The organism is Streptomyces sp. NPDC002825, from assembly GCF_040295385.1.
In the GTDB taxonomy this organism is placed as follows: Bacteria; Actinomycetota; Actinomycetes; order Streptomycetales; family Streptomycetaceae; genus Streptomyces.
Window position 1 is genome coordinate 1 of sequence record NZ_JBEOVH010000009.1, and the last position, 228,389, is coordinate 228,389.

A 228,389-nucleotide genomic window follows, 5' to 3' on the forward strand; every position below is an offset into this window, starting at 1 on the left:
TCGCGGAGCGGGTGCTGCGGGACAGCGGGGTGCCGCTCGTCGTGGTCAGGCCGCCGGTGTACCTGGACAACCTGTTCTCGCCGTGGAACGGTCCCACCCTGGTCGAGGAGGGGGTCCTCGCCTACCCGCTGCCGGAGTCGGCGCGCACGGCGTGGCTGTCGCACCGGGGTCTGGCGGAGGCGGCGCTCGCGGCGCTCACCCGGGAGGGCCTGGAGGGCCGGACCTTCGACATCGGCGGCGAGCGCGCCCTGACGGGCCGTGAGCTCGCGGCGGCCTTCGGCCGGGGGCTCGGCCGGTCGGTGCGGTACGAGGAGCTGGATCCGGCCGTGTTCGAGCGGGGCCTGGCGGAGCTGCTCGGCCCGGAGACGGCGGCCGGAGTGGCGGGGATCTACCACTACATGGCGAGCGGCGCGGATCCGCTCCTGATGACGGACGACGACGGGGTGTCGTCGGAGGTCCTCGGCCTGGACCCGGCCCCCGTGGAGGAGTGGGTGTCCCGTCAGCCCTGGCAGGTGTGGTCCTCGGACACGGAGACCCCGGACACCTCGCCGCGCCTCTGACGCCGGACCGCAGATCGAGCCCCGCCCCACAAAGGCGGGGCTTCTTTCTTGTCCGGGCGGAGCGCTTGCCGGGTCGGCTACGCCCTAGTAGTTAACAAAGCGCCGGATTGCCCACCCGAGAACCGTGGGAAGGCTCCACCGGTACACCCCCGAACCCGTCTCCCCGAGCCCTTCGTTCGTTCCTGTTCATCCCTCTGGACCCGCCATTCGAGTGAACGCGGACAGGAGCCGTCATGCCCGCAACCCGCCGGCCGTCGACGGAGCTAGAAAGAGCGCACCACCACCCGCACCCCCGTAACCCGTCAGGTGATGCTGTGAATCCGCTCATGGGACGCATTCCCGTACTGGACGTCCGCCCGCTGGTCGACTGCGGCCGGCGCCCCGCGAAGGCGGTGGCCGGAGAGACCTTCGAGGTGACGGCCACCGTCTTCCGCGAGGGCCACGACGCGGTCGCCGCCAATGTCGTGCTGCGCGGCCCGTCGGGCCGCCCCGGCCCCTGGACGCCGATGCGCGAACTGGCCCCGGGCACCGACCGTTGGGGTGCCGAGGTCACCCCGGACACCGAGGGCCTCTGGACGTACACCGTGGAGGCCTGGAGCGACCCGGTGGCCACCTGGCGCCACACGGCGAGGATCAAGATCCCGGCCGGCATCGACTCCGAACTGGTCCTCACCGAGGGCGCCGAGCTGCACGAGCGGGCCGCGAAGGGCGTCCCGAAGAAGGGCGGCGGCCGGGAGGCCGTGCTCGCCGCGGCGGACGCGCTGCGCGACGGCTCGCGCCCGGCGGCCGTGCGGCTCGCGGCGGCGCTCGCCCCGCGGGTCGTCGAGGCCCTGGACCGCCATCCGCTGCGCGAACTGCTCTCCTCCTCCCCCGCGTTGCCGCTGCAGGTGGAGCGGGAGCGGGCCCTGTTCGGCTCCTGGTACGAGTTCTTCCCGCGCTCGGAGGGCGTGCGGAAGGTGAAGGGGCGTACGGTCCCGGGGAACTTCCGCACCGCGGCCGAACGGCTCCCGGCGGTGGCCGCGATGGGCTTCGACGTCGTGTACCTGCCGCCGGTGCACCCGATCGGCGAGACCCACCGCAAGGGACCGAACAACTCCCTGTCGGCGTCGCCGAGCGACGTGGGCGTGCCGTGGGCGATCGGTTCGCCGGAGGGCGGGCACGACGCGCTCCACCCGGACCTGGGGACCTTCGAGGACTTCGACGCGTTCGTGGCGCGGGCGAAGGAGCTGCGGATCGAGATCGCGCTCGACTTCGCGCTGCAGTGCTCCCCGGACCATCCGTGGGTGGAGAAGCACCCGGAGTGGTTCCACCACCGGCCGGACGGTTCGATCGCGTACGCGGAGAACCCGCCGAAGAAGTACCAGGACATCTATCCGATCGCGTTCGACAAGGACATGGACGGCATCGTCGCGGAGACCGTGCGGATCCTGCGGTTCTGGATGGGCCACGGCATCCGGATCTTCCGCGTGGACAACCCGCACACGAAGCCGGTGGTGTTCTGGGAGCGGGTGATCGGCGAGATCAACCGGGCCGACCCGGACGTGATCTTCCTGGCGGAGGCGTTCACCCGGCCGGCGATGATGCGGACGCTCGGCGCGATCGGCTTCCAGCAGTCGTACACGTACTTCACCTGGCGCAACACCAAGGAGGAGCTGACGGAGTACCTCACCGAGCTGTCCGGGGAGACGGCGGCGCAGATGCGGCCGAACCTCTTCGTGAACACCCCCGACATCCTGCACGCCTACCTCCAGGAGGGCGGCCGCCCCGCGTTCGAGGCGCGGGCGGTGCTCGCGGCGACGCTCTCCCCCTCCTGGGGCATGTACGCCGGCTACGAGCTGTGCGAGAACACCCCGCTGCGGGACGGCAGCGAGGAGTACCTGAACTCCGAGAAGTACGAACTCAGGCCGCGCGACTGGGAGTCGGCGGAGCGGGCGGGGGCGACGATCACCCCGCTGATCACCGCACTGAACCGGATCAGGCGCCGCCACCCGGCCCTGCGCCGGCTGCGGAACCTGACCTTCCACGACACCGACAACCCGCAGGTGATCGCGTACTCGAAGCGCTCGGGTTCGAACATCGTTCTGGTGGTCGTCAACCTCGACCCGCACCACACCCAGGAGGCTTCACTCTCGTTGAACATGCCGGAACTCGGCCTCGACTGGCACGAGACCGTGCCGGTGCGCGACGAGCTCACCGGCGAGACCTATCACTGGGGCAGGGCCGCATACGTGCGCTTGGAACCGGGCGTCACGCCCGCGCACGTACTCGCCCTGCGACCGTCCCCGCAGACCGGAGGGTCACCCACATCATGACTGTCAACGAGCCCGTCCCCGACACCTTCGAGGACACGCCCGCCAAGGACCGCGATCCCGACTGGTTCAAGCGGGCGGTGTTCTACGAGGTCCTCGTCCGCTCCTTCCAGGACAGCAACGGCGACGGCGTCGGCGACCTGAAGGGCATCACGTCCAAGCTGGACTACCTCCAGTGGCTGGGCGTCGACTGCCTCTGGCTGCCGCCGTTCTTCAAGTCCCCGCTGCGGGACGGCGGGTACGACGTCGCCGACTACACCTCGGTGCTCCCCGAGTTCGGCGACCTCGCCGACTTCGTGGAGTTCGTCGACGCGGCCCACCAGCGCGGGATGCGCGTGGTCATCGACTTCGTCATGAACCACACCAGCGACCAGCACCCCTGGTTCCAGGAGTCGCGGCGCGACCCGGACGGCCCCTACGGCGACTACTACGTCTGGGCGGACGACGACAAGCAGTACGCGGACGCCCGGATCATCTTCGTCGACACCGAGTCCTCCAACTGGACCTTCGACCCGGTCCGCAAGCAGTACTACTGGCACCGCTTCTTCTCGCACCAGCCGGACCTCAACTACGAGAACCCGGCCGTGCAGGAGGAGATCCTCTCCGCGCTGAAGTTCTGGCTCGACCTGGGGATCGACGGCTTCCGGCTCGACGCGGTGCCGTACCTGTACCAGCAGGAGGGCACCAACTGCGAGAACCTCCCCGCCACCCACGCCTTCCTCAAGCGGGTCCGCAAGGAGATCGACGACCACTACCCGGACACGGTGCTGCTCGCCGAGGCCAACCAGTGGCCGGAGGACGTCGTCGACTACTTCGGCGACTTCCGCTCGGGCGGCGACGAGTGCCACATGGCCTTCCACTTCCCGGTCATGCCGCGCATCTTCATGGCCGTGCGGCGCGAGTCGCGCTACCCGGTCTCCGAGATCCTGGCGAAGACCCCGGAGATCCCCTCCGGCTGCCAGTGGGGCATCTTCCTGCGCAACCACGACGAGCTCACGCTCGAGATGGTCACGGACGAAGAGCGCGACTACATGTACGCCGAGTACGCCAAGGACCCGCGCATGCGGGCCAACATCGGCATCCGGCGGCGGCTCGCCCCGCTCCTCGACAACGACCGCAAGCAGATGGAGCTGTTCACCGCGCTGCTCTTCTCGCTGCCCGGCTCGCCGGTGCTGTACTACGGCGACGAGATCGGCATGGGCGACAACATCTGGCTCGGCGACCGGGACGGGGTGCGGACCCCGATGCAGTGGACCCCCGACCGGAACGCGGGCTTCTCCTCCTGCGACCCGGGACGGCTCTACCTGCCGGCCATCATGGACCCGGTCCACGGCTACCAGGTGACGAACGTCGAGGCGGGCATGGCCTCGCCGTCCTCGCTCCTCCACTGGACGAAGCGGATGATCGAGATCCGTAAGCAGAACCGGGCCTTCGGCACGGGGACGTACACGGAACTCCCGGCGTCCAACCCGGCGGTGCTCGCCTTCCTGAGGGAGGACGGCGACGATCTGGTCCTGTGCGTGAACAACTTCTCGCGGTTCGCGCAGCCGACCGAGCTGGACCTGCGGCGCTTCGCGGGGAAGCGGCCGGTGGAACTGATCGGCGGGGTGAAGTTCCCGCCGATCGGCGAACTGCCGTACCTCCTGACCCTTGCGGGTCACGGCTTCTACTGGTTCCGTCTCAAGAAGGCCTGAGCGGGAGCCAGTTCCCGTTCGTCCGGGGTGGGGCGGTTTCCCCCGTCCCACTCTGGGCACTGTGAACGACACACGATCCACGCCACGATTCAGGTCCATCCGGGCCTTCTTGCCGGGCCCATACGGATCTTCCCTTTCCGACACGTCCCGCACATCCGGACAGTCACAGCCGCCATCCGGGACACTCTGCGCATTTGAACGCATACGAAAGCCACTTGCGCGCCCCGGGGAAAGGACGCGATGCCATGCCGGAGACCGCATCCACCACCCGGGCCCCGGACGCCCTCCTTCCGTCCCTCGCCCCCCTGCTCCACGAATGGCTGCCACGGCAGCGCTGGTTCGCGGGCAAGGGCCGCCGGGTCACCGGATTCACGCTGGACGCGGCCACCGAGCTGCTGCCCCTGGACGGCGCGGGACCCGGTCTCCTCCATCTGCTCGTACGGGTCGAACAGCCGGGACGCCCGGCCGGGACACCCGCCGACTGCTACCAACTCCTCCTGGGCGTACGGACCCAGCTGCCGCCCCGCCTCGCCCCCGCCCTGATCGGACGGATCCGGCAGGGCCCGCTCGCCGGGCGGGCGGTGTACGAGGGCCTGCGCGACCCGCGCCTGGCGGGGCTCCTGTACGAGCGGCTGCGCACCCCGGGCCGCACGGGCCCGCTGCGCTTCCACGCCACGACGGCCCTGCCGCCGGCCCTGGCCCCCCGGATGCTGGACGCGGAGCAGTCCAACTCCTCCATCGTCTACGGAGATTCGTTCATCCTGAAGATCTTCCGGCGGGTGAGTCCCGGGGCGAACCCGGACCTGGAGCTGCCGCTGGCCCTGGCCGGGGCCGGCTGTGCACGCGTCCCCGCCCCGGTCGCCTGGTTCGAATCGGGAGCCTCCACCCTCGGCGTCCTGCAGCCCTATCTGCGGGACTCCCGGGACGGCTGGCGGCTCGCCCTCGACGCGCTCGCGGACGGCCGGGAGTTCACGAGGGAAGCGCGGGCCCTCGGCCGGGCGACGGCCGAGGTGCACCTGGCGCTGGCCTCCGCCCTGCCGACCCGGCGGCTCGCCCGCGCGGAGACCGAGCAGCTGGCCGCCGCGATGGACCGGCGGCTGCACGCGGCGGCGCAGGCGGTCCCCGCGCTGCTGCCGCACGTACCGGCGCTGCGGGCCGTCTTCGCCGCGGCGAGCGGCGGGGCCGCCGTGCAGCGCATCCACGGGGACCTGCACCTCGGGCAGACCCTGCGCGGCTCCGACGGCGGCTGGGCCGTCATCGACTTCGAGGGCGAACCGGCGAAGCCGCTGGACGAGCGGCGCAGCCCGCAGCCGACGGTCCGCGACGTCGCCGGCATGCTCCGCTCCTTCGACTACGCGGCCCGCACGCACCGGCCGTGGAACGCGGAGTGGGCGTCGCGGTGCCGGGCGGCGTACTGCACGGGGTACGCGGAGGCGGCGGGGGTCGACCCGCGGGCCGACCCCGCGCTGCTCCGGGCCTACGAGACGGACAAGGCGGTGTACGAGGTCCTGTACGAGGCCCGCCACCGCCCGGACTGGCTCCCGGTCCCGATGTCCGCCATCGAACGCCTGGCCGCCCCGTGACCGCCCGCCTCGCCGTTGTGGGCAATCGTTCCGCTGGGGCGGAACGGGTGGGCACAACGGAACGGCGCCCTCACCGGCGCCGGAGGCTCCCGAGCCTGAACCCGCACCCGCGTGCACCGTCACCGCTGGTGCGGGTCCAGGCGCAGGACGCGGAGGCGCCGCTGGGCGCGCCGTCCCGTGTGCCCACCCGTCCCGCCCTGCGGGACGCCTGCCCACACGGCGCGGGGCCTCGCCCACAACGGCGCCCGTTCGGCCGAGTTTCCCCGCGGCCCGCAACACCGTTGCGCATCCGTACCCCCCGTACCAAACAGGAGGCACCCCCGTGACCGCCCGATCCGCAGGCAAGACGGCCGGCAAGTCGCCCCGTAAGGCGCCCCCGCTCGACCCCGGCGACCGGGCCCGGCTGCTCGCCGGGGAGCATCACGACCCCCACGGGGTGCTGGGTGCGCATCCGGTGAAGGGCGGGGTCGTCATCAGGGCGCTGCGCCCCTGGGCCAAGGAGGTCGCCGTCCTCACCAAGGGCAAGCGCCTCGCGATGGACGACGACGGCGACGGACTGTTCTCGGTGTTCGTCCCGCTGCTCCGGAAGGTGCCCGCGTACGAGCTCAGGGTGCGGTACGACGGGGACGAGATGCCCGTCCACGACCCGTACCGCTTCCTCCCCTCCCTCGGCGAGCTGGACCTGCACCTCATCGGGGAGGGCCGGCACGAGGAGCTGTGGACGGCGCTCGGCGCGCACCCGATGACCCACGAGGGCGTCGCCGGCACCCGCTTCGCCGTGTGGGCGCCGAACGCGCGCGGCGTCCGCGTCACGGGTGACTTCACGCACTGGGACGGCACGGCGCTGCCGATGCGTTCGCTGGGCTCCACGGGCGTGTGGGAGCTGTTCGTGCCGGGCCTCGGCGAGGGCGCCGTCTACAAGTACGACATCACGCGGCCCGACGGCTCGCACACGGTCCGCGCGGACCCGATGGCGCGCCGCACGGAGTGCCCGCCGAACACCGCCTCGATCGTCACCGCCTCGCACTACACCTGGGACGACGCGGAGTGGATGGAGCGGCGCGGGTCCCGCCCGCCGCACGAGGCGCCGATCTCGGTGTACGAGGTGCATCTGCCGTCGTGGCGGCCGGGGCTCGGCTACCGCCAGCTGGCCGAGCAGCTGCCCGCGTACGTCCGTGACCTCGGGTTCACGCACGTGGAGTTCATGCCGGTCACCGAGCATCCCTTCGGCGGCTCGTGGGGCTACCAGGTCACCGGGTTCTACGCGCCGACGGCCCGCATGGGCACTCCCGACGACTTCAGGTTCCTGGTCGACGCGCTGCACCGGGCCGGGATCGGCGTGCTGATGGACTGGGTGCCGGCGCACTTCCCGAAGGACGACTGGGCGCTCGCGGAGTTCGACGGGCGTCCGCTGTACGAGCACGAGGACCCGCGCCGTTCGCACCACCCCGACTGGGGGACGCTGGAGTTCGACTACGGCCGCAAGGAGGTGCGGAACTTCCTGGTGGCCAACGCCGTGTACTGGTGCCAGGAGTTCCACATCGACGGGCTGCGGGTGGACGCGGTGGCGTCGATGCTCTACCTGGACTACTCGCGGGAGCACGGCGAGTGGGTGCCGAACGAGTTCGGCGGCCGGGAGAACCTGGACGCGGTGCGTTTCCTCCAGGAGATGAACGCCACCGTGTACCGCCGCTGCCCCGGCGTCGTCACCTTCGCCGAGGAGTCGACCGCCTGGGACGGGGTGACGCGGGCGACGGACCAGGTGGGTCCTGGCGGCTTCGGCGGCCTGGGGTTCGGCATGAAGTGGAACATGGGCTGGATGCACGACTCGCTCGAGTACGTGCAGAAGGAGCCGGTGCACCGCAAGTACCACCACCACGAGATGACGTTCTCGATGGTGTACGCGTACAGCGAGAACTACATCCTGCCGATCTCGCACGACGAGGTGGTGCACGGCAAGCGGTCGCTGGTGTCGAAGATGCCGGGCGACTGGTGGCAGCAGCGGGCCAACCACCGCGCCTATCTGGGCTTCATGTGGGCGCACCCGGGCAAGCAGCTGCTGTACATGGGACAGGAGTTCGCGCAGGGTGCGGAGTGGTCGGCGGACCACGGCCCGGACTGGTGGCTGCTCGATCCGGCGTACGGGGCGGAGGCGGACCACCGGGGGGTGCGGGATCTCGTCCGGGACCTGAACACGGTGTACGCGGCGACGCCCTCGCTCTGGGAGCGGGACACCGTTCCGGAGGGCTTCCAGTGGGTGGTGGGGGACGCGGCCGACGACAACGTCTTCGCGTTCCTGCGGTACGACGGCTGCGGTTCGCCGCTGCTCGCCGTCTGCAACTTCTCGCCGGTGGTGCGCCACGACTACCGGCTGGGGGTGCCGGACACGTGCGCGGCCTGGGCGGAGGTCCTCAACACGGACGCGGCGCGGTACGGCGGCTCGGACGTGGTCGGCACCGACCCGGTGAAGACCGAGTCGGTGCCGTGGCACGGCCGGGACGCGAGCGTGCGGATGACGCTGCCGCCGCTCGCGACGGTCTGGCTCAGGCCGGCGTGACGGCCGGCCTGATGACGCCCATCCGCTGAGTGGCCCTGGTGAGCGCCACGTACAGGTCGTTGATCCCGTGCGTGGCGCCCGCCCGGATGCCGTCGGGGTCGACGACGAGGACGGTGTCGAATTCGAGGCCCTTCGCCTGCCGGGGGTCGAGGAGGACGACCGGGCGGGTGAGGTCGGGCGTGGGGCCGTACGAGGCCTCGGGGAGCGCCGCGATCAGGCCGCGGTGGAACGCGGACGGGGCGATGACGGCGATCCGGCCCTCCTCGCGGAGTTCGGCGGCGACCGCGTCGGCGGCCTCCTTCACCGGGTCGTCGACGGTCCGGTCCCAGGGCTCGACGCCGGTGGAGCGCACCGAGCGGGGCGGTTCGAAGCCGGGTTCGGCGGCCCGGCGGGTCTCGGCGGCGACGGCCATGATCTCGGCGGGCGTGCGGTAGTTGACGCCGAGGCGGACGTGCTGCCAGCGGTCCTCGACGTACGGGCCGAGGATGCTCTTCCAGGCGCCGACGCCGGCCGGGTCCCCGGTCTGGGCGGGGTCGCCGACCAGGGTCATGGAGCGGCTGGGGCTGCGGCGCATGAGGAGCCGCCAGGCCATGGCGGAGAGCTCCTGGGCCTCGTCGACGATGATGTGGCCGAAGGCCCAGGTGCGGTCGGCGGCGGCCCGCTCGGCCGCCGTGCGGTGGTCGGCCTCCTCGTGGCGTTCGGCGAAGCGTTCGGCGTCGATGATGTCGTGGGCGGAGAGGACCTCGGAGGCGTCCTTGTCGAGCTCCTCCTTGTCCTCGAACTCGTAGGTGCGGGAGGCGAAGGAGACGTCGAGGACGCCCTGTGCGTACTGGATCTGCTTCTGCCGTTCGGCCTCCTCGGCGGCGCGGAGCGCGGAGTCGTCCTCGCCGAGGAGTTCGGCGGCCTCGTCGAGCAGGGGTACGTCGGCGGGGGTCCAGGGTCCGCCGTCGCGGCGGATCGCGGCGGCGTCGTCGTCCGTGAGGTGGGTGGGTTCGGCGAGGTAGTCCGCGAGGAAGGCCTGCGGGGTGAGGGGCGGCCAGAGGGTGTCGATGGCGGCGTGGACGTCGGGGTTGGCGGCGATGCCCTTGGCGAGCAGGGCGATGTCGTCGGGGCCGAGGAAGTTGGGGCCGCCGTAGGGGTCGGCGCCGATGCGGTCGGCGAGCTGTTCGGCGAGCGCGTCGAGGATCCGGAAGACGAAGTAGGGGCGGGCGAGGTTGTGCGGGAGGACGGTCTCGCGGGCCTTGTGGCGGGCTTCGAGGGCCATGTCCCAGTCGATGACCAGGTCGCCGTCCTCGTGGGGGACGATCAGCGGCTCGCCGCGCTCGGGGACCTGCTGGCGGTCCCGTACGGCCGCGGCGAGGGCGTCGGCCATGGTGGCGGCGCCCTTCACGGCGGCGGCGCGCGGGGTGTCGGTGCCGGTGGCGCGGACGCCGGGGAAGAGCTCGGCGGGGGTGGCGAGGAGGACGCCGGTCTCGCCGAGGGAGGGCAGGACGTTGCCGATGTAGCCCAGGAAGGCGGGGTTGGGGCCGACGATGAGGACGGCCCGCTTGGCGAGCTGCTCGCGGTGTGCGTACAGGAGGTAGGCCGCCCGGTGCAGGGCCACGGCGGTCTTGCCGGTGCCGGGGCCGCCCTCGACGACGAGGACCCCGCGGTGCGGGGAGCGGATGATGGCGTCCTGCTCGGCCTGGATGGTCTGCACGATGTCGTGCATGCGGCCGGTGCGGGCGGCGTCGAGCGCGGCGAGCAGCACCTCGTCGGCGTTGCGGCTCTCGTGGCCGGTGCGGGTGGCGTCGGCGAGGTCGAGGACCTCGTCGTGGAGGGAGACGACCTCGCGGCCCAGGGTGGTGATGTGGCGGCGGCGGGAGAGGCCCATCGGCTCGTAGCCGGTGGCGAGGTAGAAGGGGCGGGCGATCTCGGCGCGCCAGTCGACGACGAGCGGCGTGCGGTTCGGGTCGTCCTCGCGGATGCCGAGCCGGCCGATGTGGTGGTCGCGGCCGTCCTTGAAGACGAGCCGGCCGAAGCAGAGTCCGCTCTCCCCGGCGTTGAGCGCGGCGAGCAGCCCCGACTGCTCGGCGACCATCACGTCCCGTTCGAGGCGGCCCTGGCTGCTGCCGACCCCGGGGGTGCGCAGCGCCTGCTCGACGGCGGCTTCGGCCTGGTCCCTGAGGTCGTCGAGTCGTGCGTAGAGATCGGTGATGAATTGCTGCTCATTCCGAAATTCCTCGGTTGACAATTCGACTCCCGGCGCGATACAGTGCGTTTATTGAACTTCTCCGCGTCTCCGGTACGCCCGGACACGGAATCCATCAATATACGCGAGGCAATACCCCGACTGTCAATTCTAGTCGGGGTATTTCTGTATGCCTCGGCGGCGGCGGTACCGGCCCGGCTCTGGGCCAGTACGTCCTCCAGGTCCGACAGGAGGCGGCGCTTCGGGCGGGCGCCGACGATCGACTTCACCGGCTCGCCTCCCCGGAAGACCGTGAGGGTCGGGGTGGCGAGGACCCCGTACCGCCGGGCGGTCTCCGGGTTGCGGTCCACGTCGATCTCCACGATCCGCAGCCGCGCCGCCTCCTCCGCGGCGATCGCGCCCAGCACCGGCTTCAGCTGCCGGCACGGCCCGCACCACTCCGCGGTGAACTTCACCAGGACCGGCAGGCCGGCCCAGCACCTCCGTGCCGCAGTCGGTACCCCTGCTCCGTACGCCGGGCGGTCAGCAGACCGCGGGACTCGTAGTACCGCAGGGTCCGCGTGGTCGTCCCGGCCCGCTCGGCCAGCCCTCCGATGCGCATGTCCCCGACGGTAGGCCTTGACGCCGACGTCGAGGCAAGGAGTCAGCGTCCCGTGGCGGGGAGGAGGGGTTTGCGGACCACCGGGGAGGACAGCACGATCGAGGTCGTGGTCCGGCCGAGGGCCGAGGTCTGCTCCAGGATCTCTTCCAGGTGGATGGTGTCGGTGACGGCGACCTTCAGGATCCAGCAGTCCTCGCCGACCACGTGGTGGACCTCCAGGACCTCGGGGCGCGAGGTCAGCTCCAGGGTGCGGGGGTGCTTCAGGTTGTAGCCGCCGTGCGGGTTCACGCGGATGAAGGCCTGGATGCCGTAGCCGAGGACGGGCGGCGCGACGTGCGCGCCGTAACCGGTGATCGCCCCGGCCGCCTCGAGCCGGCGGACGCGTTCGGTGACGGCCGCGGGGCTGAGCCGGACGCGGCGGCCGAGCTCGCTCAGTTTGATGCGGCCGTCGGTCTGCAGGAGGTCCAGGATCTGCCGGTCGATGGGGTCGAAAGCGGCCGCCGAGGTTTCGTCGGTGGCGGCACGCGAATGCCGTGGTTCCTTCGGCGGGACGGCCTGCACTCCCATGTTTCCCCCTTCAATCGGCGAGCGCACAACGTAACACTTGTCCTCGAAAGCAAGGGAGTTGGGGGAGTTGAGTTCCATGGACATTCTGGTCATCGGCGGGAACCGCTATTTCGGAAAGCGGCTCATCGCGCTGCTCCGGGAATCCGGGCACCGCATCACGGTGCTCAACCGGGGTTCTTCCGCCGCGCCGGAGGGAATCGAGCAGCTGGTCGCCGACCGTGATGACGAGAAGGCGCTGGAATCCGTTCTCGCGGGCCGCTCCTTCGACGTCGTCGTGGACCAGGTCTGCTACACGCCGCGCCAGGCGGAGATCGCCCGGAGGGTGTTCGCGACGCGCACCCGGCGCTATGTCATGACGTCGACCGTCGAGGTCTACGAGTACGAGGACTCGGCCCTGCCGGTCGCCGAGTCCGCCCTCGACCTGGCCACCGTGACCGTGGACACGGGCCTGCCCTGGGGGGACCCCGAGTTCCTCGGCGCGCACTACGGGGAGGGCAAGCGGCAGGCCGAGGCGGTCTTCGCGGCGGGCACGCCCTTCGCCTGGGCCTCGGTCCGGGTGGCGCACGTGCTCGGCGGCGCGGACGACTTCACGGGCCGCCTGGACCACTACGCGCGGCGGATCCGGGCGGGCGAGCCGATAGCCGTACCGGTGGTCAACCACCCGGCGACGTACATCTACGTGGAGGAGATCGCCGCGTTCCTCGCCTGGGCGGTCGGGGCGGAATTCACCGGCCCGGTGAACGCGCACTCCCACGGCCCGCTCACCACGGCCGACATCTGCGCGGAGATCGAGAAGCTGGTGGGCGGCCGGACGGTGTTCCAGGGGGTGGAGGTCGGCGAGGTCTCGCCGTTCTCCTTCGCCCGCTCGTACGGGATGGACAACTCCCGGGCGGTTTCCCTGGGTTATTCCTTCGGCCATTCCGGCGACTGGCTGGCGAAGGCGGTAGTCGAGACGATCGGAGCGGAGAACTGATGCGGTACCGGATGCTGGGGGACGTACGGGTCGGGGCGATCGGCTTCGGCACGATGCCGCTCTCCATCGAGGGCCGGCCGGACGAGACGCGGGCGGTCGCCACCGTGCACGCGGCGCTGGACTCCGGGGTGACGCTGCTCGACACCGCCGACTCCTACCACCCGCCGGGCGGCACGCCGGGCGAGGGCGAACTCCTCGTGGCCCGGGCCCTCGCCTCGTACGGCGGCGGCACGGACGACGTGCTCGTGGCGACCAAGGGCGGCCGGGGGCGCACCGCCGACGGCGACTGGAGCGTGAACGGCCGGCCCGAGCACCTGAGGCGGGCGGCGGAGGGCTCGGCGCGGCGGCTCGGTGGCGGGGCGATCGGGCTCTACCAGCTGCACAAGCCGGACCCGGCGGTCCCGTACGCCGAATCGCTCGGAGCGGTGCGGGAGTTGCTGGACGCGGGCACGATCCGGCTCGCGGGCATCTCGAACGTCGACGTCCCGCAGATCCTGCTCGCCCGCGAGATCCTCGGCGACCGGCTGGTCTCCGTACAGAACCGCTACTCCCCCGCGGTGCGGGACAGCGAGGCGGAGCTGCGGCTCTGCGCGGAGCTCGGGCTCGCCTTCCTGCCCTGGAGCCCGCTCGGCGGGATCTCGCGCAGTTCCCTGGACGGGGCGTCGGCGCTGGAGGAGGACCCGGAGTTCGGCGCCTTCCACCGGGTGGCGCGGGCGCGGGGGGTCAGCCCGCAGCGCGTGGCCCTGGCGTGGCTGCTCGGCCGCTCGTCGACGGTCCTGCCGATCCCGGGGGCGAGCCGACCGTCGACGGTGCGGGACTCGGCCGGGGCGGTTTCGCTGGAGCTGTCGCCGGAGGAGCTGGCGGCGCTGAACGCCGCCTGACGCGAGAAGGACGACCCCCTGGGCAGGGGGCCGTCCTCCTCCCGAGCCCCGGATCCGGCTCAAGACCCGGGACCCGGGGTCTCACCGGGCGCCGTTGTGGGCATGCGTTCCGCGGGGGCGGTGCCCACCCCCGTTGTGGGCATGCGTTCCGCGGGGGCGGTGCCCACCCCCGTTGTGGGCAGGCGTTCCGCCGGCGCGGTGCCCACCCGCCGTTGTGGGCAGGCGTTCCGCAAGGGGCGGAACGGGTGGGCACAACGGAACGGCGCCCTTGCCGGCGCCAGAGGCTCCCGCGCCCTGACCCGCACCACCAGTGCCGTCCAGCAGGTGCGGGTCCAGGCTCGGAACGCGGAGGCGCCGCTGGAGGGCGCCGTCCCGTGTGCCCACCCGTCCCGCCCTGCGGGACGATTGCCCACACGGGCGCGGGGGGGTGGGGGCACCGCCCGACCGGGCGCGGGCCCCGCGGCGGCGAGGCCCGGCGTGGGGGGTCAGACGCCCGCTCGGGCCTTTTCCTCGCCCTCCGTGCGCTGGTCCGGCACCGCCGCCGGCCCGTGGTCGTCCACGAGCGTCGTCTCGTCGAACGGCACCCGCCCCGCCAGCACCTCCGTGACCCGCGCCTTGTCGATCTCCTTCGTCCACGTGCCGACGAGCACCGTCGCCACCGCGTTCCCCGCGAAGTTCGTCAGCGCCCGCGCCTCGCTCATGAAGCGGTCGATGCCGACGATCAGGCCCACCCCGTCGACCAGCTCGGGCCGGTGCGACTGGAGGCCGCCCGCGAGGGTGGCGAGGCCCGCGCCGGTGACGCCCGCCGCGCCCTTCGAGGCGATGATCATGAAGACGAGGAGCGAGATCTGCTCGCCGATGGAGAGCGGGTTCCCCATCGCCTCGGCGGTGAACAGCGAGGCCATCGTCAGGTAGATCGCGGTGCCGTCGAGGTTGAAGGAGTAGCCGGTCGGCACGGTGATGCCGACGACCGGCTTGCTGACGCCCAGGTGCTCCATCTTCGCGATGAGCCGCGGCAGCGCGGACTCGGACGAGGAGGTGGAGAGGATCAGCAGGAACTCCCGGCCCAGGTACTTGAGCAGGGACCAGATGTTGATCCCGGCGATCAGGCGGAGCAGCGCGCCGAGGACCACGAAGACGAAGAGGCCGCACGTCACGTAGAAGCCGATCATGATGACGGCCAGGGACTTCAGCGCCGCGGTGCCCGTCGCGCCCACGACCGCCGCGATCGCCCCGAACGCACCGACCGGCGCGGCCCACATGATCATGCCGAGGATGCGGAAGACGAGCTTCTGGATGTGCCCGATCCCGCGGAGGACCGGCTCTCCGGCCGCGCCCATCGCCTGGAGCGCGAAGCCCGCGAGCAGCGCGACGAGGAGGGTCTGGAGGACCTCGCCCTCGGTGAAGGCCGAGACGAGGGTCTTCGGGATGATCCCGAGCAGGAAGTCCGAGGTCGACTCGCTCGCGCCCTCGGCCTGCTTCGCGCCCGCCTCGGCGATCTCCTTGGTGAGGTGGAGCCCGGAGCCCGGCTCCAGGAGGTTGCCGACGAGCAGACCGATCGCGAGTGCGACGGTCGACATCACGAGGAAGTAGCCGAGGGCGAGGCCGCCGACGGCGCCGACCTTCGCGGCCTTCCGGACGGATCCGACGCCAAGCACGATCGTGCAGAAGATGATCGGCGAGATCATCATCTTGATCAGGCTGACGAAGCCGGTGCCGATCGGCTTGAGCTCGACGGCGACGTCCGGTGCCAGGAAGCCGACCGTGATGCCGAGCAGTACGGCGCCGATGACGGCCAGGTACAGATAGTGGGTGCGGTCCCGTCGTGCGGCCACGGGGTCCTCCTCGTGCTGATGGATGTCCACGTCCCGGTGGACCTCCGCGACTATCCATCAGCCTGTGACCCGGGTCACGGTTGCGTACGTTTCGTTCACGACCGAAACGAGGGACCGGCGCCGCGCCCTCGCCGGAAGGGCACGATTCGGGAACGGCATGCCGCTCCCGCAGGTTCCCACGTGCACACTTACCGGCATGCGTTACCCCCTCCCCCGCCCCCGCAGCCTCGCCGGCCAGCTCTTCGCGATGCAGGTCGTGCTCGTGGCCGTCGTCGTGGCGGGGTGCGCGGTGTTCGCGTACCTCACGGACCGGGCGCAGGCCGAGGAGACCGCCCGGCGCCAGGCGACGGCGACCGCCGCCGCCGTCGCCGACTCCCCGTCCGTGGTCGCCGCCGCCCGCTCCGCCGACCCGACGGCCGCCCTCCAGCCGTACGCGGAGTCGCTGCGGCGCCACGCGGGCGTGGCCTTCGTGGTGATCATGGCCCCGGACGGCACCCGCTGGACGCACCCGGAGCCGGCGCAGATCGGCCGTACGTACCTCGGTCACATAGAGGAGGCCCGGCAGGGCCGGCTCTACTCGGAGACCCACATGGGCGTCCTCGGTCCCTCCGTGCGGACGGTGGCGCCCGTCCTCGACGGCGGCCGGGTCGTCGCCCTGGTCAGCGCGGGCATCACCATCGACAAGATCAGCGAGCAGGTACGGGAGCAGGTGACCGCCCTGCTCGGGATGGCGGGCGCGGCGCTCGCGCTCGGCGGGGCGGGGACGTACGTCGTGAACGCGCGTCTGCGCCGCCACACGCACGGCATGAACGCCACCGAGCTGAGCCGGATGCACGACTACCACGAGGCCGCTCTGCACGCCGTGCGGGAGGGCCTCGTGATGCTCGACGGACGGCGGCGGATCGCCCTCATCAACGACGGCGCGCGGGAGCTCCTCGCCCTGGACGAGGGTGTCGTCGGCCGTCCGGCGGCCGAGCTCGGCCTGCCGGTCTCGCTGACCGGCGCGCTGCTCTCCTCCGAGCCGCGGGTCGACGAGACGCACCTGACGGCCGAACGGGTCCTGGTCGTGAACACCCGGCCGGTGGTCGGCGGGGAGCGGCGCGGCACGGTCGTCACGCTCCGGGACCGCACCGAACTCCAGGCGCTCTCCGGCGAGCTGGACTCCGAGCGCGGCTTCACGGAGGCGCTCCGCTCGCAGGCCCACGAGGCGGCGAACCGGCTGCACACGGTCGTGTCGCTGATCGAACTGGGCCGCGTGGACGAGGCCGTGGAGTTCGCGACGGCGGAGCTGGAGCTCGCCCAGGCGCTGACGGACCGGGTGGTCGACGCCGTCGGCGAGCCGGTGCTCGCGGCGCTGCTCCTGGGGAAGGCGGCGCAGGCCAACGAGCGGGGCGTGGAGCTGGTCCTCACCGAGGACAGCCGCATCGACGACGGCCGGGTGCCGGCGGCCCTGCCGTCCCGGGACCTGGTGACGATCCTCGGCAACCTCATCGACAACGCGGTGGAGGCGGCCGGCGGGACCCCGCACGCGCGCGTGACGGTCACGGTCGCGGCCCGCGCGGGCGACGGGGAGCTGCTGCTGCGGGTCGGCGACAGCGGCCCGGGCGTCCGCCCCGCCGACCGGGAGGCGGTCCTCGGCCGCGGCTGGTCCACCCGGGGCCCCGGCCGGGGCCTGGGTCTCGCCCTGGTGGTGCAGGCGGTCGGCCGCGCGTCGGGCACGCTGCACCTGACGGACGCGGAGGAGGGCGGCGCGGAATTCACGGTCCGCCTGCCGCTGCCGGTACCTCTGCCCCAGCAGAACCACCCGGCCGCCGCCGCGCACGGCCCCGCCGACGGCCTCGGCGACCACGCGTCGGACCCCGCCGACCGCCCGGGCCTCCCGGAGCAGGGGCGCCCCGGCGACCACGCGTCGGACCCCGCCGACGGCCCGGGCCTCCCCGAGCAGGGGCGCCCCGGCGGCCACGCGTCGGAGGTGCGCCCATGAGCGCCGCTCCCCTCCGCGTCCTCGTCGTCGAGGACGACCCCGTCGCCGCCGACGCCCACGCGCTCTACGCCGGGCGCGTCGAGGGCTTCCAGGTCGTCGGGGTCGCGCATTCGCGGGCCGCCGCCGTGCGGATCCTCGACCGGACGCCGGTCGACCTGATCCTGCTCGACCTCTACCTGCCCGACGGCCACGGCCTCCAGCTCCTCCGTGCCCTGCGGGCCGCCGGTCACTCCGCCGACGTCATCGCCGTGACCTCCGCCCGCGACCTGGCGATCGTCCGCGAGGGCGTGTCCCTCGGCGTCGTCCAGTACGTCCTGAAGCCCTTCGCCTTCGCGACCCTCCGCGACCGGCTCGTCCGGTACGCCGAGTTCCGCGCGGCCGCCGGCGAGGCCTCCGGGCAGGACGAGGTGGACCGGGCCCTCGCCGCGCTCCGCGCCCCGCAGCCCGCCACGCTCCCCAAGGGCCTGAGCGCGCCGACGCTCGAAGCGGTCACCCGTACCCTCCGCGCCGCCCCCGCGGGGCTCACCGCCGCCGAGGCCGGCGCGGCCGTCGGGATCTCCCGGATCACCGCGCGCCGCTATCTGGAGCACCTGGTCACCGAGGGCCGGGCCGTGCGCGCCCCGCAGTACGGTCAGATCGGGCGGCCGGAGCTCCAGTACCGCTGGCTCGACGGCCGGACGCGCTGAGCGACCCCGCGGTTACCGGCCGGTTCACCCGTTCCTACGACGACGCACGTTGGGGGAACGCACCGTAGCCATCCGTCACTTTTGGTATCTACCGTGACCGGGTGCACCAACCCTCCCCTCCCTTCGACGCCCGTGCCGCACGCCGTCTCCGCGAAGCCCTCGGCATGGCCCCCGGCCATGTCGCCTACGGCCTGCGGGTGCAGTACGGCCTCCTCGTCGACCCCGAGACCGTGGCCGGCTGGGAGCGCGGCCTCACCGTCCCGGACGAGCAGGAGCTCACCGCCCTCGCGGGCGTCCTGTGGTGCTCCCCCGCGGAGCTGATCGCCGCCCCCGGCACCCTGCGCGAGCACCGGGTCGCGCTCGGGCTGTCCGTCGAGGAGCTCGCCCGGCGGACGGGCGTGTCGCCCTCCGCGTACCAGCGGATGGAGGAGGAGGGCCGCTGGCGCGGCAACCAACGCCAGACGCTCGCCCTCGCCGAGGCGCTCCGTCTCGGCCCGCGCGCCCTGGTCACCGCGACCGGCGGCGACGAGCCCCTCGCCGAGCTGCTGCGCGACGCGGCGACGACCCGCTGGCAGGCGTACGTGAAGCCGGTGGCGAAGCTGGTGCCGCTGCCGAAGCCGATCGTGGAGTCCGCGCTCCGGGAGCTGCACACGGAGTACCACGCGCGGATGGTCGCGATCAGCAGCTGGGGCCGCGCCTCCGAGGCGACCGGCGACGAGGGGCGCGCCTATCTGGACGGGATCACCGGGCACTTCTGGGCGGCCGTCGGCCCGTAGGACCGTAGATTGGCGGCCGTGAGACGACACATATCCTTCGACCGCCTCCACAACTTCCGTGACCTGGGCGGCTATCGGACCGCCGACGGCGGCACGGTGCGGTGGGAGACCCTGTACCGCTCCGACTCCCTCGGCAAGCTCGCGAACGCAGGCCCCGCCGATCTGGAGCGCTTCCGCGCGCTGGGCGTGGGCACGGTGATCGACCTGCGCTACCCGTGGGAGATCGCCGGCAAGGGCCGTCTGCCGGAGGCCGAGGAGGTCTCCTGGCACAACCTCTCCATCGAGCACCGCCCCTACGACCAGGAGGCGATCGACCCCGCCCTCGACCCCTGGCGCTACCTCGCCGACCGCTTCGCCGAGGTCGCCGAGGACGGGGCGGCGGAACTCCGCACCGCCCTGGAGCTGATCGCCACCGTCGAGGGGCCGCTCGTCTTCCACTGCGCGTCGGGGAAGGACCGTACGGGTCTGCTCGCCGCCCTCGTCCTCGGTCTCCTGGAGGTCCCCGACGAGGAGATCCTCGCGGACTTCGCGCTCACCGAACTGGCCACGGAGCGGCTGATCGAGGACTGGAAGGCCGCGCACCCGGGCCGGGAACCGCGCTGGCCGGGCTACGGTCGCGCGCCCGCCGACGTCATCCGGCTGTTCCTCGCGGACCTGCGCGAGCGGTACGGCTCGGTGTACGGGTACGTCACCGGCCACGTCGGCCTCGACCCGGCCGTGGTGACGGCGCTCAGGGCCCGTCTGGTGGAGGTCGCCTGACCGCATCGCGTTCGCCGGGGCCGCGCTCGCCGAACCGCGCTGACGGCCGGCCTCCGTCAGTCGTCCCGGTCGAAGTCGAAGAGCTGGCCCGCCGCGTCCGGCGCGCAGGGCGCCTGGGCCAACCGGGCCCAGGCCGCCGTGCGGTCGCCGACGACGGTGACGCAGCTGCCGGGGGTCGCGGAGTCCACGGGGACGATCCGGTAGCCCTCGACGGGGGTGCCGTACGCCTCCAGGGCGAACGACTCGACGCGGGTCGGGTCGCCGCACTCCGAGTCCTCGTACGCGGCGTCGGGTATCCGGCCGCCGGAGGGTATCCCGGAGCAGCCGGGGCCGAAGTCGGGGTGGTCCGAAACGATCCTCCAGCGGCCGCCGTCCAGCTCCGCGAGCGAGTAGCGCGGGACGCCCGCTGCGGCGCACGGCAGTTGGTGGATCTGGCCGGTGCGGGTGCCGCGCCGTTCGCCGAGGCAGAACTCGGTGCCGGTCACCCGGATGCGGACGTCGCCGGCGGCGGGGGCGGTGGGGGTACGGGGCGGGTGCCCGGCGTGGCCGTTCTTCAGGAAGGCGACGACGCTGGCGCCGGCGAGCACGAGCCCGCCGAGCGCGACGGCCGCGACGAGGCCGCGCCGTATCCGGGGCCCGGGGCGGTCGCGGCCCGCCTTGCCGTCGGGGTTCTCGGCGCCGGGCCAGGCGGGCGTGGCGGGTGTCTCCTCGGCTTCGGGGTCCGGCTCGTACGTCCCGCGGGCCGCGAGTTCCTTCCGTACCGTCAGCCAGTCCTCCCCCTCGGCCGGTGCGAGCCCGCAGGCGCGGACGAAGACGGCGAGGAGCTCCTCGCGGGGCAGTGTCGGGCGGGACAGCATGTTCGCCACCGTGGAGCGGGGCAGGACGTCGCCGTTCGCCTCCGCGCGCGCCGACAGCTCGCGGTAGGTCAGGCCGGACCGGTCCTTGAGGGCCTGGAGGCGTACGAGGAACTCGGCGGGGCTCCGTGCCTCCCGTGGGTCAGGAGCGTGCTCCCCGGGCGTCATCCGCGTCTCCCCCCTCGGCCGGACAGCGTTGGGACATGTCCGGGACAGGCCTCAAGCCTTGTTGATCTCGCGCCGGGGCTCAAGGGTGGAATCCGGCATTTCCGGGGGTGGTGCCGGACACGCCGGAGTGGCCCCGACCGTCCACGGGGGGACGGTCGGGGCCACTCGGGTGGTGCGGGGTCCCGGACGGAATCCGGGAAAGGCCGGGGCGAAGGTCCCGACGGAGAGGATGGAGGACCGAGCCGTCCGGCGCCGGATCCAGGCGCCGGAGGACCGGGCCGTCCGGCGCCGGATCCAGGCCCGTCGGGCCGGGACCGCGGCCAGGCGGTCCCGCTCCGTGCAGGGGCCGGGTCCCGCCCCCTACCGGCCCCCTAGAACACCGACTCCGCCTCCCGCATCCGGTCCTCCGGGACCGTCTTCAGCTGGGTCACGGCGTCCGCCAGCGGCACCATCTCGACGTTCGTGCCGCGCAGCGCCGTCATCCGGCCGAAGTCACCGCGGTGCACGGCCTCCACCGCGTGCCAGCCGAAGCGGGTGGCGAGCACCCGGTCGTACGCGGTCGGTGTGCCACCGCGCTGGACGTGGCCGAGGATGACGGGGCGGGCCTCCTTGCCGAGGCGGCGCTCCAGTTCGTACGCGAGGGCCGTGCCGATGCCCTGGAAGCGCTCGTGGCCGAACTGGTCGATCTCGCCCTTGTTGTAGTCCATCGTGCCGTCGGCGGGGTGGGCGCCCTCGGCGACGCAGATGACGGCGAACTTCTTGCCGCGGGAGAAGCGCTCCTCGACCATCTTGACCAGGTCGGCCGGGTCGAAGGGCCGCTCGGGAAGGCAGATGCCGTGCGCGCCGCCGGCCATGCCGGACTCCAGGGCGATCCACCCGGCGTGCCGGCCCATCACCTCGACGACCATCACGCGCTGGTGGGACTCGGCGGTGGTCTTGAGCCGGTCCATGGCCTCGGTGGCGACGCCGACGGCGGTGTCGAAGCCGAAGGTGCGGTCGGTGGAGGAGATGTCGTTGTCGATGGTCTTGGGCACGCCGACGACCGGCACGCCCGCCTCGTGGAGCATCCGGGCGGCGGTGAGGGTGCCCTCGCCGCCGATCGGGACGAGCGCGTCGAAGCCGCTCTTCTCGATGAGCTCCTTGGCGTTGTCGCAGGCCGCGCGGAAGCGGTCGCGCTCCAGGCGGGAGGAGCCGAGGATGGTGCCGCCGCGGGCGAGGATGCCGCTGACGGCGTTGAGGTCGAGGGGACGGTAGCGCCCGTCGAGGAGGCCCGCGTAGCCGTCCTCGAAGCCGATGACCTCGTCGCCGTAGTGAGTGACGGCCCGGTGCACGACCGACCGGATCACTGCGTTCAGGCCGGGGCAGTCGCCGCCTGCGGTGAGAACTCCGATGCGCATCGTGCTGTGTCTCCTGCTCGGTCGCGGTCCGTTATGAGCCACCGCAATTCTCACACGCTCAGCCTGGCGGGCGCGCTCGTCGCCCGTCCGCGCGTCCCTGCCGGGACGCCCCGGGGAGGGCTTTCGTCCCGCTCCGGAGGCCCTTCGTCCGGCGGGCGACCTAACCACTGGCGGGGGTATTGTCAAGGGGGTAATGCCGCCCTATCGGGGCTTTCTGAGCACTGTCGATTGACACACGGGCCGCGCAAAGGTGCCGCGAGGGCACCGCTCGGCCCCTTCCGCAGGACTGGACAGGAGACGACGGCGTGACGCGCAGCGTGTACGTGACCGGGATCGACCGCGGAGACGGCCGCCAGGTCGTCGAGCTGGGAGTCATGGAGCTCCTCACCCGCCAAGTGGACCGGGTGGGTGTCTTCCGGCCACTGGTCCACGACGGCCCGGACCGGCTCTTCGATCTGCTGCGCGCCCGCTACCGGCTCTCGCAGGACGCCGCCACGGTCTACGGCATGGACTACCACGAGGCCTCCGCGCTCCAGGCCGAGCGGGGCACCGACGAGCTGGTGTCCCGGCTCGTCGACCGCTTCCACGCCGTCGCCCGCGACTACGAGGTCGTCCTCGTCCTCGGCACCGACTTCGCCGCCACCCAGCTCCCCGACGAGCTCGCGCTCAACGCCCGCCTCGCCAACGAGTTCGGCGCCTCCGTCATCCCGGTCGTCGGCGGCAAGGGCCAGCCGGCCGAGTCCGTACGGGCCGAGGCGCGCAACGCCTTCCGGGCGTACGACGGGCTCGGCTGCGACGTGCTCGCGATGGTCGTCAACCGGGTGGCCGGCGAGGACCGCGAGGCCATCGCCGAGCGGCTCGCGGCCCGGCTCCCCGTGCCCTGCTACGTCCTGCCCGACGAGCCGGCGCTCGCCGCGCCGACCGTCGCCCAGATCACCCACGCGCTCGGCGCCTCCGTCGTCCTCGGCGACGACGCGGGCCTCGCCCGGGACGCGCTGGACTTCGTCTTCGGCGGCGCGATGCTGCCGAACTTCCTCAACGCGCTGACCCCGGGCTGTCTGGTCGTCACCCCCGGGGACCGGGCCGACCTGGTCGTCGGCGCGCTCGCCGCGCACTCGGCCGGCACCCCGCCGATCGCGGGCGTGCTGCTCACCCTGAACGAGCGGCCCAGCGAGGAGATCCTGACCCTCGCGGCCCGTCTCGCGCCCGGCACCCCGGTCATCTCCGTGCCCGGCAACAGCTTCCCGACCGCCGCCGAGCTGTTCGCGCTCGAAGGCAAGCTGAACGCCGCCACCCCGCGCAAGGCCGAGACCGCCCTCGGTCTCTTCGAGCGGCACGTGGACACCGCCGACCTCCTCAAGCGGATCTCGGTCGCGCGCAGCGGCCGGGTCACCCCGATGATGTTCGAGCACGAGCTGCTCGAACAGGCGCGGGCCGACCGGCGCCGGGTGGTGCTCCCGGAGGGCACCGAGGAGCGGGTGCTGCGCGCCGCCGACGTGCTGATCCGTCGTGACGTCTGCGATCTGACGCTGCTCGGCGACGTCGAGACGATCCGCAAGAAGGCCGCCGACCTGAGCGTGAACCTCGGCGACACGCAGCTGATCGACCCGCAGACCTCGGAGCTGCGCGACACGTTCGCCGAGCAGTACGCGGCGCTGCGGGCCCACAAGGGCGTCACGGTCGAGCTCGCGTACGACGTGGTCTCGGACGTGAACTACTTCGGCACCCTGATGGTCCAGGAGGGTCTGGCCGACGGGATGGTGTCGGGGTCCGTGCACTCCACTGCGGCGACCATCCGGCCCGCGTTCGAGATCATCAAGACGAAGCCGGACGCGTCGATCGTCTCCTCGGTGTTCTTCATGTGCCTCGCCGACAAGGTCCTCGTGTACGGCGACTGCGCGGTCAACCCGGACCCGAACGCCGAGCAGCTGGCCGACATCGCCGCCCAGTCGGCGGCGACCGCGGCCCGCTTCGGCGTGGAGCCGCGGATCGCGATGCTGTCGTACTCCACGGGCACCTCGGGCTCGGGCGTCGACGTCGACAAGGTGCGGGAGGCGACGAAGCTGGTCCGCGAGGCGCATCCGGAGCTGCGGATCGAGGGCCCGATCCAGTACGACGCGGCCGTCGAGCCCTCCGTGGCGGCGACGAAGCTGCCGGGTTCGGAGGTGGCCGGTCAGGCGACCGTGCTGATCTTCCCGGACCTCAACACCGGCAACAACACCTACAAGGCCGTGCAGCGTTCGGCCGGCGCCGTGGCCGTCGGCCCGGTGCTGCAGGGTCTGCGCAAGCCCGTGAACGACCTCTCGCGCGGCGCGCTCGTCAGCGACATCGTCAACACGGTCGCCATCACGGCGATCCAGTCCCAGGTCCAGGAGCTCCCGGCATGACGACCCCCACCCGTGTACTGGTCCTCAACTCCGGTTCCTCGTCGGTGAAGTACCAGCTGCTCGACATGAAGGACGACAGCCGGCTCGCCCAGGGCCTGGTCGAACGGATCGGCGAGGAGACCTCCCGTATCGTCCACACCCCGCTGCAGGGCGTGGGGGTCCCCCCGGCGAAGCGAGGGGGAGGTGAGAAGCGCGAGAAGAACGGGGCGATCCCCGACCACGCGGCCGCGCTGAAGGCGGTCGCCGAGGAGCTGGCGGCGGACGGGCTTGGCCTGGACTCCCCCGAACTCGCGGCGATCGGCCACCGGGTGGTGCACGGCGGGCTCCGGTTCACCCAGCCGACGGTCATCGACGAGGAGGTGCTCGCGGAGATCGAGCGGCTCGTGCCGGTGGCTCCGCTGCACAACCCGGCGAACCTCGTCGGCATCCGTACGGCGATGACGCTGCGCCCCGACCTGCCGCAGGTGGCGGTCTTCGACACCGCGTTCCACACCACGATGCCGGAGTCGGCGGCGCGGTACGCGATCGACGTGGAGACCGCCGACGCGCACCGCATCCGCCGGTACGGCTTCCACGGCACCTCGCACGCGTACGTCTCGCGGGAGACGGCGCGGCTGCTCGGCAAGGAGCCGGAGGAGGTGAACGTGATCGTGCTGCACCTGGGGAACGGAGCCTCGGCCTCGGCGGTGCGGGGCGGCCGGTGCGTGGACACCTCGATGGGCCTGACGCCCCTGGAGGGCCTGGTCATGGGCACCCGCTCGGGCGACATCGACCCGGCGGTCACCTTCCACCTCAAGCGGGTGGCGGGCATGTCGACGGACGAGATCGACGTACTGCTCAACAAGAAGTCCGGTCTGGTGGGCCTCTGCGGCGACAACGACATGCGGGAGATCCGCCGGCGGATCGACGAGGGCGACGAGCGGGCGGCGCTCGCCTTCGACATCTACGTGCACCGCCTGAAGAAGTACATCGGCGCGTACTACGCGGTGCTCGGCCGGGTGGACGCGGTGGCGTTCACGGCGGGGGTCGGTGAGAACGCGGCGCCGGTGCGGGAGGCTGCGATCGCGGGCCTCGAGGAGCTGGGGCTCGCGGTGGACGCGGACCTGAACGCGGTGCGTTCCGACGAGGCACGGATCATCTCGCCGGTGTACGCGCGGGTGGCGGTCGCCGTGGTGCCCACGGACGAGGAGCTGGAGATCGCCCGGCAGAGCTACGAACTGGTGGGCGGAGAAGTGAACGCCTGAGCGGGCCCGCGCCCATTTGTACTTTCCGCCAGACGGAATATTCCGCAGTGAAACAAACCGATAGGATCCGCCTCATGCGCCGTTCCAAAATCGTCTGCACGCTGGGCCCCGCCGTCGACTCGTATGAGCAGCTGAAGGCTCTCATCGAGGCCGGTATGAACGTGGCCCGATTCAACTTCAGCCACGGGTCCCAGGCAGAGCACCAGGAGCGGTACGACCGCGTCCGGCAGGTCTCGGCGGACACCGGGCGCGCCGTCGGCGTCCTCGCCGACCTCCAGGGCCCGAAGATCCGTCTGGAGACCTTCGCCGAAGGACCGGTCGAGCTGGTGCGCGGTGACGAGTTCACCATCACCACCGAGGACGTCCCGGGCGACAAGTCGATCTGCGGCACCACGTACAAGGGTCTGCCGGGCGACGTCTCCAAGGGCGACCAGGTCCTCATCAACGACGGCAACGTCGAGCTGCGGGTCGTCGAGGTCGACGGTCCCCGCGTCAAGACGATCGTCGTCGAGGGCGGTGTCATCTCCGACCACAAGGGCATCAACCTGCCCGGCGCGGCCGTGAACGTCCCGGCCCTGTCGGAGAAGGACGTCGACGACCTCCGCTTCGCCCTGCGGATGGGCTGCGACATGGTCGCCCTGTCCTTCGTCCGTGACGCCAACGACGTCAAGGACGTCCACAAGGTGATGGACGAGGAGGGCCGCCGGGTCCCCGTCATCGCCAAGGTCGAGAAGCCGCAGGCCGTGGAGAACATGGCCGATGTCGTCGCCGCCTTCGACGCGGTCATGGTGGCCCGTGGCGACCTCGCCGTGGAGTACCCGCTCGAGAAGGTCCCGATGGTGCAGAAGCGCCTCGTGGAGATGTGCCGCCGCAACGCGAAGCCGGTCATCGTCGCCACCCAGATGATGGAGTCGATGATCACCAACTCGCGGCCGACCCGCGCCGAGGCGAGCGACGTCGCCAACGCGATCCTGGACGGTGCGGACGCGGTCATGCTGTCGGCCGAGTCCTCGGTCGGCGCCTACCCGATCGAGACCGTGAAGACGATGTCGAAGATCGTCGCCGCGGCCGAGGAGGAGCTGCTCTCCAAGGGCCTCCAGCCGCTGGTCCCGGGCAAGAAGCCGCGTACCCAGGGCGGCTCGGTCGCCCGCGCCGCCTGCGAGATCGCGGACTTCCTGGACGGCAAGGCGCTCATCGCCTTCACCCAGTCCGGCGACACGGCCCGCCGTCTCTCCCGCTACCGCACGCAGCAGCCGATCCTCGCCTTCACGACGGACGAGGGCACCCGCAACCAGCTCACCCTGAGCTGGGGCGTGGAGTCCTTCCTGGTCCCGTTCGTGGACAACACGGACGCCATGGTCGACCTCGTGGACGCCGAGCTGCTCAAGCTCCAGCGCTACAACGCGGGCGACACGATGGTCATCACCGCCGGCTCGCCCCCCGGTGTCCCCGGCACGACCAACATGGTCCGTGTCCACCACCTCGGCGGCGGCGAGCACGCCTGACGCCCATGACGAGGGCCCCCGTCCGGATCGGACGGGGGCCCTCGTCGTCGTGCGGCTCCCGGAGTGGTACGGGGGTCAGCTGGGCTCGATCGTGTTGCGCAGGCCCGGGACCTTGAGGGTGCCGCCGAACTGGCCCGCCTGCTTGAGCTTCACGCTGGTGAAGAAGGCGAACGGGACGTCCAGCGGGGGCGGGGACTCGGGGCCGAAGGTAATCGGGATGAGGCCGAAGAGGTTGCCCTTCAGCTCCTCCGTGTACATCGTCACCGTGCCGTTGCGGATGGTCGAGGTCGAGCCCCTGTCGGAGCGGACGTGGGCGGTGCGGCCCTCGGAGTGGTCCGTCAGCTGGTGCAGGTCCTTGATGTCCACCGAGGACGCGGTGAACTTCAGCACCTTCTTGATCTTGCCGCTGCCGGTCTTGACCTCGACGATGCCGTGGTACTTCAGGCCGTTCAGGGTGAGCAGCGAGCTCTCCAGGCGCCACGGCTCGTCCGGCAGCAGCGGGATGCCGGGCTCCAGCTCGGCGTCCGCGAGAGCCTGCGCGTCGTACTCGGGGCACGGGAAGCGGGGCTTGGCCCCGTCGGGTATGTCCGTGTCCTTCTTGGCGTCGAGGCCCTTGGCGCTCTCGGGGAGCTCCTCGGTCTCGGCACCGGCCTGCGCGGCGGCCTTCTCGATCGCCGTCCTGGTCCGGTCCGCGGCCGGGTCCGCCGCCGTCTTCGTCTTCGGGGTGGCGGTCGGGGCCGGGGTGCCGGTGGGCTGCGTCCCGGTGGGGGCCTCGGTCTGCTGCGGCGCGGGCGTCGTCGGAGCCGCCGTGGTGGGCGTGGCCGTCGGCTCGTTCGGGCCGTCGAAGAGGTCCTTCAGGGCGTCGCCCAGGCCCAGCGGGTCGAGCGGGTTCTTGGACGCCGTCGGCGTCGGGCTGGCCGTGGGCGCGGGGGCGCTCTTCGCCTCCGTCTGCGTCTGCGTCTGTGGCGCGGCCGTCTGTCCCGTCGCCGTGGGCGTCGGGGTGGCGGACGGCGTCGCGGTGGCGGACGGCGTGGCGGTGGCCGAGGGGGTGTCCGTCGGCCGGACCGTGGCGGTGGCGGTGGGCTTGGTGCTCTCGCCGGTCTTCGGCGTCTCGGTGGCCTCCTCCGCCGGCTCGTCGGAGCGCGTCACGCAGGGGCCGGGGGCGAAGGGGATCTCCTTGTCGTCGGCGAGGGCGAGTCTGGGCGTCAGGCCCATGCCCACGAAGACCGCGGTCGGCATGGCCGCGAGCGCCATCGCCTTCCCGGCGGGGCCCTGGATCCTGTTCAGCAGCGACTTGCGCGGGGCCGCGTGCCGCGGGCCCTCCTTCGCGAGCGCCGACTGAGTCTCGTCACCCCGCACTGTTCCTCCCGCCGTTGGCGTCGATCGTCGTTTCGGTCGCCTGGTGCTCCGCCTCGCGCTGCTCCGGGACCGCGGCCGTGGGCACGACCTCCGTCGCGGGCTCGGTCGCGGGCTCGGTCGCGGACTCCGCGCCGGCCTCGTCCGAGGCCTCCGTCCAACCGTCGTGCTCTGCGTCCTTGGTCTCCTCGACGGGGGGCGCGGGGGCCCAGGCGGCGGACATGCCGCCCCCGACGAGGGCGAACAGGAATCCGATGACGAGGCCGCCGAAGTTCGACACCGGGATGGAGACGAGTGCCAGGACGATCGACGCGATGCCCGCGAAGACGCGGACGACGGGCTGGAACCACATCGTCAGTCCGAGCGTGATCAGCAGGACGCCGATGATCAGCGCTCCGGCTCCGGCGGTCGTCTGCATGGCGAGCGTGACGTTGCCGAGCCGCATGTCCCCGTACGGGAGGTAGGCGATCGGTACGCCGCCGATCATGGTGAGCAGTCCCGCCCAGAAGGGCCGGGTCTGCCGCCAGACCTTGAACCGGTTCTCCTTTTTGGGGACTTCGCGGGAGGCGGGGTACTCGGCGCTCATGGAACAGCTCCCTGGAAGCGGTGTTGCTGAGAAAGATGAAGAGAAGGAACCTGGCGGGTGGGACCGCAGGCGACGGCCCCACCCCTCCGGACGGATCGGTCCTCAGGGACCGGCCGGTCCTAGTAGCACTCGGCGTCCGTGCCGCGGTGCAGCGACAGGTGCAGGTCGGGGAGCTTGAAGGTGCCGGCCGTGGTGGCCCAGGCCTTCTGCTGCACGTTGTTCAGCGTGGCCTGCTCGGCACGCTGGCCGAAGCCGTACGGGTTGGCCTTGGTGTTGGGCTGGATGCCCGGCTTGCCCGGCGACTTCGGGAGGGCACCGGCCGCGACGCCGATGTCGATGTTGGTGAACTCGGCGTCGGCCTTGAGCTCGGAGACATCGAGGTAGATGCCCTTCGCGTAGACCTTGTCCTCGTCCTTGCCGGTCTTGGCGGCCTCGGTGCCGGCCTCCAGGCGGAGGGTGACGTCACCGATGAACGGCACCTTCGGCGTGACGACCGACTGGCACATGTTGGTGATCCAGGCCTCGGAGAAGCCGGACACGGCCACCGGGGCGGCGAAGTCCTTGCCCTCGAGGTCCTTGCCCGCGTCCACGCTGCCGTACTGGACGAAGTCCGTACCGACGAGGCTGTTGGCCTTGACCTTGAATTCCTGGCCGGAAATGCTGAAGGACGCGGCGAGCGCGCCCTGGGCCAGGCCGACACCGATCGCGGCCGTCGCGGCCACACTCGGGACCATGACGACGGCGAACCGCTTCCATCTGGTCCCGCCACGAACCTGGGACTTCATGAGAATTCCTCCTTCTCGGACGTACATCTCCGGAGGGCCCCGGGGGGCCACCCTGGGATGGGAGAAGAGCTACGTCCTCGGGAAGGAGAGCGCCGAGGCATCAGGCGGCGCGACGCGCGTCCGAATCACCGGCGATCACCCCCGAGCGACAACCATGAGCCGCGCCTCAAGGCACGGCCCGGGTCGGACAGGCCCCGTTCGGTGAGAGCGGGAACCCCCCTGTCCGCGACCGGTGCCGGAACACCGGTCCACTCGGTGGGGACCCTCGCCGCGTTCCCGGTTGGTCTCCGGGGGCTGCGGTTCGGACCGAGCGTCGCCGATCGTGGTCCATTCCGGGCCCCCGCACAAGGGGGTTCGTTACTGGCTAGTAACGGGTGGATAACCACGCCATGGCGGCACGGGACCGAACGGGCACTCTGGGTGCGTTCGAGCGACCGGGAATGTCAGGAGATCATCGGATGAATGCGGACAGAACGCCGGGTTCGATTTACTGCAAGTAACAGCGGCCGCGATTACCAAGTTTTGGTAAAGCGCGGCCGCGATTTGTCACCCTGCTGCCAAATCGTTTGACGATCCGGCACCGCCGGGGAGCTAGAACAGCACCCGGGCGAGGGCCTGCCGGGCCGCCGTCACGCGCGGGTCCTCGGCTCCGATCACCTCGAACAGCTCCAGGAGACGCAGCCGCGCCGCGTTCCGGTCCTCGCCCGCCGTGCGGCGCACGGTCTCCACGAGACGCCCGAAGGCGTCCTGCACGTGACCGCCCACCAGATCGAGGTCGGCGGCGGCGATCTGCGCATCCACGTCGGCCGGGTTGTCCGCCGCGTTCTTCCGGACGACGCCGGGGTCCAGGTCCCGCACCCGGGTGAGCAGTTCGGCCTGCGCGAGGCCGAGCTTCGCCTCCGGGTGGGCCGGGTCGTCGGCGAGCACGTTCTTGTACGCCTGGACGGCGCCGGCCAGGTCGCCCGCGTCGAGGGCGGACATGGCCGCTTCGAGGAGGGCGTCGTACGGACCGGCCTGCCGCGCGGCGGGGGCCGAGCCGTCGGCGTCCGCGTCCACGGTGATGCCGGTGAGGCCGAAGCGCTCCTCGCCGATGCGGATCAGCTCGTCGAGGGTCTCCCGGATCTGGCCCTCGGGCACCGCACCCTGGAACAGCGGCAGCGCCTGACCGGCGACCACCGCGAAAACGGCCGGAATTCCCTGGATGCCGAACTGCTGCATCAGCATCTGGTTGGCGTCGACGTCGATCTTCGCGAGCAGGAAGCGGCCGTTGTACTCGACGGCCAGACGCTCCAGGAGGGGGCCGAGCTGCTTGCACGGCTCGCACCACTCGGCCCAGAAGTCGAGGACGACCGGGACCTCGGCCGAGCGCTGGAGCACCTCACGCTCGAAGCCGGCCTCGTCGACGTCGATCACCAGGGCCGACGGGGGCACGGCGGCGGAACCGCCCTGCCGGGCGGCTTCGGCGCGCACCTGCTCCGCCTTCGCCTTGGCCTCTCCGGCCGCCTTCACCGCGGCGAGGTCGACGACGCCGCTCATGGACATGTTTCGGGGCTGCATGGATACATCCTCCCCCTTCCGCGCGCGTAACCGGTAAGCCATGGCTGAACCGTGCCGTCCGCGCATCTCCCGCCGGTGTGCGAGACGCGTGGACGACACGGTTCTTCGTCTTCGTGGCGCCGGATCCCCATCCGGTGCCGTCTTTCGCGCCGGGTCCCCACCCGGCACTGTGTTGGTTGTCGCTCAGGCCGCTCAATGCCTTTCGCTACAGGTCGTAGCGTAACTCCGGGGAAGGATCCGACGGGAGGGCGCGAGCCCGATCCGCACGGTGAACTGCCTCACATCACCGACCCCTGGCGGTATACCTACCGGCGGGTATGGTCCCTTTCCATGTGTAAGCGCACGAACCCCCGCAACGGCCGTACCGGGCGCCCCCGCTCCATCGAGGCCGACACGGCCATCCTGGAGGCCACTCGGGCGGCCCTGGTCGACCTGGGCTGGTCCAAGCTCACGATGGGGGACGTGGCCGGCCGCGCCGGGGTTGCGAAGACGACGCTCTACCGCCGCTGGGCCAACAAGAACGAGCTCGTCGTGGACGCCGTCGCCGTCCTCTTCGACGAACTCGAACTGCCCGACCTGGGTTCCCTCCAGGCCGACATCGAGCATGTGGTGCTGCAGTTCGCGGCGCTCCTCGAACGGCCCGAGACGAAGACGGCCCTGATGGCGGTGGTCGCGGAGTCGACCCGGGACGAGCCGCTGCGCGAGCGCATCCGAACCTCCATAGTCGACCGGCAGAAGCGGCTGGTCCTGGCGGGCCGCGAGCGGGCGCAGCAGCGCGGCGAACTGCCGCACCACCTCGACCCCGTGGCCGTGGACGCCACCGACGACCTGATCTTCGACGTCGTCGCTGGCGCGGTCGTGCACCGGGCGCTGGTCAGCGCCGAGCCGGTCGACGGCCCCTGGGCGGGCCGCCTCGCGGCGCTCCTGATGGGCGGCCTGGGCGCCGCGGCGGCAGCGGGCTGAAAAGGGCGGGCGCGGTCCACCTGCCGCCCCCTACCGTGGCGTCCGTGACGAATCACCTGTCGGACTCCGTCCGCGCGCTGCTCGACGACGTCAACCCGGCCGTGCTGGCCACGATCCAGCCCGACGGCTCCCCGCAGACCTCGGTCGTGTGGGTCGGCCGCGAGGGCGACGACCTCCTGATCTCCAGCCAGGACGGCCGCCGCAAGATCAAGAACATCCGGGCAGACGCCCGTGTCAGCCTCACCGTCCACGACCGCCACGACCCCCTGCGCTACGCGGAGATACGGGGCACGGCGACGGTCACCGAGGACGCCGGCCGGGCGCTGGCCGTGGCGCTCGCCGAGCAGTACGAGGGCGAGGGCGCCGGGCAGGAGTACCGGGAGCTGCCGCCGGAGGAGGTGCGGGTGGTCGTCCGGATCACCCCGACGAAGGTCCTCGGCACGGCCGCGAAGTGAGTCACCTCGTGCGGCAGGGGCGGTACGGGAGTTCCCGTACCGCCCCTGCCGTCTGCGGGGTCTAGAAGCCCGGGGGCTCCGTGTAGACGCCCCACTCGTCGCGCAGGGCGTCGCAGATCTCGCCGAGGGTGGCCTCGGCTCGGACGGCCTCCAGCATCGGGGCGATCATGTTCGAGCCGTCGCGGGCGGCGGCCAGCATCGCGTCGATGGAGGCGCGGACCTTGGCGTCGTCACGGCGTCCCTTGCGCTCGCCGAGGACGCGGACCTGCTCCCACTCGACCTCGTGGCTGACGCGCAGGATCTCCAGGTCGCCGGTGACGGAGCCGTGGTGGACGTTGACGCCGACGACCCGCTTGTCGCCCTTCTCCAGGGACCGCTGGTACTGGAAGGCGGACTCGGCGATCTCGCCGGTGAACCAGCCGTCCTCGATGCCGCGCAGGATGCCGGAGGTGATCGGGCCGATGGGGTGCTGCCCGTCCGGGTGGGCGCGGCGGCCGCGCTCCTTGATCTGGTCGAAGATCTTCTCGGCGTCGGCCTCGATGCGGTCGGTGAGCTGCTCGACGTACCAGGAACCGCCCAGCGGGTCGGCGACGTTGGCGACGCCGGTCTCCTCCATCAGCACCTGCTGGGTGCGCAGCGCGATCTCGGCGGCCTGCTCGCTGGGGAGCGCGAGGGTCTCGTCGAGCGCGTTGGTGTGGAGGGAGTTGGTGCCGCCGAGGACGGCGGAGAGGGCCTCGACCGCGGTGCGCACGACGTTGTTGTACGGCTGCTGGGCGGTGAGGGAGACACCGGCGGTCTGGGTGTGGAAGCGGAGCCACTGGGCCTTGTCGGTCTTGGCGCCGTAGACCTCCTTCATCCAGCGGGCCCAGATCCGGCGGGCGGCGCGGAACTTGGCGATCTCCTCGAAGAAGTCGAGGTGCGCGTCGAAGAAGAAGGAGAGGCCGGGGGCGAAGACGTCGACGTCGAGGCCGCGGGAGAGGCCGAGCTCCACGTAGCCGAAGCCGTCGGCGAGGGTGTACGCGAGCTCCTGCGCGGCCGTCGCGCCGGCCTCGCGGATGTGGTAGCCGGAGACCGACAGCGGCTTGTACGCGGGGATGTTCGCCGCGCAGTGCTCCATCAGGTCGCCGATGAGGCGCAGATGGGGCTCGGGCTCGAAGAGCCACTCCTTCTGCGCGATGTACTCCTTGAAGATGTCGGTCTGGAGCGTGCCGTTGAGGACGCCCGGGTCGACGCCCTGGCGCTCGGCGGCGACGAGGTACATGCAGAAGACCGGGACGGCGGGACCGGAGATCGTCATGGACGTCGTGACGTCGCCGAGCGGGATGTCCTTGAAGAGGACCTCCATGTCGGCGGCGGAGTCGATGGCGACACCGCAGTGGCCGACCTCGCCGAGGGAGCGGGGGTCGTCGGAGTCGCGGCCCATGAGGGTCGGCATGTCGAAGGCGACGGAGAGGCCGCCGCCGCCGGCGGCCAGGATCATCTTGTAGCGCTCGTTCGTCTGCTCGGCGTTGCCGAAGCCGGCGAACTGGCGGATGGTCCAGGTCCGGCCCCGGTAGCCGGTCGGGTGGAGTCCCCGGGTGAAGGGGTACTCACCGGGCCAGCCGATGCGCTCGAACCCCTCGTAGGTGTCGCCGGGCCGGGGCCCGTAGACCGGCTCGACGGCGTCGCCGGAGAGCGTGGTGAAGTCGGCGTCCCGCTTGCGGGCCTTGTCGTAACGGGCCTGCCAGCGACGGCGGCCTTCCTCGATGGCGTCAGCGTCCATGCTTCGAATTTACTAGGACGTCCTAGTAAATGTCGATGGCAAACCCCCGCACATCAGTGCGGGGGTGACTGCTCAGGCGTTGGCCGGGGCCGTCTGCGCGCCGCTGACCAGCGGAAGCGTCTCGGCGACGACCTTGCGCTCGACGAAGAACGCGGCGGTCGGGATGGTGCCGGAGACCAGCACCCACAGGAGCTTGCCGAACGGCCACTTGGCCTTGGAGCCCAGGTCGAAGGCGAAGATCAGGTAGATGATGTAGAGGACGCCGTGGAGCTGGGAGACCGCGAAGGTCAGGTCCTCGCCGACGCCGAAGCCGTACTTGGCGACCATGCACGCGCACAGGATGAGGAGCATGACCGCGGTCACGTACGCCATGACGCGGTAGCGGGTCAGCACGCTGGATTTCATGCCGTCGAGCGTAACGGCACGTTCCGGGCGATCTTCGCGGGGGGTCAGCCCTCGTCGAAGTCGTGCGCGGCGACCCGGAGGGGGCGCAGGAGGGCGAAGATCTCGGCGCACTCCTCGGCGTCGTACGCGCCGAGCCCGAAGTCCATCTCCATCAGGTCGCGGGTCGCTGCCTCGACGACCTCACGGCCCTTCGCGGTGATGGAGGCGAGGGTCCCGCGCCCGTCGTTGGGGTTGGGGCGCTTGTCGACGAGACCGGACTTCACCAGCCGGTCCACCGTGTTCGTCACGGACGTGGGGTGGACCATCAACCGCTCGCCGATCTTCGACATCGGCAGCTCGCCGGCCTTGGAGAAGGTGAGCAGGACCAGCGCCTCGTACCGCGCGAAGGTCAGCCCGTACGGCTTGACCACGGCGTCGACCTCCGCGAGGAGGATCTGGTGGGCGCGCATGATCGAGGTGATCGCGGCCATCGAGGGGACCGGGCCCCAGCGCTTCTGCCAGAGTTCGTCGGCTCGGGCGATGGGGTCGAAGGGGAGACTGAGCGGCTTCGGCACCCGTCGACCATACCGACTGGTCATATGCCGGTCAGCCCCGTCTCGCCTTTCGGTCGCCGGCCCGGTCGCCGCGCGGACCGCCGCCTCCGGTCGCCCGCAGCTCCACGGCGGCGGCGAGCAGGCAGAGGGTGCCGACGACGCCGGTACCGGCCACGACCGTGTGGACGGGGGCGAACTCGGCGGCGACACCGGCCCCCGCCATGCCGACGCCCTGGACGGTCATCATGCCCGCCGACATCAGGGTCATGGCCCTTCCCCGCTGCTCCTCGGGCACCGCTTCGACGAACCAGGCGTCGAGGCCGAGGGTGTACGCGCCGGTGGCGCCGGCCAGGAAGAGGGCGACGGCCGCGAGGGCGACGCCGGGCCGGGGGCCGTAGAGGAGGTACGGCAGGACGCCGGCGACGGCGAGCGGCAGCACGATCCGGGAGCGGGTCGCGGCGGAGAGGAACGATCCGGCGAAGAGCTCCCCCGCGATCGTCCCGACGGGCAGCGCGCACATGAGGAGGCCGAGGGCGGCCGTGGAGACGCCGATCTCGTCGGCGTAGGGGGCGGCGAGGGCCTCGGGGACGACGGCGAAGAGCGGCGGCACCCAGAACATCAGCATCAGGGCCCGCACCCGCCGGTTCCGCAGCACGGCCCGGGTCCCGGAGAGCCCGCCCGTCCCGCCGCCCGCCCTGGCCGGCCGGCGGGCCGTGCCGATCCGCAGCAGGAGCGCGGAGACGAGGAAGGTGGCGGTGGTCACGGCGAGGGCGCCGCGGGGCGGGACGACGGTGAGGAGGAGGCCGCCCGCGGCGAAGCCGGTGAGCAGGGCGCTCTGCGACACGATCCGCAGCAGCGAGCGCCCGAGCACGAAGAGGTCGCCCTCGCCGAGGATGTCGGCGAGGGTCGCCATGCGGGTGCCCTGGAAGACGGGCGAGACGACGGCGATGGCGCAGCGCAGCGCGAGCAGCGCGGCGACGGGGGTGGCGGGCGCGGTCATGAGCGCGACGCAGCCGGCGCAGACGAGGTCGCAGACGACGAGGATCCGGCGGGGCGGAAGCCGGTCGGCGAGCCCGGCGAGGAGGGTGCCGCCGAGGAGGTACGGCAGGAACCCGAGCGCGAAGGTGAGCGAGGAGAGCAGCGGCGAGCGGGTCATGTCGTACACGAGCACGGTGAGCGCGAGCTCGCTGACGACGATCCCGAGCAACGAGAACAGATGCGCCACGAACACGAACCGGAACTCGCGAACGGCGAAGACGGCCCGGTAGCCGGAGGACGCGAGCGCGGGCGCGGAGCCGGCGGGGCCTGAGGCGCCCTGGCCGACCGGGCCCGAATCGCGGGCGGGAGCTGCGGCTGCGGCTGGAGCCGAGTCGCCGACCGGGGGCGGGGCGACGGCCGGGGGCGCGGGTCGGTCGGTGGGCGGGGCGGGGGCTGCGGCTGCGGCTGCGGCTGCGGCTGCGGCTGGAGCCGAGTCGCCGACCGGGGGCGGGGCGACGGCCGGGGGCGCGGGTCGGTCGGTGGGCGGGGCGGGGGCGGTGGCGGGGAAGGCGCGGGCAGGGCGGTGCGCGGCCGCCGGTGTCGGCGTCCGAAGGTCGTTCTCGGGCATGGGCGCAGCCTGCCGCGCCGGGGGCCCCGGCCCTAGACTTTCGGCTCCAGACGAATGTTCTGCCGCGTCCCCCGGAGGCCCCGTGCCGTACCACCTGCGCTTCGGCGAGGCCGACCCGCTGCGGATCCGGTTCGCGATCTCGCCGCTCTGGGAGACGCACTCCGCCGTGCGGGTCCTCGCGCGGCCCGCGAAGCAGGGCTACCACCTGCCCTGGATGCGGCGCATCGCGGGCGCCGCCCGCGGGGTCGACCTCGCGCCGCTCCAGCTCCTGATGCCGCTGCGCGGGCACAGCCCGGACTTCCTCTATCCGCCGCCGCTCCGCCCCGCCGCCTCCGTCGAGGAGGAGATCGCGGCCGTACGGGAGACCGACCCGGCGCTCGCCCTGGACGACTTCCGGCGGGCGCTCGCCGAGACGCCGGGCGCGGCGGACACGGCGGAGGGGCGCCGGATGCTCGCCGATCCCGCCGGGGCGGTGGACCGGCTCGCCGATCTGCTGCAGGCCGCCTGGGAGGCGCTGGTCGCGCCCGAGTGGCCCCGGCTGCGCGCACTCCTGGAGGCGGACGTGGCGTACCACTCGCGGCGGCTCGCGGAGGGCGGGCTCGAACGGCTCCTGGGCGAGCTGCATCCGGCCTTCGACTGGGCGGCGGAGACGGCCACGCTCCGGGTGGACTACCCCGGGGAGCACGACCGGCCGCTGGACGGGCAGGGCCTGGTCCTGATGCCCTCGGTGTTCACCTGGCCGGACGTGGTGAGCGGCTTCGATCCGCCGTGGCAGCCGACGGTGGTCTATCCGGTCCGCGGGATCGGCGGCCTGTGGACGGAGGCCGGGAACCGCACCCCGGAGGCGCTGGCCCGGCTGCTCGGCCCGGTGCGGGCGAACGTGCTGTGCGCCCTGGCGGAGCCGATGGGGACGACGGCGCTGGCGCATCTCCTCGGCCGGGCGCCCTCGTCGGTCTCCTCGCATCTGACGGTGCTGCGGGACGCGGGGCTGCTGACCTCGCGCCGGTACGGCCACCAGGTGCTGTACGAGCGGACGCCGCTGGGCATCGCGCTGTCGCAGCCCGACCCGGGCTGAGCCTCAGGGCTCGAGCCGGCGCCGCAGCGTGTACGTGACGGCCTTCCGCGCCACCGGGTTCAGCTCCTCGACCGCGGTCATCAGGGCGCCGAGCTGCTCCAGGGCCGTGAGCGCGGCCTCCGCGCCCGCGGGGTCGACCCCTTCGTAGAGTTCCAGGCCGACGAAGGAGGCGGCGACCGCGCGGGCGAGGCCGGCGGGGTCGGTGAACTCGGCGAGCGGGGTCCCGGCGAGGACGCGGACGAGGACCTGCTCGATCTCGGCGATCCACAGGTCGAGCCCGGCGGCCGTGGCCGGGGCGAGCCGGGGGTGGGTCTGGGCGCCGGCGAGCAGCTGCCCGAGGACGGCGACATGGCCGGCGTCCCGCTCCTCGGTGTGCATCTCGCGCCCGAAGGCGAGCAGCTCGGAGAGGCTGGAGACGGAGCGCAGCCGCTCCCGGTGGCGGGCCACCCGCTGCTCGGCGCCGTGCCGGCAGGCGGCGGAGAGCAGCTCGTCGACGGAGCCGAAGTGGTAGAAGACGAGGGCCTGGTTGACCCCGGCGGTGGTCGCGATCGCGCGCGCGGAGGCCTTGGCGATGCCCTGCTCGACGAGGGTGCGCAGGGCGCCGTCGAGCAGCTTCTCGCGGGTCTCCTGGCTCCGCGCGTCCTGCGCCGCGGCCTTGGGGACCTTGGCGCCCTCCGCGGTCCGCCCGCTCATGCCCGTACCTCCTCGCGCACCGGGCGCAGCCCGGCGCGCACCCCCCGGGAGCCTACGTCGGCGTAGTCGGCGGTGAAGGACCCCCGGTAGCCGAAGAGCGGCCCGAAGTGGCGGTTGACCACCCGGACGTCGATGCGGAAGCGGCCGGTGCGCTCGTCGAAGGACTCGCGGACCTCGGCCCGGCCGCCCACGAGTTCGGGGACGCGGACGTCGAGCGCGCCCTCGCGGAAGCGGTGCTCGCCGGAGGTGATGAGGAGCGAGCCGTCGGGCTGTGCGGTCGGGTGCAGATCGCTGGCGAGGTGCTGGTGGGTGCCGAGGTAGTCGAGGACGCAGTTCCGCTCGGGGCTGTGGACCATGGTGGCGTCGAAGCGTCGGGGGCCGCCGGGCAGGGCGAAGGTGCGGACGAAGGTGACGGTCTCCCGCCCGTACGAGTCGGTGTAGGGGACGTTCTCGATGGTGAAGGGGACGTCGCGGCCGGTGCGGGGCAGCAGGATGTTCCGCAGCCCGCCGAGCGCGAGGAAGGGCTTCACGAAGGCCCGGCCGTGCCAGATGCGGTCCATGACGCCCCGGCCGACGCACATCTCGCCGCTCGCGAGGCCGACGGAGAAGCGCCGCTGGAGCTCGGGGTGGAGCCGCTCGAACTCGGCGTCCCCCATGGCGGTGCGGAAGATCGAGGTCACGGCTGCTCCAGGGTGGCGAGGAGCCGGGGCTCCCGGTGGCGGGCGGGCGGGGTGCGCAGACAGCGCCGGGCGGCGGGGGTGCGCGGCGAGGGCGGGACGAGGACGGCGACGGCGAGCCCGAGGACGGTGAGCGGGAGGGCGGCGAGCGACACGAGTCCCAGCGGCAGGGCGGCGGCGGTCCACGGCACGGCCACGAGCAGGATCCGGGCGGCGAGTTCGAGGAGCCAGCGGTCGCGGGAGCGCTCGGGGGTGATCCCGTACTCGCACCAGAGCCGCAGCCGGTCGAAGGACCAGGCGGTGGCCCAGCCCATGAGGGGCCGGAGCACGAGCCGGTCGGCGATCCGGCCGGGACGGCCCCAGCGGGGCCGGTAGTCGTAGCCGGTCAGGAAGCGGATGCCGTCCGGGGCGGGCACGTACCGCCAGTACCCGCTGCCCTCGGCGAGGAGCGAGAGCGGGTGCGGCGAGGCGAACCGGAGGGCGGAGACCCGGTCGCCGCCGGCCCGGTGGCGCTCCCCCGCGGAGACACCGGTGCCGGCGACGGCCAGGAAGGGCAGGACGCGGGTCGCGTAGCGGAAGTGCTGGGGCTCGCCCTCGGCGCGCGGGAGGTAGGAGATCTCCGTGAACCGCAGGTCCCACCGCTGGTGGCGGTCGGGTTCCTGCGTGCGTTCCCAGAGCGTCTCCAGATCCGCGCGCACGCGTGTCTCGATGTAGAGGCCCATGGCTGTTCCCCCAGCTCATCCGGCATTTTGAGCGACTGCTCAAAACTGCCTCGGGAGGGAAGGTAGCCGATTTTGAGCAGTCGCTCAACCGGAGGCACGAAGAAGCCCCCGGCCCTACGGAAGGGGCCAGGGGCTACGGGGATGCCAGGTCAGGCGCCGAGGTGGCGCTCCACCGTCTCGACCTTGGCGGTCAGGCCGTCCGTCACACCAGGACGGATGTCCGCCTTCAGGACGACCGAGACACGAGGCGCGCGCGCCTCGACGGCGGCGACCGCACGCTTCACGACGTCCATCACCTCGTCCCACTCGCCCTCGATCGACGTGAACATGGCATCGGTCCGGTTCGGGAGTCCGGACTCACGGACCACTCGGACCGCGTCGGCGACGTACTCGCCGACCTCCTCCCCCACACCGAGGGGGGTCACGGAGAACGCGACGATCACGCCTTCACCGCCTGCTCCGCGCGGGCGCGGGAGGCGATGACCGCGTCCTCGGCCTCGCGCTTCAGCTTCCGCTCGGCATAGAAGCCGCCGAAGGGCAGCACCGAGAGGACGAAGTAGAGGGCGGCCGTTCCGAAGCTCCACTTGGTGCGGTTCCAGGCGTCCAGCCAGAAGAGGACGTACAGGATGAAGAGGATGCCGTGGATCGCGCCCATGACCGGCACCGCGTTGAAGTCCGTCGTCCGCTTGAGCACCGAGCAGACCAGCAGGAGCAGGAACGACACGGCCTCCGGCGCGGAGACGAGCCGGAGCCGGTGGAGGGAGGAAGCGGTCTTGATGTCCACGGAGGGGGTCACCTTCGTTCGATCTTGTGAACGGATGCACAAGGGCCCGTCCATTGTGCACGCCGACTTTGCTGTCTCTTTAGCCGGGGGCCCAGTACCTTCCTCGGGTGGCAACGTTCCGACTCCAAGGCAGCAAAGTGCTCGCCGTCTCCATGTCCGGCGACGCCGTCAAGGCGAAGAACGGCTCGATGGTCGCCTACGACGGCCAGATGGCGTTCAAGAAGATGAGCGGTGGCGGTGAGGGCCTGCGCGGCATGGTGACCCGCCGGCTCACGGGTGAGCAGATGGAGGTGATGGAGGTCCGCGGCCAGGGGACCTGCTGGTTCGCCGACCGCGCCTCCGAGATCAACCTCGTGTCCCTGCACGGCGACAAGCTCTGGGTGGAGGCGAGCAATCTCCTCTGCACCGACGCGGGCCTGCGCACGGGCACCACCTTCACGGGCCTGCGCGGCGGCGCCACCGGCAACGGCCTCTTCACGACGACCGTCGAGGGCACCGGCCAGGCGGCGATCATGTCGGACGGTCCGGCGGTGGTGCTGCGGGTGACCCCGCAGTACCCGCTGCAGGTCGACCCCGGCGCGTACATCGCCCACCAGGGCAACCTCCAGCAGCACTTCCAGTCCGGGGTGACCTTCCGCACCCTCATGGGCGAGGGCGGCGGCGAGGCCTTCCAGATCCGCTTCGAGGGCGACGGGCTCGTGTACGTCCAGCCGAGCGAGCGGAACACGATCGGGGGCGATGTCTGATGCCGTTCCGCGAGATCAACTCGAAGATGGTCGAGGCGACCGTCGTCCCCGGGCAGCGGATGTTCAGCCAGCGCGGCGCGATGCTCGCGTACCGCGGCGACGTCAGTTTCACGCCGAACATGGCGGGCGGCCAGGGCGGCCTGATGTCGATGATCGGCCGCCGGGTGGCGGGCGAGGCGACGCCGCTGATGACGGTCGAGGGCAACGGCACGGTGATGTTCGGGCACGGCGGGCACCACATCCAGGTGATCACGCTGACGGGCGACACGCTGTACGTGGAGGCCGACCGGCTGCTCGCCTTCGACGGGACCCTGGAGCAGGGCACCATGTTCATGGGCTCGCAGGGCGGGGTCATGGGCATGGTCCGCGGCCAGGTGACCGGCCAGGGCCTGTTCACCACGACCCTCAAGGGCCACGGCTCGGTGGCCGTCATGGCGCACGGCGGTGTCATCCAGCTGCCGATCACGCCGGGCGGTCCGGTGCACGTCGACCCGCAGGCGTACGTGGCGCACTCCGGCGACGTGCGGAACAAGCTGTCCACGGCGCTCGGCTGGCGCGACATGGTGGGGCGCGGCTCGGGCGAGGCGTTCCAGCTGGAGCTGAGCGGCAACGGTGTGGTGTACGTGCAGGCCTCGGAGGAAAAGCTGTGACCGGTCCCGTGATCCACGATCCGATGACCCTGCCGTCGGACGACAACGTCAATCCGTACACCTTCTGCGTGGAGCTCAAGGGCTCCCAGTGGTTCCTGCAGAAGGGGAAGATGATCGCCTACTACGGGCGGATCGAGTTCAACGGCATCGGGCACGGCCGGTTCGACCGGCTGGTGCGGACGTCCTTCCACTCGCCGCTGCACGCGAGCGACTGGGTGGTCGCGGAGGGCAGCGGGAAGATGCTGCTCGCGGACCGGGCCTTCGACGTCAACTCGTACGACCTGGACGAGGGCAATCTGACGATCCGCTCGGGGAACCTGCTGGCCTACCAGCCGTCCCTGGCGCTGAAGCAGTCGATCGTGCCGGGCTTCGTGACGCTGATCGGCACGGGCAAGTTCGTGGCCGCGTCGAACGGGCCGGTGGTGTTCATGGAGCCGCCCATGCGGGTGGACCCGCAGGCGCTCGTCGGCTGGGCGGACTGCCCCTCGCCCTGTCACCATTACGACCACGGGTACATGACGGGCGTGATGGGCGGCGTCCGCGCGCTGACGGGGATCGGCGGCACCTCGGGCGAGGAGCACCAGTTCGAGTTCGTCGGCGCGGGTACGGTACTGCTCCAGTCGACGGAGCTGCTGATGCCCGAGCGGGCGATCGGCGCGCCGCCGGCGCAGGCGGGCGTGCCGGGCGGTCACGGGGTGCCGGGTTCCGGCCAGGGGCCGCTGGGTTCGGTACCGCGCCTTCCCGGCCAGCTCGGTGACCTCCAGCGTCGCTTCGGCCTGTAGCCGGTAGTCTGCGGAGTGTGACGTCCTCGAACGTCTGCGCCGGTGCCGAGGCCCGGATGCCCGACGCGGTGCCCGGCGTCACACCCCCCGACTTCGTCAAGTATTCAACTTCTTAGGTAGAATCCATATATGGAGACCGAGACGGCCACCCCCTGGCTCACCGACGGCGAGCAGTGCGCCTGGCGCACGTTCCTGGACGTCCAGAGAATGCTGACGTACCAGCTGGAGCGGGACCTCCAGCCCTTCGGCCTGACGATGAACGACTACGAGATCCTGGTGAACCTCTCGGAGTCGGCGGATCGGCGGCTGCGCATGAGCGACCTCGCCGCGGCCACCCTCCAGTCGAAGAGCCGGCTCTCGCACCAGATCACCCGCATGGAGAACGCCGGTCTCGTACGCCGCGAGAACTGCGAGTCCGACCGGCGCGGGCTCTACGCCGTCCTCACCGACGACGGCATGGAGACCATGCGCAAGGTCGCCCCGCACCACGTCGAGTCGGTGCGCAGGCACTTCATCGACCAGCTCAGCGGCGAGGCCCTCGACGACCTCCACGAGTCCCTGAAGCCGATCGCCGAGCAGCTCCGCGGCCGACGCGGCAAACCGTGACCTGACACAGATGCCAAGGGCCCCTCCGGTGACCGGAGGGGCCCTTGGCGTCCGTACCGGGGATCAGTTTCCGGTCAGGCTCGCCACCAGCTCGTCGGCGGCCGCGTACGGGTCGAGGGCGCCCGCCACGATCCGCTCGGCGAGGGCGTCGAGACGCCGGTCGCCGTGCAGGTCGCCGATGCGCTCGCGCAGGGCGGTGACCGCGATGGTCTCCACCTCGCGCGCGGCCCGGGCCCGGCGACGCTCCGCCAGGACCCCGTGCTCCTCCATCCAGGCGCGGTGCTTCTCCAGCGCCTCCACGACCTCGTCGATGCCCTCGGCGCGCGCCGCGACCGTCTTGACGATCGGCGGCCGCCAGTCGCCCGCGGCCCGCGCCTCGCCGAGGCCCAGCATGTGGTTGAGCTCCCGGGCGGTGGCGTCCGCGCCGTCCCGGTCGGCCTTGTTCACCACGTACACGTCGCCGATCTCCAGGATGCCCGCCTTGGCGGCCTGGATCCCGTCACCCATGCCCGGGGCGAGGAGCACCACCGAGGTGTCGGCCTGGGAGGCGATCTCCACCTCCGACTGCCCGACGCCGACGGTCTCCACGAGGATCACCTCGCAGCCGGCCGCGTCCAGCACGCGGATGGCCTGCGGGGCGGACCAGGCGAGGCCGCCCAGGTGGCCGCGGGTGGCCATGGAGCGGATGTAGACGCCCGGGTCGGAGGCGTGCTCCGACATCCGGACCCGGTCGCCCAGGAGCGCACCCCCGCTGAACGGCGAGGAGGGGTCGACCGCCAGGACGCCGACCCGCTTGCCCGCCCTGCGGTACGCGGAGACCAGCGCGGACGTCGACGTGGACTTGCCCACGCCCGGCGAGCCGGTCAGGCCCACCACGTACGCGCCGCCGGTGAGCGGCGCGAGCGCCGCCATCACCTCGCGCAGCTGCGGGGACGCCCCCTCCACGAGCGAGATCAGCCGGGCCACGGCCCGCGGCCTGCCCTCCCGAGCCTGGGCGACGAGTTCGGGGACGTCCACCATGTGCGCTGCTCCTTGACCGAAGGACTACTTGCCGGGGACCTTGACGATGAGCGCGTCGCCCTGGCCGCCGCCGCCGCACAGGGCCGCCGCGCCGACGCCGCCGCCGCGCCGCTTGAGCTCCAGGGCCAGGTGCAGCACCAGACGGGCGCCGGACATGCCGATCGGGTGGCCGAGCGCGATGGCGCCGCCGTTGACGTTCACCTTTTCGGGGGTGACGCCGAGGTCCTTCATGGACTGGTGCGAGACGGCGGCGAAGGCCTCGTTGATCTCGATCAGGTCGAGGTCGGCGACGTCCAGGCCCTCCTTCTTGAGGGCGTGCAGGATCGCGTTGGACGGCTGCGACTGGAGGGAGTTGTCCGGACCGGCCACGTTGCCGTGGGCGCCGATCTCGGCGATCCACTCCAGGCCCAGCTCCTGCGCCTTGGCCTTGCTCATCACGACCACGGCGGCGGCGCCGTCGGAGATCTGCGAGGCGGTGCCGGCGGTGATGGTGCCGTCCTTGGCGAAGGCCGGGCGGAGCTTGCCGAGGGACTCGACGGTGGTCTCCGCGCGGATGCCCTCGTCCTTGGAGAAGACGACCGGCTCGCCCTTGCGCTGCGGGATCTCGACCGGGGTGATCTCGGCCTCGAAGATGCCGTTCTTCTGGGCGGCGGCGGCGCGCTGGTGCGAGAGGGCGGCGAGCTCGTCCTGCACCTCGCGGCCGATGCCGAGGCGGGTGTTGTGCTTCTCCGTGGACTCGCCCATGGCGATGCCCTCGAAGGAGTCGGTGAGACCGTCGTACGCCATGGCGTCGAGCATCTCGATGGCGCCGTACTTGAAGCCCTCGCGGGACTTCGGCAGCAGGTGCGGGGCGTTCGTCATGGACTCCTGGCCACCGGCGACGACGATGTCGAACTCACCGGCGCGGATCAGCTGGTCGGCGAGCGCGATGGCGTCGAGACCCGACAGACACACCTTGTTGACGGTGAGCGCGGGGACGTTCATCGGGATGCCGGCCTTGACGGCGGCCTGGCGGGCGGGGATCTGCCCGGCGCCCGCCTGGAGCACCTGGCCCATGATCACGTACTGCACCTGGTCGCCGCCGATGCCGGCCCGGTCCAGGGCGGCCTTGATGGCGAAGCCGCCGAGGTCGGCGCCCGAGAAGGACTTGAGCGAGCCGAGCAGGCGACCCATGGGCGTGCGGGCGCCCGCGACGATCACTGAGGTGGTACCGGTCGTTCCAGACATGAGGCACGGCCCCTTGGGATGAGGAGTGAACGAGGGTTTACCGCCAATGTACTGAGCGGTGCGGCGCCGGGTCACCGGGCCGATGGTGTGATCGCGCGCACGTTGCGTAACCACCTTTCCGGCGGTGCACTGGATCCATGCTGACGCGTATCGACCACATCGGGATCGCCTGTTTCGACCTGGACAAGACCGTCGAGTTCTACCGTGCCACGTACGGTTTCGAGGTCTTCCACTCCGAGGTCAACGAGGAGCAGGGCGTCCGCGAGGCCATGCTCAAGATCAACGCCACGGACGACGGCGGGGCCTCCTACCTCCAGCTCCTGGAGCCGACCAGGGAGGACTCGGCGGTGGGCAAGTGGCTCGCCAAGAACGGCGAGGGCGTGCACCACATCGCCTTCGGCACGGCGGACGTCGACGGTGACGCCGCCGCCATCCGCGAGAAGGGCGTCCGGGTCCTCTACGACCAGCCGCGGATCGGTTCCATGGGCTCCCGCATCACCTTCCTCCACCCCAAGGACTGCCACGGCGTCCTCACGGAACTGGTCACCTCGGCCAAGCCGTCCGCTGACCACTCCTCAGCGGAGCACTGACCTCCGGATTCCTGGCCCGGTAGAGTGGGCGGCTCCGGGCCGGGGCAGGTCGGGGCCGCCTCCGTGCGGCGCCGAAGTCGGGATGTCGGGGTCGTCCGATCTGCCACGATTCCCCGGGGGTCCGTCCTCTGCCGTGAGGGCGTGCTCGTAGGAGTTGCGACCAGGGTTGGGGTCTCCCCTGCTCGAAGAGCTTCGGGGAAGGATGGGACCGCGCAGTGCGGGGCTACGAACGCCAGGAGAGCCACCGAGCTGAAGACGACCATCTCGCCAGGTTCGAAGCCGAGATGGACCGGCTGAAGACCGAACGCGAGAAGGCCGTCCAGCATGCCGAGGACCTGGGCTACCAGGTCGAGGTCTTGCGCGCCAAGCTCCACGAGGCGCGCCGCACCATCGCGTCCCGGCCCGCGTACGACAGCGCCGACATCGGCTACCAGGCCGAGCAGTTGCTGCGGAACGCGCAGGCGCAGGCCGAGCAGCTCCGCCAGGACGCCGAGCGCGAGCTGCGCGAGGCCCGCGCCCAGACCCAGCGCATCCTCCAGGAGCACGCCGAGCACCAGGCCAGGCTCCAGGCCGAGCTGCACAACGAGGCCGTCCAGCGCCGCCAGCAGCTCGACCAGGAGCTCAACGAGCGCCGCCAGACCGTCGAGGCGCACGTCAACGAGAACGTCGCCTGGGCCGAACAGCTGCGCGCCCGCACGGAGTCCCAGGCCCGCCGCCTGATGGAGGAGTCCCGCGCGGAGGCCGAGCAGGCGCTCGCCACCGCCCGCGCCGAGGCCACCCGGCTCGCCGAGGAGACCAGCCGCCGCGTCGGCGCCGAGGCCGAGTCCGCCCGTGCCGAGGCCGAAGCGATACTGCTGCGCGCCCGCAAGGACGCCGAGCGCCTCCTGACCGCCGCCTCCAGCCAGGCGCAGGAGGCCACCAGCCACGCCGAGCAGCTCCGCTCGACCACCGCCGCCGAGACCGACCAGGCCCGCCGCCAGGCCACCGAGCTCTCCCGCGCCGCCGAACAGCGCCTGCAGGAGGCCGAGGAGAAGCTCCGGCTCGCCCGCGCCGAGGCCGAGAAGGCCCTCACCGAGGCCAAGGAGACCGCCGCCAAGCAGCTGGCCTCCGCCGAGTCGGTCAACGAGCAGCGCACCCGCACCGCCAAGACGGAGATCGCCCGCCTCGTCGGCGAGGCCACCAAGGAGGCCGAGGCGCTCAAGGCCGAGGCCGAGGAGAAGCTCCGCGAGGCGACCGCCCAGGCGGAGAAGCTCGTCACCGAGGCCTCCGAGAAGGCCGTCACGGCCGCCGCCGAGGACTCCGCCGCCGCCCTCGCCAAGGCCGCCCGCAGCGCCGAGGAGATCCTCACCAAGGCCTCCGAGGACGCCCGCGAGACCACGCGCAAGGCCGCCGAGGAGGCCGAGCGGGTCCGCCGCGAGGCCGAGACCGAGGCGGACCGGCTGCGGGCCGAGGCCGGCGAGCAGGCCGACGAACTGCTCGGCTCGGCGAAGGACGACACCAAGGAGTACCGCGCCAAGACGGTCGAGCTCCAGGAGGAGGCCCGCCGGCTGCGCGGCGAGGCCGAGCAGCTGCGCGCCGAGGCCATCGACGAGGGCGAGCGGATCCGCTCCGAGGCCCGCCGCGAGGCCCTCCAGCAGATCGAGGAGGCGGCCAGGACCGCCGAGGAGCTCCTCACCAAGGCCCGTACGGACGCCGAGGAGCAGCGCACCAAGGCCGGCGCCGAGAGCGAGCGGGTCAAGTCGGAGGCGATGGAGCGCGCCCAGACGCTCCGCACCCAGGCCGAGGAGACCCTGGAGCGGACCCGCGCCGAGGCCGAGCGGCTGCGCGCCGAGGCCGAGGAGCAGGCCGACGCGGTGAAGGCCGCGGCCGAGGAGGCCGCCGCCGGGCTGCGCGCGGACGCCGAGCGCGCCGCGGAGGCGCGCCGCGCGGAGGCCGCCGAGGAGCTGACCCGGCTGCACACCGACGCCGAGGCGAAGGTCGCGGCCGCCGGGGAGGAGCTCAGCGACGCGCGGGCCGAGGGCGAGCGGATCCGGCGCGAGGCCGCCGAGGAGACCGAGCGGCTGCGGACGGAGGCCGCCGAGCGGATCCGTACGCTCCAGGAACAGGCCGAGCAGGAGGCCGAGCGGCTGCGCGCCGAGGCCTCGGCGGACGCGTCCACGACCCGTAGCGAGGCCGAGTCCGCGGCGGTACGGCTGCGCACGGAGGCGTCCGAGGAGGCCGAGCGGCTGAAGTCGGAGGCCCAGGAGGCCGCCGACCGGATGCGGGCCGAGGCCGGCGCCGCCGCCGAGCGGGTCGCCGCCGAGGCCGCCGAGGCGCTCGCCGCCGCGCAGGAGGAGGCCGTCCGGCGCCGCCGGGAGGCCGAGGAGACTTTGGAGTCGGCCCGTTCCGAGGCCGGCCGGGAGCGCGAGCACGCCCGGGAGCAGTCCGAGGAGCTCCTCGCCGCCGCCCGCAAGCGCGTCGAGGACGCGCAGGCCGAGGCGCAGCGCCTGGTCGAGGAGGCGGACGCGCGGGCGACCGAGATGGTCACCGCCGCCGAACAGACCGCGCAGGAGGTGCGGGACTCGGTGGCCGGTCTGCGCGAGCAGGCCGAGGAGGAGATCGCCGGGCTGCGCTCCGCCGCGGAGCACGCGGCCGAGCGGACCCGGACCGAGGCGCAGGAGGAGGCGGACCGGGTCCGCGCCGACGCGTACGAGGAGCGGGAGCGGGCGTCCGAGGACGCCGTCCGCACGCGGGCGCGTGCCCAGGAGGAGTCGGAGGCCGCGAAGGCGCTGGCGGAGCGGACGGTCACGGACGCGCTCGCCGAGGCGGAGAAGCTGCGGGCGGACACCGCCGAGTACGCGCAGCGGGTACGGACCGAGGCGACGGACTCGCTGGCCGCGGCCGAGCAGGACGCGGCGCGCACCCGGGCGGACGCCCGGGAGGACGCGAACCGGATCCGTTCGGAGGCCGCCGAGCGCGCCGAGGCGACGGTCGGCGAGGCGCGTGCAGAGGCCGAGCGTATCGGCGCCGAGGCGGAGCAGGTCCTGGACGAGGCCCGGCAGGCCGCGGACAAGCGGCGTGCGGACGCGGCCGAGCAGGCCGACACCCTCATCGGCGAGGCGACGGCGGAGGCCGAGCGACTCACCACCGAGGCCGCCGCGCTGCGCGCCGAGGCGGAGCGGATCAAGGCGGACGGCGAGGCGCAGGCCGAGGCGCTGCGGGCGGAGGCCCGCGCCGAGGGCGAGCACGTCCTCGACGAGGCCCGCAAGGCCGCCGACAAGCGCCGCACGGACGCCGCCGAGCAGGCCGACACCCTCATCGGCGAGGCGACCGCCGAGGCCGAGCGGCTCACCGCCGAGGCGGTCGAGCTCATGGAGACGGCCGAGCAGGACGCCGCGCGTCTGCGGGCCGAGGCCGAACAGGTCAAGGCCGAGGGCGAGGCGCAGGCCGAGGCGCTGCGGGCGGAGGCCCGCGCCGAGGGCGAGCTGGTCCTCGACGAGGCCCGCAAGGCCGCCGACAAGCGCCGCACGGACGCCGCCGAGCAGGCCGACACCCTCATCGGCGAGGCGACCGCCGAGGCCGAGCGGATCGCGGCCGAGGCAGCCGAGCTGCGCGAGACGACCGAGCAGGACTCCCAGCGGCTGCGCGCGGAGGCCGAGCAGGTCAAGGCCGACGGCGAGGCGCACGCGCAGGCCCTGCGCAATGCCGCGCTGGCCGACGCCGACCAGATCCTGGACGAGGCCCGCAAGGCCGCCGACAAGCGCCGCACGGACGCCGCCGAGCAGGCCGACACCCTCGTCGGCGAGGCGACCGCCGAGGCCGAGCGGATCGTGAACGAGGCGTCCGAGCTGGCCGATTCGGTCGGCGCCGACGCCCGCGCCGAGGCCGGCCGTACGGTCGCCGCGGCCGCGGAGGAGGCCGAGCGGCTGCGGGCCGAGGGCGCCGAGGCGATCGCCGAGGCCCTGCGGGACGCCGAGCGGATCCGTACCGAGTCGGAGCGGGTGAAGGCCGACGCGGCGGCCGCGGGCGAGCAGATGCGCGCGGAGGCCCGCGAGGAGGCCGACCGGACCCTCGACGAGGCCCGCGAGGCCGGGGCGCGGAAGCGTTCGGACGCGGCCGAGCAGGCCGACCAGCTCGTCGCCAAGGCCCAGGAGGAGGCGCTGCGCGCCACCACGGAGGCCGAGTCGCAGGCGGACACGATGGTCGGCGCGGCCCGCAAGGAGGCCGAGCGGATCGTGGCCGAGGCGACCGTCGAGGGCAACTCGCTGGTGGAGAAGGCCCGCACGGACGCGGACGAGCTCCTGGTCGGGGCGCGCAGCGACGCGACGGCCATAAGGGAGCGGGCCGAGGAGCTGCGGGGCCGGATCGAGGGCGAGATCGAGGAGCTGCACGAGCGGGCGCGGCGCGAGACGGCCGAGCAGATGAAGACGGCCGGCGAGCGCGTCGACAAGCTGGTGAAGGCGGCCGAGGAGCAGCGCGCCGAGGCGGAGGAGAAGGCGAAGGAGCTGGTCTCCGAGGCGAGTTCGGAGGCGAGCAAGGTCCGCATCGCGGCGGTCCGCAAGGCGGACACGCTCCTGAAGGAGGCCGAGCAGAAGAAGGCCTCGCTGATCGCGGAGGCCGAGGCCATCAAGGCGGAGGCGGAGCGGATCCGCGCGGAGGCCGCGGCCGAGGCCGAGAAGACCGTCGCGGAGGGTCAGCGCGAGCTGGAGCTGCTGACACGGCGTCGCAAGGACATCAATGCGGAGATCTCCCGTGTCCAGGACGTCCTGGAGGCGTTGGAGTCTTTCGAGACGCCGTCCTCCGGAAAGGACGGGGTCAAGGCGGGTGCGTCGGCGGGGTCCACTCGTACGGGTGGCAAGTCCCAGGACGGCTAGCCACTCAAAAGGCTGGACATTCTCCAGATCAAACGGGCATACGCTCGATGACACGCCGCTTCGGCCCCTAGGATTCCCTCTAACACCTCACCGGTCTCATTCGACAGGAACCCCATGAGCGACACTTCCTCCCCCTTCGGCTTCGAGCTCGTGCGGCGCGGTTACGACCGCGGTCAGGTGGACGACCGCATTACCAAGCTCGTGGCCGACCGCGACAGCGCCCTGTCCCGCATCACCTCCCTGGAGAAGCGCATCGAGGAGCTCCACCTCGAGACGCAGAACGCCCAGGCGCAGGTCACCGACGCCGAGCCGTCGTACGCGGGACTCGGCGCCCGGGTCGAGAAGATCCTCCGGCTCGCCGAGGAGGAGGCGAAGGACCTGCGTGAGGAGGCCCGTCGCGCCGCCGAGCAGCACCGCGAGCTCGCCGAGTCGGCCGCCCAGCAGGTGCGCAACGACGCGGAGTCCTTCGCGGCCGAGCGCAAGGCGAAGGCCGAGGACGAGGGCGTCCGGATCGTCGAGAAGGCGCAGGGCGAGGCCAACTCGCTGCGTGCCGAGGCGCAGAAGGACGCGCAGTCGAAGCGCGAGGAGGCGGACGCCCTCTTCGAGGAGACCCGCGCCAAGGCCGCCCAGGCCGCCGCGGACTTCGAGACGAACCTGGCGAAGCGCCGCGAGCAGTCGGAGCGGGACCTGGCCTCGCGTCAGGCCAAGGCCGAGAAGCGCCTCGCGGAGATCGAGCACCGCGCCGAGCAGCTCCGCCTGGAGGCCGAGAAGCTGCGCACGGACGCGGAGCGCCGGGCCCGTCAGACGGTGGAGACCGCGCAGCGCCAGGCCGAGGACATCGTGGCCGACGCGAACGCCAAGGCCGACCGGATCCGTTCGGAATCGGAGCGCGAGCTCGCGGCGCTGACGAACCGCCGCGACTCCATCAACGCGCAGCTGACCAACGTCCGCGAGATGCTGGCGACGCTGACCGGTGCCGCGGTGGCCGCGGCCGGCTCGCCGATCGACGACGAGCGCACGGCCGGCGTCCCGGCCCAGCAGTCCCGGTAACGAGTACGACGCTCCCCCCCGTCATTCCGGTGGCGGGGGGTTTTGCGTGCCCGTAGGTTGGTGCGCATGATCGAGCTTGAGGGCCTGACGAAGAGGTACGGGACGAAGACCGCGGTCGACCATCTCTCCTTCCAGGTCCGCCCCGGCGTGGTCACCGGCTTCCTCGGGCCGAACGGGGCGGGCAAGTCGACGACGATGCGGATGATGCTGGACCTGGACAACCCGACGAGCGGGACGGTCCGGATCGACGGCAAGCACTACCGGGACCTGGCCGAGCCGCTGAAGTACATCGGGGCGCTGCTCGACGCCAAGGCGATGCACGGCGGCCGCTCCGCGTACAACAACCTGCTGTGTCTGGCGCAGTCGAACCGCATCCCGGCGAGCCGGGTGGGCGAGGTGCTCGACCTGGTGGGTCTGACGCCGGTCGCGAAGAAGAAGTCGAAGGGTTTCTCCCTCGGCATGGGCCAGCGGCTCGGCATCGCGTCCGCGCTCCTCGGTGATCCCGAGATCCTGATGTTCGACGAACCCGTCAATGGTCTGGACCCCGAGGGAATTCACTGGATCCGCAATCTGATGAAGGCGTTGGCGGCCGAGGGCCGGACGATCTTCGTTTCCAGTCATCTGATGAGCGAAATGGCGCTGACCGCCGATCACTTGATCGTGATCGGGCAGGGAAAACTGCTGGCCGACACGTCGATGGCGGATTTCATCCAGCAGAATTCCAGGAGTTATGTGCGGATGCGCTCCCCGCAGCAGGAACGACTGCGGGACGTGCTCCACGCCAACGGTCTTGTCGTGATCGAGGCGGGCAACGGGACGCTCGAGGTGGACGGGGCGACCACCGAGAAGCTGGGCGAGCTGGCGGCGGAGAACGGGCTGGTGCTGCACGAGCTGAGCTCCCAGCGCGCCTCCCTGGAAGAAGCGTTCATGCAGATGACGGCCGGCGCGGTGGAGTACCACGCGCACGGCACCGACGTACACAGCGGCGCCGCGGCGCCCGGCCCCCAGTGGGGCACGACCTCCGAGGGAGCCTGAACGATGGCAGCGGCAACCGCGGTCCTGCAGTCCGAGTGGACCAAGATCCGGACGGTGTCGTCGACCGTCTGGACGCTCGCGAGCGCCCTCCTCGTCACGGTGGCGATGAGCGCGGCGCTGTGCGCCCTCTTCAAGTCGACGTTCGACGATCTCAGCGAGGTGGAGCGGGCCACCTTCGACCCGACGTTCGCCAGCTTCTCCGGGATGATCCTCGGCCAGCTGGCGATGGTGGTCTTCGGCGTCCTGGTGGTGGGGACCGAGTACTCCTCGGGCATGATCCGCACCTCGCTGGCCGCCGTGCCGCAGCGCGCGACCTTCCTCTTCTCGAAGATCGCGGTGGCCGGGGGGCTCGCCCTGGTCGTGGGCCTGGCGACCAGCTTCCTCTCCTTCTTCCTCGGCCAGGCGCTGCTCGGCGAGCACCGCACCACCCTCGGCGCGGACAACGTGCTGCGCGCGGTGGTCGGCGGCGGTCTCTACATGGGCCTGATCGCGATCTTCTCGATGGGCGTGGCGACGATGCTCCGCTCCTCGATGCTGTCGCTCGGCATCCTGGTGCCGTTCTTCTTCCTGATCTCGCAGATCCTGTCGGCGGTCCCGAAGGCCAAGGAGGTCGCCCAGTACTTCCCCGACCAGGCCGGCTCCAAGATCATGCAGGTGGTGCCGGACGCGATGGGCCAGGAGAAGGCGCCGTACGGGCCCTGGGGCGGGCTCGGGATCATGCTGCTCTGGGTGGTGGCCTCGCTGCTCGGCGGATACCTGGTGCTGAAGGAGCGGGACGCCTGATCCCGCGGTCCGTACGGGAGGATCACGGTTCCGCTTCGGCGGAACCGTCAACGGCTGGATAAGCTCCTAGCTCATACGGGGGGCTCCGGCCGACGGCCGCCACGCCCCGACATGGATGCCACCGACCTGTCGATGGGGCTGGAGAATGATCGAGGCAGTCGGCCTGACGAAGCGCTACGGCGCCAAGACGGCCGTGTACAACCTTTCCTTCCAGGTGAGGCCCGGCGTCGTCACCGGGTTCCTGGGGCCCAACGGCTCCGGCAAGTCGACGACGATGCGCATGATCCTGGGTCTCGACCGGCCCACCTCGGGTCATGTCACGATCGGCGGCCACCCGTTCCGGCAGCTGCCGAACGCGCCGCGCCAGGTCGGCGCGCTCCTCGACGCCAAGGCCGTGCACGGCGGCCGGAGCGCGCGGAGCCATCTGCTGTCGCTCGCCCAGCTCGCCGGCATCCCGGCGCAGCGCGTCGACGAGGTCCTCGGCGTGGTCGGCCTCCAGGACGTCGCCAAGCGGCGCTCGAAGGGCTTCTCGCTCGGCATGGGCCAGCGGCTCGGCATCGCGGCGGCCCTCCTCGGCGACCCGCAGGTGCTGCTCTTCGACGAGCCGGTCAACGGTCTGGACCCCGAGGGCATCCTCTGGGTGCGGAACCTGATGAAGAAGCTGGCCGCCGAGGGCCGCACGGTCTTCGTCTCCAGCCACCTCATGAGCGAGATGGCGCTGACCGCCGACCACCTGATCGTGATCGGCCGGGGGCAGCTGCTCGCGGACATGAGCGTCACGGACTTCATCTCGGCGAACTCCGCCGACTTCGCCCGGGTGCGGACCCCGGCCACCGAGCCGGCCCAGCGGGAGAAGCTGAGCTCGGTGCTCATGGAGGCCGGCGGCCAGGTGCTGTCCGAGCCGGACGGCGCGCTGCGCGTCACCGGCCTGCCGCTGCCGCGGATCAGCGACCTCGCGCACGGGGCGGACGTACGGCTCTGGGAGCTGTCCCCGCACCAGGCCTCCCTGGAGGAGGCGTACATGCGGCTGACGCAGGGCGCCGTGGACTACCGCTCCACCGACGACCGGCTCGCCCACCTCCAGCCGCCGCTCCAGCCGGGGCAGCCGGGGTACGGCATGCCGCCGCAGCAGCCGGTCCCGGACGTGCCGCAGCAGGGCTGGTACGCCCCGCCGCCGCCCGGACAGAACCCGTACGGCGGGGCTCCGCAGGGCGCCGCGCCGGGCCCGTACGCCGCCCCGCCGGCCGCCGCCCCCGGGCCGTACGCCGCACCCGCCGCCCCGCAGGCCCCCGCCCCCGGTCCGTACGCCGCTCCGGCCGCTCCGCAGCCGGGCCTCCCGCAGCCGAGCGACACCCCGAAGGACGCCCGATGACCGCCCCCGCCCCGCACCACGCCCCGGCGCCGCACGCCTACGTCTCCCCCATCCCGGTCCGCGCCGCGCACCTCGGTGACGCGCTCGCCTCCGAGTGGACGAAGATCCGCTCGGTGCGTTCGACGATGTGGACGCTGGGGGTGATGATCCTGCTGATGGTCGGCATCGGGCTCGGTGTCGCCGCCATCGCCGCCGCCTCCGAGGCCCCGATGGGCGAGGAGTCGGCGCTCAGCTTCGGCTTCTTCGGGATGCTGCCGGCCTCGATCTGCGTGATCACGCTCGGCGTCCTGACGATCGCCTCCGAGTACGGCACGGGCATGATCCGTACGACCCTGACGGCCTGCCCGAGCCGGGCCCGGGTGCTGACGGCGAAGGCGATCGTCTTCTTCCTGCTGGTCTTCTCGATCGCCGTGGTGGTCACGGGGCTCGTCGCAGCGGCCCAGGTCGGCATGGTGGACGCGGCCGAGCCCACGACCGGGGAATGGCTGCGGTCGACGGTGGGAGCGGCCGCCTACCTGGCGACGCTCGGGCTGCTCTCGATGGCGATCGGCACGCTCATCCGGCACTCGGCGGGCGCGATCACGGTGATGATCGGTCTGCTGCTGCTCCCGCTCGTCGCCGCCATGTTCATGTTCTCGGAGGCGCTCACGTCGGTGCGGGAGTTCCTGCTGACGTACGCGATCCCCTCGCAGATGATCGTGCTCTACAGCACCCACCCGCCGTTCGGCGAGGACGGTCCCTCGGGCTGGGAGCCGCTGTTCATCCTGCTCGGCGTCACGGCCGCCGCGTTCGCCGGCGCCTTCGGAGTGCTGAACAGCCGCGACGTGTGAGCCAGGACCTGTGAGCTAGTACCTCGGCGCGTTACGGGACCGCTGCACCCTGCTGGTGCGGCGGTCCTTCGCGTTCCAGCAGGCCTTGTGCCAGTGCCGGCGGTCGTCGACGCCGCCCCACTCCGGCCAGGCCACCACGTGCGGGGCGCCGGACGGGATCTCCTGGTCGCAGCCCGGGCAGCGGTAGCGCTTGCCGGGGGCGCTCGCTCCGGCGACGAGCCGGACGTACCACTCCTCGCCCTGCCAGGTCTCGGTGCGCTGCGCGCCGCCGTACCGGTCGCCGTGGTCGCCCTGCTGCGCGGGCTTCTCGCCGCCTCGGGAACGGTTGTGACGCGGGGACACGGGCACACCTCACGGGGTCTGGGAACACGGACCGTTCCCTCCAGCCTACGGGCCGCCACCCGGTGCCCCGGGCCCCGTCCGGGACGGCTTAGCCGAAAATCGCAAGAACTTCATGAACGGCCGTTGCCTTTGGCACGTGTCAGACGTTGGTGCCAGTGCGAGGGGAGATACGCGTCGGCCGCAAGGAGGCAGAAGGCGATGCGCGTGGGTACGTTCGTTCTGGCAGCCCAGTTCCCGGGCCAGGGCCAGGGAGAGGCGCTGCACCGTGCGGTGCGGACCGCCGAGGTCGCCGAGGAGGCGGGGCTCGACTCCGTCTGGCTCGCCGAGCACCACTTCGTGCCGTACGGGGTGTGCCCCTCGGCCGTGACGCTGGCTGCGCTGCTCCTCGGCCGCACCCGGCGGCTCCGGGTCGGCACGGCGGTGAGCGTGCTGCCGACCGTCCACCCGGTCGCCCTCGGCGAGCAGGCGGCGCTGCTGCACCTCACCTCGGGCGGCAGGTTCACCCTCGGGGTGGGCCGGGGCGGGCCCTGGGTCGACCTGGAGGTGTTCGGCGCGGGGCTGGAGGCGTACGAGAAGGGGTTCCCCGCATCGCTCGACCTGCTGCTGCGCTGGCTCACCGAGCCGCGCGTCGGCGCCGAGGGGGAACGATTCGCTTTCCGTGAGGTGCCGGTGGTGCCCCGCCCCGGCGAGCTGATCGGCGGCGCCGCCTCCCCCGAGGTGGTGGTGGCCTGCACCTCGCCGAAGAGCGTGAAGCTCGCGGCGGAGCGCGGACTGCCGATGCTGCTCGGCATGCACTGCGGCGACGAGGACAAGGCGGAGATGGTCGCGGCCTGGGCGCGGTGCGCGCGGGAGGCCGGGCGGGACCCCGACGAGATCGCGCGGATCGGCGCCGGCCACGTCTCGGCGGGCGTCGCCCAGCTCGCGGACCGGGAGGCGGACGCGGCGGAGGCGCTGGTGAAGGCGATGCCGGGCTGGCTGAGGCAGGGGCTCGACGCGCATGTGACGGTGGACGGCCGGCACCGGGCGATGCGCGACCCCGTGGCGTACACGGAGCTGCTGTGCGGGCTGCACCCGGTGGGCACGCCCCGGCGCGCGGCGGACCGGCTCGCGGCGACCGCGGAGCGTACGGGCATCACGCGCTTCGCCCTGCTCGCGGAGGGCTCGGGCGACCTCGCGGCGACCGAGGAGAACGTCCGGCGGCTGGGCGCGGAGGTCCTGCCGCTCCTGGTGTGAGGGGGAACACGTCCGGGACTGTGCTGCCGCTCCTGCACCTTTCGGCGGCGACGCGCGTCGGCGCGCATCGTTCGCCTTCTCCCGCGATGCGGAGCGGCAGCACCATGTCTCAGCAGTCGCGCAGTTCCGGCGACTGGTTCAGCAGCTGTCCCCGTACGGACGTGAAGCGGGCGAGCCGCTCGTCCACCGCCGGGTCCAGCGGGAAGACCGCCACGCGGTGGCAGTTCTGGAAGGCGAGACGCACCCCGAAATGCCGCTGCAGCGCACCACGAATGGCATCGCTCGCGAGCGCGCGCAGCAGCTGACCACGTGCCTGCTCATTCGGCGGCGGCGTCTGGTTGTCGGCGAACTCTCCGCCGTCGACCTTCAGCTGTGCCACCAGAGAACTGATCATCTCCCATGCGTAGGGCAGGGAGGTCCGGACGCAGTCGACGAAGTCGGCTTCGTCGACCTCGCCTCGCTCGGCCTGTTCCAACAGTGCCGGTGAGACGTCGAGCGACATGGGTTCTCCTCTCGCGACCCCGCGGACGGGGTCTTGCGGGCAGGGGCGAAGGCCGGGCCGTGCGCCACGCAGCGTGCACGGACGACGACCTCCAGCTTCCACGGTAAGCGCGCGGTCCGGGCGACACCAGAAGAATGGGCACACAACCGGCTGATAACCGACGGGTGTTCGGCCAACGACCACCCCCACGGGGTGCGCGGCCGATGCCCGAATCGCGCGGAAGAGCGCCCGTCTTGTAGCGTTGGCGACCATGCGTCTCGTCATTGCCCGTTGCTCCGTGGACTACGCGGGTCGACTCACGGCCCACCTGCCCTCCGCGCCCCGTCTGATCCTGGTCAAGGCAGACGGCAGCGTCTCCATCCACGCGGACGACCGGGCGTACAAACCGCTCAACTGGATGTCGCCGCCGTGCACGCTGAAGGAAGGCGTCGATGGTGAGGCGGGCATCTGGACCGTGATCAACAAAGCGGGCGAGAAACTGATCATCACGATGGAGGAGATCCTCCACGACTCCTCGCACGAGCTGGGTGTGGACCCCGGTCTCATCAAGGACGGCGTCGAGGCGCACCTCCAGGAGCTGCTCGCCGACCGGATCGAGACCCTCGGCGAGGGCTACACGCTGATCCGCCGCGAGTACCCGACCGCGATCGGCCCCGTGGACATCCTGTGCCGGGACGCCGACGGGGCGACGGTGGCGGTGGAGATCAAGCGGCGCGGTGAGATCGACGGCGTCGAGCAGCTGACCCGCTACCTGGAGCTGCTCAACCGCGACCCGCACCTGGCGCCGGTGAAGGGCGTCTTCGCGGCCCAGGAGATCAAGCCGCAGGCGCGGGTCCTCGCGACGGACCGCGGGATCGGCTGCGTGGTCCTGGACTACGACGCGCTGCGCGGCATCGAGGACGACAAGCTGCGGCTGTTCTGATCCTCGTACGGCAACGACGACGGCCCCCGGCGCGGTGAGCGCGCCGGGGGCCGTCGTCGTTGCCGTACGGGGTCAGGCCGGGGAGTCCGTGGCGGTGGTGGTGTCGGAGGAGGGCGCGCCGAGGGTCGTGGTCTCGCCGGTCGCCGGAGGGGCGGTCGTCGTCGGCGGGGCCGTGGTCGGCGCGGTCGTGGTCGGCGGGGCGGGGGTGGTCGTCGGCGGCTTCGGCGTCGTGGTCGTCGGCCGCGGCGGCGCGGTGGTCGTGGCCGGCGGCCGGGTCGTCGTGGCGCCTCCGGTCGGCGGGGCCGTGGTGGCCGTCGGCGCTCCGGTCGTCGCCGAGGGGCTGTCCGAGGAGGAGGCGGAGCCGGACGCGGACGGGTCCGTGGAGGCGGACGGCGAGGCGCTGCCGGAGCCGGAGGGGCTCGGGGAGTCCGAGCGCGTGGCCTCGCCGGTCTCGTCCGGGCCGGCCTCGCCGTCGGCGGGCGGCTCCTCGCCGTCGAGGCCGTCGGAGCTGCCGCTCTCGTTCGCGGTGCTGTCGGAGGTGACGCGGTCGTCGGCGGGGTTGTCGCCGTTGCCGGAGGTGGCGCCGAGGGTGACGACGGTGCCGAGGACGGCGACGAGGAGCGCGCCCGCGCCGACGGCGACGAGGTTGCGGCGGGCGCCGCCGAGGATGCTGCCCTTGAGGCCGGAGCGGCGGTCCTTCTCGGCGGTGTCGGTGGTCGGGCCGGTGACGAGCGTCGGGCCTTCGGCGGCGAAATCGGGGAACGCGGGGATCGGGGCCGACGCCGGGGTCCTGGCGGGTCCACCGAGCAGCGGGGCGGTGACGGTCTCCGGCCTCGGGAGGGCGGGGCGGGCGGCCGGGCCGCGCAGGGCGGGGGTGCCGCGCGGCGGGGAGACGGGCTCGGGTGCGGCGGTGTGCTCTCCGGAGAGGTCGGCGACGAGGGCGAGGGCCCGGCGGCCGGCGACGGTGCCGCGCTTGTCGGCGAGGACGCCGCGCATGCCGATGGAGGCCTCCAGCTCGGCGCGGGCACGCTCCAGGTGGCCGGAGCAGATCGCGAGGACGCCGAGCTCGTGGTGGAAGTAGGCCTCGTCGGCGACCTCGCCGGCGAGCCGGGCGGCCTCCTGTCCGGCGCGCAGGGCGCGTTCCCAGGCGCCCCACTGCAGTCCGGCGGCGAAGGCGGGGGCGGCGGCGCGGGCGAGGAGGACGGCGGTGGACCGGTGCTCGGCGGCGCTCTCGCCGGTGCCGGGGATCAGCGCGGTGAGGGCGGCGAGCAGGGCGTCGGCCTCGACGGCGGCGCGTTCGGGGGTGACGGAGGGATGGGCGGCCCACCAGGCGTAGTGCTGGGCGACGGTGTGGGCGCGGTCGGCGGCCTCGTGCTCGAAGCCGTGGGCGAGGAGCTGGGTGAGGACTCCGGTGGCGAGGCGGTAGCGGGGGCCGACCGGGGTGAGCAGTCCGCAGGCCATGAGTTCGCCGAGGGCGGCGTCGGCGTGGGTGTCGCCGACGAGGGCCGGGAGGTGGGACGGGTGCGGGACCTCGCCGCCGAGGGCGACGGCGAAGCGCAGGGCGGCCTGGGCGGAGCGGCTGAGCCGTGAGGCGAGGAGGGCGGCGGGTGCGGCGCCTTCGCCGAGGCTGGGCAGCGGTATGTCGCGCAGTTCGACGTCGGGGTCGTCGATGCCGTCGAAGGCGGCGGCCGCGACGGTGGCCGCCGCCGCGGGTGCGGCGGGGCCGAAGGCCTCTTCGAGGGCGCCGAAGGCGTCGAACTCGGCGGGGGTGACGCGCAGTCGGTCGCGCTGGCGGAGCAGGGCGCCGGCCTGGACGAAGCGGAGCGGGAGCCCTTCGGACTCGAACCACAGGTCGCCGGCCCAGTTGGCCTCCTCCTCGGTGAGGGTGCGGCCGACGGCGCTCTCCAGGAGCTTCAGGGCGGCGGCCCGGCCGAGGCCGGCGAGGAGGACCTCCTCGACGGGGGCGTCGGCGGGGGGGGCGGGGGTGTCGGGTCCCGCGGCGAGGAGGAAGGCGCACTCGGGGGCGGCGGCAAGGAGTTCGTCGAGGGCGGCGCCGCCGAATTCCAGGTCGTCGACGACGACCACGGCGCCGATGTCGCGGAGCCGGTCGAGGAGGCCGGCCCGGTCGGGGCGCTGTCCGGGGGCGTACCGGACGGCGGTGAACAGCTCGTGGAGGAGCTCGGTGGGGGTGCGGTGGTGCCCGGAGAGGCGGACCACACCGTCGGGGGCGAGTTCGGCGCAGTCGGCGGCGACCGCGTCGAGGAGGGCGGTGCGGCCGGATCCGGGGGCGCCGACGACGCGGGCGCAGCGGCCCTGGGTGAGGATGCCGGTGAGCCGCTCGCGCTCCTCGTGGCGTTCGAGGAGGGGCAGCTCGGGTGCGGCGGGGCCCGCCGGGAGGGGCGGGGCGACGGCGCGGGCGGCCTCGGCGCGCTCCTCGGGGGTGCGGGGGCGGGGGGCCTCCGGTTCCTGCCCGGGCGGGCAGGGTTCGATCTCGCTGCCGTCGACGGGGTTGACGGTGAGGAGCAGTTCGCCGGAGACGAGCCGGACGACGCGGGCACGCGCGGGCGTCGGCGCGGGCACGCCACGGCCCTGGCGGGCCTCCTCGCCCTCGGTGTCGTGACCGTACTCCTCCGACCCAGGGTTGATCGGGTCCATGGTCCAAGCTCCCAAGAAGCGGTGTGCGGTACCCGCCGGTGGGTCCGTCCCGTGTGGGGCGGGTCCGTCATTGTGCGGGCGACCGAACCCTAGACCGTGTTCAGACGGTCGGGAACAGGCGGGGTGCCCCCGAGACCAAGACGTCACGGTCTTGTGAGGATTGGGTGTGACGCCTGTTTCTCACAGCTGCTTCACACATGGCGGGCACCCCCCGGGGGTCATACGCGGGGCAGGGACTCCAGGGCGAGGCCGCCCTCGATGGCGAGGATGCGGTGCAGCCGGGTGGCGACGAGGAGCCGCTGCATCTGGGGCGGCACCCCGCGCAGGACGAGGCGCCGGCCGCAGCGGCCGGCCCTGCGGTGGGCGCCCATGATGACGCCGAGTCCGGTCGCGTCCCAGGAGTCGAGTCCGGTCAGGTCGAGCACCAGGTCGCCGACTCCGTCGTCGACGGCCGAGTGCAGGACCGTACGGGCGTCCGCCGCGCTGCGGACGTCGAGGCGGCCCCCGACGACCAGCTCGACGTGGTCGCCCCTGATGTGCATATGCGCTCCCCGAGAGTGCTCCGTCTTCGCAACAACTGACTGCCGCACCGGCAGATACGTTGCGCCTTGTCAGCGAACCGATACCTGAATTCACCCCACGGAGTGAGGCGGGGTGGCGGGTACGGCTCAGTACTTGTAGAAGCCCTGCCCGCTCTTGCGGCCGATGTCACCCGCGTCCACCATCCGGCGCATCAGCTCCGGCGGCGCGAACTTCTCGTCCTGGGACTCGGTGTAGATGTTGTTGGCGGCGTTCACCAGGATGTCGATGCCGGTGAGGTCGGCCGTGGCGAGCGGGCCCATGGCGTGGCCGAAGCCGAGCTTGCAGGCGATGTCGATGTCCTCGGCGGTGGCGACGCCCGACTCGTGGAGCTTGGCGGCCTCGACGACGAGGGCCGAGATGAGGCGGGTGGTGACGAAGCCGGCGACGTCGCGGTTGACGACGATGCAGGTCTTGCCGACGGACTCGGCGAACGCGCGGGCGGTGGCGAGGGTCTCGTCGCTCGTCTTGTAGCCGCGGACCAGCTCGACGAGCTGCATCATCGGGACGGGCGAGAAGAAGTGGACGCCGACGACGGCCTCGGGGCGCTCGGTCACCGCAGCGATCTTGGTGATCGGGATCGCGGAGGTGTTGGAGGCGAGGACGGCGCCGTCCTTGGCGATCTTGTCGAGCGAGCGGAAGATGTCGTGCTTGACGTCGAGGTTCTCGAAGACGGCCTCGACGACGACGTCCGCGTCGGCGACGGCGTCGAGCTCGGTGGTGGCGGTGATCCGGCCGAGCGCGGCCTCGGCGTCCTCGGCGGCGAGCTTGCCCTTGGCGACGAACTTCTCGTACGAGGCCTTGATGCCGTCGGTGCCGCGGGTCAGGGCGGCGTCGGTGACGTCACGCAGGACGACGTCCCAGCCCGCCTGCGCCGAGACCTGTGCGATGCCGGATCCCATGAGTCCGGCCCCGATGACGGCAAGCTTCTTGGCCACGATCTTCCACCCCTCAACACCTGTTCACTTCTGCTCTCCCGGCGGAGATTAGCGGTCGGGGGGCGCTATGTGACCGTGAAGTAATGCGCGTCACGCCCTCTTTGACGGACGTCACACTCACGACACCTCCCGACGGCCTCCTCGTCGTGGCGGGCCGGGAGTTCGGCGGGCCGCCGCCGGCTCAGCCCTCGCGCACCGCGTACGTCAGGACCTTCTCGCCCAGGAGTTCCTCGATCTCGTCGAGGAGGACGAGGGCCTCGCGGGAGACGGTCGTCGCCTTGCGTCCTGCGGTCATCTCGCCGGTGATGTAGCCGACGACGGACTCCTCGATCCAGGCGAGCTGCCCGCCGACGAGCAGCGGCAGCGGGTCGTCGGCGGCCGCGCCGGTCTCCTCGCGCAGGGTGGTCACGACGGCCTCGTGGACCTGGCCCCGCAGCTGGAAGAGCCGGGCCTTGAGGGTGGGCGCGTGCTCGATGACGTTCATGAAGGCGTCGAAGCCGTCCATGAGTCCGTACGCCGGGGAGACGGCCCCGATGTCCTGGCGCAGCTCGCGCAGGACCGCCTGGGCGGCGGACTCGCCCCGGTCGCGGCCGCGGATCATCCGGGCGAGCCGCTGGGTGACGCCGTCCATCCGGTCGAGGAAGAGGTCCTCCTTGGCCGGGAAGTAGTTGTACACGGTGTTGACGGAGACGTCCGCCGCCTCGGCGACGTCCGCGACGGTCACGGTGACGAAGCCGTGCTCCAGAAAGAGCCCGGTCGCGATGTCCGAGATCCGCTGCTTCGTCTCGCGCTTCTTGCGTTCCCTGAGTCCCTCGGCCATGGACCCATCGTAGGCAATCCTAGGCTCCCTGAAATTTCGGCGCCTCTTAATTTTTGGTGACGTTGCAAAATTTCAGTGACTCTGTTTTTGTGGTCGCCATGCCCATCATCAGCACGTCCGGCCTCGCCCGGACCTTCACGACCAGGAACGGCCCCGTGGAGGCCGTCCGGGGAATCGACCTCACCGTCCGGCCCGGCGAGATCCTCGGACTCCTCGGCCCCAACGGCGCCGGCAAGACCACCACCCTGCGGATGCTCACGACGCTGCTCCCGCCCACCGGCGGCGCCGCCACCGTCGCCGGCCACGACCTCGTCGGCGACCCCGCCGCCGTGCGCCGGCGCATCGGGTACGTCGCCCAGTCCGGCGGACTCGACCCCCAGGAGACCGTCCGCTCCGAGCTCGTCACCCAGGGCAGGCTCTACGGCCTGGACCGGACGACCGCGGCGGCCCGCGCCGAGGAGCTCGCCGAGGACCTCGGCCTCACCGAGCTCCTCGACCGGAAGACCCCGGCGCTCTCCGGCGGCCAGCGCCGCCGGGTCGACCTCGCGATGGGGCTCACCCACCGCCCGGAGCTCCTCTTCCTCGACGAGCCGACGACCGGCCTCGACCCCGGCAGCCGCGCCGACCTGTGGGCCCTGGTGCGGCGGCTGCGCGACGAGCACGGCACGACCGTCGTCCTCACCACGCACTACCTCGACGAGGCCGACGCGCTCGCCGACCGGCTCGTGATCGTGGACAAGGGCACGGTCGTCGCCGAGGACAGCCCCGCCGGACTCAAGGCCGCGCACGGCGTGACCACCCTCCAGGAGGCCTTCCTCGCCGTCACCGGCCGCGGCCCGGCGCCCGCCGACACCACCCCCGTAGCGGTCTAGGAGACCCGTGATGCTCTTCCGCGACACCGCGCTGCTCTTCGGGCGCTACGCCCGCCAGACCCTGCGCTCCCCGTTCCAGATCTTCTTCGGCGCCCTGATGCCGCTGCTCTACCTGCTCTTCTTCGGACCGCTGCTCACCGGGCTCCCGCTCGGCCGCGAGGGCGACTCCTGGCAGGTCCTCGTCCCCGGCCTGCTGCTCCAGCTCGGCCTCTTCGGCGCCTCGTTCGCCGGCTTCTCGATCATCATGGAGAAGAACTGGGGCGTCTTCGACCGGATGCGGGTCGCCCCGATCAGCCGGCTCGCCCTGCTGCTCGGCCGGGTCCTGCGGGACGCCGCGCTCTTCGTCTTCCAGGCGGTCCTGCTCGTCCTGGTGGCGATCCCCATGGGCCTGCGGGCGCCGGTCGCCGGGATCCTCCTCGGCTTCGGCTTCGTCGCCCTGCTCTCCGCCGCGCTCGCCTCCCTCTCGTACGCGCTCGCCCTGAAGCTGCGCACCCCGCAGGAGTTCGGCCCCGCGATCAACACGCTCGCGATGCCGGCGATGCTGCTCTCGGGCCTGATGCTGCCGATGGCCCTCGCCCCCGGCTGGCTCGACGCGGTCTCGCACTTCATGCCGTTCCGCTATCTGGTGGACGCGGTCCGGGAGGCGTACATCGGCCACTACACGACGCCGACCATGCTGTACGGGGTGCTCGTCGCCCTCGGACTGACGGCGCTCGCCGTGACGGTCGGCACACGCACGTTCCGGAGCGCCGGGGCGTAACTACGCTGGACCCATGGTCAATCTGACGCGCATCTACACCCGTACCGGCGACAAGGGCACCACGGCGCTCGGCGACATGAGCCGGACCGCCAAGACGGATCTGCGGATCTCGGCCTACGCCGACGCCAACGAGGCCAACGCCGCCATCGGGACGGCCATCGCCCTCGGGCAGCTCGACGAGGAGCTCGTGAAGGTCCTCGTCCGGATCCAGAACGACCTCTTCGACGTGGGCGCCGACCTCTGCACGCCGGTGGTGGAGAACCCCGAGTATCCGCCGCTGCGCGTCGAGCAGTCCTACGTCGACAAGCTGGAGGCCGACTGCGACCGCTTCCTGGAGCAGTTGGACAAGCTGCGCTCCTTCATCCTGCCGGGCGGCACGCCCGGTGCGGCCCTGCTGCACCAGGCGTGCACGGTGGTCCGGCGGGCGGAGCGCTCCACGTGGGCGGCCCTGGAGGTGCACGGCGAGACGATGAACGCCCTGACCGCCACGTACCTCAACCGGCTGTCAGACCTTCTGTTCATCCTGGCCAGGACGGCCAACAAGGAGGTCGGGGACGTCCTCTGGGTCCCGGGCGGGGACCGCTGAGCCGGAGCCCGGGTCCTTCTTCTGCCAGATCAGGTAGCTGAGGGCGATCAGGCCGTGGATGCCGACCGCCCGCCACGCGGCGAACATCCAGCTCCACAGGCTCTCGGTGTTCCCGTCCCCGCCGACGTACCGGACGGCGAGGAGCAGCAGGACGGTGGCGACGGCGCCGCCGACCAGCGAGCCCAGCCAGACCCTGCCCTCGTGGCGGGCGCGCGCCATGCCGTACCGGGGCGGCTTCGGGGGGCGCGGCCCGCCGCCGAGGCGGTGGGCGGCATGCCCGTCGAGCCACTTCACCGTGCGGTGGCCGTGGCCGACGGTGTAGCCGATGTACAGCGCGGCGAGGCCGTGCTCCCAGCTCGGCTCGGCACCGTTCTTGAGGTCGATCGCGGTGACGACGAGGAGCACGACCTCAAGGACCGGCTCGCACAGCAGCAGCGCCATGCCCGCGCGGGGCATCTTCAGGAGGTAGCGGGTGGCGAGGCCGGCGGCCAGCAGGACCCAGAAGCCGACCTCGCAGAGCACGATCAGCGTGACGATCACGACGGTTCCCCTTTCGGTACCCCTTCAGCGTCCCGTGGGTCAGGGCCCGGTTCGTCGTCGCCGGTGAGGAACCGCGTCTACATCCTTCGACGGAGGGACGGATCGGCCCGGGCGAGGAGGTCCGGGCGCGGTGCGGCATGTTGGATGAGTACGTGACACTCCCCCGCCCGCACCGCGTCGATCTGCTCATCGCCGCCACCGGCCTCGTCGGCGGCCTGATCCTGTGGTGGTTCGGGCTGTACGTGACGGAGGACCACGTCTTCGGGCAGCGCTGGGCGACCCTGATCCCGCTGACCGTGATGGCCGGAGCGGAGACCGTGCGCCGCACCGCCCCACGGACCGCCCTGATCGTCGGCACCCTGGCGATCGTCGCCGACCAGTTCACCAACGGGAACCTGGCGACGGTCCTGATGTTCACGGACGTGGTCTACGCGGCCGTCGTGTACGGCCCACCGGCCTCCGCGCGCCGCATCCCCTACACGACCGGCCTGATCACGGTCGCGGTGACCGCCGGCTTCCTCGTCTGGTGGCAGAACGCCTACGCGCTGCTCGTCGGCGTGCTCACCGGCATGATCTCCTTCCTCCCGGCGATCACCGGTGCGATCGTCCGCAACCACCGCGAGGCGGCGGACGCCGCCCGGCTGAGGGCCGAACAGACCGCGCTGCTGGCCGAGATGGACCGGGCGCAGGCGGTGGTGGCCGAGCGGGCGCGGATGGCGCGGGAGCTGCACGACATGGTGGCGAACCACCTCTCGGCGATCGCGATCCACTCCACGGCCGCGCTCTCCCTCGACGAACCGGCCACCACCCGTCAGGCGCTGACGGTCATCCGCGAGAACAGCGTGGCGGGCCTCACGGAGATGCGGCGGCTGATCGGGCTGCTCCGGGACAGCGGCGGGGACGCGGAACCGGGGGCGGTGCCGAGCCTCGACGCGCTGGACGGACTGCTCGCCCGGGCCCGCAGGAACGGCTCCTCCGGCGGTCTGCGGTTCGTCCTGGAGGACACCCGGCCCTCGGACGGCGCCGCCCTGCCGGCGCCGGTGGAGCTGGCCGCGTACAGGATCGTGCAGGAGTCGCTGACGAACGCGGTGAAGCACGCCTCCCCCGGTACGGTCACCGTGCGGGTCGGCCGGGGCGACGGGGTCCTGACCGTGGCCGTCGACTCGCCGTACGGGAAGCGGCCGGGACCGTCGGCGCCCGGCACCGGTTCGGGTCTGGTGGGGATGCGGGAGCGCGCGGAGCTGCTGGGCGGGGAGTTCCGGGCGGCGGCCGCGGGGGCGGTCTGGCAGGTGCGGGCCGTGCTGCCCGCGGACGAGAAGGCGGGGAACGCATGACGATCCGGGTGGTCGTGGCAGAGGACCAGTCGGCGGTACGGGCGGGGCTCGTGCTGATCCTGGGCAGCGCGCCGGACATCGAGGTGGTCGGCGAGGCCGCGGACGGCGAGCGTGCGGTGGAGCTGGCGCGCGAACTGCGCCCGGACCTGGTCCTGATGGACGTGCAGATGCCCCGGATGGACGGGGTGACGGCGACCCGTCTGGTGGTGTCGGAGGGGCTCGCCGATGTGCTCGTCCTGACGACCTTCGACCTCGACGCGTACGTCTTCGGGGCGCTGCGGGCCGGGGCCTCGGGCTTCCTGCTGAAGGACACGGACGCGAAGGACCTGATCACGGCGGTGCGGACGGTGGGGCGCGGCGAGGGCCTGATCGCCCCGGCGGTGACGCGCCGGCTGATCGCGGAGTTCGCGGCACCGAGCCGTCCGGTGGCGGACACGGCCGTACTGGACGTGCTGACGCCCCGGGAGCGGGAGGTGCTTTCGGCGCTCGGCCTGGGTCTGTCGAACGCCGAGATCGCGGTACGGCTGGACATGGCGGAGGCGACGGTGAAGACCCATGTCAGCAAGGTGCTCGGCAAGCTGGAGCTGCGCAGTCGGGTCCAAGCGGCCGTTCTGGCACAGGAGTTGGGGGTTTAGAAGAACTTTGCCGACGCTGGTCTGGACCTCTTGACGATTGGTCCAGACCTTCCTACGCTCGCGGGGCGCGCGCATCTTCACGGACCACCCCCACCTTGTCCGTCCGCAACTTGAGGAGCACCGTTGAGCACTCAAGCACCGACGCGCAGATCAGGGTTCAGACACCGGGCAGCCGCCGGACTGACCGCCCTGATCCTGCCGCTGGCCGCCATGGTCGGCCTCGCCTCCCCCGCCGAAGCCGCCGCCTCGGCCACCGCGACCTACACCAAGACCCAGGACTGGGGCACCGGCTTCGAGGGCAAGTGGACGGTGAAGAACACCGGCACCACGAGCCTCTCCTCCTGGACCGTCGAGTGGGACTACCCCTCCGGCACCACCGTCACCTCCGCCTGGGACGCCACCGTCACCAGCTCCGGCACCCACTGGACCGCCAAGAACGTCGGCTGGAACGGCACCCTCGCCCCCGGCGCCTCCGTCTCCTTCGGCTACAACGGCGCCGGCCCCGGCGCGCCCAGCGGCTGTAAGATCAACGGCGCTCCCTGCGACGGCACCACCCAGCCGGGCGACAACCCGCCCTCGGCCCCCGGCACCCCGGTCGCCTCGAACATCACCGACACGTCGGCGAAGCTCACCTGGACCGCGGCCACGGACGACAAGGGCGTCAAGAACTACGACGTCCTGCGCGACGGCACCAAGGTGACCACCACCACCGGCCTCACCTTCACGGACACCGGCCTCACCGCCGGCACCGACTACTCGTACACCGTCGTCGCCCGCGACACCATCGACCAGACCGGCCCCGCCGCCGGCCCGGTCGCCGTCCACACCACCGGCGGGGGCGGCGGCACCCCGCCCCCGAACGTCGTGAAGATGGGCTACTTCACCAACTGGGGCGTCTACGGCCGCAACTACCACGTGAAGAACATCGTGACCTCGGGCTCCGCGTCCAAGATCACCCACATCAACTACGCCTTCGGCAACGTCACCGGCGGCAAGTGCACCATCGGCGACTCCTACGCCGACTACGACAAGGCCTACACCGCCGACCAGTCCGTCGACGGCGTCGCCGACACCTGGGACCAGCCGCTGCGCGGCAACTTCAACCAGCTCCGCAAACTGAAGAAGGCCTACCCGAACATCAAGGTCATCTGGTCCTTCGGCGGCTGGACCTGGTCCGGCGGCTTCGGCCAGGCCGTGCAGAACCCGGCCGCCTTCGCACAGTCCTGCTACGACCTGGTCGAGGACCCGCGCTGGGCCGATGTCTTCGACGGCATCGACCTGGACTGGGAGTACCCCAACGCCTGCGGTCTGTCCTGCGACACCAGCGGCGCGGCCTCCTTCAAGAACATGATGCAGGCCATGCGCGCCAAGTTCGGCCCCAGTGCCCTGGTCACCGCGGCCGTCACGGCCGACGCCTCCACCGGAGGCAAGATCGACGCCGCCGACTACGCGGGCGCCGCGCAGTACATGAACTGGTTCAACGTCATGACGTACGACTTCTTCGGCGCCTGGGCGGCGCAGGGCCCGACGGCCCCGCACTCCCCGCTCACCTCGTACGCCGGCATCCCGCAGCAGGGCTTCAACTCCGCCGAGGCGATCGCCAAGTACAAGGCCAAGGGCGTCCCGGCCAGCAAGCTGCTGCTCGGCATCGGCTTCTACGGCCGCGGCTGGACCGGTGTCACCCAGTCCGCCCCCGGCGGCACGGCGACCGGCCCGGCGCAGGGCACGTACGAGCAGGGCATCGAGGACTACAAGGTCCTCAAGAACTCCTGCCCCGCCAACGGCACCGTCGCCGGCACCGCGTACGCCCACTGCGGCACCAACTGGTGGAGCTACGACACCCCCGCCACCGTCAACTCCAAGATGAGCTGGGCCAAGAACCAGGGCCTCGGCGGAGCGTTCTTCTGGGAGTTCAGCGGTGACACCAGCAACGGCGAGCTGGTCGGCGCCATCAACACCGGCCTGAGCTAGGCACGAAAAGGAGCGGGGACGGCGCAGCACGCCGTCCCCGCTCCTTCATGCCTCAAGCGACATTCACCCTCCCCCAGACTTCGTCCGGGGGGACCCCCATTCAACGGGCAAGAAATCTAAGCGACATTTACCCGTTGCCCAGGAGGCGCCGCCTCCAGCCAGGCCATGAAACCCGTCCGGGCGTCCTCGCTCATCGCGAGCTCCAGGCGGACGCCCTCGTACATACAGGGCTGGATCACGGCGTCGGAGAGCAGCGCGAGCTCCTCCTCGCCCTCCGGCATCCGGCGCTCGAGCGCCACGATGGACGAGCGCTCCAGGATCCGGCGCGGGCGGGGCGCGTACGAGAAGACACGGAACCAGGCGATCTCGTCACCGCTGTAACGGGCGACGCCGTACACCCAGCCCTTGCCGGTCGGATCCGGCTCGTCGGGGATGTCCCAGCGCAGCGAGCAGTCGAAGGTGCCGCCCGCGCGCTGGATGAGTCTGCGGCGCAAGCCGAAGACGAAGAGCCCGATCACCACCAGTGCGACGACCAGGCCGCACACGAGCAGAGCGAGGAACATCTTCACCGACCTCCTCGCTGCGTCCCGTAGCCGGCACCGCCGGCACAACCGAATACAACCTGCATCTGCATCGCCTCAGCCGCGACACGGTCCGGAAAATTCCGGATCGTGCCGCGGCTGAGGGCACTCCTACTCGGCGCGGACCGCTAGCGGACCGCTACCGCGCGCAGCCGGACCTCGGCGCGCCGCTCGGCGGCGGCGTCCGACTCCGTCTTCGCACGCTCCAGCGCGCGCTCGGCGCGCTGGGCGTCGATCTCGTCCGCCAGCTCGCAGATCTCCGCGAGCAGAGACAGCTTGTCGTCGGCGAACGAGATGAATCCGCCGTGGACGGCGGCGACGACGGTCCCGCCCTCGCTCGTACGGATGGTCACCGGGCCCGACTCCAGCACACCGAGCAGCGGCTGGTGGCCGGGCATGACGCCGATGTCGCCGGAGGTGGTACGCGCGATGACCAGGGTGGCCTCGCCGGACCAGACACTCCGGTCCGCGGCGACCAGCTCGACGTGCAGCTCAGCAGCCAAGGGTGGCTCCTCGGGTCACCACCCGGCGGTCGTGCCGGGTGTTGGGGTCAATTCTAGGGGGCGTGGAGAGGGGGACGGGACGGATCCCGTCCCCCTCGGGCGAGCACGGGGCTCAGGAGACGCCGAGCTCCTTGGCGTTGTTCTTGAGGTCCTCAAGGCCACCGCACATGAAGAACGCCTGCTCCGGGAAGTGGTCGAACTCACCGTCGCAGATCGCGTTGAACGCGGCGATCGACTCGTCGAGCGGAACGTCCGAACCGTCCACGCCGGTGAACTGCTTCGCCGCGTGGGTGTTCTGGGACAGGAAGCGCTCGACACGGCGGGCGCGGTGGACAGTGAGCTTGTCCTCCTCGCTCAGCTCGTCGATACCGAGGATCGCGATGATGTCCTGGAGGTCCTTGTACTTCTGCAGGATTCCCTTGACGCGCGTGGCGGCGTCGTAGTGGTCCTGCGCGATGTAGCGCGGGTCCAGGATCCGGGACGTGGAGTCCAGCGGGTCCACGGCCGGGTAGATGCCCTTCTCGGAGATCGGACGGGAGAGAACCGTCGTCGCGTCGAGGTGGGCGAAGGTGGTCGCCGGCGCCGGGTCGGTGAGGTCGTCGGCGGGGACGTAGATCGCCTGCATCGAGGTGATCGAGTGACCACGGGTCGAGGTGATGCGCTCCTGGAGGAGACCCATCTCGTCGGCCAGGTTCGGCTGGTAACCCACCGCGGAGGGCATACGGCCGAGCAGGGTCGAGACCTCGGAACCGGCCTGCGTGAAGCGGAAGATGTTGTCGATGAAGAACAGCACGTCCTGCTTCTGCACATCGCGGAAGTACTCCGCCATGGTCAGACCGGCGAGGGCCACACGGAGACGGGTGCCCGGGGGCTCGTCCATCTGGCCGAAGACAAGGGCGGTCTTGTCGAGGACGCCCGAGTCCTCCATCTCCGCGATGAGGTCGTTGCCCTCACGCGTACGCTCACCGACACCGGCGAACACGGAAACACCCTCGTGCAGCTTCGCCACACGCATGATCATTTCCTGGATCAGAACGGTCTTGCCGACACCGGCACCACCGAACAGACCGATCTTTCCACCCTTGACGTACGGGGTGAGAAGGTCGACGACCTTGAGGCCGGTCTCGAACATCTCGGTCTTCGACTCGAGGTCCGCGAACGCCGGGGCCTTGCGGTGGATGGACCAGCGCTCGCCGACCTCGGACTCGGCCTCGGGCTCGTTCAGGATCTGACCCAGCGTGTTGAACACGCGGCCCTTGGTGACGTCGCCGACGGGCACGGTGATGCCGTCGCCGGTGTCGACCACGGGGGCCTGGCGGACCAGACCGTCGGTGGGCTGCATCGAGATGGTGCGGACGATGCCGTCACCGAGGTGCTGCGCGACCTCGAGGGTCAGCGTCTTGAGCGCGCCGTCCTCGGCCGGGTCGGCGACCTGCACGTGCAGGGCGTTGTAGATCTCCGGCATCGCGTCGACGGGGAACTCCACGTCGACGACCGGGCCGATGACCCGGGCGACGCGGCCCGTGGCGGCGGCCGTCTCAACAGTGGTCGTCATTACTTGTCACTCCCCGCGGTCGCGTCGGCCAGGGCTGCGGTGCCACCGACGATCTCGCTGATTTCCTGGGTGATTTCGGCCTGGCGGGCCGCGTTGGCAAGTCGGGAGAGGTTGTTGATCAAGTCTCCCGCGTTGTCGGTCGCCGACTTCATCGCGCGACGCGTGGCGGCGTGCTTGGAGGCAGCCGACTGCAGCAGCGCGTTGTAGATCCGGCTCTCGACGTAGCGCGGCAGAAGGGCGTCGAGGACGTCCTCCGCCGACGGCTCGAAGTCGTACAGCGGACGGAGGGTGTCCGGCTCGCCGGCCTCCTTCGCCACCTCGTCGAGGCTGAGAGGCAGCAGCCGGGCCTCGACCGCCGTCTGGGTCATCATCGAGACGAACTCGGTGTAGATGATGTGGAGCTCGTCCACACCGCCCTCGGCCGTGTCCTTCTCGATCGCCTCGATCAGCGGTGCCGCGACCTTCTTGGCGTCCGCGTACGTGGGCTCGTCCGTGAAGCCGGTCCACGTGTCGCTCAGCTTCCGCTCACGGAAGTTGAAGTGCGCGACACCACGGCGACCGACGACGTAGACGTCGACCGCGCGGCCCTCACCCTCCAGCTTCTTGATGAGCTGCTCCGCCGCCTTGATGGCGTTGGAGTTGAAGGCACCGGCCAGACCGCGGTCGCTCGAGAGGAGCAGGACCGCGGCACGGCTCGGGTTCTCCGCCTCGGTGGTCAGCGGGTGCTTGTCGTTCGCACCCGTGGCCACCGCCGTGACCGCGCGCGTGAGCTCGGTCGCGTACGGAGTCGACGCCTGCACCTTGCGCTGCGCCTTGACGACACGCGAGGCGGCGATCATCTCCATCGCCTTGGTGATCTTCTTCGTCGCGGTGACGGATTTGATGCGACGCTTGTAGACCCGGAGCTGCGCTCCCATGAGTCAGGTCCCTTCCGTCGTCACTTCGAGACGTTGACGGCGGGAGCGTCCGCGCCGAGCAGCTTGCCGTCAGAGGTCTCGAACTGCTGCTTGAACTCCGCGATGGCGTCGGCGACGGCGGTCAGCGTGTCGTCCGACATCTTCTTGCCCTCACGGATGGAGGTCATGAGGCCCGAGTGGTTCTGGCGGAGGTACGCCAGGAGCTCGGCCTCGAAGCGACGGATGTCGGCGACCGGGACGTCGTCCATCTTGCCGGTGGTGCCGGCCCAGACCGAGACGACCTGGTTCTCCGTGGGCATCGGCTGGTACTGAGCCTGCTTGAGCAGCTCGACCATGCGCTGACCACGCTCCAGCTGCGCCTTCGAGGCCGAGTCCAGGTCGGAACCGAAGGCCGCGAAGGCCTCGAGCTCACGGAACTGGGCCAGGTCCACGCGGAGGCGGCCGGCGATCTGCTTCATGGCCGGGTGCTGGGCGGAGCCACCGACTCGGGAGACCGAGATACCGACGTTCAGGGCCGGGCGCTGGCCGGCGTTGAACAGGTCGGACTCCAGGAAGCACTGGCCGTCGGTGATGGAGATGACGTTGGTCGGGATGAACGCCGAGACGTCGTTGGCCTTCGTCTCGACGACCGGCAGACCGGTCATCGAGCCCGCGCCGAGCTCGTCCGAGAGCTTCGCGCAGCGCTCGAGGAGACGGGAGTGCAGGTAGAAGACGTCACCCGGGTAGGCCTCACGGCCCGGCGGGCGGCGCAGCAGCAGCGACACGGCGCGGTAGGCGTCGGCCTGCTTCGACAGGTCGTCGAAGACGATCAGGACGTGCTTGCCCTGGTACATCCAGTGCTGACCGATGGCGGAACCGGTGTACGGCGCCAGGTACTTGAAGCCGGCCGGGTCGGACGCCGGGGCGGCGACGATCGTCGTGTACTCGAGCGCGCCGGCCTCTTCCAGGGCGCCGCGAACGGACGCGATGGTCGAGCCCTTCTGGCCGATGGCGACGTAGATGCAGCGGACCTGCTTGTTCACGTCACCCGAGCGCCAGTTGTCGCGCTGGTTGATGATGGTGTCGACACAGAGCGCGGTCTTGCCGGTCTGACGGTCACCGATGATCAGCTGACGCTGACCACGGCCGACCGGCGTCATGGCGTCGACGGCCTTGTAGCCGGTCTCCATCGGCTCGTGCACCGACTTACGGGCCATAACGCCCGGGGCCTGCAGCTCGAGGGCGCGGCGGCCCTCGGTCGCGATCTCGCCGAGGCCGTCGATCGGGTTACCGAGCGGGTCGACGACGCGACCCAGGTAGCCCTCACCGACACCTACGGAGAGGACCTCGCCGGTGCGCTGCACCGACTGACCCTCCTCGATGCCGCTGAACTCGCCGAGGACGATCGCACCGATCTCGCGCTCTTCGAGGTTCAGCGCGAGACCGAGGGTCCCGTCCTCGAACTTCAGCAGCTCGTTCGCCATGGCCGAGGGAAGACCCTCGACCTTCGCGATACCGTCACCGGCCAGGCTGACCGTGCCGACCTCCTCGCGCGAGGCCGCGTCCGGCTGGTACGACTGGACGAAGTTCTCCAGTGCGTCCCGGATCTCCTCCGGCCGGATCGTGAGCTCCGCCATCTGGGTTCCCTGCTCTCCTTGTTGGGCCCGAAGTTTCTTAAGGGGTCTGGGGGCCGACCCCCAGGAATCTTCTGCAATCTCTGCACGGCCCAACCGGGCCGCTGGTGATGCTGTGTTGCTGTGCTGCTGGTGCTGCTGTGGTCGCTGCCGTCAGCCGGCCAGTCGACGGGTCGCCTCGCCGAGGCGCTCCGCGATGGAACCGTCGATGACCTCGTCGCCGACGCGCACCGTGATCCCGCCGAGGACCGCGGGGTCCACGTCCAGGTTCAGGTGCATCTCGCGGCCGTACAGCTTCGCCAGTACGGCACCGAGGCGCTGCTTCTGCCGGTCCGACAGCGGCACCGCCGAGGTGACGACGGCGACCATCCGGTCCCGGCGCGCCGCGGCGAGCTTGGACAGGGACTCGAGTCCCGCTTCCAGGCTACGTCCCCGGGGCTGGGTCACCAGACGGACGACCAGACGCTCGGTGGTCGCGTGGGCCTTGCCGCCGAGCAGGCTGCGGAGCAGCGTGCCCTTCGCGGTGGCCGTGGCGGCCTTGTCCGTCAGCGCCGAGCGCAGCTCGTTGCTGGAGGACACGATCCGGCCGAACCGGAACAGCTCGTCCTCGACGTCGTCCAGAGCGCCCGCCTTCTGCGCCGCGGTGAGGTCGGCGGTGTTCGCCAGTTCCTCGGTCGCGTCGACCAGGTCGCGCGAACGCGACCAGCGGGAGCGGACCATGCCGGAGACCAGGTCGACGGTCTCGCCGCCCACCTGTCCACGCAGGAGTCGCTGCGCGAGCTCGGCCTTGGCCTCACCCGCCTGCGCGGGGTCGGTCAGGACCCGGCGCAGCGACACCTCGCGGTCGAGCAGCACGGTGACTGCGGCCAGCTCGTCCGCGAGCTTCGTCGCGTCGACCGGCGTGTTGTCGGTCAGCGCGTCGAGGGACTCACGGGCGGCGGACAGTGCCTCGCGGCTCGCTCCGTTCATCGGACAGCCTCGGCCTTCTCCTCGAGCTCTTCGAGGAAGCGGTCGATGGTGCGGCTCTGGAGGGCGGCGTCCTCGAGGGACTCGCCGACCAGCTTGCCGGCCAGGTCGGTGGCGAGCTTGCCCACGTCCTGACGCAGCGACGCGGACGCGGCCTTGCGGTCGGCCTCGATCTGCGCGTGGCCGGCCGCGATGATCTCCTCGCGCTGGCGCTGGCCTTCCGCCTTCATCTCCTGGATGATCGCGGTGCCCTGCTCCGTCGCCTCCTGGCGAAGACGCGCGGCCTCGTGGCGGGCCTCGGCGAGCTGGGCCTTGTACTGCTCCAGCACACTCTGAGCCTCGATCTGGGCCGACTCGGCCTTCTCGATGCCACCCTCGATGGCCTCGCGGCGCTCGTCCAGAACCTTGTTGATGTTCGGGAGGAGCTTCTTGGCGAGGAAGCCGAAGACGATGACGAAGGCGATCAGGCCGATGACGAGCTCGTCGAGATGCGGGATCAGAGGAGGCTGGGCCTCCGCCGCTTCCGCAAGAAGCAGAGCGTTCACATCAGTGCCTTCCGTAAAAAGAATCGGGCAGTCGGTCCGGCTTACTGGTAGACGAAGCCCATGACGATGCCGATGAGGGCGAGCGCCTCACAGAAGGCGAAGCCCATGATCTGGTTGGTACGGATGAGACCGGCGGCCTCGGGCTGGCGGGCGAGCGCCTGCGTACCGTTACCGAAGATGATGCCGACGCCGACGCCGGGGCCGATCGCGGCGAGGCCGTAACCGATCGACGCGACGTTGCCGACGACGTTGGTCTTGGCGCTGCCACCTTCGGCGGCAAGGTTGATCATGTCGAGAGCAGCGGACATGCCGTTACTTCCTTCTCTGTTCAATGACCCGATGGGGGTTGGCCACCGGACGACTGATGGTTTCGGGGGTGGAGCTACGGGGCCGGGTGGCTCAGTGGTGCTCGGAGAGCGCGCCCTGGACGTAGCTGCAGGCCAGGAGGACGAAGACGTACGCCTGGACGGCCTGGATGAAGAGCTCGAAGGCGGTCATCACGAGGACCATCACGAAGGAGGCGCCGGCGTAGACGAAGCCGATGCCGTTCATGAGGTACCAGGTGGCCAGCGAGAACATCACGATCAGCAGGTGACCGGCGAACATGTTCGCGAAGAGTCGCACCGCGTGCGTGAAGGGCCGGATGATCAGGTTCGAGAAGAACTCGAGGACGACGACCATCGGGAGGATGGCACCGAGGGACTTGTCGTAGCCGACGATGTTCTTCCAGCCGCCCACGAAGCCGTGCTTCTTGAAGGTGAGCGAGATCCACATGAAGTACACGATCAGCGCGAGACCGGCCGGGAAGGCGATCAGCGAGGTGACCGGGAACTGGGCGAGCGGAATGATCGACCAGAGGTTCATGATCCAGACGAAGAAGAACAGCGACACCATGAAGGGGACGTACTTCTCGCCGTCCTTCTTGCCGATGATCTCGTAGACGATGCCGCGGCGCACGAAGTCGTAACCGGCCTCGCCGACCATCTGCATCTTGCCGGGGATCAGCTTGGGCTTGTTGAAGGCGGCCCAGAAGAACCCGACGACCACGATGGAGCCGAGGACGGCGAGCAGCATCGGCTTGGTGATCTCGATGCCGGCCACCGTGGCGATGGGCTCGTACATGAACGTGTGCAGGCCCGGCGCCGGGAAGCCACATCCAGAGAAGATGTGGCAATCCGGGTCGAAGGCAAGCGTCTGGTCAGCACTCACCGCGGGCTCCTTCAGCGTGGCGCATAGGTACGGCAACCTCGTTGTGTCGGCGCGGCGCGCAGCCGCGGGTCGGCACTGGACTGGTCTTACGGATAAGGGGGCGGCGGTTCGGCATCGAGCCTCTCGCTGGGACAGGCGCCGTTTCGGATGCCCGCGTCCGCAGTGCCGCAGTTGGCACCGGACGATAGCAGGAAGCCGAACGCGGCTTTATCCCGGCCCTACCCTTCACGACTTGGACCCCGTGTTTCCGGGGTCGATGTACGTGATCTTGGCCTTCATGTAGGCCCGGGCCTGTGCGGCGACCCACACCACGGTCGTCGCGAGCAGCGTGAAGGCGAAGGCCTTGAAGTCGAACACGGTCGTGTTCTTCAGCAAGGCCAGGAAGATGAAGAGCACCAGCAGCTGGGCCGTGTAGAGCATGAGCCCCATGGCCTGGAAGAGGTGCGGAAGCGACTTCGCCGTCCGTTGGAGAACCAGCTGCCCGATCCCCATGAAGAGAAGGACCACCAGGGTGCCGACGACGGCACCGAGCGCGCCCTTGCCACCGGCGACCACCCCGCTGATGACCGTGGCGACGGCGCCGACGGCTGCGGTGGGTACGGCGGTGTGCAGAAGGATGCGTGCGTCGTTCGACGGCATGGCGGTGTCTCCGCTTGCTCTGGAGGGGGCGATGGTGTCGTCATGGACGAGCGTAAGCCCGGTCCGAGGTGGGTCTCGGGGCCAACAGACCGTCGCACTACGGTCTTTCGGCACTGTCGCCGGGTCTCGTGAACCGTATCACAAACTATTTGAATAGGTCTTTACCCATACGGTGTGCCAACGGTCACACATGAGAGTTACCCCGCGCGTGTGTGCGCGACAGCGAGGCACCTTGTCTGCTATTGGCCCCGGATGGGGCTTTCGTCAACCGCGCGCCCCGGCCTTACTCCTGTCGGTGAAGCGCGAACGGTGACCGATGGCGGTCGCCCCGTTGACCCCGGCGGGCACGGGCTCCCGCTCCTCCTCCTCGGCCTCCTCCGTCCCGGCGGCCGCGGCGGCCCCGGCCGGCACGGCGGCCGGCTTGCGACGGCGGTAGCGCGGCGGGACGACGGACTGGGCCCAGCGCGGAGCGCGCGGCGTGAAGCGCGGCAGCAGGAGCAGCACCAGACCGATGGCGCTCAGCGCGACGACGCCGAGGACGATCCACATCGACGTCGAGTGCACCGAGTAGGCCAGCGTGCCGAAGGCGATGAGCGCCGACCAGAAGTACATGATCAGCACCGCGCGGCTGTGCGAGTGCCCGATCTCCAGGAGCCGGTGGTGCAGGTGGCCGCGGTCGGCCGCGAACGGCGACTGGCCCTTCCAGGTGCGGCGCACGATGGCGAGGATCAGGTCGGCCATCGGGATCGCGATGATCGTCAGCGGCAGCACGAGCGGGATGAAGACGGGCAGGGCCGCGTGCGTGGCCTGCCGGGTCGAGCCCTCGAAGATCTTCAGCGCGTCCGGGTCGACCTGGCCGGTGATCGAGATGGCGGAGGCCGCGAGGATCAGGCCGATCAGCATCGAGCCGGAGTCGCCCATGAAGATCCGCGCCGGGTGCATGTTGTGCGGCAGGAAGCCCAGGCACATGCCCATGAGGATGGCCGCGAACAGGGTCGCGGGGGCGGCCGCCTCGATCGTGTAGCCGTACCAGAGGCGGTACGCGTACAGGAAGAAGGCCGCGGCGGCGATGCAGACCATGCCGGCGGCGAGACCGTCGAGGCCGTCGACGAAGTTCACGGCGTTGATCGTGAGGACCACCAGGGCGACCGTCAGGAGCGTGCCCTGCCAGGGGGTGAGGGCGACCGTGCCGACACCGGGGATCGGCAGCCACAGGATCGTCAGACCCTGCGCGACCATCACGCCCGCCGAGATCATCTGCGCGCCCAGCTTGATCAGCGCGTCCAGCTCGAACTTGTCGTCGAGGACGCCGATCAGCCAGATCAGCGCGGCGCCGGAGAGCAGCGCGCGGGGCTCGTTGGACTGCTCGAAGACGCTGTTCAGGTTCTGCAGGTGGTCGGCGACGAGGAGTCCCGCGCACAGCCCGAAGAACATGGCGATGCCACCGAGCCGCGGAGTCGGTTCTCGGTGCACGTCGCGGGCGCGGATCTCCGGCATCGCGCCGGTCGCGATGGCGAACTTCCGCACCGGACCGGTGAGCAGATAGGTCACCGCGGCCGTGACACAGAGCGTCAGCAGGTAATCACGCACGGGCTGCCCCACAGGAATCGCTGGCCATCTCAGCCCCACACCCTAGCCGTGCCGTCCATGTGCTTGGAGACACGTGTGCCCGCCGAACGGTTGCGCTCGGTCTTCCGTCAGGGCCCATACGGGGGAAATCGGGACGTCAACTCCCGTACTTCCGCGCGTACCCGGGCCGTTTCCCCGGGGTCGTCGCGCAACGCGAGGGTGAACAGTGCGGCAATTCTCGCCATCTCCGGGGCGCCCATGCCCTGGGTGGTGACGGCGGCGGTGCCGAGCCGGATCCCGCGCCCCTCCCCGTACGGGAGGGCGCAGGTGTCGAGCACCATGCCGGCGGCGGCCAGCCGGGCCCGGGCCGTGCGGCCGTCGACGCCGAGCGGGGCGGGGTCGGCGGTGATGAGATGCGTGTCCGTGCCGCCGGTGGTCAGCGCGAAGCCCTCGGCGGCGAGCGCGGCGGCGAGGACCCTGGCGTGTTCGACCACCTGATGGGCGTACGCGGTGAACGCCGGGGTGGACGCCTCGCCGAAGGCCACCGCCTTCGCCGCGATCGTGTGCATCTGGGCGCCGCCCTGGGTGAACGGGAACACCGCCCGGTCGATCCGGTCCGCGAGCTCCTCGCCGCACAGGACCATGCCGCCGCGCGGGCCGCGCAGCACCTTGTGCGTCGTCGCGCAGACGACGTCGGCGTACGGGACGGGGCTGGGGGCCGCTCCCCCGGCGACCAGGCCGATGGGATGGGCGGCGTCGGCGATCAGATACGCCCCGACCTCGTCGGCGATCTCGCGGAAGAGCGCGTAGTCGAGGTGGCGTGGATAGGAGATCGAGCCGCAGACGATCGCCTTCGGGCGGTGGTGGCGGGCGAGGGCGGCGACCTGCTCGTAGTCGACGAGCCCGGTGTCCGCGTCGACGCCGTACGGGACGAAGTCGAACCACCGCCCGGAGAAGTTCGCCGGCGAACCGTGCGTGAGGTGCCCGCCGTGCCCGAGCCCCATGGCCAGAACCGTGTCACCGGGCCTGAGAAGGGCCGCGTACGCCGCCAGGACGGCCGAGGAGCCCGAGTGGGCCTGGACGTTCGCGTGGTCGGCTCCGAAGAGCGCGGTGGCCCGCGCGACGGCGATCCGCTCGGCGGCGTCGGCGTACTCGCAGCCGCCGTGGTGCCGGGCGCCGGGATACCCCTCGGCGTACTTGTTGGCCAGCGGCGAGCCGAGCGCGGCGAGCACCGCGGGCGAGGTGAAGTTCTCGGCCGCGATCAGCTGCAGACTGTCGGCCTGCCGGCGCGCCTCACCGAGCAGCACATCGGCGATCTCGGGGTCCTGCCGGCGCAGGACGTCGAGTACCTCATCGGGGGGCGCGGTGACCGGCATGCCACCAATGTAGGCGCGCCCCCACGCCCCCGCCCGTTCAGCGCCTGGCGCTCACACCCGTCAGGGCGGTCACCACCGGATCCAGCGCCTCGTTGATCTCCTCGCCGATCGAGCGGAAGAACGTGATCGGCGCCCCGTAGGGGACCCGATCCCCGACGCGCCCCTCGCACCGCTCGGCCCAAGGGGGCCTCCCGGGCTTCGGCACGCTGCGGCGGCCTCCGACCGCCGGGCGGGGAGGAGGCCCGGGTCGTCAGCGGCGGGCCGAGACACCCGTCAGGGCGGTCACCACCGGATCCAGCGCCTCGTTGATCTCCTCGCCGATCGAGCGGAAGAACGTGATCGGCGCCCCGTAGGGGTCGTTGACCTCGTCGGCGTCCACCGAGGGGGCCAGGAGCCACCCGCGTAGAGCCGCTGCCGCGCGGACCAGGGCACGGGCGCGTTCCACCATGCCCTCGCCGCGCGGGTCCGGCAGGGTCGCCGGGTCGATCGCGCGGACCAGGCGGGTGAACTCCTTCAGGGTGAAGGTGCGCAGACCCGCCGAGTGGCCCATCGAGATGACCTGCGCCCGGTGGTCACGGGTCGCCGTCAGGACGAGGTCGGCGCGGATGACGTGCTCGTCGAGGAGCTCACGGCCCACGAAGCCGCTGTAGTCCGCGCCGAAGTCGGCGAGGACCAGTTCGGCGTTGGTCTCCATGGGGGCGCCCTCGTGCCCCCAGGTGCCCGCGCTCTCCACGATCAGGCCGCCGCCGAGGGGGTCGCCGAGGCGGTCGCTCAGGGCATGGCGGGTCAGCCGCTCGGTGATCGGCGAGCGGCAGACGTTGCCGGTGCTGACGTGGAGGATGCGGAAGGTGTCGCTTTCTTCGTGCCCCGCTATGCCACGCCCCTCAGGGGCGGTCAACTGGCCACCTCGAGGTCGGGTACGACCTTCCGGAGCTCCTCCGGGGAGAGTGAGCCCTCGCGCAGCAGCACCGGCACCTTGCCCGTGACGTCGACGATGGACGAGGGGACGATGCCGGGCGTCGGGCCGCCGTCGAGGTAGACGGAGACGGAGTCGCCGAGCATGCCCTGCGCCGCGTCGCAGTCCTCCGGCGCCGGGTGGCCGCCGAGGTTGGCCGAGGAGACGGCCATCGGGCCGACCTCGGTGAGCAGTTCGATCGCGACCGGGTGCAGCGGCATCCGGATGGCGACGGTGCCCCGGCTGTCGCCGAGGTCCCACTGCAGGGACGGCTGGTGCTTGGCGACGAGGGTGAGCGCGCCGGGCCAGAAGGCGTCGACGAGCTCCCAGGCCTGCTCGGAGAAGTCGGTGACCAGGCCGTGGAGGGTGTTCGGGGAGCCGATGAGCACGGGCGTGGGCATGTTGCGGCCGCGGCCCTTGGCGGCGAGCAGGTCGCCGACGGCCTCGCTGCTGAAGGCGTCCGCCCCGATCCCGTACACGGTGTCGGTGGGCAGCACGACCAGCTCGCCCCGGCGGACGGCGGACGCGGCCTCGCGCAGACCGGTCACGCGGTCGGTCGCCTCGTTGCAGTCGTATCGCCGTGCCATCAGTTCCCGTCCTCCTCGTACACGTGGTTCGTCATGGCAGTCACGGCATCGCCTTGCGGGCGGTCGCGAACCGCGGCCGGTTGTTCAGGTCGGGGTGGTCGGCGGCGTCGACCCAGCCGGCCTCCTCGTTGAAGATCCACGGCACCTGGCCGCCCTGCGTGTCGGCGTGCTCGACGACGACGAGTCCGCCGGGCCGGAGGAGACGGTGCGCCGTGCGCTCCAGGCCGCGGATGAAGTCGAGACCGTCCTCGCCGGAGAAGAGCGCCATCTCCGGGTCGTGGTCGCGGGCCTCGGGCGCCACGTACTCCCACTCGGTGAGCGGGATGTACGGCGGGTTGGAGACGACCAGGTCGACCTGGCCGTCGAGCTCCGGCAGCGAGGTCAGCGCGTCGCCCTCGTGCAGCGTGACGCGGGAACCCTCGACGTTCTTCCGGGTCCACGCCAGCGCGTCCTCGGACAGCTCCACGGCGTGCACGCGCGAGCGCGGCACCTCCTGGGCGAGCGCCAGCGCGATCGCCCCGGAGCCGGTGCACAGGTCGACGATGAGTGGTTCGACGACGTCCATGGCGCGTACGGCGTCTATGGCCCACCCGACGACCGACTCGGTCTCCGGGCGGGGCACGAAGACGCCGGGCCCCACCTGGAGCTCCAGGTAGCGGAAGAACGCCCGGCCGGTGATGTGCTGGAGCGGCTCACGGGCCTCTCGGCGGGCGACGGCCTCCCAGTAGCGGGCGTCGAAGTCCGCGTCCTTGACGCTGTGCAGCTCCCCCCGCTTGACGCCGTGCACGAACGCGGCGAGCTCCTCGGCGTCGAAACGCGGTGAGGGAACGCCGGCGTCGGCCAGCCGCTGGGTGGCCTGGGCCACCTCGGCAAGCAGCAGGTTCACGCTGGTCCTCCGTGGTGCGGGGTGGGGCTTGAGGGGGGCCTTACGCTGCGGCGGGCTTCGCCCGTCCTACGCTGCGGCGAGCTTCGCCGCCGAGTCGGCGTCGACGCAGGCCTGGATCATGGCGTCCAGATCGCCGTCGAGCACCTGGTCCAGGTTGTACGCCTTGAATCCGACGCGGTGGTCCGAGATCCGGTTCTCCGGGAAGTTGTACGTACGGATCTTCTCGGACCGGTCGACGGTGCGGACCTGGCTGCGGCGGGCGTCGGCGGCCTCGGCCTCGGCCTTCTCCTGGGCGGCGGCGAGGAGCCGGGAGCGCAGGATGCGCATGGCCTGCTCCTTGTTCTGGAGCTGGCTCTTCTCGTTCTGGCAGGAGGCCACGATGCCGGTCGGCAGGTGCGTGATGCGGACGGCGGAGTCGGTGGTGTTGACCGACTGGCCGCCGGGGCCGGACGAGCGGTAGACGTCGATGCGCAGGTCGTTGGCGTGGATCTCGACGTCGACCTCCTCGGCCTCGGGCGTGACGAGCACGCCGGCGGCGGAGGTGTGGATGCGGCCGGCGGACTCGGTGGCGGGCACGCGCTGGACGCGGTGCACCCCGCCCTCGTACTTGAGCCGGGCCCAGACGCCCTGGCCGGGCTCGGTGGCGCCGTTGCCGCCCTTGGTCTTCACGGCGACCTGGACGTCCTTGTAGCCGCCGAGCTCGGACTCGGTGGCGTCGATGATCTCGGTCTTCCAGCCGACGCGCTCGGCGTACCGCAGGTACATCCGCAGGAGGTCGCCGGCGAAGAGGGCGGACTCGTCGCCGCCGGCGCCCGCCTTGATCTCCAGGATGACGTCCTTGTCGTCGCTCGGGTCGCGCGGGACGAGGAGCAGGCGGAGCTTGTCGGTGAGCTCCTCGCGCTGCTTCTCGAGCTCCTTGACCTCGGCGGCGAAGTCGGGGTCGTCGTGCATCAGCTCGCGCGCCGTCTCGATGTCGTCACCGGTCTGCTTCCAGGAGCGGTAGGTGGCGACGATCGGGGTCAGCTCGGCGTAGCGCTTGTTGAGCTTGCGCGCGTTCGCCTGATCGGCGTGGACCGAAGGGTCCGCGAGCTTCGTCTCGAGATCGGCGTGCTCGCCGACCAGTTCCTCGACCGCCTCGAACATCGGGGGCTCCTGGGGTTTTCGTCAGTTGCTACGGGACGGCAAAGCGCCGGTCCCGGCCACCCGCGCGGGGCGACCGAGGACCGGCGCAGGGGCTCGCTACTTGGCGGAGCCGGCCTTGCCGAAGCGGGCCTCGAAGCGGGCCACGCGGCCACCGGTGTCGAGGATCTTCTGCTTGCCCGTGTAGAACGGGTGGCACTCGGAGCAGACCTCGGCACGGATGGTGCCCTCGGTCAGGGTGCTACGGGTGGTGAACGACGCGCCGCAGGTGCAGCTGACCTGGGTCTCGACGTACTCGGGGTGAATCTCGCGCTTCAAGGTGTCTCCTAGTTTCGGGAGGGCGCCGGGTCGCCGCCGCGGGTTGCGGACAGCGTGAACCGGGGCCGACGTACCAGTCTGCCAGGGACCGGCCGCATCTCCCAAAACGGGGGTTGGTCCCGAGCTATTCCCCCGCTCCGGCGCCGGCTACTTCACGACGCCGTCGGCCTTGCCGGTGGCGGTGTCCTTCGTGGCCGAGGCGGGGATCGGCAGGTCGTTCCCGAGCGCCTTCCAGACCTGTGCGGACTGGGCTTCGAGGGGGACGACGCGGTTGGGGTCCCGGGGGTCGTACTCCACGGGCAGGGTGACCATGTGGACGTTCTGCGCGCCGATGCCGGACAGGCCCTTGGCGAAGCCCATCAGCTCCTGGACCGAGTCGAGCTCCGAGTCGGGCGTGATGGCCTTGGTGGCCGCGTCGGCGAGTCCGTACAGCTTGGTCGGGTTGGTGAACACGCCGACCTGCTTGACCTGGTCCATGAAGGCCTTCATGAAGGCCTGCTGGAGCTGGATGCGGCCGAGGTCGCTGCCGTCGCCGACGCTCTTGCGCGTGCGGACGAGGCCGAGGGACTGCTCGCCGTCCAGGGTGTGCGTGCCCGGGGCGAGGTGGAGGTGGCTCTTGTCGTCCTTAATGGCCTGCGTGGTGGTGATCTCGACGCCGCCGAGCTCGTCGATGAGCTTCTTGAAGCCGGTGAAGTCGACCTCGATGTAGTGGTCCATGCGGATGCCGGACATCGACTCGACGGTCTTGACGGCGCAGGCGGGGCCGCCGACCTCGTACGCGGTGTTGAACATGGCCCGCTTCTCGCCGCGGACGGCGGTGCCCTTCGCGTCGGTGCACGACGGGCGGTCTATGAGGGTGTCGCGGGGTATGGAGACCACGCTCGCCTTCTTGTGGCCCTCGTAGACGTGCACGACCATCGCGGTGTCGGAGCGGGCGCCGCCCTCGTCCTTGCCGTAGGCGCCGTTGTCGCCGGAGCGGGAGTCGGAGCCGAGGACGAGGATGTCGACGGAGCCGTTGTCGACGTTCCGGGGGCGCTCGGCACCGAGCTGGGCGTTGATGTCGACGCCCTTGAGGTTGCCGTCGAGCTTGACGTAGACGTAGCCGAGTCCGGCGCCGCCGAGGACGAGGACCGCGACGGCCCCCGATATCAGGATCGGCGCCTTGCGCCGCTTGGCGGGCTGTTTGCGGCGTCGGCCGCTGCCCGCGCCGCGTGCGCGGCCGGTCTTGCTCTGCTCGGTCATCGTCTTCCCTCGGCCCTCGAATGCACCTTCTGCGCCGTCCTCGGATTCACCTTCTGTGACGACGAAGCACCCGAAAGGGTTGCATACGGGCCTGTGAGGTTTGGGTGAGCTCTGCCCGGAAACGGCACTGCGCCCACCGTGCGGGCACGGTGGGCGCAGTGGTTCACGCAGGTCACGACGGGGTTACGGGATCGGGGCCCGGCTCTCGTCGTGTGACGCAGCTCTCGCGTCAGTCGTTGTTGCCGCCCGGCGTCGTCTTCTGGATCTGGAGCAGGAACTCGCCGTTCGACTTCGTCTGCTTGAGCTTGTCGAGCAGCAGCTCGATCGCCTGCTGCTGGTCGAGCGCGTGGAGCACGCGGCGCAGCTTCCAGGTGATGGCGAGCTCGTCGCTGCCGAGGAGGATCTCCTCCTTGCGCGTGCCCGAGGCGTCGACGTCGACGGCCGGGAAGATGCGCTTGTCGGCGAGCTTCCGGTCGAGCTTGAGCTCCATGTTGCCGGTGCCCTTGAACTCCTCGAAGATCACCTCGTCCATCCGCGAGCCGGTGTCGACCAGCGCGGTGGCCAGGATGGTCAGCGAGCCGCCGTCCTCGATGTTGCGCGCGGCACCGAAGAAGCGCTTCGGCGGGTAGAGCGCGGTCGAGTCGACACCACCGGACAGGATGCGGCCGGAGGCGGGCGCCGCGAGGTTGTACGCGCGGCCCAGGCGGGTGATGGAGTCGAGCAGGACGACCACGTCGTGACCCAGCTCCACGAGGCGCTTGGCGCGCTCGATGGCCAGCTCGGCGACGGTGGTGTGGTCCTCGGCCGGACGGTCGAAGGTCGAGGAGATGACCTCGCCCTTGACCGACCGCTGCATGTCGGTGACCTCTTCCGGACGCTCGTCGACCAGGACGACCATCAGGTGGCACTCGGGGTTGTTGTGCGTGATCGCGTTGGCGATCGCCTGCATGATCATGGTCTTGCCGGTCTTCGGCGGGGCCACGATCAGACCGCGCTGGCCCTTACCGATCGGCGACACGAGGTCGATGATGCGGGTGGTCAGCACGCCCGGGTCGGTCTCCAGGCGGAGCCGGTCCTGGGGGTAGAGCGGGGTCAGCTTGTTGAACTCCGGGCGGCCGCGGCCGGAGTCGGCGGCCATGCCGTTCGCGGAGTCCAGGCGGACCAGCGCGTTGAACTTCTCGCGGCGCTCGCCCTCCTTCGGCTGACGCACGGCGCCGGTGACGTGGTCACCCTTGCGCAGGCCGTTCTTGCGGACCTGGGCGAGGGAGACGTACACGTCGTTCGGGCCGGGCAGGTAGCCGGAGGTCCGGATGAACGCGTAGTTGTCGAGGATGTCGAGGATGCCCGCGACGGGGATCAGGACGTCGTCGTCGGCGACCTGCGGCTCGCCGGCCTGGAAGTCGTCACGCCCGCGACGGCCACGGCGGTCGCGGTAGCGCCCGCGACGGCCGCGACGGCCGCCCGCCTCGTCGTCGTAGTCGTCCTGCGGACCGGCCTGCTGGCCACCCTGCTGGCCGCCCTGCTGGCCCTGACCCTGGCCGCCCTGGCGCTGACGCTGGCCGCCCTGGCCACCGCCCTGCTGCTCGTCGCCCTTGCGGTCGCGCTGACGGTCGCGGCGGTCACGGCGGTCGCCGCGCTCCCCGCGCTCGCCGCGGTCGCGGCGGCCGCGGCCCTCGGCGGTGTCGACGGCGGTCTCGGCCTTGGCGTCGGCCTGCGGCTCGGCCTTGACCTCGCGGGTCTCGGTCTTGACGACCTGGGCGGCCTCGGCCTTCGCCTCGCCCTCCGGGGAACCGGCGGGGGCGGTGGCGCGACGACGACGGCGCTCACCGGCCGGGGCGTCGTCGGCGGCGGGCTGGCCCGGGATGTCGATCTGCTGCTGGGCGACGGCCTTCTCGGCCTTCTCCGCCTTGGGCGCGGCGGCCTCGGCGGCCTCACCCGTGCGGGCCTTGGTGGTGGCGCGGCGCTTCGGCTTGGTCTCGGCGGCGTCGGCGGCCTTGGCGGGAGCGGCAGACCCTCCGGCCTGCGCCTCCTTGATGACCTCGATCAGCTGGCTCTTGCGCATCCGCGCGGTGCCCCTGATGCCGAGGCCGGACGCGACCTGCTGCAGCTCGGCCAGGACCATGCCCTCGAGGCCGGTGCCGGAGCGGCGGCGCCGTGCGGTGCCGGTGGCACCTGCGGCGGGCGCGGCGGTGTCGACACTGTTGTCGGCAGTCACGCCCATCAGATCGGTGGTGTCGCTCACGAAGGGTCCTTCCCTGGAGCGGACGTCGGCCATCTGGCTCGGCGACCGGTTGTGCTGTCCGGCAGGGTCCTGGTTCGTGGACCGTGTCCGGGGCGGTGGTCCCGCCGGGTACGGCGGAGAGAGAAAACGTGCTGTGGGTCCGGCCCGAGCGCCCCCTGCTCGGCCCTCGGCTCGAAAGAAGAGCGAGGGGTGTCGTGCCGGTTCCGGAGCGTGCTCGAAACTGCTCAGGCAGGCTGCTCAGGCAGTTGGGGAGGCTCCCGGAAGAATGGGTGGTCCCTGATGGGGACACTCCGCACCGCTCCACAAAGAGGTCGGGTGCAGACTTGAGGTTAACACTACCGGCTCCAACAAACATTCCCCCTCTCACTCACCGGCAATCTCCTGCCCGAGGCGCTGCCCGGCGCCCCGGCCGCCACACGCCTAGGGCGCCAGCGGCAGGACACTCGCTCCGGACGCGTCGAGGTCGAGCCGGTTCGCGGCCCAGCCCTCGCCCGCGAGGCGGGCGACCTTGTCGGCCGTCCCGTGTTCGGCCAGCGCGAGGACCGTGGGGCCCGCGCCGGAGATGACCGCGGGGACGCCGTCCGCGCGCAGTCGGTTCACCAGGGCGATGCTCTCGGGCATCGCAGGAGCCCGGTACTCCTGGTGCAGCCGGTCCTCGGTGGCCGCGAGCAGCAGCTCGGGGCGGCGGGTCAGGGCCTCGACGAGGAGGGCGGCGCGGCCGGCGTTGGCGGCGGCGTCCACGTGCGGGACGGTGCGCGGCAGGAGTCCGCGGGCGGTCTCGGTCAGTACGGGCTTTCCGGGGACGAAAACCACCGGAACGATGGAATCCGAGGGATCCATCCTGATCGCCCGCGCGGCGCCGGACTCGGTCCAGGCGAGCGTGAATCCGCCGAGCAGACAGGCGGCGACGTTGTCGGGGTGGCCCTCGATCTCGGTGGCCAGCTCCAGGAGGGCGGCCTCGTCGAGCCTGGCGTCCCCGCCTATGGTCACGGCGCGGGCGGCGACGATGCCGGCGCAGATGGCGGCCGAGGAGGAGCCGAGGCCGCGGCCGTGCGGGATGCGGTTGGCGCAGACGACCTCGAGCCCGCGCGGCTGTCCGCCGAGCAGGTCGAAGGCCGTGCGCAGGGAGCGTACGAGCAGGTGGCTCTCGTCGCGCGGGAGCGTCTCGGCGCCCTCACCGGCGATGTCGACGTGCAGCCCGGAGTCGGCGACCCGGACGACGACGTCGTCGTAGAGCCCCAGCGACAGGCCGAAGGCATCGAAGCCCGGGCCGAGGTTGGCGCTGGTGGCGGGGACGCGCACCCGTACGGCGGCGGCGCGGAACGCTGGACCGGCCATCGCTCGTTGACTCTCCTTGATTGCGACAACGGTGTTTCAGACAGCGGGTGGTGCAAGGGAAGTACTCGGGGACCCGGGCCCGGGGGCCGTTTCGGCCGCGGAGGCGACAACGGCAACGACACCGCGCATATGCGTCGGGGCGGGTTCGGTACAGCCTATCGAAGGAAGGTTCTGCGGCGACATAGGGCGCACAGGAGGCGCACGATGCGTGTCGCGAGCCATCCTGTGCGCCTATGTAGGTTCCTGATCGGGTTTCACCCGATCAGGAACCGGCGCGGCTTGCGTGCTTTCAGGCCAGGACCCGTTTCAGGCCAGGTTCTGTCCTCAGGCTGGTTCTGCCGTCAGGCCAGGTTCTGCCTTCAGGCCAGCCGTGTTCGGTCTTCAGGCCAGCCAGGTTCTGCCTTCAGGCCAGCCATGTTCGGTCTTCAGGCCAGGCCGAGGCGCTCGGCGGCGGCCGCCGCGTCGACCGGGACGGTGACCGGCTGCGGCGCGCCGGCCACGGCCCAGTCGGGGTCCTTGAGGCCGTTGCCGGTGACGGTGCAGACGATCGTCTGGCCGGGGTCGACCTTGCCCTGCGCGGCGGCCTTCAGCAGACCGGCGACCGAGGCGGCCGATGCGGGCTCGACGAAGACGCCCTCCTGAGCGGCCAACAGGCGGTAGGCCTGCAGGATCTCACGGTCCGTCACCTCGTCGATGAAACCGCCCGACTCGTCGCGCGCGGCGATCGCGTAGTCCCACGAGGCCGGGTTGCCGATGCGGATCGCGGTGGCGATCGTCGACGGGTCCTTGACGACCTCGCCGCGCACGAGCGGGGCGGAGCCGGAGGCCTGGAAGCCCCACATGCGCGGGCGGTGGGTGGCGAGACCGTCGGCGGCGTACTCGCGGTACCCCTTCCAGTACGCCGTGATGTTGCCGGCGTTGCCGACGGGCAGCACGTGGATGTCGGGGGCGTCGCCGAGCATGTCCACGATCTCGAAAGCGGCGGTCTTCTGGCCCTCGATGCGGACCGGGTTGACCGAGTTGACCAGCGCCACCGGGTAGTTCTCGGAGAGGCTGCGGGCCAGGGTCAGGCAGTCGTCGAAGTTGCCGTCGACCTGGAGGATCTTCGCGCCGTGCACGAGGGCCTGGCCCATCTTGCCGAGCGCGATCTTGCCCTGCGGCACGAGGACGGCGGAGACCATCCCGGCGCGCACGGCGTAGGCGGCGGCGGACGCCGAGGTGTTGCCGGTGGACGCGCAGATGACGGCCTGCGCACCCTCCTCCTTGGCCTTGGTGATGGCCATGGTCATGCCCCGGTCCTTGAAGGAACCGGTGGGGTTGGCGCCCTCGACCTTGAGGTGCACCTCGCAGCCCGTGCGCTCGGAGAGGACCTGAGCGGGGACGAGCGGCGTGCCGCCCTCACGGAGCGTGACGACCGGCGTCGTGTCCGTGACCGGAAGGCGGTCCCGGTACTCCTCGATGATGCCGCGCCACTGGTGGGTGCCCTTGTGGGTCATGGGTCCTTACTCCCCTTCAACACGCATGATGCTGGCGACACCGCGCACGGTGTCGAGCTTGCGCAGCGCCTCGACGGTCCCGGAGAGGGCGGCGTCGGGCGCGCGGTGGGTGACGACGACGAGGGAGGCCTCGCCGTCCTTGCCCTGCTGGCGCACCGTATCGATGGATACGCCGTGCTCGGCGAAGACCGTCGCGACCTGGGCGAGGACGCCCGGCTTGTCGGCCACGTCGAGGCTGATGTGGTACCGCGTGACGACCTCGCCCATGGAGCTCACGGGCAGCTGGGTGTACGCGGACTCGCCGGGGCCCGTCGCCTCGTTGAGACGGTTGCGGCAGACGGCGACGACGTCGCCGAGCACGGCCGAGGCGGTCGGCGAACCGCCCGCCCCGGGGCCGTAGAACATGAGCTGCCCGGCGGCCTCCGCCTCGACGAAGACCGCGTTGTACGCCTCGCGGACGGAGGCGAGCGGGTGGCTGAGCGGGATCATCGCGGGGTGCACGCGCGCGGTGACGGACTCGCCGTCGGCGGCCCGCTCGCAGATCGCGAGCAGCTTGATGGTGCAGCCCATCTCCTTGGCGGAGGCGAAGTCGGCGGCGGTGACCTCGGTCATGCCCTCGCGGTAGACGTCGTCGAGACGCACGCGCGTGTGGAAGGCGATCCCGGCGAGGATGGCGGCCTTGGCGGCGGCGTCGAAGCCCTCGACGTCGGCGGTCGGGTCCGCCTCGGCGTACCCGAGGGCGGTGGCCTCGTCCAGGGCCTCCTGGTAGCCGGCGCCGGTGGAGTCCATCTTGTCGAGGATGAAGTTCGTCGTGCCGTTGACGATGCCCATCACACGGTTGATCTTGTCGCCGACGAGGGACTCGCGGAGCGGCCGGATCAGCGGGATGGCGCCCGCGACGGCGGCCTCGTAGTAGAGGTCCTGCCCGTGCTGCTCGGCGGCGGCGTAGAGGCTCGCGCCGTCCTGGGCGAGCAGGGCCTTGTTCGCGGAGACGACGGAGGCGCCGTGCTCGAAGGCGGTGGTGATGAGGGTGCGGGCCGGCTCGATTCCGCCGATGACCTCGACGACGACGTCGATGTCCCCGCGTTTGACGAGGGCGGTCGCGTCCGTGGTGATCAGTTCGGCGGGGACTCCCCCGCGGACCTTGTCGGGCCGGCGGACGGCGACGCCGGCGAGCTCCACCGGCGCGCCGATGCGCGCCGCGAGGTCGTCGGCGTGCGTCGTCATGATGCGCGCCACCTCTGAGCCGACCACTCCACAGCCCAGCAGCGCCACCTTCAGCGGACGCGTACGCATCATCCGACCTCGTTTCTCGTACTACTTCGTCTTCGTATTTCTACGGTGGAACCAGTCTCACTCACCGGACGGGGGTTTCAGCCCCTCGTCCGGATCCTGAGACATCGATTTCGTCACTCGGCTAATTCGTCACTCGACTATTTCATCAGCCGACGTCGAGACGCAGGAGATCTTCCTCCGTCTCGCGCCTGACGATGACCCGCGCCTCGCCGTCGCGGACGGCGACGACGGGCGGCCGGAGGGCGTGGTTGTAGTTGCTGGCCATGGAGCGGCAGTACGCACCCGTGGCCGGGACGGCGATGAGGTCGCCGGGCGCCAGGTCCGCGGGCAGGAAGGCGTCCCGTACGACGATGTCGCCGCTCTCGCAGTGCTTGCCGACGACGCGGGAGAGCATCGGCTCGGCCTCGCTGGTCCGCGAGACGAGACTGACGCTGTACTCGGCGTCGTACAGGGCGGTGCGGATGTTGTCCGACATGCCGCCGTCGACGCTCACGTACGTCCGCAGCCCTTCGAGGGGCTTGACGGTGCCGACGCGGTAGAGGGTGAAGGCGGTGGGGCCGACGATGGCCCGCCCGGGCTCCACGGAGATACGGGGGGTCCGCAGCCCGGCGGCCTCGCACTCCCGCGTCACGATCTCGCTCAGCGCCTTGGCGATCTCGTGCGGCTCGCGCGGGTCGTCCTCGGAGGTGTACGCGATGCCCAGCCCGCCGCCGAGGTCGATCTCCGGCAGCTCGACGCCGTGCTCGTCGCGCACCTCGGCGAGCAGCTGGACGACGCGCCGCGCGGACACCTCGAAGCCGGCCATGTCGAAGATCTGCGAGCCGATGTGGGAGTGGATGCCGATGAGCTCGAGCCCGTCGAGCCTGAGGGCCCGCCGCACGGCCTCGGCGGCCTGCCCGCCGGCGAGGGCGATGCCGAACTTCTGGTCCTCGTGGGCGGTGGCGATGAACTCGTGGGTGTGCGCCTCGACGCCGACGGTCACCCGGATCTGCACGCGCTGGCGCTTGCCGAGGGACTGGGCGATGTGGGCGACGCGGACGATCTCCTGGAAGGAGTCGAGCACGATCCGCCCGACGCCCGCCTCGACGGCCCGGCGGATCTCGTCCTCGCTCTTGTTGTTCCCGTGGAAGGCGATGCGCTCGGCAGGCATCCCCGCGGAGAGAGCGGTGCTCAGCTCACCCCCGGAACAGACATCGAGATTGAGCCCCTCCTCCTTGAGCCACCGCACGACGGCGCGGGAGAGGAAGGCCTTGCCGGCGTAGAAGACGTCGGCGTCCTTGCCGAAGGCCTCCGCCCAGGCGCGGCAGCGGGCGCGGAAGTCGGTCTCGTCGAGGAAGTAGGCGGGGGTGCCGAACTCCTCGGCGAGGGCGTCGACGGCGATCCCGCCGACGGTCGCGACGCCGCGCTCGTCCCGCGTGACGGTCCGGGACCAGACCTTGGGGTCGAGCCGGTTGAGGTCGGCGGGCGGGGCGGAGTAGTGCCCCTCGGGCAGGACGTCGGCGTGGCGGGGCCCGGCGGGGTGGGCGGAACGGCTCATGGTCTGCGTCTTTCAGATCTGGTCGGGTGCGCTGATGCCGAGCAGGGAGAGGCCACCGGCGAGCACCGTCCCGGCGGCTTCGGCGAGCGCGAGCCGGGAACGGTGGGCGGCCGAGGGTTTCTCGTCGCCGAGCGGCAGAACGGTGTGCTGGAACGCGAGCAGCGCGTCGGCGGTCGCTTCGAGGTGCCGGGCGACCCGGTCGGGGGCGCGGTGGCGGGCGGCGGCGAGGAGGACGACGGGGTGGTCGCCGAGGACGCCGAGAAGCTCGGGAACGTGGATGTCGGTGTCGTACGAGGGGGTGAAGCCGAGCTGCGTCGCGTTGACGAGCAGCCGCCGGACCCGCGCGTGGGCGTACCGGACACGGAAGAGGGAGTTGCGCTCGTGCTGGACGAGGAGGGGAGGCCCGTCGAGGGCGCGGTCGGAGGGCGCGGCGCGCAGGAGGGACCAGCGGGCGGCATCGACACCGAGCTCTTGGGGCAGGTACGAGGCGGGCCGCACATGGATGCGCTCGCTTCCCCCGAGCCGCGCATCGGCGCCCTGACTGCGCAGCAGCCGAAGGACGACCTCGGTGACGATCTGCGCCCGGGACTCTGTCGCGTCGGCGAACCGCACGGAGGTCCCGGCGAGGGCGTCGCCATGCCCGTACGCGGATCCGGCTCCGCAGACGGCTCGTACGAGATCGGCGCCCGCGTCACTCCGGAGGGTGAAGTTCAGGAACCCGGGCCCGGTGATGTCGACGGCGAGGATTCCGGGGGCTCCCTGGAGCCGCTCCTTCAGAACCCCGGCGACATCGAGCGCGCTGCGCCCGGCGGGCCGGGCGAGGCTGAGCGCCACGCTGCTGGCGTACTCACCGGTACCCCCGGGCCTGGCCCGCTCGACCTTGACGCGCGGGGGGACGTCGACCCGCAGCGCACCGTCGTCGACCGCACGGCGCACGGCGTGCTGCACGGTGAGGGAGAGGTCCGCGGGGGTCACGGGACAAGCCTAGGGGAGGAGGGGGGTCGAAAGGCGAACCGGTTTCGACATACGGGCACCGCACGGGGCGAACCCCTCAGAGCACCCCACGAGCACTGCCGGCACGCCGGGGGCTGTGGGGCGGGCGGGAGTCCTGAGACAGGGGGAGTCCGGGCAGCGGGGATTTCTACGACATGAGGGAGTCCGGGCAGCGCGGGGATTCCTCCATACGTACGTCCTGGGTCCGCGGGTCCTGGGCCCGGGAGTCGTGCATGCGTACGTCCTGGAGGCGGGGGCCTTGCATCCGAACGTCCTGAGCCCGGGAGTCCTACATCCGAATGTCCTGGGTCCGGGAGTCCTGCATCCGAATGTCCTGGGTCCGGGAGTCCTGCATCCGAATGTCCTGGGTCCGGGAGTCCTGCCTCAGAGGCTCCCGATCCCGCCCCTCCGCTCCACCGACTGCGGCCGGCTCCTCTCCCCCGTCGAGCCCGTCGGACCCGGGGGCGTCGGGACGTTCCCGCCGCTCGCGGTGCATCAACTGCCGCACCACGCGCACGAGCTCCGAGGGCTCGAAGGGCTTGGCGAGGAAGGCGTCGACACCGGAGGAGACCCCGCCGACCTCGTGCTCGCCGCAGGCGCTGATGATCGCGACCGGCAGATGACTGGTCCGGGGATCGGACCGCAGCCGCTCGGCGGTCTTGATCCCGTCCAAGCGGGGCATGACGACGTCCAGGGTGACGACATCAGGACAGACCTGATGTACGACATCCAGACACTCGGCACCATCGGCCGCGGTCACCACCTCGAACCCCTCGAGTTCGAGATTGACCCTGATCAACTGCCGGATCACCTTGTTGTCGTCCACAACGAGCACCCGACCGGACACGCCTGACACACGAACGAGAGTAGGACGCCCCGAACGGCTGCGTCCGGGTTTTACCCACTTCTGACCCGTGCGGGGGACCCGACCCCTGGTGACGCCCCGGAAATACCTGTTCACAGGCACACCCGGAGAGCTGGTAGGGTTCTACCCGTCGCCGAGAAACACGGCGAACGCCCCCGTAGCTCAGGGGATAGAGCAACGGCCTCCGGAGCCGTGTGCGCAGGTTCGAATCCTGCCGGGGGCACTCCAGCTCGGACAGCGTGATCAAGCCGCTGACCTGCTGAAGTGCCAAACACAGAGACCCGGACTCAGTCCCACTGAGTCCGGGTCTCTGTCGTTGTGTGTCACTGATCGCGAGTGAGGGGCGAGTGAGAGCTGACTTGCGGCGAGGCCCAGGAGACGAGTCTGCTGACGCCGCTGGGATCAAACGGATCTCTCGCCGTTCGTCGGCGCCATCGCCGAGGCTCCGCCTAGTGTCGTCTCCATGGACGCGGGACTTGCTGGCCTCATCGGCGCCCTTGGAGGCGGCGTGATCGGCGCCGCCGGCGCTTCCTTCGCCGCACTGATCGCCTTCCGCGGCGCCCGCTACCAAGCAGATCGGCAAAGCACCGCCACGCACGAGCAGTGGCTCCGCCAGATCCGACGCGACTTGTACATCCGGTTCATTGCCGCAGGCCGGACCTGCGCCGAACACATGCGAGCCACAGTCAACGAGCGCGGGGAGATCGACCGCAACGAGCTCCGCCTCTGGAGTGAGTCGGCCAAAGCCGTGACCGATGCTTTTCTAGCGCTGGAGCTCGAAGCGCCCGGTCCGCTCGTACGACTTGCCGAGATGATCAGCCATGTGAGCGGACCGGGCTGGCGCGCCGAGTACTTCGCCAATAGCGGTCGAGTCCTGACCCCCCACGAGAACCGTGTCGAGCTTGGGAAGTTGAACGACTACCAAGAGCTTTTGAATCAGTTCATCGGAGCCTGCCGCCAGTCACTACAAGGAACGGACCCATCTGGTTCATTCACCCTTGAAGGGCTTTCGCCTCAGAGTTGAACTGAACCGCGCTCGACGCGTCGCGCCGTATCGGTCTACACGCCCCACCCCATCGCTTTTTCGATCTCCCCGCCCCCGCCACCTTCGCGTGCTGAATGTTTGGCGCCCCGTTGGTGGCGATGCCGATGGTCCAGCCATGTGCCTTCATCGACCTGAGGCCTTCGTGCACGCCCTCGCGGCAGTGGGCTCGCTGGGCCATGCCAGCCACGTAGGTATCCCACAGAGACTCGACGGAGTCCCTGAGCCCGAGCGTGACCCTGAGGCCCGCGAAGTCATTGGGGCGCGCTCGCTCGTCCAGGGCGTCCACAACGACGTCGGCCGCACTCGCGGGTAGGCCACGAGCCGCCGTAAAGTCGCGACCCCAGCTGCGGAGACTGTCCCGTCGGCTGACCAATGTGTCATCCAGGTCGAACAGAGCCAGTAGCTGCACGCACAGCACTGTACGCGGCGACCACAACAAGGTGTCCCGCATGTCCGGCTGAGGCCCTGAACAGCACAAACAGCCCGGACATCCCGAGGGGAGGTGTCCGGGCTGTCCGGTTAGAGCGGCGCAGGGCTGGCTGAGCAGCCGGACGGCGTCTACAACTATGGCGCACCCACCGAAGCGGTCGACCCCCGAACCGTTGCCCGTGGCGTGTGGGGCGACTCACGGAGCGGGCTTGGGGTGGAAAGCTCTCCTTGAATCCACCGGGTAGCGCCGGTCTGTCTGGAGTAGTGAGGTTTGCTGACGCCCATGCAGCGGGATGCGATAAGCGGGTGGCTGGGAAATTGAGTGTCGACGCGCTCCGTCGCATCGCTCGTCGGCGTCAGGGCCGTCGGCGTCGGAGCCATGGCCGATCGGCGGTGTCCAGGGCTGAGACTCACGACCGGATGCAGTGGGTGACACTTGTTGCAGTCAGCCTGCCGGGGCTCGCCGCTCTGGGCGCTCTGCTGTTCACCTGGATGCAGGTAGGACAGGCCAGCAAGGAACTGCGGATCTCAGAACGCGGACAGATCACCAGCCGTTTCAATGCGGCAGTCGGCAATCTGGCATCGCCGTCGCTGGACGTCCGCCTGGGCGGCATCTATGCCCTTCAACAGATCATGCAAGACTCCGCCCGCGACCACCCCACGGTCGTCTCCGTACTGGCTGCCTTCGCACAGCAGCACGCCGGGTCAAGCGCAGAGAGCCTGAAAGAACCGCAGGGGGGAACCTTCGATCACTCGCCCCGGCCAGACGTCCAGGCAGCGGTCACCGCGCTCGCCAGACGCCGCCCCGAAAGCGACGCCGGGGCGGTCATCGACCTGCGCAAAACCGATCTCCGCGGCCTTGACTTCCCTGGCCCTGCCGCCGTCAAGCTTCCCGGGGTGCACTTGTCCGACGCAGACCTCCGCTACGCCTTCCTCAACGGCGCGGACCTCCGCAACGCGGATCTGTTGAACGCGAACCTGGACGGCGCTGACCTAGATGGAGCCAACCTCAGCGCAGCGAGTCTGGCGGGGGCGAGCCTCGGCGCCGCGACTCTGACGAACGCCAACCTTCGCCGAACAGACATGACCTGCGGAGCATTCCTGCTGGATGAAACCACCGGCGAGGTGATCGAGCAAACAGATTGCGTGAATCTGCAGTACGCCTTGCTGGACGGCGCAGACCTCCGAAACGCCAAGATGAGCGACGCGGACCTTCGTCATGCGACCTTGAAAGGTGCCGACCTTCGTGGCGCGGACCTCACCCGCTCGAACCTGACCAACGCGGACTTCCGTGGCGCCAAGCTCGCCGGCGTGAAACTGAAGGGTGCGAAGCGGACCGGCGCGCTTGGGCTGCCGCAAGAGTACTAACCCAGGTGATGCCCGACCCCAAGAATTCTTCAGGTGAGCGACTAACTGCGTGCCAACGAGGACGAACATGCACGGACGCCCACGGACTTCCATCGCAGGTCAGCCGCACATCGTGACCGGATCCACTGACGACCGCATTGCTTATGCCGCTTACCTCCCGGGCATAGCTGACCCGCCGCGTTGGCCACAGATACTCCCAGACGTAACGCTGCCGTCTCTGTGATCGCTGAACATCTCCCCGGCACGATTTAGGCATCGTGACGGCTAAGCAGGTTCCGATCAGTAGAAAACACAGTTCGAACCGGCCCCTGGCCGCTCGGAGCAGCCTCGACCCGGCGCCCAGCGAGGAACGGTACACACGGCCGCACACCCGCCCCCTGCATGGGAGCGCCACTGTGCTCGCCGGCGATCTCACCTCCGCCCTCGCTCTCGCCGTCATCGTCACCTGGCAGTCGCCCCCCTCCCCTCGCGACCACGCATGCAGTCCCGCGCTGACCGCGCTGGAGAGAGCCCTGCCCGACAGTCATGCGAGTGAGTGGCGAGTGAACTACGAACGAGCACAATCTAGGGCGGGGGTCTTCGCAGGTCAGGTGGCCCCTGCAGCACCATCGAGCAACGGCCTCCGGAGCCGTGTGCGCAGGTTCGAATCCTGCCGGGGGCACTTCGCAGGAAGTGCCACACAGACCCCGTGATCAGCGGAAACGCTGAGTGCGGGGTCTTGTTGTATGTGCAGGCGTGTGCGGGGGCGAGCTGCACCCTCGCAGCTAAACGCCACAGAGCCCTGGTCAGTCCAGGGGGCCGTGGATCAGGGCCGCCTGCTCCGAGACAGTCGAGGCGAGATCCTCCAGCCCACGTCTAGGTTTGGCCATGTGAACCACAACCGTTCCCATGCCTGGACGCCCTACGACGCTGACTTGCCGCCCTACCAGGTGGTCCTGGCGGAGACTGATTGGGGTTCGCTCCAGACAGCTTTCGGGAACGGTGAGGACCTTCCCAGGGTCCTGGTGCGGCTGTTGGAGCCCGATGCCAAGGTTCAGGTCGCCGCTTTGTCGGAGCTGGGCGAGCTGGTCGGCCACCAGAACACCATCTACGAAGCCACCGCCCCCGTAGCCATGTATGTCGCCGGCATCCTCACCCACCCGGCTGCCATGACCCTACGGCCCTACCGCAACGTCCCCATCCGCGCGACGTTGCTGAGCTGGCTGGCTTACACGGCCTATGACGCCTCCGACGAGACTGTCGACCGCATCGAGCAGTACTTCCCTGGCTTCCTCACCCCCGGCACCACCGTGGCGGCCTTCCGGGACCTGCGCCCGATACTTTTTCGGGCCGTCGCGCCCTTCCTGCAGGACAGCCACGAGGACGTGCGCGAAGCCGCCGTCATCGCCGCGCTCATCCTCGCCGAACACCCCGCGCTCGCCGAACACCGCGATCACCTCGCCGTGCACGCGCGCCGCATCCTGGACACCAGCAGCGACGAGCCCAACCGGCGCGTTGCCCGGAAGGCGCTCGAAGCATGGGGCCGCGACCTCCCCGGCCCTGATCCCTTCCGGGAGGAGCCGTGGGAGTGGGGGCCGCACAGCGACGGTCGGGGCGATCTCGAATCTCCCTTCTGACCGGGCGGTGCGCGGTCGGCGCTGGCAGGTGCTCTCCTGGCCATCGACGAAGCCCGACCGTCGGTTGGGTCCCGGACGAGTCTCCGGGCCGCCCCCAGACAGGCCGGGGATGCAACCATTCCCTTCAGAGCTGGAACCCCCGGAAGCCGACCGCGCGCTTGAGACCATAGAGGCCGGCACTGACATTGATGCTGATACTCGGGTTTCGGTGGCCGTGGCTCGGGCACTGACTGACGTCCTGCTGGGCTGTCCTCAAGTTGTTCTGCCCGGCCGGACCCGTTCTCACGGCTCCGGCCGGGCGGAACATGACCTGATAGGAGCTTGGCCAGAAGCGCCCTCAATGTCCTGTCTGCGCCACCCGGCCGGTGCCTACCTCCGGTTGGGAAGACATCATCAGCATGACAGCAGAGGTCGCAGCGGACACTGCGGACTTGACTGTGTTCGGCGGGGTCGACTCCCACGCCGACACCATCCACGTCGCGGTCATCAGCGACAACGGCGGCCACCTCGCAGACGCGGAGTTCACCACCACTTCCGCCGGATATGCCGCGGCCCTGGCCTTCCTAGGACTTGTTCGGCCGATCATGTGACTACTTCCTGCCCGAGTCGTTCCTGTGGGCATGGGGCGGGGCGATCTGAGTGATGCCGAGTGGGAACGGCTGCGTCCGTTCCTGCCGGTCAGTAACGGGCGTTGTGGCAGGTGGCGGGACCACCGGCAGGTGATCGACGGGATTCTGCACCGGGTGCGGACCGGCGTGCAGTGGCGGGATCTGCCCGAGCGATTCGGACCATGGAAGACCGTCTATGAACGCCATCGCCTGTGGTCGGCCGACGGCACCTGGGAACGTCTGCTTCAGCAGGTTCAGGCCGCGGCCGATGCCGCAGGCGAGATCGACTGGGACCTCTCGGTCGACTCCACGATCGTCCGCGCGCATCAGCATGCTGCCGGCGCCCGCACCGCCCCACCTCCGACCCCGAGATCAAAGGGGGCCGCAGGGATGGAACACCAGGCCGAGACGCCGTGGCAGAGTCTCGTTGCCCGCCTGGCGGAGGTGGTGCTGGAGGTGAGGGCCTGGGCCGCTCGCGCGGCGGTTTCACCAGCAAGCTCCACCTGAGCGCGGACGCCCGCTGCCGACCGCTGTCCCTGCTCATCACGCCAGGACAGCGGGCGGACTGCACCCAGTTCACGCCGGTTCTGGAGAAGATCCGGGTGCCCAGACTTGGCCTGGGCAGGCCGCGCAAGAAGCCAGACAGCATCGCGGCCGACAAGGCTTACAGCAACGGACCCATCCGCGGGTATTTGCGACGGCGGGGCATCCGCCACACCATCCCGGAGAAGACCGACAGCCAGGCGGCCCGCCGGCGCAAGGGCGCCCGCGGTGGACGGCCGCCCGGCTTCGATGAGGACCGCTACAAGAAGCGCAACACCGTCGAGCGGGCGATCAACCGCCTGAAGCAGTCTCGGGCGGTCGCCACTCGCTACGACAAACGCGGCTACATCTTCCTCGGCACCGCCACCGCCGCGGCCCTCATCATCTGGCTTCGCACATGATCGGCTGGGGTCGAACGGCCCCTCGCTTGGTGTCTGTTCAGAGCGAGGGGAGGCCGTGCTCGTAGCCCTCGACCTCGTAGTGCTTGAGCATGCGCGATACCCGGTCCCGGACCGGCCCTCGCAGGTAGGGGATGGCGTTATCCAGATACGGCCTGGCCTCAAGGAGGCACTCCAGGATCTGGAAATAGACGGCACCTCGCCGATGCTCCCCGGCATCGTTGTAGATGTCGTCCACGAAGCCGAAGCATCGCCGTAGCAGGTCGCTGTTCGGTTTCGCCTGTTCCAAGGCCGGCTGGAGAACCGACCTCGTCAGAATGTCGAGGAGGTTCTCGTACAGATCCAGTCCTGTATCGGCTTTAGGCGGCGCCTCATCCTGCCCAAGCCCGTACTTCTCCTCGACCAGATGCCTGGTCTCGGGGACGCGCTCGACCAGGAGAGTCAGGACATCATCGTCATCGACCACAGCACTGCCCATCCCCGTCATGCGACGACGATAGGGCATCGTCCAGCCATCCAGTGCCTGAGTGAATCGGGGCACGCCCGGCCGATCCGCCTCCACGCATGATCGGCCGGACAGTTCCTAGATGCCCACGGCCACGTGGGTCACGATTGGCGTGGAAGGCACCTCCTCATACGGCGCCGGCTTCACCCGCGCCGCCCGATCGCACGGCCACCCGGTCGTCGAGGTCAACCGGCCCGACCGGGCAGAACGACGCCGTATCGGCAAGTCCGATCCCATCGACGCCTACGCCGCCGCCCGCTCCGCCCTGTCCGGACGGGCTTCCAGCACGCCCAAGGACGACACCATCGCCGGCATACGCGCCCTGCACAACGCCGCCCGCTCCGCCGTCAAGGCACGCACCGCAGCCCTGAACCAGATCACCCACATCCTCGTCGCCGCACCCGAGAGCATCCGAGCCAAGTACGGGCAGCTCAAGGGGACGGAGCGCATCGACGCCTTGGCCCGGCTGCGGCCAGCCGGGGACTCGGTCCACGTCGCCGTCCTTGCCGCACTCAAGATCCTCGCCCGACGCGTCAAAGAGCTCACCGCCGAGCACACGGCCCTGACCAAAGCCCTGGACAGCGACGTCACCGTCCACAATCCCGGCCTGCGGGCCACCTACGGGGTCGGCCCCGACACCGCGGCCCAGCTGCTGATCACGGCGGGAGGCAACCCCGAACGCATGCGGACCGAGGCCTCCTTCGCCGCCCTTTGCGGAGCCGCACCGGTCCCCGCCTCCAGCGGCAAAACCAACCGGCACCGCCTCTCACGAGGCGGCGACCGGGCAGCCAGCGCTGCCCTCTACCGCATCGCACTGGTCCGCATGGCCGGAGACTCCCGCACCCGCGAATACGTTGCCCGGCAAACCGCCGCCGGCCGCACGAAGAAGGAGATCATCCGGCTCCTGAAGCGAGCCATCGCCCGGGAGATGTTCCGCTGCCTGACCACCACGGTCGCCGTCCCCGCCATCGCCGACCTGAGACCCTCTGAGGCAGTCCAAGAACATCGCCCTCACCACCGCAGCACGCCACTTCGGCGTCTGGCCGGCCACCGTCTCCGCCCTCGAACGGGGAATGCGCCGAGACGACGACCTCGCTCACGCTTACCGGGACTGGCTCCGGACCGCCTGATCACCCACCAGGGCTCACAGATCGTCTGGCACGGCAGACCACCGACGACTGTCAGAGGAAGCGCCCGACGGCCGTCCCGCACGAACGAAGTCGCCGTACTCATCCTGGACGACGTTCTCGTTGACCCATCGACCGCGCTCGGCTCCAGTGCGCTGTTCGGCAACGATCAGCGCGGTCAACGGGTCCTCAGCCATGCCCAGGAGCCGACCGAACTCGTCGGCCTCGTCACCGGGATCCAACGACGGAAACTCGCCCAGGTCCACGAAGGTCTCATTGCCAGCGTCCTCGACCGAATGGAGATAGACCTCATAGGACGTCTTCGTCGGGCGAACCTCGACATAGCGCACACCCGGGCGCTCCGCCGAGCCGCACGGCCCAAGGAATTGCTCGACCGGACGGCCCCGCCGCAAGGACCCGAGAATGAACGACTCTGCCAAGTGCCGCACCCAGCCACCCTACGGCTCACAGCCCGCCTCTACGGCTGACGACCGATAGGAGCATCAACGGCCCCTGCCCCGTCGTCCTCGTCGGTCGGGACGCGGAAGACCCCGCTCCCAGTGCCAGGACTGGGAGCGGGGTCTTCCGGGTTTGTGTGGTGCCCGCGGTGTTACTTGACGTTGATCGCGTTCCACGCGGCCGCGACCGCGTTGTACTGGGTGCTGCCCGAGCCGTAGAGGTCCGCGGCGGCCGAGAGGGTGGCCGTGCGGGCGCCCGCGTAGCTGGTGGAGGAGGTCATGTAGGTGGACAGGGCCTTGTACCAGATCTTGTACGCGGCCTGGCGGCCGATGCCCGTGACCGTCGAGCCGTCGTACGTCGGCGAGTTGTAGCTGACGCCGTTGATCGTCTTCGAGCCGCTGCCCTCGGAGAGCAGGTAGAAGAAGTGGTTCGCCGGGCCCGAGGAGTAGTGGACGTTCAGGCGGCCGACCGACTTCGACCAGTAGTCGGCGGACTTGCCGTCCTTGCTGGGCTTGTCCATGTAACGGAGCGGCGTGCCGTTGCCGTTGATGTCGATCTTCTCGCCGATGAGGTAGTCGCCCGCGTCGGTGGAGTTGCCCGCGTACCACTCGACCGAGGTGCCGAAGATGTCGGAGGTCGCCTCGTTCAGGCCGCCGGACTCGCCGCTGTAGCGGAGGTTGGCGGTGGAGGAGGTCAGGCCGTGGGACATCTCGTGGCCGGCCACGTCGAGGGACGTCAGCGGGTGGGTGTTGTTGATGCCGTCGCCGTACGTCATGCAGAAGCAGGAGTCGTCCCAGAAGGCGTTCACGTACGCGTTGCCGTAGTGGACGCGGGAGTACGCGCCGACACCGTCGCCGCGGATGCCGTTGCGGCCGAGCTCGTTCTTGTAGAAGTCCCAGGTGACAGCGGCGCCGTAGTGGGCGTCGGCGGCGGCCGTCTCGCGGTTGCTCGCGAGGCCGTTGCCCCAGGTGTCCGTGGAGTTGGTGAAGAGCGTGCCCTGGCCGGACGTGCCGCCGTTCAGGTCGTACGTCTTGTGGCCGCCGCGCGTGGCGTCGGTGAGGGTGTACGAGCCCGAGGTGCCGAGGGTGACCTGGCCGGCGTACATCGTGTTGCCGACGCCGGTCTCGATCGTCTCGTAGGAGAAGAGCTCCTTGCCCGTGGTGGCGTCGGTGACGACCTGGCGGCGGCTCGGCGTGCCGTCCTGCTGGACGCCGGTGACGTAGGTCTCCCAGGCGAGGACCGGCTTGCCGGTGGCCGCCCAGATCACCTTGCGGGCGGAGGAGACGGCCTCGTCCGCGTTGGCGGCGGAGGCGAGGGCGGACTTGCCCGCGGCGGCGGACGAGACGGCCGGCGTGGTGCTCGCCACGGATATGCGGGCCGAGGTGCCCTTGGTGGTGGAGCGGGCGCCCGACTTCTTCTCGTGGACGATCAGGTCGCCACCGAGGACCGGAAGGCCCTCGTAGGTGCGCTCGTAGCGCGTGTGGACGGTGCCGTCCGCGTCCTTGATGACGTCCCGGACGACCAGCTTCTCCTGCGCCTGCAGGCCGATGGCCTTGGCCGTGGCCGACGCCTCGCCCTGGGCCTCCTGGATGGCGGCGGCACGCTCGGGGGCGGTCAGCTTGATCGCCGTGGCACCGGCCACGCGCTGGGCGTCGGCGTTGGCGGATCCGGTCTGGACTCCGACGACGACCATGGCGGCCGAGGCGATCAGCGCGGCGGCTCGGGCGGTGGTACGGCGGGACGAAGACTGCTGGCGGGTCACGCGTGCTCCTTCGCTGGAAAGCGTGGGGGATGAGGTGGGGGTGTGCTGCGTGGTGTTGCGGGGTGAGCGTGCCAGCGAAAGTCCCTGTTTGACAGGTATGCAACAAGGATTTGACCATCTGTTGTCCGAAGGACGGCCAAGAGCGTCCGCTATGCGACGAGTTGAACAATCTTCAACCCCTGTTCACTTATCGGACACCTCGGTTGAGGGGAGAGTGTGGGCGTAGCGATGGGGGATTTGTCCGTTACCTCAACAGGACGCGCTCGCCTAGGTGTTGCCGGTCAGGTCGGCGGAATGCCCTGCGTGCTCGACAGGTGGAGCCTTCTCTTCACGGGGCTCCTCCGCGTGCGACGGTTCGCGCGCGGACGCGTGCACGACGACGGCGCCGGGGAGTGATTCCCCGGCGCCGTCCGCCTTCGTCCGCCGTCCGCCCCCGTCTGCCGTCCGCCCCCTCTGCCCCCCTCTGCCTTCAGGCCGTGCGCTTGCGCGGTGTCGTCTTCTTCGGCGTCGTCTTCTTCGCCGCAGTGGTCTTCTTCGCCGTCGTCTTCTTCGCTGCGGTGGTCTTCGCAGCGGCGGTGGTCTTCTTGGCCGTCGTCTTCTTCGCCGCCGTCCTCTTCTTCGGGCGCAGCTCCGTGACCTCCGCCGGCTCCCCGCGCGCCTCCTTCGCCGCCCGGACGCTGCTCTCCAGGGCCGCCATCAGGTCGATGACCCTGCCTCCGCCCGCCTCCTCCCCCGGCGTCGGCGGCGCCACGCCCTCGCCGCCCGCCGCCTTCGCCGCGATCAGCTCCTCCACCGCCGTCCGGTAGTCGTCGTGCAGGGTGCTGATGTCGACCTCGCCCAGCGTGGCCATCAGCGCGTCCGCCAGGTCCAGTTCGGCCTCACGCACCGTGACCGGGGTCTCGGGCGCGACGCCCTCGGGGGCGCGGATCTCGTCCGGCCACAGCAGGCCGTGCATCGCGATCACGTCGTCCACGACCCGGAGCATGCCGAGCCGTTCCCGTCCCCGCAGGGCGTACTTCGCGACGGCCACCCTGTCGCTGCGCTTGAGGGCCTCCCGGAGCAGGGTGTACGGCTTCGCGGCCGGCACGCCGTTCGCGGAGAGGTAGTACGCGGCGTCCATCTGGAGCGGATCGATCTCACCGGCCGGCACGAAGGCGACGATCTCGATCGTCTTCGCGGTCGGCAGCGGCAGCGCGGCCAGGTCCTCGTCGGTGATCGGGATCATGGTCCCGTCGGCGTCCTCGTACGCCTTGCCGATCTCCGCCTGCGACACCTCCTCCCCGTCGAGCTCGCACACCTTCTTGTAGCGGACCCGGCCGCCGTCCTCGGTGTGGATCTGACGGAAGGAGACGGACCGGCTCTCGGTGGCGTTCACCAGCTTGATCGGGATGCTGACGAGCCCGAAGGATATGGCGCCGTTCCAGATGGATCGCACGATTCTTGCCTTTCAGGCTGATATGTCCTGAAACGTGGGATTCTCATCGTATGACGCCCATCACAGAGGTGGAGGGGCGGCGCCTGCCGCTCAGCAACCTGGACAAGGTCCTCCACCCGCTCACCGGCACCACCAAGGGCGAGCTCCTCCACTACTACGCGACCGTCGGGCCCGTGTTCCTGCCGCATCTGCGCGACCGGCCGGTGTCCTTCCTGCGCTACCCGGACGGTCCCGACGGGCAGCTCTTCTTCACCAAGAATCCGCCGCCCGGCACGCCCTCCTGGGTGAGGACCACCCCCATGCCCCGCTCCGAGGACGCCGGCGCCCGGCAGGTGGTGATCGAGGACCTGGCCTCGCTCATATGGGCCGCGAACCTCGTCGTGGAGTTCCACACGCACCAGTGGCGCGCCTCCTCCCCCGCCGTCGCCGACCGGCTCGTGTTCGACCTCGACCCCGGGCCGCCCGCAGGCATCGCGGAGTGCTGCCTGGTCGCCCTGCACCTGCGCGAGCGGCTCGCCGCCGACGGCCTCGAGGCCTTCGCCAAGACCTCGGGCTCCAAGGGACTGCATCTGCTCGTGCCCGTCGTGCCCACGCCGTCCGCGGACGTCTCGGCGTACGCGAAGCGGCTCGCCGTCGAGGCGGAGGCGGAGCTGCCGGGGCTCGTCACGCACCGGATGGCGAAGGCCCTGCGGGCCGGGAAGGTCTTCGTCGACCACAGCCAGAACGCCGCCGCCAAGACCACCGCCACCCCCTACACCCTGCGGGCCCGTGCCCGGCCCACCGTCTCGGCGCCCGTCACATGGGAGGAGGTCGAGGAGTGCGCCTCCCCTATCGGAAACCCCGAGGGGCTTGCCCTCCTCATGGGCGACATCGCGCCACGTCTGGAGCGGTACGGGGACCTCATGGAGCCCCTCTTCGCACCCGAGCGGGCGGGAGCCCTGCCGTGAGCAGGGCCGTGCGCCGGGCGGCTGGTTCTGCCGTGAGCAGGGCCGTGCGCCGGCCCATGAACCGGGCCGCCACCCGTGCCGCCACCCGTGCCGTGAACAGGGCCATGAGCAGGGCCGCGAGCCGTGCCACGCGCCCGCCGACCCCCGCCCCCCGGCGGGCGGGAGCCCTGCCGTGACCCCCGTCCCCGCCCCACCGACCGGTCCCGTCGTGCTGTTGCCGCCCGTCGACGTCATGCGGCCCCGCTCCGCCGACGAGATCCCCGCGCAGGCCGAGCCGCCCCGGGAACTCCAGTACTCCCTCAAGCTCGACGGGTTCCGCGCGCTCGCCTTCGTCCTCGACGGCGGGAAGGTCGTCCTCCAGTCCCGTTCCCGCCGCGACCTCGCCCCCGAGTTCCCCGACATCGCCGCGCACCTGCGCGAGCAGCTGCCGCCGGGGATCGTCCTGGACGGCGAGCTGTGCGCCTACCGGGACGGCCGGCTGAGCTTCACCGACCTGCTCCGTACGCACGCCGACCGGGTACGGGCCGGGGTGCCCGTCTCGTACGTCGCCTTCGACCTGCTCGCCGTGCCGGGCCGCGACGTGCGGGCTCTGCCGCTCCGCGACCGGTGGGAGCTGCTCGGCGCCGCCCTGCGGGAGGCCGAGCCGCCGCTCCAGCGGGTCCTGGCCACATCGGACGAGGAGACCGCGCGGGCCTGGTTCCGTGACCTGCGGGCGGCGGGCGTCGAGGGCGTCGTCGCGAAGCGGCTCGGCTCGGCCTACCGCGCGGGCTCCACCTGGGAGTGGCGCAAGATCCGGCACGCCGACACGAGCGACGCCCTGCTGCTCGCCCTCGTCGGTCCGCCGGACCGGCCCCGCGCCCTGGTCGTACGGCTCCCCGACGGCCGCACCCTGACCACCTCGCCCAAGCTGACCCCCGCGCAGTCGCGCCAGGTCGGCGAGCTCGCGGGCGAGCGCGCGGGGCCCCTCGCGGAGGACCCGGAGCACGGGCCGGTGCGCTGGATCGACCCGCCGCTCCCGGTCGAGCTGCGCCAGGTCGCGGGGCGGCACGAGACGGCGGCGTTCGTCCGCGTGCGGTCGGAGGGGTAGGGGCCGCCCGCACGGGCGGGCGCTCGGCGCGCCCCCCGTTCGGGCACCGAGCGCAACTGCCTTGCTCCGCACCGTACATGGCGCAAACAGACCGCAACCGGCGCTCCGGGCGCGGCAGGTGTCGCCGGTTCGGCCTTGTTGTCCGTCCTGTGGTGCACACTTGCTGCCTGGCACAGCGCTCACGGGGAAGGCGGCCTGGCAATGCTGACGGGGATCGAGGAGGTCGACTGGGCCTCGCTGGGGCACGCGTACGGCCCCGCGGACGACGTGCCGGAGCTCCTCCGCGGACTCGCCTCCGCCGATCCCGCGGAGCGGGAGACCGCGCTCGACGGCATGTACGGCGCGGTGCACCACCAGGGCGACGTCTACGACTCCACGCTCGCCTGCATCCCCTTCCTGCTGGAACTCGTCGCCGATCCCGCCGTCCAGGACCGGGGCTGCATCGTCGAGCTGCTCACCAGCATCGGCGGGATCGAGCTGGATGACGACGACGAGGAACTGGACGCGCTCGACTCCGACGACGAGGAGTTCATCCCCGCCGCCAACTACGCGATGGCCGCCGCCGCCATCGCCGCAGGTGCCGACGTCTTCCTCGGGCTCGTCTCCGATCCCGACCCCGAGGTGCGGCTCGCCGCGCCCTGCGCGCTCGCCTCGCTGCACCCCGAGCCCGCCCGGGTGCTGACCCTGCTGCGGGAGCGGCTCACCGTCGAGCGGGACACCGAGGTGCGGCTCGCCCTGGTGGCCGCCGTCGGGCGGATCGCGCTGCGGCACGCCTCGCTGCGCACCGAGACCGTCGACTGGCTCGGCTGGCTCGCCCGCGCCGCCCACGACCCGGGGCTGCGGCTCGCGGCGCTCGCCCAGCGGGCGCGCTGCGCGCCCGCCGACATCCCGGACGACGTGGTGCCGTGGGTGACGGGACTCCTGGAGGAGATCAGGACCTCGGCGAACCGCCAGCCCGCCCCCGGCACTGAGCGGGCCGCGACGCCCACGCTCATCGGACAGGTCCGCGAGCTCCTGGAGGAGCACGCCGCCGGCCGGCCCGCCCCCTGGACGGAGGAGCTGCTGCGGACCCTGCACGCCGCGCTCGACGACCGGGTCGACGACCGGATCGCGCTGATCCTGGCGCAGCTGCGCAGCCCGGACTGGGGGCAGCGGTCGGACGCGATCTGGTTGTGCGGCGGTTTGATACGGGTCTGGCGCGGGCGGTACGAAGAGGTCGTCCGGCTCGTCGGCGCGCAGCTCCAGGACCCCGAGCCCAGGCTCCGCGAGGCGGCCACGTCCCTCCTGGAGCGGCTCTTCGAGCTGGGCGCGCCCGCCGCCGACGCGCTCGCGGCGCGCCTCGCCACCGGGCCGGTCGCCATCCCCTCGGGCCAGGGGCTCGTCGGGCGGTCCGGGCGGGACGGGGCGCTGCTCGCGCTGGCGCGCGCGGGGGACAGCCGCGCGGTGCCGCTGCTCGCCCGTGCCCTGGAGGAGCCGGAGGTGCGGCGCGAGCTGCTGTACGCCATGGACGGGCTCGGTCCCTCGGCGGCGATGCTCGCCCCGCTGCTGCGGCGCAGGCTCGCCGAGGTCGAGCTGGACGAGCGGCTGTACGACCGGGCGGCGCCGCTGCTGTACGCCCTGGGGGCCGTGCGGGGCGGACAGGCCGTGCCGGAGGTGCTGCGGGTGCTGCGCGGGGCACCGGCGAACCGGCGGGACTGGGTGCGGGAGGCCGCCCTGCGGACCCTGGCCGCCTTCGGGCCCGCCGCCGGGGAGGCCGTGCCGGACATGCGGGAGCTCCTGGGCGCCGAGTCGGCCGCGGTGGCCACGGCGGCGGCCCGGGCGCTGTGGGCGGCCGAGGGGGACCGGGGGGACGTGCTCCCTGCCCTGGAGCGGTGGCTGCGTCCGGGCACGCCGGTCGGGGACTGGTGCGCCGCCGCGCAGGCCCTCGGCGAGATCGGCCCGGCGGCGGCCGGGGCGGTCCCCGTCCTGCGGCCGGGGCTGCTCTCGCGGGACCTGTGGGTGCGGGTCCGCACCGCCGCGGCGCTGTGGCGGGTGTCCGGCGACGCGTCGGACTCGCTCCCGGTGCTGCTGGCGGCCTGGGAGGAGAACCGGCACGCGCGCGTGGACATCGCGGAGTGCCTCGCGGAGATGGGTCCTGCGGCCTCGGGTGCGCAGCTGGTGGTCCTCACGGAGCTCACGCGCAGGCGCCGCCACAACGCCCGCGAGGACGGCTCCGGCTCCCACGACATCCACCTCGACGAGAAGCTGCTCACCCTGTGCCGGGCGGCGCTGGCCCGGATGGAGCGGGGGGCGTTCTAGGCGCGGCGGGGTTGTCCAGGCCCGGCGGGGGTTGTTCCAGGGCCGCCGGCGGTTGTTCCAGGCCCGGCGGGGGTTGTTCCAGGGTCGTCGGCGGTTGTTCCAGGCCCGGCGGGGTCGTTGCAGGCCCGTCGCGGCGGTGTTCCAGCCTGCCGGAGGCTCTGACATCCGATGATGAGACAAAAAGGACTTCACTCCGCATAAGGTCTACAGGGAGTCCACCCCCCGACCGACCGAGGAGCCCCGTGAGACCGCGCGGAGTGCGCAGCGCCGCCGCCGTCGCCCTGTGCGCCGTCGGTCTCACCCTCGTGCTCGCCGGCTGCGACGGCCGCGAGGGCGAGCTCAAGAGCGCAGGTCCCACGCCCGCCGCCGAGGGTCCCGTCCGGCTCTGGCCCGATCTGCCGCCCGCCACGAACCCCCCGATCGACTACGGCGAGTCCGACACCCAGCGCGTCCCCGGCATCAAGGTCACCGACAACGACGTCCACTCCCTCGACGCGGTGGCGGTCGTCCAGGCCGAGGTGCGCGCCCACCCCCACACGTACACCGGCGCGGACGGCATGTACGAGCAGACCGCCCGCGCGATCGAGGCCTGCGGAACGGCACCGGCCGCCTGTCCCGTCCTGCAGCCGTACTACCGCGACCTCACCGGCAACGGCCGGGACGAGCTCATCGTCGGGATCCGGATGCCGGACCAGCAGGTGGGGGTGCGGGTCTACCTCGCCGAGAACGGGAACCTGACCCGCGTCATGTCCACCGTCGACCAGGTCATCAGCGTGGAGCTGGCGGGCCGGGACCTGATCCTCCGGGTCGGTTCGGCCGGCATCCCCGGGTACGAGTACCGGACCGCCTGGACCTGGGACGAGCAGCAGCGCAGCATGCTGCCCACCCGGGACGAGATCGTCCGGGTGAAGCCGCCCGGCACCGGCCCCTCGACGGTGCCCGCGCCGCACCTGGTGAGCCCGACGCCGACACCGACCGACACCCCCGCGCCCGTATCCCCGGAGGTCACGCCGTGAGGCCCGTACCCCTCTCCCCGGAGGCCACGCCGTGAGACCCGCACCCCTCTCCCCCGGAGGCCACGCCGTGAGGCCCCCGGAGGCCACGCCGTGAGGGCGCCCCGGCTCCCCGCCTGGACCGCGACCCTCACCTGGAAGGCAGCTGTCTTCATCGCGGTGATGTGCTGCGCCCTCGCCGCGCTGCTCGGCATCCTCGTGCACGTCTCGGTGACCGGACAGACCGTGAGCGACTCCCGCGACAAGGCCCTGACGCGGCTCGGCGAGGTCAGCGGGCTCTACGAGGCGGGCGAGCCGCTCCCCCGGTTCGCCGGGGTGGATCCGCCCGGCCTCCCGGCCTCGCTGCGGGCGCTCGCCGTGAGCGGGGAGCGCGGCACGGTGGTCGCGGTGTACAAGGGCCGTCCGACGATGTGGGCGGCGGGACCGGCGGACGGCCGGGCCCTCGCCGTACGCCTCGACTACACCCAGAGCGCCGAGACGATCGACGCGCTCGACCGCTCGATCCTCGGCTCCTCCGTCCTGGCGATCGGCGCGACCCTGCTCGTCGGCGCCTTCGCCGTCACCCGGGTCACCCGCCGGCTGCATCTGACGGCACAGGTGGCCCGCCGGATCAGCGCCGGCGACCTCGACGCGCGCGTGGACGATCCCCGTACGAAGGACCCCTCGCGCCCGCAGGACGAGGTGGCCACGGTGTCCGGGGCGCTCGACACGATGGCCTCGTCGCTGCAGCGGAAGCTGCAGACCGAGCAGCGGTTCACCGCCGACGTGGCGCACGAGCTGCGGACCCCCCTGACGGGTCTCTCGGCGGCGGCCGAGCTGCTGCCGGAGGGGCGGCCGTCGGAGCTCGTACGGGACAGGGTGCGGGCGATGCGCGGGCTCACCGAGGACCTCCTGGAGATCTCGCGGCTCGACGCCCGCACCGAGACCGTGGACCTGGCGGTGCACGAGCTCGGGCCGCTCGCCGAGCGGGTGGTGCGCGCCTCGGGCACGGACACGGAGGTGCGGATCGTCCGGGACGCCACGGTGGAGACGGACCGGCGGCGGGTGGAGCGGGTGCTCGGCAATCTGGTGGCCAACGCGCACAGGCACGGGGCGCCGCCGGTGGTGGTGACGGTGGACGGGCCGGTGGTGTCGGTGCGGGACCACGGGCCGGGCTATCCGGCGTACCTCCTGGAGTCGGGGCCGCAGCGGTTCCGTACCGAGAGCGGGGGCAAGGGGCACGGTCTCGGACTGACCATCGCGGTGGGGCAGGCGGGGGTGATCGGCGCCGAACTGGTCTTCGCCGCCGCCCCGGACGGGGGCGCCGAGGCCCGGCTGCGGCTGCCGGAGTACGTACGGCTCGCCGACCCGGAATCCGAGCAGTGACGGCACACCGTCACACAAAAGGGACATAGGGCATACCGCTTGCTACGTTGCGGCCATGACCGCACCCGCACCACGGCCCCGGAGCCCGGACGCACCCCCGCCCGGCATCCGTGTCCCGAAGCGGCGCGGCGTGGAGCTGTCGCTCCTGATCGGCGCGGTCCTGATCTCCGTCCTCGGCTACGCGGAGGTCGGCCTCGCCCGCAGCGGCGCCGTGCCGCCCGACGCCGCCCGCTACGGGGCCGGGCTCGGGCTGCTCGCGCTCGTCGCCCATCTCGCGGTCCGCTTCCGCGCGCCGTACGCCGATCCGCTGCTGCTGCCGATCGCTGTGCTCCTCAACGGCCTCGGCCTGGTGCTGATCTACCGCCTCGACCTGGAGACGCCGAAGGACCAGGCGGCGGCGACGCAGCTGGTCTGGTCGACGCTCGGGGTGGCGCTCTTCATCGTGGTCGTGCTGCTCCTGCGCGACCACCGGGCGCTCCAGGGGTACGCGTACGTGTCGGTGGCCGCCGCGCTCGGACTGATGATCCTGCCGATCTTCTTCCCGGCGGTGAACGGCGCCAAGATCTGGATCCGGATCGGCGGTCTCTCCTTCCAGCCGGGCGAGTTCGCCAAGATCCTGCTCGCGGTGTTCTTCGCCGCGTACCTCGCCGCCAACCGCAACGCGCTCGCGTACACCGGCCGTCGGATCTGGAAGTTCCAGTTCCCGACGGGCCGGGTCCTCGGGCCGATCGTGGCGATCTGGCTGCTGAGCGTCGGCGTCCTCGTCCTGGAACGGGACCTGGGCACCTCGCTGCTCTTCTTCGGCCTCTTCGTGATCATGCTGTACGTGGCGACCGGCCGGACGGGCTGGATCGCGGTCGGACTCCTCCTGGCCTCCGCCGGGGCCTTCCTCGTCGGCTCGCTCGAACCCCACGTCCACAGCCGGGTGCAGGACTGGCTCGACCCCTTCGCCTCGATCCGCGCGGGCGAGGGCCCCGGGCAACTCGCCCAGTCGCTCTTCGCCTTCGCCGCCGGCGGCATGCTCGGTACGGGGCTCGGCCTCGGCCATTCCGTCCTCATCGGCTTCGCCACCAAGTCCGACTTCATCCTGGCGACGGCCGGCGAGGAGCTGGGGCTCGTCGGCCTCACCGCGCTCTTCCTGCTGTACGCGCTGCTCGTCGCCCGCGGCTACCGCGCCGGCCTCTCGCTGCGCGACCCCTTCGGGCGGCTGCTCGCGATCGGCCTCGCCTCGATCGTGGCGCTCCAGGTCTTCGTGATCGCGGGCGGGGTGATGGGGCTGATCCCGCTGACCGGCATGGCGATGCCGTTCCTGGCGCAGGGAGGCTCTTCCGTGGTGACCAACTGGGTGATCGTCGCGCTCCTCATCCGGGTCAGCGACTCGGCCCGCGCGCCCCAGCCGGACGGCGCCGACACCGGCGAGCTCGCGAAGGTCGGGGGGCCGCGGTGACGGGGTCCGCCGGCAGGACGGGAGACACCTCGTGATCCGGTACATCCGCAGGGCCGCCGCCCTCTGTCTGATCCTGCTCGTCGCGCTGCTCGTCAACGCCGCGCGCGTGATGGTCTTCGAGGCCGAGTCCCTCGACGACAACCCGGCCAACCGGCGGATCGCGATCGACCGGTACGCGCAGCCGCGCGGCGAGATCGTCGTCGACGGGAAGCCGGTGACCGGCTCGCGGGACAGCGGACAGCAGCTGCGCTGGGAACGGACGTACAAGCAGGGGCCGTTGTACGCGCCGGTGACCGGCTACGCCTCCCAGACGTACGGCACGACGCTCGTCGAGCACGCCGAGGACGAGATCCTCGCGGGCACCGACCCGATGCTGGCGCCGCTGCCCCTGTGGAACGACCTCACCCGGGGCCGGCAGCCCGGCGGCGACGTGGTGACCACGATCCGCGCCCCGATGCAGGAGGCGGCCTTCCGGGGGCTGGACGGGAAGCGGGGCGCGGTCGTGGCGGTCGAGCCGTCGAGCGGCCGGATCCTGGCGCTCGTCAGCTCGCCCTCGTACGACCCGGGCGTCCTCTCCGGGACGGGCCGGAAGGTCAAGGACGCCTGGCGGCGCCTGAACACCTCGCCGAACCAGCCGATGCTGAACCGGGCGCTGCGGCAGACGTATCCGCCCGGCTCCACCTTCAAGATCGTGACGGCTGCGGCGGCTCTGGACGCGGGGGTGGTGCGGGACGTGGAGGCGCCGACGGACACCCCGGACCCCTTCGTGCTGCCCGGCACCCGGCAGGTGTTGCCGAACGAGGCCACGGGCTGCGGCGACGCCTCCCTCGCGACCGCGATCCAGTGGTCCTGCAACACGGTGATGGCCGGGCTCGGGGTGGAGGTGGGACTGCCGGGGATGGTCGAGGCGGTGGAGCGGTTCGGCTTCAACGACACGGGGCTGCGGGTGCCGTCCTGGGTGGCCAAGTCCAACTTCGACCGGGAGATGAGCCCGGACCAGCTGGCGCTGTCGTCGATCGGGCAGTTCGACACGACGGCGACCCCGCTCCAGATGGCGATGGTGGCGGCGGCCGTCGCCAACAACGGGGAGATCGCCCACCCGTACCTCGTCGACCGCACCACGACCTCCGGCGGCACGAGCGTGGACCGCACGGGCCGCCGCAGCTACCGGCAGGCGATGACCCCCTCGACTGCCATGCAGCTCCAGCGGCTGATGGTGCGGGCCGTGGAGGAGGGCACGGGGACGAACGCGGCGATCCCCGGGGCCCGGGTCGGCGGCAAGACGGGCACCGCCCAGCACGGCTTCGGCAACACGGGCACCCCGTACGCCTGGTTCATCGCCTGGGCCCAGGCGGACGACGCGGCCCAGCCGGCGGTCGCGGTGGCGGTCGTCGTCGAGGACGCTGAGGCCTCCCGTACGGACATCAGCGGGGGCGGCAGCGCGGCGCCGATCGCGAAGGCGGTGATGGAGGAGGCGCTGAGGCTGGAGGCGGAGGCCCGGGCGGCACCGGGCGAGGCGTCGCGCCCGTGGGCCGTCCGGCCGGACGAGGATCAGAGCGCGCGGCCGCGTGAGGAGCGGGGCGCGCGGCCGGACGGGGAGCCGGGGGACGAACGGGGCACGCGGCCGGACGAGGCGGCGGGCGACGAACGGGGCGCGCGACCGGACACGGAGCCCGGTGGGCGGCCGGGTCCGGCGCCGGCGCGGCCGGGCACCCCGCTCCCGACCCCGGCGGCCCGGCCGGTGGGGCCGCCGGGCGGCCCGAGGGGGTGACGCCGCGACCGGCCGCGTGAGAGCCTGCCCGGCGTGATCACCCGAGTGAGCGAGGCACGCGTCCGTCCCGAACGCTTCGAGGAGTTCCGGGAGTTGATCGTCTCGGCGGTCGCCGGGTTCCCCGCGCTGCACCCGGGCCTCCTGGGCCACGAGGTGCTGGTCGCGCCGCCGCACTCGCTGCTCTACGTGAGCCGCTGGCGGTCCGAGGAGGACCTGGTGGCGTACGCGGGCGAGGGCTGGCGCGACGAGCCGGTGACGCTGCCGGGCGAGGAGGAGTACCTCCTCGCGCCGCTGGAGGTACGCCACTTCACCGCCGCGCCACTGCACTGAGGCCACCGCGGGCCGGGGCCGCCGCTGCTCCTTCCCGCCCGGGGGCCACTGCTCCTCCGCGGCCCGGACTACTGCTCTCGCCCCCCGGGGGCCGCCGCTCCTCCGCGGCCCGGGGCCGCTGCTCCGTGCCGCTCCCTCGCCCCGCGGGCCGCTACTCCTCCGCCCCCGCCGTGATCGCCCGCTCCACCTCCGCGACCCGCTCGGCCTCCTCCGTCGCGAAGCGCTCGCGGTCCAGCGCCTCCGCGATCTCCTCGTCCTGGGTCATCAGCAGGTCCAGGTTGGAGTCGCCGAGGTCGAAGACGCCCATGTCCAGGTAGGCCTTCTGGAGGCGTTCGCCCCAGAGGCCGATGTCCTTGACGCAGGGGACGATCCGGCTGAAGAGGAGCTTGCGGAAGAGGTGCAGGAACTCGCTCTGCTCGCTGAGCTCCTCCGCCTCCTTCCTCGGGATGCCGAAGTTCTCCAGGACCTCGACCCCGCGCAGCCGGTCGCGCATCAGATGGCAGCCCTCGATGACGAACTCCTCGCGCTCGCGGAGCTCGGCGTCCGTGAGCTGCTTGTAGTAGTCGCGCAGCGCCATCCGGCCGAAGGCGACGTGCCGGGCCTCGTCCTGCATCACGTACGCGAGGATCTGCTTGGGCAGCGGCTTGTCGGTGGTGTCGCGGATCATGCCGAAGGCGGCGAGGGCGAGGCCTTCGATGAGGACCTGCATGCCGAGGTAGGGCATGTCCCAGCGGGAGTCGCGCAGGGTGTCGTCGAGGAGGCCCTTGAGGTTGTCGTTGATCGGGTAGAGCATCCCGATCTTCTCGTGGAGGAAACGGCCGTAGATCTCGGCGTGCCGGGCCTCGTCCATGGTCTGGGTGGCCGAGTAGAACTTGGCGTCCAGGTCGGGGACGGACTCGACGATCCGGGCGGCGCAGATCATGGCGCCCTGCTCGCCGTGGAGGAACTGGCTGAACTGCCAGGAGGAGTAGTGCCGGCGCAGGTCGCCCTTGTCCTTCTCGGTCATCTTCGCCCAGTGGCGGGTGCCGTGGAGGGTGAGGACCTCGTCGGGGGTGCCGAGCGGGTCGTACGGGTCGACCTCGATGTCCCAGTCGATCCGGGTGGCGCCGTCCCACTGCTTGTCCTTGCCCTTCTGGTAGAGGGCGAGGAGGCGCTCGCGGCCGACGTTCTCCACATCGTATTCCCAGAGAAAGCGGGCGGCGCCGGCGGCGGGGACCTCCCAGACGGGTCCTGCGGGGGCGTTCACGTAAAGGTCGCGCGTCGACACTGACGACTCCTTCCGTCCGTTTCCAGCAGGCTCACACGGTGGTAGACGGATCGTCAACAAGTCGGACGCGAGGGATTGACGGCATTGCTGACGAGCAGTCTGATAACAGTCATGACGCCGTCGAGGTCCTCCACCGAGCCCGACTTCAGCCTCCTCCGGGACGCCCTGGGGCCGCTGCGCGACCGTGAGCAGGTCGCCGAGCGTCTCCTGGAGTCCTCCCGCAGACACTCGTACGACCCGGACACCGAGCTCGACTGGTCCGCGCCCTTCGAGGACGGCAAGTGGTTCTGGCCGCCCGAGCTGGTCTCGCTCTACGGCACGCCGCTGTGGCGCCGGATGTCCGAGGAGCAGCGGATCGAGCTCTCCCGGCACGAGGCGGCCTCGCTCGCCTCCCTCGGCGTCTGGTTCGAGATCATCCTCATGCAGCTGCTCGTCCGGCACATCTACGACAAGCCCCTGACCAGCCGACACGTCCGCTACGCGCTCACCGAGATCGCGGACGAGTGCCGGCACTCGATGATGTTCGCCCGGCTGATCCGGCGCGGCGGCACCCCCGCCTATCCGGTGCCGAGGATCTACCACAACCTCGCGCGGATCCTGAAGACCGTCTCCACCACGCCCGGCTCCTTCGCCTCCACCCTGCTCGGCGAGGAGATCCTCGACTGGATGCAGCGCCTGACCTTCCCGGACGAGCGGGTGCAGAGCCTCGTCCGCGGGGTGACCCGCATCCATGTCGTCGAGGAGGCCCGGCACGTCCGGTACGCGCGCGAGGAGCTGCGCCGCCAGATGGCGACGGCCCCGCGCTGGGAGCAGGAGTTCACCCGGCTGAGCTGTGGCGAGGCCGCGCGGGTCTTCTCCACCTGCTTCGTCAACCCCGGGGTGTACGAGGCGGTGGGCCTGGACCGGCGGGAGGCCGTCGCCCAGGTGAAGGCGAGCGGGCACCGGCGCGAGGTCATGCGGTCCGGCGCGCGGCGGCTCACGGACTTCCTCGACGACGTGGGCGTCCTGCGCGGGGCGGGCCGCCGGCTCTGGAAGTCCTCGGGACTGCTGGCCTGAGGGGCCCGGTCCGCGGATACGCTGCCGTTCATGACGAGCGCCGCCACCCCCGCGTACCGCAGGCTCAGCGTCGAGGAGCGGCGCGGGCAGCTCCTGGAGACCGCCCAGGAGCTCTTCGCCCACCGGCCGCCCGAGGAGGTCTCGCTCGACGACGTCGCCGAGGCGGCGGGCGTCTCGCGGCCCCTCGTCTACCGGTACTTCCCCGGCGGCAAGCAGCAGTTGTACGAGGCGGCCCTGCGCTCCTCGGCCGACGCCCTGAACCGGTGCTTCACCGAGCCGCCGCTCGGGCCGCCCACCGAGCGGCTCCGCCGGGTGCTCGACCGCTACCTGGCCTTCGTCGACGAGCACGACGCCGGGTTCAGCGCGCTGCTGCGGGGCGGCAGCGTCGCCGAGACCTCCCGGACCTCCGCGATCGTGGACGAGGTGCGGCGGGCCGCCGCCGAGCAGATCCTCGTCCACCTCGGGGTGGAGCGGCCGGGCCCGCGGCTCGGCATGCTCGTCCGGACGTGGATCGCCGCCGTCGAGGCCGCCTCGCTCATCTGGCTCGACGAGGAGAAGCAGCCGCCGGCGCGGGAGCTGCGGGACTGGCTCGTCGACCATCTCGTCGCCCTGCTCGCGGCGACCACGGCGAGCGACGAGGAGACGACGGAGGTCGTGAAGCGGCTGCTCGCGCAGGAGACCCGCGAGGGGCCGGTGGCGACGCTGGCCCGACGGGTGATCCCGGTGGTGGGCGAGGCGGCCCACCTGCTGTGAGGCGGTGAGCCGGGAGAGACTGTGGGGGTGAGAAGCGAGAACACCCCCTTCCGCGGCGGCCCCCTCGACGGCCGGGCCCTGCCGATCCTGGTCGGCCCGACCGGCCACCCCCCGAAGTGGTACGAGATCCCGGTCCCGGCGCACGACGGGCACCCGCCGACCCTGCACACGTACCGCCGCGAGCCGGCGGGCTACACGAAGCGGCTCGGGCTCCAGCGCGGCTGGGTGTACGTGTACGCGCCCGAGGGGCGGGAGCGGCGGGAGCTGAAGTGGCCGTGGTCCAAGCCGACGCCCAGGCCGGCACAGGATCCGAAGCAGAAGCCGACGCGGGAGCCGAGCCAGGAGCAGGCCCAGGAGCCGACGCGGGAGCCGAGCCAGGAGCAGGCCCAGGAGGCTGCCCCGGGGCCGACGCGGAAGCCTTCGGCGGGGCCGAACGAGTGACGCGGGTCGGCGCGCCCCGATTCGTACGGTAATCGGATGAAGTGACCCGTCATCATCCCCGTGGAGGTGGTGACGTGTCGCGAAGGCTGCTGCGCACGGTCTGCACGGGGGCGCTCGCCGCGACGACGGCGCTCACGGGGGTGCTCCCGGCGGCGGGCGCCGCCCCGGACCCGCCCGCCGACCCACCCGTGGAGGCCCCGGTCGCCCGGGCGGAGCCGGAGGCCACTCCCCCGGCCGAGGACGACGCCTCCGCGCTCCCGCCCCCGGGCGGGGACTCCGTCGGTGCCCTGCTCACCCGGCTGCGGACGCTCTTCCAGCAGACCGAGGAGGCGACCGAGCGCTACAACGCCGCCGAGGAGAAGCTGAAGCTGCAGGCCGCCGACACCAAGAAGGTCACCGCCCGGCTCACCGCCGCCCGGACCGCCCTCGCGCAGGGCCGTGCCGCGGCCGGCCGGATCGCCCGGGACCAGTACCAGGGCAGGTCCGGGCTCACGTCGTTCTCGTCGTTCTCCTCCCTGCGGCTGCTCTTCGCCACGGACCCCCGGTCGGCGCTGGACGAGGGTCATCTGATGGACCGCGCGGCCCGCGACCGGGCGACCGCCGTCACCCGGCTCGCGAGCGCCGAGCGGCAGGCGGGCAGTCTCGCGAGCGCCTCCCGCAAGGCCCTGGACCGGCAGCAGGGGCTCGCCGCCGCGCAGCGCAAGCGGCGCGACGAGGTGCGGGCCAAGCTCGCCGAGGTGGAGAAGCTGCTCGCCGCCCTGTCGCCGGACCAGCTGGCCCGGCTGACCGCGCTCGAACGCGTCCAGACCGCCGGCGCCCAGCGCGAGCTGCTCGACTCCGGCGTCCTGGACCTCGCGCGCACCCCGTCCCGGGCGGGCGCGGAGGCGCTGCGCTTCGCGGTGGACCAGATCGGCAAGCCGTACGAGTGGGGGGCGGAGGGCCCGGAGACGTACGACTGCTCGGGGCTGACGCAGCAGGCGTGGGCGGCGGCAGGCCGGGAGCTGCCGAGGACCAGCCAGGAGCAGTGGGCGACGCTGCCCCGGGTGCCGCTCGCGGAGCTCCGCCCCGGCGACCTGGTGGTCTACTTCCCGGGCGCGACCCATGTGGCCCTCTACCTGGGCGACGGCCTGGTGGTGCAGGCGCCGCGGCCGGGCGGGAAGGTGAAGGTCTCACCGCTCGCGGCGAACCCGCTGCTCGGGGCCGTACGGCCCGATCCGGGAGGGAAGGCGCTGGAGGCGTACACCCCGCCCACGCTCCCGGCGGGAGCGAAGGACGGGGCGGACGAGGGGTACGACAGGAGCTGAACTCCCGCTCCTCGCATGCCTCTTGCTCCTGCAAGTAATATGCAACAAGCTGGACGGGTCCTTACCGATGGCCGATCGCCTGTCACGGACACGGAGCCCGTCATGCCCAGCCCCGTCATGCCCGCACTCCTGCCGGACACCCGGCCCCGACGCGCCCTCGCCGCCTCCAACTTCGTCAACGCCGTCGGCAGCGGGCTCTTCCTGACCGCCGGCGTCCTGTACTTCACCCAGGCCGTGCGCCTCCCGGCCGCCGCCGTGGGCCTCGGGCTCGGCATCGCCGGGCTCCTCTCCCTGGCCGTGGGGATCGCCGTCGGCCACCTCGCCGACCGGCGCGGGGCGCGTGGGGTCTCCGTGACGACCCTGGCGGTGCAGGCGCTCGCCACGGCGGCCTTCGTCCTCGCCGACGGCTTCTGGCCGTTCGTCCTCGCCGTCTCCGCGGCCACCGGCGCGAAGGCGGCCGGTCTCGCCGCCCGGGCGCCGCTCATCCGGCACCACGGAGGGGACAGGCCGCAGGAGTTCCGCGCCTACCTGCGGGCCGTGACCAATGTGGGGATCTCCCTGGGCGCGCTCCTCGCGGGGTGGGCGGTGCAGGTCGGCACGCTCGGCGCCTACCAGGTCCTCGTCGCCGGGAACGCCTGCGCCTTCGCGGCCTCCGCCGCCGTCCTGCTCCTGCTGCCGCCCGTCGCGCCCGCGCCCGCCGCCCGCGGCCCCCGGTGGATCGCGCTGCGGGACCGGCCGTACCTGGCGCTCACCGCGCTCGACGGCGTCATGGCGATCCAGTTCAAGGTGCTCACGGTCGCGATCCCGCTCTGGCTCGTCGGGTCCACCACCGCCCCGCCCTGGCTCGTCTCCGGCACCATGCTCGCCAACACGGTCCTCGTCGTCGGTCTCCAGGTGCGGGCGAGCCGCGGCGTCGACTCACCCCGGGCCGGGGGCCGCGCCTACCGGCGCGCCGGTGCGGCCTTCCTCGTCTCCTGCGCCCTCGTCTCGCTCTCCGCGGGGACGCCCGTCGCGGTGGCGGTCGTGCTGCTGCTGACCGCCGCGGTCGTCCACACGGTCGGCGAACTGTGGCACGCGGCGGGCGGCTTCGAGGTGTCGTACGCGCTCGCCCCGCCCCACGCCACCGGCCAGTACCTGGGCGTCTTCGGCCTGGGCGCGGGTCTCGCCGAGGCCCTCGGCCCCGGCCTCCTCATCGCGCTCTGCATCGGCTGGGGCCGCCCCGGCTGGTTCGCCGTGGGCGCCCTCTTCGCCGTGACGGGCCTCCTGACCCCGCTCGCGGTCCGCCGCGCGGAGTCGGGCCGTCAGTCGCTGAAGAGGGAGATGACCCCGACCACCCAGACCCCCAGGAAGACGGCCGTCCCCGCCAGGCACCCGGCGCCCACGAGGAAACCGCCGAGCGACCATCCGCCGGTGTCCGGCGCGTACTCCACGTCCGCGTCCTCGTCGTAGGCGGCGGGGTCGTCCCAGTCGACGGGCCGCCCGAGCTCCTCGGCGCGGGCGGTACGCACCGCCGCCAGCTGTTCCCGGGCGAACGCGGTGGCGGCCGACCCCTCGGGTCCGCGCCACGCGAGGGCCTTCATCCGCCAGGCGGCAGACCCGTAGCGCTCCTCGAAGGCGGCGGTCTCGTCCGGCCGCCGGTCCTCGTCGAGGTACGACCACCGCCCGGCCTCCGCCGCGTCCCCGTACAGCCGGTACACCTCGGCGAGGCGGCGGCGGAGGGTCAGGTCGCAGGGGAAGGAGGAGACGAGTCCGCGCAGGCGCTGGCGCGCCATCGGCACACGGCCCGCGGCCAGGTCCGCGTCCACGCGGGCGAGGGTCTGTGACAGGGGCATGCCCCCATGATCGAGCACGGGGGCATGCCACATCGACCCAATTTACGCTGGTCAGCCGCCCGCGACCGAGGCCAGGTACGCCGAGGTCTTCTCCGGGTCGAAGAAGAAGTTCTCGAAGTCGGCCGGGTCGTCGAAGCCGTTCGCGAAGCGGTCGGCGACCGGCTGGAGCTGTCCGGCCGCGCCGAGCAGGTTCAGGATGTGCTCCGGCGGCGGCGCGAGCATCGCGTTCGTCCACTTGGTGACGGGCTCGGCCGTCTGCCAGTAGCGGTCGAAGGCGCCCTGCATCCACTCCTCGTCGAAGGGCTTGTCGCCCTGCTCGACGATGGCGGCCAGGTACGCCGCGGCGCACTTGGACGCCGAGTTGGAGCCCTGGCCGGTGATCGGGTCGTTGGCGACGACGACGTCGGCGACGCCGAGGACCAGGCCGCCGCCGGGGAGCCGGCCGATGGGCTTGCGGACGGTCGGCGCGTACCGGCCGGCGAGGGTGCCGCCCGCGTCCGTCAGCTCGACCTTCGTCGCCCGCGCGTACTCCCAGGGCAGGAACTTCTCCATGAGCTCCAGCGTCAGGGCGAGGTGCTCGGAGGGGTCCTTGACGCCCTGGAAGGCGTCGACGGGGCCGCCGGGGACGCCCTCCCAGAAGAGGATGTCGGCGCGGCCGCCGGTGGTGAGGGTCGGCATGACGAAGAGCTCGCCGACGCCCGGGACGATGTTGCAGCGGACCGCGTCGAAGTCCGGGTGCTCGGGGCGCGGGCCGAGGCCGTGGACGTACGCGACGGCCAGGGCGCGCTGCGGCTCGCTGTACGGCGAACGGGCGGCGTCCCGGCCGAACATGGAGACCAGCTCGCCCTTGCCGGCCGCCACGAGCACCAGGTCGTAGCTGCGGGAGAAGTAGTCCAGGTCGCCGACGGCCGCGCCGTGTATCACCAGCTGGCCGCCGCGCTGGGAGAAGGTGTCCATCCAGCCGGCCATCTTCACGCGCTGGTCCACGGACTGGGCGTACCCGTCGAGCCGGCCGACCCAGTCGATCACGCGGGCGGACTCGGGGCCGGCGACGGAGACGCCGAGGCCCTCGATGCGGGGGGCCTGGGACTCCCAGAAGTTGAGCCCGAGGTCCCGCTCGTGCTGCAGGGCGGTGTCGAACATGCACTGGGTGGACATGACCCGGCCGTTGCGGATCTCGTCCGCCGTCCGGTTCGACATGAGGGTGACCTCGTACCCCTGCGACTGGAGGCCGAGGGCGAGCTGCAGGCCGGACTGGCCGGCGCCGACTATGAGTATCTTCCGCATGGGCGGGGCTCCTGGCGTGACGGTCGAACTGTTCGAGGGGGGCGGGCTATTCGGGCGTGGCTTCGAGGGCGTGCGCGACCATCGCGAGCAGGCTCTCGACGACGCTGTACCGCTTGCGCGCGTCCATGATGACCACGGGCACGTGCGCGGGCACGGTCAGGGCCTCCCTGACGTCGTCCGCCTCGAACAGCTCCGTGCCCTCGAAGTGGTTGACGGCCACGATGTACGGCAGCCCGCAGCTCTCGAAGTAGTCGAGCGCCGGGAAGCAGTCGGTGAGCCGGCGGGTGTCGGCGAGCACGATCGCCCCGATCGCGCCGCGCACCAGGTCGTCCCACATGAACCAGAAGCGCTGCTGTCCCGGCGTGCCGAAGACGTAGAGCACCAGGTCGTTGTCGAGGGTGATCCGGCCGAAGTCCATCGCCACCGTGGTGGTGAGCTTGTCCGGGGTGGCGGTGAGGTCGTCGGTGTCCTCGCTCGCCGTGGTCATCAGCGCCTCGGTCTGGAGCGGGGTGATCTCCGAGACGGCGCGGACGAAGGTCGTCTTGCCGACGCCGAAGCCGCCCGCGACGACGATCTTCGTCGCGATCGGGGCGCGGGAGTGGTCGAGCTGCCAGTCCTGCGCGCCCTCTTCGGTGTCGAGCACGGGATCCTCGGGACCCGGCTGGGCGGGGATGCCGGCGAGCGCCGGGGTTTCGGAGACGGCGGTGGCGTCAGAGACGACGGAGTCCACTCAGCACCCTTTCGAGGAGCGCGCGGTCGGGCTGGCCGGTGCCGTGACCGGTCCCGTACACACGGATCTTTCCCTGGTCGGCCAGGTCGCTGAGCAGCACCCGGACGACCCCCAACGGCATCTTCAGAAGCGCCGAGATCTCCGCGACCGTCCGCATCCGGCGGCAGAGCTCGACGATGGCCCGCATCTCCGGCATCAGCCCGCGGGCGGCGGGGCCGCCGTCCGTGAGGACCTTGCGGGCCGGGGGCGCTTCGAGCGCGGCCACGAAGGTCTCGACGAGCAGGATGTGCCCGAAGCGGGTACGGCCGCCGGTCAGCGAGTACGGGCGCACGCGCGCGGGGCGGCGCCCCTCTCCCCGTACCGGCAGCCTGAAGGCGTGATGGGCCGAGGACGCCGAGGACATGGCCGTCACTGGGTGCTCTCCATCGACTTGCGCAGCTCACTGCGGACTTCGGGAGTGAGGACGTGACCGGCGCGGCCCACGAAGAGCGCCATGTGGTACGCCACGACGCTCATGTCGCAGTCGGGCGTGGCGTGCACGCCGAGCAGCGAGCCGTCGCTGATCGACATGACGAAGACGCTGCCCTCCTCCATGGCCACCATCGTCTGCTTGACCCCGCCGCCGTCCATCAGCCGGGCGGCGCCGACCGTGAGGCTGCCGATGCCGGAGACGATGGTCGCCAGGTCGGCGCTGGAGCCGCGCGGCCCACCGGGACGGCCGGCCTCGGGGGTGCTCGTCGCGGCCTGCTGGGCAGGGTCCGACGAGAGCAGCATCAGGCCGTCGGAGGAGACGACGGCCACCGAGCGGACACCCGGGACCTCCTCCACCAGATTCCCCAGCAGCCATTGCAGGTTGCGGGCTTCCGTGCTCAGTCCGAACGTTCCCGTCGCAGTCAACTGCGTGCCTCCTCGACTGTGTCCCCCGTCATCTCCTCTGTACGTGCAGTCCTCGCCGCTTCTATGCGTCCCGTGTCCAGCTCCGCCTGCACGTCCCGGCGCCCGGCCTTGGCGCCCTGGTGGAAGCCGCCGAGCCGGCGGCGCAGGGCCTCCGCGTCCACGCCGCCCTTCCGGGGCGCGGTGGCGGTGGAGGGCTGGCGGACCACCTGCGGGGTGCGCTTGGGCAGGCCCTTGTCGGTGACCCGCTCCCACTGCGCGGGGCGCGGTCCGGGGACGTCGGCGGTGGACGCCTCGGCGTGGGCCGTCTCCTCCCCGTCGGCGGCGCGCTCGTGGGTGTCCGGCTCCGGCGGCGGGTCGGGCAGCCGGACCTGGAGCGTGGTCTCGGAGACGGACGCGTACGGGGCGACTTCGGGCTCCGGCGCGGGCGCGGGCTCGTGCGCCTCCACGGGCTCCGGCTCGGAGGCGTACTCCGGCTCGGGCGCAGGCTCGTACGGCGCTTCCGGCGCGGGCGCGGGCTCGTGCGCCTCCACGGGCTCCGGCTCGGGGGCGTACTCCGGCTCGGGCGCAGGCTCGTACGGCGCTTCCGGCGCGGGCGCGGGCTCGTGCGCCTCTGCCGCCTGCGGCTCCTGCGCCGGGCTCGCCTCCGCCGCCAGGAACGCGGCTTCCGCCGCCTCCACGAGCGGGTCGCGGTGCCGGGACGGCAGGGTGTTGGAGTTGGCCTCGGCGGCCGAGCCGGGCAGCTGGAGCACGGGTGCGGCGCCGGCGATCCGTACCGGCTCCGAGACGGCCGTCGGCGGAGTGGTGGGCAGCAGGGGCAGCGGCAGGACCACGACGGCCGCCGTACCTCCCGGCTTCTGGTCGCGCAGTTCGACGCGCACGCCGTGGCGGGCGGCGAGCAGGGCGACGACCCGCATCCCGAGCCCCTCGCCCTCGAAGGCCTCCGGGTCGGCCTCGGCGAGGCGCGCGTTGAGCTCGGCGGACCGGGCGGGAGTCATGCCGATGCCCGAGTCCTGCACGGAGAGCATCACCTCGCCGCTCTCCAGGAGCCAGCCGGAGAGCTGGACCTCGGCGTCGGGCGGCGAGAAGGAGGTGGCGTTCTCCAGGAGTTCCGCGACCAGGTGGCTCAGGTCGTCCGCGGCGAAGCCGGCGACCTGGGCGTGCGGCGGCAGGGACTGGATGGTGACCCGCTCGTACCGCTCGATCTCGCTGACGGCGGCGCGCAGCACGTCGACGAGCGGGACGGGCCCTGCGTGGCCGTGGACGTGCTCGTGGCCGGCGAGGACGAGGAGGTTCTCGCTGTGGCGGCGCATGACGGTCGCCATGTGGTCGAGCTTGAAGAGGGTCGCGAGGCGGTCCGGGTCCTGCTCGCGCTCCTCCAGCTTCTCGATGACGCCGAGCTGCCGCTCGACGAGCCCGAGGCTGCGCAGCGACAGGTTCACGAAGGTGTGGTGGACGGAGTTCCTGAGCCGTTCGAGCTCGGCGGTCAGGAGGGCGACGCGGCCCTGGAGCTCGGCGCGCTGGGTGGCGAGTTCGGCGCCGACGGCCTCCTTCGCGGATGCCAGGTCGGCGCGCTCGTCGGTGAGCCGCTCGGTCTGGGCGGCGAGGCCGGCGAGCTTGCCCTGGAGGGCGTTGAGCGAGCGGACGACCTGCGCGAACTCGTCGTTGCGGCCGGTGAAGCGGATCGCTTCCTCGGCGTGCGGCTCGGGGGCGGCGGCGAGCCGGGCGGCGCCGAGGCGGAGCACGGCGAGCGGCCGGGTGAGGGTGCGGGCGACGTAGGTGGAGATGCCGATCGCGACGAGGAGGCAGCCGCCGAGGAAGGCGATGCGCAGTTCGAGGGCTTCGACGTCGTCGTCGCGGAGCGCGCCGAGGCGTTCGACCCGCTCGGTGGCGAGGGCGGACTCGACGCCGCGCATCTGCTCGATACGGGCGGAGAGGGCGGCCTCCAGGGCGGCCGGGTCCGTGCCGCGCTCGGCCTCGGTCAGCTTGGGCTGGTCGGTGAGGGAGGCGAGGGCGAGCTCGGCCGTCTTGACGTCGGGGCCGGTGACGGTGGCCGCGAGGGAGTCGCGGGCGGTGGCGCCGGCGGCCTGGTCGAAGTCGCCGAGGGCGGCGAGCTCGCGGACGCGGGCCTGCTGGGCGGCGGCGGTCAGGCCGTCGCGGGCGCGCTCGGCCTCGGCGGCGCCCGCGGGCTCGTCGGCGACGTAGGTGCCGGTCTGGGGGTCGTAGTGGACGTCCCCGGTGGGCTCGGGCTGCGGCACGGTGAGCGCGGCGAGCAGCAGGCCGCGGGTGGCGGACGCCTGTTCGACGGCGCGGCCGAGGGCGGCGGGGGCGCGGGTGGCCTCGGTCAGGGCGGCGTCGGAGGCGCGGGCCGGGGTCTTGTCGGCGAGTTCGTCGGCGAGGGCCTGGAGCTTGCCGATGATGTCCGAGTACGCCTTGTGGGCCTCCAGGGCCGTGCCCTTGCCGGTCAGGGCGGTGCGGCGGACGGAGGGGACGGTGGCGAGGTCGCGGCGGAGCTCGGTGGGGGCGGCGGGCCGGATCTCGTCGATCTGGCGGTCGACCCGGGTGGAGCGAAGCGAGGTGGGCGTCCCCCCGGACGAAGTCTGGGGGAGCGTGTCGGTGACCTGCCGCTTGTGCTTGGCGTCGCCACTCTGGGTCTCGCGGCCCGCGGCGATGTACGCGACGACCTCGTCCCGCTCGTCGGCGAGGGAGTGCGCGAGGGTGACGGCCTGCCGGTCGAGTTCGGCGAGGGTGACGAGGCGCTGGGACTCGGTGAGCTCGGTCGAGGCGGCGAGGATAGCGGGGGCCCCGGCGGCGAGGACGGTGACGCCGACGAGGGCGACGCCGGCGACCAGCCGGTTGCGGACGCGCTTGGGCCGGCCGGCGGGGGCCTGCGGCTCACCGGGGGTCTGGCTCTGCGTGCCGTTCTTGCTCCGAGGCCGCTTCTTCTGCACCGGTGCTCGCATTCTTGATTCGTCCGCCGATGAAGCAGAGGTGACGGCCGGTCACATGGAGCGCCCCCCACCCCTGGTACGGCTTCCGACCATTCCAGCGCTTCCGGCAAGGGGACGGGCATCGGCCGCTCCGCCACCCGAACGAGTGAACAACACTCAGTAGTTGGCGAACAACTTCCGGCGGCGGTTGCCGGAGGTTCGTGCGGGGCACCGGTTGGATCTTCCGGGCGTGCTTTGGCAAGATGCCCGCCCGCAGCTCGCCGGAGGTGGTTGTTCCGCCTCTCTCGCCGCTTCTGCCGGGTTGGTACAGGCCATTTCCGGTCATTTGCAGGTCCGGTGAAGGAGTTCCCGGGAAAATGCGCGGGGGCGGGCACACTGGATGACATGCGCAGCGAAGTCGCCTCACTTCCCGGCAGCCCCGAACGCCCCAATGAGGACTGGGGGGCCGCTGTTCTGCCCGCGTCGGGGAGCGGTGGGACGGTCGTCCTGCTCGACGGCGTCACACCTCCCGCCGGTGATGACGGTTGTGTGCACACGGTCCCGTGGTTCACCGCGCGACTGGGCGGGGCTTTGACCGAACTGTCCGGTTCCCGGCGGGACATGCCCCTGTCCGAGATCCTTTCGCTGGCAATCCGGCGCACCGCGGACGCCCACCGCGACACCTGTGACCTTTCTCACGTGCGAACGCCTCAGGCGACGGTGGTGCTCGCCCGGTGGGACGAGGAGTCGGTCGAGCACCTCGTCCTCTCCGACTCCGTCCTGCTCCTGGAGGCCCCGGACGGGGCGGTGCGGGCCGTGCGCGACGACCGTCTCGACCGGGTGCCGGACGAGGTGCTGCGGTCCCTGGCGGCCACGGACCGGCTGCGGAACCGGGAGGGCGGCTTCTTCACCGCCGCCGCGGACCCGGCGGTCGCGGAGCGGGCGGTGACCGGGACGAGCCCGCGCGCGGAGGTACGGGCCCTGGCGGCGCTCACGGACGGGGCGAGCCGCTGGGTGGAGCTGTTCGGCGAGGGCGACTGGGCGGACTGCTTCGGCGTCCTGCGCAAGGAGGGCCCGGCGGGCCTGCTCCGCCGGGTGCGGGCCCTGGAGGAGCGAAGCGATGGGGGTACCCCCGGAGGGAGTCCGGGGGAGGACGCGCGGGCCGGCGGGGTGCGCCGCTGGAAGCTGCACGACGACGCGACGGCGGTGTACGCGGAGCTGTCGGACCGCTGACGTCCCCGGCCTCCGAGGCCTGCCGGTCAGCCCTCCGAGCGGACGTTGAAGTGGTTGAGGAGGCGGGCGAGTTCGGCGACCTCGGCGCGGTCCCAGTCGGCGAGTTTGCGGACGTAGCGTTCGCGCCGGGCGTCGCGGACGCTGCGGAAGCGGCTGCGGCCCTCCTCGGTGAGGCGGACGAGCGAGGCGCGGCCGTCGGCGGGGTCGGGGTCGCGGGCGACGAGCCCGAGGTCCTCCAGGGCACGGAGCTGGCGGCTCATGGTGGCCTTGCCGACGCCGAAGTATCCGGCGAGTTCGGTGGCCCGCTGGGGTCCGGCGTCGTCGAGGCGTACGAAGAGGCCGTAGGCGGCGGGCTCCAGTTCGGGGTGGACCTCGCGGGCCATCTCGCCGGACTGGGCGCGGGCGCGGCGGAGAAAGACCGCCAGTTCCCGTTCGAGCGCGAGGAATTCCTGGTCCACACCACCTCCGCCGGTGACCCGGCCTTCATTTCCCGTACCGCTTCCGTGCACGTCAGCACCTCCCGCGCGCTTTCCGGTCGCTGAAAGTTTCTTCCGGCGACGTCCATCGCCGCAGCTCCTTCAGTATTTCGCAGGCATAGACCAACGGCGGCAACCAGGCCCCCTTCCGCAGGGCGGGTCTACGTGCGTAGCGTCTTCTCCGGCAGCCCTGAATGACATGTCCATTCCAGGCATTGTCGCCATGCCTGCCGCCACCGCTCCCCCACCGAGCCTTTCGGAGGCACGCAATGCGTGTGCACAGATCCGGAACGACCCTCGCCGGCGTCGCCCTCGCGGCCCTGGCCCTCCTCCTCCCCCTCGGCCTCTCCGGCACCGCCACCGCCGCCCAGGACCCCGGCGCCCGTCAGGCGATCCCCCCGCGCGGCTCCGCCTACATGGGCATGGGCGTGATCGCGCACGACGGCCAGGGCGCCAAGCCCGGCGGCTTCTCCACGCTGGCCACGTGGACGGAGGGCGTGGACGTCTCCAGCCACAACGGCAACGTGGCCTGGTCCACGCTGTGGAACAGCGGCGTGAAGTGGGCCTACGTCAAGGCGACGGAAGGCACGTACTACAAGAACACCTACTTCACCCAGCAGTACACCGGCTCCTACAACGTCGGCATGATCCGCGGCACGTACCACTTCGCCACCCCGGACACGACGAGCGGAGCGGCCCAGGCCGACTACTTCGTCAACAACGGCGGCGGCTGGTCGCGGGACGGCAAGACACTGCCGGGCGTGCTCGACATCGAGTGGAACCCCTACGGCGCGACCTGCTACGGCAAGACGGCCTCCGGCATGGTCGCCTGGATCCAGGACTTCGTGAACCGGTACAAGTACCGGACGGGCCGCGACCCGGTGATCTACACGGCCACGAGCTGGTGGAAGCAGTGCACGGGCAACTCCGCGGCCTTCTCCACCACCAACCCGCTGTGGATCGCGCGGTACGCCTCCGAGGTCGGTGAACTCCCGGCCGGCTGGCCGTACTACACGATCTGGCAGTACACGTCCTCCGGCCCGACGGTCGGCGACCACAACCACTTCAACGGGGACTACTCGCGCGTACAGGCCCTCGCGAACGGCTGACCGGCACCCTCTCCCTCAGGGCGGCCTCCCGGGTGTGCGGCACCCCGGGGGGCCGCTCCGTGTTTTTCCACCCACCCCCTTGCTCATTGGTATGGACCAATGCGAGGCTCTACGGCGATCGCCGGGATCCCAACTCCCGTGCGTTCCCAGCGCGTTGCTCGTTCCGTACTCCCCCACGCACGAGAGAGAGCCCCCGCATGCCGTCCTCCCGCCGTACCGCCACCGGCGTCGCCGCCCTGTCCGCCGCGGCAGCCCTCGTCGGCCTCACCCCCGCCGGCGCGAGCGCCCACGGAGCCGTCTTCAACCCCGTGAGCCGGATCGCCGCCTGCTACGCCGAGGGCCCCGAGAGCCCCGACTCACAGGTGTGCAAGGACCTCGTCGCCGACTCCGGCACCCAGCCGCTCTACGACTGGAACGAGGTCAACATCGCCAACGCCGCGGGCCAGCACCAGGCCCTGATCCCGGACGGCAAGCTCTGCTCGGCCAACCGCGAGAAGTACCGTGCCCTGGACTGGGCGCGCACCGACTGGCCCTCGACCGCCGTCGCGGCCGGCTCCTTCGACTTCAAGGTCCGGGTGACGGCCCCGCACTCGGGCACCATGACGGTCTACATCACCAAGGCGGGCTTCGACCCGACCCAGCCCCTGAAGTGGTCGGACCTGGACCCGACCCCCGTCGCCGTCTATGACACGGCCCGCACCGCGACCGACGGCTTCTACACCTTCACCGGCAAGCTGCCGGCCCGCACCGGCCGCCACGTCGTCTACAAGATCTGGCAGCGCAACGACAGCCCCGAGGCCTTCTACAGCTGCTCGGACGTCACCTTCGGCGGCACGGCGACGGCGACGACCCAGACGCGGCCCCAGGCGCCGACCGAGGCGAAGATCGCGGCGGGCGCCTCGCTCTCCACCGTGAGCCACGCCGGCCACGGCGGGGACGAGCAGCCCCCGGCCCTCTCCGCCGAGACCGCCGAAGCCCCCTCCTCGCCGCTCCCGATGGCCCTCACGGGCGCCGGCGCCCTCACCGTCTTCGCGGCGGGCAGCCTGCTCCTCGGCCGCCGCCGCGACTCCTCCGCGTCCTAGGGCCTGTCTGAGGGCCTGTCTGAGGGCCTGTCTGAGGGCCTGTCTGATCAATGCGCGCCGGACAGGCCCTGGGCGTCACCGCCTAGGAGCCGGAGGCGGCGAGCGGGAAGAGGGCGGTGAGCCGGGGCATGGCCGACCCCTCCGGCCGGGGCTCCCGAGACTCCTCGTCCTCTTCCCACTCCCCCGCCGCCTCCGCGGCGTCCTCCGCCTCCTCGACGGCGTCGAGGAACTCCTCGCCGTCGTCGCCCTCCTGGCCCGTCAGCTCGTCCCAGGCGTCCTGGGCGACGTAGTCGAGCTCCTCCCACTCGGGCCAGTCGTGGTCGCACCAGTCGTCGACGTGCCGGCCCACGAGCGCGCGAACCTCGGGCACGTCGGCCAGCGCGTCCGGGTCGGCGAGGACCGACTCGTACACCTTCCGTCCCTGGCCCACCAGCCAGAGCGTGAAGTAGTGCAGGCCGTCGTCCGAGCAGTGGCCGCCCTCGATGCGGTTCGCCGCCGTCCACATCGCGCGCGTGTCGGCACGCTCGGTCGCCCTCTCCAGACGCACCTGGAACTCCACGCTCTCGGCCGCCGGACGCCGCAGCAGCTCCGTCCGCAGCCACTCGAGGCGTTCGTCCCGGTCACCGGGGCGGCGGCTCAACTCGTCGATGAGAGCCCAGAAGGCGTCGTCGTTCATGCGTACGAGCATGCCAGTCCCGACTGACATCCGGGTAACGAGATCCCGGCGCGCCGGAGCGGGGTGCCGGGACCGGCACCCCGCTCCGGCGGGTGGGGAGTTACGCGGCCACGTCCACCGGCACGACCGCCGGGGCGAGGGCGATCTCCAGGACCTGGCGGACGTCCGTCACCGGGTGGACCTCCAGCTTCTCCAGGATCTCGGCCGGGACGTCGTCCAGGTCGGCCTCGTTCCGCTTGGGGATCACGACCGTGGTGATGCCCGCCCGGTGCGCGGCGAGGAGCTTCTGCTTCACGCCGCCGATCGGCAGGACCCGGCCGGTGAGGGAGACCTCGCCGGTCATGGCCACGTCCGTGCGGACGAGCCGGCCGCTCAGCAGGGAGGCGAGGGCGGTCGTCATGGTGATGCCCGCGCTCGGCCCGTCCTTGGGCACCGCGCCCGCCGGGAAGTGGATGTGCACGCCGCGGTCCTTGAGGCCGGTGACGGGCAGTTCCAGCTCCGCGCCGTGCGAGCGGAGGAAGGAGAGCGCGATCTGCGCGGACTCCTTCATCACGTCGCCCAGCTGGCCGGTGAGGGTCAGACCGGCGGCGCCCGTCTCCGGGTCGGCGAGGGAGGCCTCGACGAAGAGGACGTCACCGCCCGCGCCGGTCACGGCGAGTCCGGTGGCGACACCGGGCACGGCCGTCCGCCGCTCCGCCGGGTCCTGGGCCGACTCCGGCACGTGGTGCGGCCGCCCGATGAGCTCCCGCAGGTCGTCCGGGCCGATGGTGAACGGCAGCTCGCGGTCGCCCAGTTCGTGCTGGGCCGCGACCTTGCGGAGCAGCCGGGCGATCGACCGCTCCAGGGTGCGGACGCCGGCCTCGCGGGTGTACTCGCCGGCCAGCTTCCGCAGTGCCGACTCCTCCAGGACGACCTCGCCGGACTCGAGACCGGCCCGCTCCAGCTGGCGCGGGAGCAGGTGGTCACGGGCGATGACGATCTTCTCGTCCTCCGTGTAGCCGTCGAGGCGCACGAGCTCCATGCGGTCGAGGAGCGCCTCGGGGATGGCTTCGAGGACGTTGGCCGTGGCCAGGAAGACGACGTCGGAGAGGTCGAGTTCGACCTCCAGGTAGTGGTCGCGGAAGGTGTGGTTCTGCGCCGGATCGAGGACTTCGAGGAGCGCCGCCGCGGGGTCGCCGCGGAAGTCGGAGCCGACCTTGTCGATCTCGTCGAGCAGGACCACCGGGTTCAGGGACCCGGCCTCCTTGATGGCGCGCACGATCCGGCCGGGCAGGGCGCCCACGTACGTACGCCGGTGTCCGCGGATCTCCGCCTCGTCCCGTACGCCGCCGAGGGCGACGCGCACGAACTTCCGGCCCATGGCGTGGGCGACGGACTCGCCGAGGGAGGTCTTGCCGACGCCGGGCGGGCCGACGAGGGCGAGGACGGCTCCGCCGCGGCGGCCGCCGACGACGCCGAGGCCGCGGTCGGAGCGCCGCTTGCGGACGGCCAGGTACTCGGTGATCCGTTCCTTCACGTCGTCGAGGCCGGCGTGCTCGGCGTCCAGGACGGCGCGGGCGCCGCGGATGTCGTAGCGGTCCTCGGTCCGCTCGTTCCAGGGCAGTTCGAGGACGGTGTCGAGCCAGGTGCGGATCCAGGAGCCCTCGGGGGACTGGTCGCTGGACCGCTCCAGCTTCTCGACCTCCTTGAGTGCGGCCTCGCGGACCTTCTCGGGCAGGTCGGCGGCCTCCACGCGGGCGCGGTAGTCGTCGGACTCCTCGCCCTCGGCCTCGCCGTTGAGTTCGCGGAGCTCCTTGCGGACGGCTTCGAGCTGGCGGCGGAGCAGGAACTCGCGCTGCTGCTTGTCGACGCCCTCCTGGACGTCCTTGGCGATGGTCTCGGCGACGTCCTGCTCGGCGAGGTGCTCGCGGAGCTGGGCGGTGGCCAGCTTGAGACGGGCGACCGGGTCGGCGGTCTCCAGGAGTTCGACCTTCTGCTCGACGCTGAGGAAGGGCGAGTAGCCGGAGTTGTCGGCGAGGGCGCCTACGCCGTCGATCTGCTGGACGCGGTCGACGACCTGCCAGGCGCCGCGCTTCTTGAGCCAGCTGGTGGCCAGCGCCTTGTACTCCTTGACCAGTTCGGTCACGGAGCCGGGCAACGGGTCGGGCAGGGCCTCCTCGACGGTGCTGCCCTCGACCCACAGGGCGGCGCCGGGGCCGGTGGTGCCGGCGCCGATGCGGACGCGGCCGAGGCCGCGGATGAGCGCGCCGGGATCGCCGTCGGACAGCCGCCCGACCTGCTCGACGATGCCCAGGACGCCGGTGCCGGCGTAGGTTCCGTCGACCCGCGGCACGAGCAGCACGCGGGGCTTGCCCGCTCCGGTGCGGGCTGCGGCCTGGGCGGCCTCGACGGCGGCCCGTACGTCGGTGTCGGACAGGTCCAGCGGCACCACCATTCCGGGCAGCACGACCTCGTCGTCGAGCGGCAGCACAGGCAGAGTGAGCGGCACGGACGCCATGGACTCAGAAGCCATGATCTCCCCTTCGGCAGTCAAGTTGAGCTATACGCACTCAATGCTTGTGAGCACGGGGATGTTCCCGGACGTTCGTTCGCTCTGAGCGATCACCGCCACACACGTCCACATGGAGCCGATGTAATGGCTCAATGGATATAGGAGCTATTACCGATGCCTGGGTGGCGGGGTGGACCGTCTCTCGGGGCACCCCGCTGGCCGTCCCCGAGCCCTGGGGCTACCGGATCGACGTCGGTCTGCCCCGGCACGTCGTGCGGCACGTGCTGCCCGCCCCCGACGCGGCCTCCGTCGGCGCGCTGTGCGCCCGGCTGACCGCGCCGTACAGCTGGCTCAAGGTGATGGCGGGCCCCGAGGAGGCGGCGGCGTGGATCACCGAGGGGTGGACGGTCCCCGACGACCCGGGCTTCATGATGGTCAAGCCGCTGGACCCGGGCGCCCGCCCCGCGCCGCCCGAGGGGTACGCCAGGACCACCGAGGTCGAGGACGGCGTCATCCGCGTCCGGATCCTCGCCCCCGACGGCACCCTCGCCGCGCGCGGCCAGATCGCCCCCACCGGCTCCACCGCCGTCGCCGACCAGATCGAGACGGACCCCGCGCACCGGCGCCGGGGCCTCGGGGCGAACGTCATGCGCACCCTGGAGGCCGCCGCCGCGCAGGCGGGCGCCGAGACCGGCGTGCTCGCCGCGACCACGGACGGCCTCGCGCTGTACGACTCGCTGGACTGGCGCTACCGGGGGCCGCTCACCGGGATCGTCCGGACGGGACCGGAGGGGGACTGACGGGACCGGTGGGCGACCGGGGGCCCGGGAGGGTCCCGTCCTGCGGTGCGACGGGGGAATCCTTCCCGTCCGGCTGCGCGCGGGGCCCCGGTCGGGGCATGCTCGATCCATGGTGCGAGGCGTACGGGGAAGGTGGACGTGGTGCGGGGCCCTGCTGCTCGCGGGGATCCTGGCCGGCGGCGTGAGCGGCTGCGGCCCCGGGACGCCGTCCGCACCCGGGTCGCCGTCGAGCGTCAGCGCGCCGACCCCGACGACGGAGCCGGGCACACCGGCGGCGGACCCGCAGCCGGGCGAGGTCCTCGTCGAGGTGGTCGTCAACGGCGGTCTCGCCGGCGTCCGCAACCAGCTCGTCGTCCACTACGACGGCAGCTGGACCAGCCGCTCCGGCACCAAGCCGCCCCGGACCGGCAAGCAGACCCCCGCCGAGGCGGCCGAACTGCGGGCGGCCCTGGAGGACCCCGCGTTCGCCCTGGTCCCGGAGCGCCCCACGGGCAGCCCGATCCCGGACGGCTTCCAGTACTACGTCACCTACCGCCACCGCCTGGTCGTCGCGGACGACCACGAGCGTCCGCCCGCCCTCGAGCGCGTCTTCGCCGCCCTTCCGGAGGGCGGTCCGCCGACGAACCCGTGAGCGGGAGGCCCCGTCACTCCGAGGGCGCCGCGATCTCCGCGTACCGGCGCCGGAGGTAGGCGCCCACCCGGGCCGGCATGTCCATCGAGGACGGGTCGAGGGCCCACTGGATCTGCAGGCCGTCCATCACGGCGAGGTGTTCCCGGGCGACGGCCAGGCAGTCGGTGTCGGCGCGGAGCTCGCCCGAGCGCACCGCCTTCTCCAGGAGTGCGACGGTGCTCCGGAGCACGCGCGCGTAGCGCTCCTTGAAGTAGTCGTGCGCGGGATGGCCGACGTTGCCGGACTCGCCCACCAGGACGTTGAACATCCGGACGATGCCGGGGCGCCTGGTGTTCTCCTCGACGAGGGAGACGAGGGTCTCCAGATAGGCGGCGTACGACTCGGGTTCGACGCCGAGCAGGCGCTCCACGTCGTGCTGTTCGCTCTGCGCGAGGACGGAGAGGAGCAGGTCCTCCTTGCTGCGGAAGTGGTGGAGCAGGCCGCCCTGGGTGATCCCGCAGTCGTGGGCGATGCGGGCGAGGGAGGAGGCGTGGAAGCCCCACTGGCCGAAGTGCTCGACGGCGGTGTCCAGGATCTTCCGGCGGCGCGCGTCACCGACCGCATAGCTGCCCCTGCCTGCGCTTCTGCGGGTCGCCGGGCCCGTGTTCTCCGCCATGCGGACACCTTAACCGGGCCGGAAAACCGGACCTCCGCCATGTGATCCAGGACACAAACACGAAACCTAGTGGTCACTCGGTTTTCACGCTTAGCCTGAGGCCGCCAGAGGCCGGCACCGCCGTCGGCCCGGGCCCGGCCCGTGGGGGGCCGGGCCCCGGATCTCTTCCCGTACCCGCCTGTCATGCCCATGAAGGGACCGAACAGCATGCGCTCGCACCTCGCGCTCTCCGCGGCCGCCGCCGTACTCGCCGCCACCGCCGGCGCCACCGCCTACGCCACCACCCCCGACAGCACCGAGAGCTCCCTCCCCCTCGCCGGCATGCGGATCCTGATCTCCAACGACGACTCGATGCAGGCGGCGAAGGCGAGCAACTCCGACGGTCTCGGCCTGTACGAGCTCCGCCGCGCGATGTGCGCCGCCGGGGCCGACGTCGTCGTCATGGCGCCCTGGCAGGTCCAGTCCGGCAAGGGCACCGCCGTCACCAACGGCGGCGTCCTCACCGCCCAGCGCCGCACCGCCCTGCCCGCGGGCTACGAGGACGACTGCGCCCAGGCGCCCTCCGGAGGCGCGGTCTACGGCGTCTGCCTCTCCGCCGGCCCGTGCGTGAAGGACTCCCCGTCCGCCACCCCCGCCGACACCGTCAAGCTCGCCCTGCGCGCCGGCCTCAGGGCCAAGGCCGGCTGGACCGAGGCCCCCGACCTGGTCCTCACCGGCATCAACTCCGGTCCCAACGTCTCCGCGAGCGTGAACGACTCCGGCACCGTGGGCGCCGCCGTCGCCGCGATCGACCAGGGCGTGCCCGCGATCGCGTTCTCCTCCTCCGGCGACGAGACGAACACGGCCTTCCCGCGGGTCAACTACCGCGCGAACGCCGAGTTCGGCGCCCGTTTCGTCGCGGGCCTCGAGCAGCGCGAGCTGCTCACCCCGGAGTTCGCCCTCAAGGTCGACTACCCCGACGTCAGCGCCGGGCAGCGGGCCGGGGCCCCGGTCTGGACGCGCGTCGGGGACGGCGCCGTCGTCTACCACGCCTTCGAGCAGCGCGGCGGCGGCGACTCCTTCGACATCACCCTCGGCCTCTGCCCGGTGGACGGCACCGGCGAGGGCGAGTGCGCCGAGGGCCGGAAGGACGCCGACTCCACCTGGCTGCTCGACAAGGGCCACGTCACCGTCGCCCCCGTCACCTGGGACCGCACCTATGGCAGCCCGGTCGGCGCCCGCCGCGAGCTGAAGGCGATCGAGCGGTACGTGGAGCGGGAAGCCCCGCGCCCGTAAGGCTCGTTATGCGTTTGTCCCGGCCGTCGCCGCTTCGCGAGGATGGCCGGGACGAACCGTACGCACACGAGCCACGGAGTGATCATGACCAGCCCCGTCACCCTCGACCGCCGTGAAGGGCCGTACGGAGAAGTTGTCCTGCGCCGCCGTGCCGAGCACTACGAGATCATCGCCAACGGCACCTTCCTGATGGACACCTCCGACGGGCGCTCCGAGCGGCTCCTGATCGACGCGGCGATGGCCGCCCTGCCCGAGCCGACCCGTACCGGCGCCTCCGTCCTCATCGGCGGCCTGGGCGTCGGCTTCTCCCTCGCCCACGCCGCCGCCGACCCCCGCTGGGGCCGCATCACGGTCGCGGAGCGTGAGGAGGCGATCATCGACTGGCACCGGCAGGGCCCCCTCGCCGCGATCTCCGGAGCCGCGCTCGCCGATCCGCGGACCGTGATCCTGCACACGGACCTGGTGACCTATCTCCGTACCACCACGGACACCTACGACGCCCTCTGTCTGGACATCGACAACGGCCCCGACTGGACGGTCACCGAGGACAACGAATCCCTGTACTCGGCCGAGGGATTGGCGGCCTGCGCGGCCCGTCTCCACCCCGGCGGGATCCTCGCCGTGTGGTCCGCGCAGCCGTCCGCCGATTTCGAAGAGTCGTTGCGGAATGCCGGATTCAGCGGGGTACGGACGGAAGAGATCCCCGTTGCCCGGGGCGTCCCCGACGTGGTCCACCTCGCCGTCCGTCCCGGATAACTCCTGGATAGCCGGGACGCCGTCGGTACCTCTAGGCTGCTGCACCGACATCGGCGACGCGAGGCGGGGCAATGGAGCAGACACACACCACTCACCACGGTGCGGCGGCCACTCCGGGGGCCCAGCGGCGCGTCCTGGTGGTCGAGGACGACGCCACGATCGTGGAGGCGATCTCCGCGCGGCTGCGCGCCGAGGGCTTCCTCGTCCAGACCGCGACCGACGGTCCCGCGGCCGTGGACGCGGCCGAGGCCTGGCAGCCGGACCTGATGGTCCTGGACGTCATGCTGCCCGGCTTCGACGGCCTGGAGGTGTGCCGCAGGGTCCAGGCCCAGCGCCCCGTCCCGGTCCTCATGCTGACCGCCCGCGACGACGAGACCGACATGCTGGTCGGGCTCGGCGTCGGCGCGGACGACTACATGACCAAGCCGTTCTCGATGCGCGAGCTGGCCGCCCGGGTGCACGTGCTGCTGCGCCGGGTCGAGCGGGCCGCGCTCGCGGCGGTCACCCCGCGCAGCGGGATCCTGCGCCTGGGCGAGCTGGAGATCGACCACGCGCAGCGCCGGGTCCGGGTCCGCGCGGAGGACGTGCACCTGACCCCGACCGAGTTCGACCTGCTCGTCTGCCTGGCGAGCACGCCGCGGGCGGTCCTCTCCCGCGAGCAGCTGCTCGCCGAGGTGTGGGACTGGGCGGACGCCTCCGGCACCCGGACGGTGGACAGCCACATCAAGGCGCTGCGCCGGAAGATCGGGGCCGAGCGGATCCGTACGGTCCACGGCGTCGGTTACGCGCTGGAGACCCCGGCGCCGTGAACCGGCCGGGGCCCGGGAGGCCGCACGGGGGACGGGGACCGCACGGGCCCCGTCGGATCGTGATCTCGATCAAGACCAAGCTGGGCGCCCTGGTCGTGGGGGCGGTCCTGCTGACCTCCTGCCTGGCCCTGGTCGCGATCCGCACGTCCACGGAGTTCCGGTACATCACGATCTTCGCGATGATCGCGACCCTGCTGATCACCCAGTTCGTGGCGCAGTCCCTGACGGCTCCGCTCGACGAGATGAACACGGTGGCCGGGTCGATCTCCCGCGGGGACTTCAGCCGGCGGGTGCGGGGCGCGGACCGGCGGGACGAGCTGGGCGACCTCGCGTCGACGATCAACCGCATGGCGGACGACCTGGAGGCCGTCGACCGGCACCGCAAGGAACTCGTGGCGAATGTCTCGCACGAGCTGCGCACGCCGATCGCGGCGCTGCGGGCCGTCCTGGAGAACGTCGTGGACGGGGTGTCCGAGGCCGATCCGGAGACCATGCGGTCGGCGCTGAAGCAGACGGAGCGGCTCGGCAGGCTGGTGGAGACCCTGCTCGACCTGTCACGTCTTGACAACGGTGTCGTCACGCTCCGGGCGAGCCGTTTCGAGGTCTGGCCCTATCTGTCGGGGGTGCTGCGGGAGGCGAACCTGGCCGCCTCCCAGCGGGGCCTGTCGTCCACCTCGGGCCTCCACCGGCGTACGGACGTGCATCTGCACCTGGACGTGTCGCCGCCCGAGCTGGTCGCCCACGCGGACGCGGAGCGGCTGCACCAGGTGATGGCGAACCTCATCGACAACGCGGTGAAGCACTCCCCGCCGCACGGCCGCGTCACGGTGCGGGCCCGGCGCGGCCCGTATCCGGACTCGCTGGAGCTGGAGGTCGAGGACGAGGGTCCCGGCATCCCGGAGTCGGAGCGGCACAAGGTCTTCGAGCGGTTCAACCGGGGCTCGGTCCCGGACCGCCAGGGTCCCGGCAGCGACGGCGGCACGGGCCTCGGGCTCGCGATCGCCCGCTGGGCGGTGGATCTGCACGGCGGCGGGATCGGAGTGGCCGAATCGTCACGCGGCTGCCGCATCAGAGTCACTCTTCCGGGCAGCCTTCCCCCGCGGGATTGACGTAGGGTTCGAACCGGAAGCGCACGTTCTGCGTGTACGTGAGCGGGACCTGTGTATACGTGAGCAGGACCTGCGCCTACGTGAGCGGGACGCGATCAGGGGTGCGGCCGAACCGGGCCGTGCTCGCGCTTTTCCGTACCCTCACACATGCGGAACCACGCTTGTTTCCCGCCATTCATGGCATCGAAACACCCTGTCAAGTGTGACTTGCGCAACGTTGGAGTGCCTGGCCTGCACCTCTCGGCCGGACAGGCGTAGCCTTTATTTCCGCTGTCCATCACCTTGCGAAGCGGAAGAGGGCGGTTGCCGCCGTGTCGTCTCAGTCCCCCAGTACCCCGAGCTCCCCGGCAGACCAAGACGGGCAGGGCGTGAGCCCCGCAGCCGCCTTCGGTGCCAATGAGTGGCTCGTCGACGAGATCTACCAGCAGTACCTCCAGGACCCGAATTCGGTCGATCGTGCCTGGTGGGACTTCTTCGCCGACTACAAGCCCGGAGCGTCGGAGACCCCGGCCGCCCCGGCCACCACCACGCAGAGCGCGCCCGTCGCGCCGCAGGCGGGCCCCGCACAGGCCGCGCCTTCGGCTCCGGCGGCCGTTCCGGCCCCCGCGCCCGCCCCGGTCGCGGCCCCGGCTCCCGTGAAGCCTGCCGCGGCCCCCGCGCCGGCCGCCGCGAAGCCGGCCGCCGCCGCCCCGGCCCCGGTGAAGGCCAAGGAGGCCACCGAGGCCCCCGCCGGCCCCGAGCTGATCACGCTGCGCGGCCCCGCCGCCGCGGTCGCGAAGAACATGAACGCCTCCCTCGATGTGCCGACGGCCACGTCCGTCCGCGCCGTCCCGGTGAAGCTGCTCTTCGACAACCGGATCGTGATCAACAACCACCTGAAGCGCGCCCGGGGCGGGAAGATCTCCTTCACGCACCTCATCGGCTACGCGATGGTGCAGGCGATCAAGGCCATGCCGTCGATGAACTACTCCTTCGCGGAGAAGGACGGCAAGCCGACCCTGGTCAAGCCGGACCACGTGAACTTCGGCCTCGCGATCGACCTGGTCAAGCCGAACGGCGACCGCCAGCTCGTCGTCGCGGGCATCAAGAAGGCCGAGACGCTCAACTTCTTCGAGTTCTGGCAGGCCTACGAGGACATCGTCAAGCGCGCCCGCGTGGGCAAGCTGACGATGGAGGACTTCACCGGCGTCACGGTCTCCCTGACCAACCCCGGCGGCCTCGGCACCGTCCACTCCGTGCCGCGTCTGATGCCCGGTCAGTCCGTCATCATGGGCGTCGGCTCGATGGACTACCCGGCCGAGTTCCAGGGCACCTCCCAGGACACCCTGAACAAGCTGGGCATCTCCAAGGTCATGACCCTGACCTCGACGTACGACCACCGCGTCATCCAGGGCGCCGCCTCCGGCGAGTTCCTGCGCGTCGTCGCCAACTTCCTCCTCGGCGAGGAGGGCTTCTACGACGAGATCTTCAAGGCCCTGCGCATCCCCTACGAGCCGGTCCGCTGGCTCAAGGACATCGACGCCTCGCACGACGACGACGTCACCAAGGCCGCGCGCGTCTTCGAGCTCATCCACTCCTACCGGGTCCGCGGCCACGTCATGGCCGACACCGACCCGCTGGAGTACAAGCAGCGCAAGCACCCCGACCTGGACATCACCGAGCACGGCCTCACCCTGTGGGACCTGGAGCGCGAGTTCGCGGTCGGCGGCTTCGCCGGCAAGTCGATGATGAAGCTCCGCGACATCCTCGGCGTGCTCCGCGACTCGTACTGCCGCACCACCGGCGTCGAGTTCATGCACATCCAGGACCCGAAGCAGCGCAAGTGGATCCAGGACCGCGTCGAGCGCCCGCACTCCCGCGTGGAGCGCGAGGAGCAGCTGCGGATCCTGCGCCGGCTGAACGCGGCCGAGGCCTTCGAGACCTTCCTGCAGACGAAGTACGTCGGCCAGAAGCGCTTCTCCCTGGAGGGCGGCGAGTCCGTCATCCCGCTGCTCGACGCGGTCATCGACTCGGCCGCCGAGTCGCGCCTCGACGAGGTCGTCATCGGCATGGCCCACCGCGGCCGCCTGAACGTCCTGGCGAACATCGTCGGCAAGTCGTACGCGCAGATCTTCCGCGAGTTCGAGGGCAACCTCGACCCGAAGTCGATGCACGGCTCCGGCGACGTCAAGTACCACCTGGGCGCCGAGGGCACCTTCACCGGCCTGGACGGCGAGCAGATCAAGGTCTCGCTCACCGCCAACCCCTCGCACCTGGAGGCGGTCGACCCGGTCCTCGAGGGTGTCGTCCGCGCCAAGCAGGACGTCATCAACAAGGGCGGCACGGACTTCACCGTCCTGCCCGTCGCCCTCCACGGCGACGCGGCCTTCGCCGGCCAGGGCGTCGTCGCCGAGACGCTGAACATGTCGCAGCTGCGGGGCTACCGCACCGGCGGCACGGTCCACATCGTCATCAACAACCAGGTCGGCTTCACCGCCGCCCCGGAGTCCTCGCGTTCCTCGATGTACGCGACCGACGTGGCCCGCATGATCGAGGCGCCGATCTTCCACGTGAACGGCGACGACCCGGAGGCCGTGGTCCGCGTCGCGCGGCTCGCCTTCGAGTTCCGCCAGACGTTCAACAAGGACGTCGTCATCGACCTCATCTGCTACCGCCGCCGCGGTCACAACGAGGGCGACAACCCGCAGTTCACCAACCCGCAGATGTACAACCTGATCGACAAGAAGCGTTCGGTGCGCAAGCTGTACACCGAGTCGCTCATTGGTCGCGGCGACATCACCCTCGAAGAGGCGGAGCAGGCGCTCCAGGACTTCCAGGGCCAGCTGGAGAAGGTGTTCGCGGAGGTCCGCGAGGCCACCGCCGCCCCGGCGTCGGCCACCGTGCCGGACGCGCAGGCCGAGTTCCCGGTCGCCGTCACCACCGCGGTCTCCCAGGAGGTCGTGAAGCGGATCGCCGAGTCGCAGGTCAACATCCCGGAGCGGATCACGGTCCACCCGCGTCTGCTCCCGCAGATGCAGCGCCGTGCCGCCTCCATCGACGACGGCACCATCGACTGGGGCTTCGGCGAGACCCTCGCCATCGGCTCCCTGCTGATGGAGGGCACCCCGGTCCGCCTCTCGGGCCAGGACTCCCGCCGCGGCACCTTCGGCCAGCGCCACGCGGTCCTGGTCGACCAGGAGACCGGCGAGGACTACACCCCGCTGCTCTACCTGACCGAGGACCAGGCCCACTACAACGTCTACGACTCGCTGCTCAGCGAGTACGCGGCGATGGGCTTCGAGTACGGCTACTCGCTGGCCCGCCCGGACTCCCTGGTCATCTGGGAGGCCCAGTTCGGTGACTTCGTCAACGGCGCGCAGACCGTCGTCGACGAGTTCATCTCCTCGGCCGAGCAGAAGTGGGGCCAGACCTCCGGCGTCACGCTGCTCCTTCCGCACGGCTACGAGGGCCAGGGCCCGGACCACTCGTCCGCGCGCCCGGAGCGCTTCCTCCAGATGTGCGCCCAGGACAACATGACGGTCGCCATGCCGACGCTGCCGTCGAACTACTTCCACCTCCTGCGCTGGCAGGTGCACAACCCGCACCACAAGCCGCTCATCGTCTTCACCCCGAAGTCGATGCTGCGCCTGAAGGCCGCGGCGTCCAAGGTGGAGGAGTTCACCACCGGCGGCTTCCGCCCGGTGATCGGCGACACGACGGTCGACCCGGCGAACGTCCGCAAGGTCGTCTTCTGCGCGGGCAAGGTCTACTACGACCTGGAGGCCGAGCGTCAGAAGCGCGGTGACACGGAGACCGCGATCATCCGTCTGGAGCGCCTGTACCCGCTGCCGGGTGCCGAGCTGCAGGCCGAGATCGCCAAGTACCCGAACGCCGCGAAGTACATCTGGGCGCAGGAGGAGCCGGCGAACCAGGGTGCCTGGCCGTTCATCGCGCTCAACCTGATCGACCACCTGGACCTGGCGGTCGGTGCGGACATCCCGGCGGGCGAGCGCCTGCGCCGGATCTCGCGTCCGCACTCCTCCTCCCCGGCGGTCGGCTCGGCCAAGCGCCACCAGGCGGAGCAGCAGCAGCTGGTCAACGAGGTCTTCGACGCCTGATCGACCACTCCGTACGCGTACGGAAGGAGGCCCGGCACCCCGCGTGGGGTGCCGGGCCTCCGGCGTTTCCCGCTGTCGTACGGGCGGTCAGCCCAGGTTGGCCTCGAAGTCCCAGTAGGGCCTGTTGCGCTGGCGCGCCGACAGGGTGTGCGGGTGCTGGGCGCCGAGGGTGCGGGTGAGGGTGAGCAGGGCGTCCTCCTCCAGCTTGCTCGCCTCCTCGTTCTCCCTGAGGCCGCGCAGGTCGGTGGCGAGGGCCACCTGGCTCGACAGGGTGAGCGGGTGCTCGTTGCCGAGGGTGTGCCGGGCTCGGCGCAGGGTGTCCCGGCTGAGCTCGGCGGCGTCGTGCACCCGTCCGTTGAAGTTGCGGGCGGCACTGGTGTTGAGCGCGCAGCCGAGCACCCAGGGGTGGTCGGGGCCGAGCGAGGAGGCCAGTCCGGCGAGCGCGGCCTCCAGGATGGCCAGGGCGTCCGCGCGTTCGCCCGACGCCTGGAGGACGAGGGCGGTGTTGGCGAGGACGCCGGTGGCGACCGGGTGCGCGGGACCGAGGAGGGCGCGGTAGCCGGCCTCGGCCTCGTGGCTGAGCTCGCGGGCGTGGTCGAGGTCGCCGTGCTCGCGCAGGAAGTTGGCGTAGTTGTTGAGGGAGGTGAGCGTGATGTAGTGGGTGCGGCCGTGCACCTGCTCGAGCTGGTCGAGCAGGCTGGCCATGGTGGCGCCGAGATCCTGCTGGAAGCCGCCCTCGCGACGCCGGCACAGGGCGAGCTGGGTGCGGGCGTAGAGGGTCTGGAGGTGCTGGGGGCCGAGCACCTGCACATGGCGCAGGACGTTGGACTCCTGGCGGGCGAGGGCTTCGCGGTACTGACCGAGCAGACGCAGGTCGTGGACGAGGGCGTTGCTGGAGTTGAGGGTGTGGGAGTGGCGTTTGCCGAGCACCCGCTCGCTGCGGGCGAGGGTCTCGGCGTCCGACTCGTACGCCTCGCGGAAGCGGCCGAGCTGCCGCAGGGTGACGCCGAGGTTGTGCCGGGCGACGAGGGTGGAGAACTCGCTCTCGCCCAGCAGGCGTTCGGCGTCGGCGAGCACCTGGCGCTGGAGCTTCTCCGACTCCTTGTACTGGCCGAGGAAGCGCAGGTCGCTGCAGATTGCGTTGTTGGAGAGCAGCGTGCCGAGGTCGTTGGGGGGCTGTGCGGCGGCGAGGCGGTCGCGCTGGGCGAGGTCGAGGTCGTACGCGTCGCGGAAGCGCCCGAAGGAGCGCAGGATGTTGCCCTGCTGGGTGGTCAGGTCGAGCATGGGCTGGTCCAGCGGGCCCATGAAGGTGGACCAGTTGGCCCGGATCTTCTCGGCGAGCTGGACGCCGGCCTTGAACTCGCCGCTGCGGAAGCAGTAGCGCAGGCAGTTGAGCACGGCGGTCTGGACGCGCGGGTTGCGGCTGAGGAGCGCTCCGGAGGGCTCCAGATGGGGCAGGAGTTCCGCGTAACGGGGCCAGTGCCGGCTGTCCATGGGGTTGCCGGGGTCGGCCTCGGCGAGCAGGGTGCGGACGGCCTTGCGGTGGGCTTCGCGGTGGTCGCCCTCGGTGAGCCGGGCGACGATGTCGTGGACGAGCCGGTGCATGTGCACGGACTCCTGGTGGGGCCCCACCTCGGCGTTGTTGACGGGCCCCCGGGTCTCGCGGGTGAGCACCGAGTAGTTGACCAGGGTGTCCAGGGCCCGGGACCAGGCGGCGAGGTCGGTGACCATCCAGCGCAGGTCCTCGGGAAGGTCCGCCTGCGGATAGGCGCGGATGAGACCGAGCGGGATGCGCCCGGGGGCGAAGGAGGCGCACAGGCTGAGCACGTCGATGGCCTGCGGCTGCGCGCGTCGGAGCCGGTTGATCAGTATCGACCAGGAGGTCAGGGATGCCTGCGGGAAGCCGTCGCCGGACGGTTCGACGGCGGAGATCCGTCCTTCGCGGACCATGTGCAGGTATTCGGAGACGTCCATGCGGGACTCGCCGAGCCAGGCCGCGGCCTGGACGAGCGGCAGCGGGACGTCCCCGAACTCGGCGGCGACCTCGTCGGCCTCGGGCGCCGTGACGTGCGGGGCGCGCCGCATCAGGTAGGCGGTGGACTCGGCGCGGTCGAAGCCGGGGACTTCGAGGATGTCGGTGTAGTCGCCCCAGCCGCGGTTGCGCGAGGTGACGAGGACGTGGCCGGGGCCGTGCGGCAGCATGACGTTCACGCCGTCCGTGTCGTCCCAGCCGTCGAAGACGATGAGCCAGCGGGAGTGCGGGTCGCCCCGGCGCAGGGCCTCGCGGACGGCGCGGATGCGTTCGCCGGGTTCGTTGCCGGTGGGGAGGCCGAGTTCGGTGGCGAGCTCGCCGAAGCGGTCGCGCTGCACGTTGCGGTCGTCGGAGCTGACCCACCACACGACGTCGTAGTCGGAGCTGAAGCGGTGGGCGTACTCGGCGGCGAGCTGGGTCTTGCCGATGCCGGACATGCCGAGCAGGGTGCACGCGGCGCTGCCGCGCTCGGCGTCCATGAGCCGTTCCTGGAGCTCGGTGAGCAGGTCGTCCCGGCCGGTGAAACGCGGGTTGCGGCGCGGGATCTCGCCCCAGATCTCGGGAGGGGTGTCCGGGAAGCGGACGAGTGCCCCGGCGGGCAGCCGGCGGCCGGTGACACGGCGGGGCTCGATGCCGAGCCGGCTGAGCAGCCGGGCTTCGGCCTCCTCCTCGCCGACGCCCCACAGGCTGACGGGTTCGAGGACGGCGGTGGCCGGGAGCAGGGTCCGGTTGGTGAGGTTGACCGCGGCGAAGCGGTCGGCGTGGGCGGCGACGAAGCCGCGCAGCGCGTCGTTCCACTCGCCCGCCGGGCGCGGGCCGAGCTGGAAGAACCAGTCGTCCAGGACGAGCAGCACCTGGCCCCTGGCGAGCAGCAGGTCGCCGAGCGAGTCCTCCAGGGGCACCTCGCGGGGCGGGTCCCAGCGCTGCAGGCTCGCGCGCACCCCGTACGCGTCGAGCCGTTGGTTGATCCAGGTCGCCCACGGGCGGTGATAGCCGGGGAAGACCACGAGGACGTGTTCCGGCGCTCTTCCGGCCCCGTGGTCCGCCGTACCGCCCGACCGCTGTTCCGCCATCTGTCGTGTCTCCCGTCCCGCTCGCGCGCAACGCAGTGTCATGTGCCGTGGGCACAGTGTTACCCAGCGACCAGGGGAGTCGCGCCGAGGCTCACGTGATGTCGCCTCATGTGATGCACGAACTCCCGCCCCTCCCCGGTCAGTTCATCGGATTCAAGCAGGATCGGCAGCGCCGCGCCCACCTGATCGTGGATGTCGTCGAACTGGTGCCCGGCAGTGGTCCTCCAGGCCGTGGGCACCCCGTCGGTGGTGGCCACGCGCCGCCACAGATCGGCCAGGGCCAGATGCGCGTAGGCGCCGTGCAGCACGCCGGCGACGGGCCGCGGGTCCGGGCGCCAGCCGACGCGGTGCACGGCGTCGCGCCCGGGGCCGTACAGCGGCACGAGTTCATGGAGCGTCGCCAGTTTGCTGTGGTGCAGCTCGTGCACGAGCGTCTCGGCCATCCCCGGGGGTCCCTCGGGCAGCGAGGTGAGTACGGCTCCGGGGGCGGCGCTCAGGGTGCCGCCGAGATGCCGGGGCCCGTGCGGCAGGACCGGGACGACCGCGCGGACGCCCCGGGCCACCTCGTCGGCCCGGCCGGGGTCCGTACGGACGAGGAGGTCCTGGGCGGCACGCCAGAGGGCGGACCAGGCGGCGTGGTCGGTCTCGGCGGGGTCGGCCGCGATGACCGCCATGCCGCCGCCCGCTCCCGGCGGTACCCGGTACGGATCGAGGTCGTCGAGGCGCGTGGCGCTGTGGGGCAGCGTGCGGATCGCGCTCCAGCCGGGTCCGCGGCCGGTGAGGAGACCGCGGCCCCGGCCGGTCGTGGTCAGGACGGCGGGCGCGGCATGGTGGGAGCCGTCCGGGTGGAACCGCGCGGTCCGCTCTTCGGCGCTGATCCGGACCCGGTCGGCGGCCACCCGCAGCCGGCCCACGCCGGGCAGCGCAAGCAGGCCGTCCGGGGTCTCCACGGTCAGGTCGAGCGGGCCGCCGCCGCGCAGGGCGGCGGTGACCGCGAGGTGGTCGAGGTGGCCGAGCAGCCGGTCGAAGGAGGGTCCGGCGGGCTCGATGAGCGCGCCGGCCAGCCAGGCGCCGGTCGTCGGGTAGTCGAGGACGTCCCGGACCACGGCGGGATGGTGTCGCTCGACCCGTTCGAGCAGGTCCCAGGAGCGCTCGAAGCGGTCGAGCGCGCCCGGTCCGACGGACGCCCGCTGCCGGTGGACCCGGACCAGGAGCGCCTTGAGCAGCAGCAGCCGTCGGGCGTGCAGGGCGGATCGCAGCAGGGCGAGCCCGGCCGGAGCGGGGCTGATCCGGGCCAGTTGGGCGAAGACGGATGCGGGCAGGGAGGCGGCGCTCACTCCCGCCTCCCCCGGCCGACGGGCGGTGCGCATCTGGCCGGAAACGGTCGGTCGGCGCGCCCCTCGCGCCGGCGGTCAGCCGTGGACCTTGGTCCCGGCGCCCTCCGTCCAGGAGTCGGCCAGCTCCTGCGGGTGCCAGAGCACCCGCTCGACGGCCGCCGCCAGGTCGGGATCGTCCATGAAGCGCAGGGTCCGCAGGTCCACGCCGGTGAGATCGGGCAGGCGCCGTGGCCGTCCCCCGACCCGGTCGACGCCTGCGATCCGCTTCGTGTGCTCCAACACCGTCGGCTCCTCCTCACCTGCCCTTGCCCCCCACGGTCGTAGCGGCGGAGCGGTTCTTCCCGACGGCCGAAAGTCAGAAACCCGTTCGACTCAACTGCGCCCATGCGCGCCCCCGTTATCAAGCCGTTCCGCCTCCCCCTCGCCGCAGGCCCACCAGGGCGGCGCGATCCGGCGCCGTTCCTCGCGGGAGAGGAGGTCCGGCCGTGGCCGGGGGTCGGCGCCGACCTCGGCGAGCAGGGCCCTGGTCCGCTCCACGTCCGCCCAGTCGACCGGAACCAGCATGCCGTCGAGGCGCCGCCACTGCTCGGCGGCTTCGGCCAGGACGGTCGCGGCGCGGCCGACGCGGTCCATCAGGTACAGCACGGCGCCCTGGGCGTACAGCGCCCGCGCCAGGGTGACGGTGCCGGGGGTGTCGCCGCGGGCGGTGCGGGTCTCGTCGGCGGCGCGCCGGAAGGCGGTGAGGGCGCCGACGAGCTGCCCGTCCCGTGCCACCTCGCTCAGCTGGAGCTGCACCCAGCCGAGTTGCAGCAGGATCTCGGCCCGGGTCGCCGGGTCGCGGGTGGCGCGGAGGGCCTCGTCGAGGAGATGGCGGCTCTCGAACAGGTCGGGCAGGAATCCCGCGCGGTCGAAGCGCAGGGCGAGCACGTTGCCGATGAGGATGCGGGCCCGCTCCCGGTCGGCGTCGCCGGCGGGGAGGCAGGTGAGGGCCTCGCGCAGCACGGACTCGGCGCGGTCGACCGGACGGGTCCCGGTGCCGGCGGCGGCGCGGCGCAGCAGCGAGGCGCCCCAGCTGAGCAGCAGCCGGCCGCGCTGTCCGTTCTCGACGGGGGCGAGCAGGGTGGCCTCCTCGTACGCCTGGTCCGCGGCCGTCCCGTCGCCCGCCGTGTCGTACAGGCGGGCACGTGCCGCGGTGTGACGCAGCCTCAGGGCGCGGCCGTCGCCGAGGAGAACCTCGGCGCGGTCGAGGACGGGCGCGACGCGGTCCGCTCCGGCCTCGGCGAGGTGCAGGGCGTCGGCGAGGTCGAGCAGGGCGGCGGCGCTCTCCCCGAGGGCGAGGGCGGCGGTGAGCTCCTCGGCGGCCGCGGCGCCGTCACCGCGCGCGAGGAGCAGCCGTCCCCGGCGCAGGTGCAGGGTGGGCCGGGCGGCGGGGGGCCAGTCGTCCGTGTCCCCGGTGAGCACGGCGAGGGCGGCGTCGAGCTGTCCGGGGTTCTCGGTCTCCTGCCACAGGGCGTGGTGGACGGCGGCCCGTTCGAGGCGTGCCTCGGCCCAGTGGTCGTCTCCGGGGCGGGCGAGGTCCTCGGCGTGGACGAGGGTGTCGGCGGCCCGGGTGAGGAGCTCGCGGCGGCGGCCCGTGCGCCGGGCGGCGCCGGTGCCCGCCTCGGCGTACAGGATGCGGCCGAGGAGGATCCGGGCCGCGACGGGCGCGGCGGGCAGCGCCTCCTCGGCCCGCTCGCGGGCGGCGGCGAGGAGGGCGGGGTCGGACTGGGCGCGTCCCTGTTCGAGGAGGCGGCGGGCTTCGGTGAGGGGATCGGGGGTGACGAGGTCCGGGTGGTAGAAGCGGAGCACGCGCGCGGGGATGCGGGCGAACAGTTCCGCCTCGGCGCCCTCGGGCCCGGTGGGGTCGTCGGTCTCGTCGGGCGGGGTGACGAGGCCGGGTCCGCCCTCGCCGTCGGCGCCGTGGCCGGCGAGGCGGGCGGCGGCGAGCGCAGGGAAGTTGCGCATGCCCTGGCCGAAGTTCCGTTCCACATAGGCCGAGCAGTGCTTGAGGACGAGGGCGGCGGCGCCGGGGTCGAGCGAGCCGAGGAGGAACTGCTGGATGCCGGGCGGATAGCTGAAGCAGGGGTACGGGGCGGGGCCGGGCAGCCGGCGCAGCAGCCCGCTGAGCAGCACCTCGGCCAGCTCCATGGGTCCGGTGTCGGGCAGCATCGCGCGCTGGACGAGCTGCATGACGGGGAGGGTGAGGGGGGCCGCCGCGAGATGGACGGCGAGCCGGAGCGCGCCGGGCGAGGCGCCGGCCCGGAAGGCGTGCAGGACCTCCTCGTCGCCGCGCGGGGCCCGGAGCGCGCGGGGTGCCTGCGGCCGCGGCGGCTCGGGGGCGAGCCAGGCGGCCCAGCCGCGGACGGTGTCGCCTCCGTGGCCGGTGTGGAGCCGGGCCCAGGAGGCGAAGGCCTCGGGGGTGGGGGTGAGCACGGGCACGGCCCGCCGCGCGGGGTCGAGGGCGGCCCAGGGTTCGTCGTCGGAGCGGAAGACGGCGGGGCCCCTGGGGGCGGCGGAGCGCTGGAAGGTGCCGGGTTCGGCGGGGAGCGCGGTGCGCGGCCAGAGGCGCGGCGGCAGCGGCTGGACGAGGGCGAGCGGTGAGTGGCGGGGCCAGTCGCGCAGGAAGCGCTGGGCGGCGCCGCGCTGCCACAGGGGGCCGACGCAGTCGCTGACGACGAGGGTGAGGCGGCGGCCGGTGGGGTCGTGGAGCTGGTCGACGGGGCGGAGCCGCGGTCTGCCGTCGGTGCCGGAGGTGGTGGTGACGAGCGGCGGTCCTTCGCCGGTGTCGTACAGGCGGTGCACCTGGACGTCGCGGAAGGCGCCGGACTGCTGGCAGGCCTGGCGGAGTTCCTCGACCATGCGGTCCCAGACGACCATGGCGGGGCCGGTGTCCATGAGGAGCTGGATGTCGGGGCGGCGGCCCGCGGCGGGGCGCAGGACGGGCGTCAGGATGCCCGCGGCGGCGCTGCGTTCGGCGGTGGCCTCCTCGTCGAGGGGGCCCTCGCCGGGGCGCGGCGGGGCGGGCGCGTATCCCCGCAGCGGGCGCAGGGCCTTCTGGAGTTCGAGGAGTCCGGGCAGGGCGTTGGCGCCGGGCGCGCGGACGGGCAGGGCCGCGCCCCGTTTCGTACCCCTGCCCGCGCCGGCGCGCACTCCGTCCGCCGGGGCGGCTCCGGTCTCCATGTGGAGGCCGACGGACTCGCGCCCTTCACGCGGGGGCGTGGGTCCGGGCGTACGCGCGGGCCCCTCCTCACGATTGGCCGGATCTCGCCCCTCGTCGGCGGGTCCGGCGGTCTCCGTGCTCCCGTCGTCCGCGCGGGACGGCCGGTCCGGATCGGGTGTCTCCGGTTCCGGCAGCCACTGGGACAGCCAGAGCGCGTCCGCGACCGCCTCGGCGGACGGGTCCACCCCGCCCGCCCGCAGTCTGCGGGTCAGCTCCCCCAGAGGCATCCGGTGCGTCCGGTGCATCCGGTCATCACCTCGGCTGATCGAGCGGCTGCATCAGCAGGTCCGCGATGCGTTCCCTGGTCACCCGCTCGGCGCGGGAGGCGTGCTGGGTGAGGTAGAGCGCGTTCAGCAGCTGGTCGGTGGCGATCACCTCGCCGGGCTCGCGGTCCAGGAACCGCCGGACGAGGCCCTGTTCGCCGTCGCCCGCGGCGGCGTCGCTGCCGAGGTGGGCCTCGATCATGGCGCCGAGCTGCTCCTCGCCGGGCGGTTCGAGCTCCAGGCGGATACAGCGGCGCAACAGGGCGGCGGGGAAGTCCCGTTCGCCGTTGGAGGTGAGCACGATGAAAGGGAAGGTGGTGCAGCGGACCCGCCCGCCGTACACGGGCACCTTGCGGCCGTCGTCGCTGAGCACCTCGACGACGGGCTCCCGGTCGGCGAGCCGCTCCAGCTCGGGGATGGCGAACTCGCCCTCCTCCAGGGCGTTCAGGAGGTCGTTGGGCAGATCGAGGTCGCTCTTGTCGAGCTCGTCGATGAGGAGCACGCGGGGCTGCTCGGAGGGGAGCAGAGCGGTGCCGAGCGGTCCGAGCCGGATGTACGAGCCGATGCCGGCCGGGGCCGCGGCGGCGGAGCCGGGGGCGCCGGTCTGGGCCCGTTCCAGCTGGACGTCCTGGAGGCGGCCGATGGCGTCGTACCGGTAGAGGCCGTCCTGGAGGGTGGAGCGGCTGACGATGGGCCAGCGCAGCACGCGGCCGAGGCGCAGTTCATGGGCGACGGCGTGCGCGAGGGTGGACTTGCCGGTGCCGGGGTTGCCGGTGACGAGGAGCGGACGCCGCAGGTACAGGGCGGCGTTGACGGCGTCGGTCTCCTCGGGCCGCGGGTGGTGGTTCTGGACGAGCCGGCGCTTGACGCCGAGCCGGCGGTCGGAGCCGGCCAGGGTGTCGTCGGCGCCGCCGGTCGAGAAGTCGCGCCAGGGCGGCGGGGCGGGCAGGCGCCGTATCTCGTCGTGCGGATGCCCGGCCCCACGGTAGATCCGCCAATCGTTCACGATGGACTCCTCCTGGCTGTGGTGTGCTGGCCGGGCTTCCTGAACGTACCCCTCGGGGACCGCCCCTGCCGACCCCCAAATCGGACGTCCCGGACGGGGCTTGAGGGGGCCCGCCCCGGGGGTGGCGGAGGGACGGACAGGCGCCGGGGCGGGGGCTGGGACCGGCCGCGGGGCGGAACGCCGGGGGCCCGGCGCGCGGGGCACGGCACAGGGCCGGACGGGCCGCGGCGCGAGGTCTGGCGCGCGGGGCGCGGCAACGGAACGGACGGGCCACAGACGGAGGCCTGACGCGCGGGGCACGCCAACGGAACGGACGGGCCGTAGGCCGAGACCCGGCGCGCGGGGCGCGGCAACGGCAACGGCCCGGACGGGCCGCAAGCCGAGGCCCGGCGGACGGTGTGCGGGGTCGTCGTCACGGGTCCTCCTCGCCGAGCAGCGGCGGGGCCTCCAGGCGGCCGGCGTGGGGCGGGCGGTCGGGTGGGTCGTACAGGACGGCGATGGTCTCCGCCCAGGCGAGGTCGGCCCGCTCCGGCGCCAGCGTGCGCAGGGAGCGGACGGGCTTGCCGAGTCCGCCGGCCGTGCGCGCCTCGGCGAGCAGCCCTTCGGCCCGCGCGTGGAAGTCCGCGCAGTCGGTGTGGTCGTGGGCGCCCGTCCGCCAGAGGGCCAGCGGGTGGCCGGCGGTGAGGGCCGCGTTCATCGCCATGAGCCCGTCGCCGCTGCCCACCGGGCCGCAGTACACGGGGACGGTGCCGCCCTCGGCCTCGCGGAGCCGGTCGTACGTCTCCGCCCAGATCTCCCGGCGCACGCGCGGGGTGTGGGCGTCCGGGCCCGCGCCGGGCACCTCGGCGCGCAGCGGGACCGCGCGCAGCGGCCCGCGCTCCCCGGCCTCCCAGCGCTCGCGCCACTCGGGCGACGGGTCCTTGCCGTGCCGGCGGGCGTCCCTGATGACCACGATGCGGCGCTGCCCGAGGGTGATGGACCCCCACGCCTCGTCGGAGCCCTGCGGGGGTTCGAGCCGCCAGGTGTCGAGCGGCTCGTCGAAGAGCTCGCGGGGCAGCACCGCCTCCACGGAGGCCAGGTGCGGCCCGTTGTCGCCGAGCCGCAGGGCCTCGGCGAGCGGCCCGCGCAGGGTCTCCTTGAGCTGGGCCCGCTCGACGCCGCGGTCGTCGCCGTGGAGCGGGGTGACCATGTGCCCGTCGCGGAGCAGCTTCACGCGCCAGGGGTAACGCCTGCCCCAGCGGGGCGTGTCGACCTCCAGGAGCACGTCCGCGCGTGCCCGGCGCTCGCGGACGGAGGCGGGAGACGCCGAGCGGCCGGCGCCGATCAGGTCGTCGATCTCACGGCGGAGGAACGGGCCCGCGTCGGCGGCCCGATCGATGATCCAGTTCCGGAAGGCGGCCTCGTCGGCCAGACCGCCGGGGCGCCCGGAGACCCGCCGGACGACATGGGCCGCGTACAGGAGCACGGCGTCGAGGCCGGGGTCGCCCGGATCGCTGCGGTCGGGCGCGCGCAGCCCGTACAGCAGGGCGGCGCCCTCGCTCCACGTGCGCGGGTCGTCCTCGAACGCGTCCGGGGTCGTGCTGTTCCTGATCCAGGCCTTGACCTGGTCGACCACGTCCATGATCTCGCCGGCGTTGATCGGCGGGGGCAGCGCGGCGAGCTGACCCCGCAGCCGGGTGCGGAGCTTCGGGCTCAGCGGCTGCGGGCCGTCGAGCCGCTCCTGCGCGCGCGTCCAGTCGTATCCGTCGTCCAGCGACTGGAGGTAATGGTCGAGGTGATGACGGTCGTGGTCGCGCAGGGCCTCGGCCCAGAACTCGCCCCCGGGAGCGTCGTGCAGGCGGCGCAGGGCGCTGAGGGGGACGAGAGCGCCCTGGTGGGACCAGCGTCCCTTGTTGAAGCCGATCACCGCGCCCGTGGCGTCGTCGACGACGGGACCGCCCGAGCAGCCCTCGACGGGCAGCACCTCTTTGGTCACGAGGGCCCGGGTGTCGACGCCGCTCAGCTCGCCGTGGACCTGGCGGATGCCCAGCTCCCCGGTCTCCCGGGACCAGCCGTGCAGGCCGACCCTGGTGGTCGGGGCCGGCGGCAGCTCGGCGAGCAGGACACAGGAGGCCTTGGCAGTGCCGGGCACGCGCACGAGCGCGACGTCCGGGAAGCCCCAGGGCTCGGGGCGCACGTCGGGGTCGTCGGGCCGGGGCAGGGCGAGGACCACCGTGCCGATGGACCGGCGCGTGGTTCTGCCGTCCTGCCAGGTGATGCCGACGGCCGGCTCCTTCCTCCACACCTCGCCACCCCCCTCGGCCACGACATGGGCGCACGTCAGCACCCAGCCGGGGGCGATGAAGAAGCCGGTGCCCCAGAACTGGTCGCCGTGCGGGTCATACCCGCCGTCGGGAGCCCCGATGCGTACGAGTGCGGGGCGCACGAGAGCGTCGAAGGCGCTCATGCCGTGCCATCGGCCGCCGGGCGCCGCTGCGGGACGATGCCTGAGCGCCGCTCCACGGCCTCCGCTCCGGCGGAGCCGGGCGCGGGCGCGGGCACCGGCGCGGGGTCGGCGGCCGTCGGGGTCGTTCCGGCCGTCGCGCCCGCTTCGGCCGGCACCCCGGAGCCGGACGTCGCCTCGGATCCGGACGTGGCCTCGGATCCGGACGTCGCCGCCGTGGCCGTCGCCGGGCCCGGTTCGGTCCAGGTGAGCGAGACGTTCACGGAGGCCTTGCCCGCGCCGTCCGCGAGGACGCCGATCACCTTGCCGGACTGCGCCGAGAGCTCGATGCCGAAGCTGACGGCGACCTCCACCGGCCCCTGCGGGTCGAGCCCCGCGCGCAGGGAGCCGACGACCCCGCGCACCACGTCCGTGAGCCCGCCGGCCATCGAGACCACCCGGTCCCTGACGCCGGTGTCCTGGAAGCCGCCGCCCCGGCCGAGCTCCTCCGCGTCGCTGACCCGCGCCCAGACGGGCGTTCCGTCGTCCAGTCGAATCCGAGCGATCCCGTGTGCCACAGCGGCCCCCGCTCCCCGAAGCGATGTTGGATCCAGAAGGCTAATCGGTGGGACTGACGGGCGACAGGGGACGTGAGGGGTACGGCCTATCCTGATCGCATGTACTTCACCGACCGTGGCATCGAGGAACTGGAGAAGCGGCGAGGCGAGGAGGAGGTCACCTTCGAGTGGCTCGCCGAGCAGCTGCGGACGTTCGTCGACCTCAACCCCGACTTCGAGGTGCCCGTCGAGCGCCTCGCGACCTGGCTGGCCCGTCTGGACGACGACGAGGACGACGACGAGTAGGAACCCCCTCCGGCTGCGGGGTCACCGCTCCCGCAGCCGGTCGTAGGCGATCCCGAACGCGCCGTGCGCGACGAGCAGCGCCCCGGCCGTCGCCCAGCCGCCGCTGCGCCGGCCGGCGCCCCAGATCAGCAGCGGCACCCCCGCGAGGAGTTGCACCCCGCCCAGTACGCGCGCCTTGGGGCCGCGCAGGTACGGGCCGAGGGGACCGCCCTCCACCACGTCGAGCTCCGCGCGTACGGCATCCCTCCAGCCCGACCATTCGAGCTGCTCCGCGCCCTGGGCGAGGGCGACGGAGCGGAGCCGGTCGGCGTTCTCGCCCGGGACGATCCCGGTGGGCAGGGCGAGTCCGGCGCGGGCGAGGACCGCGACGACGCCGAGCAGCCGGGTGTGGGCGTCGGCGTCCGGGTCGGGCTCGGTGAGCGGTTCGAGGGCCTGGACGTCCAGGACGGGATCGAGGGCGAGCCGGGCGGCGAAGGTGCGCATGGCCTCGTCCTCGCCGACGGGGGTGCCGTCCGCGAGCCAGGTGTAGCCGACCGTGCGGCGGAAGCCGGCGGCGAGCGTGAGGCCGGCCCGGTCGCGGTCCCACCAGAGCGCGACGACGGGCCAGCCGGCGGCCGAGACGGCGAGGGCGGTGGCCCAGCCGGTGACGACCTGTTCGACCGGCTCCCCGCCGTGCAGCCAGGGCTTCCCCTCCGGTACGAGCACGCTCCATTCGGCGCCGGCGGGGGCGAGGAGCAGCTGTTCCCGTAGGAGTTGGGCCGGCGGCCGGACCGCCGGGGGCTCGGCGCGGCAGAGCAGCAGGGCTCCGACGGGGCGCGGTCCGGATGTCGCGTTCATGGGCCCTACGCTAGGCCAATTTGTCCGCGTACGACGCGTATTGCCCCCTCCCCTGTCAGGGATGAGTCAGGGTTGACTTCGATGGACCGCGATATATCGTGTCTATCGAGAGACGCGATATGTTGCGTTGCCGATACGGGAGGTCAGCACCATGACAGAGTGGTCCGTCACCGAGCCGACGAAGCTGGCTCCGGCCGACCCCGTGACGCTCCTGCAGGTCCGCATCGTCAACGGCGCGGTGAACGTGGTGGGGACGGACGAGAGTTCCGCCCGGGTGGAGATCTCCGAGATCGAGGGTCCGCCGCTGATCGTGACGCAGGACGGCTCCACGCTGACCGTGACCTACGAGGACCTGCACTGGAAGAGCATCCTCAAGTGGTTCGAGCGCAGGGAGCACCGGCGTCGGGCCGTGGTCTCCGTGGCCGTCCCGGCGGGCATCGACGTCGAGGTGGGCGTGGTCGGCGCCGAGGCCGTCGTCACGGGGATCAGAGGGCGTACGGAGGTGCGCGGCGTCACGGGCGACACGACGCTCCTCGGACTGTCCGGCCCGGTCCGCGCCGAGAGCGTGTCGGGCAGTCTGGAGGCCCAGTCGGTCACCGGCGCGCTGCGCGTCAGCTCCGTGACCGGCGACGTGACGGTGATCGAGGGCGCGGGCTCCTCCGTGAAGGCCGACACGGTCAGCGGCGACATGGTCATCGACCTCGACCCGGCCCGGCTCGACGGACCGCCCGCCGACATCCGGCTCACCAGCGTCTCGGGCGAGGTCGCCATCCGGCTCCCGCACCCGGCCGACGCCCGGGTCGAGGCGAGCACCACGAGCGGCGCCGTGTCGAACGCCTTCGAGGACCTGCGGGTGGGGGGCCAGTGGGGCGCCAAGTCCATCACCGGCACGCTCGGTTCGGGCCGGGGCACGCTCAAGGCGACGACCGTCTCCGGCTCCATCGCCCTGCTCCGCCGCCCCGAGCCCGAGGAGGACGGCGAAGCCGCCCCCTCGTCCGCTGCCTCCTCGACCGGAAAGGTGCTCTGACATGCCGCCCGTCTTCGCCCACGGACGTCTCCGCCTGTATCTCCTCAAGCTGCTCGACGAGGCGCCGCGCCACGGGTACGAGGTGATCAGACTCCTGGAGGAGCGCTTCCAGGGGCTGTACGCGCCCTCGGCGGGCACGGTCTACCCGCGCCTCGCCAAGCTGGAGGCCGAGGGGCTCGTCACCCACGCCAGCGAGGGCGGCCGCAAGGTCTACTCGATCACCGACGCGGGCCGCGCCGAGCTGGCCGGGCGCGGCGCCGAACTGGACGACCTGGAGCGGGAGATCCGCGAGTCGGTCTCGGAGCTGGCGGCGGAGATCCGCGAGGACGTGCGCGGGGCGGCCGGCCGGGTCCGCAGCGAGATGCGAGCGGCCGCGGGGCAGAACCGCGCGGCGGAGCCCCCCTCGTTCGCCGAGGCCAAGGAGGAGATGCGCCGGTTCAAGCAGGAGTGGAAGCAGCAGGCCCGCGAGGCCCGCGAGGAGGCCCAGTCGGCGCGGCGGCAGGCGAAGGAGTTCCAGCGCATCGCCCAGCAGGTCCAGGAGGAGTTCCAGGACCGGTTCTCGCGGGGCGACTGGCCCAAGGGGGTCTGGGAGGGGATCTCGGGCATCACGGCGCAGCTCGGCGACCTGGTGGCGGGCACCACACACCCGAAGGCCGCCTCGCAGGAGTCGCCGTTCACGAAGACCCCGTCCGAGGACGCCCTCACCGACGAGACCCTCGCCGGCGGAGTCCCCGCCGACGAAGCGCTCGCCGGCGAGGTGCCGGAGTGGGCGCGGGACACGGCGGGCACGGGCGACCCGGCCCGCGACCTCGACCGGCTCCTCGACCGCTTCCGCGACGAGATCCGCGACGCGGCCCGCGACCACGGGGTGACGCAGGACCAGCTGACGGAGACCCGCCGCCACCTGTCGACGGCGGCCCTCCGCATCACGGCCCTGCTGAACCCCCGGAGAAAGCCCTGACGGCCACCCCGCGAGGTCGCCGCTCGGGCCGCACGGCGAGGAGCGCCGTCGTCAGCCTCGCGTCGCCGTCACCGTCACCCGGGCGTTCGGGGCCGAGAGGATCCAGGCCCTGGAGCGGTCCTTGCGGAGGACGAGTGCGCCGCCGCGGGCCGTCACCCGCCAGCCGCCGGGCGGCAGGGAGAGCTCGGTGAGGCGGGAGCCGCGCCGGCCGGCCGCGTCGTAGGTGAGACGGTAGACCCCGGCCCCCGGGTCGTACGAGGTGGAGCGGACCGTGCCGGCGACCGCCTCCGCGTAGGGCTCGGCGGTCAGCTCCTTGTTCGTACGGAAGGCTCCGGTGGCGTCCACGGCGCAGTAGCCGCCGCCGTAGCACCACTCCCACCCGGTCCAGCCGGAGCCGTAGCGGCCGAGGGAGGCCATGGCCTCGCGGTAGAAGCGGTTCATGTTCGGAAGGGAGTTGTTGAGCGGCCCCCACTCCCCCACGACCACGGGCACCTTGTACTCCTTGGGGTACAGCGTGACCGCCGCCTCGTAGTCCTCGATCCAGCCGGCCGAGGGGTCGTAGTCGCCGCCCGCCTCCATGGTGCTGTTGTAGAAGTGCGGGGCGTAGACCACCTTCGGGTCGTCGACCTTCCCCAGTCCCGTGGGCACGCCCTCGCCGACGATCGGGGTCGGTTCGACGAAGAGCCACCCGTCCTCGTCGGCCGAACGGACCGCGTCCGCGAGGCGGTTGTACATCGGGGTGATCTGGTCCCGTTCGATGCGCCGGGCGGCCGTGGCCAGGTCCTCGCCCTCGCGCAGCTCGCCCATCGGCTCGTTGATCAGGTCGTAGCCGAGGACGGCCGGGTGGTCCTGGAAGCGGTCGGCGAGCACCCGCCACATGCGGGCCTGGGCGAGCCGCAGGTCCTCGTCCTCGTAGAGGTGGGTGAAGGCGCGCTGGACGGCGGGCTCGAAGTACTCGGAGAACCAGTCGTCGGGGTGCGGGGTGAAGGGCAGCCCGTCGGTCCTGGTGGCCCAGGCGGGCACGCCCCGGTGGCCGAACGCGGGCCCGAAGACGTCCTGGTGGGCGTCGAGGACGACCTTGACGTCGTACCTGGCGGCCCAGTCCAGGACCTGTTCGATCTTGCGGAGGTACGTCTGGCTGTACTGGCCGGGCCGGGGCTCCAGGTCGTCCCAGAAGACCAGGAGCCGGGCCGTGTTGAAGCCCTTGGCCCGCATGTCGCGGAAGTGCTTCTCGGTGATCGAGGAGAGGGCGGCGTCACCGCTGTGGGCCTTGTCCCCGACGTTCCAGCCGCGCAGGGTGAGGACCCGGCCGTGCGCGTCGGTGACGGCGGGTATCGCGTCACCGGCGGTCTCCGCCCGGGCGCTGGTCGGGGCGAGCAGCGAGGCGACGACGACGGTCGCCGCGAGGGTGGTTCGCAACAAGGTGGACCTCCGGCACGGGAAGGTGGCACGACAAGGTGAGCGATGTTCACGTTTCGCGTGCCGGAGATCTCATCAGGTCGACCGACCCGTATCAAGGGGTCGTCACGAGGTCTTCAGGACGATCTTCCCGAAGAGCTCGCCGGAGGCCATCTTCTGGAAGCCCTCCCGCGCCCGGTCCAGCGGCAGGACCTCGTCGATCACCGGCCGCAGGCCCGTGGCCGCGCAGAACGACAGCAGGTCCTCCAGCTCGTCCTTGGAGCCCATCGTCGAGCCGACGACCTTCAGCTCCAGGAAGAAGATCCGGGTCAGCTCGGCGTGCGAGGGCCGGTCGCCGCTCGTGGCGCCCGAGATGACGAGCGTGCCGCCGGGCCGCAGCGACTTGACCGAGTGCGACCAGGTGGCGGCGCCGACGGTCTCGATGACGGCGTCCACCCGCTGCGGGAGCCGCGCCCCCGGCTCGTACGCCTCGACGGCGCCGAGCTCGACGGCCCGCTTGCGCTTGGCCTCGTCGCGGCTGGTGGCGAAGACCCGCAGGCCGGCCGCCTTGCCGAGGGCGATCGCGGCGGTGGCGACGCCGCCGCCCGCGCCCTGCACGAGCACGGAGTCCCCGGGCCGTACGCCGGCGTTGGTGAAGAGCATGCGGTACGCGGTCAGCCAGGCGGTCGGGAGGCAGGCGGCCTCCTCGAAGGACAGCTCCTTCGGCTTGGGCAGCACGTTCCAGGAGGGAACGCTCACGCGCTCGGCGAAGGTTCCCTGGTAGCGCTCGGTGAGGATGGAGCGGGGCTCGTTCGGCCCCACGCCGTGACCCGTCTGGCCGATGACGGAGTGCAGGACGACCTCGTTGCCGTCCTCGTCGATGCCGGCGGCGTCGCAGCCGAGGATCATCGGCAGCTTCTCCTCGGGCAGTCCGACCCCGCGCAGCGACCACAGGTCGTGGTGGTTGAGGGAGGCGGCCTTGACGGTGACGGTGGTCCAGCCGGGACGCGCCTCGGGCTCGGGGCGTTCGCCCAATTCGAGGCCGTTCAGGGGCTGGTCGCGGTCGATTCGGGCAGCGTAGGCAGCGAACATGGCCCTGACCCTAGGGGCCCGCGGGTGCGTGACGGAACCGCACCTCACTGTGACGCATGTCCCTCACCCCGCGGCGGGGTCCCACGGCCCGCGGCCCAACCCTCGCCGCCGGGTCCGACCACCCCCGGCCCAACCTCCGCCTCCCGGTCCGACCACCCCCGGCCCAACCTCCGCCTCCCGGTCCGACCACCCCCGGCCCAACCTCCGCCTCCCGGTCCGACCACCCGCGACCCAACCTCCGCCACCGGGTCCGACCAGCCCCGCCTGAACTCCACCCGCCGGTACACCCTTGCGGTACACCATCGGCGCACCTGTCGGCCCATCCCCCCTTCCGCCCCACGCAAAGGGCCCCGGCCGGTTCGTCGGAACGAACCGGGCGGGGCCCTTCGGCACGACTGAGCGCGTCAGCGGCGCGCGACGCCCTCCGCGCGGGCGGCAGCGGCGACCGCGGCCGCGACGGCCGGGGCGACCCGCTCGTCGAACGGCGACGGGATCACGCAGTCGGCGGCGAGCTGGTCACCGACGACGTCGGCGATGGCGTTGGCCGCGGCGATCTTCATGCCCTCGGTGATCCGGGAGGCCCGGACCTGGAGCGCGCCGGCGAAGATGCCGGGGAACGCGAGGACGTTGTTGATCTGGTTCGGGTAGTCCGAACGGCCGGTCGCCACGACGGCCGCGTACTTGTGCGCGACGTCGGGGTGGACCTCGGGGTTCGGGTTGGCCATGGCGAACACGAAGGCGTTCGGGGCCATGGCGGCGACGGCCGCCTCGGGGACCGTACCGCCGGAGACGCCGATGAAGACGTCCGCGCCGGCCAGGGCGCTCTCCAGGGAGCCGCTGAGGCCCGCCTTGTTGGTGAGCTCGGCGATCTCGCGCTTGACGTCCGTGAGGTCCTCGCGGTCGCGGCTGACGATGCCCTTGCGGTCGGCGACGGCGACGTCGCCGAGGCCGGCCTCCAGGAGGAACTTGGCGATGGCCACACCGGCCGCGCCGGCGCCGGAGATGACACCGCGCAGGTCGCCGAGGGTCCGGCCGGTCAGCTTCGCCGCGTTGCGCAGGGCGGCGAGGGTGACGATGGCGGTGCCGTGCTGGTCGTCGTGGAAGACGGGGATGTCGAGGCGCTCCTGGAGCTTGCGCTCGATCTCGAAGCACCGCGGGGCCGAGATGTCCTCCAGGTTCACTCCGCCGAAGGACGGGGCGAGGCGGACGACGGTCTCGACGATCTCGTCGGTGTCGGTGGTGGCGAGGGCGATCGGGACCGCGTCCACGCCGCCGAACTGCTTGAAGAGGATCGCCTTCCCCTCCATGACCGGGAGGGAGGCCTCCGGGCCGATGTCGCCGAGGCCGAGCACCGCGGTGCCGTCGGTCACGACGGCCACGACCTGGGACTTCCAGGTGTAGTCGTTGACCAGCTCGGGCTGCTCGGCGATCGCGGTGCACACCTTGGCGACGCCGGGGGTGTACGCGAGGGACAGGTCGTCCTTGTTACGGACGGGAACGGTGGCCTGCACGGCCATCTTGCCGCCCCGGTGAAGGGCGAAGACAGGATCGAAGGGCTCCTCGGGAGCTCCTTCCGTACCACTGTCATTGCGAGGATTGACGATCTCCGCTGCCATTGGGATGACCCCTTAAGTCTGCTTCATTGAGGGTTGGCCGCTCCTGGTGTGGAGCGGTGGGCGGGTCCCGCGGCCGCCGTGTCTGGCAGCCGCGCGGGCGCGCCGCACAACGCGCCCTGAGCCCCGGATGAGGGGTGTAAGGATCCTTCTTACCGGACGGACGGCACCGCAGACGAGTCCATATCCGTTCGGTGACGCGACTCATACCGAGCGCGTCCGGACACGGACGGAGAACGACACGTCACCCGATGTCCCGATAGATGGTTTCCGCACCCGATTGGCGGCCTTCCCATCGTCCGAATGGCGAGATGAACCGCAGATTTTTCGGTGAGGGGGAAGGGATCCCGAAGAAGATCCGGCCCTGATGTACCGGCCTGTAGCGATTTCGGGGTCACCCGTTATCCGATTTTGACATCCGAGGCCGTCGGTTTGTGGCAGTCCGAATGGCAAGATGCCGTAATCACACGAGGTCGCGACACTCGAAGAGATGTCCGCGACACCTGGCAGCTCCCTCACACGCCGGAGGAACCCGACCATGACCGCACGCTCCACGCGCTGTACGACCGCCAAGACCCGCACTTCCCGTCTTGCCGCGGTCGCCGCCATCGCGGTCGCCGGCTCGATGCTGCTGACCGCCTGTGGCGACCAGACCGAGAGCGGTGGCTCCACCAAGGAGACCGGCTCCGCCTCCGCGAGCAAGGCCCCGCTCTTCTCGAAGCTCCCCGCCGACATCCAGAAGTCGGGCGTCATCAAGGTCGGCACGGACGCCTCGTACGCCCCGATGGAGTACACCGACGGCGGCAAGATCGTCGGCATCGACCCGGACCTCGGGGCGGCCCTCAGCAAGCAGCTCGGCGTCAAGCTCGAGTTCGTCTCGGGCACCTTCGACGGCCTGATCACCTCGATCTACACCGGCCGTCAGCAGCTGATCATGTCCGCGATGACGGACAACAAGAAGCGCCAGGAGGGCCTGGACGACAACGGGAAGAAGATCGGCAAGGGCATCGACTTCGTCGACTACTTCAGCTCCGGCGTCTCCCTGCTGGTCAAGAAGGGCAACCCGCAGAACATCAACTCCCTCGACGACCTCTGCGGCAAGACCGTCGCCGTCCAGCGCGGCACGATCTACGAGGACACCTTCAAGGCGCAGGCCACCAAGTGCGGCGACAAGAAGCTGACGATCCAGGCCTTCGACACCGACGCCGAGGCCCAGACCCGCGTGAAGGCCGGCGGCGCGGTCGCCGACCTGAACGACTACCCGGTCGCCGCGTACATCGCGAAGACCTCGGGCGGCGGCAACGACTTCGAGGTCGTCGGCAGCCAGAGCGACGTCGGCCTCTTCGGCATCGGCGTCTCGAAGGACAACACCCAGCTGCGCGACGCCGTCAAGGAGGCGCTCGACGCGATCATCAAGGACGGCTCCTACGCGGAGGTCCTGAAGAAGTGGGACGTCGAGGACAGCGCGGTCAAGTCGGCCACGATCAACGCCGGCAAGTGACCTCTCCTCGTACCACTGAAGGGCAGTCGTCATGACTGACAAGTTCAGCAAGGACCCGGCCGCCGCTCCGGCCGGGCCCACCCCCTCGGGCGTCCCGTACGAGGCGATCAAGGCCATCCCCGTGCGGCACTACGGCCGCTGGGTCTCCGGCGTCGTGGTCGTCGTCCTCCTCGGATGGCTCGTCTTCGCCTTCTCCCAGGGCGACGTCGTCTGGGACACCGTGTGGGACAAGGTGTTCGACCCCTCCGTCATCGACGGCATGTGGAACACCATCATCATCAGCATCGCGTCCATGGCGCTGGGCCTCGTCCTCGGCATCGTCTTCGCCGTGATGCGGCTCTCCAAGAACCCGGTGACCGGTGCGGTCGCCTGGCTCTACATCTGGTTCTTCCGCGGCACCCCGGTCTATGTCCAGCTGCTGGTCTGGTTCAACCTGTCGCTGATCTTCCACTACATCAACCTCGGTCCGATCTACAAGAACGAGACCGTGGACGTCATGACGCCGTTCATGGTGGCCCTGCTCGGCCTCGGCCTGAACGAGGGCGCCTACATGGCGGAGATCGTCCGCGCCGGCATCCAGTCGGTCGACGAGGGCCAGACCGAGGCCGCGCACGCGCTGGGCATGTCCCAGACGAAGACCATGGGCCGCATCGTGCTCCCGCAGGCCATGCGGGTGATCGTGCCGCCGACGGGCAACGAGTTCATCAACATGCTGAAGACCTCGTCCCTGGTCTCGGCCGTGCAGTACACCGAACTGCTGCGTGCCTCGTCCAACATCGGCAACACGGCCGGCGCCGTGATGGAGATGCTGTTCGTGGCCTCCATCTGGTACCTGGCGCTGACCAGCGTGTTCAGCATCGGCCAGTACTACCTGGAGCGGCGTTTCGCCCGCGGTTCGACGCGTAACCTGCCGCCCACTCCGTTCCAGCGGGTCAAGGCCAACCTGACCACGTTCAAGCGTTCCCCGGAGGCATCGGCATGACCGGTCAGACCATGGTCAAGGCAGAGGGCGTCCACAAGTCCTACGGCGCGGCCCACATCCTCCGCGGCATCGACCTGGAGGTGCAGAACGGCGAGGTCTTCTGCCTCGTCGGCCCCTCCGGCTCCGGCAAGTCGACCTTCCTGCGCTGCATCAACCACCTGGAGCGCATCGACGGCGGCCGGCTGTCCGTCGACGGCCAGCTGGTGGGCTACAAGCAGAAGGGCGACAAGCTCTACGAGCTGAAGGACAGCGAGGTCGCGGTCCAGCGCCGTGACATCGGCATGGTCTTCCAGCGCTTCAACCTCTTCCCGCACATGACGGCCCTGGCCAACGTCATGGAGGCGCCCATCCAGGTGAAGGGCGAGTCCAAGGCGGTGGCGCGCGAGCGGGCCGAGCGCCTGCTCGACCGGGTCGGCCTGCGGGACAAGATGGGCAACTACCCGTCGCAGCTCTCCGGCGGCCAGCAGCAGCGCGTGGCGATCGCCCGCGCGCTGGCGATGGAGCCGAAGCTGATGCTCTTCGACGAGCCGACCTCGGCGCTCGACCCGGAGCTCGTGGGTGACGTCCTCGACGTCATGCGGGACCTGGCCGAGTCGGGCATGACGATGATCGTCGTCACGCACGAGATGGGCTTCGCCCGTGAGGTCGGCGACTCGCTGGTCTTCATGGACGGCGGCGTGGTGGTCGAGTCGGGCAACCCGCGGGACGTCCTGACGAACCCGCAGCAGGACCGCACCAAGGCGTTCCTCTCGAAGGTGCTGTAAGTCGCACGGAAGGGGCGGTACGGGAGACCCGTACCGCCCCTTCCTCGCATCCGCGCTACCTCACGGCGAGGACCAGGACGTCGGAGGGCGAGGCCCAGACCGGCCGGGCCTCGGCGAAGCCGGCGGCGCGGAGCGTGTCGACGTGCCAGCCGGCGGAGGGCGTGTCGCCGTCGGCGTGCTCGCCGTAGATCTCGAAGCGACGGGCGGTGGGCTCGGCGAGGACCGGGTCCTTCGCGGCGAGGGCCCACCAGTCGGCCCAGTCGAGGACCCCGGCGGCCTTCTCGCGGTCCATGCGCGCGTGCCGCCGGGCCCGCTCGGCGGCGTTGATACGGGGCGTGGACTCGTCGATCATGTGGTCGGCGTTCATGAAGACCCCGCCGTCCCGCACGAGACCGGCGAGCTGTCCGTAGAGGGCCGTCAGGGGCCCGCTGTGGAGCCAGTGGAGCGCGGTGGCGGTCAGGACGGCGTCGTACGTCTCGTGGGGCAGGCTCGCGGCCCACGCGGGGTCCTTGAGGTCGGCGGCCACGAAGGTGACGCGCTCGTCGCCCGCGAAGGAGCCCTCGGCGATGGCGAGGAGGGCCGGGTCGAGGTCGACGCCGGTACTGGTGGCCCCGGGGAACCGCTGGAGGAGCCGGCTCGTGATACTCCCCGTACCGCACGCGAGGTCGAGGACGCGGGGCTCCGGCCCCACGAGCGCCTCGACCATGTCGAGCATCACGCCGAACCGCTCCTCGCGGTCCGGCATGTACCACTCCTGCTGACGGTCCCAGCTCCGCTGCCAGTCCGCCCAGTCGGTTCCGGTCATGGTCGTTCCTCCCCGCGTCGGCCCTACCATTCGTAATACCCTCGAAGGGGACACAGCCGTTACCCCCTCCGACCGAGACACTAGCCCGCCGAAGTAAGGACTACAAGTGGAACTGGCCCATTACTCGGACTTCGCCGTACGTCTGGTCAACACCGAGGAACCGGCCCGCGGCAAGGACACCCTGACCTCCGTCGAGGTGCTCCGGGAGCTCTTCGGCCCCGCCACCCAGATGGCCCGGCGGGTCACCGAGGCGGACCTGCCGCGCTTCCGCACGGTCCGGGCCCGGCTGCGCGCGGTCTTCGCCGCGGCCGACGAAGGCGACCACACGGGCGCGGTCGACCTCCTCAACTCCCTCCTCCTGGAGTTCCCGGTCAGCCCGCAGATCTCCGGGCACGACACCCTCGACGAGGAGGGCCGGCCCCGCTGGCACATGCACCTCGCCGACCACTCCTCGAACGCGACGACGGGCTACGCCGCCATCTCGGCGATGGGCCTCGCCTTCCACCTCACGGAGTTCGGCGCCGACCGGCTCGGCCTCTGCCAGGCCCCGCCCTGCCGCAACGCCTACCTGGACACCTCCACCAACCGCTCCCGCCGCTACTGCTCGGACCGCTGCGCGACCCGGGCCAACGTGGCCGCCTACCGGGCCCGCAAGCGCCTGGAGGCCGAACGGTCGGACCACACCGGCCTCACCGAGGACACCAGCCAGGAGAGCATCACCCCCGCCGACCGCTGACGCCCCGGCGTCACCGGCCGGTACCGCGCCCGCACCCGCCCGAGAACCAGCTCGGGCGGTACGGCCCCGAAGACCCGGCTGTCCCCCTCGGCGTCCGGATTGTCACCCAGCACCCACCAGCCGCCGTCGCGTCGCTCGATCAGCCGCTTCACGATGAGCAGATCCTGCTGGAGCGGATGCCGCAGCACGGCCACACAGCCGGCCCGCAGCCGCGCCCCGTACTGCACGAGCAGCTGGTCGCCGTGCAGCAGCGTGGGCACCATCGAAACGCCCGTCACCTCGGCGATCCCGAACGGCGCACCGGCCTCCTCCGCCTGCTCCCGCCCCGACCGCGCCATCCGGCACCTCCCGATCCGCTCGTGCGTCCGCTCGTCCACTCGTACACGAGTCCCATGGTGACCCTGGACTTTTGACCTAAGCCCCAGGGGGCGCCCGCGAAAACGCCCTTCTCACCGAGTAATGTCCCACCTGAGAAGACGATCACGAGGAAGGACGGCTCAATGCTCTCCCGCCTGTTTGCCCCCAAGGTGAAGGTCAGCGCCCACTGCGACCTCCCGTGCGGCGTGTACGACCCCGCCCAGGCCCGCATCGAGGCCGAGTCCGTCAAGGCTGTCCAGGAGAAGTACCTGGCCAACGACGACCCGCACTTCCGTGCGCGCGCCACGGTCATCAAGGAGCAGCGCGCGGAGCTCGCCAAGCACCACGTCTCGGTGCTCTGGAGCGACTACTTCAAGGCCCCGCACTTCGAGAAGTACCCCGAGCTCAACCAGCTGGTCAACGACACCCTGAAGGCCCTCTCGGCCGCCAAGGCGTCCACGGACCCGAAGACGGGCGAGAAGGCGCTGGAGCTCATCGCCGAGATCGACCGCATCTTCTGGGAGACCAAGAAGGCCTGATCTTCCCCCGGTCTCCGACCGCACCCGGTTCGCAGGGCGCCGAAGCACGGCGTCCAGGGCGGCCGGGTGCGGTCTTTTTGTTGCGGGCTTTCAGTGGAGCGGAGGGAGGGTGTCCGGGAGGTCGAAGGCCGCGAGGGTGGTGGGGTCCTGGAAGACCGTGTTGCGCGTGATGCGGCCGTCGGCGACGTCGAAGACCTGGAGGGTGTGCAGGCGGTGGGCGGTGTCGGTGAGGCGTACGTAGGCCGCCATCGCGGGCTGGCCGTTCGCCGCGGTGGGCAGGACGCGCCAGTCGGTGCCGTTCGCCTCGTACACCCAGTGCATGAAGCCCGCGTACCGGTCGCGGCCGGTGAACCAGGTGCGGACCGGCGGCATCTCCAGGATCGCGTCGTGGGCGAGCAGTGCGGTGAGCGCACCGATGTCCGCCTTCTCGAAGGCGGCCGCGTACCGGTCCACCACCCGCCGGTCGGCGGCCTCCTCCGTCACCCCCGTCTCGCTGACGCCGGCCTCGGCGAGCCGGGCCCGGGCGCGTTGGAGGGCGCTGTTGACCGCCGCCGGGGTGGTGTCGAGGAGCTCCGCGGTCTCGGCGGCCGAGCAGTCGAGGACGTCGCGCAGGACCAGCACGGCCCGCTGGCGGGCGGTCAGGAACTGCACGGCGGCGACCCACGCTAGGCGCAGGGTGCCGCGGGCGGCGACCACCTGGCCCGGGTCCGCGAGCCACGCGTCCGGAATCGGCTGGAGCCACGGCACCTCCGGTGCGAACTCCAGGGGCGTCAAAGGGTCCTCGTCGGGTGCGCCGAGGCCGCTGGGCAGGGGGCGGCGGGTGCGGGTGTCCAGGGCGGTGAGGCACACGTTGGTGGCGATCCGGTACAGCCAGGTGCGTACGCTCGCGCGCCGGGCGTCGTAGCGGTCGAACGCGCGCCAGGCGCGCAGCAGGGTGTCCTGCACGAGGTCCTCGGCCTCGTGCGCGGAGCCGAGCATGCGGTAGCAGTAGGCCAGGAGCTCCCGGCGGTGCGGGTCGGTGCTGCGGGCGAACTCGGCGGCCCGTTCGCCGGGGTGGGTGCTCGTGGTGGCCATGCCTGCCTCTCTCGGTGCGGTGATCTCCGTACGTACCGGCGGGCCTCCCGAGAGTCATCGCCGAACGGGCGGACGGCCGCGATGAATTCCGGACGCCTCCCCGGTACGTACCGGGGACATCCCCTCGACCGTCCAGGAGGACACCATGGTCACGACGACGACCACGCAGGACACCGCCGCCGAGCAGCAGGTGCGGTCCGTGATCGACGCCGTGTACGAGGCGTGGGCGGCCCACGACGCCGACGCCTTCGTCGCCCACTACGCCCCCGACGCGACCGCGGCCCTGCCCGGCTCCTTCCGCGACGGCCGCGAGCGGATCCGGGCCGCGATGGCCGCCGGTTTCGAAGGCCCCCTGAAGGGCTCGACCATCCGCGACGAGGTCCACAGCGTGCGGTTCCTCGGCGAGTCCCGCGACGCGGCCGTCGTCCTCGCCCGCAGCACCGTCGTCCTGGCCGGCGAGACCGACGTCCCGGACGACCGCTGGGTCCGCGTGACCTGGGCGCTGGAGCGCACGGGCGACGACGGCTGGCTGGTGGTCGCCTATCACAACTGCGCCGACTGACCGCCGGCCCGGGCGGCGCTACGCCTCCGCCGGGAGCGTGTACCGCCGTTTCTCCTTGGACGTGGCGCCCAGGCGGTCGTAGAAGCGGATCGCGCCCTCGTTCCAGACGGGGGTCTGCCACTGGAGTTCCGGGAGGCCGAGGGCACGGGCCTCTGCGCGGAGGGCCGCCATGAGGAGGGGGCCAAGGCCGTGGCCGCGGGAGGGCTCCGCGAGGTAGAGGCAGTCCATGTGGAGGTACTCCGTGCCGTCCCAGGTGGAGAGCTCCGGGGCGCAGGTGGCGTACCCCGCGAGGGTGCCGTCCGGGAGGACGGCGACGAAGCAGCGGAGCCGGGGCCTCTCGGGGCCGAAGAGGAGGCCGGTCAGTCGCTCCGCGAGGCCGGGGGCCGGAGGTGCCGCCTTCTCGTACGCGGCGTGCTCGGCGATCAGTTCGACGACGCGGGGCAGGTCCTCCGGGCGTGCGTGGCGCACCTCTGCCTGGCCGGGATCTTCGCTCATACGGTCATCATGCACGGTCCCGCCGGCAGCGTGGCCGTCGCGCCCCGGCGGCGGAGCCACTCGCGGTACGGGGCCGCCCGCAGGGCCACCTCCCGGTAGGCCGCCGCGAGTTCGGCGTACAGGACGTCCAGGGGCGCCCCCGGGCGTGCGTACAGGAGGAGACGGACCCCCAGCGGGTCGCCGCGCAGGGGGCGGATGGCCATGTCCTCGCGCGGGACCGAGGTGGGCTGGCAGGGGGCGACGGCTTCGCCGAGGACGATGAGCGAGGCGGCCGTGTGGTAGTCGCCGTGCAGCACGGGCGGGTCGATGCCCGCGGCGCCGAGGACCCGGCGGAGGCCGTCCCATTCGCCGTCGACGGTCGGGTCGACCATCCAGTGGTCGGCGGCGAGGTCGGCGAGGTCCACGACGGGCCGGGCGGCGGCCGGGTGGCCGGGGGCCATGGAGACGAACTGCGGTTCGCGGGCGACGAGGACCCGGCCCGTGAGGCCCTCGGGGATCCGCAGCGGGCAGCCCTCCACCTCGTGCACGAAGGCGACGTCGAGCTGCCCGGCGGCGACCGTGCGCAGCAGCGCGTTCGCGGAGACGTCCACCCGCAGGCCGACGTCCGTGCCGGGCAGCCGCTGCCGGAGCCGGCGCAGCCAGCCCGGTAACGCCCGGCTGGCGGTGGAGCCGACGCGGAGCCCGTCGCCGTCGGCGCGGGCGGCCGCGGCCCGGGTCTCGGTGACGAGCGCGGCCATGTCGGCGACGAGGGGGCGGGCCCGGCTGAGCAGGGAGCGGCCGAGCGGGGTGGGGCGGCAGCCGGTGCGGCCGCGGGAGAAGAGCTCCGCGCCGAGGGAGTTCTCGATGCGGCGCAGCTGGGTGGTCAACGAGGGCTGGCTCATGCCCAGTTGACGGGCCGCCTTGTGCAGGCTGCCCGTGTCGGCGATGGCGCAGAGCGCGCGCAGATGTCTCACCTCCAGCTCCATGCCCCGAGGGTAGGGCGGCTCCCCGGAGTCGCACCAGACGCCCGGAGCCCCTCAATCACCTTTCATTCCAAGGGAGTTGAGGCACGTCAGCCGGGTGATGCGACGGGGTTATCGGGGACTGGCATCATCCGCTCGCGGGCCGGCTCCCCCGAGACTCTCTCCGAACCCAACTGGAGGAGCCCCCCATGACTCATCCCAAGGTCCTCACCTCCGTGCTGACCGCCGCACTCGGCCTCGGTCTCGCCGCCACTCTCGGTACGACTCCGGCGGCGGCGGTCGGCACGGGCACCACGGTCGCCTCCGGCAACGCCGCCGTGGCGTACGCCGGTTCGGCCGAGGAGGCCAAGGCCAACCAGGCCTTCTTCGACGCCGTCGTGAAGTCGGTGGCGAAGAAGCGGGCCGCGACGCCGGGCGCGACGGCCGTCACGGTCGTCTACAGCGCGGCGAACGCGCCGACCTTCCGCACCCAGATCGCCCGCTCCGCGCAGATATGGAACAGTTCGGTGGTGAACGTCCGGCTCGTCGAGGGCAGCAACCCGGACTTCGCGTACTACGAGGGCAACGACTCCCGTGGCTCGTACGCCAGCACCGACGGCCACGGCAGCGGCTACATCTTCCTCGACTACCGGCAGAACCAGCAGTACAACTCGACCCGGGTCACCGCCCACGAGACCGGTCACGTCCTCGGGCTCCCGGACCACTACAGCGGGCCGTGCAGCGAGTTGATGTCGGGCGGCGGCCCCGGCACGTCCTGCCAGAACGCCCAGCCGAACGCGCAGGAGCGCTCACGCGTCGACCAGCTGTGGCGCTACGGCCTCGCGTCCGCCTTCAAGGGCTGAGGCGGGTCGACTCCGAGGGCTGACGCGGCTCCGCTTCAAGGGCTGAGGCCCCTCCGCTCCGAGAGCTGACCGCGAAGCCCCGTCCGTGGCGGCGGCGCCCCTCCCCGGGCGCCGCCGTCCCTCGTCTCAGGCCGCCTGGAGGAGCCGGCGGCCGAAGTCCGCGCCGGGCGGCAGCTGGCGCCGTACCCGCTCCAGGGCCCCCTCGAAGTCGCCCCCGGCGACGCATGCCTCGAAGGCGGCTCCGCCGTAGTGCAGGGTGAGGCTGAGGTCGGCGCGCTCGCCGAGCGTCAGCAGGCAGGCCAGCGTGGCCTGCTGTGCCGCGCCGTCCACGACGACGGGGAGCGGCAGGTCCCACTCCAGGACGCAGCCCGTGAGGGCCGCGTCGCTCCCCTCGGCGGCGACGAGCGCGGCGAAGCTCTCGCCCGCGTACTCGACGCCCCTGATCCGGGTGGCGACGCGCCGCCCGTCGGCCGTGATGACGATCGCTTCCGCGCCGCTGCGGTCCCGGTACCAGCCGGTCCAGACTTCTGTCGACTCCGATGACATGCGCGGACTGTAGCGGTATGACCGGCTCCGCCGCGCGTCCGGTCACCCTGGGGCCGGACTTCTCCCGTTCTCGCCGTTCTTGCCGGTCACCTGCGTGGTAGCGGCTTCCGCCCCCTCGTGCAGCGGGCACCTCGGGTTGCGGCAGGGCTGCACCTCCCACTCCGGCACCCAGGCCCCGAGGACCTTGTGCCGGGTGGCCAGCACGGCGAGCTGTTCGCCGCAGGCCGGGCAGTGACGCTCGGCCAGGGGGTCCCGCGTCGTGCGAGTCGCCTCGTCACCCATGCATCCAGAGTAGGCCGCCCCACGCGAGGCCGCCCGCCGCTAACGCTTCCTGGTGTACGTACGGACGAGCACGCCGTTCTCGAAGGCTCGGACGTCGCCGAGCTCGAAGTCCCGGGGCTCGAAGCCCGCGCCGAACATCGGCATGCCGGAGCCGTAGACCTGCGGGTACGTCTTGATGACCAGCTCGTCGATCTCCTCGATGAGCTCGCCGGCGAGGGTGGAGCCGCCACAGAGCCAGATGCCCAGGGGGCCGTCCTCGGCCTTGAGTTCGCGGACGCGGCCGACGAGGTCGTCGGCGATCAGCTCGACGTTCGGGTGGGGCGACTCGGTGAGCGAGCGGGTGGCGACGAACTCGCGCAGGTGGTTGTACGGGCTGGTGACGCCGATGTCCAGGGCGAGCTGGTACGAGCCCAGCCCCTGGACGACGGTGTCGAAGTGCCGGTTCTCGCCGTCGACGCCGAGCATCTCGCGGCCGTGCGTCGGAATGGTCTCCGGGTACTCGGTGCCCATCCAGGCCATGTAGGGCCCTTCGGAGTACTTGAACATGGAGGTGGCATCGCCCTCGGGGTCGCCGATGAAGCCGTCGATGGTGCAGGCGATGTAGTAGGTGAGCTTGCGCAAACCGGTCCTCTTCGTCCTGGGGGGTGCGGCCGCGATCGCAACCACGACAGCTATAGTGCTTCACCTGTAGTGGTTGCGCAAGGCCTTTACCGAAGGAGCCCGACGTGGCGAGAAACCCGGAACGTCGTGCGGCGCTGCTCGACGCCGCGATCGAGGTCCTGGCGGACGAAGGTGCCCGCGGGCTGACCTTCCGGGCGGTCGACGCCCGGGCGGGGGTCCCCACGGGCACCTCGTCCAACTACTTCAGCGACCGGGACCGGCTGCTCTCCCAGGTCGCGGACCGGATCTTCGTACGACTCACCCCGGAGCCCGGCGCCATCGACGCCGCGCTCCTCCCGACGCCCAGCCGCGCACTGGTCGTCGAGCTGATGCGGTGGCTCGCCCGGCGCATGACCGCCGAGCGCACGTGCTATCTGGGCCTCTTCGAGCTGCGTCTGGAGGCCGTGCGCCGACCCGAACTGCAGAAGCGGTTCACCGAGGTGCTCCGGGCCGACCTCGACCTGAACATCCGGCTCCACCTCGACTCGGGCATGCCGGGCGACGCGGACACGGTCCGGGTGCTCTACGTCGCCCTCACCGGTCTGCTCCTCGACCACTTCACCGTCCCCGGCCTCCTCGGGGACCGGGACCTGGACGACATGATCGAGACCGTGGTCACCCGGATCGTCCCGGAGGCGTGATCAGCGCGTCCGCCGCGTGACGAACTCCGCGAGGGCCAGCAGATCCTCCGCCGCCGCCAGGTCCGGCACCGCCTCGGCCAGGTGCTCCACGGCGCGGCCCATGCGCTCGGCCGCCTGGGCCTGGGCCCAGTCGCGGCCGCCGGCCCGCTCGACGGCGTCCGCAGCCGCCCGTACGGCCGCCGCGTCCAGGGCCGGGAGCGCGTACAGCTCGGCCAGCTCCTCCCCGGCGCGGGTGCCGGAGGTCAGCGCCGCCACCACGGGAAGCGACTTCTTGTGGGCGACGAGATCGGCGCCGGCCGGCTTGCCCGTCCGATCCGGGTCGCCCCAGATGCCGATGAGGTCGTCGATCAGCTGGAAGGCGAGACCGGCCTCCCGGCCGAAGGCGTCCATCGCCGCGACCTCCTCCTCCCCCGCGCCCGCGTACAGCGCGCCGAGGGCGCAGGAACAGCCGAGCAGGGCACCGGTCTTGGCGGTGGCCATGGTCAGGCACTCGTCGAGGGAGACCTCGCGCGGATCGCGCTGCTCGAAGGCGCAGTCGGCCTGCTGGCCGGCGCAGAGCTCGATGACACAGGCGGCGAGGCGCGCGGAGGCCGCCGCCGAGGCGGGGTGGGGGTCCTCGGCGAGCAGCCGCAGGGCCAGCGCGCACATCGCGTCCCCCGCCATGAGGGCGTCCGGGATGCCGAAGACGGTCCAGGCGGTGGCCCGGTGCCGCCGGGTCGGGTCCTCGTCGACGATGTCGTCGTGGAGCAGGGTGAAGTTGTGCGCGAGCTCCACCGCCGCCGCGGCGTTCACGGCACGCTCGTCTTCCGCACCGAGGGCGCGGGCCGCGGCGAGGACCAGGGCGGGCCGGATCGCCTTGCCCGGCTGCCCGGCGTCCGGGCTGCCGTCGGCGCGCTCCCAGCCGAAGTGGTACATCGCCACCCGTCGTATGGAGCCCGGCAGGGACTCGACGGTCGAGCGCAGTCGGGGGTTGACGGCGGCACGCGTCCGGTCCAGGAGCCTCACGGCCCCCTGTCCGTCGGCGACGGCGTCCACGCTGGTCATGGTCACGGTCATGTCCTTCGCATCCTTCACGGCGGTCCGCGGGGCGATCGGCCGGGGGCGGGCGGGTTCGGCTCCCGCCCCCGGCCGCCGACGACTCAGCGCCAGCGGCTGACCTCGACGTTCTCCAGGACGCCGAGGGCGTCCGGGACGAGGATCGCCGCCGAGTAGTAGGCCGTGACCAGGTAGGAGATGATCGCCTGCTCGTCGATGCCCATGAAGCGGACGGAGAGGCTGGGCTCGATCTCGTCGGGCAGACCGGTCTGGTGCAGACCGATGACGCCCTGGTCGGCCTCGCCGGTACGCATGCAGATGATCGAGGTGGTCCGGGCGTCCGAGACCGGGATCTTGTTGCACGGGTAGATCGGCACACCGCGCCAGGTCGGGATGCGGTTGCCCGCGACCTCGATCGTCTCGGGCACCAGGCCGCGCTTGTTGAGCTCGCGGCCGAAGGCGGCGATGGCGCGCGGGTGGGCGAGGAACATCTTGGAGCCCCGGCGGCGGGAGAGCAGCTCGTCCATGTCGTCCGGGCTGGGGGCGCCGTCGTGCGGCTGGAGCCGCTGCCCGTAGTCGCAGTTGGAGAGGAGGCCGAACTCCTTGTTGTTGATGAGCTCGTGCTCCTGGCGCTCGCGCAGCGCCTCGACCGTGAGCCGCAACTGCTGCTCGGTCTGGTTCATCGGCTGGTTGTACAGGTCGGCGACGCGGCTGTGGACCTTCAGCACGGTCTGGGCGACGCTCAGCTCGTACTCACGGGGCTTGGCGTCGTAGTCGACGTAGGTGTGCGGGACGACCGCCTCGCCGACGTGGCCGGCGGAGAGGTCGATGGCGGCCTCGCCGTAGGTGTTGGTGCTCCGGTCCGGCGCCGACGCCACGCTCGCGAGGTGGGCGGCGAGCGAGCCGGCCCGGTCCGCGAGGTTCCGTACGTCGTCGCGGGTCAGCTCCAGGACCGTACAGGCGGTGGCGGCCCGGGCGGTCCAGTCCCAGGTGGCGTCCTCGCCGACCAGCGCGGCCTCGCCGAGGTAGGCGCCGTCGGCGAGGACGCCGAGCACCGCCTCGTCGCCGTAGGGCCCCTCGCCGATCTGCTCGATGCGGCCGTGCGCGAGGAGGTACACCCGGTCGGTGGGGGTGCCCGCGACGGCGATGATCTCGCCCGCCGCGAACTCCCGCTGGGTGCATCGGGCCGCGAGCTCGGTCAGCGCGCTCTCGTCCTCGTAGCCGCGCAGCGCCGGGAGTTCGCCGAGTTCGGCGGGGATCACCGCGACGCGCTCTCCGGTCTGGACGAAGGTGACGCGGCCGTCACCCACGGAGTAGCTGAGCCTCCGGTTCACCCGGTACGTGCCACCCTGCACCTGGACCCACGGCAGCGTCCGCAGCAGCCACCGTGAGGTGATCTCCTGCATCTGCGGGGCCGACTTGGTGGTCGTGGCGAGGTTCCGCGCGGCGGCGGTCCCGAGACTCTGCTGCGGGGCCTGCTGCTCCGCGCGGACCTCGCCGTCAACCGAACCAACGGACATGGAACTCCCTCTCGTATGCCTGAGTTGCCCGAGAAGCCTTTCAGCACGGAGCGTGTCGCCGCCATTACACATTCGGGTGGGACTGTTCGACGATCTTCGGGGTATGTCACGCGATTTCCATCCGAACAGCGCAGCCCCACCTGCCTCCTGACGAACTGTCCGGATCGGCTCGCACACGGCCCGAACGCATGGCAGCGGAGGGGCGGACTCCGGTACTCCGGAAGCTCACCCCGTCCTCCGGAAGGAGTCGGTCATGGCCTCACCCATGTCCGCGAACAGGTTTCTCGGCGCGCTGCGCGACGAGGGCCTCGCGGTCGTCCAGGTCGGCGACTGGTCCACCCACAACCGCAACCACAAGGGCCCCTGGGGCCCGGTGCACGGCGTGATGATCCACCACACCGTGACCCGGGGCACCGCCAACACCGTCCGGATCTGCCGGGACGGCTACGAGGCCCTGCCGGGGCCGCTCTGTCACGGCGTGATCGCCAAGGACGGCACGGTCCACCTCGTCGGCTACGGGCGCGCCAACCACGCGGGCCTCGGCGACGACGAGGTCCTCCGGGCGGTCATCGCCGAGCGGCGCCTGCCGCCGGACGACGAGGCCACCACGGACGGCAACCGGCACTTCTACGGCTTCGAGTGCGAGAACCTCGGCGACGGCGAGGACCCGTGGCCGAAGGTCCAGCTGGAGGCCATCGCGAAGGCGGCGGCCGCGGTCTGCCGGGCGCACGGCTGGACACACCGCTCGGTCATCGGGCACCTGGAGTGGCAGCCGGGCAAGGTGGACCCGCGCGGGTTCACGATGGCCTCGATGCGGGAACGCGTCGCCGAGCTCCTGCGCTAGCGGGGGCGGGGCGGGGGCCCGACGGGTGGATGGCCGACGGGCGGGTGGCCGGCGCGTGGGGGCCCGACGGGTGCATGGACGACGGGCGGGTCGCGGGCAGGCGGGTGGCCGCCGGGCGCGTGGCCACCCGATCCACGGTGCCGCGGCCCGTCGCGGGACCGTGGATCCCCCGGGGCTCACAATGGCCGGGTGACCGCGTTCGACCTCTCCCGTCTGCGACCCCGGCTCCCCTCGCCCCTGGAGCCGGTGGAGGACGAGCGCTTCGCCCGCCGCGGCCTCACGCTGCTGCTGAAGCGCGAGGACCTCATCCACCCCGACCTGCCCGGCAACAAGTGGCGCAAGCTCGCGCTCAACCTGCGCGAGGCGGCCGGCCGGCCCGTGCTCACCTTCGGCGGCGCGTACTCCAACCACCTGCGGGCGACGGCCGCCGCCGGGCGGCTCCTCGGCTTCGAGACGGTCGGTGTGGTCCGGGGCGACGAGCTGGCCGGGCGCCCGCTGAACCCCTCGCTCGCGCGGTGCGCGGCGGACGGGATGCGCCTGGACTTCGTGGACCGGGCCACGTACCGCGCGAAGAACGACCCGGCCACGCGCGCGGCACTCCTGGAGCGGGCCCCCGCGGGCGCGTACGTGGTCCCGGAGGGCGGCAGCAACGCGCTCGCCGTCCACGGCTGCGTGGAGCTGGGCCGCGAGCTCGCCGGGGCGGCGGACACGGTCGCGGTCGCCTGCGGCACGGGCGGCACCCTGGCCGGGCTGGCGGCCGGCCTCTCCCCCGGGCAGAAGGCGCTCGGCGTCCCGGTCCTCAAGGGCGGCTTCCTCGGCGCGGAGGTCCGCGCCCTCCAGGAGACGGCCTTCGGCGCCCCGCGCGGCGACTGGACGCTGGACGAGCGCTTCCACGGCGGCGGCTACGCGCGCGTGCCCCCGGCCCTGGAGGCCTTCGCACAGGACTTCGAGGCGCGGCACGGACTCGCCATCGAGCGGCTGTATGTCGCCAAAATGCTGTACGGCCTGACGACCCTCGCGGAGGAGGGCGCCTTCCCGCCGGGCACCCGCCTCGCGGCCGTGATCACGGGAGCGCCCGAGACCGTCCCGTAAGGGAAGAGCGGCTAGTACGGGAAGAGCGTCCGGCACCGGAAGGCGAACCGGGCCCTAGTCGTCGATCTCCCGGTACGCCGCCGCCTCCTCCAGGTCGAGGCGCCGGAGCAGGGTGCGCATCATCTCGTCGTCGATCCGGCGGGCGTCGCGCAGCCGCACGAAGACCGCGCGCTCGGCGTCGATCATCTCGCGCGAGAGCCTGCGGTAGGTGTCGTCCGCGGTCTCCCCGGTGACCTCGTTGACCGCGCCCAGGCGCTCCCACACGGAGTTGCGGCGCCGCTCCATGACCGTGCGGAGCCGGTCGGCGAGAGGCTTCGGCAGGGCGTTGCGCTCGTCGGCGAGGAGCTCATCGAGGCGTTCCTCGGCGGCCCGCGAGGCCTCGCTCTGGGCCTGGGCCTCGGCGAGGGTCTCGGCGTACCGGTCGCGACCGGGCAGCTTCAGGAGCCGGATCAGGGGCGGCAGCGTGAGGCCCTGCACCACGAGGGTGCCGATCACGGTGGTGAAGGTGAGGAACAGGACGAGGTTCCGGGCCGGGAACTCCACGCCGTCGGTGAAGGCCGGGATGGAGAAGGCGATGGCCAGCGAGACCACGCCGCGCATGCCGGCCCAGCCGACGACGAGCGGCGCCCGCCAGTCCACCTCCGGCTCCCGCTCGCGGATGCGCGGGGAGATCCAGCGGGGCAGGAAGGTCGCCGGGTAGACCCAGACGAAGCGGACGACGACCACGGCGAGGAAGACCCCGAGCGCGTACCAGGCGGCCTGGCCCATGCTGTACCGGCCGAGTTCCCTGACGACGTACGGCAGCTGGAGGCCGATCAGGGCGAAGACGGCGGACTCCAGGACGAAGGCGACCATCTTCCAGACGGCCTCCTCCTGGAGCCGGGTGGCGAAGTCGACCTTCCATGCCTTGTGGCCGAGGAAGAGGCCGACCACGACGACGGCGAGGACGCCGGAGGCGCCGACCTCCTCGGCGGCGGCGTACGCGACGAAGGGGATGAGCAGGGAGAGGGTGTTCTGGAGGAGGGCCTCGGTCAGATGGGTGCGGAGCCAGTGGATCGGCACCATCAGGACCAGACCGACGCCGATGCCGCCGACCGCGGCCAGGGCGAACTCCCACAGGCCGCCGCCCCAGCTGATGCCCTCGCCGACGGCGGCGGCGAGGGCGACCTTGTACGCGGTGATGGCGGTGGCGTCGTTCACGAGGGACTCGCCCTGGAGGATCGTGGTGATCCGGTTCGGCAGGCCGAGCCTGCGGGCGATGGCGGTGGCGGCGACCGCGTCCGGCGGCGCGACGACCGCGCCGAGGACGAGCGCCGCGGTGAGCGGCAGGTCGGGCACGAGGACGTACGCGAGCCAGCCCACGGCCACGGTGGCGAAGAGGACGTACCCGACGGAGAGCAGCGCGACGGGCCGGATGTTGGCCCGCAGGTCGAGGTACGAGGAGTCGACCGCGGCCGTGTAGAGGAGCGGGGGCAGGATCAGCGGCAGCACGATGTGCGGGTCGAGGGTGTAGTCGGGGACCCCCGGGAGGTACGCGGCGGCCAGGCCGACGGCGACCAGGAGCAGCGGGGCGGGCACCGGGGTCCTGCGGGCGAACCCGGCCACGGCGGCGCTCGCCGCCACCAGTCCCACCAGCTGCAGTGCGTCCATGCTCCCGACCCCGTCCCGTGCCGCAACGTAACCTGGCCATCATGAGTGAGTGCCCGCACGTAGCCGAAATGCCGCGCCCCGAACCGGCGCCGCTCGCCGCCACCTGTCCCGAGTGCCTGGCGGACGGCACGCACCCGGTCCAGCTGCGGCTCTGTCTGAGCTGCGGGCACGTGGGCTGCTGCGACTCCTCGGCGGGGCGGCACGCGACGGCTCACTTCTCCTCGACCGGGCACCCGGTGATGCGGACGTTCGAGCCGGGCGAGGCCTGGCGGTGGTGCTTCGTGGACGGTTCGATCGTCTGACGGCCGGGGTGCCGCGTGGTCGTCGACGGTTCGATCGTCTGACGGACCGGTGCGCCGCGTGGTCGTCGACGGTCCGATCGCCTGACCGCCGGGGTGCCGCCGGGCGGCCGGCGCGGTCACGGACGGTTCGATGGCCCGGACGCTGGGTACGTCACCCCTCCGCGGGTTCTCCGCGGCCGCCGTTGGCGGGGGGCGAGGGACCACCTGGTCTCCGGAGCTCCCGGCGACACGGCAGGATGGATCGCGATAGCGTCACGGCGGACCGCGCAGGCTCCCTGCGTACCCGCCCGGTCCGGGGGCCTCTCCCCCGGACCCCGAATGAGCTTGTGCCACCTTGGAGGTGAGGGTGTCCCAGATCGCAGGCGAGCCCGGGACCCAGGACTTCGTGGAAGTCCGGCTGCCCGCTGCGGGTGCCTATCTGTCCGTGCTGCGTACGGCCACGGCCGGCCTCGCGGCGCGCTTGGACTTCACCCTCGACGAGATCGAGGACTTGCGGATCGCGGTCGACGAGGCCTGCGCCATCCTGCTCCAGCAGGCCGTGCCGGGGTCCGTCCTCAGCTGTGTCTTCCGGCTGGTCGAAGACTCCCTCGACGTGACGGTCTCCGCCCCGACGACGGACGGCAGGGCGCCCGAGCGCGACACCTTCGCGTGGACCGTGCTGTCGGCCCTCGCCGGGAAGGTGGAGTCGTCGGTGGCCGATGACCGTACGGTCTCGATCAGCCTGTACAAACAGCGCGGCGCGGGGCCAGGCCCGGCGTGAGGAGCGGGGACGCGACGGCCGGCATCCCTGAGCAGCAGGCGCGGCCGAACAGGGTCGCTACGGAGCAGGCGGACCACATGAGCGAGCACGAGCAGCACCACGAGGTTCCCGAGACACCAGGAGTCTCCGAGGCCCCGGCGAGTTCCGAGGGCTCCTCCGAGGCTCCCGAGGCGCTGACCCCCGAGGACGCCGTCGCGGCCGAGGCGGTGGAGAGGTCCGACGACGCCGAGGAGGACGACGAGGGTCCGGACGCCCACGCCGTCCCGGACCCGCACGACCGGAGCGGCGCCCGCGCCCTCTTCGTCCAGCTGCGCGAGCTGCCCGAGGGCTCCCCGGAGAAGGCCGAGCTGCGCAACCGTCTGGTGCGGATGCACCTGCCGCTGGTGGAGCACCTGGCCCGGCGCTTCCGCAACCGCGGCGAGCCGCTGGACGATCTGACGCAGGTGGCGACGATCGGCCTGATCAAGTCGGTCGACCGGTTCGACCCGGAGCGCGGGGTGGAGTTCTCCACGTACGCGACCCCGACGGTCGTCGGCGAGATCAAGCGCCACTTCCGTGACAAGGGGTGGGCGGTACGGGTCCCCCGCCGCCTGCAGGAGCTGCGGCTGTCCCTGACGACGGCGACGGCCGAGCTGTCCCAGCAGCACGGGCGGTCGCCGACCGTGCACGAGCTGGCGGAGCGGCTGGGGATCTCGGAGGAGGAGGTCCTGGAGGGTCTGGAGTCGGCCAACGCCTACTCGACGCTCTCCCTGGACGTCCCGGACACGGACGACGAGTCGCCGGCGGTGGCGGACACGCTGGGCGCGGAGGACGAGGCCCTGGAGGGGGTCGAGTACCGCGAGTCGCTCAAGCCGCTCCTGGAGGACCTGCCGCCCCGGGAGAAGCGGATCCTGCTGCTCCGCTTCTTCGGGAACATGACGCAGTCGCAGATCGCGCAGGAGGTCGGCATCTCCCAGATGCACGTCTCCCGGCTCCTGGCCCGGACCCTGGCGTCGCTGCGGGAGAAGCTCCTGGTGGAGGAGTAGTCCCTCAGGTTCCCTGACCGGGGCGCCGGATGCCGAGCGCCTCGGTCGTGGCCGGGCTCACCAGGAGGACCAGCCCGGTCACGGCGAGCGCGGCGACGACGATCCCGAAGGGGATCACGCCCTCGGTCTGGAGCATCTGCCAGGCGACCGGCAGGGCGAGGATCTGGGTGATCACGGCCGGGCCGCGGCTCCAGGAGCGCATCGTCCACAGGCCGCGCGCGGCGGCGAGCGGGATCAGTCCGAGTGCGATCACGGTCACACCGCCCGTCACCCCGCTGGTGACGTCGCCGCCGCCGGAGCCCCCGTCGAGGAGCGCCCGCACCAGCAGGTAGACGCCTCCGGCGAGAAGCCCGAGGGCCTCGACGAGGGCCACGCCCGCGGCTGCGGCCAGGCGGGCGGGGCGGGGGGTCTGCTCCGTACTGCTCATGCAAGGCAGCGTAACGGGGACGCGGGGGAACCGGACCCCGGGCCCGGCCCCTGTCGAGCGGCATCCGGCGATCGGGCCGGCACGGTCCGCTCGGACGCGTCCTGGGACCGGGCGGGGCCCGGGCCCCGTCGTGAGACGTCCGGGGATCGAGCCCGGCCCGACCCTCGGGGGCGTCCGGGGGTCGAGCCCGGCACGGTCGCTCGGGAGGCGTCCGGGGATCGAGTCCCGCCCGGCCCCGTCGCGGGGTGTCCGGGGAGCGGGCTGGGCTGGGCCGCGGTACCGCCGGGTAGGTACGCTGGCGGTCATGCGCGCACTTCTCGTGGTCAACCCGGCAGCCACCACCACCAGTGCCCGCACCCGTGACGTGCTCATCCACGCGCTCGCCAGCGAGATGAAGCTGGAGGCGGTCACCACCGAGTACCGGGGGCATGCGCGCGACCTGGGCCGGCGGGCAGCCGAGGCAGGGAACATCGACCTGGTCGTGGCCCTCGGCGGGGACGGCACGGTGAACGAGGTCGTCAACGGACTGCTGCACGAGGGGCCCGATCCGGACCGGCTGCCGAGCCTCGCGGTCGTCCCCGGCGGCTCGACCAACGTCTTCGCCCGCGCCCTCGGACTGCCGAACGACGCCGTGGAGGCGACCGGCGCCCTGCTCGACGCGCTGCGTGAGCGGCGGACACGGACGGTGAGCCTCGGGCTCGCGTCCGGCACTCCGGGCACCGAGGACGAATCCGTACCCGAGCGCTGGTTCACCTTCTGCGCCGGACTCGGCTTCGACGCGAGCGTCATCGGCCGGGTCGAACAGCAGCGCGAGCGCGGGAAGAGATCGACCCACGCCCTCTATCTGCGCCAGGTGGTGCGCCAGTTCCTGGAGGAGCCGAACCGCCGGCACGGCACGATCACCCTGGAGCGCCCCGGCGCGGAGCCGGTCGAGGACCTGGTCCTCTCCATAATCTGCAACACCTCCCCCTGGACCTACCTGGGCAATCGCCCGGTGTACGCGTCCCCGGAGGCGTCCTTCGAGACCGCGCTCGACGTCCTCGGACTGCGCCGGCTCTCCACCCCGGCGGTGGCCCGTTACGCCACCCAGCTGCTCACCTCGACCCCGGAGCGGGGTCCGCGCGGCAAGCATGCCGTGTCTCTGCACGACCTGACCGACTTCACCTTGCATTCGAAGGTACCCCTCCCCCTGCAGATGGACGGAGACCACCTCGGACTGCGTACGAGCGTGACGTTCACAGGCGTTCGCCGTGCACTGCGTGTGATTGTGTGAGTGGAAGGGCCCAAAGTCCTTTCACTCGAACGTTTAGGCGCGCATCCACCCCTTAGAAGTACGGCTGTGACCTAGCCGACACCGAGGAATCAAAAAAAACTTTCCGGAAGGGGTTGTATCCGCCCCTGGGGTTTGGGAGTCTCTTCTTGGCGATCGGGACGGCCCGCAAGACCGGCCTCCACTGAGAGCCAGAACCCCTCCTCAGTAACGGACCACACCAGTTCACCTGGCAGTCGGCCCTTCCCTTGCGGGGGGATTCGTGAAAGCGTTCACATTCACAAGCAACTCGCACGTAACACTGAGAGAGGTAGCAGCCATGGACTGGCGTCACAACGCCGTTTGTCGTGAGGAAGACCCCGAGCTGTTCTTCCCCATCGGCAACACCGGTCCTGCGCTGCTGCAGATCGAGGAAGCCAAGGCCGTCTGCCGCCGCTGCCCCGTCATGGAGCAGTGCCTGCAGTGGGCGCTCGAGTCCGGCCAGGACTCCGGCGTCTGGGGTGGCCTCAGCGAGGACGAGCGCCGCGCGATGAAGCGCCGTGCCGCTCGCAACCGGGCGCGTAACGCCAGCGCCTGAGCCACCTGCACAGCCTGAGGCAAGCGGCGCGTACACCGCGTACGCAATCACCGCCCCGAGCCGCAGCGCGCAGCAGTAACCCACAGCATTCGAGCCCCGGACCGATTCCCTTCGGTCCGGGGCTCGCTGCTGTGCGCTTGCCCGTACGGCTACTTCTGCGGGCGCACGGGGATGTCGAGGACCACCTTCGTGCCGCGCTCGGCGCCCGGCAGCATGTCGAAGGAACCGCCCAACTCCCCTTCCACCAGGGTCCGTACGATCTGCAGGCCGAGGTTGCCGGCCCGCTGCGGGTCGAAGCCCTCGGGCAGGCCGCGGCCGTCGTCCTGGACGGTGATCAGGAGCCGGGCGTCCGAACGGGTCTCGCCGCGGACGGCGCTGACCTCGACCGTGCCCTGCTCGCCCTGCGCGAAGGCGTGTTCGAGCGCGTTCTGCAGGATCTCGGTGAGGACCATGGAGAGCGGGGTGGCGACCTCGGCGTCGAGGATGCCGAAGCGGCCGTTGCGCCGGCAAGTGACCTTGCCGGGGGAGATCTCGGCGACCATCGCGATGACCCGGTCGGCGATCTCGTCGAACTGGACCCGCTCGTCCAGGTTCTGGGACAGCGTCTCATGCACGATGGCGATCGAACCGACGCGCCGCACGGCCTCGTTGAGGGCCTCGCGGCCGCGGTCGGAATCCATCCGGCGGGCCTGGAGGCGGAGCAGGGCGGCCACCGTCTGGAGGTTGTTCTTCACCCGGTGGTGGATCTCCCGGATGGTGGCGTCCTTGGTGATCAACTCGCGCTCGCGGCGGCGCAGTTCGGTGACGTCCCGGAGCAGGACGAGCGAACCGATCCGGGTGCCCTTGGGCTTGAGCGGGATCGCCCGCAGCTGGATCACGCCGCCGTTGCCCTCGACCTCGAACTCTCGGGGCGCGTAGCCGGAGGCCAGCTTGACCAGGGCTTCGTCCACCGGACCGCGGGAGGGGGCGAGTTCGGCGGTGATCTGGCCGAGGTCCTGGCCGACCAGGTCGGCGGCGAGGCCGAGCCGGTGGTACGCGGAGAGGGCGTTCGGAGAGGCGTACTGGACGACGCCCTCGGCGTCGAGGCGGACGAGACCGTCGCCGGCGCGCGGCGAGGAGTCCATGTCGACCTGCTCGCCGGGGAAGGGGAACGTTCCGGCGGCGATCATCTGGGCGAGGTCGGAGGCCGACTGGAGGTAGGTGAGCTCCAGCCGGGAGGGGGTGCGGACGGTCAGCAGGTTGGTGTTGCGGGCGATCACGCCGAGGACCCGGCCCTCGCGGCGCACGGGGATGGACTCGACCCGCACCGGGACCTCCTCGCGCCACTCGGGGTCGCCCTCGCGGACGATCCGGCCCTCGTCGAGGGCGGCGTCGAGCAGCGGGCGGCGGCCGCGCGGGACCAGATGGCCGACCATGTCGTCCTGGTAGGAGGTCGGGCCGGTGTTGGGCCGCATCTGGGCGACGGAGACGTACCGGGTGCCGTCGAGGGTGGGAACCCAGAGCACGAGGTCGGCGAAGGAGAGGTCGGAGAGCAGCTGCCACTCCGACACCAGCAGGTGGAGCCACTCGAGGTCGGAGTCGCTCAGGGCGGTGTGCTGGCGGACGAGGTCGTTCATGGAGGGCACGGTGCGAGCGTACCTGCGGAATTACAGGGGCGGTGAACCTGGATCTCCGGGGCTCCGTGTTGGAGGATGGGCCCGGAAAGACCGCGTTCCTGTGGATGGACAGACGAGAATGGTCTAGTCCACAATGAACGTGATAGAGCCTCCATCCTCCCCGCACAGGAGGATGGAACGAGGTACCCGACGCTCTCTGCCCTGACTGCGTCGAGACCTCCCACACGGCCGCGGGACCGCACACCCCCGGCCGGGCAACTCCGGGCTGCGGTGCCGGGCGGGCTGAGGGTCCCGCCGGGCGCCGCGGCCCGCGGGTTTTTCCGGGGCCTTCCCCCGCACCCCTCGCCTCCCCCGCGCCCCGAGTGGCTGCCCGTACGGCCGCGGCCGACGATGAGAAGAGCGCCGCTCCGGGCGACACCCCCAGCACCGCTCCGAGGGCCGCCCCGGGGCGCCGCCCCGAGCGCCGTCCCAGAGGGCGGGACGGCCCCCGCGAACAGCATGAGGAGACGGGCTCCCCTCTGCTAGATTTGGACTTAGATTGGTCTATACCACCGGACCCTCACCAGATCGGCAGGCACAGCGTGGAAGTTGTCATCGTCAAGGACGCCAAGGCCGGCGGCGAGCTCATCGCGGACGGCATCGCCGACCTCCTGCGCCGCAAGCCCGACGCGCTGCTCGGCGTGGCCACGGGCTCGACCCCGATCCCGATCTACGACGCCCTCGTCGCCCGGGTGTCCGCCGGCGCCGTGGACGCCTCCCGGGCGCGGATCGCCCAGCTGGACGAGTACGTGGGCCTGCCCGCGGGGCACCCGGAGTCGTACCGCTCCACGGTCCTGCGCCAGGTCGTCGAGCCGCTCGGGCTCTCCCCCGATGCCTTCATGGGCCCCGACGGCTCCGCCGAGGACGTCCAGGCGGCCTGCGAGGCGTACGACAGGGCGCTGGCCGAGGCCGGCGGTGTGGACCTGCAGATCCTCGGGATCGGCACCGACGGGCACATCGGCTTCAACGAGCCGTGCTCCTCACTCGCCTCCCGCACCCGGATCAAGACGCTCACCGAGCAGACCCGCGTGGACAACGCCCGCTTCTTCGACGACGACATCGAGCAGGTCCCGCACCACGTCATCACACAGGGCATCGGCACCATCCTCGAGGCCCGTCACCTGGTGCTCCTCGCCACCGGCGAGGGCAAGGCCGAGGCCGTGGCGCAGACCGTCGAGGGCCCGGTCGCGGCGCTCGTGCCGGCCTCCGCGCTCCAGCTGCACCCGCACGCCACGGTCGTCGTGGACGAGGCGGCCGCCTCCAAGCTGAAGCTCGCGGACTACTTCCGCCACACCTACGCGAACAAGCCGTCCTGGCAGGGCATCTGAGCAGCACGCACGCGAAGGGGCCCGGCACCTGGATCAGGTGCCGGGCCCCTTTCGTACGTCCGCTCCGTCAGGCGCCGGTTCCGACCACGGCCTCCGCCGCCGCGCGGCCGCAGACCCGGGCCGCGCCGTGCGTGGCGATGTGCAGCGCCCCGCGGGGCTCCGCCTCGTCGAGGCCCATCTCGACCACGACGGTGTCGGGGCGGGCCGCGAGGAGGCCGTCCAGGGCCTCGGTCATCCACGGGTGCCGGTGGGCGTCCCGTACGACCGCGACGATCCGCCGCTCCCCCGCGGCGGCCAGGACGTCGGCCACGGACGACTCGTCGTACGAGCCGGTCTCCGTGCCGGGGAGCAGGCGCTCCAGCTCGGCCGCGATGCCCCAGGGCGTCTCGTCGCCGACCGCGAAGTTGGCGACGGGCGTGAAGGCGGCCACGTAGGGAGCCCTGGTCATCGGCGTGTGCTGATGCTCCCCCCGGGTCACCTTGACGGCCCGGCGGGCCGCCACGAGCCCGATGTCGGTGCCGGGCGCGGTCCCCTCCTGTGATGCCACGCCCGGCACCGATCCAGCCCCCCTGGCCCGGTGCGCCTGGGTCCAGGCCGCCAGGGCGCGCACGCGCGCCGCGGCGTCGGCCAGCCGCTCCTCGGGCAGTTCACCGGTCCGTACCGCGTTGACGAGCGCGTCGCGCAGCCGCAGCACGGTGTCCTCGTCGCACAGCCCGCCGCCGACGCAGATGGCGTCGGCGCCCGCCGCGATCGCGAGGACGGATCCGCGCTCGATGCCGTACGTCGCCGCGACGGCCTGCATCTCCATGCCGTCGGTGACGATCAGCCCCTCGAAGCCCAGCTCCTGGCGCAGCAGACCGGTGAGGATCTGCGGGCTCAGGGTGGCCGGACGGTGGGGGTCGAGCGCGGAGAGCAGGATATGCGCGCTCATGACCGCTTTGGTACCCGCGGCGACGGCCGCGCGGAAAGGTACCAGCTCACGGGCGTGCAGTGTGGCGAGGTCCACATCGATCCGGGGCAGCGCGTCGTGGGAGTCCACGTTGGTGTCGCCGTGTCCGGGGAAGTGCTTCGTGCAGGCCGCGACCCCCACGCCCTGGAGGCCGTCGACGTACGCCACGGTGTGCCGGGCGACCAGGTCCGGGTCCGGTCCGAAGGAGCGGACGCCGATGACCGGGTTCTCGGCGTTGGAGTTGACGTCGGCCGACGGTGCCCAGTTCAGGTCGACGCCGCACTGCACGAGCCGGCGGCCGAGCTCGCGGGCGACGGCCCGGGTGAGCTCGACGTCGTCGACGCTGCCGAGCGCGTAGTTGCCGGGGAAGGACGAGCCCTGCTTGACCTCGAGGCGGGTGACGTCCCCGCCCTCCTCGTCGATGGCGACGAGCACGTCGTCCCGCTCGGCGCGCAGCTGCGCGGTGAGCGCGGCGAGCTGCTGGGGGTCGACGATGTTCCGGCCGAAGAGGCCGACCGACGACAGGCCCTCGCCGATGCGGCGGAGCAGCCAGTCGGGGGCGGTGGTGCCGACGAAGCCGGGCTGGAGGACCGTGAGCGCGTCACGGGTCAGGGTGTCCGAGCCGTGTACGAGTGTGGGCATGGGGGTCCGTTATCCCTTCACCGCGCCGGCGGTCATGCCGCCGACGGCCTTGCGCTGGAGGAAGAGGAAGACGACGAGCACGGGGAGGGCGAAGAGGGTGGAGGCGGCCATGGTGGCGCCCCAGTCGTTGCCGAACGCGGTCTGGAACTGGGTCAGCCAGAGCGTCAGGGTCTGCGACTCCTTCTCCTTGTTCAGCATGAGGATCATGGCGAACTCGTTCCAGGCCGTGATGAAGCCGAAGAGCGAGGTCGACATCAGGCCGGGGGCGAGCAGCGGGAAGATCACCTTGCGGAAGGCCTGGCCCCGGGTGCAGCCGTCGATCTGCGCGGCCTCCTCCAGCTCGACCGGGACGGCGGCGATGAAGCCGCGCAGGGTCCAGATCGTGAAGGGGAGGACCATGACGAAGTAGATCAGCGTGAGCATCGGGATGCTGTTCAGCAGGTCGTTCTCACGGGAGATCATGTACATCGCGATGACCATGACCTCCCAGGGGGCCATCTGCGCCATCATCACGATGAGGACGATGCCCTTGCGTCCCCGGAACCTGAGGCGGGCGATCGCGAAGCTCGCGGCCAGGGCGACGACGAGGGCGAGCAGCACGGCGCCGATGGTGACCGTGAGGCTGTTGGTGACGTACGTCCAGAAGAGGTCGACGCCGGTCGCGGTCGAGTAGTTCTCGAAGGTCGGGGTGAAGACGAAGACCGGGTCCTTCGTCATGATCTCGTGCTGCGGCTTCAGCGAGGACGAGAACATCCAGTAGACCGGGAAGACGAAGACGACGGCGAGCACGAGGGCGCCGAGGTTCTTGGCGACCGCGGCGACGGTGAGCGGCTTCCTGGTGCGGAGCTTCTGCGGGGTCGGGGTGGTGGCGGCGCTCACAGCTCCTCCTCCTCCTTCAGGATCAGGCGGAAGTAGAAGGACATGACCGCGATGAGCATCACGATCGTCAGGATGGAGATGGCGGCGGCGACGCCGTAGTGGAACTGGCCGACGCCCTCGATGTAGGCGAAGACCGGGAGCGTCTCGGAGCCGCGGTCGGGGCCGCCGAGGTTCATGGCGTAGACCTGGGCGAACGCCTTGAAGATCCAGATGATCTCGAGGAACGTCGTGATCATGAAGAAGGACTTCAGGTTCGGGAAGACCACGGCCCAGAAGGTGCGCCAGCCGCTGGCGCCGTCCATCTTGGCGGCCTCGTACAGCTCGGTGCCGATGGTGGTCAGGCCGGCGTACATGTTGAGGGCGACGAACGGGACGGAGCCCCAGACGAGCAGGATCAGGACGATCACGAGGGTGGAGAAGCCGGTCTCGAACCAGTTGTGCTGGTCGTAGCCGGAGAAGCCCAGCGTGCGCATCAGCCAGTTCACGACGCCGAACTGCTCGTCGAAGAGCCAGCGGAAGACGGTGACGGAGGCGACGATCGGCATGGCCCAGGCGAACATCAGGGCCAGCGAGAGGACCAGTCGCATCTTCTTGCCGAGGCGGTTGAGCAGCAGGCCGATGCCGGTGCCGATCGCCATGATGAGGGCGACGTTGACGGCGGTGAAGACGACGCTGCGGACGACGACGGTCCAGAAGTCCCCGTCGCCGAGGAGCTGGGTGTAGTTGTCGAAGCCGGTCCAGACCGTCTCGCGGGTGATGAACTCCTTCCGGTTGAGCTCCTGGAAGGAGAGGATCACGTTGCGGATCAGCGGGTAGAGCAGCAGCACCGCCATGGACAGCAGGGCAGGCGCGACGAGCAGGTAGGGCAGCACCCCGCTGGGCAGGGAGCGCCTGCCGCGTGGCGGCTGAAGGACTTCCTTCGGGCCCGAAGAGGATGGCGGAGTCTGAGACTTCCCTGCCGCCCTCCCGGGCGCGTCCTGGGGACCGGCGGTCGCCGTCCCCTGGGAGTCCACGGTCATGGTCTTATTCCTCGCGGTTCTGGGGCTCCCGCGCCCACCGGGGCGCGGCCCGGGGGAGCGGGCCGCTGGTCACTGCATCGCTGCAACGCGCCGGTGGTGGGGGGCGGGGGGCGCCCCCCCCCACCCCCCCGGGGGGGGGGGGGGGGCGGCCCCCCCCCCCCCCCCACCACCGGGGCTACGGATTACTGCTGGTTGATGCGCTCGTTGATGACCTTGTCGGCCGCCTCGCCGGCCTTCTTGGCGTCCTCGCCCTTCAGGACCTTGGTCATGTAGTCCTTGATCGGGTTCGGGGCGGTCTCGACGTTCGCCCAGCCCGGGGTGACCGGGGTGACCTTGCCGGAGGCGGAGGAAGCGGCCATGGCCTCGGCGAAGGAGCCGGCGGCGGGCTTGAACTGCGCGGAGTCGGTGTTCGGAAGCAGCGCGCCCTCGGTGGCGGCGGCGTACTTCGTCATGAACTCCTTGCCGGCGGCGAGGGCCAGCCACTCCTTCGCGAGCTCCTTGTTCTGGGAGCGCTCGGCGACGGCGAGGTTGGAGCCGCCGAGGAAGACGGAGCCCGGCTTGTCGGCGGTCTTGCCCGGGATCGGGAAGTAGCCGAAGTCGGCGGTCTTGCCGGCCTTCTTCATGGCGTCGATGGCGCCGCCGGCCTCCCAGCCGAGACCGATCCAGGACGCCACGCCGCCCTTGGGGACGATGTCGGTGGACTGCTGCGGGGTCGCCTCGTCCTTGTCCTTCGGAGCGGTGGAGTAGGACGCCAGCTCCTTGTAGAAGTTCATGGCGCTGGCGGCCTCGGGGGAGGACAGGTTGCCCTTCCACTTGTCGCCGTCCTTGACCGCGAGGTCGCTGCCCTCGTCCCAGATGAGGCCGGCGAGGACGTACCAGGACTGACCCGGCAGGTAGATCGCCTGCTGCTTCGGGTCGGAGGCCTTGAGCTTCTTCAGGCCGTCGATCCACTCGGCGCGGGTCTTCGGCGGGGTGACGCCGGCCTTCTTGAAGGCGGCCTTGTCGTAGACGACGACGCGGTTGGCGGCGTACCACGGGGCGGAGTAGAGCTTGCCGTCCAGCTCGTTGGAGGCGACCATGCCCTTGTTCCAGGCGTCGTAGCCGAGCTTGGCCTTGTCGCCCGACAGGTCGGCGAGACCGCCGGTGACCGCGTAGCCGGCGGTCTGCGTGTTGCCGAGCTCCAGGACGTCCGGCGGGGTGTCCTCGGAGAGGGCGGTGGTGACCTTCTCCTGGATGCCGTTCCAGATCTGCTTCTCGACCTTGACCTTGACGCCCGGGTGCTTGGCCTCGAAGGCCTTGTTCACCTCGGCCATCCAGGCGTCCGGCGCGGAACCGTCCATGACCCAGACGGTCAGGGTCTTGTCGCCCCCGGCCGTCGACTTGCCGCCGTCCTTGCCGCCGTCGGTGTCCGAACCACACGCAGCGATGGAGACCATCATGCCCGCGACGCCGATCGCCGCGATGAGCTTGCGCTTCACGCCACCCTCCTCAGGGATGCCTGCAACCCCTGCCCACCGCGCGAAGACATACGTCAGGTAGTGCTCGTGGGGCTGGGACCTGGTCTTTAATGGTTTAGACCAGTACCCGGAGCTTGGCCTAGACCTTTAGGGGTGTCAAGGGTGTATAAGAAGGGCAGTCGCGTCCGTTATCGGACCGACACCTGAGGGAGGGCGACGACCCGTGACCGGTCCGTGCCACCATGTGAGCCGCGACAGACGGAGGAGCCGGTGACGGCAGCAGCACAGGAGTCGGGAAGGCAGGCCATGGCCACGGACGCGGGCAGTACGGAGACAGAGAGCGGGACACCCACCCGCACCGCGCGCGTGCCCAAGTACTACCGGCTCAAGCGGCATTTGCTCGACATGACGGAGACCCTGCCGCCCGGCACCCCGGTCCCGCCGGAGCGCACGCTCGCCGCGGAGTTCGACACCTCGCGCACCACCGTGCGCCAGGCACTCCAGGAGCTGGTCGTCGAGGGCCGCCTGGAGCGCATCCAGGGCAAGGGCACCTTCGTGGCCAAGCCCAAGGTCTCCCAGGCCCTGCAACTCACCTCGTACACGGAGGACATGCGGGCCCAGGGCCTCGAGCCCACCTCGCAGCTCCTCGACATCGGATACGTGACGGCCGACGACACCCTCGCCGGGCTGCTCGACATCTCGGCCGGCGGCCGGGTGCTCCGCATCGAGCGCCTGCGCCTCGCGAGCGGCGAGCCGATGGCGATCGAGACCACCCACCTGTCGGCCAAGCGCTTCCCGGCGCTGCGCCGCTCGCTCGTGAAGTACACCTCGCTGTACACGGCGCTCGCCGAGGTCTACGACGTGCACCTCGCCGAGGCCGAGGAGACCATCGAGACCTCCCTCGCCACTCCGCGCGAGGCCGGGCTGCTCGGCACGGACGTGGGCCTGCCGATGCTGATGCTCTCCCGCCACTCCCTGGACGCCCAGGGCGAGCCGGTGGAGTGGGTACGGTCGGTCTACCGCGGCGACCGGTACAAGTTCGTGGCGCGCCTGAAGCGGCCCAACGGCTGAGCCTTCCCGTACGCACGGGGGTCTTCCCGTACGTACGGCACGAACGGCCGCACCCCGGCGGGGGGTGCGGCCGTTCGGCGTTTCCGGCCACCACCCCGAGGTCTCCCGCCGGCGGGCCGTCCGGCGTCTCGGGAGGGCGCACGAAGGCCGCGCGGGGACGTGACGGGCGCCCGGCACCTTCCGCCTGGCAGGAACGTGACGCCTCCCGGAAACCCCCTGGTGGGCGGCGCGCGAAGGCCCGTGGCACGCGCTGGCCCCTAGCGGCCACGCGGTTGGCGCCAGCCGTTTTCCGGTGACAGGGCACCCCCGGCAGGCCAGTCTTGGACATGTCGAAGCCGCCCGGCAGAGCCCCGGAGCGGCCCGGGGGACCACCCCCCGCGACGCCCACTCCGCACCGACCCGAAAGGCAGCCCCGCCATGCCCAGCAGCGCCCGTTTCGCCACGTTCGCCCGCATTCAGTTCCGTGCCGTCGCCGCGCTGGCCGTCCCCGCCGCGGCCGCGCTGACCCTCGTCCTGGCCGCCCAGCCTGCGCCCGCCGGAACCGCCCCGGTCACCGCCTCCGAGGTGACCGCGACCGAGACCCCGCAGCCCTCCGACGGCAACGACGGCTTCTCCTGGGGCTGATCCCCATCTACCTCATCGGCGTCTCGATGAGGGCACCGGAAGACGAGCCAGCCCCGGACGCCGACCCCCCACCGGCCCCGTCCGCCGCACGGCTCGTCGAGACGCTGCACCGCGTCGCCCGGCCGCAGGACCGCTTCGAGTCCGCCCGGGCACTCGTCCTCGACCGCACGGTCCGGCTGGCCCTCTACATCCGGGGCCCCGACGAGATCGAGGCCGTCGGCCACGCGCTGCGGCTCTCCCGGCTCCTCCTCGGCCACTCCCCCGAGCTCTCCCGCCACCGCATCGCGGACTTCCGGCTCCTCTGAGCCCCCACCTCGCGAAGAGCCCCCGCCTCGCGAAGAGCCCCCGCCCCTCGAAGAGCCCCCGCCCCTCGAAGAGCCCCACCTCTCAAGGGCCCCCGACTCGCGAAGAGCCTCGCCCCTCGCGAAGAGCTCCCACCTCTCGCAGAGCCTTCCACCTCGCGAAGAGCCCCCACCTCCCAAGGAACCCCCATGCCCAGGGCCCGTCCCAGCGTGTCCGTCATCATCCCCAACTACAACTACGAGAAGACCCTCCGCGCCTGCCTCACCTCGGTCTTCGCCCAGACCCACGCCCCGCTCGACGTCATCGTCGTCGACGACGCCAGCACCGACCGGTCCCGGGACATCGCCCGCGAGTTCGACGTCGTCCTCATCGCCAACCCCCACAACCGCGGGGTGTCCGCCGCCCGCAACATGGGCGCCGCCGCCGCCCGCGGCGAGGTCCTCTTCTTCCTCGACTCCGACACCGCCCTGCACCCCGAGGCCCTCGCGAACGCCGCCGACCTGCTCGCGGACGACCCAGGACTCGGCTGTGTCCACGGAGTCCTCGACCCCGAACCGCTCTTCGACGACGGGCCCGTGGAGCGCTACCACGCGCTGCACGCCCACTTCTGGCGCCACCGGGCCGCCGGCGAGGTCCGCACCGCCTTCTTCGCCCTCGGCGCGATCCGCAAGCGGGTCTTCGAGGAGACCGGTCCCTTCGACGAGAACCTCCGGGACTCCGAGGACGTCGAGTACAGCGGCCGGCTCGTCCGCACCCACCGGATCCTGATGACCGAGGCCATCCGCGGCCGCCACGACGACGTGGACCGGCTCGGGGCGATGCTCTCGGAGCAGTACCGGCGCTCCCAGCTGCTGATCGCCGCGCTCGGGCAGATGCGCGAGGGCGGTCTCACCGCCAACCGGCCGCTCGGCGTCCTCGCCGCCGCGCTGACCCTCCCCACCCTGCCGCTCGGTCTGCTCTCCCCCTGGCTGCTGCTCGTCCCCGCCCTGTGCGCACTGCTCTTCGCCTGCGCCGACCCGGGCCTGAGCCGGTTCGCGCTGCGGACCAGGGGACCCGGCTTCCTCCTCTACTTCACCGCCGTCCACTTCGTCCTGCACCAGGCGATCGTCCTCGGCGCGGCCCGCGGCGCCGTCCGCTGGCTCACCGAGCCGGACTTCGGCCCGAGCGTGCGCCGCCGGGCCGTCCCCACCGCCACCACCTCCGTATGACCACCCGTACGACCCTCCCCACAGGAGTACGTCCATGGCCACGCCCACGCTCACCGGACGGGAGGCACCGACGGTCCGTCCGCCGGCCTCCCGTCCCCCCAGTCTGCTCGCCGACCTCACCGCCCTCGTCCGCCCCGGACAGTGGACGAAGAACCTGGTCGTCGTCCCCCTCGGCCTGCTCGGCGCCCCCCGCCTCGACGCGGGCGCCCTCGGCGGGACCCTCGCCGCGATCGCCGTCTTCACCCTCGCGTCCGCGCTGATCTACCTCGTCAACGACATCGGCGACCGGGACCGCGACCGGCGCCACCCGGAGAAACGGCACCGGCCGATCGCCGCCGGCCGGATCGGCGTCGGCACGGCCGTGGCCTACGCGGCCGCCCTCGCGCTGCTCCTCGCCACGACGGTCGCACTGACCGTCGTCACCGGCGCCACCGCGCCCGCCGCCTGGTGGCCGGTCGCCGCGTACGTCGCGCTGAACGCCGCGTACAGCAGGGGACTCAAGCACGTGCCGCTGCTCGACGTGTTCATCGTCGCCCTCGGGTTCGTGCTGCGCCTCGCCCAGGGCTGTCTGGCCTCCGGGAACCCCGTGCCCAGCTGGCTCGCCCTCGGGGTGCTCACCCTCTGCCTGCTGCTGATCCTCGGCAAACGGAGGCACGAGATGGCCGTCGGCGGAGTGCTGCACCGGCCCGCGCTGCGCGGCTACACGGTCGGCTTCCTCGACCAGCTGCTCGGCTTCACCGCGGTCCTCGCGGCCGTCAGCTACGTGCTGCACGTGCAGTCCAGCCCCGTCTTCGGCGCGCACGGGCCGCTCGTCGCCGTGCTCACCGCGCCCTTCGCGCTCTTCGGCCTCGCCCGCTACCTCCAGCTGATCGTGGTCGACTCCGGCGGCGGCAACCCCACCCGGGCCCTGTTCGCCGACCGGATGACGGTGACCAACGCACTGCTCTGGTCGGCGCTCCTGGCCGGCGCGTGGCTGCTCGACCGGCTCGGCCGATGACCACGGCCACCGCCCCCCGGCCCGGCGGCGCACTCCTCCCGCGGCTGCTGCGGATCCTGTTCCCGCTCGCCGTCGTCACCGGCATCGGCTTCGCGCTGTACGACCGGGCCGGAGAACTCGCCGCGCTCGTCCTGCGGCCCGGCTCCGTCCCGTACCTGCTCCTCGCCCTCGCCGCCAACGCCGTCGCCGTCCTGTTCACCATGGCCACCTGGCGCAGCCTGCTCGCCGACCTCGGCCCGCGGCTGCCCGGCCGGACCACCACCCGGATCTACTTCACGTCCTACCTCGGCAAGTACGTGCCGGGTGCCGTCTGGGGCGTCCTCGCCCAGCTGCGGATGGCCGGCGCCGCCGGGGTGCCCGCGCCGGTCGTGCTCGCCGTCTTCCTGCTCAACCTGATCGTCGCCGTCCTCACCGGCCTCGCCGTCGGACCGCTCGCCGCGCCCTGGACGCTCGGCGCCGGGGCCTGGTGGCTGGTGCTGCCCGGCGCGCTCACCCTCGTCCTGGCCGTCAAGCCGCACCTGCTCAACCGGCTGGCCGCGTCCGCCGCCCGGCTGGCCCGGCGGCCCGCACCGCAGGCCCGGGCCGGCGCCCGGGGCGTGCGCCGGGCGCTCGCCGCCGCCACCGCCTCCTGGGCGGTGTCCGGACTGCACCTGTGGGCGCTCGCCGTGATGCTCGGCGCCCCGCCGCTGACCGCGCTGCCGGTCTGCGTCGGCGGCTTCGCCCTCGCCACCGCCGCCGCGAGCCTCGTGGTCGTCCTGCCGGACGGCTGGGGCGCCCGCGAGGCCCTGCTGCTGCTCTCACTGACGGCCGTCCTGCCCTGGCAGGAGGCGACCGCGGTCGCGGTGGCCAGCCGGGTGGTCTGCACGCTCAGCGAAGTCCTGGTCGGCGGCTCCGCCCTGCTCCTCACCCTGCCCCGCCACTCCCCCCACGTTCCCGACTCTCCCGAAGGAATCCCGTGTCCGGTCAGCTCTACACCGTCGACGACTGCGAGTCGCTGACGACCAAGCAGGTCCACGGCCTGTACAAGGACCACGTCAACAAGAGCCAGGTCTCCCTGATGACCTCCTTCGGCTTCGGCCAGGAGCTCGTCGAGAGCGCCGAGGGCGTCTGGATCACCCAGCGCGACGGCCGCCGCGTCCTCGACTTCACCGGCGGGGTCGGCGTCCTCAACCACGGCCACAACCACCCCCGGATCCTCGCCGCCCGGCAGCGCTTCCAGGAACGCAAGAGCATGGAGGTCCACAAGACCTACTTCTCGCCGTACATCGCGGCCCTCGGCCACAACCTGGCGGAGCTGCTGCCCGGCGACCTCACCATGTCGTTCTTCCCCAACTCCGGTGCGGAGGCGGTCGAGGGCGCGGTCAAGCTGGCGTACAAGTACCACGGCGGCCGGCGCTCCCGGGTGCTGCGGGCCGACATCTCCTTCCACGGCAAGCTGCTCGGCTCGGGCAGCCTGACCGGCCAGAACGCGTCGACGTTCCAGTTCCCCGGCATCCCCGGCGTGGGGATCTTCCGGTACGGCGACCTGGACTCCGTACGGAAGCTGGTCGCCGAACTGCGCACCGCCAAGGGCGAGTCCGATGTGTACGCGATCCTCATCGAGCCGCTGTCGGCGTCCACGATGAACGAGTGCTCGGAGGAGTTCCTGCGCGGGCTGCGGGAGCTGTGCACGGCCGAGAACATCGTGCTGCTCTTCGACGAGATCTACACCGGCTGGGGCAAGACCGGCACCCTCTTCCACTTCATGCGGTACGAGGGTCTGGTCCCCGACATCCTCACCACCTCGAAGTCCTTCGGCGGCGGCAAGTCCTCCATCTCCGCCTTCGTGGCCCGCGAGCCGGTCTTCCGCAAGGCCTACGACAACCTCACGGACGCCCTCCTCCAGTCCACGTCCACCACCTACTACGGCTTCGGCGAGGAGGCGGTCACCGCCATCGAGGCCGTCAACGTGGCCGTCGAGGACGACTATCCGGCCCGCGCCCGGAACATCGAGCGGATCCTCGCCCCGGGTCTGGAGCGGATCGCGAAGGAGTACCCGGACGTGGTGGCCGAGGTCCGCGGCCACGGCGCGCTGCACGGCGTCTTCCTGCACAAGGGCCCGAAGATCCTGGAGCTGGTCACGAAGCTGGTGCCGGGCGCGATGACGAAGGACCCGCGCTTCCGCACCAAGCTCATCACCTCGTCGGTGGTCAACGCCCTGTACCGGGACCACGGCGTCTACACGTACTACACGCTCAACGGCGACAACCCGCTGATGGTCGCCCCCTCGCTGGTCGCCGAGGAGCACGAGGTGGAGTTCTTCCTGGACTGCCTCGACAAGACCCTGGCCCAGGGTCTGCCCCGTCTGCTCACCCGTTTCGTCAAGGAGAAGGTGTCGTCGCTGTGGTAGAGCGCGTCGTGGTCACCGGCGGTGCCGGAATGCTCGGTTCGACCCTGATCGAGCGGCTGCTCGACGAGGGCCGGCAGGTGCACTGCGTGGACCTGCGGGCCCCGCGCACGGAGCACCCGAACCTGACCCACACGGTCTCGGACGTCCGGGACACCGTCACGATGAAGCGGGTCACGGCCGACGCCGACGTGGTGGTGCACTGCGCCGCCGCCCTGCCCAGCTACCCGGCGGACACCATCCGCTCGGTGATCGTCGGCGGGACGGAGGCGGTCCTGACGGCCGCCGAGGCGAACGCCGTGCCCCGGGTCGTGCACATCTCCTCGACCGCCGTGTACGGGCTGCCGAAGACGGTGCCGACCCCGGAGGAGTACCCGCGGGAGCCCGTCGACACGTACAGCGCGGCGAAGGCGGAGGCCGAGGAGGTCGCGGAGCGCTTCCGTGGCCGCGAGATGTGCCTGCCGATCCTGCGGCCCAAGACCTTCCTGGGCCCGGGCCGGATGGGGCTCTTCGCGATGCTCTTCGAGTGGGCCGAGGAGGGCCGGAACTTCCCGGTCCTCGGCCGGGGCGACGTCCGCATCCAGATGTTCGACGTGTCCGACCTGGTCGACGCGGTCGTCACCGCGATGGAGGCGCCCGCCGAGCGGGCCGACGACACCTTCAACCTCGGCGCGACCGAGTTCGGCACGATACGCGAGGACTTCCAGGCCGTCCTGGACGCGGCCGGACACGGCAAGCGGGTCCGCTCGCTGCCCGCGAAGCCCGCCCTCGCCGCGCTCAGCCTGCTCCAGCGCTCCGGCCTCTCACCCGTCTACGGCCGCCTGCTCCACAAGCTCCTCGACGACAGCTTCGTCTCCACCGACAAGGCCAGGGACGTCCTCGGCTTCCGGCCGAAGCACTCCAACCAGGACGCCATCCTGCGCACCTTCGCCTGGTGGCGCGAGCAGCAGCGCACCGCAGGCGCCCGCCCCGCGAAGAAGAGCGAGGGCGTCACCAGCGTCGAACCCTGGCGGCAGGGAGCCCTCTCCCTCGCCAAGGTCCTCTTCTAGGAGAACCCTTCCATGTCCCTCCCCCTGGTCTCCGTCATCGTCCCCAACTACAACTACGGCCGCTCCATCGGCCTGTGCGTCGAGGCAGCCCTCGCCCAGACGTACCCGAACATCGAGGTCCTCGTCGTCGACGACTGCTCCACCGACGACTCCGCGGCGATCGCCGCCGCGGCCGGCGCCCGGGTGGTGTCCACCGGCGTCAACAGCGGGGTCGCCGTCGCCCGCAACCTGGGCGCGGAGCTCTCCTCCGGCGAGATCCTCGTCTTCCTCGACTCCGACGTCGCCATGCACCCCGACGCGGTCGCCAAGTCCGTCGAACTCCTGGGCTCCGGGCAGGGGTACGGCGCGATCTGCGGCACCTACGAGCCCGAACCGCTCATCCGGGACAGCCTCATCGAGGAGTACCGCTCGCTCCAGCAGTACTACCTGCTGCTGAAGTCCGAGGGGGTCATCGACACCGTCCACACCGCGATCCTCGCCATGCCCCGGACCGTCTTCGACGAGGTCGGACCGTTCAACCCGATCCTGCGGCACACCGAGGACCAGGACTACGGCCGCCGGATCTCCGAGCGGTACACGGTCCTCAGCTCCCTGGAGGTACGCGGCCGGCACGACCACGACGACACCGTGCGGATCGTCCTCGACAAGGTCTTCGCCCGCGCCCGGCTCGCCGTGCCGCTCATCCTCGGCCGGCGCCACCTCCAGGGCGGCTTCGTCACCGGACCGCGCGCGGGCGCCAGCCTCGCCGCTCCCCTGACGGTCGCCGCGCTCGCCGCGCCCCTGCTGTGGGGGGCCGCGTGGGCGCTGCTCCCGCTCGCCCTGTTCCTCCTCGGCGTCTGGGGCGACCTGGACATGTACCGGGAGGTGCGACGGCACCGGGGACGGCTCTTCCTCGGGTACTTCGTGGCGGTCAACTTCCTGGTGAACCTGACCGTGTTCGCGGCGATCGGGGTCGCGGGCGTGCAGTGGCTGTGCTCGAAGCGGTTCCGGCACCTGTACGACCCGCAGCCGCGGCCGGACCTGGCGCCGGTGACCGTGGGTGCCTCCCGTGGCTGACACGCTCGCCCCGGCTCGGCCCGTGCCCGTACGGAACCGCCGGAACCGGCTCGTCCTGGGAGCGGCCCTCGCCTGGCTCGTCCTGCTCCTCGTGGAGTGGGCGGCGGACGGCCGGTTCTGGCTCGGCAACCTGGTCGGCATCGTCCCGCCCGCCGCCTTCCTGCTGGCCCCGCCGCTGCTCGCGGCCCTCGCCCCGCTCGCCCGGGGCGCCGCCCGGTGGCGGACCGTCGGCGCCGCCGCGCTGGCCCTGCTCCTCGGCTTCGGCCAGTCCGGCGTCGACCCGGCCGCGCTGTGGCGGGCGGAGCCCCGCCCCGGCCCGGACGCCGTACGGGTCTTCGCCTGGAACACCAACTCGTGGAACCAGCTCCTCGGCACCCAGGACCACTTCTACGCCTTCCTGAAGGCGAAGGACGCGGACGTCTACCTGCTGCACGAGTACCAGCACGTCACCGCCGACCGGAAGGGGAAGCTGCCGATCGACGACCTGGCGCGGCTGCGCCGGGAGTTCCCCGGCTACCAGGTGGCGGTCCGGGGCGAGCTGGTGACGCTCTCCCGCTTCCCGATCCTGCGGCAGCCGGCCGTGGGCCCGGCGCGTGAGGTGGGGCCCGGCGCGGACTGGCAGGCGGAGTACCGCGCGAACAAGGTGCTGCGGACGGACGTGCTGGTCAGGGGGCGCGCGGTGTCCTTCTACAACGTGCACATGCCGGTGTGGAACAGCATGCCGGACGGGCTCCTCTCCGCCGCCTTCTACCGCCACATGCGGGAACGGTTCGCCCCGCGCCGCGCCCAGTACGAGGGCCTGGAGGCCGACCTGGCCGCCAACCGGAACCCGGTGGTGGTGGCCGGCGACTTCAACGCGACGGCCGCGATGTCGGACCTCGACCCGCTGCGGGAGCGCCTCGCCGACGCGGCGGAGGTGAGCACCGACCCGTACCCGACGAGCTGGGAGGAGGGCGGCTGGAAGCCCTTCTGGCGGACCGACTGGGCGTTCACCGGGAACGGGGCACGGGCCGAGCGGTACGCGTTCGGCACACCGGAGAAGCTGTCCGACCATGCCGTGCAGGACCTGTGGGTCGCGCTGCCCGGGAGTGGATGACGGCGATGGTCCTGTCCTGCGCGCTCGGCTGGGCGGTGTTCCTGGCCCTGCACCTCGTGCTCAACGGCCGCTGGTGGCCGTGGCTCGCGGTCTCGCTCCTTCCGCCGGCCACGCTCGCCGTCGTCCCGCTCGTCCTGCTCGCCGCGGCCGCGGTCACGGGCGGGTGGGCCGCGGCGGCGCTCGCCGCCGGATGTCTCCTCGTGGCCTGGCGGCAGAACGGGCTCAACCTGCGGGGGTCCCTCCGCCGGGGCGCCGGGGAGGAGGGCCTGCGGCTCGTGTCCTGGAACACCCAGCACTGGAACCAGGGCGGCGACCCCGACCGCTTCTACGCCTTCCTGCGGTCGCTCGACGCCGACGTGTACGTCCTCCAGGAGTACCTGAACGGCTTCGAGGGCGGCGAGGTCTGGGACATCGACGACGAGGAGCGGCTGCGGGCCGCGTTCCCCCGCCACCACCTGGCCGTCGACAACAACTCCGTGACCCTGTCCCGGTTCCCGCCCGCCGGGCCGCCCGTGCCCGTCGGCGCCTGCTCGCTCCGGGTGGACCTGCGGGTCGGGCACGGCGTCCTGTCCACGTACAACGTGCACATCCCGGTCCAGCTCACGGTCATGAACCCGCTGCGGCCGGCCTTCCTCCGGGACATGCGGCGCCGGGCGGCGGCCCGCGACCGGGAGTACGCGGCGCTCGTCGCCGACCTGCGGTCCAACCCGCACCCGGTCCTGGTGACCGGGGACTTCAACACGAGCGCCGCCATCGGCGACATCCGCCGGATGCCCCGCACCCTGCGCGACGCGATCGGCGCCTGCCGTTCGGTCCTGCCGGCCAGCTGGAACGCCCGCGCGCGGCTGCGGCTCTGGCGGATCGACTGGGCGTTCACCGGGGGCGGCGCCCGGGTCGGCTCGTACCGCTTCCGCGACGCGGAGGGCCTCTCGGACCACCGGGTCCAGGAACTGACCGTCTCCGTCTGAGAAAGAGAGAACACGCCATGGAGTTCACGAACCTGGGCGGCCCCGAGGGCCCCCGCGTCTCCACCCTGTGCCTGGGCACGCTGCCGTTCGGCACCCGGATCGACGAGTCCGCGGCCTTCGCCGTCCTGGACCGCTTCCACGAGGCCGGCGGCACCTTCATCGACACCGCGAACACCTACGCCTTCTGGGAGCCGGGCGCGACCGGCGCCGAGTCGGAGCTGCTCATCGGCCGCTGGCTGCGCAGCCGGGGCGTCCGGGACGAGATGGTGCTCGCCACCAAGGTCGGCGCGCTTCCGGACCCGCCGGGCTCGGCCTGGCCGGAGTGCGCGGAGGGCCTGTCGGCGCCGGTGATCCGCCGCCAGGTGGAGGAGAGCCTGCGGAACCTGGGCACGGACCGGATCGACCTGTACTACGCGCACATCGACGACCGGAAGACGCCGGTCGCGGAGACGATGGGCGCCTTCGGCGAGCTCGTGGACGTGGGGAAGATCGGCCGGGCGGGCTGCTCGAACTTCGCGGCCTGGCGGATCGAGGAGTCGCGGGGCGCCGCGGTCGCCGCCGACGTGCCGGACTACGCGGCCGTGCAGCAGCGGTACACCTACCTCCGGCCGCGTCCCGGTGCGGAGTTCGGGGTGAACCCGCACGCCTCGGAGGAGCTGCTCGACTATCTGGGGACGCGGCCGGAGCTGACGTTCACGGCGTACACGACCCAGCTGACCGGGGCGTACACGGATCCCAGCAAGGAGATCCCGGCCCAGTACCGGCACGCGGGTTCGGAGCGGCGTCTGAAGGTGCTGGCCGAGGTGGCGGCGGAGCTCGGGGTGACCGCGAACCAGGTGGTCCTGGCCTGGGCGCTGGGCGGTGAGCTGCCCGTCCTGCCGGTGATCGGGGCGAGTTCGCCGGGGCAGCTGGACGAGGCGCTCGGCGCGGTGGGGCTGCGTCTGGACGAGGAGCTCAGGAAGCGGCTCGACGATGTGGACTGAGCGCGTACGGGCCGTGGTGCTGCGCCACCGGGTGGCGGTCGGGGCGGTGTGGCTGCTCGTGCTGCTGCTCGGCGGGGTGGCGGCGGTGCTCGGCCTGGGGCGCCTCGACCAGTCGTTCACGGCCTCCGGCGGGCCGGGCCACCGGGCGAACCAGGCGATCCAGGAGCGGTACGGAAACGGGGCGGCGGTCGCCCCGCTGGTGGCGGTCGTGACCTGGGAGGTACGGGACCGGGCGTCCGCCGCGCTGCTCGCGGACGCGCTCGAACGGTCGGCGGGTCCGGGCGCGCGGACCGTCTCGTACGCGGCGACCGGCGACGAGGGCTTCCTCGGCGCGGACGGCCGGACCGAGTACGCCCTGGTGTACCCGGCCGCGGGGAAGCCGGATCTGGCGGGCCTGACGGCCGTCGAGGAGGCGGCGGTCTCGCTCCGCGCGGGGCTGCGGTCGGCTCTGCCCGGGGCTCGGGTCGAGGTGACGGGGGTGCTGCCGCTCCAGCACGACAGCGCGCTCGCGGGGCCGGGCCCGGTGGCCCTCGCGGCGAAGGCGGCCTGCGCGCTGGGGCTGCTGCTCGTGCTCGTCCTGGCGTTCCGCTCGCCGCTCGGGGTGCTCGCGCCGCTGCTCCTGGCGGCCGTGACCTCGGTGGGGGCGCTCGTCCTGGTGGAGGCGGTGGCCGGGGTCACCGAGATCGGCTTCGTCGTGGTGTACCTGGTGCCGGTGACGGCGCTCGTGGTCGCGGTGCACCGCTGGGCGCAGCCGCCGGGGCCGGCCGGCGCCCGGTCGGCGGTCACGGGCGGGGCGGCGGGCGCGGCGGCCTGCGCGGTCCTGGCGCTGTGCCCGGCGGCGTTCCTGCGGTCGATCGGGGTGGCGGGGCTCGCGGTCTGCGCGGTGGGCACGGCGGTGGCCGTGACGCTGGGGCCGGTGCTGCGGTCGGTGGTACGGCCGGCGGTGATCCCGAGGCGCGTGCGGACCGTCCGGGGGCTCCCCGCCCTCGGCCTCGTCCTCCTCGCCCTCCTCACCGGCGCCGCCGCGCAGCTGCGGGTCGGCAATCCGGAGGCCCGGGCCCTGGTGGCTGACGGTCCGGCCCGCGACGGTCTGGACCGGCTGACGGCGGCCGGGGTGCCGTCGGGGGTGCTGAACCCGCTGGAGGTCCTCGTGCCGGAGGGCGCGGACGCGGCGGAGGTGGCCGCGCGGGCGGCGCGGGTCCCGGGGGTGCTGCTCGCGGCGGCGCCGGCCGGTTGGCGCCGCTCGGGGTCCGCCCTGGTGGTGGTCGTCCCGGAGGCGGAGCCGATGACGGGGGCCGGGGCCCGGACGGTGACGGCGCTGCGGTCGGCGCTCGCGGCCACGGAGGCCGAGGTGGGCGGTTCGGGTGTGGTGGACCGCGACCTGGTGGACGGGGTGTACGGGCTGCTGCCGTACGCGGTCCCCGCGGCGGCCCTGGCGGCGTTCGGGGTGCTCGCCCGGCGGCTGCGGCCGGGGCCCGCGGCGCGGGCGGTGCTGGGCGGGCTGCTCGCGGCGGGCGGGTCGGCGGGGGCGCTCGTGGTGCTGTGGCAGTGGGGCGTGCCGGGGCCGTGGGGCCCGGCGGGGACAGGGGCGGTGACGGGCTGGGTGCCGCTGGTGGTGGGCGCCTTCGCGTTCTGCGTGTCCCTGGAGCGGTCGGCGGCCACGGCGGCGGGCGGGCCGCCGTGGGCCGGGCCGGTGGCGGCGGGCGCGGGCGCGCTCGCGGTGCTCGCGGTGGGGATCGGTCCGCAGGTCGAACTGGCCCTGCTGGTCACGGGGTTCGCGGCGGCGGCGCTGCTGGACGCCCTGGCCGCCGTACCGCCCGGGCCGCACCCGGGAGTTCACCGTGATTGGTCTAGACCTAGACGCCTTCTCCCCTTTACCATCGTCGACCGCGATCACGAGTTCGACCGGTCGCGCCACGGAAGGTGACGAGGGGGAGATACCTGATGCTGGAGGCGCTCGGCATAAAGGAGTCGACGGAGGCCGTCTACCGCCTGCTCCTGGAGCGGCCCGAGTACGACGTGACGGACATGGCGGCCCACCTGGGCCGGCCCGAGCCGGAGGTCCGCGAGGCGCTCGCCTGCCTCGCGGACCTCAAGCTCGTCCTCATGGACGACTCCTCGGGCGAGGTCGAACCCTTCAGCCCGGACGTCGGCTTCTCGTTCCTGCTCTCCCGCGCCGAGGCCGAACTGAGCAAGCGCAAGCGCCAGGTCGAGCAGGCCGGCAGGGCGGTGGCCGGCATCCTCGCCTCGTACGCGGACTGCCCCGAACCGGGCGTCCGGCACGACCTCGTGGACCGCATCACCGGACTCGACAACGTCCGCGAACGCCTGGAGGACCTCGCCGCCAACGCCCGCACCGAGTGCCTCTCGCTGCTGCCCGGCGGCGCCCAGCTCCCCGACACCATGGACGCGAGCCAGCCGCTCGACCAACTCGCCCTGGAACGCGGGGTGCGGATCCGCTCCATCTACCAGGAGAGCTTCCGCAACGACCCGCCCACCGTCGACTACGTGCGCTGGTACTGCGACCTCGGCGGCGAGGCCCGGACCGTGCCCGTCGTCCCGATGCTCATGGTGATCGTCGACCGCGAGGCCGCGCTCGTCCCCGTCGACCCGGAGGACGGGCGCGCGGGCGCCCTCGAAGTGCGCAGCCCCGGCCTGGTCCACGCCCTCGTGGTGCTCTTCGACCGGCTGTGGGACGCGGGCACCCCCTTCGGCGAGGCCCCGCGCCGCGACGCCCACGACCTCTCGCCCCAGGAGAGGGAGTTGCTGATGCTCCTCGGCATCGGCTGCACGGACGACATCGCGGCCCGGCGGCTCGGGGTCTCGCTGCGGACGGTCCGCCGGATGAGCTCGGAGCTGATGAACCGGCTCGGCGCCCGCAGCCGTTTCGAGGCGGGCGTACGGGCGGCGAAGGAGGGCTGGCTCTGAAGAGTCGGCTCTGACGAGTCGCTTCCGTTATGCGGACAGGGGTTCCCAGCGACGGAGCCGTCCCCTAGATTTCCCCAGCATTACCGAGGTGATCAGTGAGGGGACGGAATTGCCATGTCGGAAGCGTCAGATGTGACACAAGGGAAACAACCGACCATCACTCCCGTGCGGGTGGTGATCGCGCTCTGCCTGTTCGCCCCGTTCGTGGCGATGCTCTGGGTGAGCTCCTACGCGAAGGTCGAACCGCTCTTCGCCGGCATCCCGTTCTTCTACTGGTACCAGATGCTCTGGGTGCTGATCTCCACGGCTCTCACCATGATCGCGTACAAGCTGTGGCAGCGGGACCAGCGCGCCCGCAAGGGAGGTGACGCACGATGAAGGACGGCGTGAACGGCGTGGCGCTCGGCGTCTTCGTCTTCTTCTTCCTGGCCGTCACGGTCATGGGCTTCCTGGCCGCGCGCTGGCGCAAGGCCGAGAACGAGCACAGCCTCGACGAATGGGGCCTGGGCGGCAGATCGTTCGGCACCTGGGTGACCTGGTTCCTGCTCGGCGGCGACCTCTACACGGCGTACACCTTCGTCGCCGTCCCCGCGGCCATCTACGCGGCGGGCGCGGCCGGCTTCTTCGCCGTCCCGTACACGATCCTGGTGTACCCGCTGATCTTCACCTTCCTGCCGCGCCTCTGGTCGGTCTCGCACAAGCACGGCTACGTCACCACCTCCGACTTCGTGCGCGGCCGCTTCGGCTCCAAGGGCCTGTCGCTCGCGGTGGCGGTCACCGGCATCCTCGCCACCATGCCGTACATCGCGCTCCAGCTCGTCGGCATCCAGGCCGTCCTGGACGTGATGGGCGTCGGCGGCGGCGAGAACACCAACTGGTTCGTCAAGGACCTGCCGCTGCTCATCGCCTTCGGCGTCCTCGCCGCGTACACCTACTCGTCCGGCCTGCGCGCCCCCGCGCTCATCGCCTTCGTCAAGGACACCCTGATCTACATCGTCATCGCGGTGGCGATCATCTACATCCCGATCAAGCTGGGCGGCTTCGACGAGATCTTCGCCAAGGCCGGTGAGGCGTACGCGACGGTCAACCCGGCCACCGGCAAGCCGAAGGGCGCGCTCGTCCCCGGCGAGGCCGGCCAGTGGACGTACGCGACGCTCGCGCTCGGCTCGGCCCTCGCGCTCTTCATGTACCCGCACTCCATCACGGCGACCCTGTCGTCCCGCAGCCGGAACGTCATCCGCCGCAACACCACGATCCTGCCGCTGTACTCGCTGATGCTGGGCCTGCTCGCGCTGCTCGGCTTCATGGCGATCGCCGCCGGCATCAAGGTCAAGAACGGCCAGCTCGCCATCCCGCAGCTCTTCGAGACCATGTTCCCGGACTGGTTCGCCGGAGTCGCGTTCGCCGCGATCGGCATCGGCGCGCTCGTCCCGGCCGCGATCATGTCGATCGCCGCGGCCAACCTCTTCACCCGCAACATCTACAAGGACTTCATCAAGAAGGACGCCACCCCGGCCCAGGAGACCAAGGTCTCCAAGCTGGTCTCGCTCCTGGTGAAGGTCGGCGCCCTCGTCTTCGTCCTCACCATGGACAAGACCGTCGCCATCAACTTCCAGCTCCTCGGCGGCATCTGGATCCTGCAGACCTTCCCGGCGCTCGTCGGCGGCCTGTTCACCCGCTGGTTCCACCGCTGGGCGCTGCTCGCCGGCTGGGCCGTCGGCATGATCTACGGCACGGCCGCCGCGTACGGCGTCGCCAGCCCGACCCAGAAGCACTTCGGCGGCTCGGCCGCCGAGATCCCGGGCATCGGCGAGATCGGCTACATCGGCCTCACCGCCTTCGTGCTCAACGTCCTCGTCACGGTCGTCCTGACCTTCGTCCTCAAGGCCGTCAAGGCCCCCGAGGGCGTCGACGAGACCTCCCCGGAGGACTACACGGCCGACGCGGGCGACCCCGGCGTCACCGAGCTCCCGAAGGTCGGCACCGCGGCGCACTGACATCACCGTCCGTGAACGGGCCCTGGATCTCCGCGAGGAAATCCAGGGCCCTTCGCCTGCCCCCGCGAGGCAGACTTGCGGGCATGGACATCACGATCAGGGCAGTACGGCCCGAGGAGTACGAGGAGCTCGGCGACCTCACCGGCCTCACCTATCTGAACGACGGGCTGCTGCTGCACGGCGAGGACGACTTCTACCTGGCGGTGCTCCGCGACACGGCACGGCGGGCGCGCGAGAGCGAGGTGCTCGTCGCCGTCGACACCGAAGGCGCGATCGTCGGCGGCGTGACCTTCGCGGAGGGCGGCACCACCTGGGCGGACATCGCCGTCCCCGGCGAGGCCGAGTTCCGGATGCTCGTGGTCGCGCCCGCGGCCCGCGGCAGGGGCGTCGGAGAAGCCCTCGTACGCGCCTGCGTGGACCGCGCCCGGGCCCTCCCCGACTGCGCGCGCCTCGTGCTCTCCACGGCCGATCTGATGGTCTCGGCGCACCGGATCTACGAGCGGCTCGGCTTCGTCCGCACCCCCGAGCGGGACTGGGAACCGATCCCCGACCACTCGCTGTGGACCTACGCCCTGGAGCTGTAGCCCCGGGACCGACACAACATGTGGGGGGTGCCACGAGCGGCGCCCCCCACATGTATGCTCATCCTCGCTGTCGACGCAGGGGAATCCGGCGCGAATCCGGAACTGTCCCGCAACGGTGTGCTTCGTACGGATTCGTACGCGGTGAGTCCGAAGACCTGCCGACAGCGCGCCCGGTCCGTCCGTTCCGGGTGTCACAGACGTCCGGGCCTCGCGGAGTGGGCCGGTGGACGCGGCGCGCCCACGCCCACGGGTGCCCGCCTGCCCGCCTTCCCGCCCGAGGCCCCGAGCCGAGCGAGGGAGAGCCCCCACGTGACCATCGCGCCCGCCGATCCGGCCGCAGCGATCGAGACCGACGGCCCCGGGACCGTACTCCTGCGGACCCTGACCGATCTCACCGCCGACCTCCCGGACACCGACCCCGGCAAGGTCGCCGCCGCCGCCCTCCGCGGCCGCAGCGCCACGTCGGACGAGGCGGAGCTGCGCGAGCTGGCCACCGAGGCGGCCGCCGGCCTGATCGCCGAGGACCCCGCGTACTCCCGGCTCGCCGCCCGGCTCCTCACCATCACCATCGCCGACGAGGCGGCCGGCCAGGGCGCCGTGAACTTCTCGGCCTCCGTCGCCGTCGGTCACCGCGAGGGCCTCATCGCCGACCGCACCGCCGAGTTCGTCGCGCTCCACGCGGACCGGCTCGACGCCACGATCGACCCGGCCGGCGACGACCGCTTCGGCTACTTCGGTCTGCGCACCCTCTACTCGCGCTACCTGCTGCGCCACCCGATCACCCGCAAGGTCATCGAGACCCCGCAGCACTTCATGCTGCGCGTCGCCTGCGGCCTCGCCGGGGACGAGTCGGCCCGCGCCCTGGACGAAGTGAGCGCGCTGTACGGCCTGATGAGCCGCCTGGACTACCTGCCGTCCTCCCCCACGCTCTTCAACTCCGGCACCCGCCACCCGCAGATGTCCTCCTGCTACCTCCTGGACTCCCCGCAGGACGAGCTGGACTCCATCTACGACCGCTACCACCAGGTCGCGCGCCTCTCGAAGCACGCGGGCGGCATCGGCCTCTCGTACTCCCGCATCCGCGCCCGCGGTTCGCTGATCCGCGGCACCAACGGGCACTCCAACGGCATCGTGCCGTTCCTGAAGACCCTCGACGCCTCCGTCGCCGCCGTGAACCAGGGCGGCCGCCGCAAGGGCGCCGCCGCCGTCTACCTGGAGACCTGGCACGCGGACATCGAGGAGTTCCTGGAGCTCCGCGACAACACGGGCGAGGACCAGCGCCGTACGCACAACCTGAACCTGGCGCACTGGATCCCGGACGAGTTCATGCGCCGGGTCAACGCCGACGCCGAGTGGTCGCTGTTCTCCCCGGCGGACGTGCCCGAGCTCGTCGACCTGTACGGCGAGGAGTTCGACGCCGCCTACCGCAAGGCCGAGGCGGCCGGCCTGGCCCGCAAGACCATGCCGGCCCGCGACCTGTACGGCCGGATGATGCGCACCCTCGCGCAGACCGGCAACGGCTGGATGACGTTCAAGGACGCCTCGAACCGCACGGCCAACCAGACGGCCGAGCCGGGCACGGTCGTCCACTCCTCCAACCTGTGCACCGAGATCATCGAGGTCACCAACGACGGCGAGACGGCCGTCTGCAACCTCGGCTCGGTCAACCTGGGCGCCTTCGTGACCGGCGGCGACATCGACTGGGAGCGTCTGGACGAGACCGTCCGCACGGCCGTCACCTTCCTCGACCGGGTCGTCGACATCAACTTCTACCCGACCGAGCAGGCGGGCCGCTCCAACGCCAAGTGGCGTCCGGTCGGCCTGGGCGCCATGGGCCTCCAGGACGTCTTCTTCCAGCTGAAGCTGCCGTTCGACTCGGCCGAGGCGCGCGCCCTGTCCACCCGTATCGCCGAGCGGATCATGCTGGCGGCTTACGAGGCGTCCGCGGACCTCGCCGAGCGCAGCGGCCCGCTCCCCGCCTGGGACAAGACCCGCACCGCCCGCGGCGTGCTGCACCCGGACCACTACGACGTCGAGCTGAACTGGCCGGAGCGCTGGGCCGCGCTGCGCGCCCGCATCGCGTCGACCGGCATGCGCAACAGCCTCCTCCTCGCCATCGCCCCGACCGCGACGATCGCCTCGATCGCCGGCGTCTACGAGTGCATCGAGCCGCAGGTCTCCAACCTGTTCAAGCGCGAGACGCTGTCCGGCGAGTTCCTCCAGGTCAACTCGTACCTCGTCGACGAGCTGAAGAAGCTCGGCGTGTGGGACGCGCAGACCCGCGAGGCGCTGCGCGACTCCAACGGCTCGGTGGCCGGCTTCACCTGGGTCCCGGCCGAGGTCCGCGAGCTGTACCGCACGGCCTGGGAGATCCCGCAGCGCGGCCTCATCGACATGGCGGCCGCCCGCACCCCCTTCCTCGACCAGAGCCAGTCCCTGAACCTCTTCATGGAGACGCCGACCATCGGCAAGCTGTCGTCGATGTACGCGTACGCCTGGAAGCAGGGCCTGAAGACGACGTACTACCTGCGCTCCCGCCCGGCGACCCGGATCGCCCGCGCCGCCCAGGCCGCCGCGCCGATCCCCGTCCAGCAGGCGACCCCCGACGCGGACGCGATCGCCTGCTCCCTTGAGAACCCCGAGTCCTGCGAGGCCTGCCAGTAATGAGTACCGAGAAGAAGAACCTCCTGGACCCGGGCTTCGAGCTCACGCTCCGCCCCATGCGCTACCCGGACTTCTACGAGCGCTACCGGGACGCGATCAAGAACACCTGGACCGTGGAGGAGGTCGACCTCCACTCGGACGTCGCCGACCTCGCCAAGCTCACCCCCGGCGAGCAGCACATGATCGGCCGTCTGGTCGCGTTCTTCGCGACGGGCGACTCGATCGTGGCGAACAACCTGGTGCTGACGCTCTACAAGCACATCAACTCCCCGGAAGCGCGCCTGTACCTCTCGCGCCAGCTCTTCGAGGAGGCCGTCCACGTCCAGTTCTACCTGACGCTCCTGGACACCTACCTTCCCGACCCGGACGACCGCGCGGCGGCCTTCGCAGCGGTCGAGAACATCCCCTCCATCCGCGAGAAGGCGCAGTTCTGCTTCAAGTGGATGGACTCGGTCGAGAAGATCGAGAAGCTGGAAACGGCCGCCGACCGCCGCCGATTCCTGCTGAACCTGATCTGCTTCGCGGCGTGCATCGAGGGCCTGTTCTTCTACGGCGCCTTCGCGTACGTCTACTGGTTCCGGTCGCGCGGTCTGCTGCACGGCCTGGCGACGGGCACCAACTGGGTGTTCCGCGACGAGAGCTGCCACATGGACGCCGCTTTCGCGTTCGTCGACACCGTCCGCGAGGAAGAGCCGGAGCTCTTCGACGACGAGCTCGGCCGACAGATCACCGACATGATCAAGGAAGCCGTCGAGGCGGAGCTGCAGTTCGGCCGCGACCTGTGCGGCGACGGCCTGCCGGGCATGAACACCGAGTCGATGCGCGAGTACCTCCAGTGCGTCGCCGACCAGCGCCTCGCACGTCTCGGCCTCGCGCCCGTCTACGGCTCCGACAACCCCTTCTCCTTCATGGAGCTCCAGGGCGTCCAGGAGCTGACCAACTTCTTCGAGCGCCGCCCGTCCGCCTACCAGGTGGCGGTCGAGGGCTCGGTGGACCTCGACGAGGACTTCTAGCCGGTACGTGGAAGGGCCCCGCACTCCGAGGAGTGCGGGGCCCTTTCGTGTTCTACGCGTATGTCAGTCGTTCGGGACGACCGGGTAGCGCGGGGTGCCCTCTTCCATCTGGCGGAGGGCGTCCTTGCGGTCGCGCTTCGACAGCTTGTCGATGTAGAGGAAGCCGTACAGGTGGTCCGTCTCGTGCTGGAGGCAGCGGGCGAAGTAGCCGGTGCCGCGGACCTTGATCGGGTTGCCCTTCAGGTCCTGGCCGGTGACCTCGGCGTAGTCCGGGCGGGCCAGCTCGGCGTACGCGGTCGGGACGGACAGGCAGCCCTCGTTCGAGTCGTCGAGGTGCCGCTGGTCGGCCGGCAGGTCGACGAGGACCGGGTTGATCACGTGGCCGACGTGGCGCTTGCCCTCGTCGTCCATGCAGTCGTAGACGAAGACCTTGAGGTCGACGCCGATCTGGTTGGCGGCGAGGCCGACGCCCTCGGCGGTGCGCTGGCTGGCGAACATGTCGTCGACCAGCTGCGCCAGCTCGTCGTCGAAGTCGGTGACGTCCTTGCACTCCCGGTGCAGGACGGGGTTGCCCACGACCGTGATGGGGCGCGAGGTGCCGCGCTCGCGGTGGGCGGCCTCGCGGGCCTCGGTGTCCTCGGTGTCGACGATGAAGCCCTCGTCGTCCACGGCGTACACGCCCGTCTGCTCCTGCTCAGTGCCCTGCTGCGACATGTCCGCCGTACGCCTTCTTCCTCGAACCGGTACACCCCGTGGTAGGTGCGATGTACAGCCTACGGGCAGCGGTCAGCAGACTTCCTCCAGATCGCGCCATTCCCGGCTGTCCGGGCTGTCCGCGACCCAGCCGTCGAGGAGGCCCCGCACCAGGCCCGCCGGGGCCGCGATGCCGCACTCACGCTCCGGCACCCACAGTTCGCCGGGCGAGCGGTGGCCGAGCGGTCCGGGGTGCCCCGGCTCGCTGTGGTCGTGCGGGTCGGAGTGCTCGCCCTCGCCCTCGGCGCTCGGCATCGTCGACTCGGAGCAGGCGCGGCAGAGCAGCCGGACGGAGGACGACCAGTCCTCGGCGGCGAAGCCGGCCTCGGCGGCGAGCTGCTCCAGGGCGTCCCGGTCGGCCTCGGTGGCGGCCTCCAGGAGGACCACCCAGGTGGGGACGGGCGAGGGCGCCCACAGCTCGATCTCGTCGAAGACGGGGAAGGAGGGGCCCGCGGTGGTGGTCCGCTCGCCGTTCGGCACGCCGTCGTGGAGGACGACCTCGCCCCAGCGGCGGCCGGAGGACGGCAGCGGGATGGAGAGGACCTCGATCCGGGCGGGGTCGAGACGGCGGCCCCACACGACCTCCGCCTCGCCCTCGGGCGAGAGCCGGACGGCGGCGCTGCCGAGCTCCATGCCGGCGGGCTCACCGGTGCCGGCGGCGGCGCCGGGCACCTTCAGTCCGTAGGCCTGCCAGGCCCGGCGGGCCAGCGGCCAGTCCTGGAGGGCGGTGGCGGCGATGCCCACGTTCCACCAGTCGGGGGCGCCGGTCTCCTTGTCGAGCAGCGCGACGGCCCGCAGGCCCGCGGCCCGCGCCTGCTCCCAGTCGTGCCGGAACTTGTGCAGCAGCGCCAGGTTGAACCAGGACTCCGAGAGCCAGGGCTCCAGGTCCGCCGCGCGCGTCAGGAGTGCGCCCGCGTCCTCGTACCGGCCGTCGCCGATCAGCGTGAACGCGCGGTCGGTGGCCTGCCGCCACGAGGCGGAGGGCCGATGCCGTACCTTCCCGAAGATCTTCACGATTCCCGCCTGCCGGTCGCTTCACCCTCTTGTTCGCATCCAACCATGCCCGGTCGGACGCGCGCTCATTACCCATGGGTTACCCAAGGACGCCCGAGGTCACCCCAGCGGCTCCGCCCCGCGCCAGGACCCTGGCCAGGCATTCGACGACATCCGGGTGATAGTCGCGGGCGGTGCCGAGCCTGAGCCGCTCCAGGGCGTCGAGTGCGGCGCCCGCGCCGTCGCCCGCGAGGTCGTCGTAGGCGTTCACGGCCCGGACGATCCGGGCGGCCGGCGGCTGCTCGCGGTACGGGTCGGCCTGCCGCTCCACGACGACGGCGACGGCCTCGGGGACTCCGGTCCTGCGGACGACCTCGCCGCCCAGGAGGGCGATCCTGCGCTGCTCCTCGGCCGGGAGGACGGCGGTGGCGCCGCCCGCGACCGGGTCGACGAGGGAGAGCTGTCCGATGTCGTGCATGAGCGCCGCGTGCTCCAGGACGGCCAGCTCGGTCCCGGAGAGCCCCAGCTCGCGTCCGACGGCGGCGCTGAGGGCGGCGACCCGGCGGGCGTGGCCGGGCGGGGTGCAGCCGGCGATCTCGGTGGCGCGGGCGAGGGAGGCGATGGTCTGCCGGTTGACGGTCCGCACGGCCGCGTACCGCCGGAAGGAGACCTGGGTGAGCAGGAGGGGGACGGCGAGGACGGGCAGGGCCCACAGTCCGGCGGCGGCGACGCCGAGTGCCATGACGGTGCCGGTGGCGCAGACGGCGGAGCCGATGCCGAGGAGGGCGCGGAGTTCGTCGCGGAGGAGGGGGCCGTACGGGAATCCGGTGCGGGCGCGCAGCACGAGGGCGGCGAGGACGGCGTCGCACAGGGCGGTGAGGGCGAGCAGGAGGACGAGGAAGAGGGCGTACGCGGGGCCCTGTCCGAGGTGCTCGGTGACGGCGCCGGAGTTGTAGAGGGGCTGGAAGCAGAGGGCGGCGAAGCCGACGGTGAGGATGCGGCGGGCGAGGTGGTCGAGGCCGGGGCCGCGGCCGCGGGCGATGTGGGGGACGATCCCGGCGAGGCCCGCGGCGACGGTGACGGCGACGATCTGGAGGGCGCCGTGAGTGGTGGGGGCGCCGGCGCTGGTGCCGAGGAGGGCGTACGCGAGGGCTCCGGCGGCGGCGAGGGGCGCGGGTTCGCGTTCGCCGGGTGCGGCGCCCCAGCGGGCGAGTTCGCCGAGGGCGATGAGGGTGCCGAAGGCGAGGGCGTTGCCGGGTTCGTCGAGGCCCTGCCAGAGGGTGGCGCCGAAGCCGGCGAGGCAGAGGAGGAGGGCGGCGCCGTGGACGGCTCCGACGGTGAGCGCCCCGGGCCTCACGCGGGTTCCTTCGCGGGGGCGGGGGCGGCCTCGCGTGGCGGGGGCACCTGTCCGGGCGGCGGCGCGGGCTCGTCGGCGGTGACGGCGGGCTGGGGAGCGGGCTCGTCGGAGGAGACGGCGGGCTGGGGGGCGGCCTCGTCGGCGGTGACGGCGGGCTGCGGGGCGGGCTCGCGTGGCGGGGGCATCTGTCCGGGCGGCGGCGCGGGCTCGTCGGCGGTGACGGCGGGTTGCCAGCCGTGCCGGTCCAGGGCCTGGGCGAGTGCGGTGACCATGCGGGGGTCGAACTGGGTGCCGGCGCAGCGTTCCAGTTCGGCGAGGGCGGTGGGCACGGGGCGGGCCCGGCTGTAGGAGCGGGTGGAGGTCATGGCGTCGAAGGCGTCGGCGACGGCCACGACCCGGGCGAACTCGGGGATCTGGTCGCCGTGGAGCCCGTACGGGTAGCCGCTGCCGTCCATGCGTTCGTGGTGGTGGAGGATCGCGGCCCGTGCCTCGCCGAGGAAGCCGATGCCGCGGACCATCTCGTGGCCGTACTCGGGGTGGAGTTCGATGACCCGGCGTTCCTCGGGGGTGAGGGGGCCGTCCTTGGTGAGGACCCGGGTGGGCACGCCGAGCTTGCCGACGTCGTGCAGGATGCCGGCGAAGCGGACGACGTCGAGGCGGTCCTCGGCCATGCCGAGCTCACGGGCGATCAGGACGGAGGCGTGGCCGACGCGTTCGCTGTGGCCGCGGGTGTACCGGTCCTTGATGTCGACGGCCTGGACGAGGGCGCGGATGGTGGCCTGGTGGGCGGCGCGCTCGCGGTGGTACTGGGCGAAGACCCAGCAGGAGATGTACATGGGCAGGAGGACGAAGAGCGCCGCGACGGGTCCGTACGTGCTGCGCCAGAGGACGGCCATCATCAGTCCGGCGAGTCCGTGGACGGTGTGCGGGGCGAGGGCCCGGCCGAGGAGGCCGCGCCAGGCGGCCCGGGCGGGGAGCCCGTCGGCGGTGGCCCTGATGCCGCCGTCGAGGGCGGTGAGGACCAGGCAGAAGGCGAGGGCGGCGGCGCCTGCGGGCAGCAGCGCGTACGGCAGGTCGGGGGCGTCCGGGCCGTGGCCGAGGGCGGTGGGGCCGCCGAGGGCGTCGGCGGTCAGGGCGGCGGCCCAGACGGCGAGGGCGGTGGCGGCGGCCCGCCAGGCGCGGCGGGGTGCGACGGGGGGTTCCTCGACGCGGGCGAGGAGGCTGCCGGGGATCGCGGTGAGCGCGGCGGCGGCGGGCGGCAGGAGGAGGGCGGAGGCGAGGAGCACGGGGAAGAAGGAGCCGGTGCCCATGGGGACGGAGCCGCCGAGGGCGCGCCCGACGAGCCGGCAGCGGGCGGGCAGTTCGCACAGCGCGTACAGGGTGGTGAGGAGGGCGACGGTGCCCCAGGGGACGGGCGCGCCGGGGCGCAGCGCGGGCAGGGCGCACGCCCCGGCGCCGAGCAGGGCGCAGCCGATGTACACGCGGGCCGCTCGCGGAATGACGTTCACGCCCATCACGCGGGTCACGCTAGCGAGTCGGGCGGCCGGTGACGGCGCTGTCCGAGTGATTCGCACCATCGGGTGATACAAGCTGATATATGCGCGAGGCCGCCGCGACGGAGGTCGCGGCGGCCGTTCGCTTCCCTGATACGGCTCGTACGGGAGGGGTGCTACTCCTGCGGGGCCGGTGTCGTCGGGCTGCTCACCGTGATGTCCTGCTCGGGCACCAGGTGTCCGGCGCGGATCAGGTCGATCCGGCCCATGACCTTGGCGCGCAGGTCGGTGGGGACGTCGTCACTGCCGCAGCAGCGCTTGACGAGCTTCTTCACCGCCTGTTCGAGGCCGTACTTCTCCAGGCACGGGGAGCACTCCTCGAAGTGCACCTCGAACTTGGTGCAGTCACTGTCGGGCATCTCATGGTCGAGGAACTCGTAGAGATGATCCAGGACCTCTGAGCAATCCGTCTCGTGCGGCTCTCCGCAGCTCATGAGCCCGAGCCTTTCAGATCGTTCGACGACTCTCCGGCGCCCGCGGGTACCAGCCCGCGGTCGCGGGCGTAGTCCTCGAGCATGCCGCGCAGCTGGCGGCGGCCCCGGTGCAGTCGGGACATCACCGTACCGATGGGTGTCCCCATGATGTCCGCGATCTCCTTGTACGCAAAGCCCTCGACATCGGCGAGATAGACGGCGATGCGGAACTCCTCGGGAATCGCCTGGAGCGCTTCCTTCACGTCGGAGTCGGGAAGGTGGTCGAGCGCCTGCGACTCGGCGGAGCGCAGACCCGTCGACATGTGCGACTCGGCGCGGGCGAGCTGCCAGTCCTCGATCTCCTCGGCGGCGCTGCGCTGGGGCTCACGCTGCTTCTTGCGGTACGAGTTGATGAAGGTGTTGGTGAGGATGCGGTAGAGCCAGGCCTTGAGGTTCGTTCCCTCGCGGAACTGGTGGAAGGATCCGTACGCCTTGGCGTAGGTCTCCTGCACCAGGTCCTCCGCGTCCGCGGGGTTCCGCGTCATGCGGAGCGCGGCCGAGTACATCTGGTCGAGGTAGCCGAGGGCGTCCCGCTCGAAGCGCGCGTTGCGCTCCTCGGTCGTCTCCTCGGGGCCGTCGTCGGTCCCTGTGTCGGTCCCAGTGACCGGACCCACCTCCTCCAGCGCGGCGGCGAGCCCGAGGGCGGACCCGCTCGTTTCGGAGGATAGACGAGGAACCGCTCCGCCCGCCGCCCGAATCGGGGCGGCCTTGGGCGCGGGCAGGACTGTCCAGTCGAGGTCAGCGGCCTGCGCGCGCTCCGGGCAGATGGTCATACCCATACGACGGACTCCCTCTTGCTTGCTCTCACACCGACGCTCTCCACAACAGTGGTCCCCGGCTCGGCATTCCCGGTGGCGGCGAGAAGATCAGCGGAGTGCGGAGACCCACTCGGCGACCCCGTCGACGAGGAGTCCGAGGGCCTCGTCCTGGCCGAGGGGCGCTCGCTTGGGGAGGGCGAAGCCGTGGTCCCCGTACGGGATCTCCACGAGCTCGTACGGGCCTTCCGGGTACTCCTCGGGCCGCCCGAAGGGGTCGTTGCCGCCCTGGACGACGAGGGTGGGCAGGCCGGTGGAGAGGAGCTCGTCGGCACGGGTCTTCTCGGGCCTGCCCGGCGGGTGGAGCGGGAAGCCGAGCGCGAGGACGGCGAGCGCGCCGAGCTCCCGCCCGGTGCGGCAGGCGACGCGGGCGCCGGCGCTGCGGCCGCCCGCGATGACCGGGAGGCCCGGCTCGGCGAGGGCGGGCCAGAGGCCGCGCCAGCCGGTGTCGAGGGTCTTCGGCGCGGGGGCGACCTTCTTGCCGGCGACCCGCCAGGGCTGCTCGACGAGGGCGACGGTGACGCCACGGGCGGGCAGGGCACCGGCGAGGGCCTGGAGGTCGCGGGCCTCGACGCCGCCGCCGGCGCCGTGCCCGAGGGCGAGCACGGCCCACGGCTTCGTGCCCGCGTGCCAGGTGATGCGTGCCTCACCGGCGTCGGTGGAAACGGTCTCGTACTTCGTCACGTCCCCATCCTGCCGCGCGGGCCGCGTCAGGGGTCAGAAGAGCGTGCCGACTTCCGGGCCGTCGAGCTCCGCCAGGAGTTCGGGGCCGTTGTTGCGGACGTTGCTGACGGCGGTGGCGACCGGGTAGGCCCGCATCAGGCCGCCGGGCGGCGGGGCGAGCAGGCCGCGCAGCTCCTCGGGGTCGGTGCGCGCCGGGTCGAGCCAGGCGTCCCAGCGGTCCTCGGTGAGCATCAGCGGCATCCGGGGGTGGATCTCGGCGAGGGAGTGCGGGCCTTCGGCGGGGGCGACGCCGAGCGGGCCCGTCTCGGCCTCGGTGGTGACGACCGAGCAGGTCACCCACCAGGCGGCGGGGTGCTCGGGCGGCAGGGTGCCGTCCCGCCAGAACTCGTAGAGCCCGGCCATGGCGAAGACGGAGCCGTCCGCGGGGGTCACGAAGTACGGCTGCTTGCGGGCCCGCTTCTTCTTCCCCTCGACCTCCAGGTCGCGCTCGGCTGACCCGGTCACCCACTCGTAGTAGCCGTCGGCGGGCAGGATGCACCGGCGCGACTGGAAGGCGCGCTTGAAGGAGGGCTTCTCGTCGACGGTCTCCGCGCGCGCGTTGATCATCCGGGCGGCGCCCTCCGGCGACTTCGCCCAGGACGGGACGAGCCCCCATTTCAGGGCGCGCAGCTGGCGAACCGGCCGAGGGGATCCGGCGTCTTTCAGAGGGCGTTCCAGAACGGCCCAGACCTCCTTGGTCGGCGCCACGTTCCAGTCGGGGGCCAGGGCCTCCTCGGGCTCCCATTTCTCGATGCCGAAGGCCTCGACGAGGTCCTCGGGCCGCCGACTCGATGCAAACCGTCCGCACATGCGTGCCACACTGCCACGATCCCCCGACCTCCCGAGGAGCGGCCCGAAAGATGGACCTCGCGATGGACCTCTTCAGTCCGCAGGCCGCTCCGGCCGCGTGGATCGTCTACCTCACGGGCGGCTGCGCGCTGGGCCTGGTCGTGTTCCGGCGGCTCTGGCTCCTGGCCAGGAACGCGATCACCATCGCCCACGAGGGCGGCCACGGGATCGTCGCCCTCGCCTGCAACCGTCGCCTGGAGGCGATCCGGCTGCACTCGGACACCAGCGGCCTGACGGTCACCCGGGGCCGTCCGACCGGCCTCGGCGTGGTCCTCACCCTCGCCGCGGGCTATCCGGCGGCCCCGCTGCTCGGGCTCGGCGGCGCCGCCCTGCTCGGCACCGGCCGCGTCACGCTGCTGCTGTGGATCGCGACCGCGCTGCTGCTCGCGATGCTGGTGATGATCCGCAACGCGTACGGGGTCCTCACCGTCGTCCTGACGGGCGCCGCCTTCGTGTTCGTCTCCTGGCTGACCGGCCCCGAGGTGCAGTCCGTGTTCGCGTACGCGGTGGTCTGGTTCCTGCTGCTCGGCGGGGTCCGGCCCGCCTTCGAGCTGCAGGCGAAGCGGCGCCACGGCGGCGCCCCCGACTCGGACGCCGACCAGCTCTCGCGGCTCACCCAGGTGCCCGCCGGGGTGTGGCTCCTCTTCTTCCACACGGTGGCGATATCCGCCCTGATCGGCGGCGGTCGCTGGCTCCTGGCCCACTGACTCCCCCGTACAGTGAGTCCATGACCGCTGCAGCTTCCGCGCACACCGACCCGCCCACCGACCTCTGGCCCGCCCCGTATGCGAGCGGCGCCGTCGACGCGACCGTCACCGTGCCCGGATCCAAGTCGGTCACCAACCGCGCGCTGGTCCTGGCCGCGCTCGCCGCCGAGCCCGGCTGGCTGCGTCGGCCGCTGCGCTCCCGCGACACCCTCCTGATGGCCGAGGCGCTCCGTACCCTCGGCGTGAAGATCGAGGAAGGGGTGGGCCCCGACGGCTCCGGCGAGGCCTGGCGGATCATCCCGTCCCCGCTGCGCGGCCCCGCGACCGTCGACGTCGGCAACGCCGGCACGGTCATGCGATTCCTGCCCCCGGTCGCGGCGCTCGCCGACGGCCCGGTCCGCTTCGACGGCGACCCCCGCTCCCACGAGCGCCCCCTGCACGGCGTCATCGACGCGCTGCGCGCGCTCGGCGCCCGGATCGACGACGAGAGCCGGGGCGCGCTCCCGATGACCGTGCACGGCGCCGGGGGCCTGGACGGCGGCACGGTCGAGATCGACGCC

General features: G+C 71.9%; 204 protein-coding genes, 2 tRNA genes, 6 pseudogenes and 1 riboswitch (1 of these 213 running past the window's edge). Of the genes and pseudogenes, 108 read left to right on the forward strand and 104 right to left on the reverse strand.

Annotated features, from left to right (window positions below):
- The 5 genes from ABT041_RS14155 to glgB all read left to right on the forward strand — a co-directional run.
- Positions 1-560 (forward strand): NmrA family NAD(P)-binding protein (locus tag ABT041_RS14155; RefSeq protein ID WP_502976473.1); only part of this gene is annotated, 560 nt, incomplete at its 5' end.
- A 326-nt stretch (positions 561-886) separates the two neighbouring features.
- Positions 887-2,872 carry an alpha-1,4-glucan--maltose-1-phosphate maltosyltransferase gene (locus tag ABT041_RS14160; protein WP_351183725.1) on the forward strand — a complete coding sequence of 662 codons (1,986 nt, stop codon included), beginning with the start codon at positions 887-889 and terminating at the stop codon, positions 2,870-2,872.
- Positions 2,869-4,563, forward strand: coding sequence for a maltose alpha-D-glucosyltransferase (gene treS / locus ABT041_RS14165; RefSeq protein ID WP_351183727.1), 1,695 nt, complete (start codon positions 2,869-2,871; stop codon positions 4,561-4,563). Before ABT041_RS14160 ends, treS begins: the two co-directional genes overlap by 4 nt.
- 245 nt (positions 4,564-4,808) lie before the next feature.
- On the forward strand, positions 4,809-6,146 hold the full coding sequence (locus ABT041_RS14170) for a maltokinase N-terminal cap-like domain-containing protein (protein ID WP_351183729.1): 1,338 nt from the start codon (positions 4,809-4,811) through the stop codon (positions 6,144-6,146).
- A 322-nt stretch (positions 6,147-6,468) separates the two neighbouring features.
- Complete coding sequence (glgB, locus tag ABT041_RS14175) at positions 6,469-8,703, forward strand: 1,4-alpha-glucan branching enzyme (protein WP_351183731.1); 2,235 nt, start codon at positions 6,469-6,471, stop codon at positions 8,701-8,703.
- On the opposite strand, the gene ABT041_RS14180 is transcribed toward glgB, so the two are convergent.
- The 4 genes and pseudogenes from ABT041_RS14180 to ABT041_RS14195 all read right to left on the reverse strand — a co-directional run bounded on the left by ABT041_RS14180 (position 8,690) and on the right by ABT041_RS14195 (position 12,062).
- Complete coding sequence (locus tag ABT041_RS14180; protein ID WP_351183733.1) at positions 8,690-10,936, reverse strand: HelD family protein; 2,247 nt, start codon at positions 10,934-10,936, stop codon at positions 8,690-8,692. The genes glgB and ABT041_RS14180 overlap by 14 nt on opposite strands.
- 164 nt (positions 10,937-11,100) lie before the next feature.
- Positions 11,101-11,367: pseudogene (locus tag ABT041_RS14185) on the reverse strand (thioredoxin family protein); the annotation flags it as partial.
- Between the two features lie 20 nt (positions 11,368-11,387).
- A pseudogene (locus ABT041_RS14190) lies at positions 11,388-11,495 on the reverse strand (MerR family DNA-binding transcriptional regulator); the annotation flags it as partial.
- Positions 11,496-11,537: 42 nt separating this feature from the next.
- Positions 11,538-12,062 (reverse strand): Lrp/AsnC family transcriptional regulator, encoded by a 525-nt coding sequence (locus tag ABT041_RS14195; protein ID WP_351183735.1) that lies wholly within the window; start codon positions 12,060-12,062, stop codon positions 11,538-11,540.
- A gap of 76 nt (positions 12,063-12,138) precedes the next feature.
- On the opposite strand from ABT041_RS14195, the gene ABT041_RS14200 reads away from it, so the two are divergent.
- Positions 12,139-13,035: an NAD-dependent epimerase/dehydratase family protein gene (locus ABT041_RS14200; protein WP_351183737.1), complete on the forward strand. Its 897-nt coding sequence runs from the start codon at positions 12,139-12,141 to the stop codon at positions 13,033-13,035.
- Positions 13,035-13,916, forward strand: a complete 882-nt coding sequence (locus ABT041_RS14205) for an aldo/keto reductase (RefSeq protein WP_351183739.1) — start codon at positions 13,035-13,037, stop codon at positions 13,914-13,916. The genes ABT041_RS14200 and ABT041_RS14205 overlap by 1 nt, the downstream gene beginning before the upstream one ends.
- A 485-nt stretch (positions 13,917-14,401) precedes the next feature.
- On the opposite strand, the gene ABT041_RS14210 is transcribed toward ABT041_RS14205, so the two are convergent.
- Positions 14,402-15,751: a cation:dicarboxylate symporter family transporter gene (locus tag ABT041_RS14210; protein WP_351183741.1), complete on the reverse strand. Its 1,350-nt coding sequence runs from the start codon at positions 15,749-15,751 to the stop codon at positions 14,402-14,404.
- 196 nt (positions 15,752-15,947) lie between these two features.
- Here ABT041_RS14210 and ABT041_RS14215 point away from each other — a divergent pair, with 196 nt between their 5' ends.
- The 4 genes from ABT041_RS14215 (at position 15,948) to ABT041_RS14230 (ending at position 19,956) form a co-directional block, all read left to right on the forward strand.
- Complete coding sequence (locus tag ABT041_RS14215) at positions 15,948-17,735, forward strand: sensor histidine kinase (protein WP_351183743.1); 1,788 nt, start codon at positions 15,948-15,950, stop codon at positions 17,733-17,735.
- The gene (locus ABT041_RS14220; protein WP_351183745.1) at positions 17,732-18,421 is read left to right on the forward strand and encodes a response regulator; all 690 of its coding nucleotides are present in this window, start codon (positions 17,732-17,734) and stop codon (positions 18,419-18,421) included. Before ABT041_RS14215 ends, ABT041_RS14220 begins: the two co-directional genes overlap by 4 nt.
- 101 nt (positions 18,422-18,522) lie before the next feature.
- Entirely contained in the window at positions 18,523-19,197 is a 675-nt protein-coding gene (locus ABT041_RS14225; RefSeq protein WP_351183747.1) for a helix-turn-helix domain-containing protein, read from the forward strand.
- Between the two features lie 18 nt (positions 19,198-19,215).
- Positions 19,216-19,956: a tyrosine-protein phosphatase gene (locus tag ABT041_RS14230; RefSeq protein WP_351183749.1), complete on the forward strand. Its 741-nt coding sequence runs from the start codon at positions 19,216-19,218 to the stop codon at positions 19,954-19,956.
- Positions 19,957-20,012: 56 nt separating this feature from the next.
- On the opposite strand, the gene ABT041_RS14235 is transcribed toward ABT041_RS14230, so the two are convergent.
- Together ABT041_RS14235 and ABT041_RS14240 are read right to left on the reverse strand one after the other, a co-directional pair.
- The gene (locus ABT041_RS14235) at positions 20,013-20,978 is read right to left on the reverse strand and encodes a hypothetical protein (RefSeq protein WP_351183751.1); all 966 of its coding nucleotides are present in this window, start codon (positions 20,976-20,978) and stop codon (positions 20,013-20,015) included.
- Positions 20,979-21,349: 371 nt separating this feature from the next.
- Positions 21,350-22,375, reverse strand: coding sequence for an ATP-dependent 6-phosphofructokinase (locus tag ABT041_RS14240; protein ID WP_351183753.1), 1,026 nt, complete (start codon positions 22,373-22,375; stop codon positions 21,350-21,352).
- Positions 22,376-22,680: 305 nt separating this feature from the next.
- Here ABT041_RS14240 and pta point away from each other — a divergent pair, with 305 nt between their 5' ends.
- The 3 genes from pta to pyk all read left to right on the forward strand — a co-directional run bounded on the left by pta (position 22,681) and on the right by pyk (position 27,511).
- A complete protein-coding gene (gene pta, locus ABT041_RS14245; RefSeq protein WP_351183755.1) occupies positions 22,681-24,762 on the forward strand; it encodes a phosphate acetyltransferase in 2,082 nt (693 codons plus the stop codon).
- Positions 24,759-26,006 (forward strand): acetate kinase, encoded by a 1,248-nt coding sequence (locus ABT041_RS14250; RefSeq protein WP_351183757.1) that lies wholly within the window; start codon positions 24,759-24,761, stop codon positions 26,004-26,006. The genes pta and ABT041_RS14250 overlap by 4 nt, the downstream gene beginning before the upstream one ends.
- 74 nt (positions 26,007-26,080) lie before the next feature.
- Positions 26,081-27,511 (forward strand): pyruvate kinase, encoded by a 1,431-nt coding sequence (gene pyk, locus ABT041_RS14255; protein ID WP_351183759.1) that lies wholly within the window; start codon positions 26,081-26,083, stop codon positions 27,509-27,511.
- Between the two features lie 75 nt (positions 27,512-27,586).
- On the opposite strand, the gene ABT041_RS14260 is transcribed toward pyk, so the two are convergent.
- From ABT041_RS14260 to ABT041_RS14275, 4 genes are all read right to left on the reverse strand, one after another.
- Positions 27,587-28,870, reverse strand: a complete 1,284-nt coding sequence (locus ABT041_RS14260; RefSeq protein WP_351183761.1) for a hypothetical protein — start codon at positions 28,868-28,870, stop codon at positions 27,587-27,589.
- Positions 28,860-29,453 (reverse strand): DUF6114 domain-containing protein, encoded by a 594-nt coding sequence (locus ABT041_RS14265; protein WP_351183763.1) that lies wholly within the window; start codon positions 29,451-29,453, stop codon positions 28,860-28,862. Before ABT041_RS14265 ends, ABT041_RS14260 begins: the two co-directional genes overlap by 11 nt.
- 119 nt (positions 29,454-29,572) lie before the next feature.
- A complete protein-coding gene (locus ABT041_RS14270) occupies positions 29,573-30,238 on the reverse strand; it encodes a DUF6230 family protein (protein WP_351183765.1) in 666 nt (221 codons plus the stop codon).
- 591 nt (positions 30,239-30,829) lie between these two features.
- Entirely contained in the window at positions 30,830-31,795 is a 966-nt protein-coding gene (locus ABT041_RS14275) for a tetratricopeptide repeat protein (protein ID WP_351183767.1), read from the reverse strand.
- A gap of 330 nt (positions 31,796-32,125) precedes the next feature.
- On the opposite strand from ABT041_RS14275, the gene ABT041_RS14280 reads away from it, so the two are divergent.
- Both ABT041_RS14280 and ABT041_RS14285 read left to right on the forward strand, forming a co-directional pair.
- Entirely contained in the window at positions 32,126-32,758 is a 633-nt protein-coding gene (locus tag ABT041_RS14280) for a TetR/AcrR family transcriptional regulator (RefSeq protein ID WP_351183769.1), read from the forward strand.
- Between the two features lie 35 nt (positions 32,759-32,793).
- Positions 32,794-33,213 carry a PPOX class F420-dependent oxidoreductase gene (locus tag ABT041_RS14285; protein ID WP_502976474.1) on the forward strand — a complete coding sequence of 140 codons (420 nt, stop codon included), beginning with the start codon at positions 32,794-32,796 and terminating at the stop codon, positions 33,211-33,213.
- A 61-nt stretch (positions 33,214-33,274) separates the two neighbouring features.
- Here the strand turns inward: ABT041_RS14285 and icmA are convergent, their stop codons facing one another.
- From icmA to ABT041_RS14305, 4 genes are all read right to left on the reverse strand, one after another.
- Positions 33,275-34,975 (reverse strand): coenzyme B12-dependent isobutyryl-CoA mutase large subunit, encoded by a 1,701-nt coding sequence (icmA, locus tag ABT041_RS14290; RefSeq protein WP_351183773.1) that lies wholly within the window; start codon positions 34,973-34,975, stop codon positions 33,275-33,277.
- 72 nt (positions 34,976-35,047) lie between these two features.
- Positions 35,048-35,380, reverse strand: a complete 333-nt coding sequence (locus ABT041_RS14295) for a DUF3817 domain-containing protein (protein ID WP_351183775.1) — start codon at positions 35,378-35,380, stop codon at positions 35,048-35,050.
- A 44-nt stretch (positions 35,381-35,424) separates the two neighbouring features.
- Positions 35,425-35,934: a MarR family winged helix-turn-helix transcriptional regulator gene (locus ABT041_RS14300; protein ID WP_351183777.1), complete on the reverse strand. Its 510-nt coding sequence runs from the start codon at positions 35,932-35,934 to the stop codon at positions 35,425-35,427.
- Between the two features lie 31 nt (positions 35,935-35,965).
- Entirely contained in the window at positions 35,966-37,519 is a 1,554-nt protein-coding gene (locus ABT041_RS14305; RefSeq protein WP_351183779.1) for an MFS transporter, read from the reverse strand.
- 82 nt (positions 37,520-37,601) lie between these two features.
- Here ABT041_RS14305 and ABT041_RS14310 point away from each other — a divergent pair, with 82 nt between their 5' ends.
- Complete coding sequence (locus tag ABT041_RS14310) at positions 37,602-38,594, forward strand: ArsR/SmtB family transcription factor (RefSeq protein ID WP_351183781.1); 993 nt, start codon at positions 37,602-37,604, stop codon at positions 38,592-38,594.
- Positions 38,595-38,597: 3 nt separating this feature from the next.
- On the opposite strand, the gene ABT041_RS14315 is transcribed toward ABT041_RS14310, so the two are convergent.
- The 5 genes from ABT041_RS14315 to ABT041_RS14335 all read right to left on the reverse strand — a co-directional run bounded on the left by ABT041_RS14315 (position 38,598) and on the right by ABT041_RS14335 (position 41,470).
- Positions 38,598-39,287: a TetR/AcrR family transcriptional regulator gene (locus ABT041_RS14315; RefSeq protein WP_351183783.1), complete on the reverse strand. Its 690-nt coding sequence runs from the start codon at positions 39,285-39,287 to the stop codon at positions 38,598-38,600.
- Positions 39,284-39,967 carry a DUF4166 domain-containing protein gene (locus tag ABT041_RS14320; protein ID WP_351183785.1) on the reverse strand — a complete coding sequence of 228 codons (684 nt, stop codon included), beginning with the start codon at positions 39,965-39,967 and terminating at the stop codon, positions 39,284-39,286. Before ABT041_RS14320 ends, ABT041_RS14315 begins: the two co-directional genes overlap by 4 nt.
- Positions 39,964-40,686, reverse strand: a complete 723-nt coding sequence (locus tag ABT041_RS14325; RefSeq protein ID WP_351183787.1) for a hypothetical protein — start codon at positions 40,684-40,686, stop codon at positions 39,964-39,966. Before ABT041_RS14325 ends, ABT041_RS14320 begins: the two co-directional genes overlap by 4 nt.
- A 149-nt stretch (positions 40,687-40,835) precedes the next feature.
- Positions 40,836-41,129 carry an MTH1187 family thiamine-binding protein gene (locus ABT041_RS14330; protein WP_043219759.1) on the reverse strand — a complete coding sequence of 98 codons (294 nt, stop codon included), beginning with the start codon at positions 41,127-41,129 and terminating at the stop codon, positions 40,836-40,838.
- A complete protein-coding gene (locus ABT041_RS14335) occupies positions 41,126-41,470 on the reverse strand; it encodes a DUF3817 domain-containing protein (RefSeq protein ID WP_351183790.1) in 345 nt (114 codons plus the stop codon). The genes ABT041_RS14330 and ABT041_RS14335 overlap by 4 nt, the downstream gene beginning before the upstream one ends.
- 107 nt (positions 41,471-41,577) lie before the next feature.
- Here ABT041_RS14335 and ABT041_RS14340 point away from each other — a divergent pair, with 107 nt between their 5' ends.
- The 4 genes from ABT041_RS14340 to ABT041_RS14355 all read left to right on the forward strand — a co-directional run bounded on the left by ABT041_RS14340 (position 41,578) and on the right by ABT041_RS14355 (position 44,254).
- The gene (locus ABT041_RS14340) at positions 41,578-42,216 is read left to right on the forward strand and encodes an AIM24 family protein (protein WP_351183792.1); all 639 of its coding nucleotides are present in this window, start codon (positions 41,578-41,580) and stop codon (positions 42,214-42,216) included.
- Complete coding sequence (locus ABT041_RS14345; RefSeq protein ID WP_351183794.1) at positions 42,216-42,866, forward strand: AIM24 family protein; 651 nt, start codon at positions 42,216-42,218, stop codon at positions 42,864-42,866. Before ABT041_RS14340 ends, ABT041_RS14345 begins: the two co-directional genes overlap by 1 nt.
- Positions 42,867-42,889: 23 nt before the next feature.
- The gene (locus tag ABT041_RS14350) at positions 42,890-43,648 is read left to right on the forward strand and encodes an AIM24 family protein (RefSeq protein WP_502976481.1); all 759 of its coding nucleotides are present in this window, start codon (positions 42,890-42,892) and stop codon (positions 43,646-43,648) included.
- Between the two features lie 129 nt (positions 43,649-43,777).
- On the forward strand, positions 43,778-44,254 hold the full coding sequence (locus tag ABT041_RS14355; protein ID WP_351183798.1) for a MarR family winged helix-turn-helix transcriptional regulator: 477 nt from the start codon (positions 43,778-43,780) through the stop codon (positions 44,252-44,254).
- 63 nt (positions 44,255-44,317) lie between these two features.
- Here the strand turns inward: ABT041_RS14355 and meaB are convergent, their stop codons facing one another.
- Both meaB and ABT041_RS14365 read right to left on the reverse strand, forming a co-directional pair.
- Positions 44,318-45,274 carry a methylmalonyl Co-A mutase-associated GTPase MeaB gene (gene meaB / locus ABT041_RS14360; protein ID WP_351183800.1) on the reverse strand — a complete coding sequence of 319 codons (957 nt, stop codon included), beginning with the start codon at positions 45,272-45,274 and terminating at the stop codon, positions 44,318-44,320.
- 24 nt (positions 45,275-45,298) lie between these two features.
- Complete coding sequence (locus ABT041_RS14365) at positions 45,299-46,501, reverse strand: acetyl-CoA C-acetyltransferase (protein WP_351183802.1); 1,203 nt, start codon at positions 46,499-46,501, stop codon at positions 45,299-45,301.
- 137 nt (positions 46,502-46,638) lie between these two features.
- On the opposite strand from ABT041_RS14365, the gene mce reads away from it, so the two are divergent.
- The 7 genes from mce (at position 46,639) to ABT041_RS14400 (ending at position 57,014) form a co-directional block, all read left to right on the forward strand.
- Complete coding sequence (mce, locus tag ABT041_RS14370; protein WP_351183804.1) at positions 46,639-47,091, forward strand: methylmalonyl-CoA epimerase; 453 nt, start codon at positions 46,639-46,641, stop codon at positions 47,089-47,091.
- A 215-nt stretch (positions 47,092-47,306) separates the two neighbouring features.
- Positions 47,307-51,944 (forward strand): polarized growth protein Scy, encoded by a 4,638-nt coding sequence (gene scy, locus ABT041_RS14375; RefSeq protein ID WP_351183806.1) that lies wholly within the window; start codon positions 47,307-47,309, stop codon positions 51,942-51,944.
- A 114-nt stretch (positions 51,945-52,058) separates the two neighbouring features.
- Positions 52,059-52,994: a coiled-coil domain-containing protein gene (locus ABT041_RS14380; protein ID WP_116158785.1), complete on the forward strand. Its 936-nt coding sequence runs from the start codon at positions 52,059-52,061 to the stop codon at positions 52,992-52,994.
- A gap of 66 nt (positions 52,995-53,060) precedes the next feature.
- Complete coding sequence (locus ABT041_RS14385) at positions 53,061-54,029, forward strand: ABC transporter ATP-binding protein (protein WP_351183809.1); 969 nt, start codon at positions 53,061-53,063, stop codon at positions 54,027-54,029.
- A 3-nt stretch (positions 54,030-54,032) separates the two neighbouring features.
- Entirely contained in the window at positions 54,033-54,812 is a 780-nt protein-coding gene (locus ABT041_RS14390; RefSeq protein ID WP_351183811.1) for an ABC transporter permease, read from the forward strand.
- 145 nt (positions 54,813-54,957) lie between these two features.
- A complete protein-coding gene (locus tag ABT041_RS14395; RefSeq protein WP_351183813.1) occupies positions 54,958-56,184 on the forward strand; it encodes an ABC transporter ATP-binding protein in 1,227 nt (408 codons plus the stop codon).
- On the forward strand, positions 56,181-57,014 hold the full coding sequence (locus tag ABT041_RS14400) for an ABC transporter permease (RefSeq protein ID WP_351183815.1): 834 nt from the start codon (positions 56,181-56,183) through the stop codon (positions 57,012-57,014). Before ABT041_RS14395 ends, ABT041_RS14400 begins: the two co-directional genes overlap by 4 nt.
- 15 nt (positions 57,015-57,029) lie before the next feature.
- Here ABT041_RS14400 and ABT041_RS14405 read toward each other — a convergent pair whose 3' ends face one another.
- On the reverse strand, positions 57,030-57,356 hold the full coding sequence (locus tag ABT041_RS14405) for an Rv1322 family protein (protein WP_351183817.1): 327 nt from the start codon (positions 57,354-57,356) through the stop codon (positions 57,030-57,032).
- Positions 57,357-57,554: 198 nt separating this feature from the next.
- Between ABT041_RS14405 and ABT041_RS14410 the strand changes: the two genes are divergently transcribed.
- Positions 57,555-58,589: an LLM class flavin-dependent oxidoreductase gene (locus ABT041_RS14410; RefSeq protein ID WP_351183819.1), complete on the forward strand. Its 1,035-nt coding sequence runs from the start codon at positions 57,555-57,557 to the stop codon at positions 58,587-58,589.
- A gap of 109 nt (positions 58,590-58,698) precedes the next feature.
- On the opposite strand, the gene ABT041_RS14415 is transcribed toward ABT041_RS14410, so the two are convergent.
- On the reverse strand, positions 58,699-59,091 hold the full coding sequence (locus ABT041_RS14415) for an SCO5389 family protein (RefSeq protein WP_017236120.1): 393 nt from the start codon (positions 59,089-59,091) through the stop codon (positions 58,699-58,701).
- Between the two features lie 250 nt (positions 59,092-59,341).
- Between ABT041_RS14415 and nucS the strand changes: the two genes are divergently transcribed.
- Complete coding sequence (nucS, locus tag ABT041_RS14420) at positions 59,342-60,013, forward strand: endonuclease NucS (protein WP_041131270.1); 672 nt, start codon at positions 59,342-59,344, stop codon at positions 60,011-60,013.
- 72 nt (positions 60,014-60,085) lie between these two features.
- Here the strand turns inward: nucS and ABT041_RS14425 are convergent, their stop codons facing one another.
- The 4 genes from ABT041_RS14425 to ABT041_RS14440 all read right to left on the reverse strand — a co-directional run bounded on the left by ABT041_RS14425 (position 60,086) and on the right by ABT041_RS14440 (position 65,005).
- Positions 60,086-62,668 carry an ATP-binding protein gene (locus tag ABT041_RS14425; RefSeq protein ID WP_351183822.1) on the reverse strand — a complete coding sequence of 861 codons (2,583 nt, stop codon included), beginning with the start codon at positions 62,666-62,668 and terminating at the stop codon, positions 60,086-60,088.
- Between the two features lie 218 nt (positions 62,669-62,886).
- The gene (locus ABT041_RS14430; RefSeq protein ID WP_030210572.1) at positions 62,887-63,210 is read right to left on the reverse strand and encodes an STAS domain-containing protein; all 324 of its coding nucleotides are present in this window, start codon (positions 63,208-63,210) and stop codon (positions 62,887-62,889) included.
- A 126-nt stretch (positions 63,211-63,336) separates the two neighbouring features.
- Entirely contained in the window at positions 63,337-64,185 is an 849-nt protein-coding gene (locus tag ABT041_RS14435; protein WP_351183824.1) for a 3-hydroxyacyl-CoA dehydrogenase family protein, read from the reverse strand.
- A gap of 181 nt (positions 64,186-64,366) precedes the next feature.
- Positions 64,367-65,005 carry a TetR/AcrR family transcriptional regulator gene (locus ABT041_RS14440; RefSeq protein ID WP_351183826.1) on the reverse strand — a complete coding sequence of 213 codons (639 nt, stop codon included), beginning with the start codon at positions 65,003-65,005 and terminating at the stop codon, positions 64,367-64,369.
- Positions 65,006-65,103: 98 nt separating this feature from the next.
- On the opposite strand from ABT041_RS14440, the gene ABT041_RS14445 reads away from it, so the two are divergent.
- Genes ABT041_RS14445 through ABT041_RS14455 form a run of 3 tightly spaced genes read left to right on the forward strand, consistent with a single transcriptional unit; the run spans position 65,104 to position 67,223 of the window.
- Positions 65,104-65,877 carry an ABC transporter ATP-binding protein gene (locus ABT041_RS14445; protein ID WP_351183828.1) on the forward strand — a complete coding sequence of 258 codons (774 nt, stop codon included), beginning with the start codon at positions 65,104-65,106 and terminating at the stop codon, positions 65,875-65,877.
- A 10-nt stretch (positions 65,878-65,887) separates the two neighbouring features.
- The gene (locus ABT041_RS14450; protein ID WP_351183830.1) at positions 65,888-66,637 is read left to right on the forward strand and encodes an ABC transporter permease; all 750 of its coding nucleotides are present in this window, start codon (positions 65,888-65,890) and stop codon (positions 66,635-66,637) included.
- A 13-nt stretch (positions 66,638-66,650) separates the two neighbouring features.
- Positions 66,651-67,223, forward strand: a complete 573-nt coding sequence (locus ABT041_RS14455) for a cob(I)yrinic acid a,c-diamide adenosyltransferase (RefSeq protein WP_041131262.1) — start codon at positions 66,651-66,653, stop codon at positions 67,221-67,223.
- Here the strand turns inward: ABT041_RS14455 and ABT041_RS14460 are convergent.
- On the reverse strand, positions 67,143-67,763 hold the full coding sequence (locus ABT041_RS14460) for a hypothetical protein (RefSeq protein WP_351183832.1): 621 nt from the start codon (positions 67,761-67,763) through the stop codon (positions 67,143-67,145). The two genes, ABT041_RS14455 and ABT041_RS14460, sit on opposite strands and share 81 nt — an antisense overlap.
- A gap of 137 nt (positions 67,764-67,900) precedes the next feature.
- Between ABT041_RS14460 and ABT041_RS14465 the strand changes: the two genes are divergently transcribed.
- The 3 genes from ABT041_RS14465 (at position 67,901) to ABT041_RS14475 (ending at position 71,703) form a co-directional block, all read left to right on the forward strand.
- A complete protein-coding gene (locus ABT041_RS14465) occupies positions 67,901-69,097 on the forward strand; it encodes a sensor histidine kinase (RefSeq protein ID WP_502976475.1) in 1,197 nt (398 codons plus the stop codon).
- The gene (locus ABT041_RS14470; RefSeq protein ID WP_351183836.1) at positions 69,094-69,732 is read left to right on the forward strand and encodes a response regulator; all 639 of its coding nucleotides are present in this window, start codon (positions 69,094-69,096) and stop codon (positions 69,730-69,732) included. Before ABT041_RS14465 ends, ABT041_RS14470 begins: the two co-directional genes overlap by 4 nt.
- 123 nt (positions 69,733-69,855) lie before the next feature.
- Complete coding sequence (locus ABT041_RS14475) at positions 69,856-71,703, forward strand: glycosyl hydrolase family 18 protein (protein ID WP_502976476.1); 1,848 nt, start codon at positions 69,856-69,858, stop codon at positions 71,701-71,703.
- A 116-nt stretch (positions 71,704-71,819) separates the two neighbouring features.
- On the opposite strand, the gene ABT041_RS14480 is transcribed toward ABT041_RS14475, so the two are convergent.
- From ABT041_RS14480 to ABT041_RS39025, 25 genes are all read right to left on the reverse strand, one after another.
- Complete coding sequence (locus tag ABT041_RS14480; protein ID WP_351183838.1) at positions 71,820-72,266, reverse strand: DUF2550 domain-containing protein; 447 nt, start codon at positions 72,264-72,266, stop codon at positions 71,820-71,822.
- A 146-nt stretch (positions 72,267-72,412) separates the two neighbouring features.
- Positions 72,413-72,787: a F0F1 ATP synthase subunit epsilon gene (locus ABT041_RS14485; protein ID WP_351183840.1), complete on the reverse strand. Its 375-nt coding sequence runs from the start codon at positions 72,785-72,787 to the stop codon at positions 72,413-72,415.
- Between the two features lie 112 nt (positions 72,788-72,899).
- Positions 72,900-74,342 (reverse strand): F0F1 ATP synthase subunit beta, encoded by a 1,443-nt coding sequence (gene atpD / locus ABT041_RS14490; protein ID WP_116158817.1) that lies wholly within the window; start codon positions 74,340-74,342, stop codon positions 72,900-72,902.
- A complete protein-coding gene (locus tag ABT041_RS14495; protein ID WP_351183842.1) occupies positions 74,342-75,259 on the reverse strand; it encodes a F0F1 ATP synthase subunit gamma in 918 nt (305 codons plus the stop codon). Before ABT041_RS14495 ends, atpD begins: the two co-directional genes overlap by 1 nt.
- A 20-nt stretch (positions 75,260-75,279) precedes the next feature.
- Entirely contained in the window at positions 75,280-76,875 is a 1,596-nt protein-coding gene (gene atpA / locus ABT041_RS14500; RefSeq protein WP_351183844.1) for a F0F1 ATP synthase subunit alpha, read from the reverse strand.
- A gap of 150 nt (positions 76,876-77,025) precedes the next feature.
- Positions 77,026-77,841: a F0F1 ATP synthase subunit delta gene (locus tag ABT041_RS14505; protein WP_351183845.1), complete on the reverse strand. Its 816-nt coding sequence runs from the start codon at positions 77,839-77,841 to the stop codon at positions 77,026-77,028.
- Positions 77,838-78,383 (reverse strand): F0F1 ATP synthase subunit B, encoded by a 546-nt coding sequence (locus tag ABT041_RS14510; RefSeq protein ID WP_351183847.1) that lies wholly within the window; start codon positions 78,381-78,383, stop codon positions 77,838-77,840. The genes ABT041_RS14505 and ABT041_RS14510 overlap by 4 nt, the downstream gene beginning before the upstream one ends.
- A 41-nt stretch (positions 78,384-78,424) precedes the next feature.
- Positions 78,425-78,691 carry an ATP synthase F0 subunit C gene (gene atpE, locus ABT041_RS14515; protein ID WP_024761915.1) on the reverse strand — a complete coding sequence of 89 codons (267 nt, stop codon included), beginning with the start codon at positions 78,689-78,691 and terminating at the stop codon, positions 78,425-78,427.
- 91 nt (positions 78,692-78,782) lie between these two features.
- Positions 78,783-79,592 (reverse strand): F0F1 ATP synthase subunit A, encoded by an 810-nt coding sequence (gene atpB, locus ABT041_RS14520; RefSeq protein ID WP_351183850.1) that lies wholly within the window; start codon positions 79,590-79,592, stop codon positions 78,783-78,785.
- A gap of 225 nt (positions 79,593-79,817) precedes the next feature.
- Positions 79,818-80,231, reverse strand: a complete 414-nt coding sequence (locus ABT041_RS14525; RefSeq protein ID WP_351183852.1) for a Cg1360 family ATP-synthase-associated protein — start codon at positions 80,229-80,231, stop codon at positions 79,818-79,820.
- Between the two features lie 264 nt (positions 80,232-80,495).
- Positions 80,496-81,821: an MraY family glycosyltransferase gene (locus ABT041_RS14530; protein WP_351183854.1), complete on the reverse strand. Its 1,326-nt coding sequence runs from the start codon at positions 81,819-81,821 to the stop codon at positions 80,496-80,498.
- 107 nt (positions 81,822-81,928) lie between these two features.
- Entirely contained in the window at positions 81,929-83,176 is a 1,248-nt protein-coding gene (gene glyA / locus ABT041_RS14535) for a serine hydroxymethyltransferase (protein ID WP_351183856.1), read from the reverse strand.
- A gap of 250 nt (positions 83,177-83,426) precedes the next feature.
- Positions 83,427-84,074 carry an arsenate reductase/protein-tyrosine-phosphatase family protein gene (locus ABT041_RS14545; RefSeq protein ID WP_351183858.1) on the reverse strand — a complete coding sequence of 216 codons (648 nt, stop codon included), beginning with the start codon at positions 84,072-84,074 and terminating at the stop codon, positions 83,427-83,429.
- Positions 84,071-84,718, reverse strand: coding sequence for an L-threonylcarbamoyladenylate synthase (locus tag ABT041_RS14550; protein WP_351183860.1), 648 nt, complete (start codon positions 84,716-84,718; stop codon positions 84,071-84,073). The genes ABT041_RS14545 and ABT041_RS14550 overlap by 4 nt, the downstream gene beginning before the upstream one ends.
- A 40-nt stretch (positions 84,719-84,758) precedes the next feature.
- Positions 84,759-85,604, reverse strand: a complete 846-nt coding sequence (prmC, locus tag ABT041_RS14555; protein ID WP_351183862.1) for a peptide chain release factor N(5)-glutamine methyltransferase — start codon at positions 85,602-85,604, stop codon at positions 84,759-84,761.
- A gap of 66 nt (positions 85,605-85,670) precedes the next feature.
- Positions 85,671-86,747, reverse strand: a complete 1,077-nt coding sequence (prfA, locus tag ABT041_RS14560) for a peptide chain release factor 1 (RefSeq protein WP_041131246.1) — start codon at positions 86,745-86,747, stop codon at positions 85,671-85,673.
- A gap of 96 nt (positions 86,748-86,843) precedes the next feature.
- On the reverse strand, positions 86,844-87,062 hold the full coding sequence (gene rpmE / locus ABT041_RS14565; RefSeq protein ID WP_030321069.1) for a 50S ribosomal protein L31: 219 nt from the start codon (positions 87,060-87,062) through the stop codon (positions 86,844-86,846).
- Between the two features lie 147 nt (positions 87,063-87,209).
- Positions 87,210-88,304, reverse strand: a complete 1,095-nt coding sequence (locus ABT041_RS14570; protein WP_351183865.1) for an LCP family glycopolymer transferase — start codon at positions 88,302-88,304, stop codon at positions 87,210-87,212.
- 229 nt (positions 88,305-88,533) lie between these two features.
- Entirely contained in the window at positions 88,534-90,546 is a 2,013-nt protein-coding gene (gene rho / locus ABT041_RS14575; RefSeq protein ID WP_502976477.1) for a transcription termination factor Rho, read from the reverse strand.
- A gap of 420 nt (positions 90,547-90,966) precedes the next feature.
- Positions 90,967-91,884, reverse strand: a complete 918-nt coding sequence (gene thrB, locus ABT041_RS14580; RefSeq protein ID WP_015036193.1) for a homoserine kinase — start codon at positions 91,882-91,884, stop codon at positions 90,967-90,969.
- 425 nt (positions 91,885-92,309) lie between these two features.
- A complete protein-coding gene (gene thrC / locus ABT041_RS14585) occupies positions 92,310-93,380 on the reverse strand; it encodes a threonine synthase (RefSeq protein ID WP_351183869.1) in 1,071 nt (356 codons plus the stop codon).
- A 6-nt stretch (positions 93,381-93,386) separates the two neighbouring features.
- Positions 93,387-94,679 (reverse strand): homoserine dehydrogenase, encoded by a 1,293-nt coding sequence (locus ABT041_RS14590; RefSeq protein ID WP_351183871.1) that lies wholly within the window; start codon positions 94,677-94,679, stop codon positions 93,387-93,389.
- A gap of 142 nt (positions 94,680-94,821) precedes the next feature.
- On the reverse strand, positions 94,822-96,213 hold the full coding sequence (lysA, locus tag ABT041_RS14595) for a diaminopimelate decarboxylase (protein WP_351183873.1): 1,392 nt from the start codon (positions 96,211-96,213) through the stop codon (positions 94,822-94,824).
- A 12-nt stretch (positions 96,214-96,225) separates the two neighbouring features.
- A complete protein-coding gene (gene nrtL, locus ABT041_RS14600) occupies positions 96,226-97,188 on the reverse strand; it encodes an ArgS-related anticodon-binding protein NrtL (RefSeq protein ID WP_351183875.1) in 963 nt (320 codons plus the stop codon).
- Between the two features lie 307 nt (positions 97,189-97,495).
- Positions 97,496-98,032: a response regulator gene (locus tag ABT041_RS39025; RefSeq protein WP_502976478.1), complete on the reverse strand. Its 537-nt coding sequence runs from the start codon at positions 98,030-98,032 to the stop codon at positions 97,496-97,498.
- A gap of 190 nt (positions 98,033-98,222) precedes the next feature.
- Between ABT041_RS39025 and ABT041_RS14610 the strand changes: the two genes are divergently transcribed.
- The 8 genes and pseudogenes from ABT041_RS14610 to ABT041_RS14650 all read left to right on the forward strand — a co-directional run bounded on the left by ABT041_RS14610 (position 98,223) and on the right by ABT041_RS14650 (position 104,081).
- Positions 98,223-98,294, forward strand: a tRNA-Arg gene (locus tag ABT041_RS14610).
- 240 nt (positions 98,295-98,534) lie between these two features.
- Positions 98,535-99,095 (forward strand): hypothetical protein, encoded by a 561-nt coding sequence (locus ABT041_RS14615; protein WP_351183877.1) that lies wholly within the window; start codon positions 98,535-98,537, stop codon positions 99,093-99,095.
- 556 nt (positions 99,096-99,651) lie between these two features.
- Positions 99,652-99,777 carry a DUF6009 family protein gene (locus ABT041_RS14625; RefSeq protein ID WP_351184106.1) on the forward strand — a complete coding sequence of 42 codons (126 nt, stop codon included), beginning with the start codon at positions 99,652-99,654 and terminating at the stop codon, positions 99,775-99,777.
- Positions 99,778-99,965: 188 nt separating this feature from the next.
- Positions 99,966-100,913, forward strand: a complete 948-nt coding sequence (locus ABT041_RS14630) for a pentapeptide repeat-containing protein (RefSeq protein WP_351183881.1) — start codon at positions 99,966-99,968, stop codon at positions 100,911-100,913.
- A 593-nt stretch (positions 100,914-101,506) separates the two neighbouring features.
- A tRNA-Arg gene (locus tag ABT041_RS14635) sits at positions 101,507-101,574 on the forward strand.
- Positions 101,575-101,782: 208 nt separating this feature from the next.
- A complete protein-coding gene (locus ABT041_RS14640) occupies positions 101,783-102,529 on the forward strand; it encodes a hypothetical protein (protein WP_351183883.1) in 747 nt (248 codons plus the stop codon).
- Between the two features lie 431 nt (positions 102,530-102,960).
- Positions 102,961-103,119: a hypothetical protein gene (locus ABT041_RS14645; protein ID WP_351183885.1), complete on the forward strand. Its 159-nt coding sequence runs from the start codon at positions 102,961-102,963 to the stop codon at positions 103,117-103,119.
- 30 nt (positions 103,120-103,149) lie between these two features.
- Positions 103,150-104,081 (forward strand): annotated as a pseudogene (locus ABT041_RS14650) (IS5 family transposase).
- Between the two features lie 37 nt (positions 104,082-104,118).
- On the opposite strand, the gene ABT041_RS14655 reads toward ABT041_RS14650, so the two are convergent.
- Positions 104,119-104,565 carry a hypothetical protein gene (locus ABT041_RS14655; protein ID WP_351183889.1) on the reverse strand — a complete coding sequence of 149 codons (447 nt, stop codon included), beginning with the start codon at positions 104,563-104,565 and terminating at the stop codon, positions 104,119-104,121.
- A gap of 100 nt (positions 104,566-104,665) precedes the next feature.
- Between ABT041_RS14655 and ABT041_RS14660 the strand changes: the two genes are divergently transcribed.
- Positions 104,666-106,198, forward strand: coding sequence for a transposase (locus tag ABT041_RS14660; protein ID WP_351183891.1), 1,533 nt, complete (start codon positions 104,666-104,668; stop codon positions 106,196-106,198).
- A 122-nt stretch (positions 106,199-106,320) separates the two neighbouring features.
- On the opposite strand, the gene ABT041_RS14665 is transcribed toward ABT041_RS14660, so the two are convergent.
- Complete coding sequence (locus tag ABT041_RS14665) at positions 106,321-107,862, reverse strand: M4 family metallopeptidase (RefSeq protein WP_351184108.1); 1,542 nt, start codon at positions 107,860-107,862, stop codon at positions 106,321-106,323.
- 538 nt (positions 107,863-108,400) lie between these two features.
- Positions 108,401-109,366 (reverse strand): non-homologous end joining protein Ku, encoded by a 966-nt coding sequence (ku, locus tag ABT041_RS14670; protein WP_351183893.1) that lies wholly within the window; start codon positions 109,364-109,366, stop codon positions 108,401-108,403.
- 50 nt (positions 109,367-109,416) lie between these two features.
- On the opposite strand from ku, the gene ligD reads away from it, so the two are divergent.
- The 8 genes and pseudogenes from ligD to ABT041_RS14710 all read left to right on the forward strand — a co-directional run bounded on the left by ligD (position 109,417) and on the right by ABT041_RS14710 (position 119,624).
- On the forward strand, positions 109,417-110,313 hold the full coding sequence (gene ligD / locus ABT041_RS14675; RefSeq protein ID WP_351183895.1) for a non-homologous end-joining DNA ligase: 897 nt from the start codon (positions 109,417-109,419) through the stop codon (positions 110,311-110,313).
- 172 nt (positions 110,314-110,485) lie between these two features.
- A complete protein-coding gene (locus ABT041_RS14680; protein WP_351183897.1) occupies positions 110,486-111,400 on the forward strand; it encodes an ATP-dependent DNA ligase in 915 nt (304 codons plus the stop codon).
- A gap of 201 nt (positions 111,401-111,601) precedes the next feature.
- The gene (locus ABT041_RS14685; RefSeq protein WP_351183899.1) at positions 111,602-113,698 is read left to right on the forward strand and encodes a PBS lyase; all 2,097 of its coding nucleotides are present in this window, start codon (positions 111,602-111,604) and stop codon (positions 113,696-113,698) included.
- 242 nt (positions 113,699-113,940) lie between these two features.
- On the forward strand, positions 113,941-114,714 hold the full coding sequence (locus ABT041_RS14690; protein ID WP_351183900.1) for an NADH-quinone oxidoreductase subunit E: 774 nt from the start codon (positions 113,941-113,943) through the stop codon (positions 114,712-114,714).
- A gap of 90 nt (positions 114,715-114,804) precedes the next feature.
- Positions 114,805-116,076, forward strand: coding sequence for an ATP-binding protein (locus ABT041_RS14695; RefSeq protein WP_351183902.1), 1,272 nt, complete (start codon positions 114,805-114,807; stop codon positions 116,074-116,076).
- Between the two features lie 55 nt (positions 116,077-116,131).
- Positions 116,132-117,523 (forward strand): FtsW/RodA/SpoVE family cell cycle protein, encoded by a 1,392-nt coding sequence (locus ABT041_RS14700; RefSeq protein WP_351183904.1) that lies wholly within the window; start codon positions 116,132-116,134, stop codon positions 117,521-117,523.
- 31 nt (positions 117,524-117,554) lie between these two features.
- Positions 117,555-119,003: pseudogene (locus ABT041_RS14705) on the forward strand (penicillin-binding transpeptidase domain-containing protein); the annotation flags it as partial.
- A 324-nt stretch (positions 119,004-119,327) separates the two neighbouring features.
- A complete protein-coding gene (locus ABT041_RS14710) occupies positions 119,328-119,624 on the forward strand; it encodes an antibiotic biosynthesis monooxygenase (protein ID WP_351183906.1) in 297 nt (98 codons plus the stop codon).
- Between the two features lie 151 nt (positions 119,625-119,775).
- On the opposite strand, the gene ABT041_RS14715 is transcribed toward ABT041_RS14710, so the two are convergent.
- Complete coding sequence (locus ABT041_RS14715; RefSeq protein WP_351183908.1) at positions 119,776-120,891, reverse strand: ferritin-like domain-containing protein; 1,116 nt, start codon at positions 120,889-120,891, stop codon at positions 119,776-119,778.
- Between the two features lie 111 nt (positions 120,892-121,002).
- Here ABT041_RS14715 and ABT041_RS14720 point away from each other — a divergent pair, with 111 nt between their 5' ends.
- The 5 genes and pseudogenes from ABT041_RS14720 to ABT041_RS14740 form a co-directional block, all read left to right on the forward strand.
- Positions 121,003-121,947, forward strand: a complete 945-nt coding sequence (locus ABT041_RS14720) for an AurF N-oxygenase family protein (protein ID WP_351183910.1) — start codon at positions 121,003-121,005, stop codon at positions 121,945-121,947.
- A gap of 30 nt (positions 121,948-121,977) precedes the next feature.
- On the forward strand, positions 121,978-122,700 hold the full coding sequence (locus ABT041_RS14725; RefSeq protein WP_351183912.1) for a TetR/AcrR family transcriptional regulator: 723 nt from the start codon (positions 121,978-121,980) through the stop codon (positions 122,698-122,700).
- Between the two features lie 27 nt (positions 122,701-122,727).
- A pseudogene (locus ABT041_RS14730) lies at positions 122,728-122,997 on the forward strand (DUF8847 domain-containing protein); the annotation flags it as partial.
- A gap of 218 nt (positions 122,998-123,215) precedes the next feature.
- Positions 123,216-124,445 (forward strand): C40 family peptidase, encoded by a 1,230-nt coding sequence (locus ABT041_RS14735; protein ID WP_351183914.1) that lies wholly within the window; start codon positions 123,216-123,218, stop codon positions 124,443-124,445.
- 117 nt (positions 124,446-124,562) lie between these two features.
- Positions 124,563-125,474, forward strand: a pseudogene (locus tag ABT041_RS14740) (MFS transporter); the annotation flags it as partial.
- 272 nt (positions 125,475-125,746) lie between these two features.
- Here ABT041_RS14740 and ABT041_RS14745 read toward each other — a convergent pair.
- Genes ABT041_RS14745 through ABT041_RS14770 form a run of 6 tightly spaced genes read right to left on the reverse strand, consistent with a single transcriptional unit; the run spans position 125,747 to position 132,151 of the window.
- Complete coding sequence (locus tag ABT041_RS14745) at positions 125,747-126,277, reverse strand: DUF6584 family protein (protein WP_351183916.1); 531 nt, start codon at positions 126,275-126,277, stop codon at positions 125,747-125,749.
- A gap of 51 nt (positions 126,278-126,328) precedes the next feature.
- On the reverse strand, positions 126,329-127,564 hold the full coding sequence (locus ABT041_RS14750) for a styrene monooxygenase/indole monooxygenase family protein (RefSeq protein ID WP_351183918.1): 1,236 nt from the start codon (positions 127,562-127,564) through the stop codon (positions 126,329-126,331).
- A gap of 46 nt (positions 127,565-127,610) precedes the next feature.
- Positions 127,611-128,294, reverse strand: a complete 684-nt coding sequence (locus ABT041_RS14755) for a GTP-binding protein (RefSeq protein ID WP_351183920.1) — start codon at positions 128,292-128,294, stop codon at positions 127,611-127,613.
- Entirely contained in the window at positions 128,275-128,697 is a 423-nt protein-coding gene (locus tag ABT041_RS14760) for a DUF742 domain-containing protein (protein WP_351184110.1), read from the reverse strand. The genes ABT041_RS14755 and ABT041_RS14760 overlap by 20 nt, the downstream gene beginning before the upstream one ends.
- 5 nt (positions 128,698-128,702) lie before the next feature.
- Positions 128,703-129,191: a roadblock/LC7 domain-containing protein gene (locus ABT041_RS14765; RefSeq protein WP_351183922.1), complete on the reverse strand. Its 489-nt coding sequence runs from the start codon at positions 129,189-129,191 to the stop codon at positions 128,703-128,705.
- A complete protein-coding gene (locus ABT041_RS14770; RefSeq protein ID WP_351183924.1) occupies positions 129,188-132,151 on the reverse strand; it encodes a sensor histidine kinase in 2,964 nt (987 codons plus the stop codon). The genes ABT041_RS14765 and ABT041_RS14770 overlap by 4 nt, the downstream gene beginning before the upstream one ends.
- 372 nt (positions 132,152-132,523) lie before the next feature.
- On the opposite strand from ABT041_RS14770, the gene ABT041_RS14775 reads away from it, so the two are divergent.
- Positions 132,524-133,351, forward strand: a complete 828-nt coding sequence (locus ABT041_RS14775; protein ID WP_351183926.1) for a hypothetical protein — start codon at positions 132,524-132,526, stop codon at positions 133,349-133,351.
- Positions 133,352-133,377: 26 nt separating this feature from the next.
- On the opposite strand, the gene ABT041_RS14780 is transcribed toward ABT041_RS14775, so the two are convergent.
- The gene (locus ABT041_RS14780) at positions 133,378-133,860 is read right to left on the reverse strand and encodes a MarR family winged helix-turn-helix transcriptional regulator (RefSeq protein ID WP_351183927.1); all 483 of its coding nucleotides are present in this window, start codon (positions 133,858-133,860) and stop codon (positions 133,378-133,380) included.
- 236 nt (positions 133,861-134,096) lie between these two features.
- Here ABT041_RS14780 and ABT041_RS14785 point away from each other — a divergent pair, with 236 nt between their 5' ends.
- Both ABT041_RS14785 and ABT041_RS14790 read left to right on the forward strand, forming a co-directional pair.
- Positions 134,097-134,936 carry a lysozyme gene (locus ABT041_RS14785; protein ID WP_351183929.1) on the forward strand — a complete coding sequence of 280 codons (840 nt, stop codon included), beginning with the start codon at positions 134,097-134,099 and terminating at the stop codon, positions 134,934-134,936.
- Between the two features lie 197 nt (positions 134,937-135,133).
- Positions 135,134-136,018: a lytic polysaccharide monooxygenase auxiliary activity family 9 protein gene (locus tag ABT041_RS14790; RefSeq protein WP_351183931.1), complete on the forward strand. Its 885-nt coding sequence runs from the start codon at positions 135,134-135,136 to the stop codon at positions 136,016-136,018.
- Between the two features lie 82 nt (positions 136,019-136,100).
- Here ABT041_RS14790 and ABT041_RS14795 read toward each other — a convergent pair whose 3' ends face one another.
- Together ABT041_RS14795 and lon are read right to left on the reverse strand one after the other, a co-directional pair.
- Positions 136,101-136,694 carry a DUF4240 domain-containing protein gene (locus ABT041_RS14795; RefSeq protein WP_351183933.1) on the reverse strand — a complete coding sequence of 198 codons (594 nt, stop codon included), beginning with the start codon at positions 136,692-136,694 and terminating at the stop codon, positions 136,101-136,103.
- Positions 136,695-136,794: 100 nt separating this feature from the next.
- Entirely contained in the window at positions 136,795-139,206 is a 2,412-nt protein-coding gene (gene lon / locus ABT041_RS14800; RefSeq protein ID WP_351183935.1) for an endopeptidase La, read from the reverse strand.
- A gap of 131 nt (positions 139,207-139,337) precedes the next feature.
- Between lon and ABT041_RS14805 the strand changes: the two genes are divergently transcribed.
- The gene (locus ABT041_RS14805; RefSeq protein WP_351183937.1) at positions 139,338-139,985 is read left to right on the forward strand and encodes a GNAT family N-acetyltransferase; all 648 of its coding nucleotides are present in this window, start codon (positions 139,338-139,340) and stop codon (positions 139,983-139,985) included.
- Between the two features lie 109 nt (positions 139,986-140,094).
- Positions 140,095-140,616 (forward strand): hypothetical protein, encoded by a 522-nt coding sequence (locus ABT041_RS14810; RefSeq protein WP_351183939.1) that lies wholly within the window; start codon positions 140,095-140,097, stop codon positions 140,614-140,616.
- 13 nt (positions 140,617-140,629) lie between these two features.
- Here the strand turns inward: ABT041_RS14810 and ABT041_RS14815 are convergent, their stop codons facing one another.
- Entirely contained in the window at positions 140,630-141,271 is a 642-nt protein-coding gene (locus ABT041_RS14815) for a TetR/AcrR family transcriptional regulator (protein ID WP_351183941.1), read from the reverse strand.
- Between the two features lie 183 nt (positions 141,272-141,454).
- On the opposite strand from ABT041_RS14815, the gene surE reads away from it, so the two are divergent.
- From surE to ABT041_RS14840, 5 genes are all read left to right on the forward strand, one after another.
- On the forward strand, positions 141,455-142,546 hold the full coding sequence (gene surE / locus ABT041_RS14820) for a 5'/3'-nucleotidase SurE (RefSeq protein WP_351183943.1): 1,092 nt from the start codon (positions 141,455-141,457) through the stop codon (positions 142,544-142,546).
- Positions 142,547-142,630: 84 nt separating this feature from the next.
- Complete coding sequence (locus tag ABT041_RS14825; RefSeq protein ID WP_351183945.1) at positions 142,631-143,302, forward strand: spermidine synthase family protein; 672 nt, start codon at positions 142,631-142,633, stop codon at positions 143,300-143,302.
- A gap of 71 nt (positions 143,303-143,373) precedes the next feature.
- Positions 143,374-144,111 carry a response regulator transcription factor gene (locus ABT041_RS14830; RefSeq protein WP_030688813.1) on the forward strand — a complete coding sequence of 246 codons (738 nt, stop codon included), beginning with the start codon at positions 143,374-143,376 and terminating at the stop codon, positions 144,109-144,111.
- Between the two features lie 56 nt (positions 144,112-144,167).
- The gene (locus ABT041_RS14835) at positions 144,168-145,220 is read left to right on the forward strand and encodes a HAMP domain-containing sensor histidine kinase (RefSeq protein ID WP_351184112.1); all 1,053 of its coding nucleotides are present in this window, start codon (positions 144,168-144,170) and stop codon (positions 145,218-145,220) included.
- A gap of 311 nt (positions 145,221-145,531) precedes the next feature.
- Entirely contained in the window at positions 145,532-149,317 is a 3,786-nt protein-coding gene (locus tag ABT041_RS14840) for a multifunctional oxoglutarate decarboxylase/oxoglutarate dehydrogenase thiamine pyrophosphate-binding subunit/dihydrolipoyllysine-residue succinyltransferase subunit (protein ID WP_351183947.1), read from the forward strand.
- Between the two features lie 87 nt (positions 149,318-149,404).
- On the opposite strand, the gene fxsT is transcribed toward ABT041_RS14840, so the two are convergent.
- From fxsT to ABT041_RS14875, 7 genes are all read right to left on the reverse strand, one after another.
- A complete protein-coding gene (fxsT, locus tag ABT041_RS14845) occupies positions 149,405-152,422 on the reverse strand; it encodes an FxSxx-COOH system tetratricopeptide repeat protein (RefSeq protein ID WP_351183949.1) in 3,018 nt (1,005 codons plus the stop codon).
- A gap of 59 nt (positions 152,423-152,481) precedes the next feature.
- Positions 152,482-153,759, reverse strand: a complete 1,278-nt coding sequence (locus tag ABT041_RS14850; protein WP_351183951.1) for an HEXXH motif domain-containing protein — start codon at positions 153,757-153,759, stop codon at positions 152,482-152,484.
- Between the two features lie 75 nt (positions 153,760-153,834).
- Positions 153,835-154,041, reverse strand: a complete 207-nt coding sequence (locus tag ABT041_RS14855) for an FxSxx-COOH-like cyclophane-containing RiPP peptide (RefSeq protein WP_351183953.1) — start codon at positions 154,039-154,041, stop codon at positions 153,835-153,837.
- Between the two features lie 90 nt (positions 154,042-154,131).
- Positions 154,132-157,263, reverse strand: a complete 3,132-nt coding sequence (locus ABT041_RS14860; protein ID WP_351183955.1) for an SAV_2336 N-terminal domain-related protein — start codon at positions 157,261-157,263, stop codon at positions 154,132-154,134.
- A 7-nt stretch (positions 157,264-157,270) separates the two neighbouring features.
- The gene (locus tag ABT041_RS14865) at positions 157,271-158,287 is read right to left on the reverse strand and encodes an AAA family ATPase (protein ID WP_351183957.1); all 1,017 of its coding nucleotides are present in this window, start codon (positions 158,285-158,287) and stop codon (positions 157,271-157,273) included.
- A gap of 412 nt (positions 158,288-158,699) precedes the next feature.
- A complete protein-coding gene (locus tag ABT041_RS14870) occupies positions 158,700-160,733 on the reverse strand; it encodes a VMAP-C domain-containing protein (RefSeq protein WP_351183959.1) in 2,034 nt (677 codons plus the stop codon).
- The gene (locus ABT041_RS14875; RefSeq protein ID WP_351183961.1) at positions 160,730-161,287 is read right to left on the reverse strand and encodes a CU044_2847 family protein; all 558 of its coding nucleotides are present in this window, start codon (positions 161,285-161,287) and stop codon (positions 160,730-160,732) included. Before ABT041_RS14875 ends, ABT041_RS14870 begins: the two co-directional genes overlap by 4 nt.
- A gap of 99 nt (positions 161,288-161,386) precedes the next feature.
- Between ABT041_RS14875 and ABT041_RS14880 the strand changes: the two genes are divergently transcribed.
- Positions 161,387-161,572 carry a DUF6104 family protein gene (locus tag ABT041_RS14880; protein WP_024761804.1) on the forward strand — a complete coding sequence of 62 codons (186 nt, stop codon included), beginning with the start codon at positions 161,387-161,389 and terminating at the stop codon, positions 161,570-161,572.
- 21 nt (positions 161,573-161,593) lie between these two features.
- On the opposite strand, the gene ABT041_RS14885 is transcribed toward ABT041_RS14880, so the two are convergent.
- Complete coding sequence (locus ABT041_RS14885; RefSeq protein ID WP_351183963.1) at positions 161,594-162,409, reverse strand: hypothetical protein; 816 nt, start codon at positions 162,407-162,409, stop codon at positions 161,594-161,596.
- Positions 162,410-162,560: 151 nt separating this feature from the next.
- Between ABT041_RS14885 and ABT041_RS14890 the strand changes: the two genes are divergently transcribed.
- Both ABT041_RS14890 and ABT041_RS14895 read left to right on the forward strand, forming a co-directional pair.
- Positions 162,561-163,436, forward strand: a complete 876-nt coding sequence (locus ABT041_RS14890; RefSeq protein WP_351183965.1) for a DUF4097 family beta strand repeat-containing protein — start codon at positions 162,561-162,563, stop codon at positions 163,434-163,436.
- A 1-nt stretch (position 163,437) separates the two neighbouring features.
- Entirely contained in the window at positions 163,438-164,397 is a 960-nt protein-coding gene (locus ABT041_RS14895; protein WP_351183967.1) for a PadR family transcriptional regulator, read from the forward strand.
- A 51-nt stretch (positions 164,398-164,448) separates the two neighbouring features.
- Here the strand turns inward: ABT041_RS14895 and ABT041_RS14900 are convergent, their stop codons facing one another.
- The 3 genes from ABT041_RS14900 to ABT041_RS14910 all read right to left on the reverse strand — a co-directional run bounded on the left by ABT041_RS14900 (position 164,449) and on the right by ABT041_RS14910 (position 168,503).
- Positions 164,449-165,819, reverse strand: coding sequence for a cellulase family glycosylhydrolase (locus ABT041_RS14900; RefSeq protein ID WP_351183969.1), 1,371 nt, complete (start codon positions 165,817-165,819; stop codon positions 164,449-164,451).
- Between the two features lie 102 nt (positions 165,820-165,921).
- Positions 165,922-166,887 (reverse strand): zinc-binding dehydrogenase, encoded by a 966-nt coding sequence (locus tag ABT041_RS14905; protein ID WP_351183971.1) that lies wholly within the window; start codon positions 166,885-166,887, stop codon positions 165,922-165,924.
- A gap of 404 nt (positions 166,888-167,291) precedes the next feature.
- Positions 167,292-168,503: an NAD(P)-dependent malic enzyme gene (locus tag ABT041_RS14910; protein WP_351183973.1), complete on the reverse strand. Its 1,212-nt coding sequence runs from the start codon at positions 168,501-168,503 to the stop codon at positions 167,292-167,294.
- A 535-nt stretch (positions 168,504-169,038) separates the two neighbouring features.
- On the opposite strand from ABT041_RS14910, the gene ABT041_RS14915 reads away from it, so the two are divergent.
- Genes ABT041_RS14915 through ABT041_RS14925 form a run of 3 tightly spaced genes read left to right on the forward strand, consistent with a single transcriptional unit; the run spans position 169,039 to position 171,747 of the window.
- Positions 169,039-170,001, forward strand: coding sequence for an ABC transporter substrate-binding protein (locus ABT041_RS14915; RefSeq protein WP_351183975.1), 963 nt, complete (start codon positions 169,039-169,041; stop codon positions 169,999-170,001).
- A 31-nt stretch (positions 170,002-170,032) separates the two neighbouring features.
- Positions 170,033-170,983, forward strand: a complete 951-nt coding sequence (locus ABT041_RS14920; RefSeq protein WP_351183977.1) for an amino acid ABC transporter permease — start codon at positions 170,033-170,035, stop codon at positions 170,981-170,983.
- On the forward strand, positions 170,980-171,747 hold the full coding sequence (locus ABT041_RS14925) for an amino acid ABC transporter ATP-binding protein (RefSeq protein ID WP_086831716.1): 768 nt from the start codon (positions 170,980-170,982) through the stop codon (positions 171,745-171,747). The genes ABT041_RS14920 and ABT041_RS14925 overlap by 4 nt, the downstream gene beginning before the upstream one ends.
- A 55-nt stretch (positions 171,748-171,802) precedes the next feature.
- Here ABT041_RS14925 and ABT041_RS14930 read toward each other — a convergent pair whose 3' ends face one another.
- Positions 171,803-172,552 carry a class I SAM-dependent methyltransferase gene (locus ABT041_RS14930; RefSeq protein ID WP_351183979.1) on the reverse strand — a complete coding sequence of 250 codons (750 nt, stop codon included), beginning with the start codon at positions 172,550-172,552 and terminating at the stop codon, positions 171,803-171,805.
- A 106-nt stretch (positions 172,553-172,658) separates the two neighbouring features.
- On the opposite strand from ABT041_RS14930, the gene ABT041_RS14935 reads away from it, so the two are divergent.
- Positions 172,659-173,288, forward strand: coding sequence for a CGNR zinc finger domain-containing protein (locus ABT041_RS14935; protein ID WP_351183981.1), 630 nt, complete (start codon positions 172,659-172,661; stop codon positions 173,286-173,288).
- On the opposite strand, the gene sodX is transcribed toward ABT041_RS14935, so the two are convergent.
- On the reverse strand, positions 173,192-173,626 hold the full coding sequence (gene sodX / locus ABT041_RS14940) for a nickel-type superoxide dismutase maturation protease (RefSeq protein WP_351183983.1): 435 nt from the start codon (positions 173,624-173,626) through the stop codon (positions 173,192-173,194). The two genes, ABT041_RS14935 and sodX, sit on opposite strands and share 97 nt — an antisense overlap.
- A 162-nt stretch (positions 173,627-173,788) precedes the next feature.
- Here sodX and sodN point away from each other — a divergent pair, with 162 nt between their 5' ends.
- Positions 173,789-174,184 (forward strand): superoxide dismutase, Ni, encoded by a 396-nt coding sequence (gene sodN / locus ABT041_RS14945; RefSeq protein ID WP_030688769.1) that lies wholly within the window; start codon positions 173,789-173,791, stop codon positions 174,182-174,184.
- 90 nt (positions 174,185-174,274) lie between these two features.
- On the opposite strand, the gene ABT041_RS14950 is transcribed toward sodN, so the two are convergent.
- Positions 174,275-175,258: a sigma-70 family RNA polymerase sigma factor gene (locus ABT041_RS14950; RefSeq protein ID WP_351183986.1), complete on the reverse strand. Its 984-nt coding sequence runs from the start codon at positions 175,256-175,258 to the stop codon at positions 174,275-174,277.
- 145 nt (positions 175,259-175,403) lie between these two features.
- On the opposite strand from ABT041_RS14950, the gene ABT041_RS14955 reads away from it, so the two are divergent.
- A complete protein-coding gene (locus ABT041_RS14955; protein ID WP_351183988.1) occupies positions 175,404-175,820 on the forward strand; it encodes an SgcJ/EcaC family oxidoreductase in 417 nt (138 codons plus the stop codon).
- Between the two features lie 18 nt (positions 175,821-175,838).
- Here ABT041_RS14955 and ABT041_RS14960 read toward each other — a convergent pair whose 3' ends face one another.
- Positions 175,839-176,315 carry a GNAT family N-acetyltransferase gene (locus ABT041_RS14960; protein WP_351183990.1) on the reverse strand — a complete coding sequence of 159 codons (477 nt, stop codon included), beginning with the start codon at positions 176,313-176,315 and terminating at the stop codon, positions 175,839-175,841.
- Positions 176,312-177,280 (reverse strand): LysR family transcriptional regulator, encoded by a 969-nt coding sequence (locus ABT041_RS14965; protein WP_351183992.1) that lies wholly within the window; start codon positions 177,278-177,280, stop codon positions 176,312-176,314. The genes ABT041_RS14960 and ABT041_RS14965 overlap by 4 nt, the downstream gene beginning before the upstream one ends.
- Positions 177,281-177,465: 185 nt before the next feature.
- Here ABT041_RS14965 and snpA point away from each other — a divergent pair, with 185 nt between their 5' ends.
- Positions 177,466-178,119 (forward strand): snapalysin, encoded by a 654-nt coding sequence (snpA, locus tag ABT041_RS14970; protein WP_351183994.1) that lies wholly within the window; start codon positions 177,466-177,468, stop codon positions 178,117-178,119.
- Between the two features lie 126 nt (positions 178,120-178,245).
- On the opposite strand, the gene ABT041_RS14975 is transcribed toward snpA, so the two are convergent.
- Genes ABT041_RS14975 through ABT041_RS14985 form a run of 3 tightly spaced genes read right to left on the reverse strand, consistent with a single transcriptional unit; the run spans position 178,246 to position 179,568 of the window.
- Positions 178,246-178,665, reverse strand: coding sequence for a DUF6304 family protein (locus ABT041_RS14975; protein ID WP_351183996.1), 420 nt, complete (start codon positions 178,663-178,665; stop codon positions 178,246-178,248).
- A gap of 42 nt (positions 178,666-178,707) precedes the next feature.
- Positions 178,708-178,947, reverse strand: a complete 240-nt coding sequence (locus ABT041_RS14980; protein ID WP_351183998.1) for a hypothetical protein — start codon at positions 178,945-178,947, stop codon at positions 178,708-178,710.
- A 39-nt stretch (positions 178,948-178,986) separates the two neighbouring features.
- Positions 178,987-179,568 carry a dihydrofolate reductase family protein gene (locus ABT041_RS14985; protein WP_351184000.1) on the reverse strand — a complete coding sequence of 194 codons (582 nt, stop codon included), beginning with the start codon at positions 179,566-179,568 and terminating at the stop codon, positions 178,987-178,989.
- Positions 179,569-179,672: 104 nt separating this feature from the next.
- On the opposite strand from ABT041_RS14985, the gene ABT041_RS14990 reads away from it, so the two are divergent.
- Positions 179,673-180,248, forward strand: coding sequence for a TetR/AcrR family transcriptional regulator (locus ABT041_RS14990; protein WP_351184002.1), 576 nt, complete (start codon positions 179,673-179,675; stop codon positions 180,246-180,248).
- Here the strand turns inward: ABT041_RS14990 and ABT041_RS14995 are convergent, their stop codons facing one another.
- Both ABT041_RS14995 and ABT041_RS15000 read right to left on the reverse strand, forming a co-directional pair.
- Positions 180,249-181,292, reverse strand: coding sequence for a family 2 encapsulin nanocompartment cargo protein polyprenyl transferase (locus ABT041_RS14995; RefSeq protein WP_351184114.1), 1,044 nt, complete (start codon positions 181,290-181,292; stop codon positions 180,249-180,251).
- A 95-nt stretch (positions 181,293-181,387) separates the two neighbouring features.
- Positions 181,388-182,803 (reverse strand): family 2B encapsulin nanocompartment shell protein, encoded by a 1,416-nt coding sequence (locus ABT041_RS15000; RefSeq protein WP_351184004.1) that lies wholly within the window; start codon positions 182,801-182,803, stop codon positions 181,388-181,390.
- A gap of 253 nt (positions 182,804-183,056) precedes the next feature.
- Between ABT041_RS15000 and ABT041_RS15005 the strand changes: the two genes are divergently transcribed.
- Both ABT041_RS15005 and ABT041_RS15010 read left to right on the forward strand, forming a co-directional pair.
- Positions 183,057-183,647, forward strand: a complete 591-nt coding sequence (locus tag ABT041_RS15005) for an N-acetylmuramoyl-L-alanine amidase (RefSeq protein WP_351184005.1) — start codon at positions 183,057-183,059, stop codon at positions 183,645-183,647.
- A 189-nt stretch (positions 183,648-183,836) separates the two neighbouring features.
- A complete protein-coding gene (locus ABT041_RS15010; protein ID WP_351184007.1) occupies positions 183,837-184,739 on the forward strand; it encodes a 1-aminocyclopropane-1-carboxylate deaminase/D-cysteine desulfhydrase in 903 nt (300 codons plus the stop codon).
- A 54-nt stretch (positions 184,740-184,793) separates the two neighbouring features.
- Here ABT041_RS15010 and ABT041_RS15015 read toward each other — a convergent pair whose 3' ends face one another.
- Positions 184,794-186,389, reverse strand: a complete 1,596-nt coding sequence (locus ABT041_RS15015) for a Na+/H+ antiporter (RefSeq protein ID WP_351184009.1) — start codon at positions 186,387-186,389, stop codon at positions 184,794-184,796.
- 41 nt (positions 186,390-186,430) lie between these two features.
- Between ABT041_RS15015 and ABT041_RS15020 the strand changes: the two genes are divergently transcribed.
- From ABT041_RS15020 to ABT041_RS15030, 3 genes are all read left to right on the forward strand, one after another.
- The gene (locus ABT041_RS15020; RefSeq protein WP_351184011.1) at positions 186,431-186,691 is read left to right on the forward strand and encodes a UBP-type zinc finger domain-containing protein; all 261 of its coding nucleotides are present in this window, start codon (positions 186,431-186,433) and stop codon (positions 186,689-186,691) included.
- Between the two features lie 346 nt (positions 186,692-187,037).
- A complete protein-coding gene (locus ABT041_RS15025) occupies positions 187,038-187,451 on the forward strand; it encodes an ATP-binding protein (protein ID WP_351184013.1) in 414 nt (137 codons plus the stop codon).
- Positions 187,448-188,476, forward strand: coding sequence for an RNA polymerase sigma factor SigF (locus ABT041_RS15030; RefSeq protein ID WP_351184015.1), 1,029 nt, complete (start codon positions 187,448-187,450; stop codon positions 188,474-188,476). Before ABT041_RS15025 ends, ABT041_RS15030 begins: the two co-directional genes overlap by 4 nt.
- Before the next feature lie 4 nt (positions 188,477-188,480).
- Here the strand turns inward: ABT041_RS15030 and ABT041_RS15035 are convergent, their stop codons facing one another.
- Positions 188,481-188,903, reverse strand: coding sequence for a hypothetical protein (locus tag ABT041_RS15035; RefSeq protein ID WP_351184017.1), 423 nt, complete (start codon positions 188,901-188,903; stop codon positions 188,481-188,483).
- 304 nt (positions 188,904-189,207) lie between these two features.
- Between ABT041_RS15035 and ABT041_RS15040 the strand changes: the two genes are divergently transcribed.
- Together ABT041_RS15040 and ABT041_RS15045 are read left to right on the forward strand one after the other, a co-directional pair.
- The gene (locus tag ABT041_RS15040; RefSeq protein WP_351184019.1) at positions 189,208-190,176 is read left to right on the forward strand and encodes a diacylglycerol/lipid kinase family protein; all 969 of its coding nucleotides are present in this window, start codon (positions 189,208-189,210) and stop codon (positions 190,174-190,176) included.
- 316 nt (positions 190,177-190,492) lie between these two features.
- Positions 190,493-190,750 (forward strand): WhiB family transcriptional regulator, encoded by a 258-nt coding sequence (locus tag ABT041_RS15045; protein ID WP_003953983.1) that lies wholly within the window; start codon positions 190,493-190,495, stop codon positions 190,748-190,750.
- A 149-nt stretch (positions 190,751-190,899) separates the two neighbouring features.
- Here the strand turns inward: ABT041_RS15045 and ABT041_RS15050 are convergent, their stop codons facing one another.
- Positions 190,900-192,366 carry a sensor histidine kinase gene (locus ABT041_RS15050; RefSeq protein ID WP_351184021.1) on the reverse strand — a complete coding sequence of 489 codons (1,467 nt, stop codon included), beginning with the start codon at positions 192,364-192,366 and terminating at the stop codon, positions 190,900-190,902.
- A 581-nt stretch (positions 192,367-192,947) separates the two neighbouring features.
- Here ABT041_RS15050 and nagB point away from each other — a divergent pair.
- A complete protein-coding gene (gene nagB / locus ABT041_RS15055; RefSeq protein ID WP_351184023.1) occupies positions 192,948-193,733 on the forward strand; it encodes a glucosamine-6-phosphate deaminase in 786 nt (261 codons plus the stop codon).
- Positions 193,734-193,800: 67 nt separating this feature from the next.
- Here nagB and ABT041_RS15060 read toward each other — a convergent pair whose 3' ends face one another.
- From ABT041_RS15060 to ABT041_RS15075, 4 genes are all read right to left on the reverse strand, one after another.
- A complete protein-coding gene (locus ABT041_RS15060; protein ID WP_351184025.1) occupies positions 193,801-195,324 on the reverse strand; it encodes a glycoside hydrolase family 3 protein in 1,524 nt (507 codons plus the stop codon).
- A 9-nt stretch (positions 195,325-195,333) separates the two neighbouring features.
- Positions 195,334-196,113, reverse strand: a complete 780-nt coding sequence (locus ABT041_RS15065; RefSeq protein ID WP_351184116.1) for a carbohydrate ABC transporter permease — start codon at positions 196,111-196,113, stop codon at positions 195,334-195,336.
- A gap of 86 nt (positions 196,114-196,199) precedes the next feature.
- Positions 196,200-197,222 carry a carbohydrate ABC transporter permease gene (locus ABT041_RS15070; protein WP_351184027.1) on the reverse strand — a complete coding sequence of 341 codons (1,023 nt, stop codon included), beginning with the start codon at positions 197,220-197,222 and terminating at the stop codon, positions 196,200-196,202.
- Between the two features lie 182 nt (positions 197,223-197,404).
- The gene (locus ABT041_RS15075; protein ID WP_351184029.1) at positions 197,405-198,700 is read right to left on the reverse strand and encodes an extracellular solute-binding protein; all 1,296 of its coding nucleotides are present in this window, start codon (positions 198,698-198,700) and stop codon (positions 197,405-197,407) included.
- Positions 198,701-198,985: 285 nt separating this feature from the next.
- Here ABT041_RS15075 and ABT041_RS15080 point away from each other — a divergent pair, with 285 nt between their 5' ends.
- From ABT041_RS15080 to ABT041_RS15170, 19 genes are all read left to right on the forward strand, one after another.
- Entirely contained in the window at positions 198,986-199,750 is a 765-nt protein-coding gene (locus tag ABT041_RS15080) for a GntR family transcriptional regulator (protein WP_053649500.1), read from the forward strand.
- Between the two features lie 417 nt (positions 199,751-200,167).
- Positions 200,168-200,374 carry a hypothetical protein gene (locus tag ABT041_RS15085; RefSeq protein WP_351184031.1) on the forward strand — a complete coding sequence of 69 codons (207 nt, stop codon included), beginning with the start codon at positions 200,168-200,170 and terminating at the stop codon, positions 200,372-200,374.
- Positions 200,375-200,400: 26 nt separating this feature from the next.
- Positions 200,401-200,679: a hypothetical protein gene (locus ABT041_RS15090; protein ID WP_351184033.1), complete on the forward strand. Its 279-nt coding sequence runs from the start codon at positions 200,401-200,403 to the stop codon at positions 200,677-200,679.
- A 186-nt stretch (positions 200,680-200,865) separates the two neighbouring features.
- On the forward strand, positions 200,866-201,885 hold the full coding sequence (locus ABT041_RS15095; protein WP_351184035.1) for a glycosyltransferase family 2 protein: 1,020 nt from the start codon (positions 200,866-200,868) through the stop codon (positions 201,883-201,885).
- Positions 201,886-201,919: 34 nt separating this feature from the next.
- On the forward strand, positions 201,920-202,882 hold the full coding sequence (locus tag ABT041_RS15100; RefSeq protein ID WP_351184037.1) for a UbiA prenyltransferase family protein: 963 nt from the start codon (positions 201,920-201,922) through the stop codon (positions 202,880-202,882).
- Positions 202,879-203,880 (forward strand): lysylphosphatidylglycerol synthase domain-containing protein, encoded by a 1,002-nt coding sequence (locus tag ABT041_RS15105; protein ID WP_351184039.1) that lies wholly within the window; start codon positions 202,879-202,881, stop codon positions 203,878-203,880. Before ABT041_RS15100 ends, ABT041_RS15105 begins: the two co-directional genes overlap by 4 nt.
- Positions 203,838-205,271 (forward strand): aspartate aminotransferase family protein, encoded by a 1,434-nt coding sequence (locus ABT041_RS15110; protein ID WP_351184041.1) that lies wholly within the window; start codon positions 203,838-203,840, stop codon positions 205,269-205,271. The genes ABT041_RS15105 and ABT041_RS15110 overlap by 43 nt, the downstream gene beginning before the upstream one ends.
- A complete protein-coding gene (locus ABT041_RS15115) occupies positions 205,265-206,317 on the forward strand; it encodes an NAD-dependent epimerase/dehydratase family protein (protein ID WP_351184043.1) in 1,053 nt (350 codons plus the stop codon). Before ABT041_RS15110 ends, ABT041_RS15115 begins: the two co-directional genes overlap by 7 nt.
- 12 nt (positions 206,318-206,329) lie before the next feature.
- Positions 206,330-207,373, forward strand: coding sequence for a glycosyltransferase family 2 protein (locus ABT041_RS15120; protein WP_351184045.1), 1,044 nt, complete (start codon positions 206,330-206,332; stop codon positions 207,371-207,373).
- Positions 207,366-208,469 carry an endonuclease/exonuclease/phosphatase family protein gene (locus tag ABT041_RS15125; protein ID WP_351184047.1) on the forward strand — a complete coding sequence of 368 codons (1,104 nt, stop codon included), beginning with the start codon at positions 207,366-207,368 and terminating at the stop codon, positions 208,467-208,469. Before ABT041_RS15120 ends, ABT041_RS15125 begins: the two co-directional genes overlap by 8 nt.
- A complete protein-coding gene (locus ABT041_RS15130) occupies positions 208,466-209,437 on the forward strand; it encodes an endonuclease/exonuclease/phosphatase family protein (protein WP_351184049.1) in 972 nt (323 codons plus the stop codon). Before ABT041_RS15125 ends, ABT041_RS15130 begins: the two co-directional genes overlap by 4 nt.
- A gap of 17 nt (positions 209,438-209,454) precedes the next feature.
- Positions 209,455-210,420, forward strand: coding sequence for an aldo/keto reductase (locus tag ABT041_RS15135; protein WP_351184051.1), 966 nt, complete (start codon positions 209,455-209,457; stop codon positions 210,418-210,420).
- Complete coding sequence (locus tag ABT041_RS15140; protein WP_351184053.1) at positions 210,410-212,347, forward strand: MMPL family transporter; 1,938 nt, start codon at positions 210,410-210,412, stop codon at positions 212,345-212,347. The genes ABT041_RS15135 and ABT041_RS15140 overlap by 11 nt, the downstream gene beginning before the upstream one ends.
- A gap of 17 nt (positions 212,348-212,364) precedes the next feature.
- The gene (locus tag ABT041_RS15145) at positions 212,365-213,348 is read left to right on the forward strand and encodes a LuxR C-terminal-related transcriptional regulator (RefSeq protein WP_351184055.1); all 984 of its coding nucleotides are present in this window, start codon (positions 212,365-212,367) and stop codon (positions 213,346-213,348) included.
- Positions 213,349-213,462: 114 nt separating this feature from the next.
- Entirely contained in the window at positions 213,463-213,726 is a 264-nt protein-coding gene (locus ABT041_RS15150) for a DUF3311 domain-containing protein (RefSeq protein WP_351184057.1), read from the forward strand.
- Positions 213,723-215,345, forward strand: coding sequence for a monocarboxylate uptake permease MctP (gene mctP, locus ABT041_RS15155; RefSeq protein WP_351184059.1), 1,623 nt, complete (start codon positions 213,723-213,725; stop codon positions 215,343-215,345). The genes ABT041_RS15150 and mctP overlap by 4 nt, the downstream gene beginning before the upstream one ends.
- A gap of 83 nt (positions 215,346-215,428) precedes the next feature.
- Entirely contained in the window at positions 215,429-215,929 is a 501-nt protein-coding gene (locus ABT041_RS15160; RefSeq protein WP_351184061.1) for a GNAT family N-acetyltransferase, read from the forward strand.
- 54 nt (positions 215,930-215,983) lie between these two features.
- Positions 215,984-216,106, forward strand: a riboswitch (cobalamin riboswitch).
- A gap of 132 nt (positions 216,107-216,238) precedes the next feature.
- Positions 216,239-218,593, forward strand: a complete 2,355-nt coding sequence (locus tag ABT041_RS15165) for a ribonucleoside-diphosphate reductase subunit alpha (protein WP_351184063.1) — start codon at positions 216,239-216,241, stop codon at positions 218,591-218,593.
- On the forward strand, positions 218,593-219,606 hold the full coding sequence (locus tag ABT041_RS15170) for a ribonucleotide-diphosphate reductase subunit beta (RefSeq protein ID WP_351184065.1): 1,014 nt from the start codon (positions 218,593-218,595) through the stop codon (positions 219,604-219,606). Before ABT041_RS15165 ends, ABT041_RS15170 begins: the two co-directional genes overlap by 1 nt.
- Positions 219,607-219,669: 63 nt before the next feature.
- Here the strand turns inward: ABT041_RS15170 and def are convergent, their stop codons facing one another.
- The 8 genes from def to ABT041_RS15210 form a co-directional block, all read right to left on the reverse strand.
- Complete coding sequence (def, locus tag ABT041_RS15175) at positions 219,670-220,320, reverse strand: peptide deformylase (RefSeq protein ID WP_351184067.1); 651 nt, start codon at positions 220,318-220,320, stop codon at positions 219,670-219,672.
- A gap of 72 nt (positions 220,321-220,392) precedes the next feature.
- Complete coding sequence (locus ABT041_RS15180) at positions 220,393-221,373, reverse strand: tetratricopeptide repeat protein (RefSeq protein WP_351184069.1); 981 nt, start codon at positions 221,371-221,373, stop codon at positions 220,393-220,395.
- A gap of 79 nt (positions 221,374-221,452) precedes the next feature.
- Entirely contained in the window at positions 221,453-222,709 is a 1,257-nt protein-coding gene (locus ABT041_RS15185) for an HD-GYP domain-containing protein (protein WP_351184071.1), read from the reverse strand.
- Positions 222,706-224,217, reverse strand: a complete 1,512-nt coding sequence (locus ABT041_RS15190) for an HD-GYP domain-containing protein (RefSeq protein ID WP_502976484.1) — start codon at positions 224,215-224,217, stop codon at positions 222,706-222,708. Before ABT041_RS15190 ends, ABT041_RS15185 begins: the two co-directional genes overlap by 4 nt.
- Positions 224,218-224,378: 161 nt before the next feature.
- Positions 224,379-224,696: a mycothiol system anti-sigma-R factor gene (rsrA, locus tag ABT041_RS15195; protein ID WP_351184074.1), complete on the reverse strand. Its 318-nt coding sequence runs from the start codon at positions 224,694-224,696 to the stop codon at positions 224,379-224,381.
- Positions 224,693-225,349 carry a sigma-70 family RNA polymerase sigma factor gene (locus ABT041_RS15200; RefSeq protein WP_030207302.1) on the reverse strand — a complete coding sequence of 219 codons (657 nt, stop codon included), beginning with the start codon at positions 225,347-225,349 and terminating at the stop codon, positions 224,693-224,695. Before ABT041_RS15200 ends, rsrA begins: the two co-directional genes overlap by 4 nt.
- A 252-nt stretch (positions 225,350-225,601) precedes the next feature.
- Positions 225,602-226,234 carry an alpha/beta hydrolase family protein gene (locus ABT041_RS15205; protein ID WP_351184076.1) on the reverse strand — a complete coding sequence of 211 codons (633 nt, stop codon included), beginning with the start codon at positions 226,232-226,234 and terminating at the stop codon, positions 225,602-225,604.
- Between the two features lie 33 nt (positions 226,235-226,267).
- Positions 226,268-227,083: an SOS response-associated peptidase gene (locus ABT041_RS15210; protein WP_351184078.1), complete on the reverse strand. Its 816-nt coding sequence runs from the start codon at positions 227,081-227,083 to the stop codon at positions 226,268-226,270.
- Positions 227,084-227,133: 50 nt separating this feature from the next.
- Between ABT041_RS15210 and ABT041_RS15215 the strand changes: the two genes are divergently transcribed.
- Together ABT041_RS15215 and aroA are read left to right on the forward strand one after the other, a co-directional pair.
- Complete coding sequence (locus tag ABT041_RS15215; protein WP_351184080.1) at positions 227,134-227,829, forward strand: M50 family metallopeptidase; 696 nt, start codon at positions 227,134-227,136, stop codon at positions 227,827-227,829.
- A 20-nt stretch (positions 227,830-227,849) separates the two neighbouring features.
- A protein-coding gene (gene aroA / locus ABT041_RS15220) for a 3-phosphoshikimate 1-carboxyvinyltransferase (protein WP_351184082.1) crosses the window boundary here: on the forward strand, positions 227,850-228,389 show its start. Its footprint extends 792 nt past the window's final position; only the first 540 of its 1,332 coding nucleotides appear in the window; the start codon lies at positions 227,850-227,852; the stop codon falls past the right edge of the window.

Bases quoted from the DNA above. Each gene is read 5' to 3' on its own strand.
- ABT041_RS14160 (WP_351183725.1), top strand. From the start codon at position 887: ATGGGACGCATTCCCGTACTGGACGTCCGCCCGCTGGTCGACTGCGGC.
- treS (WP_351183727.1), top strand. From the start codon at position 2,869: ATGACTGTCAACGAGCCCGTCCCCGACACCTTCGAGGACACGCCCGCC.
- ABT041_RS14170 (WP_351183729.1), top strand. From the start codon at position 4,809: ATGCCGGAGACCGCATCCACCACCCGGGCCCCGGACGCCCTCCTTCCG.
- ABT041_RS14195 (WP_351183735.1), bottom strand. From the start codon at position 12,062: ATGGGAGTGCAGGCCGTCCCGCCGAAGGAACCACGGCATTCGCGTGCC.
- ABT041_RS14200 (WP_351183737.1), top strand. From the start codon at position 12,139: ATGGACATTCTGGTCATCGGCGGGAACCGCTATTTCGGAAAGCGGCTC.
- ABT041_RS14205 (WP_351183739.1), top strand. From the start codon at position 13,035: ATGCGGTACCGGATGCTGGGGGACGTACGGGTCGGGGCGATCGGCTTC.
- ABT041_RS14215 (WP_351183743.1), top strand. From the start codon at position 15,948: ATGCGTTACCCCCTCCCCCGCCCCCGCAGCCTCGCCGGCCAGCTCTTC.
- ABT041_RS14220 (WP_351183745.1), top strand. From the start codon at position 17,732: ATGAGCGCCGCTCCCCTCCGCGTCCTCGTCGTCGAGGACGACCCCGTC.
- ABT041_RS14235 (WP_351183751.1), bottom strand. From the start codon at position 20,978: ATGACGCCCGGGGAGCACGCTCCTGACCCACGGGAGGCACGGAGCCCC.
- ABT041_RS14240 (WP_351183753.1), bottom strand. From the start codon at position 22,375: ATGCGCATCGGAGTTCTCACCGCAGGCGGCGACTGCCCCGGCCTGAAC.
- ABT041_RS14250 (WP_351183757.1), top strand. From the start codon at position 24,759: ATGACGACCCCCACCCGTGTACTGGTCCTCAACTCCGGTTCCTCGTCG.
- pyk (WP_351183759.1), top strand. From the start codon at position 26,081: ATGCGCCGTTCCAAAATCGTCTGCACGCTGGGCCCCGCCGTCGACTCG.
- ABT041_RS14265 (WP_351183763.1), bottom strand. From the start codon at position 29,453: ATGAGCGCCGAGTACCCCGCCTCCCGCGAAGTCCCCAAAAAGGAGAAC.
- ABT041_RS14270 (WP_351183765.1), bottom strand. From the start codon at position 30,238: ATGAAGTCCCAGGTTCGTGGCGGGACCAGATGGAAGCGGTTCGCCGTC.
- ABT041_RS14275 (WP_351183767.1), bottom strand. From the start codon at position 31,795: ATGCAGCCCCGAAACATGTCCATGAGCGGCGTCGTCGACCTCGCCGCG.
- ABT041_RS14280 (WP_351183769.1), top strand. From the start codon at position 32,126: ATGTGTAAGCGCACGAACCCCCGCAACGGCCGTACCGGGCGCCCCCGC.
- icmA (WP_351183773.1), bottom strand. From the start codon at position 34,975: ATGGACGCTGACGCCATCGAGGAAGGCCGCCGTCGCTGGCAGGCCCGT.
- ABT041_RS14295 (WP_351183775.1), bottom strand. From the start codon at position 35,380: ATGAAATCCAGCGTGCTGACCCGCTACCGCGTCATGGCGTACGTGACC.
- ABT041_RS14305 (WP_351183779.1), bottom strand. From the start codon at position 37,519: ATGCCCGAGAACGACCTTCGGACGCCGACACCGGCGGCCGCGCACCGC.
- ABT041_RS14315 (WP_351183783.1), bottom strand. From the start codon at position 39,287: ATGAGCGGGCGGACCGCGGAGGGCGCCAAGGTCCCCAAGGCCGCGGCG.
- ABT041_RS14325 (WP_351183787.1), bottom strand. From the start codon at position 40,686: ATGGGCCTCTACATCGAGACACGCGTGCGCGCGGATCTGGAGACGCTC.
- ABT041_RS14345 (WP_351183794.1), top strand. From the start codon at position 42,216: ATGCCGTTCCGCGAGATCAACTCGAAGATGGTCGAGGCGACCGTCGTC.
- ABT041_RS14350 (WP_502976481.1), top strand. From the start codon at position 42,890: ATGACCCTGCCGTCGGACGACAACGTCAATCCGTACACCTTCTGCGTG.
- ABT041_RS14355 (WP_351183798.1), top strand. From the start codon at position 43,778: ATGGAGACCGAGACGGCCACCCCCTGGCTCACCGACGGCGAGCAGTGC.
- meaB (WP_351183800.1), bottom strand. From the start codon at position 45,274: ATGGTGGACGTCCCCGAACTCGTCGCCCAGGCTCGGGAGGGCAGGCCG.
- ABT041_RS14365 (WP_351183802.1), bottom strand. From the start codon at position 46,501: ATGTCTGGAACGACCGGTACCACCTCAGTGATCGTCGCGGGCGCCCGC.
- mce (WP_351183804.1), top strand. From the start codon at position 46,639: ATGCTGACGCGTATCGACCACATCGGGATCGCCTGTTTCGACCTGGAC.
- ABT041_RS14380 (WP_116158785.1), top strand. From the start codon at position 52,059: ATGAGCGACACTTCCTCCCCCTTCGGCTTCGAGCTCGTGCGGCGCGGT.
- ABT041_RS14385 (WP_351183809.1), top strand. From the start codon at position 53,061: ATGATCGAGCTTGAGGGCCTGACGAAGAGGTACGGGACGAAGACCGCG.
- ABT041_RS14390 (WP_351183811.1), top strand. From the start codon at position 54,033: ATGGCAGCGGCAACCGCGGTCCTGCAGTCCGAGTGGACCAAGATCCGG.
- ABT041_RS14395 (WP_351183813.1), top strand. From the start codon at position 54,958: ATGATCGAGGCAGTCGGCCTGACGAAGCGCTACGGCGCCAAGACGGCC.
- ABT041_RS14400 (WP_351183815.1), top strand. From the start codon at position 56,181: ATGACCGCCCCCGCCCCGCACCACGCCCCGGCGCCGCACGCCTACGTC.
- ABT041_RS14410 (WP_351183819.1), top strand. From the start codon at position 57,555: ATGCGCGTGGGTACGTTCGTTCTGGCAGCCCAGTTCCCGGGCCAGGGC.
- ABT041_RS14415 (WP_017236120.1), bottom strand. From the start codon at position 59,091: ATGTCGCTCGACGTCTCACCGGCACTGTTGGAACAGGCCGAGCGAGGC.
- nucS (WP_041131270.1), top strand. From the start codon at position 59,342: ATGCGTCTCGTCATTGCCCGTTGCTCCGTGGACTACGCGGGTCGACTC.
- ABT041_RS14425 (WP_351183822.1), bottom strand. From the start codon at position 62,668: ATGGACCCGATCAACCCTGGGTCGGAGGAGTACGGTCACGACACCGAG.
- ABT041_RS14430 (WP_030210572.1), bottom strand. From the start codon at position 63,210: ATGCACATCAGGGGCGACCACGTCGAGCTGGTCGTCGGGGGCCGCCTC.
- ABT041_RS14440 (WP_351183826.1), bottom strand. From the start codon at position 65,005: ATGGCCGAGGGACTCAGGGAACGCAAGAAGCGCGAGACGAAGCAGCGG.
- ABT041_RS14445 (WP_351183828.1), top strand. From the start codon at position 65,104: ATGCCCATCATCAGCACGTCCGGCCTCGCCCGGACCTTCACGACCAGG.
- ABT041_RS14450 (WP_351183830.1), top strand. From the start codon at position 65,888: ATGCTCTTCCGCGACACCGCGCTGCTCTTCGGGCGCTACGCCCGCCAG.
- ABT041_RS14455 (WP_041131262.1), top strand. From the start codon at position 66,651: ATGGTCAATCTGACGCGCATCTACACCCGTACCGGCGACAAGGGCACC.
- ABT041_RS14465 (WP_502976475.1), top strand. From the start codon at position 67,901: ATGTTGGATGAGTACGTGACACTCCCCCGCCCGCACCGCGTCGATCTG.
- ABT041_RS14470 (WP_351183836.1), top strand. From the start codon at position 69,094: ATGACGATCCGGGTGGTCGTGGCAGAGGACCAGTCGGCGGTACGGGCG.
- ABT041_RS14480 (WP_351183838.1), bottom strand. From the start codon at position 72,266: ATGTTCCTCGCTCTGCTCGTGTGCGGCCTGGTCGTCGCACTGGTGGTG.
- atpD (WP_116158817.1), bottom strand. From the start codon at position 74,342: ATGACGACCACTGTTGAGACGGCCGCCGCCACGGGCCGCGTCGCCCGG.
- ABT041_RS14495 (WP_351183842.1), bottom strand. From the start codon at position 75,259: ATGGGAGCGCAGCTCCGGGTCTACAAGCGTCGCATCAAATCCGTCACC.
- atpA (WP_351183844.1), bottom strand. From the start codon at position 76,875: ATGGCGGAGCTCACGATCCGGCCGGAGGAGATCCGGGACGCACTGGAG.
- ABT041_RS14505 (WP_351183845.1), bottom strand. From the start codon at position 77,841: ATGAACGGAGCGAGCCGCGAGGCACTGTCCGCCGCCCGTGAGTCCCTC.
- atpE (WP_024761915.1), bottom strand. From the start codon at position 78,691: ATGTCCGCTGCTCTCGACATGATCAACCTTGCCGCCGAAGGTGGCAGC.
- ABT041_RS14525 (WP_351183852.1), bottom strand. From the start codon at position 80,231: ATGCCGTCGAACGACGCACGCATCCTTCTGCACACCGCCGTACCCACC.
- glyA (WP_351183856.1), bottom strand. From the start codon at position 83,176: ATGCCGGTCACCGCGCCCCCCGATGAGGTACTCGACGTCCTGCGCCGG.
- ABT041_RS14550 (WP_351183860.1), bottom strand. From the start codon at position 84,718: ATGGCACGGCGATACGACTGCAACGAGGCGACCGACCGCGTGACCGGT.
- prfA (WP_041131246.1), bottom strand. From the start codon at position 86,747: ATGTTCGAGGCGGTCGAGGAACTGGTCGGCGAGCACGCCGATCTCGAG.
- ABT041_RS14570 (WP_351183865.1), bottom strand. From the start codon at position 88,304: ATGACCGAGCAGAGCAAGACCGGCCGCGCACGCGGCGCGGGCAGCGGC.
- thrB (WP_015036193.1), bottom strand. From the start codon at position 91,884: ATGGCCGGTCCAGCGTTCCGCGCCGCCGCCGTACGGGTGCGCGTCCCC.
- thrC (WP_351183869.1), bottom strand. From the start codon at position 93,380: ATGACCCACAAGGGCACCCACCAGTGGCGCGGCATCATCGAGGAGTAC.
- ABT041_RS14590 (WP_351183871.1), bottom strand. From the start codon at position 94,679: ATGATGCGTACGCGTCCGCTGAAGGTGGCGCTGCTGGGCTGTGGAGTG.
- lysA (WP_351183873.1), bottom strand. From the start codon at position 96,213: ATGAGCCGTTCCGCCCACCCCGCCGGGCCCCGCCACGCCGACGTCCTG.
- ABT041_RS14615 (WP_351183877.1), top strand. From the start codon at position 98,535: ATGGACGCGGGACTTGCTGGCCTCATCGGCGCCCTTGGAGGCGGCGTG.
- ABT041_RS14630 (WP_351183881.1), top strand. From the start codon at position 99,966: ATGCAGTGGGTGACACTTGTTGCAGTCAGCCTGCCGGGGCTCGCCGCT.
- ABT041_RS14655 (WP_351183889.1), bottom strand. From the start codon at position 104,565: ATGACGGGGATGGGCAGTGCTGTGGTCGATGACGATGATGTCCTGACT.
- ABT041_RS14660 (WP_351183891.1), top strand. From the start codon at position 104,666: ATGCCCACGGCCACGTGGGTCACGATTGGCGTGGAAGGCACCTCCTCA.
- ABT041_RS14665 (WP_351184108.1), bottom strand. From the start codon at position 107,862: ATGGTCGTCGTCGGAGTCCAGACCGGATCCGCCAACGCCGACGCCCAG.
- ligD (WP_351183895.1), top strand. From the start codon at position 109,417: ATGACGCCCATCACAGAGGTGGAGGGGCGGCGCCTGCCGCTCAGCAAC.
- ABT041_RS14685 (WP_351183899.1), top strand. From the start codon at position 111,602: ATGCTGACGGGGATCGAGGAGGTCGACTGGGCCTCGCTGGGGCACGCG.
- ABT041_RS14700 (WP_351183904.1), top strand. From the start codon at position 116,132: ATGACCGCACCCGCACCACGGCCCCGGAGCCCGGACGCACCCCCGCCC.
- ABT041_RS14720 (WP_351183910.1), top strand. From the start codon at position 121,003: ATGACGCCGTCGAGGTCCTCCACCGAGCCCGACTTCAGCCTCCTCCGG.
- ABT041_RS14725 (WP_351183912.1), top strand. From the start codon at position 121,978: ATGACGAGCGCCGCCACCCCCGCGTACCGCAGGCTCAGCGTCGAGGAG.
- ABT041_RS14745 (WP_351183916.1), bottom strand. From the start codon at position 126,277: ATGCCCCTGTCACAGACCCTCGCCCGCGTGGACGCGGACCTGGCCGCG.
- ABT041_RS14750 (WP_351183918.1), bottom strand. From the start codon at position 127,564: ATGCGGAAGATACTCATAGTCGGCGCCGGCCAGTCCGGCCTGCAGCTC.
- ABT041_RS14760 (WP_351184110.1), bottom strand. From the start codon at position 128,697: ATGTCCTCGGCGTCCTCGGCCCATCACGCCTTCAGGCTGCCGGTACGG.
- ABT041_RS14770 (WP_351183924.1), bottom strand. From the start codon at position 132,151: ATGCGAGCACCGGTGCAGAAGAAGCGGCCTCGGAGCAAGAACGGCACG.
- ABT041_RS14775 (WP_351183926.1), top strand. From the start codon at position 132,524: ATGCGCAGCGAAGTCGCCTCACTTCCCGGCAGCCCCGAACGCCCCAAT.
- ABT041_RS14785 (WP_351183929.1), top strand. From the start codon at position 134,097: ATGCGTGTGCACAGATCCGGAACGACCCTCGCCGGCGTCGCCCTCGCG.
- ABT041_RS14790 (WP_351183931.1), top strand. From the start codon at position 135,134: ATGCCGTCCTCCCGCCGTACCGCCACCGGCGTCGCCGCCCTGTCCGCC.
- ABT041_RS14795 (WP_351183933.1), bottom strand. From the start codon at position 136,694: ATGAACGACGACGCCTTCTGGGCTCTCATCGACGAGTTGAGCCGCCGC.
- lon (WP_351183935.1), bottom strand. From the start codon at position 139,206: ATGGCTTCTGAGTCCATGGCGTCCGTGCCGCTCACTCTGCCTGTGCTG.
- ABT041_RS14805 (WP_351183937.1), top strand. From the start codon at position 139,338: ATGGATATAGGAGCTATTACCGATGCCTGGGTGGCGGGGTGGACCGTC.
- ABT041_RS14810 (WP_351183939.1), top strand. From the start codon at position 140,095: ATGGTGCGAGGCGTACGGGGAAGGTGGACGTGGTGCGGGGCCCTGCTG.
- ABT041_RS14815 (WP_351183941.1), bottom strand. From the start codon at position 141,271: ATGGCGGAGAACACGGGCCCGGCGACCCGCAGAAGCGCAGGCAGGGGC.
- surE (WP_351183943.1), top strand. From the start codon at position 141,455: ATGCCCATGAAGGGACCGAACAGCATGCGCTCGCACCTCGCGCTCTCC.
- ABT041_RS14825 (WP_351183945.1), top strand. From the start codon at position 142,631: ATGACCAGCCCCGTCACCCTCGACCGCCGTGAAGGGCCGTACGGAGAA.
- ABT041_RS14830 (WP_030688813.1), top strand. From the start codon at position 143,374: ATGGAGCAGACACACACCACTCACCACGGTGCGGCGGCCACTCCGGGG.
- fxsT (WP_351183949.1), bottom strand. From the start codon at position 152,422: ATGGCGGAACAGCGGTCGGGCGGTACGGCGGACCACGGGGCCGGAAGA.
- ABT041_RS14860 (WP_351183955.1), bottom strand. From the start codon at position 157,263: ATGCACCGGACGCACCGGATGCCTCTGGGGGAGCTGACCCGCAGACTG.
- ABT041_RS14870 (WP_351183959.1), bottom strand. From the start codon at position 160,733: ATGAGCGCCTTCGACGCTCTCGTGCGCCCCGCACTCGTACGCATCGGG.
- ABT041_RS14880 (WP_024761804.1), top strand. From the start codon at position 161,387: ATGTACTTCACCGACCGTGGCATCGAGGAACTGGAGAAGCGGCGAGGC.
- ABT041_RS14885 (WP_351183963.1), bottom strand. From the start codon at position 162,409: ATGAACGCGACATCCGGACCGCGCCCCGTCGGAGCCCTGCTGCTCTGC.
- ABT041_RS14890 (WP_351183965.1), top strand. From the start codon at position 162,561: ATGACAGAGTGGTCCGTCACCGAGCCGACGAAGCTGGCTCCGGCCGAC.
- ABT041_RS14895 (WP_351183967.1), top strand. From the start codon at position 163,438: ATGCCGCCCGTCTTCGCCCACGGACGTCTCCGCCTGTATCTCCTCAAG.
- ABT041_RS14905 (WP_351183971.1), bottom strand. From the start codon at position 166,887: ATGTTCGCTGCCTACGCTGCCCGAATCGACCGCGACCAGCCCCTGAAC.
- ABT041_RS14910 (WP_351183973.1), bottom strand. From the start codon at position 168,503: ATGGCAGCGGAGATCGTCAATCCTCGCAATGACAGTGGTACGGAAGGA.
- ABT041_RS14915 (WP_351183975.1), top strand. From the start codon at position 169,039: ATGACCGCACGCTCCACGCGCTGTACGACCGCCAAGACCCGCACTTCC.
- ABT041_RS14920 (WP_351183977.1), top strand. From the start codon at position 170,033: ATGACTGACAAGTTCAGCAAGGACCCGGCCGCCGCTCCGGCCGGGCCC.
- ABT041_RS14925 (WP_086831716.1), top strand. From the start codon at position 170,980: ATGACCGGTCAGACCATGGTCAAGGCAGAGGGCGTCCACAAGTCCTAC.
- ABT041_RS14930 (WP_351183979.1), bottom strand. From the start codon at position 172,552: ATGACCGGAACCGACTGGGCGGACTGGCAGCGGAGCTGGGACCGTCAG.
- sodX (WP_351183983.1), bottom strand. From the start codon at position 173,626: ATGGCGCGGTCGGGGCGGGAGCAGGCGGAGGAGGCCGGTGCGCCGTTC.
- sodN (WP_030688769.1), top strand. From the start codon at position 173,789: ATGCTCTCCCGCCTGTTTGCCCCCAAGGTGAAGGTCAGCGCCCACTGC.
- ABT041_RS14950 (WP_351183986.1), bottom strand. From the start codon at position 175,258: ATGGCCACCACGAGCACCCACCCCGGCGAACGGGCCGCCGAGTTCGCC.
- ABT041_RS14955 (WP_351183988.1), top strand. From the start codon at position 175,404: ATGGTCACGACGACGACCACGCAGGACACCGCCGCCGAGCAGCAGGTG.
- ABT041_RS14960 (WP_351183990.1), bottom strand. From the start codon at position 176,315: ATGAGCGAAGATCCCGGCCAGGCAGAGGTGCGCCACGCACGCCCGGAG.
- ABT041_RS14965 (WP_351183992.1), bottom strand. From the start codon at position 177,280: ATGGAGCTGGAGGTGAGACATCTGCGCGCGCTCTGCGCCATCGCCGAC.
- snpA (WP_351183994.1), top strand. From the start codon at position 177,466: ATGACTCATCCCAAGGTCCTCACCTCCGTGCTGACCGCCGCACTCGGC.
- ABT041_RS14975 (WP_351183996.1), bottom strand. From the start codon at position 178,665: ATGTCATCGGAGTCGACAGAAGTCTGGACCGGCTGGTACCGGGACCGC.
- ABT041_RS14980 (WP_351183998.1), bottom strand. From the start codon at position 178,947: ATGGGTGACGAGGCGACTCGCACGACGCGGGACCCCCTGGCCGAGCGT.
- ABT041_RS14995 (WP_351184114.1), bottom strand. From the start codon at position 181,292: ATGACCAGCGTGGACGCCGTCGCCGACGGACAGGGGGCCGTGAGGCTC.
- ABT041_RS15000 (WP_351184004.1), bottom strand. From the start codon at position 182,803: ATGTCCGTTGGTTCGGTTGACGGCGAGGTCCGCGCGGAGCAGCAGGCC.
- ABT041_RS15005 (WP_351184005.1), top strand. From the start codon at position 183,057: ATGGCCTCACCCATGTCCGCGAACAGGTTTCTCGGCGCGCTGCGCGAC.
- ABT041_RS15015 (WP_351184009.1), bottom strand. From the start codon at position 186,389: ATGGACGCACTGCAGCTGGTGGGACTGGTGGCGGCGAGCGCCGCCGTG.
- ABT041_RS15020 (WP_351184011.1), top strand. From the start codon at position 186,431: ATGAGTGAGTGCCCGCACGTAGCCGAAATGCCGCGCCCCGAACCGGCG.
- ABT041_RS15035 (WP_351184017.1), bottom strand. From the start codon at position 188,903: ATGAGCAGTACGGAGCAGACCCCCCGCCCCGCCCGCCTGGCCGCAGCC.
- ABT041_RS15040 (WP_351184019.1), top strand. From the start codon at position 189,208: ATGCGCGCACTTCTCGTGGTCAACCCGGCAGCCACCACCACCAGTGCC.
- ABT041_RS15045 (WP_003953983.1), top strand. From the start codon at position 190,493: ATGGACTGGCGTCACAACGCCGTTTGTCGTGAGGAAGACCCCGAGCTG.
- ABT041_RS15050 (WP_351184021.1), bottom strand. From the start codon at position 192,366: ATGAACGACCTCGTCCGCCAGCACACCGCCCTGAGCGACTCCGACCTC.
- ABT041_RS15060 (WP_351184025.1), bottom strand. From the start codon at position 195,324: ATGCCCACACTCGTACACGGCTCGGACACCCTGACCCGTGACGCGCTC.
- ABT041_RS15070 (WP_351184027.1), bottom strand. From the start codon at position 197,222: ATGACCGTGGACTCCCAGGGGACGGCGACCGCCGGTCCCCAGGACGCG.
- ABT041_RS15080 (WP_053649500.1), top strand. From the start codon at position 198,986: ATGGCCACGGACGCGGGCAGTACGGAGACAGAGAGCGGGACACCCACC.
- ABT041_RS15085 (WP_351184031.1), top strand. From the start codon at position 200,168: ATGCCCAGCAGCGCCCGTTTCGCCACGTTCGCCCGCATTCAGTTCCGT.
- ABT041_RS15090 (WP_351184033.1), top strand. From the start codon at position 200,401: ATGAGGGCACCGGAAGACGAGCCAGCCCCGGACGCCGACCCCCCACCG.
- ABT041_RS15095 (WP_351184035.1), top strand. From the start codon at position 200,866: ATGCCCAGGGCCCGTCCCAGCGTGTCCGTCATCATCCCCAACTACAAC.
- ABT041_RS15100 (WP_351184037.1), top strand. From the start codon at position 201,920: ATGGCCACGCCCACGCTCACCGGACGGGAGGCACCGACGGTCCGTCCG.
- ABT041_RS15105 (WP_351184039.1), top strand. From the start codon at position 202,879: ATGACCACGGCCACCGCCCCCCGGCCCGGCGGCGCACTCCTCCCGCGG.
- ABT041_RS15120 (WP_351184045.1), top strand. From the start codon at position 206,330: ATGTCCCTCCCCCTGGTCTCCGTCATCGTCCCCAACTACAACTACGGC.
- ABT041_RS15130 (WP_351184049.1), top strand. From the start codon at position 208,466: ATGACGGCGATGGTCCTGTCCTGCGCGCTCGGCTGGGCGGTGTTCCTG.
- ABT041_RS15135 (WP_351184051.1), top strand. From the start codon at position 209,455: ATGGAGTTCACGAACCTGGGCGGCCCCGAGGGCCCCCGCGTCTCCACC.
- ABT041_RS15140 (WP_351184053.1), top strand. From the start codon at position 210,410: ATGTGGACTGAGCGCGTACGGGCCGTGGTGCTGCGCCACCGGGTGGCG.
- ABT041_RS15145 (WP_351184055.1), top strand. From the start codon at position 212,365: ATGCTGGAGGCGCTCGGCATAAAGGAGTCGACGGAGGCCGTCTACCGC.
- ABT041_RS15150 (WP_351184057.1), top strand. From the start codon at position 213,463: ATGTCGGAAGCGTCAGATGTGACACAAGGGAAACAACCGACCATCACT.
- mctP (WP_351184059.1), top strand. From the start codon at position 213,723: ATGAAGGACGGCGTGAACGGCGTGGCGCTCGGCGTCTTCGTCTTCTTC.
- ABT041_RS15160 (WP_351184061.1), top strand. From the start codon at position 215,429: ATGGACATCACGATCAGGGCAGTACGGCCCGAGGAGTACGAGGAGCTC.
- ABT041_RS15170 (WP_351184065.1), top strand. From the start codon at position 218,593: ATGAGTACCGAGAAGAAGAACCTCCTGGACCCGGGCTTCGAGCTCACG.
- def (WP_351184067.1), bottom strand. From the start codon at position 220,320: ATGTCGCAGCAGGGCACTGAGCAGGAGCAGACGGGCGTGTACGCCGTG.
- rsrA (WP_351184074.1), bottom strand. From the start codon at position 224,696: ATGAGCTGCGGAGAGCCGCACGAGACGGATTGCTCAGAGGTCCTGGAT.
- ABT041_RS15210 (WP_351184078.1), bottom strand. From the start codon at position 227,083: ATGTGCGGACGGTTTGCATCGAGTCGGCGGCCCGAGGACCTCGTCGAG.
- ABT041_RS15215 (WP_351184080.1), top strand. From the start codon at position 227,134: ATGGACCTCGCGATGGACCTCTTCAGTCCGCAGGCCGCTCCGGCCGCG.